Consider the following 230,686-nt stretch of genomic DNA (forward strand, 5'->3'; position numbering starts at 1 on the left):
TGTTTTGGTCAACACAACTGTATCGAAAAACTCGAGGAACTTTCTATATGATTATCAAATCTTGACTTCATACATCATTATTTCTCACAGCCAAGTTATTACTTTTTATTGAAATTCTACCAATTGCCATGAGCATACGGCTGAAAAAAGTGACTTATCTTAATTTTTAAGCACAAAAAAGCCCGCAGCGTTAACTGCGGGCTTTTTTATTGAATGAGTGAGTCAGCCGGTAAGCCGGGTTTTGTCCTTTCCGAAGAAAGTGATAATCATTCGTCTAGGCCATAAATCGCTCTATGGCTCAAGCAACCTACCCGGTTCTCACGTGGGCCACGCGTTCATTATTTAAAATGATAGAACCCTATTTGGTCTTGCTCCGAGTGGAGTTTACCTTGCAACCGACTATTACTAGCGGCCCGGTGCGCTCTTACCGCACCCTTTCACCCTTACCAACCCGAAGATTGGCGGTCTCCTCTCTGCTGCACTTGTCGTGGGCTCACGCCCCCCAGCCGTTAGCTGGCACTCTGCCCTATGGAGCCCGGACTTTCCTCCCCCTGATCATTTTCGTCACAGGCAGCGATCATCTTGGCTGACTCGGCGCGCAGTATACATGAGGCTAATACCAAGCGCAGTAAAATTTACTCTTTTTCTTCAATAATTGTTTTGTATAAAGCGTTTTTCTTCATTCCAAAGTATTCAGCAACAACGCCACAGGCTTTTTTCATTGGCATTTCACTCTCAAGAAGTGCCAGCATTTTGCGCGCTTCAGGCGGAACATCGTCTATTTGCTTTGGTTTGCCCGCAAGCATCAGCACTATTTCGCCGCGCTGCTTGGTAGGATCATCTGTTAAAAACTGTTTAAGCTCACTTACACTACCATTAAAAAATGTTTCAAAGGTTTTGGTTAGCTCTTTAGCAAACACAATGTGTTGATCGTCGCCAAGTGCTAGTGCTAAATCATCAAGGCTTGCCATAATACGGTGCGTACTTTCGTACATTATACTGGTGATACCTGAGTTAACAGCTTCGGTAAAAAAGTCTTGCCGAGCTTTGCTTTTAGCTGGCGTAAAGCCTAAAAACTGAAAGCGGTCGGTTGGTAAGCCTGAACAACATACAGCGGTAATAGCTGCACACGCACCAGGTATAGGTGTCACATGCGCGCCTTGCTCACGGCATAAGTTTACAACCGCGTAGCCTGGATCACTAATTAGTGGTGTACCAGCGTCAGATACTAAAGCAATATTTAAACCTTGATTAAGTTGATCAATAATTTGTTGTGCTTTTTGCTTTTCGTTGTGGTCGTGTAATGCGAATGTTTTAGCCTTGATACCAAAGTGGCTAAGTAGCTTGCCGGTATGGCGAGTATCTTCAGCAGCTATTAAGTCAACTTGCGATAATGTCGCGATTGCACGATGACTTAAGTCGTCATAATTGCCAATTGGGGTGGCTACAATGTAAAGAGTGCCAATTTTCTGTGAATTCTCCTCATTTAACATTGAGGTCTCCTGCGTCAGTCAGTAATATAAGCAAATCGCGTTAACGTATTGGGAAATCATTGTGCGACTTAAACTAGTTAGTCTATTAATTATATTGTCAGGGTTATCGGCGTGCAGCACAACCGAAAAACCAACTAAAAACAGTGATAACTTCAGTAACAGTGCAAATGTATTAAAAAATCAAGCTACCAGCGCACAATCTATCTATCAATTGGCTCAAAATCGTCAAGGGGCTGATAAAATACAATTGTTGTATAGCGCAAGAGATGAAGCTATTACAGAGCAAAACTGGCCGCTACTAGAAAAAATAGGTAGCGACCTTGAATTAACAGCCAGTGTTGATCAAATTCAAAACCGTCTTTATATTGCGTTTGCGCAAAAAAAACAGGATAAAAATGCTCAAGCCTTGGTTATTCTACAATCGCTAGACGGGCAACTAACCCAACCCGAGCACTTTGCATGGCATCAGTTTTTAACTGCCAGTATTTACGCATCACAAAATTTTCCTAAAAAAGCGGCCCCTTATTTCTTTAGGGCATCTGAGACAGCAGCTAAGAATAATATTGAGATCCCACAGCTTAATCAAAACTTGTGGGATAACTTAAAAAAACTGTCATCTTATGCATTAGAGCGCTTTAACCGAGGTTCAGTAATTCAACAAGGTTGGGCTAACCTTGCCTTATATCATCAAGTATATACAAGCAGCGGTGTTGAGTTAGATCAAGCAATCAATAACTGGCGACGCCGCTATGTTGGACACCCAGCGGTAACGGTATTACCTAAACAAGATGAATTGTTTACAGAGTTTTCCCCTATAAATATAGAACGTTTGGTTATACTGCTCCCACAATCAGGCCCAAATGAGCGATTAGGCGATGCACTCAAAGCCGGTGTTCTAGCTGCGCTTGATAAACAAAACATTAGTGAAACTCTGTTTCTAGATGAAAACCTAAACACTGAAGAACTTGCAGCTAAAATTGAGGAAATAAACCCCGACTTTGTTGTTGGACCTTTGTTAAAAGCCAATATTGATAAACTTACAGCAGCTAATACCTTGATAAATATACCGGCTCTGCATTTAAATACCTTTGATGGTGAGCGTATTTCATTGCAGCATTACTTCTTTGCACTGAGTCCTGAACACGAAGTAGAACAAGCTTTAGAACACTTTTTAGCCATGGGCTACCAAAAACCAATGTTGCTTGCACCTAATAATGTAAATGGCCAACGTTTAATTGACTACTTTAATTTACAGTGGCAACGCTACAGTGAAACCAAACCTCAGATTGGCCTGTATAATGATAAAAAAGACATGCCTAATACAATTACCAGCTTACTAGAAGTTGATAAGTCTAAAGAGCGTATAAAAACTGTAAAAGCACTTTTTAAACAAGAAGTAGAGAACGAAACGCGATCGCGTAGTGACATAGATGTTATTTACATTTTAGGTGATGCAATAGAAACCCGTTTAATTAAACCTTACCTTGATGTAAATGTAAGTACATTTGCTGATCGTATCCCACTTTATGCCAGCTCTAAAAGTCATAGCAAACAAATTGACCGTACAGATAAAGGTGATCTAGAAGGGCTATATTTTACTGAGCTCCCATGGATGCTTAACTCACAAGTTAAACTACATACCTTGCGAGCACAATATGACACTTTATGGCCTGAACAAGTTGATATAAGCCAACGTTTATTTGCTATGGCGTATGATGCAATATTAGTACTTCCAGAAATAAGGCAATTAAGTATTGTGCCTGGCAACGAATTTAGTGGTTTAAGCGGTAAGTTATCTATAAACAGCAATGGGCACATAGAGCGAACATTAAATTGGGCGCAGTATTCTAATCGTCGTATAAAACCTGTGCAGTTAAAAACGCAGCGCCCAATACCACTATTTATGCAATCAGCAAATACAATACAAACAAGTAATTAAAGGGGGCGACATGTCGTGGTTTAAAGAGCTGTGGCAAAATAGCCGTGAAAAAGGTCAGTATTATGAGCTCCAAGCGCAAAAATATTTAGTATCTCAGGGATTAACCCCCATTGAGCGTAATTATTACTGCCCCTTTGGTGAGCTTGATGTCATTATGAAAGAAGGTGACACCCTTGTTTTTGTAGAAGTTAAATTTCGCAAAAACAATGCGCGCGGCGGCGCTAATTATGCATTAAGCCCGCAGAAGCAGGCAAGACTAAAACGCAGTATTTATCATTACTTAGCCGCTAAAAACTTAACAAATGAAGCGCTTAGAATTGATTATGTAGCCATTACAGGAGAATCATCTCCCAAAATTAACTGGCTTAAAAACGTATTTTAAATACTTAGGCAATATAGGCTTAAGTTCATATAAAGATTAAGTATAAATTATTGGTAGGCTATGCAAGATACAATTAAAGAAATTTTTACAGAGAGCATTCAAGTACAAATCGCTGCAGGTGAAGTATTACCCAGTGCACTTGAATCAGCAGCATTTACCATTGCACAAAGCTTAATAAACGGTAATAAACTCATTTGTTGCGGCACTGCAAATTGCCATATGCTAGCCCAACATATTGCGGGTGTACTTGTTAACCATTATGAAACTGAGCGGCCGTGTCTCCCCGCGATAGCTTTGTCTCAAGAAAATATAAATTTAGGTCAAAATAACCAAGGCGATGATCACGATACATTTGCGCGACAAGTTCGTGCTTTTGCCCAGCAAGGGGATTTACTTCTTGCACTTGCTATAAACGGTAACGAAAAACATATTATTTCTGCTGTAGAGGCTGCACTTACTAAAGATATGAAAGTAATCGTGATGGTCGGTGATGATGGAGGGGAATTAGTTGGCTTACTTGGCCCTAATGACGTTGAAATTAGAACCCCTTCTAAGCGCCCTAGCCGTATTATCGAATCGCATTTAGTTAACTTACACTGTTTAAGCGAACTTGTTGATTTAACCCTCTTTCCACAGGATGAAAACTATGTTTAAACGCTCCCTTATTGTTTTAAGTACTGTTGTATTATTGCAAGGCTGTGCGGCCGCTATTGTTGCAGGTACAGCTAGTGCAGTAACAGCAGCGAACGATCGCCGCACTATTGGCTCACAAATTGATGATAACAATATTGAGATAAAAGCCAGCATTGCCTTGAGTGAGGTAGAGCGCCTTGAGAAATTTGCTAATATCAATGCAGTAAGCGTAAACGGTATCGTTTTATTAGTTGGTCAAGTCGCAAATCAAGAAATGAAAGGTGAAGCTCAACGTACAATTGAAGACGTTGCTGGTATTCGTAAAATTCATAATCAAATCCGTATTGGATCAAATATTGGTATCACCACACAAACCCACGACTCATGGTTAACCTCAAAAGTAAAAGCGCAGCTACTCACTGCAAAGAATATTAGTAGCAATAATATTAAGGTAGTTACTGAGAACGGTGAAGTATTTTTAATGGGATTAGTCTCTGAGTCTGAATCTAATCAAGCAGTAAACATTGCACGTAATGTATCAGGCGTTGAACGCGTAATAAAAGTTTTTGAATATATGTAGTTGTAAAATGATAGATAGCCTAATTACATACACCGGCTCGCTTTTGTATCAGGCATAAAAAAACCGCTTAATAAGCGGTTTTTTTTGGCATTTATGTATTATTTAATAACACGTAAATGAGAGCCTTTTTTCTTTTCAGGCTTTTCTGGTGGTGCTTCATCAATAAATTCAGCTGATGAGTCAACACTTTCAAGCTCTGGAGCAAAGTCGTCTTCGTCCCCTAAAAACTCGTCTGCTGTAAAGACCGTACCTTCACCATTTTCACGTGCATATATTGCCAGCACTGCACCTAAGGGCACATACACTTGCATTGGCTGACCACCAAAGCGCGCGTTAAAGCTAAGTTGGGTTAGGTCTAACGAAAACTGTGTGACTGCTGATGGACTTATGTTTAAAACAATTTGTCCGTCTTGAACAAACTGTGTAGGCACTTGTACATTAGCAAACCCAGCGTCTACCACTAAATGTGGCGTGCATTCGTTATCAACTATCCAATCAAAAAAAGCACGTAATAAATAAGGACGATTAGGCGTCATTATAAACGAATCTCACGCTCAGCTTCAGTTAAAGAAGCTTGGAATGACTCACGTTCAAATAAACGGATCATGTATTCTTTAAGCTCTTTAGAACCAGCACCATTAAGCTCAATACCAAACTCTGGTAAACGCCACAGTAGTGGAGCTAAGTAACAATCCACTAAGCTAAACTCTTCACTCATAAAGTAAGGAGCTTCACTAAAGATAGGTGCTACAGCTAGTAATGCTTCTGTTAACTCTTTACGAGCTTGAGCTGCATCAGATGCGTTATTGATGATTTTTTCAGCTAGGCTGTACCAATCTGTATCAATACGGTGCATCATTAAACGGCTACGACCACGCATTACCGGGTATACAGGCATTAGTGGAGGATGAGGAAAACGTTCATCAAGGTATTCCATGATGATATTTGCCTGATATAAACCAAGCTCACGGTCAATCAGTGTTGGCACTGTACCGTAAGGGTTAATTTCGTGAAGTGCTTCTGGCAGGTTATCTTTTTCAGCCAAATGAATATCTACACTTACACCTTTTTCCGCAAGTACAATTCGTACTTGGTGGCTATACATACAGTTAGCCCCAGAAAAAAGGGTCATTACAGGGCGCTTATTGGCAGCTACGGCCATGCCTACCTCCATTAAATCACTAAAACAGCAATAGGGGCTTAAGCCCCTATTGCAAAATTACCTTTAAATATGTTCAAACTTAATGAACATCTCTCCAGTATTCTTTCTTAAGCATAAATGCCAAGATAAACAGGATAATTAAAAATCCGATTACCTTAATACCTAATGCTTCCGACTCAAGACGTGAAGGTTCACCCACGTACTCAAGGAAGTTCGTTAAATCACGAGCTGCTTGGTCGTATTCATCTACGCTTAGTTCACCCGTACCATCTGTTTCAGTAGCAATAACTTTAGTCACAGTGTGACCATGCTCTTCTACTTCTTCAGTAATTGGCGTTGGCAAACCTTGCAGCTCTTGAAGAACATGAGGCATACCAACAGATGGGAAAACAATGTTATTTACACCAAACGGGCGAGATTCATCTTTATAAAACGATTTTAAGTACGTGTAAATATAATCTGGTGATTTTACACGAGCAATTAGCGTTAAATCCGGCGGAGCCGCGCCAAACCATTTTGCTGCATCATCTTTTGTAATCGCGTTAGTAATATGGCTACCGACTTTAGAACCGTCAAAAATCAATTGTTCTAAACCAACCTCTGTTGGGATACCAATATCGCGAAAAGTACGTTCATAACGTTGATACTGCATTTGGTGACAACCAAGACAGTAGTTCATGAACAACTTTGCACCGCGCTGTAGAGATGGTTGATCAGTAAGGTCGTTATTCGCTTCCATTAAAGGAACCGATGGACCCGCTGCCATAACCATGTTCGGCAACAAGTTTACTGATAAAGCAAATAAACCAATAATAAGCTTTTTCATCATTTCGTTAACCTCTCTGGCAATGGCTTAGTTTTTTCGTTCTTACTGTATACAAACAACAGTACGAAGAACATAAAGTAAGTCACAGTACAGATTTGAGAAATTATCGTCTTAAGGTCTGTTTGTGGAGTTGCACCCACCCAACCTAAAAGAACGAAAGTAACAACAAAACCTGCAATGTTCCATTTATGGAAACCACAACGGTAACGAACCGATTTAACTCTACCACGGTCTACCCAAGGTAGTAATGCAAGTACTACAATCGATGCACCCATTGCCGCAACACCGATTAACTTATCAGGGATTGCACGTAAGATTGCATAGAATGGCGTAAAGTACCAAACTGGGAAAATGTGCTCTGGTGTTTTAAGAGGGTTAGCTGCTTCGAAGTTTGGACCTTCTAAAAAGAAGCCATTCATCGCAGGCATAAAAAACACAACCCAACAGAACAATATTAAGAAACCAACCACACCCACAATATCTTTAACTGTGTAGTAAGGGTGGAACGGTATTGCATCAACAATATCTTTTTTGTCAGTGTAATACTCATGAAATTTAAATTTAGGTTTATCTTCTTCAGCTACAGAGCCTTTCTTACGCTTAATTTCAATACCTTCGGGGTTATTTGAACCCACTTCATGCAATGCAACAATGTGTAAGAAAACTAAGATTACGATAACCAGTGGGAGTGCAATTACATGTAATGCAAAGAAGCGGTTAAGCGTTGCACCCGATATTACGTAGTCGCCACGGATCCAAAGTGTTAAGTCATCACCAATAACCGGAATTGCACCGAATAGAGAAATGATTACCTGCGCACCCCAAAATGACATTTGACCCCAAGGTAATAAGTACCCCATGAACGCTTCAGCCATTAATGCCAAGAAAATAAACATACCGAATAACCACAGTAATTCACGTGGCTTTTGGTAAGAACCGTAGATCATGCCACGGAACATATGCATATATACAACGATGAAAAACGCTGAAGCACCTGTTGAGTGCAAGTAACGCAATAACCAGCCATATTCTACATCTCGCATGATGTATTCAACCGAGGCGAATGCGCCCTCAGCAGATGGCACAAAGTTCATCGTTAACCAAATACCTGTAAGAATTTGGTTTACTAGTACCAGCATGGCTAGTGAGCCAAAAAAGTACCAGAAGTTAAAGTTTTTAGGTGCTGGATACTGTGCAATGTGCATATTCCAAACACGTGTCATTGGGATTCGGTCGTCTATCCAACCAATAATCTTACCAAACATTAGACTACCCCTCTTTCTTCGCCCACTAAAATAGTGGTTTCATCTAGAAAAGTATAAGGTGGTATTTCTAAGTTTAATGGTGCAGGTACCGATTGAAAAACTCGGCCAGCCATATCAAATTTAGAACCGTGGCATGGGCAGTAGAAACCATCGTCAGTCCCTTCTACTTTTTCGCCAAAGTTACCTTGTAAAAAGCCAGGAGAACACCCTAAATGCGTACAAATACCTACAGCCAAAAATATTTCTGGGCGTAATGAACGGTAATCATTTGTTGATGATTCTAATTGTTGTGGCTCTTGCGATTGTGGATCACGAAGTTGACCTTCATGTTCTTTCATCTGCTCAAGCATTTTTGGGGTACGTGATACAACCCATACAGGTTTACCACGCCACTCGACACGTATTAATTGTCCCGGCTCAAGTTTGCTGATATCTACTTCCACAGGCGCACCCGCAGATTTAGCTCGCTCACTTGGATTCCAAGACGCAATAAAAGGAACAGCAGCCCCAGCCGCACCAACACCACCAACAACAGAGGTAGCTATGGTTAAAAAGCGACGTCGGCCATTGTCTACAGGCGCATTGCTCATCCACTTATCTCCACTTACGATTCTCAACACTTGCTATATTGAGAACATCAGTTACAGCAGGTTAATTATTCGAAATTTTTAAAATAGAAACGATCATAATTAAAACCCTTGATTAAAACAAGGTTATTCACAGCCTCATGCTCTAACACACCCTACTTCACCTAGGGTTCAGTAAGCCAGTTTGAGTATAGGGCCGAATAGTCATAATATCGTTTCTGTAAAAACTATGTACTGACCAAGATCAACTTCACTAAGCGAAAACTCTAAAACGGTGCGTAGTGTCGTAAAACTCGATCGTTTTACTTCCATGCCAATTGTAGCAAAAAATTCCACCAATTAACTGATGGATTTAAACTAATTACGATAATTATTTAACTTTTTTGCAGCTATCTGAGTATTTTTTAACTTTCGTTTATTAAATACGCTGTTATTGAGGAGTTTGATCAATACAAGTAACTGTAATTATTAAGCCTAGGCACGATAACGAGTCAATTTAGGCATATCTTTCATTGTTGGAATTACTATTTTTAAAAACAAAAAACCCAGCATAAGCTGGGTTTTGAATTTTTGATAACGTATAGATTAACGTTTTGAGAACTGTGGACGCTTACGCGCTTTCTTAAGACCCACTTTCTTACGTTCAACTTTACGTGCATCACGAGTAACGAAACCTGCTTTACGAAGTTGTGGACGTAATGACTCGTCAAACTCCATAAGTGCACGAGTAATACCGTGACGGATAGCACCAGCTTGACCAGTTGTACCACCACCAGAAACGGTGATGAAAAGATCAAATTTTTCAGTCATATCAACTAGCTCAAGAGCTTGATGAACAACCATGCGTGCTGTTTCGCGACCAAAGTACTCTTCTAAAGAGCGCTTGTTGATTACGATGTTACCAGTGCCTGGGCGTAAGAATACGCGAGCACTTGAACTTTTACGACGACCTGTACCGTAGTATTGATTTGCCATGATGGTGCTCCTTAAATGTCTAGAACCTGAGGCTGTTGTGCAGCATGGTTGTGCTCAGTACCTGTGTAAACTTTAAGTTTACGGTACATAGCGCGGCCTAAAGGACCACGTGGCAACATGCCCTTAACAGCCTTCTCGATGATCATTTCAGGCTTTGCAGCTTGAAGTTTATCAAAAGTAGTAGACTTAAGACCACCTGGAAAACCAGAGTGTGAATAGTACACTTTGTTTTTGAATTTGTTACCAGTTACAGTAACTTTTTCAGCGTTGATAACGATGATATAATCACCAGTATCTACGTGCGGTGTATATTCAACTTTATGCTTACCGCGTAGGCGATGAGCGATTTCAGTAGCGATGCGACCTAAAGTTTTACCTTCAGCGTCAACTACGTACCAGTCACGTTTTACTGTTTCTGGTTTAGCAACAAACGTTTTCATTTATAAAAATCCAATGTTTTTCAATTAAAACCACAAGTAGTTAATATTAACTACTGCTCTAAGTTTGCTACAACCCCTTCGAGTTTTAGACTTTTGCGCCGCTCACAAGTGGCTAGACTATATGATGGCATAGAACGCAACGTGGCAGACGCGGGAGTATACCAGCACTTAAAACACATTGCTACTCGCCGGTTGTTTTTTCCACAAGAAATTTTAGAAATAAGAAGTACTATATATGTACCTCTTGTTTTTAAGCGTTGGCCTATTACACATTTGCCTACTTACTTTAAACTAAATGCTCTTTAGCTAAATACTCTAAAGACTGCATTTCTTGCAAACGGCTTATACAACGCTTAAATTCAAAATTAAGGTTACCTTGAGTATAAAGGTCGGTGATCGGCTTCTCAGCTGAAATTATTAAAGTTACGTGGCGCTCATAAAATTCATCAACTAAAGCAATAAAGCGCCTTGCAGCATCATCGTTAGTTTGCCCAAGCTGTTTCACGTTAGAAATAATAACCGTATTGTATAGGCGACTAATCTCCATGTAATCGACTTGGCTTCGCGCTGTTTCGCACAATTCACTAAACTCAAACATCACAACACATTTAGCTACTTTGCGCGTTTTGATTAAACGCCCTTCTATCTCTATAGGCTCATCTAATTGGCCAGGCTCTGAGGAAAGTTTATCGAAGTAATCAAATAGGTTTTTATCTGCTTGTTCGTCAAGCGGGCTATGAAAAATTTCGGCTTGTTCTAGCGTACGTAATCGGTAATCGACACCTGAGTCTACATTTACTATTTCTGTATTGAGTTTAACCAACTCAATAGCTGGTACAAAACGCGCACGTTGTAAACCGTTTCTATAAAGATCATCAGGTACTATATTTGACGTTGCAACAAGTACAATACCGCGTGCAAATAATGCCTCCATTAAACCACCTAACAGCATGGCATCTGTAATGTCTTGAACAAAAAATTCATCAAAGCAAATTATGTCTGTTTCAGCTTTTAAAATATCCGCGACTTTTTCTAATGGGTTTACAGTATTGTTTAGCTTTTTAAGTTCATCGTGTACGCGATGCATAAAACGATGAAAATGTACGCGCATCTTCCGCGTGCCTGGTAGGGCTTCATAAAAAGTATCAACTAAATAAGTTTTACCACGCCCTACTCCTCCCCAGAAATATAAACCTTTTATAGGCGCTGGCTCATCTTTATTAAAAAGCTTGGCAAAAAAGCTTTTTGATTTTATTTTGTTCTGGGTTAAATCGTCATATAAACGCTGTAAATGGCGCACTGCATTTTCTTGTGCTACATCATGTACAAAGTCATCTCGTTTCAAATCTTGTTGGTATGTTTGCCAAGGAGTCATATCTATTTACAGTTAAAATGCAGTTTAATTTGCAAAGCATATTAACACGCATCAATACTCGGGGTATATTACACTTAGTATGATTTATAATTGAATCAAGCATTCGTTAGTTATTTTCCCAAAGGGGTAGATTTATGGGCACAGTCACGTGGGTAGGTTTAATTGTTATTGTTGCTGTTATAGCTTTTTTTATTGGTGCATTTGTCACTAAAAAACAATTTAAACAGGATGAGTTGGAAAAACAGGCAGAGCAAGCTAACAATGCGTTAGAGCAATATCGTCAAGATGTAGCCGATCATTTAGCGAGTACAGGCAAGCTTGTAAATAAAATGAAAGAGAATTACGATCAACTACTTAGCCATGTTGAAGAAACCAATCAACTGCTGCTAGAGGATCGGAAGCAAACACCAGCTGAACCTTTCTTTTCAAAAGAAACTACTGAGCAATTACAAGCATCGATAAAAGAGCGCCGATGCGATCGCTCATCAGCAAAAGCACAACCTGCTGATTATGTTTCAGGCGAATCAGGTTTATTTGCAGGACAAAATAAAGTTTCAGAACATTCTAAAGCATCTTGATGAACTTTTTTTTAACCCCATAGTCTTTAGATATAACAGCTTTGTTGTTTTATCTTACTGATAAATTAAAAAGGGCTGCTTATGCAGCCCTTTTCAATTTTTTGCTTTTCTCGAAGTGGAGTAAACCCAGACTATGAAAATGAAATTATCACTTATCAGCGCAGCTATTCTTTCTACTAGCCTTTTATTAAGCCCGGTAGCGTCTTATGCAAAAATACCGGTTGCCGTAAATGGCCAGCAGTTGCCAACACTTGCCCCAATGCTCGAAAAAATTACTCCAGGCGTTGTAAGCATTCAAGTTTCAGGCTCAAAAGAAGTGCGTCGCCGTGCGGATCCACTTGAATACTTTTTCGGACAGCAACAGCCCCGAAGCCAAAAACGTCAATTTAGCGGTTTAGGCTCTGGCGTTATTATTAATGCTGATGAAGGTTATGTAGTAACTAATAACCATGTGATTCAAGATGCCGAAAAAATGGTTGTTACTCTTGAAGACGGCCGTGAGTTTGAAGCGATTAAAATTGGGACTGATAAAGAATCCGACATTGCGCTTTTACAAATCGACGCTGATGATTTAACTGAAGTAAAACTAGCAAACTCAGATAATTTGCGCGTGGGTGACTTTGCCGTTGCTATCGGTAATCCGTTTGGCCTTAGCCATACTGTTACATCAGGGATTGTGAGTGCACTTGGTCGCAGTGGTTTAAACATTGAAGGCTACGAAGATTTCATTCAAACCGACGCAGCGATTAACCAAGGCAACTCTGGTGGTGCTTTAGTTAACTTAAATGGTGAATTAATAGGTATTAACACTGCTATTTTAGGGGCTTCAGGCGGTAATGTTGGTATTGGTTTTGCTATCCCGTCTAACATGATGAAAAACCTAGTAGATCAAATTATTGAACACGGTGAAGTACGTCGTGGCTCACTTGGTATTTCTGGGCGCCCACTTGATGCAGGCCTAGCTAAAGCACAGCAACTTGACGTCAAACAAGGTGCCTACGTTATGCAAGTAATGGATGACACCGCTGCAAGTAAAGCAGGAATCAAAGCCGGTGATGTTATTGTAAGTATTAATGGCGGTGATATTAGCGGCTTCCATGAATTACGAAGCAAAATAGCAACCTTGGGTGAAGGTAGAGAAATCAAGCTCGGCATTTATCGTGACGGAAAAATTAAAACAGTTAAAGTTACACTCGATGGTGCATCAGGTGTTACGGCAACAGGGGAAGAGCTACACCCTGCTTTTCAAGGTGCTACGCTTGAAAACGTGCAAAAAAATAGTAATAAAGGTATTGAAGTTACCTCTGTAGATCCTCGTTCACCTTCAGCCCGTGTTGGTCTTGAAGAGGGTGACATTATAATGCAGGTAAACCGTCAACGCGTAGAAACAATTCGTGATATGAATAAGATCATCGATGACACAAAAGGCAATATAGTGCTTGGCGTGAAACGTGGCCGTGAATCTATATTTATCTTAATTCAGTAATAAATATTGCTATAAATGAAATAAAAGTAACAGCGGCACTTGCCGCTGTTATTTTTTTTATGCCATCATAAAGAAATTACTTCCTTATAATAAGAATCCCGTGCTGAAACTAATAAAATTTATTCTCCCGCCATTATTTGCAGGGCTTAGCATTGCTTTTTTAGTGGTTTTTTTCAGCCCTAATATGCGAGCTTCTCTATTACCGAACGTACCTCTTGCGAGTGCAATGAGTACTAGCCATTTAAGTTTCTCAGATGCTGTTAAACGTGCAGCTCCCTCCGTAGTGACTATTTTTTCTGAGAGCATTTCGAAAGAGCCTCGTTATAAAAGACAAAATACCGTACAAGAATTAGGCTCTGGTGTGATTATGTCGCAAGATGGCTACATTCTTACTAACTATCATGTAGTGAATAATGCAGATCAAATTATGGTTATTCTGACAGACGGCAGGCGCTTTTTTGATGTCCAACTAATCGGCTTTGATACGATTACTGATCTTGCATTACTTAAAATAAACGCAGACCACCTTCCCGTTATTCCTATAAGCGATAGCTATACGTCGAGTGTAGGAGATGTAGTACTAGCCATAGGTAACCCACTTAATTTAGGACAGACAATTACCCAAGGTATTATTAGCGCTACTGGTAAGCAAAAAATCACAGACAGCCCTTATAATAACTTATTACAAATGGATGCCGCTATTAATGTAGGAAATTCAGGGGGCGCATTAGTTAATTCTAACGGTGATTTAGTTGGTATCACTTCAGCTCAATTTAAAACGCGTGAAAATTTAAACATACAGGGAATATTTTTTGCTGTGCCGTATTCACTTGCTAAAAAAGTAATGGGAAAATTGATTCGACATGGTCGTGTAGTTAGAGGCTACCTTGGTTTTGAAGGCACCGCAGTAGACAGCACAGGTAAAGAAGTTAACGATAGCCTAACTCCTGTTTCAGGTATGCGAATTACGAACTTAGATCCCTTAGGCCCAGCTTGGCAAGCAGGTATTGAAGAACAAGATATCGTTATTAAAATTGCAGGGCTTTCCGTAGCAAATCCGCAAAAAGTACTTGAAAAAATAGGCAATACAGAACCTGGGAAAGAAATAGAGTTTGAGCTTTATCGAAATGGCAAAATAGAAAAAATCATGGTGATGGTCGCAGAGCTTGAAACAAAACTATAACTACTAATTGTAGGTCGGTGTGTATTTACATATCCGACCTACATATATTAGGCGCTTTTAACTGCTTCTACGTTTAATATTAGCACCTAATGCACTGAGCTTATCTTCAATGCGCTGATACCCTCTGTCAACGTGATAAATACGGTCAACAACGGTTTCACCTTGCGCGACTATACCTGTTAAAATTAGACTCGCTGAAGCACGTAAGTCAGTTGCCATAACTTGCGCACCGCTTAGGCTTTTGGTTTCACCACAAATAGCCGTGTTGCCCTCAAGACGAATATTAGCACCCATGCGCTGTAACTCAGGCACATGCATAAAACGGTTTTCAAAAATCGTTTCTGTAATCGTTGCACTGCCATTTGCCACAACATTCAATGCTGTAAATTGAGCTTGCATATCAGTAGGAAAACCTGGGTGTGGAGCGGTTTTAATATTAACAGCTTTAAGCTCTCGGCCACGCATATCTAAGTAAATACTGTCATCATGCACCTCAAGCAATGCATTCGTTGCACGCAGCTTTTCAATCACAGGTTCAAGTGAATGAAAATCAGTATTCTTACAAAGTACCTCACCGCCAGCCATTGCAGCCGCCACTAAAAATGTACCTGTTTCAATTCTATCTGGCAAAATACTATGCTCACAACCCGCCAAGCGCTCAACACCCTCCACTTCGATACGGCTAGTACCTGCTCCAGTAATTTTAGCCCCCATTGCAATTAAACAATTAGCTAAATCGATAATTTCAGGCTCACGCGCGGCATTATCAAGTATGGTTTTTCCATCAGCAAGCGCTGCTGCCATCAGTAAATTTTCAGTAGCACCAACACTAACCATCTCCATAAAGATTTCAGCGCCTTTTAAGCGACCATTTACCTTTGCATTAATATAACCATTTTCCACGCTTATTTGTGCGCCTAAGCGCTCTAAACCTTGAATATGGATATCAACAGGACGAGCACCAATAGCACAACCACCTGGTAATGAAACCTGAGCTTCACCAAAGCGTGCCACTAAAGGGCCTAGTGCAAGCACAGAAGCACGCATTTGTTTAACGAGCTCGTAAGGGGCAAGCGTCTGATTTACCGTTGCGCCATCAATAATAAGTGTGTCGCCTTGCCAATTAACATCTGCACCTAAAGTTTTTAATAGTGCCTCGGTGGTAACAATGTCACGTAAACGTGGAACATTAGTAAATGTACTTTTACCATCAGCAAGTAAAGCAGCAAACAAAATAGGAAGCGCTGCGTTTTTAGCACCAGAAATAGTAACTTCACCAGCAAGTGAAGTGCCACCTTGAATTACAAATTGATCCATTTAGGAGGCCTTACTTATTGCGGTAAAATAAATTTTTGTTCACGTTTCCACTCTGTTGGAGTGAAAGCGCGAATAGAAACTGCGTGAATTGTGCCATCTGAAATTGTATTCATCAACGGACCATAAACTAGCTGTTGCTTTTTAACACGGCTTAAACCGTCAAAGCATTCACCAACTGCAATTACTTCATAATGACTACCATTAGCTTTTACATGCACTTCAGCTAATTGAAGTTCATCGCGTAATAATGTTTCGACTTGGCTAGTTTCCATAACTCTCACTCAAATAGGGTTGTAACTTGACCCAACTGCATTAAATTTTGCAATTGTTCAGGTGGATTTTGCAATTCAAGACGAATGCCTTGCTGCTTAAATTCTGCAAAAGAGTGAATTAACCAAGCTAAGCCCGCTGTGTCAACCCTTGATACCTCACTAAGGTCAAAATAAGTGGTTTTATGCTTAGTTATTAACTTATCGTTCAAAAGCCGTTCATTACTAATGGAATTTCGAGTAAGTTCACCACTTACTCGAAACTGCTGTTCATCAACTTGGCTAATTGCCAATTTAGTCATTCGAGCTACTGCCTCTAAATTGAACAGGTAACTTACTCTTTTGCTCTAAAAGGTTGCTTACATTGTCAATACCTTGCTGACGTAAAATACCTTGTAGTTCGCTTTGTTTGGCGTCTAATAAACTAATACCTTCAGCAATCATATCGTAAGCTCGCCATTCACCATCGCGATCTTCACGAACTTTAAAGTCTATTCTGATATCAGGTTTGCCATCTTCAAGAATTTTAGTTTTAACAACAACGACATCTTTACCTTTAAATGGTTGCTCAGCACCAAACTCAACTTTTTGATTTGTATATTGTGTAAATACACCAGCGTAAGTGGCAACTAAATATTCTCTAAATACACCAATAAAGCGCTGAATATCTTTAATCGCTTGGGCTTTTTCAGCTTCATCTGTAATTGCTCGTACTTTAGATACTTCACTACCTAACACGCGAAGTGCTGCATATTTGTAGTCAATATAAGGCATTAATTCTTCTTCAACAATGACACGAAGATGCTCTTGATTTTTAATGATTAATGGCTGATCTTTTTTGATACGTGCAAACGTATTGTCCGCTACTTGACGCACCATTTTGTTTGGATCATTCAGTTTAACATCTGCAGCACTTACGCTTTGAGTTAGCGTCATTGTGCTAATTGCTACAATAGCTAGAAACTTTTTCAACATAATAATTACTCACTACCTTGGTTGAATAAAAACTGCCCAATTAACTCTTCAAGTACAATGGCAGACTTAGTATCAGTGATTGAATCACCGTCACCTAACGCTTTACTATCTACACCAAATAAATCATCAATTGCTTCGTCTTGCTTATTTTCGGTTACGGCTTGACCTAAACAGCGTTGCTCTGCTGAATTAGGAGAAATAACAGGGTGGATACCTAGGTACTGCTCACCTAAAATACCCGATGTTAAAATTGAGATTGAGCTCGTGTCTGAAAAACGACATAAATACTGTGCATCAATGGTCATATTAACCACTGGCAAGAACTCCTGTGGATGAACATAAATTGACTCTACTCGACCAATAACGACTCCGCCCACTTTTACTGGTGCACGTGCCTTTAATGACCCTATGTTTTCAAATTTAGCATTAAGTGTGTACGTCTCGCCTGAGCCGCTAATACCTGAATTGGCGACTTTAAGCGCAAGCATAGCAAACGCTAAAATTCCTAACGCCACAAAAAAACCAACTAAAATTTCTAATTTCCGTGAATTCATTATCTATACCCTATTAGCTGGTAAACATTACCGCTGTCAAAATAAAGTCAAACCCTAAAACCGCCAATGACGAATGAACAACCGTTTCGGTGGTTGCTTTACTGATCCCTTCAGAGGTCGGCACACAGTCATACCCTTTATAAAGTGCTATCCAAGTCACCACAATGGCGAATACAAAGCTCTTAATAATACCGTTTAGTATGTCTTGCTGAAATGATACTTGTGATTGCATAATTGACCAAAAGCTACCCGTATCAACACCAAGCCAATCAACTCCGACTAAATGAGCACCAATAATTGCCACTGCTGAAAATATCACCGCTAGTAACGGCATACTTATAAAGCCTGCCCAAAAGCGCGGTGCAATAATTCGTTTTAGTGGATCAATTGCCATCATTTCCAATGATGATAACTGTTCTGTTGCTTTCATTAAGCCAATTTCTGCAGTAAGCGCACTGCCCGCTCGCCCTGCAAATAATAACGCTGTAACAACAGGCCCGAGTTCTCGTAATAAACTTAATGCCACTAATGGCCCTAAACTATCCTCTGCACCATATCCAACTAATACCGTATAGCCTTGTAATGCCAAGACCATACCGATAAATAAACCTGACACCATAATAATGAGCAAAGATTGCGAACCCACCATGTAGAGCTGACGAATAAGTAAAGGTGTACCCTTTTTAAAGTTAGGTACATTTACAAGTGCGCCAAAAAGCATATAAGTTGAGCGACCCAGAGCCGCAAAACGACCTAGCGTCTTATGCCCTAATTTTTGAAATAAATCCAACATTATGCTTTTTCTCCAAGCAACTCATCTGCATATGTTTGAGCTGGAAAATGAAAAGGCACGGGACCATCAGACAAACCTTTTAAAAACTGTTGCACTAAAGGAGACTCATGATTGCGCATTTCGTCAGGTGTTCCACAACCAATTACACCCTGATCAGCGATAATAATAACGTGGTCAGCAATACTCATTACCTCGTTAACATCATGGGTTACAATTAAAGAAGATAAACCAAGCACTTCGTTGAGTGACTTAATTAATTTAACCAACACCCCCATAGAAATAGGATCTTGGCCTGCAAATGGTTCATCGTACATTATAAGTTCAGGGTCGAGCGCAATAGCACGTGCCAGAGCTGCGCGCCTAGCCATACCTCCCGATAATTCAGAAGGCATTAAATCTTTCGCCCCGCGTAGCCCAACAGCTTGCAATTTCATTAGCACAACCAACCGAATTAGGTCTTCACTCAACTCAGTGTGCTCCCTAATTGGGAACGCTATATTATCGAATACCGACATATCAGTAAACAACGCACCACTTTGAAATAACATGCTCATTTTAGTTCGCGCTTCGTAGAGTTCTTTGCGCGACATATTTGGGATACTACCACCTTCAAATAAAATATCACCGGAGTCAGGCTTAAGTTGACCGCCAATTAAACGCAACATGGTCGTTTTACCAATTCCGCTTGGCCCCATAATCGCAGTGATTTTACCTTTAGGAACGCTAAAGCTCATATTTTTATATATGCTTCTATCGCCTCTCGAAAAGCTAACATCCTTGACTTCTACTATTGATTGCGACAAGTCGCTCTCCATAACAATGTTCACTAGTGCACCTATTTTAAAGCTTTTTTAACCAAGATGGAAAAAACAATTCGTAAGATTTTGTAATACACTTGCAAAAAGGAGTATAAGACTCGTTTATAACGGCTTAACTGCAGCTTAAGGTGCTGATATAAGCGCCTTAAAATATTATTCAACAAGTTATTGTAATTAGAGTTGACCTGACTCTTTTATTTATACTTTCACCTTTGCTTTTGTTACTATTCGCGCCATCTGTATTTTGAATAACTGGCTTAATATAATGGTTACCTCGTTTGTTATTTTAATTCTTGGTTTTGCGGCTCTTGTTTGGAGTGCAGACAGGTTTGTTTATGGCGCAGCGGCACTTGCAAAAAACTTTGGCGTACCAACCCTAATTGTAGGCTTAACTGTTGTGGCAATGGGTTCGTCAGCCCCAGAGATGATGGTTTCCGCTTCTGCAGCGCTCGCAAATAAAACAGATACTGCAGTTGGTAACGCTGTCGGTTCAAACATAACAAACATTCTATTTGTGTTAGGTATTACAGCGTTATTTAGACCTCTGTCTGTATCTTCAAGTACATTAAAACGCGAAATGCCACTGGTCTTGCTGATATCATTCGCTACCTGGTATATTTTTTCAGACAATTATTTTTCATTAGCCGAAGGTATCGCCTTACTTATTGGCTTTATCGTGTTTATAGGCGGTTTGATTATTATTTCACTGCGCGCAAAAAACCAAGATGACCCATTTATAACAGAAGCCTGTGACGACGTACCTAACGATGTACCAACTAAAAAAGCGGTATTTTGGTTAGTTATTGGCATGGTTCTGCTCCCTGTTAGCTCACATTTTTTAATTGGTTCCGCAGTCGACATAGCTAAATACTTTGGCCTAAGCGATCTAGTCATTGGCTTAACTATTATTGCCATTGGCACGAGCTTACCGGAGCTTGCAGCTTCAATTGCCGGTGTATTAAAAAATGAAGATGATTTAGCTCTAGGCAATATTGTTGGTTCAAACATTTTTAATATATTGGCTGTGTTACCGCTCGCAGGTATTATTAATCCATCCATTATCGATCCGTCAGTAGCGAGTCGAGATATACTCATTATGATTGGTGCAACATTTGCTCTTATCATCATGTCATTGAACTTTAGAGGCACCCAACGCATCAATAGAGTGGAAGGTGGCTTATTGCTTATCGCATTTTTGGGCTACCAAGGGTATATTTTTAGTCAAGTAGGGTAAATAATGACGACGCTGAACTTTATCGAACAGGGTCTTCGTGTTCTCAATATTGAACGCCAAGCACTTAATGACATAGCGCAATATGTAGATGAAAATTTTCATCAAGCATGCCAATTAATGTTTGACTGCGAAGGTCGAATTATTGTTATTGGCATGGGTAAATCAGGCCATATAGGTAATAAAATTGCAGCAACACTTGCAAGTACAGGAAGCCCTGCCTTTTTTGTACACCCAGGCGAAGCTAGCCATGGCGATTTAGGAATGATCACCAAAAACGATGTTGTCATGCTTATTTCAAACTCAGGTGAGACGAGTGAAGTTTTAAATATTATCCCTGTTTTAAAACGCCTTGGCGCAAAAATAATCGCCATGACAGGCAATACTAAATCGACCATGGCAACACATGCAAATGTACATGTATGCATTAAAGTAGAAAAAGAAGCATGCTCTTTAGGGTTAGCACCAACGGCGAGCACTACAGCGACTCTTGCTATGGGCGATGCGATGGCAGTGGCTCTGTTAGAAGCTCGTGGTTTTACCGCCGATGATTTTGCGCTTTCTCACCCTGGGGGCAGTTTAGGCAAACGATTATTACTAACCTTAAAAGATGTTATGCACAGCGGCGCAAATACACCTATTATTAGCGTCTCACAAACCGTAAAAGATGCACTTATTGAAATGTCAGCCAAAGGCCTTGGTATGACAGCCATTGTTGATAAAAGTAATCAGCTAGTGGGATTATTTACCGACGGTGATTTACGCCGTATTTTAGAGCAAAGACTAGATATTCATACAACACAAATAGACCTTGTTATGACTAGGTCATGCACAACAGCGACACAAGATATTTTAGCTGCTGAAGCGCTTAATATAATGGAACACAAACGTATAAATGGCTTAATTGTTGTTAATGAGCAAAACCAGCCTATTGGCGCACTAAATATGCAAGACTTATTAAAAGCAGGAGTATTATAAATGCAATTTGAAGAACTCTATCAACCGCTGAGTGCTGATGCAAAAGCACGTGCTAAAAAAGTAAAATTACTTATATGCGATATTGATGGTGTATTTTCTGATGGCCGAATTTATCTTGGCAATCAAGGTGAAGAGCTCAAAGCATTTAATACAAAAGATGGTTTTGGCATTAAAGCGCTTATAAACAGTGGCTTTGAAGTTGCTGTTATTACTGGTCGCCATTCGCAGATAGTGCAACAACGTATGACCAGTTTAACAGTACAACATATTTATCAAGGTCAAGAAAACAAGCTTATTGCTTACGAAGAGCTAAAAAACAAGCTTCACCTAAGTGATGATCAAATTGCCTACATTGGTGATGATGGCCCCGATATGCCGGTAATGGAATTAGTCGGGTTTGCCGTTGCAGTTAACGATGCTCACCCACTAATCAAGCGTTTATCACATTACACGACACAGATGCTGGGTGGTTTTGGCGCAGTGAGAGAACTAACCGACTTACTTATGCTAGAGAACGACAAACCACTTACTAGCAAAGGTACTAGTTCATGAATACAGCGCGCATAATTTTAAGCGTTTTATTCATCAGCTGTATGGTTTGGCTTTGGTACCCTTATTTTGCACAAACAAATATGACAGCTCAGGTTGAAGCTGAAGTTATCGCTAAGCCTGATTATATTGCTATTGAGCTAAAACAAACGGCCTATGATGAAAATGGTAAAATTAATCATAAAGTTACAGCTGCTAAAATGGAATTATATCAACAGTTAGGCTTTACCTTTTTTGAAAAGCCCATTTTCACCTTATATAACGAAAAACAAACATGGCGAATAAATGCAGACGAAGCAACGTTATATGAAGGAAAACAATTAATTTTAGAAGGTAACGTGGTTGCCAAGAATCTTACTGATAATGCAATGATAGACAAGATTAATGCGGATAATATTCAAGTAGATATAAAACTACTCACGATGCGTTCAGAGCAACCCGTTATTGTTACGGGACCCAATTTAAAGATCACCGGTAAAGGCCTTGAAGCCGATTTAAAAACTGAAGTGATAAAACTTATTAACCATACGCGAACTATATATTATGACCAATAAAATTTCAAAAATACTTATTATTCCGACACTTATACTAGCTTTCAACCTTAGCGCTGCTGAACAAGCGATTCAACCTGCAGCGAATCAAATATCAATAAGTGCCGACAAACAAGAAGGCCAATTAAAAGAAAACGTCGGAATTTTTGAAAAAAATGTTGAGATTATTCACGGCAACCGCCGTATTACAGCCGACCGTTTAGAAGTACATAAACGTGATGAATTAGGCGATAATAAACAGCTACTAATTGCAACTGGTAGCCCTGCATATTTCGAAGAAAAACAAACTGATGGCACTATAATGAGCGCCAGCGCAAACGAAGTTCGTTATGATGTAGCTAAACGATTTTTAACCCTTATTGGCGATGCACAAGTATCGCAAGCGGGTCAAAAAATAAATGCCAAGAGTATTACTTACGATATGCAACAGCAATTAATTAGCGCTGAAAAAGACGAAAACTCAACCGATCGTGTGCATACTATTTTAGTACCTATTGAGACTAAAAAAGAAAAAAACGATAAAGGTCAGCCATGAGTACATTAAAAGCAGAACTATTAGCTAAAAGTTATAAAGGCCGCGAAGTTGTAAAAAATGTAGGTCTGGAAGTAAAGGCTGGCAGCATAGTCGGGTTACTTGGCCCTAATGGTGCAGGTAAAACCACAACGTTTTATATGATTGTAGGCCTTGTACCTAGTGATAAAGGCAAGATTTCTATCGACGATAACGATATTACTCTTTTACCTATGCATAGTCGTGCTAGATTAGGCATTGGTTACTTACCCCAAGAATCATCAATTTTTAGAAAGCTTACTGTTTATCAAAATTTAATGGCTATTTTAGAAACACGTAAAGAGCTAAATAAGCAAGCAAGAGAAGACACACTTAACAATTTATTAGATGAATTTAGTATTCAGCACATTCGTGATAGCCAAGGTATGGCATTATCAGGAGGCGAGCGTCGCCGAGTTGAAATAGCGCGAGCACTAGCCGCTGATCCTAAATTTATATTGCTTGATGAGCCTTTTGCTGGTGTTGACCCTATTTCAGTGTTAGATATAAAGAAAATAATTGAACATCTTAAAAATCGTGGTATTGGTGTGTTAATTACCGACCATAATGTAAGAGAAACTCTTGATGTTTGCGAAAAAGCCTACATAGTTTCTCATGGTGAGTTAATTGCATCAGGCACTCCAGAACACGTATTAAACGATAAAACAGTACGTGATGTTTATTTAGGCGAGCAATTTAGGCTGTAACATTTACGCCATGTCTTTAAGCATCTGCTAGTATTAATTATAACAACATAAAAGGATTGTTAGAGATACATGAGGCAATCATTACAGCTGCGCATGGGCCAGCAACTTACAATGACTCCACAGCTGCAACAAGCAATTCGCCTGTTGCAACTCAGTACATTGGATCTCCAGCAAGAAATACAAGAAGCACTCGACAGCAACCCCCTATTAGAGGTTGAAGAACAAGATTACGCCGAAGATTCTGCTGGTAAAAACGAGCAAAAAGCAGATAACGACGATGTCACTGTTAGCGCAAATGCTGATGATGTTCCGAGCGAATATGAGCAAGACAGTGGTGAAGCACTTGCTAAAGATACGCTAGGTGATGAAATGGCTATGGATGTTAGTTGGGATGAATATATGAGCGCAGCCCCAGCGTCATCATCAGGACCAATGCCTGAAGATGAATCTATATACCAAGGCTCCTCAACTGAAACGCTCCACGAATACCTAATGTGGCAACTACAACTGACTCCCTTTAGTCCTACCGATGAAGCGATTGCGATTGCGATTGTTGAAGCCGTCGATGATTCGGGTATTTTAACGCTGAGCTGCGAAGAAATTTTAGAAAGTTTTAATCAAGAGAACGAAGAAGACAACGAAGTTGAACTTGACGAAATAGAAGCTGTTTTAAAACGAATTCAATTGTTTGACCCTGTTGGTATTGCAGCACGTAGTTTACAAGAATGCTTATGTATTCAGCTGAACCAATACGATAAAGAAACACCCTATATTAATGAAACAAAAATGATTTTAACCGAGCACATTGATCTATTAGCTGCTCGCGACTATCGTACATTAATGAAAAAAACAAAGCTCAAAGAAGAAGAGCTTAAAGAAATAATGACTTTAATACATACTCTTAGCCCAAAACCGGCGGATACTATAGTTAGAGAAGAATCTGAGTATGTAATTCCTGATGTATCGGTGAAAAAAATAAAAGGTCGCTGGGTTGTTGAACTAAACCCAGATAGCATGCCTAAAATCAGAGTCAACAGCCAATATGCAGCAATGTCACGCACCGTTAAATCAAGTGGTGATAGCCAGTTTATTCGCTCGCATCTACAAGAAGCTAAATGGTTTATTAAAAGTTTAGAAAGTAGAAACGATACACTATTAAAAGTAACTAATTGTATTGTTAAGCAACAACAAGGTTTTTTTGAGCATGGCCCCGAAGCCATGAAACCAATGGTTTTAAATGATGTAGCAGAAATGGTCGAAATGCACGAATCAACTATTTCACGCGTAACAACTCAAAAATATATGCATACACCTCGCGGTATTTTTGAGCTTAAATATTTTTTCTCAAGCCATGTAAGTACTGAAAATGGAGGCGAATGCTCATCAACAGCAATACGCGCTCTCATTAAAAAATTAATCGCAGCAGAAAACTCAGCAAAACCATTGAGTGATAGTAAAATTGCAGATATATTAGCTGAGCAAGGAATAAAAGTAGCGAGACGTACAATCGCAAAGTATCGCGAATCTCTAGCTATTCCACCGTCAAATCAGCGAAAAAGTTTGATTTAAGACGCTAAACAAAGAGGGTAATGCTTATGCAACTAAACTTAACTGGTCGTCACGTAGAAGTAACTGATTCATTAAGAGATTATGTAAATACCAAATTTGCGAAGCTAGAAAGACACTCAGATCATATTAATAATGTTCATGTCATTCTTGATATAGAAAAATTAAACCAAAAAGCTGAGGCAACGATTCATGTAAGTGGAGCTGAGTTATTTGCCTCTACTGAACATCAAGATATGTACGCCGCCATTGACTCGCTGATTGACAAGCTCGATCGCCAAGTTATTAAACACAAAGAGAAGCTTGCTCGACACTAATATTATGAAATTAAGTTCACTTATATGCCAGGACTGCAGCAGAGCTGCGGTCCTTTTTAATAGTAAAAAAAGAATTTTAGAGTTCATCAGTCAACTTGCTCATGACAAGCTCCCATATCTTTCTCAACAAGATATTCTCAGCGCCTTAATGAATAGAGAAAAACTGGGAAGCACTGGTATAGGAAGAGGCATTGCAATCCCTCACGGGCGAATGAGCGGCGCAGAAGAGCCTTTAGCACTCGTATTAGTAAGCGAAACACCTATTAATTTTGATGCAATAGATAATCGCCCTGTTGATATATTTGTTGCACTCATCGTACCTGATGGCGATAACCAGCAGCACTTAAAGACGCTCGCAACGATAGCTGATAAACTAAATAATAAAGATTTTTGTAAACAGTTACGCAGCGCAAAATCAGATACTGAACTGTATCAAGTTATTGTAGAACAATCGTAATTAACATAATGGGTGATAAATGGAATTAATTATCATAAGTGGCCGTTCCGGTTCTGGAAAATCGGTTGCTTTACGCGTAGTTGAAGATTTAGGTTATTATTGCGTAGATAATATTCCAATTAATCTGCTACCTTCTTTAGTGAGAAGTGTATCTGATAACTACGACAAAATTGCAGTTAGTATTGATGTCCGTAATTTACCAAAAGAGCAAGATGAATTTAACGATATCCTTGAATACTTACCTGGCTTTGCTAAACCGACTCTGTTTTATCTAGACAGTGAGGATCAAACATTAATTAAACGTTTTTCTGAGACTCGCCGTCTACACCCGTTATCAGTTGACTCATTACCTCTTGATTTAGCAATAAAAAAAGAAAAAGAACTTCTCGATGTTCTCACTACTCGCGCTGACTATATGATCGACACGAGTGATTTAAGTGTTCATCAACTTGCTGAATCAATTCGTGAAAAAATTCTGGGTAAAAAAGATAAACAACTCATTGTTACTTTTGAGTCATTTGGCTTTAAACACGGCATTCCTAAGGAAGCTGATTATGTCTTTGATGCACGCTTTTTACCGAACCCACATTGGGAGCCAGAATTAAAACCTTTAAATGGCTTAGACCAACCCGTAAAGGATTACTTAGCCAGCCACAGCATTGTCCAAAAGTTCACTTGGCAAATTCAAACTTTTGTACAAACATGGTTGCCACATTTAGAGCGAAATAACCGTAGCTACTTAACTATTGCTATAGGTTGTACTGGTGGGCAACATCGCTCAGTATATTTAGCACAAACGATTGGTGAAAGTTTTTCGATGACACATCCAAATGTAAAAATCCGCCATAGAGAACAAGAAAAATAACTCATTCAAAATAATCATCTGTTCAGCTTAGGTAGAGTAACTTATGCGTTTAGAAGACACTTTTTTAATAAAAAATAAATTAGGACTTCATGCAAGAGCCGCAACAGTATTAGCGCAACTTGCTATTAAATTTGATGCCTCAATCATGATATATCAAGATGATAAAGAAGCGCCTGGGGACAGTGTATTGGCTTTAATGCTACTGGAAAGCAGTCAAGGAAAAGAGGTGAAAGTAGTGTGTGAGGGCCCTGATGCCGAACAAGCTTTACATGCCGTTGGTCAATTGATAGCACAACGCTTTAATGAAGAAGAATAGCACTTAGCTAAAAACCGAAACTAAGATAAACTAAATGTGGTTAATTACCCCATTAATAAACCTCCCTATCCATAGTTATATAAAAATCAATAAGGACGCCAATGCCTGAAGCTTTTGAACAAGACTATCCACTACAACAATTAAAACAAGTGACAAAGTCGCTTAACAGTGGTCAATTTGTTCAAGTTAGGCGGATGTTAGCAAAAACAGCTCCTTGTGATACCGCATTATTATTAGAGTCATCGCCGCATAAAATTCGCCGACTACTTTGGCAGTTGGTTGACCCTGATGTACAAGGTGATGTTCTTGAAGAGCTTTCCGAAGATGTTCGTTTAGGCATTATTGCCCAAATGGAACCTGAGCACATTGCAGCCGCAACTGAAGACATGGGCCACGATGACTTAGGTGAAGTACTCCGTAGTTTACCAGACACCGTTTATAAAGACGTTGTCAGCGCTATGGATATTCAAGACCGTGAACGTGCAACACAAGCACTTTCATATCAAGAGCGTTCAGCTGGCGCGCTAATGAACACCGATACGGTAACCATTCGCCCTGATGTAACGCTCGATGTTGTACTTAGATATATTAGGCTACGTGGGGAGCTACCAGAAGGTACAGATGATCTATATGTTGTTGATAAACACAACTGTTTTATAGGCGCTCTATCACTGAGTACGTTATTAACGAACCCACCTGAAAAAATTGTTCGCGATTTAATGGATGAAGATTGTGAATCAATCCCAATTTCAATGGATGAAAGTGAAGTCGCGCAACTATTTGAGCGCCATAATTGGATATCAGCACCTGTTGTGGATGATAACGATCAATTACTTGGTCGTGTCACTATCGATGATATTGTTGACGTAATTCGAGAAGATGCAGAGCATAGTTTACTAGGCTTAGCCGGTCTAGATGATGAAGAAGATACCTTTGCGCCAGTACTCAAAAGCTCTAAAAAGCGCTCAGTTTGGTTAGGTGTCAATTTACTAACCGCACTTGCAGCGGCCTTTGTTGCTAGCTTTTTTGAAGGAACACTAGATGTTTTACCTATTTTGGCGGTACTAAACGGTATTGTCCCTTCTATGGGTGGCGTTGCAGGAAGTCAATCGTTAACGCTTGTTATACGCGGTATTGCGGTAGGCCATATAAACCAAACAAACCAACGCTTTTTAATGATGAAAGAACTTGCCATTGGTGCATTAAACGGTATTTTGTGGTCATTATTAATTGCAGGTGTTATTGCCCTATGGCAATGGGACTTTATGCTTGGTGGTGTACTTGCCTTCGCTATGTTTATGAACTTAGTCGTGGCTGGTGTGGCTGGCGCAAGTATTCCAATAATACTTAAAAGAATGAATATAGACCCCGCACTTGCAGGGAGTGTGGTGCTAACCACTGTGACAGATATTGTTGGTATATTCGCCTTTTTAGGAACTGCTACCTGGTTGCTGGTATAAATTAGAAATTTTTGCAAATAACTAAAGTAAAAAATACTTAGGGTAAAGCTGCAACTATGACAACGAATATCAAGAATAAAAAAGAGACACCTAAAAAAACGCTAAAACAAAAAGGGTTATCAATATTAAAAAGTGTATTGGTATATGGCTCTATATTTTTCGTCATTTATACTGCCGTCAATTGGTGGCGACAACCTGTCATGCCAGCAAATCCTCAATTACAATTAACAGATTATAAAGGGCAAAACATTGATTTAGCAGCAATGAGCCAAGATAAACCAACCCTTGTGTATTTTTGGGGAACTTGGTGCTCTATTTGTAGTATTACCTCCCCTGCCATAAACGAACTCGCAAACGAGAATAATTATCCTGTCGTGAGCATCGCAATAAAATCAGGTTCTGATCAAGAACTACATAACTATCTAAATGATCATGGCTACAGTTTTACGACCGTCAACGATCAACACAGTGAGATATTTACCGATTGGCAAGGGCAAGTCACGCCATCTTATATAATCTTAAAAGATAATAAAATGACGCAAGGGCTAACAGGTATTCAGCCGTTATGGTCACTTAAATTACGTTTGTGGTTATCATCAACGTTATAAGGAAGAACTGACTGCAAATATATAGGCACTAAATACGCGCAGCTCAAAGAGGGGGCTCTAAAAGCTCACTCTTTATCATCTACAATAATATTGATAATAAAGAGCAAGGTTAACTCAACTTACGTATTACGAAGGCTGAAAAGCGCGTATCGCAATTAAACTAATAACTGGCAGATTGAATTACTAACGTGTACTTTGACGATTACCACCTACTTTTGGTTTAGTGTTTGCCTTTTTAAATTGGCTAAAACCGGTATGTCGCGTTAATGCTGGTCGCCCGCCTTTTTTACCGCCTTTACCTATTTTTTCATCACGCCCTTCTTCAGGCACTAAACAGTTCGGTCCTTTACCAATTAAATTAGCTTTACCCATTTTACGTAGTGCTTCACGTATAATCGGCCAACCTGCTGCATCATGGTAGCGTAAAATAGCTTTATGTAATCTACGTTGGCGAGCGCCTTTAGGTACTGGAACAACTTCTGAGTTGTTTTTTATATTACGTAAAGAGTTCATCTCTGTATGGTAAATAGTCGTCGCATTAGCCATAGGTGATGGGTAAAAATTTTGTACCTGATCAAGCTTAAAGTCGTTTGATTTAAGCCATAAAGCCATATTTACCATGTCTTCATCTTTTGTACCTGGGTGAGCAGATATAAAGTAAGGAATTAAATACTGCTTTTTACCGGCTTCTTTAGAGTACTTATCAAATAGTTCTTTAAATTGATCGTACGCTCCCATACCTGGTTTCATCATTTTTGATAATGGACCATCCTCTGTATGCTCTGGCGCTATTTTTAAGTAGCCACCCACATGATGAGTTACTAACTCTTTAACGTAACGAGGGTCGCGTACAGCTAGGTCATAACGTACACCTGAAGCAATCAATACCTTTTTAATACCCTTAACTTCACGTGCTTTTTTATACAAATCTATTGTTGGCGTATGATCTGTATCCATGTGTTTACAAATATCAGGATATACACATGATAAGCGTCTACAGGTACTCTCTGCCTTTTTGCTCGTACAGCGCAGCTTATACATATTCGCCGTTGGACCACCTAAATCAGAAATAACACCAGTAAAGCCGGGAACTTTATCTCTAATTTGTTCAATTTCTTCAATAATAGATTCTTGCGAACGACTTTGAATAATGCGCCCTTCATGCTCTGTAATTGAGCAAAACGAACAACCACCAAAACAGCCACGCATAATATTAACTGATGTTTTAATCATATCGTAAGCAGGTATTTTAGCATCACCATAACTTGGGTGAGGAATACGCTGATACGGCAAACCAAATACAGCATCCATTTCATGTGTTTCTAACGGGTATGCTGGCGGGTTTACCCAAATAGAACGATCGCCGTGTCGCTGAAACAGCGCTCTTGCACAACCAGGATTTGTTTCTTGATGCAAAATGCGCGAGGCGTGGGCGTACAAAGGTTTGTTAACACTTACTTGCTCATAAGCAGGTAACTTAACGTAGGTTTTTTCCCACGGTTTAGGTCGCGCAGGCTGAACCATAATTGGTTTTGCAGCTTCAGCTTTTAAATCAATACCGGCTTGTTTAAATTCAGATTTACTACAGCCAACATCATCCGCGCCATATGGGTTTGGAATAGGGTCGATTTTACCAATTTTATCAATAGCGGTAGAATCACTGCCACGCCAACCTGGTAGGGGTTCTTTTCGAATAACAGCCGTGCCGCGAATATCCTGAATCGTATCCATCGTTTCACCGGCCGCAATACGGTGTGCAACTTCAACTAACGGGCGCTCTGCGTTGCCATAAATTAAAATATCCGCTTTTGCATCAAACAAAATACTACGACGTACTTTTTCTTGCCAATAATCATAATGAGCAATACGACGAAGGCTAGCTTCAATACCACCAATAACAATGGGGATACCTTTGTATGCTTCACGGCATTTTTGCGAGTAAATCATTACGGCACGATCGGGGCGTTTACCGCCGACGTTATCAGGCGTGTAAGCATCATCATGACGCATACGCTTTTCGGCAGTATAGCGGTTGATCATTGAATCCATGTTCCCTGCTGTTACACCAAAAAATAAATTCGGTCTGCCTAGCTCCATAAATGCATCTTTAGAGTCCCATGCTGGCTGGGCAATAATGCCCACTCTAAAGCCTTGCGCTTCAAGTACACGGCCAATTACCGCCATACCAAAACTAGGATGATCAACGTACGCGTCGCCACTGATAATAATTATGTCGCAGCTATCCCAGCCAAGTGCATCCATTTCTTCACGTGTAGTAGGTAAAAATGGCGCGGTGCCATAACATTCAGCCCAATATTTAGGGTATGAAAATAAGGCGCGCTTAGCTTTGAGTGTGCTCATAAATTTAGCCGTAGAATAACAAAAGGCGCGAATTATACCTTATAGCATTGTTTATATATACAACATTACAATCTGTGATGCGCCTTTAGCTGTAAAATCTTAATTTAACTTTAATTATTTTGCTTATTAATAAACTCAATTAATTCGTGCTCAGGCATCGGCTTGGCATACATAAACCCTTGCACCTCATCGCACCCTAAATCTTTCAAAAATTTAGCTTGTTCCTGCGTTTCAACTCCTTCTGCAATCGTTTTTAAACCCAACTTAGCACCAAGTGATATAACCAAAGCAGCAATTGCACCGGTGTCATCATTTGGTAAACCTTTAATAAACGCCCTATCTATTTTTAATCTATCAATTGGTAAACTCTGGATATAACTTAAAGATGAAAAGCCTGTACCAAAATCATCAATAGCCACCTCAACACCTAATTTTTTGAGTTCTTGGAGTGTATTAATGACAGTTTCTAACTCATCCATAACCACACTTTCAGTTACTTCCAACTCTATATTTTTTGGCTGCACACCATATTTTAATAATGTATTTTTAACGGTTTTTGCATACCCTTTTACTTTAAATTGTGGAACAGATACATTTACTGCAATGCAAATATCTGCGCCGGCACTCTCCAATCGTTTTTGTTGCTGGCATGCTTGCTCTAATACCCATTGTCCAATATCAACTATTAGCCCTGCATCTTCAGCTAAGGGAATAAATACAGCAGGTGAAATATAAGTGCCATTTTCTAAAGGCCAGCGCAGAAGCGCCTCACAGCCAATTAATGATAGATCATTAAACGCCAATTGAGGCTGATACCACACCTCTAGTTTATTTCTAGCAAAATCATGCCTTAGTTGCCTAATAATACCGAGTCGCCATGCAATGGCGTCCTCCATATCAACGCAGTAATAAACACCTTCTTTATGTTTATTCTTTTTAGCTTGATTAAGCGCAATATAAGCTACTTTGAGGGTTTCAATACCTGTACTTTGAAAATCTTGCTGTTGACATAAACCAATTTTAAACCCCACCGGTAATATATGCTCTGCAGCACAAAATGAAATACTAAGTTTTTCGTTAAAGTCTGTAATATTAAATTCATTTTTAAGGATCACAAAACCAAATACATCAGCCCCAATACGTGATAGTAATTTAGCTGTTGGGTAAATTTCCTTTAAACGCTCAACAATAGCAATTAATAACTTATTACCAACCTCTTGCCCTAAACCATTATTAACATCCGAAAAATTCATTACATCAAGTAAAACAAGAAGGTAGTCATTTTTTTGTGGCTTTTGATAGCGCTCTATTCGCTCAATAAAATTAGTTCGATTGGAAATACCTGTCAGTACGTCTCTGTAAGCCGCATCTCTCAACTTAACAAATAGCCTAACGTTATCTAAAGCAATGCTTACATTTGCAAAAAATATTTCTGCAAATTGCAATTGAGTACGTGTTATCACTTCGTCGCATTCAATATAAATGGCTGCTTTTCTGTGCTTACTTCTTAAAACAAATGTAGCGCTAGTATCTGTATATTGATGTTTTTTTTGACTAAAAGACGCTTCTACTTCATTGTATATCCGACTATCAACCTCAGCTAAATTTTCTCCAAAGTATGTTTCATAGCGCGTGCAACCACCCAAGACTTGAATGTAATTATTACCGTCTAGTTTGCTGCAAATTAAGCCTTTATCCGGACACTGTAAAATAACACTTAAGTGCTTTATAATTCTTCTGCACAGTACTTTTATGTCGGTCTGTCCTAAAATAGACTTCGAAGCCGATAAAATAGAGTCCATTGCTTTATGCTGGTACTCTAATTGGCCAATTTGTTCATATGAGCGAATTGCAGTAATTAAAGAGGTGACGAGCTTAGAACGTGTCAATTCCGTTTTTGTTTTATAATCATTGATGTCATATTCACGAGTTACTTTTTCTTCAGGTATGCTACCGGCTTGCCCTGTACGTAAAATAATCCTAACATGTTGGTTATTAAGCTCCTCACGGACCCGCCTTACAACCTGTAAACCTGCATCATCAGTTTCCATTATCACATCTAAAAAAATGACTGAGATTGAGTTTTTTCGAGATAATATAGCAATAGCTTCAGCACCAGAATAAGCATCATGAAATCGAAATCCAGCTCCTTTGTATTCCAACCCAGAGAGAGCTAATTTAGTTACAGAATGAATAGCAGGATCGTCATCGACGATTAAAATATCCCAACAATCAGAAGGCTCTGAGATGACTTCATCATGGTCTTCTTTTAAAAATAAAAAACCGCTCGATTCTGATGACATTCATGCTCCTATTAAAAACAAGCAAAAAAAACAACCAACTTAAAAACAATAATTTAGTAAAAATAACAGCTCAACATTCTCGTCAACACCTTAGTTAGGATTAGATTGTTTGAACTTCTAAGTTTACAGCTTTAGATTTAGATTTTGGTTTACAACTCTACTCATACTATAGTCTACTAATGGAAAGTTGTTATATTTTAAGTAAATAATTCAGTTAAGGCCTAATTATTAAATTATTAAAAACACTGTTAAAATATCTCTTAATTTTGTTACTCACTATTATTATTATTGGCTTAATGCTTCCTCAAAACTATAGCGTCAATAAGACTATCGAAGTGAATGCAAGTATTCGTACTATCAAATCATTAACAACCGATTTTGATGAATGGCATAAATGGTCTCCTTGGCAACAAGTCGATCCATCCATTAAATTTGCAGTTAGTGAACCAAGTGCTGGTATTGGAGCTCATCAATCATGGACCAGTAAATGGGGGCATGGTGAGATGACAATTACTGCATTAAATGATCGTAAGATGGTATTTAATACCTTATTAAATAATGAACATATCGTACAAGGCACATTGACGTTTACAACTAATAGTAACAACAGTGTAAATGTAGAGTGCCATATTGAAGGGCAAGCAACGACAATACTTGTTTCTGGTTACATGGCTATATTTAGCGAATATGTGCTCAATAATACAATTGCATTAGGGCTAAATAATTTAAAAACAGTTGCTCAACTAAGTGATATACAAAATGTAGTGGAAAGTCATGACAGTCAAAACAGCACAGGCAAGAATTAATCTCGCAAACATCATAGAATCATTACTTGGTTACTCTATAACCAAGGTAGGAAGTAATGGCGCACTCTCAAACGATGAAAAAAACTATAACCCACAGGGGAAAATAAGACCGCTGTACCATATTAGTAGTGATAATTCAGTTTTAGCTCGCGCTCAAAAGCGACAAGATTTACTACTTATTAAGCAACAGCAAAATATTGAAACAATCTTAGCGATGGCAATGGCGTTTTGTCCCGATGTAGCAAGTAGCAAACAACCTGATGCGGATTGGGTAGAGCACTTTATTGGGCTCTGTGAAGACACCTCAAACGAATCAATGCAAACATTATGGGCAAAAATACTTACAGGCGAAACTCTCAATCCTGGAACATTTTCAATTAAGAGCCTGCAAACACTTAAGCACATGACTCAGCGCGAAGCCGATGCATTACAAAAATGTGTATCACTAAGTAGCTATAACGAAAAAGACGACAGTCACTTTATTTTACTCGGATTTTATAAAAAACCATCGATTTTTGATTTACTACGCAAAGGCAATAAAGTATCTCTAAATTTAGGAAAAACAGGTATCAGCTTTCCTGACATTTTAACTTTAATGGATCTTAACTTATTGTATCGAAAAGAAATTGAATCAGCCGTGTTAAAATCAGGGCAAGAACTTACGCTTTCATTTTTTTCTCAAAAAGTAACGTTAAAAGCAACAAGCAATGATTTAGTACTGAGTTATTACAAATTCACTCAAACGGGTGATGAGCTATCTAAACTAATAAACGTTCCAGTAAATAAAGTGTATAAACAATTAATAAATAGTGCATTAGAAGTGGAATTTGATTTAGCGTGGCATGCTACTAAGTAGTAAACCACGCTATAAAATCACTCAACTAGTTATCAAGTGAGTAATTAAAAGTGAATCTGAATACCTGCAAATGGGCCAGATGCATCGATATCTGTAGTAATATTATCTACATCATCAAGTTCTAATACCATGGAGCGATATCCAGCTTTAACTGCAACATCAATCGCTAGGTTATCAATAAATTCCCACGCAATACCCACTTGGTAATCTTGTACTTTACTATCGTCTATAGCCAAAAAGCTACCTTCAAAAAACACACTTAAACCAGTAAATGGCAGGCCGGCTTCTGCACGACCATAAGCAAGTGGTACAAAACCTGAAAAATCAACGGTTTCAGTAAAGTTAGTGTTGCCACTTTGAGTAGTACCCGTTACAGCAATCTCACCATCAAACTGTTTCGCATTCAAACCTAAATCAATAGAGATTAAGTCGTTATCAAAAATTTCGTAATACAGAATATAATCAATGTGTGTTAGATCGCTAATTGAATTAACTGTCGTACCAACCACATAGTCTGAACCATTAAAGCTAAATGTATCAGTTAAAACTGCAGAACCATTTAGTTCAAGTTCGGTATACTTTAATTTAATATTAGGCACTAACGGTACTGGGTGCTCAAGGGCTGCGTAATAACTTATAAATGTTTCATCTTCAAAATTGAAATCTTGAGATGCATTATTTTTATAAGAAAACTGACCATCATTATCTGATTTCCAGCCATCAACCCCTACATATAAACCTAATAAAGTGTCAGCGTGTGCTGCAGGTGCTAAACATGCCATTGAAAGGGCTGCTGCTAAACAATACTTTTTCATTTTTTATCCTTGAGCTAGTAGTTCGCTAAGTTCGATTAAAGCCGCATTGGCTCTAGAAATATAATTTGCCATAACTAAGGAATGATTAGCCACATAGCCAAAACCATTCCCATTTAAAATTATTGGGCTCCACACCGTTTCTTGGGTTGCCTCAAGTTCACGTATTATTTGTTGCACACTAACACGAGCATTTTTCTTCTCAAGTACATCTGCAAAGTCATACTCTACCGCTTGTAAAAAGTGTAACAACGCCCAAGTTGCGCCACGAGATTCATAAAAAACATCATCAATTTTTAGCCAAGGTGTTCTGACTTGCTGTTGTAATGGTGCAAGAGTCGCTTGTTTATTTGACGAATTTCCAGCTAAATCAGTATTCACTTTTTCTTGGCCGACACTGGCACTTAAACGTTGGCTTAAGCTACCTAAGCGCTTTTCCGCTTCTTTTAACCAACTACGTAGATTATCAGCTCGCGCATAAAATTGGCTATCACGTTCGTGCTGATTCGCTATTTGTGTACGATAAACGACTAGATAATCAATTCCTTTTTGATACTCTCCCTCCGCGCTTGGCCATGCCCACGCTTCAGAGCTTATATTAAACTGTGGCTGTGCTTTTTTAAGTGCTTCATGCTCTGTTGATTGCGATTGCGAACGGCTAAAATCTTTTCGCATAGAAAGCGCTAAATCACGCGTCATTTCTAACGCACCATATTCCCACGCTGGCATGTCATCCATAATAATACTTGGCGGTATAACATCATTCGATAAATAACCACCCGGTTTATTTAGTATCGTACTCGCTACCTCAATAAGCGTTGCCGTTGTTGTATAACCTGTAACTATTTTTTCATTACGTAACTGCGCTTGCTCTTTTGCATTAGCGACAACATCAAAACGTGCCGGTTCAGTACTCCAATAAACAGCAATTGCGTAAAATATGATAAGCAGTAAAACAATTGTTCCTGCTATTTTTCCTTTATGTTGCGACATGTGTACTCCTAATGATGAGCGTGTTGAGTAGATGGTTTTGACTGCTTAGCTTGCGTTTTAAGCGACACCACTTGAGCATTAGTAAACAAGCGGTTACCGTCACTAAAATATAGCGTGAGTTTACGTTCTTGCCCTACTTTTAATGGCTCTAATGGTTCAAATGCCATTAAATGATAACCGCCTGGTTGGAAGCTGACACTTTCATGCGCTTTAATTACAACCGATTCAACTTGTTGCATTTTCATCATGCCGTCTACATGTGAATGCTCGTGTATTTCCACACGCCCTAAGCCATCAATCGTTGCCTTAGTTAAAGTGGCGTTTGTTCCACTGTGATTAATAAGCGTTAAATAGCCTACAGTTGCAGTACTGGCAGGTAAAAACTCCCTCACTTGCGCGTTAGTTACTTCGAGTACAGCCACATCAGAACCATGCTCGTGCCCTGAATGCGCCGCCAATGATGACGTAAATAAACCTAACATTAACGCTGAAGCCATCGAAAAAAACTGCTTTGTCATCATTTCATCCCTAGTGAAAACATTAAATTACAGGCTAAATTTAACATAGTTAACCCATAATAGTCAGTCAAATTAAGGATTAAGAGGCTACTTTTTTGTTATCAGCAACAAGCCAACACAACACTGCAACAAATAGTAACGGCCATGCAATCATTATTGATCCGAATAAAAACGCTAAAACAGTCCCAGCTAATGCTACAACACCCGCTCCAACTAATCCCATAGTAATTAAGGCCACTACCGCAACCACAGCAACAATTGCGGCCAAAGCACCTACAAGCTCGAGCCCTGCCCAGCTAATATCAGCAATCCATAATGGTAACTGCCAAGAATCAACATGCACAAACGCTATTAAATCAGTAAACAGTAATAAATAGATAAATACACATACTGCCAAAGCTTTCATAGTAATTCTCCTTATACCAACCGGCTTATATATGGGTCTATTTAACGATAAGAAAATTGCGCTATAACTAGGCAAAAGTTTTTATATCTAGTTGTTCTAAATAAAAAATTCAACAACGCTATAGAGTGATTTAATTCGTTAAATTGTTCAAATATTTATGCCTCTTGGTATTAATACTCTTTATTTTCAAGGCAGCAATGCGCTATAAAATAACCAAGTGCAATTGCAAACGGAAAACTCAAAAATAATAAAATAGTAACTAGGCGGGTTGCCCATACTGGAAAGTCCAATCTATATGCTAAACCACTACACACACCCGATATTTTTTTATTCAAAGTATCTTTATACCAACCTCGTTGATGATTAAAGCTGTTCATAGCAATCTCCTAAGCAGTGTGTTTTAAATTAGTATTTAAGTTCGCTTTTAAGCGAGCCAGTTCAACATCAATTTTTTCATTTTTAACTAACGACTCAATTTGGGCACTGGTAGAGCTTGCTGTATCAGTCAGCTCATAAGCCTCTACTTGAGCTTCAATGCCTTCAACACGCTGCTCTATTTGTTCAAAACGAGACAACGCATGAGCTACTTTATCGCTTTGTAGTTGCGTACTGATCCGCCCTCTAGCAATAGCAACATTATGGCGTTGCATTAACTGAGCTTGCTTTGTTTTAGCCAGTGCCATTTTTTGCTGCAAGCGCTCACAATCAGACTTAATTTTTGCAATAGACTCTTGCAATGTTTCTAGTTGAATTTGCTTATTTTCAATGCTTTCGTTAACGCGTTGCTTCTCAAGTAAGGCTGATTTAGCAAGGTCATCACTGCCTTTCTCAACCGCACGTTCAGCTTTAATTTGCCAAGCTGCTAATTCTGTTTTTTTAGTATCAATTTGGCGATTAATTACTTTCTCTTCACACAATAAAGCGGCTGCTGTACTACGACACTCATTCAATGCATCTTGCATCTCGGTAAGCATTAGGTTTAAAAGTTTTTCAGGGTCTTCAGCTTTATCAAGCATGGCGACAATGTTTGATTGAATTACATCGTTTACGCGGTTAAATATTCCCATGGTATTCTCCTGTTGATTTTTAATTAATTTCAACAAGAAGATTCCAAGAGTTGTGCCAAGTTCATAAAAACAATGAAAAACAACGTAATATCAATAACATAATTAATAAACAATTAAATTTTTAGTGACTTTAAGCTGAATAGCATAGAGTGTAATTAGCCAATAAATTATGCTTTTGACTAATTTTTAGGATCAAAAAAGCCACTTGAAAGTGGCTTAAATTTAGAATTTTTAAAGCTTAGTTTTATTCGGGTACAAAGCTTAATGCTTTATCCATTACTGATAAATCGGCTTGCTTACCGTGACCACTTTCAGAAAGGTGGCGTCTAAAACCTCGCGCACCAGGCTGCCCCTGAAAAATACCGAGCATGTGACGTGCAATATGCCAAAAATTAGCACCCAAACGCATTTCTTCTTCAATATAGCTGTACATTGAGCGTACTACATCGTGGCGTGATTGCGTGTTTGCAGTATCACCATAAATTTTCTCATCAACGTCATTGAGCATAAATGGGTTACTGTAAGCTTCACGCCCAATCATTACACCATCAATATGTTGTAAATGTTCTAGGCTCTGCTCAATTGTTTTAACACCGCCATTTAGGCTTAAGTCTAGCTGCGGATAATCTTTTTTAAGTTGGTAAACACGTGGGTAATCAAGCGCTGGAACTTCACGATTTTCTTTTGGACTTAAACCATTGAGCCATGCTTTACGAGCATGAATAATAAAATCATCACACCCTACTTTATGCGACGCCTCAATAAGCGCACACAAAAACTCATACGAATCTTGCTCATCAATACCAATACGTGTTTTAACGGTAACAGGGATGCTTACTTCGTTTTTCATTGCTGCAACACACTCAGCAACTAATTGAGGCTCTGCCATTAAACATGCGCCAAATCGGCCATTTTGAACTCTGTCTGACGGGCACCCTACATTTAAATTTATTTCGTCATAGCCACGCTCACCTGCTAGCTTTGCACATTGCGCAAGCGCTTTAGGATCAGAGCCACCAAGTTGCAGCGCAACTGGGCCTTCGTGTTTATTAAAATGTAAGTAATCGCCTCGACCAAATAAGATAGCCCCTGTGGTTATCATTTCGGTATAAAGCACAGTGTGTTTAGTCATTTTGCGATGAAAAGTACGACAATGACGATCAGTCCAATCAAGCATTGGGGCTACAGAAAAGCGTCTATCCAAAGTACATTTATTCAAAGCAAACCTCAGGGTATTAAATTATTAAGCACAGCTTAAAAGGCGCTGTATTTTACACAAAAGCCTAGCGGGCATCAATGCAAAGCAAACACCTAAAAACTAAAATAATGAGCTACACCATTTAAAAGACAATCGGTGTAGCCGAGCTTAAAATAAACCATATGGCTCTACTAATAAATTTACGCAAATATCATTAATTTGTGTACACGACAATCATCAAACTAATACCACTGCCCCAAGACAATTACATAACCCATAAAATCATTAATTATCAAAGAAATATACATCTTTAAATTAGTAATGATGTTACCGAATTGCCACACTTCCATTGCTTCTATATAAAAACATAATTTAAACTTTAAATTTATTCAAATTAACTCTTAAATTAGCAATATATCGGGCGATACTTTCATTTGCTTCTGACGTATTTTTTGCTCCTGTAGATGTTTCTATTGCAATATCAGTAATATTAATTAAATTTTGATTTATTTCGCTTACAACAGCAGACTGCTCTTCCGCTGCGGTAGCAATCTGTAAGTTTAGGTCCGTAATCTCATTAACAGCAATGGCTGAGTTGGCAAATATTTCTGACGTTTCAGTACTTTTTTTAAGGCATTCGTCAGCACTACTAATCCCTTTATTCATACTAACAACCGCATTTTTCGCCTCACTTTGTAAGCGAGTAACCAGCCCTTGTATATCAACAGTTGAGACCTGTGTTCGTTGAGCAAGTGCCCTGACTTCGTCCGCTACAACAGCAAAACCTCTACCAGTATCACCAGCACGAGCGGCTTCTATTGCAGCATTTAAAGCGAGTAAATTGGTTTGTTCGGCAATACTCTGTATTGTATCTAAAACGCTGCCGATATTATTTGTTTCTGTAACAAGGCACTCAATTACGGTACTTGCTTCATCTATTTCTTTAGCTAAACGCTGAATAACAACTTTTGCCTCAGAAGCTTCTGCCTTGCCCTTTAATACACGCTCTTTGACTGCTTCTGTTACATCAGAAGCATTCTGGGTATTACTCGCAACTTCTAAAGTTGTACAGTTCATTTCTTCTACTGCTGTTGAAACCATTTCGGTTTCAGCTCTTTGCTTTTCAACATTAACTACCGTTTCCTGCATAACAGTTACGGCAAACTTTGATGAGTCGTCTAATTGCGATAAATGTATATTAGCTTCATTTATTGTTTCTCTTAGCATTGATAAAAATTTGTTGAACGCTCTTGCTGTATCGCCAGTTTCATCGCCGGCGCTTTCATCAAGCTTTAACGTTAAATCGCCATCGCCATCAGCTATTTCAACTAATCTATTTTTTAGCATATTCACAGGCAAAGCGATTGCTCTGCTAATCATATATGACAAAACAACACCCACAATAACGGAGAAGATAAATATATAAAGAATAAGGTTAATACCTTGCTTTTCATCATTTTCAGCTTGCAAAGCTGAGTTTAAAGTAAACTGCTGGATTTGAGAGAGTAAAGCTATAAGTTTTTCCTCAAATTTATTTTCTGCGACTTCTATTAACTTTATTTTATCATCCAAGCTGACAACGGATTGCGTTTTAGTGGCCTCAATAATGTCATTAATATTTACAGAAATACTTTGGTATTCTTTATTTAAAAGCTTCAGGTCACTCGCTAGCGAAGTAAAACTCGCTTTTGCCTCTTCACTGTGTAAATAATCAATAGAATCGGTGACAAATTTTTCTGACTTATTAAATTCACTTTGAATTTTTTGCGTTAATGACGTGAGTTTATTCTCGATTTCTTCATTGGCTTTACCTGGTTCTAAACTTGCATGTAATAAAGCTCGCTGAAAAAATATCGTTTGTTCTAATTTGTGCTCAGACATTGTAGTAAGCATGTTGCTGAGCGGAATATCTCGCTCAGCTATATCAACCAGCTCTATACCAATTTTGTTCATTTGTGTTAAAGATATAATCCCAATTACCACCATTAATAATATTTGTGATATTCCTAGGCAGTATATTTTACTTGTAATAGATAACTTATTTAACATTTTAGACCCCTTCACATTTTAGGCTTAAACCTAACTTTACTGTTACAAAGTAAAAACTTAAAAAGGTCGAGTAATAGCTAAACCGACAACTACTGCTTCTTCATCATCAATAAAATCGACAGCTATAGTGGGTGCAATCCCAAAATCACCGACATGAAAATCATAAGCAGAGCTAATGCGGTATAAATCTTCATTATGGGGGTGAGCTCCACCAATTCTCTCCTCACCATAACCCACCCCTAAACGTATATTTTTAGTTGGATGATAATAGAGCGAAGCCAAAGCGACAGCAGTACCATCGCCATGATGAGCATCATTTGTACGCTCATACACCACTCCGGCGCCCCATTTTTGAGTGATTTTATATTCATACTCAACACCAAACGTAAACTCACTTTCACTGTCAAAATGTGTAGTGCCAATAAAAACGCCTGGTATATGTTTCACCTCGTCACCCGCTTGAACAGCAGGAGTCAAAAATATAAAAAAACACGCTGTAAATTTTAAAACTTTATTTTTCATAATCTTCTCTTGTAAATAAGGAAACAAACCCTCCAGCATCACATCACGTTAGTACTCCTTACAACAAAGCCAAAAATGTAATAACTAATAAACAATTAAGAAAAACATTTATTCTACATGCAGGGTGGTATTGTTAATAAATATAGGCAGGATTATTTACTTAGTAAATTTTTTTATAAAATCAGTTAAAAAATAAAAACAATACTATTTTACTTACACCAATCGGCTTAGATTTGAGGTCTATTAACAATAATTAAATTGCACTGTAGCTAGGCCGTGTTGATCTTTGTGAATAGAAATTTGTTCAATCTAGGGGCAATTAAATCGCGGTGCGAGGTTTGTAATCGAGTGGGTTCGGTAACTGCTCCCGCGTAACTCTAATGGCTTGCATCCCTGTAAGTGCAAGTAAAAACCGAGTAAAGCTTCCATGCCTAGCTCGTGCCTACTTAACTTCACCAATGTAAGTAACAAAAGGTTAATCACCCCTAAAAAGCCCCCATTAGGGCGGCGGATATTTGTACTGCGTTATCGCCTATTTATTGGAAATAATCACACGACATAGGCTCTGTTTTGCCTAAAAAAACAAACACACAGCTAAAAATTAAATCTCAAAAGATAAACTGCTCCTAGGCTAAAACTTTTATGAGGATTGGTACTATAAAAAATACCTACTTTAATTTACACAACGCTACGAGTGAGCAATTTAAGACTGTAACGATATAGTAAGGGGTTGCGTTTAGTATTATATCGTTCTAATAAAACACGGCCAAACTGCACTCAAAAACAACAATACATTTTAAAATCAAAAAATTACATTTAAAATACGCATAATGGCAGCAAGAGTAATTTGCATATAAGCAGTAGGCCGATTACCCGCAAACCCAATATTTCCCAGTCATAAATATCGTTACGTGTGATTAATTATTCCAAATTCAAGTTAGTAAATATAATGTCATGGTCTCCTAAAATCGCAACGACTTTAAGTAAACACTTGCAAACCAAAGTAATGAGCAATACCGCTTAAAATATTTGTTACCGCAACTGAACTCAAAATAAGCCCCATTATTCTACTTATTATACTTGCACCACTGTCACCAATTAATTTATGCACATGCGTAGCTAAGAGCAATAAAATTAGGACAATAGCCAACACCGCTAACATCGTTGATGATGTTATTAGCTGCTCAACCCATGTATGCTCTTCGTTACGAGTCATCAACACGGCCCCCAACATAGCACCAGGGCTTGCTATAGAAGGAATAGCCAGTGGGAAAATGGCAGTCTCAGTGCTATCTCGAACACTTTTTATTTCTGTTTCTGGTTTGCTTTCACCAAATATCATTGAAAGTGCAAAAATAAGTAATACTATGCCGCCAGCAATTTGAAATGCTGAAAGCGGAATTTCTATGGCATTAAGTAGTTGCTCACCCGCTACAACAAAAAATAAAAGCACGATGGCAGATACACCTACGGCTTTAAATATTACTTTGCGCTTAAATTTTTCATCTTCACCGCGAGTAACTGCTATAAATACAGGTACAGTGCCAATGGGGTCTATCACCGCAAAAAAGAAGATAAATATAGCTAATAATTCATGCATTACTGGGTTTCCTAGATAAAAAGCGTCTAATAAAAACGCTGCAACTACAACACAGTATGTTAGTATATCACGGTAGCGTAAGGATAAGAGAATGATGAATATAGAATCACTCGTAGGTAAAGCAAAACAAGTATGTGATAACCGTGGCGCACGTTTCACCCCCATTCGTGAGAAAGTATTTCGCTTACTCGCTAGTGCCCAAGGTGGCGTGGGGGCCTATGACTTACTTGAACAATTAAAAGTAACTGAGTCAGGTGCTAAACCCGCCACTATATATCGCGCCTTAGATTTTTTGGCCGAACTAGGCTTTATTCATAAAATTGAAAGCACAAATGCATTTATGCTGTGTCATCATTTTGATCATATTCATCCCGTACAGTTATTAATTTGCGATACTTGTGGTTTTGTAAAAGAGTTACACTCTACCGTTATTTCGCATGAGCTTAATAACTTAGCGGCTGAGGGTGGATTTGTTGTTTCAGGACAAACTATCGAAGCACATGGAAAATGTGATTCTTGTAGGACATCCTAGCCCTCAAAGTTACCCATATTGGCTATACTTAATATAATTATAGTCATTTTCATAGTATCAATTTAAGAGTAAGCAATATGAATGTAGAGTTCATCAATCCTTTTTTATCTTCTTTGATAAATGTATTAAGTACCATGGCTCAAACTCAATTAAAGCCAGGTAAGCCACGTATCAAAACAGATGAAATAGCCTGTGGTGATGTGTCTGGCCTTATTGGCATGGTAGGCCCACAAACTAAAGGTTCATTTTCAATTACCTTTGATGAAGAGCTTGCATTAACTATTATGGAACGCATGCTAGGCGAACGCCCTGATTCAATTGATGAAGAAGTAACCGATATGGTTGGCGAAATTACTAATATGGTTACCGGTGGCGCTAAAAATTTATTAGGTGAAAAAGGCTTTGATTTTGATATGGCAACACCTATTGTCGTATCAGGGAAAGGGCATACAATTACCCATAAAAGCCAAGGTAAAAAAATCATCATGCCATTTACTAGCGATGCTGGTAATGCAAATATTGAAGTTAGCTTCGATAAGCTATGAGTTGGCAACAAAAGGTCATAGTATTAAAACCTCGCTCGCGGGGTTTTCATTTAATTGACGACGAAATATTGTCTCAACTTCCTGAACTTACTACTTACACAGTTGGCTTGTTACACCTATTCATCCAACATACCTCCGCTAGCCTTACTATAAACGAAAATGCCGATCCTACGGTGCGTATGGATATGGAAAGCCATTTCAATAAATTCGTTCCTGAATGCCAGCCTTATTACCGCCATGATTATGAAGGCGATGACGACATGCCCGCACATATTAAAACCAGCACATTGGGCTGTGAGTTAACTATTCCTATTTCTAATGGGTATTTAGCACTAGGTATATGGCAAGGTATTTACTTAGGTGAACATCGCAACTCTGGTGGCGCTAGGCGTATTATAGCAACGATTCAGGGGGAGCGGCTTTAATAAAAGCTTCAGGTTTTAAATTATTGACTCCTCCTATCTCACTCATACCTCATAACTTCAAAGTACAATACCTTTATTGTAGGCGCAGAGCTCGCGCGAGAAGCGATAGCTTCTAACAACCAAAACTTTAATGCTGAATATTGCATATAGAATAAAGTAGATAAGAGAGATTTTAAATTATAATTTTATTTATGATTTTTAATACAGAGAATTTTGAAAGGATATAAAAAGATTGGAGCGGTACACGAGGCTCGAACTCGTGACCTCGACCTTGGCAAGGTCGCGCTCTACCAACTGAGCTAGTACCGCATTTTACTTCTTTTAATCACTACAATTTCTTTTGGTTAGAAATTGGAGCGGTACACGAGGCTCGAACTCGTGACCTCGACCTTGGCAAGGTCGCGCTCTACCAACTGAGCTAGTACCGCATTTTTCAGTTATTTTATTGGTGCGCAATAAATTGCGTTCAACATCCTAGCAACTGAGCTAGCTTTTATTCACTACAATTTCTTTTGGTTAGAAATTGGAGCGGTACACGAGGCTCGAACTCGTGACCTCGACCTTGGCAAGGTCGCGCTCTACCAACTGAGCTAGTACCGCATTTTCACTTCTTCAGTTATTTTACGTTGGTGCGCGACGGGTCGCGTTCAACATTCTAGCAACTGAGCTAGTACCGCATTTTCACTTCTTCAGTTATTTTACGCTTAAGCGCGACGGGTCGCGTTCAACATTCTAGCAACTGAGCTAGTACCGCATTTTCACTTCTTCAGTTATTTTACGCTTAAGCGCGACAGGTCGCGTTCAACATTCTAGCAACTGAGCTAGTACCGCATTTTTATTATGGATATAAAACAACCACAATAAAAACAACTCAAACACACTAACCCCGCGTGGGTTATCGTCTTGAGCGGGGCAGGATTCTACAATAATACAGAGTGTTTGCAAGTGTTTTTTACAAATTAAAGAAATTTTCTCTATAGATTTTTAATTCCATAATCGAATCTTTAATATCGTCCAAAGCAAGGTGTGAGCCTTTTTTGTTCACTTTAGCAAGCACTTCAGGTTTCCAGCGACGTGCTAATTCTTTAATAGTACTTACGTCGAGATTTCGGTAATGGAAGAAGTCTTCAAGCTCGCGCATATATTTATTCATAAAGCGGCGGTCTTGACCAATTGAATTACCACACATTGGCGAAGTGCCTGCTGGTACCCACTGCTTTAAAAACGCTAAAGTTTGCTCTACAGCATAGGCTTCATCAAAGGTACTTGCTTTGCAGCGCGCTGTTAAACCCGATTTACCATGTTGAGTCGTACACCACTCGTCCATACCATTTAGTAATTCATCATTTTGATGAATAGCTATAGTTGGCCCTTCGGCTAATATATTCAGGTCTGCGTCAGTGACAACCGTCGCAATTTCGAGTATTTTATCGGTCTCTGGTTCGAGTCCGGTCATTTCAAGATCGAGCCAAATTAAATTTGATTTATTAATAGTCATAATACCTAAGCGGTGCTTTCCTTTAGATCCAACGCATTTCGATATATCATATTAGCATCAACCGTCGAGCTAAAGCTTTTTTTAGGAAAAGCGACATTTAACTAAGGTTATAGGCCTCCAGTGGCAAAACAGAAAAAATTAAGTAAAGGCCAATCTCGTCAGATCAAGGCCAACCACCAAAAGCGCATTAATAGCGCAGACTCAAAACCAGCTAAAAAAGGCGCGCAAGAATGGCAAACCGATAATTTAGGTCAGGTCGAGAGCGCAATTGTGATCAGTCGTTTTGGCCAACACGCCGATGTAGAAACACAGAACGGCGATGTACTGCGCTGTAATATACGCCGTACCGTGTCAAATTTAGTGTGTGGTGATGAAGTATTGTTTCGCCGTGCCAAAGTAAGTGAAGGTGATTTAGCCGGAGTAATTGAAGCCACGCAAGAGCGTCGTTCGCAACTTACCCGCCCTGACTTTTACGATGGTGTAAAAGTTATCGCAGCTAACATTGACCAAATACTCATGGTATCGGCAGTATTACCTGAGTTTACCCCAAGTATTATCGACCGCTATTTAATAGCCTGTGAAGATATGGGTATTGAGCCAATTTTAGTGCTCAATAAAACCGATTTAATTGACGAAGCAGGCCTTAGCGAAATACAAAAAGTTCTCGATATCTATCGTAAACTTGATTATCAAGTACTCCTTGTTAGTAATATATCCGGCGATGGTATTGACAAATTAAAAGAAGTACTTGTTGATAAAAATAATATTTTTGTTGGCCAAAGTGGTGTAGGTAAATCAACCCTCGTTAACACTGTATTACCTAACGCTGAAATATTAACTAAAGAAGTATCTGAAAACAGCGGCCTAGGCCAGCATACAACAACTGTTTCACGCCTTCACCATTTACCAAGTGGCGGTAACCTAATCGATTCACCAGGAATTCGCGAATTTGGTTTATGGCATTTAGATGTTGAGCGTGTAACGTGGTGCTTTAAAGAGTTTAGAGAATTTATAGGCGGGTGCCGCTTTAGAGACTGTAAACATTTAAACGATCCGGGCTGTATAGTAAAAGAAGCTGTAGCCGATGGAAGAATTTCTCAATTGCGCTTTGACAGCTACCACCGAATTTTAGAAACAATGGCCGATGGCCGTGCAGGCGCCCGTGCGCCTCGCGTATAATTTAGGAAAAATACTGTGAGTTTAGACAAATTTAAAATCGCAATGCAGTACGCAATGCCAAAACATTTTATTTCACGTGTAGTAGGCAAATTAGCTGCTGCTAAAGCGGGCGCATTAACAACCACATTAATTAAACTATTTATTAAGCAATACAAAATAGATATGAGCGAAGCGAAATATTCAGACCCTGCTCATTATAAAAGCTTTAATGAATTTTTTACTCGCCCTTTAAAAGACGGCATGCGCCCAATGGTAGAAGATAGCAATATCATCATTCATCCAGTGGATGGCGCAATCAGCCAGCTAGGCGATATTGTTGACGGACAGCTAATACAAGCTAAAGGTCACGATTACAGCTTACAAGCGCTATTAGGCGGCTCACAAAATGATACAACACCATTTTTAGGCGGTAAGTTTGCCACTATTTATTTAGCACCTAAAGATTACCACCGTATTCATATGCCAGTTGATGGCACACTAAGCAAAATGATTTACGTGCCAGGTGATTTATTTTCAGTAAACCCACTTACCGCGCAAAACGTGCCTAACTTGTTTGCACGTAACGAACGTGTTGTAGCAATTTTTGAAACTGAGATTGGTCCGCTTGCTATGGTACTTGTTGGCGCAACAATTGTAGCCAGCATTGAAACTATTTGGGCAGGTACTGTCACGCCACCAGCTGGTAGCGATGTATTTAGTTGGAAATACCCAACCACTGGCGATAACGCTATCACGCTTAAAAAGGGTGAAGAAATGGGTCGCTTTAAATTAGGCTCTACTGTGGTACTTGCATGGGGTGCTGATAAAGCTGAAATACTGGATGACCAACTACCAGAAGTGGTTACTCGCTTAGGTACTGCGTTTGCAAAAATTAACGAATAAAATCAATCGTTAATTCGGAATCAAAAAAACCGCGTTTAATTAACGCGGTTTTTTATTTCTGTAGACGTAGAGCTTGCTCACGTTAAAAGCGTCAGCTTTTGGTTTATAAGTAATTGTAGGCTATAGCGTTTATATTTTTATGGACTTCGCCCATAACGCCAGCAAACTGTGCGTCTACAGTTTGGTGCAAAAATTTTGATGTGTTGTAGACGTAGAGCTTGCTCACGTTAAAAGCGTCAGCTTTTGGTTTATATGTTATTGCAGGCTGCACCGTTTATATTTTTATGGGCTTTGCCCATCACGCCAGCAAGCTGTGCGTCTACAAGTTTAGTACATAAGTTTGATATGTTGTAGACGTAGAGCTTTCTCACGTTAAAAGCGTCAGCTTTTGGTTTATATGTTATTGCAGGCTGCACCATTTATATTTTTATGGGCTTTGCCCATCACGCCAGCAAATTGTGCGCCTACAATTCTGGCGCAGAAGTTTGATATGTTGTAGGCGTAGAGCTTGCTCACGTTAAAAGCGTCAGCTTTTGGTTTATGTGTTATTGCAGGCTGCACCGTTTATATTTTTATAGGCTTTGCCCATCACGCCAGCAAGCTGTGCGTCTACAAGTTTAGTACAGAAGTTTGATATGTTGTAGGCGTAGAGCTTGCTCACGCGAGAAGCGAAGCTTCTAATTACTTAACTTAGAACGGTTATAAACCATCAACTAAAACTTTTACTTCACACCACACTCTTTACAGTCTGAATCTTTGACTACTTTGAAATGCAGTTGCTTTAAAGTAAGCGCATCAAAAGTTATAAATTCCCCCCCCTTTGAATGCCCCAATAACAAGTTAAGCGTAAGTTGCGCCTGCATAGAGCCTATTACACCAAGTAGCGGGCTAATTACTCCTGCGTTACTGCAATTTATAACGGGTGTAGCTTCACTTTGTGGAAAAACACAGCCATAGCACGGGCTATCACTTTGCCTAAAATCAAAGCCCATTAACTGCCCTTTAGTTGCCAATGCAGCACCCGAAATTAACGGTGTTTTGTTGCTAATACAATAACGATTAACGCAATAGCGAGTGCTAAAGTTATCAGAGCAATCAAGTACGATGTCAGCACCTTTTAGCATGTTAGCTGCATTACTCTCATCTAACTTTTGGCAATGCGTTACTATTTCTATTTGATTATTAAGACTCGCTAATACTTTACCTGCGGCGGCGACCTTGTTTTGCCCTAAGTGATTTATTTTATAAAGCACTTGGCGCTGTAAATTTGAAAGCTCAACCTCGTCATCGTCAATTAAAATAAGCGTTCCAACACCCGCAGCAGCTAAATATAAAAGTGCAGGACTACCTAACCCACCAACCCCCACGACTGCAACCGTTGAGGATTTAAGTGCCAACTGCCCTTCAAGCCCTACTTCTTCAAGCAATAAATGGCGACTGTAACGTAGGGTTTCTTTATCGCTTAGCTCATTCACTTTTACTGACCTTTGTGAGTATTAATCTGCAGTACTTATGGCTACTTGCAGAGCGTTTATAGCCTCTACGTAATTATCAGCCTCGGTAATCGCACGTACTACGGCAACGCTGTCTACGCCAGTTTTCGCTACCTGCTCAGCACGGCTTAAATCAATACCGCCTATTGCCACTGTTGGGTAGCTTTGCATAAGCGGTACAAATTTAATGAGCTTTTCAAGACCTTGTATTTGACCTGTCATGTCTTTAGTGGTGGTTGGGTAAATAGCACCAAATGCCATGTAACTAGGGCGATAATTATGCGCACGCAGCATTTCATAAAAGCCATGGGTAGAAAGCCCAAGCCTTAACCCAGCGTCTTTAATTGCTGCTAAATTAGCAATGTCTAAATCCTCTTGCCCTAAATGCACACCATACGCACCATGCTTAATAGATAACTGCCAGTAGTCGTTTATAAATACCTGTGCGTTGTATTGCTTGCCCAGCTCAACAGCGTGCTTAATGAGCTCATCAAGTTCGTCTTGCGTTTTATTTTTAACGCGTAACTGCGCTGTTTTAATGCCTTGTTGTAAGCATTTTTCTAGCCAATCAGCACTATCTACAACCGCATATAAGCCAAGCGATTTACTTTCACAAGGTGCAAAATCAGCGGCCATATTAAAATCAAGCGGCACATCAAAATCTAGTTCATCGCCCAGCCAGCTACCTGGCTCAATTACTTGTGGGTAGTCGGCTAAATTAGTGGGAAACGAGGTTTGAGCAACCGGTCCAATCCCCTCGCCGTACCGAACAGACTGTTTTAGCCCTTGGTTTATATATGCTTTAGCTAAAATAAAAGCATCTTTTAATGGGTAGTCTTTAGCTAAACACGCAGCAATGACCGAAGCCATGCTACATCCGGTGCCGTGGTTATGCGGTGTTTGTATTTTTTGGTTGCCTAACCAGTATTCTTCACCATTTTGCATATTACTATCAATACAATAATCAATGCAGTAGCCACTTGGGTAATCCCAATGTCCGCCTTTAATAACAACGGCTTTAGCGCCCCAGCTTAATAACTTATTAGCCGCTTCTTTTATTGCTGCCGGGCCAATTAAATACACACCGGTTAATAACTGTGTTTCGTGTGTGTTTGGAGTTATTACATCCACCAGCGGCAGTAAACATTCTTTTATTGCGCTTACCGTGTCTTCTTCTGTTAGTAAGTCACCGCTTGAGGCAATAGCGACAGGGTCATATACAATAACGGGAGGCACAGGCCATTTAGCTTTATAATGACTTATATGCTCGCTGATTAACTGAATTTGCTGCACGTTGGCTAACATGCCAATTTTTATCACTTTGGCTTTCATGTCTTTTTCAAGTGCAAGTAACTGCGATTCAATAATATCGGTAGACACTGCATTAATAGCCTCTACACCTAAACTATTTTGCGCAGTCAATGCTGTAATAGCAGTACACCCATGTACACCAAAACTTTGCATTGCTTTTATGTCTGCTTGAATGCCTGCACCGCCGCCCGAATCAGATCCGGCAATTGTCCATACTACATTATTCATATTTGTCTCCTCACAGCGATTACATTGAACTAATGAAGCTATTTAATTAGATAGAATGCTCATGTTTTTAATAAAACAGCTATTTTTCTTGATGCCAAAATGGCATACCCATTGTTGGGGTTGATGGGGCTGCAACGTCTTTTTCCGGCATTGCTTTTGCTTGATATGCAAAGCGTCCTGCTTCAACTGCGGCTTTAAATGCGCGGCTCATAGTAATTGGGCAGCCCGCCCCTGCAATGGCTGAATTTAATAATACCGCATCATACCCCATTTCGAGTGCTTGGCAGGCATGCGATGGCAAACCTAAACCTGCATCTACTATTAATGTGGTATCGGGTAAACGCTCTCGGATAGTTTTTAAATTATAACTATTTAACAAGCCTTTACCGGTGCCTATTGGCGCACCCCACGGCATAAGCACCTCACACCCGAGCTCATTTAAGCGCTGACAAAGTACTAAGTCGTCGGTGCAATAAGGCAATACTTTAAAGCCATCATTAATTAATATTTTTGTGGCTTCAAGTAGCGCAAAAGGGTCAGGCTGTAAATTGTAATCATCGCCAATCAGCTCTAGCTTAATCCAGTCGGTGGCAAATACCTCTCGGCACATTTTTGCAAGCGTTATAGCTTCTTTAACGCTGTGGCACCCTGCGGTATTAGGGAGTATTTTTAAACCTGTATTTTTTATTAACTGCCAAAAGTCATCACCCGCTGCTGCACTTTGTTGGCGCCTAAGCGACACAGTTACAATTTCAGCGCCTGAGGCGACTATCGATTGGGTCATAATGTCGGGCGACGGATAAAGCGCAGAGCCGATTAATAAGCGGCTATTTATTTGCTCTCCATAAATAGTTAAACAATCTTTAGTTTGCATAAGCCTTATCCGCCTTGAATGGGCGACAATAGCTCAATATTGTCGTCTTCATTTAATACATAGTTACTGTGCTGACTTTGTGAAATAAATTCGCCATTAATGGCAACCGCATAAGGTGGTGTGGCACCAAAATCCTGCAAACAGCTAATTAACTTATTACTTTTTATTGTGAGCACATTGCCATTAATTGTAATGTTCATTTTATTCTCACTCTATTCGTGAAATTACTTCTGCTACTAATGCTGGCGCCAACATATAACCATGGCGATACAATCCATTAATGCTAATTACATTGCCAACTTGTGATACTTCTGGGCGGTTATCGCTAAATGCGGGGCGTAATCCGGTTTGAATATTAAGTAGTCGTGCTTCGGCAAACCCGCTGTGTACAGTATAAGCCGCTGAAAGTAACTCAAGAGTTGAGCGCACGGTTGCGGCACCATTGTCTTGTGACTCTATTTCAGTCGCACCTATTACATATTCATTATTAGGTTTAGGCGCTATATAAATTGGATAACGCGGGTGCATTAAACGCACTGGTCGCGTTAAACTTACCTCTGGTGCATATAACCTTGCTACCTCGCCACGCACACCTCTAAGCGGTTTATCACTTTGAGTATTTTTAGCACCAAGCCCACGGCAATCTATAATGTAATCAAATGGTCGATTGTTTATTTTGTTGTCGCTAATGGTTACGCGCTGATTAAATACAAATTTTACTTTGCGTTTATTGAGCTGTGTAAAACTGGCTTTATAAAATGCTTGGTTATCTATTTGCCCCTCGCAGGGTAAAAATAGACCTTGATTAAAACGCCCTGCAAGTTCAGGTTCAAGCATTGTAATTTGTTGAGTATTCACATGCTCAGCAGTATAACCAGCTAACGGTTTTATACGTTGCGCAAAGCTTTGTAAATCGCCTTTATCTTGCTGATGCGCAATGACCAAAGTGCCTTGCTGCTGAAAAAAAACGTCACTTTCAAGCTCTGCAATAATGCCGGGCCAACGCTTCATTGAATCAAGACCCATTAAAGCTAAATCAGCCTCACATAACACCGACTCAGCAAGCGGGGCGAGCATTGCCGCAGCTACTTTGCCGGCGCTATTTGGGGTTTGCTCGTCGTCTGCTTCAAACACCGTTACATGATGCAACTTACTTAGCTCAAGGGCAGCTAAGCGCCCTGCTAAACCAAAACCCACCACAGCAATGTTATAAAACATAAAACCTCCAAAAGCAGTTATTAGTAGGTGCGAACTCACTCGCACTTCTTCAATGTTTAAAGAAGCGAGGTATAAAACCTCACCTACGTCTGCATCTAACTTCTAGCGATAATTACTTTATACCGCTTTATGGTAAATCTCTGAGCCTGTTTGCTTAAACTCAGCTGACTTAGCTTTCATTTCGGCTTCTACATCAACCATTTTTATTTTAATAGCGTCGCCAGCGTTATTAGGATCAATACCGCGTGTCTCTAAATCTTTAGCGTAATCGCGTACTTCTTGGCTAATTTTCATAGAACAAAATTTAGGTCCACACATGGAGCAAAAGTGAGCCACTTTACCTGATTCTTGCGGAAGGGTTTCGTCGTGGTACTCGCGGGCTCGATCTGGATCTAAACCAATATTAAATTGGTCATGCCATCTAAATTCAAAGCGCGCTTTTGATAAGGCGTTATCGCGCTCTTGCGCACCAGGGTGCCCTTTTGCTAAATCGGCAGCATGTGCTGCAATTTTGTAGGTGATTAAGCCTTCTTTAACATCTTCTTTATTTGGCAGACCTAAATGCTCTTTAGGTGTTACATAGCAAAGCATTGCGCAGCCGTACCATGCTATTTGAGCAGCACCAATGCCTGAAGTGATATGATCGTATCCTGGTGCAATATCGGTCGTTAGTGGACCTAATGTATAAAATGGCGCTTCGTCGCAATGCTTTAATTGCTCGTCCATATTGGCTTTAATCATGTGCATTGGCACATGCCCTGGGCCTTCAATAAATACTTGTACGTCGTGCTTCCACGCAATTTTAGTCAGTTCACCTAATGTGCGCAGCTCACTAAACTGCGCTTCATCGTTGGCATCAGCAATAGAGCCTGGACGAAGGCCATCACCGAGTGAAAAACACACATCGTATTGTTTTAAAATTTCGCAAATGTCTTCAAAGTGCGTGTATAAAAAGTTTTCTTTGTGATGCGCTAAACACCACTTAGCCATAATTGAGCCACCGCGCGACACAATACCGGTTACACGTTTAGCGGTCATTGGTACATAACGCAGTAATACACCCGCATGAATAGTAAAGTAATCAACACCCTGCTCGGCTTGCTCAATTAGCGTATCGCGAAAAATTTCCCACGTTAAATCCTCAGCCACACCGTTTACTTTTTCAAGCGCTTGATAAATCGGTACTGTGCCAATAGGTACAGGCGAATTACGCACAACCCATTCGCGCGTTTCGTGAATGTAACGACCCGTTGATAAGTCCATCACGGTGTCTGCCCCCCAGCGAGTAGACCACACCATTTTTTCTACTTCTTCTTCAATAGATGAGCTGACCGACGAGTTACCAATGTTGGCGTTAACTTTAACTAAAAAGTTACGACCTACAATCATAGGCTCTGTTTCTGGATGGTTTATATTATTTGGTAAAATAGCGCGACCACGGGCTATTTCGTCACGTACAAATTCTGGGGTAATAAATTCAGGAATACTCGCGCCAAACGACTCGCCTTTATGCTGCGCGGCAAGTAATTCTTTACGAATTTCTGCACGTCCCATATTTTCGCGAACGGCTACGTATTCCATTTCAGGAGTAATAATCCCTTGGCGTGCGTAGTGCATTTGCGTTACGTTTTTACCAGCGACACCACGGCGAATTTTTGGCAAGTGATCAAAGCGAATATGATCCAGCCCTTCATCTGCCATGCGCTGCTGCGAAAACTGCGACGTCACTGATTCTAAAATTTCAGTGTCACCACGGTTTTCAATCCATTGTTCACGAAATTTTGGTAAGCCTTTACGCACGTCTAGTTCAAAATTAGGATCGGTATACGGGCCCGAAGTATCGTAAACGCGAAGCGGATCGTTTGACTCATAAACAGGGTTTTCATCTGTACCGCCAATAAACGTATCACTTAACGTGATTTCACGCATACCAACGCGCACGCCTGGTTGAGTACCTTCAACGTATACTTTATGAGAATTTGGGAACGGTTGACCCGTTAAGTTATAAATATATTCAGACGCGGCAGCGCGAGTTTCTCGGCGTGACGCTTTATTTGTAGTATTTGACATGACTTGCCTCATTGCTTAAGGGTTGTCTTGTCAGATATTCCGAGGAATAGAGAAAGATCGTAAAGTAGCGTACATGCTACTTTGCAGCCTAAAAAAACAAAATCACTTTATTGTGCGCATAAAAAAAGACGCACAAGCGTCCTATTTTAGGCAGCTTGTTCCCTACGCAGGTATTAACCTGATCAGGTTCACGGATCCCGCTTTCGCGATCTCAGCCACAAACTAATTACTTAGCTTTGGCACTCCGACAAGTATTGATATATAAATTTTGTTCGTTGATTTGATATATTATTCATCAAATCTGCGCTGAGTGTACGTCAGTTAAAAACTGCCCGCAAGGGGCTGTTTTTCAAAAACTTAAAATTATTTAGGGATAAACACAAATGTTTGCTCGCCTTGCATGACTAATTGCTGGTTTTGCATTTTAAGCTCTGCGCCTTGATTTAAGGCTTGTAATAACTGCTGCTCAAACTCATCAAGTTCTTTTCCGCACGACTTGCGCGTCATACCTAATTTACTTACGGTAAGATTACTTTCTTCAAGCGAGCCCTCACCAAAAAATTTGTTACAGCCAGCAAAACCATTTACTTGCAGCGCTTCAATAAAGCTCATTGATGCGTTAAAAGAAGGTGGAATTGCTAAACCATCAACATGTGATAATTGCCATTGGGTGTATTTTAGCTGCTCACTGGTAACCGTCCCTGTCGATGCGCAACCAACACATAAACCGATTATAAGCATCGGTATTGCTGCTAATTTCATGCTACTACTAACTAATTGTCTAATTACTGTAATAATAACAATATTTATGCGATTTATCCGTTAAAAATGCATGTTTAAAATGTAAATTTTTGTTCTATGATAGTTCAAAAGTTACGCTACTACGCACTAAGTTGTAGTTTTGAATACATTATCTATTTGCTCAGGCAAAAATGGGCGGCCTTTTTCATTAACCGACGTTCCTATTATTAGTGCATTGAGCATTACTTTTTCATCGTATTTACGAACAACCGTTTGCTTAAAAGCAAATTTAAGGCGACTTATGCGCTGCGGCTTTACAGCCACATAAAACTCATCACCCGGTAAGAGCGAATGCTTATAATCCATTTCGCTGCGCATCACGACTAGATTAATTTTATCTTTTGCTAACTGAGCAAAATCAATACCATTTGCGTATAAAAATTCGTGGCGAGCGTGCTCCAAATAATTAAAATACACACTGTTATTTACAATGCCTTGTAAGTCACATTCGTAATCACGCACTTTAAAGTCAACTTTAAAGGTCATATTAATAATCCTAATTATTTAACGTATAATTGCCGAGTTTATAGCACATGTGCTCAAATAATTGCTACCATACGAGTCCCTAAAATGGAGTTAAGTAACCTAATGAACTTACGTTTGTCTTTAATTACCGCAGCACTTTTACCGCTGCTTGGTGCACCACTTGCAGCTAACGCTGACGATAGCAACCTAGAAAGAATTGTTGTAACTGGCGATTTTCAACGCGAAAGCATTCAAACCTTAAGCGCAAGCGCAAGCTTATTCAGCGAAGAAGAAATTAATCTACGTGGTGCAAGTTACTTAGACGAAATGTTAGGCAGTGCCGCCAATGTAAATTTTGCATCTGGAGCGTCGCGTGGTCGTTACATCCAAATTCGTGGCGTGGGACTTCGCTCACAATTTGTAGACCCTATTAATCCATCTGTAGGCTTAGTTATTGATGGTATTAACTATTCTGGTCTTGGTGGCAGCTCATTATTATTTGATATAGACCAAGTAGAAATTTATCGTGGCCCACAAGGTACACGCTTTGGCGCAGACGGTATGGCCGGTATGATCCAAATGGGTTCAGCTAAAGCCACGAGCGATCCAAGTTTAAAATTACAAGTAGGTGCTGGCACGTACAACACCCGCGAAGCAGGTATTGCAGCAAGCACTGGTTTAACAGATGACACTAGCGCACGCGTTAGCTACTTTCGCAGAAAGTCAGACGGTTACGTAGATAACTTGTACTTAAATGACGAAACACAAAATCAAGACGAACAAGTAGCCCGCTTTAAAATAAACAGTCAGCTTACAAAGCATTTAAATACTGAGTTAAACCTTCACTATATTGACATAAACAATGGTTACGATGCGTTTACGCTTGATAACAGCCGCAATAGTGTTGCCGATGAACCAGGCCAAGATAATCAAGAAAGCTACGCTATAGGTGTCAAGAATACTTACACGGGTTTTGACGCTTTTGATGTAAATCTAAACCTATCGGCTATTGATACCGAATTACTTTACAGCTTTGACGAAGACTGGGTATGTAACGACTCAAGTGAGCCAAAGTTATGTGCTGCTGGCTTACATCCAGATGGATACAGCTATGAAGACGCTTACTATCGCGATCGTGATGATAGAGCAGCTGAATTACAGCTCAGTGGAAAATTAAAAAATTGGGTCTTGGGGGCATATTACCAAGTGCGTGATGTAGACCTTGACCGTCAACGTAGAAAATTTTCTGAATACCAAACCTTTAATTCTCGATATGAAGTAAGTAATACTGCGATTTATGGCCAAGTAGAGACATCAATTGGTCCAAAAACTACATTAATTACTGGTTTACGTGTAGAGCAATACCAAGGTGACTACACCGATAGCAATGGCTTTATAGAAGATACTGACGATGTAATGGTTGGCGGTAAAATTGCGCTAGAGTATCAGGTAATTGATCGTACGATGATCTACACCAGCATTACGCGTGGCTACAAAGCTGGCGGTATTAATTCAGAAGCACTGGCTAAAGCAAAAGATGAAGGCTTAAACCTAAGCGCTGATTTTCTCCAGCAGCACACCAGCTTCGACCCTGAATATTTATGGAGTGGCGAATTTGGTGTTAAAGGTTCATCGCTTGATGACAAATTTACACTTCGCTTAGCCGCATTTTACATGCATCGTGACAACATGCAGTTAAAAGGATGGTTAATAGAAGATCAACAATTTACCAGCTATGTTGATAACGCAAGTTCTGGCAGCAATTACGGACTAGAAGTTGAAGGTAGTTACCAACTAACCGATAACCTGTTTTTAACAGGTAGTGCTGGTTACTTAAATACTGAAATAGACGATTTTGTTGCTAGATCTAATATCTATCAAGCCCCTTTAAACCAAGATGGTCGTGAGCAAGCACAGTCACCTAAATACCAGTATGCTTTTACTGCTCGCTATAACTTTACAAGTGAGCTTTACGGTATGATTGGTGTTGAAGGTAAGGACGATTACTACTTCTCAGATAGTCATAACTCACAAGCGCCAAGCAGCAACTTAGTTAATTTAAGCTTTGGCTACGAAGCAGACATGTGGGCAGTTCGCGCATGGGCTCGTAACGTGTTTGACGAGACAGTCCCTACACGTGGTTTTGAGTTTGGTAACGATCCACAAGATGGTTACGCAACGCATACCTACACACAATTAGGTGAGCCTCGTGTTGCAGGTGTTACGTTTACACTTAATCTGTAAAGCACAGCCGTTGGCTTTCAAATGAAAGCTTTCTGCAAGCAAATAAAAACACCGCGTTTAAATTAAACGCGGTGTTTTTATTTGTAAGTGAGGTTTTATACCTCACTTTTTATAAAGTTAAATTACATGAGCGCGAAATAAATTCGCACCTACAGGTTTGGCGTATGGGGTTGATGTTTATTGTAGGTGAGGTTTCATACCTCGCTTATTTATAAAGTTAAATTACATGAGCGCGAAATAAATTCGCACCTACAGGCTTGATGTTTATTTGTAGGTGAGGTCCTACAGGCTTGATGTTTATTTGTAGGTGAGGTTTTATACCTCGCTTTTTTATAAAGTTAAATTACATGAGCGCCAAATAAATTCACACCTACAGGTCAAGCATCACACTCTTTGCATATCAAACATAAATAATAATAAAATGTGTTGTAGACGTAGAGCTTGCTCACGTGAGAAGCGAAGCTTCTTATTACTTTAAACTAACCAAATAAAAAGACCTTAAAGCTTCGCTTTAACGCGCCAGCAAGCTGTGCGCCCACAAGTCCAGCATTACGCTCTTTGCACATCAAACGCGATTACGTCTTTAATTTTTTCTTTATTTGTTGCGAGCATTACAAGCCTATCTATACCCAAAGCAACCCCTGCGCATTGTGGTAATCCATGCTCCAGCGCTTTAATTAAACGTGTATCCATTGGTACTTGTTTCAAACCGTTTACAGCGCGGTATGCGTTATCTTCATTAAAACGTTTAGCTTGCTCACTAGCATTTGTGAGTTCGTTAAAACCATTCGCTAATTCCATATTTTTATAATAAAGCTCAAAGCGTCCTGCTACACGTGTATCGTGTTCACAAATTTGTGCCAGTGCCGCTTGAGAAGCTGGAAAATGATAAACAAAACACGGTTTTTCTTGTCCTATTGTTGGCTCCACTTTCATACAAAATAATAATTGCAGTAAGGTATCTTTATGCGTTTCATTTTGGGCTATATCAGCAAACCCCTGCTTACACGCTAGTTGCTTTAATTGCTCTATGCTTGCTGTTAAAGGATCGAGGCCGAGTGCTTGTTCAAACGCTTGCTGATAAGTAAGTCTAGTTGCAGGCTCGACACCTAAAACAAGTTGCATTAACTCATCCATTTCATCCATAAGTGTAAATTCATCAAAGCCTGGGCGATACCATTCCAGCATAGTAAATTCAGGATTATGATGGCTACCCGCTTCTTCATTTCTAAATGCTTTACAAAGCTGAAAAATAGCGCCTGAGCCTGCTGCTAACAAGCGTTTCATGGCAAACTCTGGAGATGTTTGTAAAAACAGAGGAAGCCCACCAGCATGCCCTGGACCTACAAATTTGGTATTAAAACTAGCTAAGTGCACATCGGTTACACTGGCAGCACTTAAGCTTGGCGTTTCTACTTCTAAAACATCACGTACATAAAAAAAATCACGGATGCTACGTAATATCGATGCGCGTTGTTTTAGTGTTTCAATGCTTGCGCTTGGGGTCCAAAGATCTGCTGACATATTTTCTCCAAAAAAAATCCCAGCGTAAGCTGGGATTTTATAAACAATGTTAAAGCTTACTTAACACGGCTTACGTATTCACCGTTACGAGTGTCTACTTTAATTACTTCGCCAATTTGTACGAATAATGGAACTCGTACTACAGCGCCTGTGCTAAGCGTTGCTGGTTTACCACCAGTACCCGCTGTATCACCCTTAAGGCCAGGATCTGTTTCAGTGATCTCAAGCTCAACAAAGTTAGGTGGTGTAACAGCAATAGGGCTGCCGTTCCATAATGTGATTGTACATAAATCATTTTCAACTAACCATTTTACTGAATCGCCTAGTGCTTTTTCGTCAGCAGCAATTTGCTCAAATGTTTCGTTGTTCATGAAATGCCAAAATTCGCCATCTGTATATAGATACGCTAAATCAGTATCCATTACATCAGCACCTTCAACTGATTCACCCGATTTAAAGGTTTTTTCAAGCACCTTACCAGAGATAAGTTTACGGATACGAACACGGTTGAACGCCTGGCCTTTACCAGGTTTTACCATTTCATTTTCTAAGATACTGCAAGGCTCGCCGTCCATCATAATTTTTAGGCCGCCCTTGAACTCGTTGGTGCTATAATTCGCCATCGTTTCCTCTATTTATATTTTTTCGAGTAATCTACATGCCAATGATACAAAGAAATGAAGCAAATTTGCATAAAAACTGGCAAAAAGAATTAGCAAATGTAGTTACCTGCCCAAAGACCTTGCTTGAAATGGTCGGTTTATCGAGCCAAGTCCATGAAAACGACCTAAAAGCCCGTAGTTTATTTCCGGTACGCGTGCCTATCCCTTTTATAAAAAAAATACGCAAAGGCGATCCAAACGATCCTCTTTTGCTACAAGTAATGCCACGCCATCAAGAATTTTTGACTAAATCGGGTTTTAATAAAGATCCCCTACTTGAGCAAGACAACGACCAACCAGGCCTTTTACATAAGTATAAATCACGTGTTTTGGTGATGTTTAAAACCGGCTGTGCAGTAAATTGTCGTTACTGCTTTAGAAGGCATTTTCCGTATCAAGAAAACCAACTTAATAAAAAAAGTCTGCTTGAAACACTAAGCTACATAAAATCAGATGCTGATATAAACGAAGTGATTTTAAGTGGCGGCGATCCACTTATGGCCAAAGATGATGCAATAAGCTGGTTTTTAGATGAGCTTGAGCAATTACCACAAATTAAACGAATGCGAATTCATAGCCGCTTGCCAGTAGTTATACCGGCGCGAGTTACCAATGAGTTATGTGAGCGATTAGCAAAATCGCCATTAAAAATCATTTTTATTAATCACATAAACCACGCAAACGAAATAGATTCCGATTTTAAAGCAGCTATGCAAAAGCTTAAACAAGCAAACGTAACGCTTTTAAACCAAGCTGTAATTTTAAAAGATGTGAACGATACGCTCGATGCGCAAATAAATTTAAGCGAAGCGTTATTTGACGCAGACGTATTACCGTATTATTTGTATTTGCTAGATAAAGTTGAAGGGGCCAGCCACTTTGATATTAACGAAGAAGACGCAATAAAAATAATGGCAGAGCTATTAAAAGCTCTGCCTGGATTTTTAGTGCCTAAGTTAGTTAGAGAAATAGGTGGTCAAAAAAGCAAAACACCTATCGATCTTAAGCTAATTTAAACGTATATATTTACGTTATTACCCAATGATGCCGTTACCGACTTAGCCGGTGTTTGTGCACTTGACGATTGTGCAGCACCTTCAATAAGTGCAAGTGCTGCGGCACCATCTGCTAGTTGCTGCTTTTTAGATAAAGCAGCGCTATAAAGCTCACTGCCTTGGCCTGAGCCGGAAACAGCGGGTAAACTTGTGCCTGATATATTCATATAACAAACCTGACTTTTAAATGTAATCCAAGTATTATGTCGGCCATGCAGTACAAAGCTTTAGGAAAACCATGGATTCAATTATTGAACAACTCAATACTAATTTAAAAATTGTTTATCGTCAGGCGCTTGATGCCGACAAAAAACTCGATGAATTACAGCAGCAAGGCCATGGCAAATTTAAAGCCTTATTTGCACAAGATGCTGGATTTAGCTTTGAAGCTAAACGTTTTAAGCCTTATGTTCTTGACGTAGCCGCTGACGTTGAAAGCTTATCTAACGATGGTTTTGATGAAGAAAAACTTAAAACTACCGTTATTAAGTTACAGCAAATACTCACGCTGTTAGCTACTTTTAAGTAAAACTTAAAAATAGAAATGCCGCTATTTAGCGGCATTTTTATTTTAAGTTAATCTAAAATTGGTAATATTTGTTCACCAAACCACTGCGTTAATAAGCGTTTTTCGTAATAAAATGATTCTTCGCGGCCCATTTTAATTTTATCCATAAAGCCCATATCTTTAAGCTCTACATCACTGCCTTTATTAAGTACGCTACCATCTTTATCTGTTAACGAATAATTGAGCTTAATGCGCGGAAAATAGATTGGTTTTACTACACGTATTTCATCCATACCGCCGTATCGCACATCACCGGCTAAATCTAAATCAGTGAACTCTACGTTTAATTTATAACCTTTTGGTAGCTGCTCAGCAAGCTTAGCCATATGTTTTTCAAAGCTACTTGCAATGTGTTTATGATACGACCCTCTGGCTTGATTCGACGCTCGTACATCACGATAATCGTTAAAGTCATGCCATTTAACAATAGACTCCCCAGCATGAGCAAATACAGGGAGTGCTATACACATTGTCATTGCTATTTTCTTAACTGAATTCATATCGTTCTCCAAAAAGGTGTACCAATTACAATAGAGTGAATTGCAATAAGCCCAGTATTCATACCTAAATTACCAATGGCATATTAACAGTCATTCATTAACTATAACTTAACCATACCTTTTAAATCTTTGACAGTATTTTGTCGCTTGCGGCTTCAATTAAATCAAGCACATTTTCAAAGCCATCATCACCGCCGTAATAAGGATCGGGAATCGCACTAACGCTCTGTTCACCAAACTCTAAAAACAACGCTAATTTGTACTGTAAATACTCAGGGCATTGCGCTGTTAAATCAGCTAAGTTTTGCGTATCGGCCGCTAAAATTAAATCAAATTCAGTAAAATCGCTTGTGCGTACTTTACGCGAATAAATACCTTTAAAACTATAACCACGTTTTTCGCCTGCAGCCATTGAGCGACTATCAGACGTTTTACCTTCGTGGTAACCAATAGTCCCTGCCGAATCAACTTTAACGTTAACGCCTAGCTTTTTAGCTCGGGCTTTTAATACCGCCTCTGCGGTTGGCGAGCGGCAAATATTACCTAAACAAACAACTAATATTTTTTTCATTAGACACTCCTTTAAACATTAAAAACTAAAACTGTTTTAAAATACTTGCGTCATAATCTTCAACGTTGAGCGTTACGTTATGTTGCGCTGCAACAGATTCAAGCTCAGCTTGTTTAATGGCTAAATCGTCCATGGTGATTAGATTATCGTCTAGCTGCCACAATAACCGAGAGCCCGCGTAACTATAATGAATCGCTAATAACGCATCGGCATTGCCTTCACGGCCAGCGGCTTTTAACTTAGCCATTTTACGGGTTATTTTATTAAGTGCTTTTTTAAGTTCCCACACATAAACAACTTCAGTCATAAAGCTATGTGTACGGTATTTATGAAGTAACCACCCAAGCCCAACGCTTGTAATAGCAACACCTATTAAGTTCCAATGAAAGTGGCTACCACTTTCATCAGGAAATAAAGCAATCAGCGTTTGCGATATAGCCAAGCTGCCTACAGCCAAACCAATACCGCATCCTGCAATAACACGGTTTAAATGTTTACGGTAACGCGCTTTATTTATTTCAATGAGTTGCATAACAGCCTAAAAAGTTAATAAGTAAAAGAATGCGAATGGCTATTGTAACTAAACCCCAGATTTTTTATAAAATTATTTCACCCCTTTTTGATTTGCCACCCGTTATAGCTTTGAAAACACCCTAATGCGTTAATTTGGAGCGGCTTATGCACACACTTGAAGTACCTAACAACCCAGTATTTATTAAAACATCGACCGCCGTTATTGGCGGCGCCGCAATGACCTTTGCAGCTTTTGCGTTTATGCAATATTTAATAAGTGGCGAGCAACGCGCACCGGTTAAACCAGGGGGCGATATTATAGTAGAGATTTTTCAGGCACCTGAGGATTCAAAAGTCAGGCATATACAAAAAATACAGCCGCCACCGCCAATGCCTAAAGTGCCGCCAAAAGCACCACCGCTTGATACATCAGCCGATCCTGTGTTGGCAATTAGCGACTTTACGCCAGTTACAATTGATGATTTTGGTGACGACATTAACAACACCATTAATCGCCCTACAGGGGATGCAACACCCATAGTGCGCATAAACCCTAAATACCCAACCACAGCCGCGCGCGATGGTATTGAAGGTTGGGTGCAACTAAGCTTTAGTATTTCGCCAACGGGGGAAGTAATCGACCCAGTAGTTATTAACGCCGAGCCAAAACGTACCTTTGACCGCGAAGCAATAAGAGCCATTAAACGCTGGAAATATCGCCCCAAAGTAATTGAAGGTGTGGCACAATTACAAACTGGTCAAACCGTACAACTCGATTTTAAATTAGATAACTCTATTTAACGGACTAAACGCCTATGCTACTAAGTATTAAGTCATGGTTATTTGAAACGCCAAGCAAGGACTGCATGGCAAGTTACGCAAAAAGTGGCGACAATCGTTACTTAGAGCAGCTTATTGCCCTCTACAGTAACGACTTATACCACTACCTTGTTACGCAATCTAATACGCATTTAGCATACGACATAAGCCAACAAACATGGCTAAAAGTAATCGAAAAACGCCACCTTTACCAAGCGCAAACCACACCTAAAGCGTGGTTGTTTAAACTTGCCCGCAACACACTCATTGACGAATACCGCAGGCAACAGCACTTTGTAGAGCTTGACGAAAATACGTATTTAGCAGCACAAAATGATAAGAGCGAAAGCGACTTAAATAGTGGTGACTTAACTAGTGGAGACTCGCATATAGGCAGCTCAAACATAAGTTATGACGCGTTCGACGCTGCGCTAAAACAACTTACCTTTGTACAGCGTGAAGCCATAACATTGCAACAAGAAGGCTTTTCGCTCACCGACATAGAGCTTATAACGCAAAGCAACCTTGAGACCATTAAAACAAGGCTGCGCTATGCCAAACAAAACCTTAAACGTTTATTAGGAGCAAACAATGAACAAGCCTGATGAGCCGCTTGATCAAAAGCTCACACAACATTACAAAGAGCGAAAAGCGCGCACTACACTTACAAGCACTCAGCAAAAAGCGCTACTTAATAAAGCCACGCACACAAAGCCTAAAAAGTTCGGCTTTACGTTGCAGCTAACCAGCCTTGCCTGCGCACTGGGTGTGTTCGCCTTTATTGTATTTGATAATAACAACGTAATAAATACAGAGCCTAAAACCGTATTTAACACTATAGACATTCACGACTATTCATTTATAAAAACCCACGAAATAAATCAAGCAGGTAGCTACGCAAGCTCCATCACAGAACAAAAACACGCACTCGACAGCCAATTAGCTAACGATTTACGCCGTCACCAACAGCGCCACATAGAATACGGTACGCTCGTAAAGGTAGATAACGACTGGTACATAGCCAGTTGTAATGACGAGGTACTGGTGCAAATTAAGCAGTCACTGCTCAATGATTTAAAAGGAAGGCACGCAGTTGAAAGCGATATAAACATGGGTGATATGTTAGCAATGGCGCATAATGGTAAAGGGCAGATTATAGCGCTTAAACATGCGGGCGCTGGGGTTAAGCAATGTGGGGCTTAGGTGGTTTGCCTCAGTTAAGATTGGTGGTAATTTAGATAAATTACCACCGAGAACACAGAGGCGCTTCGCGCTGCACAGAGATAGTTAACTATCGCCCATGTAATCTAATGGTGAGGAAAGCTCTATAAAATCACGATATTGTTCTTTCGTAATTTTGTTGTATTCATCTTTGATATAAATATAGTCAAGCCATAATAAAGTAACTTCTGGAGAAGTTTCTCTTTTATCCTGTGCTAACGCCTCTTCTGCGTATTGCAGTTCCGTTAAATCATCATCACTAGAAAAAGTAAAATAGAAATCATCTACATGTAAATCAAAGATTTTACAAAAGGTATTCTCAATAAATTTAGATAGTGGAATAGGATAATTTCCCTCAAAGTACTTATTATATTTAGGAACGAAGCGGCCGTTATGGAATTGAGAGGTGTATGACTGTGGATCAATAAAATAGATTAACTCGGCTGATAAATACTCTTTTGATATATCCTTTTGTAAGAAGTCAGCTAGGCTAATATCTATGATCTTATTTTCATTACCTCGTTCTGTTCTTTTGAACCTACCATTTATCATCTCATCATAAAGTGGGTGGTCTTTTTCATAGATACAAAACAAAATAGCGAGCACAAGCACATCTACTTTTTTACCATTTGGTAAATTTACAATAATGGCAGTAATGCGTTCAGTAATTTGAATGGCTGTTCTAGGCGGCACTTGGAACGCATCTAAAACAACTGAGATATTAGCTAAAGCGGTTTCCGGTGTTTCTGTGCGGGGGAGTAGCTCAATATCTTTACTTTCTAAGTACCCAGATTCAAATTTAGTTGTATCACTATGTACTGATAAAAAATCCTTTAAAACAGGTCGTTTTAAGCTATAGCGGCTATTAAAAAAACGGCCTAGGTAAATCTTAGCATCAAAGCCTTCACCATAAATTGATTTGATTGTATGTTGGAGTTGTTCTGTATCTGTTGCTACAACAAATACAATACCTTTAACATCAAAAATATGTTTAATCGTCTCTAACATTTCTACTGCATAACTTGGGCGACAACGATCTAATTCATCAATAAAAATAAATATGGGTAACGACTTACCTTCCTGCTTTTCAAACTTACTGACCCAATCAGCTAACTTAGACTTTATTACTTCAATACTCTTATTTTTAGCTTCATGATCTTTAATTAAGTTTTGTGCAAGCGCCTTTACTGCCGGTGAAAAGTCGTTGCCCGTCAGCTTATTAGAATTTTGATTTTGGTCATTTTCAATTTCTTCATCAGAAAATAGTAATGTGTGTAGTTCATCTAAATCGATACCAGATATCTTTTTAGTTAAACCTTGTGCAATAGCAGGTGCAACAGCCTTAAACATTGAAACGGCGCTTTTAGGTATTGTTATATTAAACTTAGCCTGAAGTTGAAGCTGCTTTATAATACCTGCAATTACAGTTAAAAATGGGTCGTCTGAATAGTCTTGCTGCCATGCATCAATATATACAACAGGAAAATCTACTATTAATTCTCGTGACCAACGCTTAAGAAAATAGGTTTTACCTGCCCCCCATTCAGCATTTAAGTTTAATACATAGTTTTTCTTTTGTTCATCATCAGGCCTGCTTTCGTCAAACCCCTCTTGAGCCAATAGCCTTGATAAGAAGGTGGCGTAGCGAGCACGATCTAATTTATCTGCAGGAAAATACTCTTCTAATGGAGGCTTAGTTGCTTTACTCCAATTGAATTCTTTCATTTAATTCCTTTTAAATAATACTTTTTTATATAGTGCCACATATCAATAAGTAAACGTGAGTTCTGTGCAATTTTTTAATTATTCACTCTATTTTTTTCAAGCTAACGCCCGACGCGCTAGCAAGCTATGCGCCTACAGAAAATATACATATACTTGGCTTTATGGGTGCAAACTACATTGGAGATTCGTTGGGTTTCGTGCTGCTCAATCTACGTATGTTAAAAGTATCAGACCGTTATCAAATAAGCTGGCGATAGCCGTGTTTTAACACCGGTAAGTAAGGCCTCCCAATGCAATAGAAAATACGTCGCCGCTCATAGATAAGATTACAAAAAGGGATCCATGGCAACACCTCTTGGCTGCAGCTCTATACGTCACAAAATCTAAAATAAAGTTTTTAAATACTCCAAGTAAAAAACTAAACCTTAGAGCAGTGATTTGAATTGAAACTCAATACTTCTCAATTCAATACTCACTAATAATCTCGTATATAGCGATAATCAAATTCAGTACTATCTAATACTATACAATGATCATTAAAGTCGTCGCTGTTCATACTCTGTATGTCAATAATAACCGATTGCTCTTCTATATTTTTAGCAAAGCTCATTAGAAGCTGTTTGCCTCTCTTCGCATCAATTAGACAGCCAAATTCATAAATACTATAAAGCATAGCAAATTCATCACCTGCTTTTTCGGCTTGTAATAATAAAGCCTGGCCTTTTTCGTTATTAAGTATTTTTCCTAAAATAAATTGTGCGCGCGGGTTTTTCTTTTCATTAGCTAGGTAACGTAATATTACTAAAGCTTGGAAGCTATCTTGCGGGTAGGCTCCTTTATAATATCCTCGCTCATCGAAGTGTCTTCCTGACTGATACGCATAAGCATATGTTAATGCTTTTTTGGTGCTCATAGAGGCGAGGTTTTCATTACTTGTTTCAATATGCTTACTGCGAAATTCAGCGGCACGCTGCTGATGTTGTTGTACCTCAATATCAATATGCTGCTGTTGCTGAAAAATAACGATACCTATTGCCGTAATAAAACCTGCAACAAGCGTTAAAACACTAACGACAGGAAGTACAATGAACCATCTATTTTTTAGCTTTTTTTGTTTTTGATAATCGCCAGATTCAAATAATTTATCAAATTCTTTATGGTCGTGCATTGATACATTAATGCGTGATATGTAAGCAGCTCCCCATGCGCCAAAAATATAAACCCCAACTAAAATAACCGCTAAAACGCCACCAACAAGAATAATCTGCAAATCCCACGCTACAAATACAATACAAGCATGAGCAATTAAACCTATTAGCGAAAATAAACGCTCGTATCCTCGACCATGAAACCGTACAGCTGCACCAACTAATGCACCACTAATGAGTAACATCACAGGACCTGCAGCTGGTTTTAACTCAAACAGAAATGCCCATAGAACTAAAATAGGAACACTCCAGAATGCAGCACCTAAAGCAGCTGAAAGTGCATTTTGTTTTGATATTTTTTGAAGTGCACTCTGTTTAGAATCTAGATCCATTTTCATTATTAGCCTTATTATTTTTTTAATTAATCATAATACAACTCGATATCAGTTTCAGCATTACTTGCTTACTGCATGAATTAAAAGAGTAAAGAATTGTTAAAAATAATTTTTAAGCTCACAATAACAAAAATACACTTTTTATTAGTTTGCTTGTGACTTAAAGTCCCTCAAATCAAAATGAATAGTCCTTTTTAAGAAGGCATAGGGCGGATTTTGTTTTATACATAACTAAAACACAGGTGTCATGCTTAATACTATGATTCTGAAATCAGTAGTTGATGCGTAACCTAGTGCGTAAATACTAAATCTAACTTTTCGGGCTAACGCCCGACGCGCTAGCAAGCTATGCGCCTACAAAAGATATACATATACTTAGCTTTATAGGTGCAAACCGCATTGTAGAACAGTTCGGTTTCGTGTCACTCAACCCAACCTATGTACGCTTTTTTTAAACAAAAAAACCTACGGTTAAGCAGGCTTTTAACTATGTAAAAATCGTATTTTTTAATACAAACATACTTGTTACTAAGTACGCTAAAAACGTAAGATCGTAATCAAATAGCGTTATCTGATAATTTTCGGCTTAACGCTACTCACGTCTAAATGAATCGTCATTTCTACATTTTCAGGTTCTACCGCAACATCACTTAAACCTGTTCTAGTAAAATATTCTTCAAAGTTTTGCTGATATTTAGCCGAAAACTGCGTATACGCGGAAATAAATACACTCAACTTTTTAGCTATTATTGGGTAGGTTGCGGCAAGTTCCCGCAATTTTTCAGGTTCAGTAAAGGCAAATTCGGCGTAAGTATTAAAATCATTACCCATAGATGTTTTACCATAATCAGATAAAAAGCCCGCGCTATAATCTGGCGCTAACTCATCTTTTGTAAGTGCCTCAAAATTTGATGCCGCAGCCTTCCAATCTCTATTTAATAAACTTTGCCATGTCATTACGCTAAATGGTGAGTTATTAAATATGAGTGAACTAAGTTCATGATGTACTCCACGATACGCATTTTCATAGTTAGCTTTTGTTCCATTCCATTGTGCAACATTAGATAAAGCTATCCATCTAGAACCATAAGTTCCGCCAGCAGCAGCTCCTTCAATAGTTATAGCGCCTACAATATAAATAGTATCAATTACTTCAGAAATAAATCCTTCTGGGTAAACTCCCAAGGCAGACTCAATCCCATCAAGAGTTTCAGCAGCACTATCTAAAGAGGTTATAGTCACTTCAACATTGACTAAACTTCCCTCTTCTTCGGTAAAATCTTTTGGATAAGATTGCTTTGAATCATCTATTTTTATATTGAGCTGGTATGTTTTACCCAATCGTTCTGCTTGCTCCGTTTCACTTTCTAGGTAAGAGCATGCGTTCAAAAACAATAAAAAACTAAAAAGGACAAAAGCTTTATTTTTCATTTAAACAATCCTTGTTTTGTGCCCTAAAAAAGCCTGCATATTTGCAGGCTTTCAAGGCATTTTATAAATAATTAAAACTCAGTATTTACAACACACTTTTATAGGACGTTTTTATAACACAAGTATGCTTGTTACTAAGTACGCTATAAACGTCAATGCACCGCCAAATAAGGCGTACGGTAGCTGCGTTTTAACGTGGGTGAGTAAGTCACACCCTGATGCAATAGCTGATACAGCGCTGGTGTCGGATATAGGCGAGCAGTGATCGCCAAATATACCACCACCCAAAATAGCACCAACAACAAGCGACGGTGGTAAACCTAGCGCTTGAATAAGTGGCACGCCAATTGGGATTAATATGGCAAACGTGCCCCACGATGTACCCGTAGTAAACGACATAACTGCGCCGGTTAAAAACAGCACCGGTACTATTAAGTAAATAGGTAAATAGTCGCCAACAAGTGACGCTACAAATACACCAGTACCCAACTCTTTTAAGCTTGCGCCAAGTGTAAGCGAAAGCAGTACAATGGCGACCAGTGGCATTAATTCGCCCATACCTTTAAAACCGGTATCAACTAATTGATGATGGGTAAATTTACGTGAGCCAATCATTAAAAAGTAAGCGACAACAATGGCTAAAACCGTTGCATATAATACTGATTTAGAGCCGCTGCCCTCGGCTAATACACCATTACCGGTGTAGTACATAAAGCCAACCATGCTGGTAATAAGCGTAATAAGCGGGATTAACATGTAACGCGCTTTAGAGCCTTTTACTTCTTCTTTTAAGTCAGTTGTTTGAAGCTCTAGTTTTTCTTCGGCTTCTTTCATTGGGCCATGCACTTTATCAAACGCGATGGTATAAAAAACAATGGCAAGGGTAATTATGGCGTAAAAGTTATACCCTACGCTGCCCCATAACACCGATACCGCCGACTCACCTAGCTCGTAGTTACCTAACAAACCAAGTACAAACGCACCCCAGCCATTAAGCAGAATTAAAATACACACTGGCGCACTGGTGCTATCAATAATGTACGCTAGACGCGCTCGGCTCATTTTAAATTTGTCGAATAAGCCACGCGATAAAATCCCTGAGGTAAGTACGCTCAAGTTAGATTCTATAAACACCGCAATGCCGGTAAACATAGTTAAAAAGCCCACTTGGCGCTTACTTTTTGCAATACCTTTGTTCATTAACATATTAACCGTTGCTGCAACGCCGCCAGATTCGCGAATGTAGGCAAGCAAGGCACCAATTAAAATACTAAATATTAATATGCGTGTATTACCTGGCGAGCTGGCAACCGAAATAATACGTTCTATGGTATTTAAAAAAGTGTCAAACAAGCTATTACCTTCGCCCTGAAAGGCGAGTAAAAACTCAGAAGAAGCAACAGCAACAAGTAGCGCCATAATCACTTCTTTTCGCCAAAACACGATAGCAATCGCAATTAGCGGCGGTAAAATAGAATACCAATGCATAAAAAGTTAACCTTAATTATTAGCGAGTAAACCTCGCTTTGTACGCGTTTTAACGCTTATTTGTTAAGCCTAACAACATAAACCGGCTTAGTTTTATAGACCGCTTAGCTTAATGGATTGGCTTACTCAAGTCACCTGTAAATAAATCACTTAAGGTGGCACAGTTAGTACGTTTTAACCTATACGATAGCTTATTGATTTAGTAGTGCTTCATAAATAAGCGACACTACCGATCCGTACTGTGCGGTTTCAAATTGTTTGCCTGTGAATTCGTAACGTTTTAGCGAGCCTTTAATGGCACTATGGCGAGCATTGGTAAGTAAAACAATAGCTAAGTCGTAAGCGGGATCAATTACGGTCACGGTCCCCGTCCAACCTGTGTGACCATAAGCTTGTGCGCTTGCATAAGGGCCAAAGTGCCAGCGCCTTGCTTGATTATTACCAGCAAGCCTAAAGCCAAGCCCGTAGGTTTCGTCGCTTGATTGCGGCGTTAAAAATTGCGCTAAGGCGCTTGCACTAAATAATTGTTGGTCGCCGTAGCCACCATTATTTAGTAATAGCTGGCAAAGCACGGCTAAGTCGTGAGCGTTACTAAATAATCCTGCATGCCCTGCTACGCCATCAAGTGAGTAGTAAGCGCGCTCATCATGCACTTGGCCTTGTAAAACCCCAGTGCGAACATTATCAAACTTAATGCGCCCGTCTCGTGTGTTGCCGCTAAGCTCAGTGGCTGCAAATTGCTGCGGCTTAAAGCCTTTTTTAAGTGGATTAAATAACGTGTTAGTTAATTTTAGTGGCGCGTACACTTGCTGCTCTAGATATTCGTCAAGGGGCTGCCCTGTAATACGCTCAATGAGCACACCTAAAATCATGTAATCAATATCTGAATAAATAGGCTGCCCAGATGATTCACTGCTAAAAGGGACGCTGGTAAGTAATAGCTGTTTGGTGGTTTTACTGTTTTGCGAATAAAACGCGTCACCATAGCTGCCATCTTTACGATGAAAGTCAAATACTGGCGGGTATCCGGCGCTGTGTGTGAGTAAGTCTTTTACTGTACGTTGTACTCGCCCTTCGCCTTTATATTCGCTTAGGTAGCTTTGTACTGGCTTATTAATATTTAATAACCCTTCGCTTACTAATTTCATAAGTGCAAAGTTGGTGGCAAATATTTTGGTGTTTGAGGCAAGATCAAACAAGGTATTAGTCTGCATTGGCTCTGGGCGTAGTAACATTAAATCACTTTGCTGGTATTGCTTTGCATCGCCATAGGCGGTTAATTTTATTAGCTCACCATTTTTAACAACGGCCAACACAGCCCCAGGAAAACCTGCTTTAACATCGCGTTCAATTAATGTGTCTACTTCAGTAAAATCTATATGCTTTTTTGGTTCATCGCTTAAAGTAGGAAATGCAAAACGTAGCGTTAAACTTGCGCCAACAGGGAGAATATTTTCAACTTTAAAGGTATTAACACCATTGTGAGTATTTTTTGCCAAACTGTAATTGTATAGAGTGTTGGCGCTCAGTTGGCTAACGTCGAGTTTTTGATTATTAATATAAATATCGGCGCTTTGTGCGTTGTGGTTTTGTATTAATAATTGCCCGCGCCCTTTGTAAGCTTTAAACGTTCCTCGGTTATTTACATAAAACCGGCTACTTGGATTTACCTCAGGAAACGTTACAACCACTTGTGCATTAGGCAGCTCTACAAGTTGGCTCTTTGTAAGTGGTAGCACCGAGCTAATAGGCTCAGGTGGTGTACTACAACCCACAATAATAAAGCTCAATGCCACTATAAATGCTTGTTTGACATAACCATACCTTTGATTTTTTAAAGCAATAAACATGCTTAGCCCTTATTTATATAACAAGTAAGGCGCTCTTTGCGCTTTAAATTGCGCAAGCCCCGCCTGCCAGCTTTGCTTTATTTGCGCCTCAGATTGCCCTGCTTCAATAGCTAAGCGCAATTTATTAGTACCCGCTAGTTTATCCATAAAGTCAGCGCGCTCAAAAAACGAGATGTTGTTTTTACTAAGCTCCGTGTACGCATTTATCAAGTAAGTTAAATTTAAACCTGTGGTATTTGCTTGTCTTAAATCGAGCCCTTGTACGGTTTGGTTTTTAAATTTAGGGTTTAAAGCAGCGCCTTTAATTGCGCGCGGTGTAAAATTAAAATCACCTAATGCAACTGGCGAATAGCCAATTACTTGAAATGCAAAGTCGGTGCCTCTACCAATGCTAATAGGCGTTGCTTCAAAAAAGCAAAGTGATGGGTAAAGCGCAATGGCTTGATCGTTAGGTAAGTTAGGGCTGGGTTTTACAGGCAAGCTGTAAGTACTTTTGCGAGTGTAATGATCAACAGGGATCACCGTTAATTTTAAATCGGCCGCTTTATTGATCCAGCCCTCGCCCTTGATCATTTTGGCAAGTTCGCCAACGGTCATGCCGTGTAAAACAGGAATTGGGTGCATGCCTACAAACGATTTAAATTCTGGCTCTAATATTGGCCCATCAACGTAGGCGATATTTGGATTGGGTCTGTCGAGTACCAAAAATTCTATCCCCTGCTCTGCAGCGGCTTCCATCATGTAGTGCATAGAGCTTATGTAGGTATAAAAACGCACTCCCACATCTTGAATATCAAAAATAATCACATCAACATCGACTAAAGCAGCTTGGCTTGGTTTTTTATTTTTACCATAAATAGAAATAAGCGGAATACCAGTTTTACCATCAACGGCATTTTTTACATGGGCGCCCGCATCGTGATCGCCGCGAAAGCCATGCTCAGGTGCAAAAATTTTAGTTATATTAATATTTTTAGTCAGCAGCGCATCTACCAAGTGAGTGTGCCATACCATTGATGTTTGATTAACTACTAGCCCTACACGTTTATTTTTTAACTGCGGTAAATATTTAGCATATTGCTGCGCACCTACTACAAGTGAGTTGTTAGCTTCGTTGGCTTGCACGCTTGCAATAAAAATGGTGCTAAAAATAAAAAATAACGTAATAAATAGGGTTTTAAACATACTGCAATATCCTTTTAAACAAGGTGTTTAAAATAACATAGGTAATATTAAAGAGCAGCTTTAGAAAGGGGTTAAGTGGGCTTAGATATAGTGATTAGAAGCTGGCGCTTCTCACGCGAGCAAGCTCAGCGTCTACAACGGATAAATAAGCTCGGAGTTTAGATTTAAAGATTGGGCTGTTTTTGCTTGTAGGCGTGCAGCTTGCTGACGCGACAAACAACGATCGTAAACTTGCTGTGAATTTTATAGATTAGAAGCTGCCGCTTCTCACGCGAGCAAGCTCAGCGTCTACAGAGGATAAATAAACTTGGAGTTTAGATTTAAAGATTAGAGCTGTTTTTACTTGTAGGCGTGCAGCTTGCTGACGCGACGAGCGAAGCTCGTAAACGTGCTGTGAATTTTATAGATTAGAAGCTGGCGCTTCTCACGCGAGCAAGCTCAGCGTCTACAACGAATGAATAAGCTTGGAGTTTAGATTTAAAGATTAGGGATGGTTTTGCTTGTAGGCGTGCAGCTTGCTGACGCGACGAGCGATGCTCGTAAACGTGCTGTGAATTTTATAGATTAGAAGCTGCCGCTTCTCACGCGAGCAAGCTCTGCGTCTACAACGGATAAATAAGCTCGGAGTTTAGATTTAAAGATTAGAGCTGTTTTTACTTGTAGGCGTACAGCTTGCTGACGCGACGAGCGAAGCTCGTAAATAAAGTATCAGTTATATAGGGGGTAAGTAATTAGAAGCTGTCACTTCTCACGCGAGCAAGCTCTGCGTCTACAACGGATAAATAAGCTCGGAGTTTAGATTTAAAGATTATGGCTGGTTTTGCTTGTAGGCGTGCAGCTTGCTGACGCGACGAGCGAAGCTCGTAAATAAAGCATCAGTTATATCGGTGGTAAGTAATTAGAAGCTGTCACTTCTCACGCGAGCAAGCTCAGCGTCTACAGAGGATGAATAAGCTCGGAGTTTAGATTTAAAGATTAGGGATGGCTTTACTTGTAGGCGTGCAGCTTGCTGACGCGACGAGCGAAGCTCGTAAATAAAGCATCAGTTATATCGGAATTAGAAGCTGTCGCTTCTCACGCGAGCAAGCTCAGCGTCTACAACGGATGAATAAGCTCGGAGTTTGGATTTAAAGATTGGGTTGGTTTTACTTGTCGGCGTGCAGCTTGCTGACGCGACGAACAACGATCGTAAACTTTCTGTGAATTTTATAGATTAGAAGCTGGCGCTTCTCACGCGAGCAAGCTCTGCGGCTACAGGAGAGGTAGTTTACACTTCACTTTATTTTAGGCACAAAAAAACCGACTTAATGTCGGCTTGTTATGAAAGTGGTGGGCGCAGGACGTATCTTGTAAGAGTGAACCTCCGACTGCTTGGTTCTCAATTCGCCCAAACCTACATTTCACTTTATTTTAGGCACAAAAAAACCGACTTAATGTCGGCTTATTATGAAAGTGGTGGGCGCAGGACGTATCTTGTAAGAGTGAACCTCCGACTGCTTGGTTCTCAATTCGCCCAAACTTACACTTCACTTTATTTTAGGCACAAAAAAACCGACTTAATGTCGGCTTGTTATGAAAGTGGTGGGCGCAGGAGGATTCGAACCTCCGACCGCTCGGTTCGTAGCCGAGTACTCTATCCAGCTGAGCTATGCACCCACTTTCATAGATTGCTTATTTAAACTCTAAGCAGAGCGTATAAATTCAGGCATAAAAAAACCGATTTCCATCGGTTTATTTTTCTTACACTTAAAAGCGTATGAAAACATGAAAGTGGTGGGCGCAGGAGGATTCGAACCTCCGACCGCTCGGTTCGTAGCCGAGTACTCTATCCAGCTGAGCTATGCACCCACTTTCATTTTTACTATTACTTATTTTGACTCTAAGTGAGAGTTTAGCTTATTTATACTCTAAGCAGAGTCTATAAAGTGGTGGGCGCAGGAGGATTCGAACCTCCGACCGCTCGGTTCGTAGCCGAGTACTCTATCCAGCTGAGCTATGCACCCACTTTATAGTTTACTTATTTTAACTCCAAGTAGAGCTTTCGCTTATTTAGACTCTAAGCAGAGTTATTAAAGTATGGTGGGCGCAGGAGGATTCGAACCTCCGACCGCTCGGTTCGTAGCCGAGTACTCTATCCAGCTGAGCTATGCACCCATACTTTAAAATTTTACAAAACACGCCATTAAAAGAAATGGTGGAGAGGGAGGGATTCGAACCCTCGATAGAGCTACAAACTCTATACTCCCTTAGCAGGGGAGCTCCTTCGGCCACTCGGACACCTCTCCGTCTTGTGGGGCGTATAATAAAGATTTCAGAAAATATGTCAAACACTTTTCTACCAAAAACGACTATATGGTTATAGATTGCACATATGCTTGGTTTTAAAGTGTAATTAGTTTGAAAATTAAGCGACTTATGAGTCTTCAGAGTGAGGATTAATACCTTCAACTGGTACTAACTCATCTGTTAGGTTTGCAAGGTACTGCTCTTGATACCCCAACTGCTGAAACTCAGCAATACAGGCTCTATAGTAAGCTTGTCGTTCTTGCTCTGTCGTACAGAGTTCTGACGACTCTTCAACGCGTTTATTTTTCATTTTATTATTCTATAAGTCCGTTTGATTATTCTTAGTTAAAGCGTACAACCTAGGCCGCTTAAATTTTCGCCATAGTGTAGCTAAAAAAGTTACATAAATACAACGAAATGTTTAAAAAACAGTCATAATAAAAAGTTATAATACTAACCAAATTTGTTTAAAAAAATCAAAACAAACAATATCAAATACTTAAGTTTATAAAAACAGCGCCACCCTAATCAAAAACAATTAACAAATTACATCTTTTTATTTACGAAGTACCTTGTTAAAGGTATACCTTTATTGTCTAGGCTTTAAACACAAAAACGCCGCGATTAGGCGGCGTTTATTAACTTACTTTATTTTACTCAAAGCTTAGTCAGCTTGTGGACGCATATGCGGGAACAAAATAACGTCTTTAATTGTAGATGAGTCAGTAAATAACATTACTAAACGGTCAATACCAATACCTTCACCAGCCGTTGGCGGTAAGCCGTACTCTAGTGCGCGTATATAGTCTTCATCGTAGTGCATTGCTTCATCATCGCCTGCGTCTTTCTCTTCAACTTGACGAGTAAAGCGCTCAGCTTGGTCTTGTGCATCATTAAGCTCAGAGAAACCATTTGCAAGTTCACGACCGCCAACAAAAAACTCAAAACGGTCTGTAACAAATGAGTTTTCGTCGTTACGACGTGCAAGTGGTGATACTTCCCACGGGTAGCCAGTAATAAACGTAGGTTGAATAAGCATGTGCTCTGCTGTTTCTTCAAATATTTCACACAAAAACTTACCTGGGCCCCAAACACAGTTTTCAGGAATTTTAACGTGCACTTGTTTAGCGTACGCTTTTAATTCGTCAAAGTGGTTTTCTGGGTCATTAAATACCGCAGCATCAAACTCAGGGTTATATTTTAAGATAGCGTCTGCCATGCTTAAACGTGTAAACGGTTGGCCAAAGTCATACTCAACTGAGTCAGTTACTTCGCCGTTTTCGTCTTTCGTTGTATTTATAACAATTGGGCTACCCAATACGTTAGTTGCAACTGTACGTAGCATGTCCTCGGTGATGTTCATCAGGTCGATGTAATCAGCGTATGCTTGGTAAAATTCAATCATTGTGAATTCTGGATTGTGACGTGTAGATAACCCTTCGTTACGGAAGTTACGGTTAATTTCAAATACACGGTCAAAGCCACCTACCACTAAGCGCTTTAAGTAAAGCTCTGGCGCTATACGTAAGTACATGTCGATATCAAGCGCGTTATGGTGAGTTACAAACGGACGCGCAGATGCACCACCAGGTATAACCTGTAGCATTGGTGTTTCTACTTCCATAAAGTCACGCTCTGCTAAAAAGCGACGAATGCCTTCAACTACTTGTGAACGAATGCGGAATGTTTCGCGCGTTGCTTCGTTAGTAATTAAATCAACGTAACGTTGGCGGTACTTTGTTTCTTGATCTGATAAGCCATGGAATTTTTCAGGTAACGGACGAAGTGACTTAGTTAGTAATTGATACTCAGTCATTTCTACGTATAAATCGCCTTTACCCGATTTATTTAACGCGCCTTTAACACCAATAATATCGCCAGTGTCTAGCTGACCATATTTTTCTTTAAGATCTTTTTGAACATCTTTAGATGCATACGCTTGTACGCGACCTTTCATGTCTTGAATTACAAAAAACGGTCCACGCTTTGCTAAAATACGTCCAGCAATAGACACAACTTCTTGTAGTTCAACTAATTCTTCTTTGCTCTTATCACCAAACTGGGCTTGCAAATCAGCCGTGTAATGCTCACGACGGAATTGGTTTGGATGACCGTTGGCTGGGCAATTTTCACGTATCGCGTCTAACTTGCCGCGACGCTCAGCGATTAACTTGTTTTCGTCTTGGATTTTATCAGTCATTTTTTAGCTCTTTATTAGCTTGGTGGTTATAGGCCAGATTTAAGGCTGGCTTCAATAAATTTATCTAAGTTACCGTCAAGTACCGATTGGGTATTGCGGTTTTCAACGCCGGTACGTAAATCTTTAATGCGTGCGTCATCAAGTACGTATGAACGTATTTGGCTACCCCAACCTATATCAGATTTAGCATCTTCTTGCGTTTGTTTTTCAGCATTTTGCTGCTGTAGCTCAAGCTCAAATAATTTGGCTTTTAATTGCTTCATCGCTTGGGCTTTATTTTTATGCTGTGAACGCTCGTTTTGACACTGCACTACGGTGTTTGTTGGTACGTGAGTAATACGAACCGCCGATTCGGTGGTGTTAACGTGCTGACCACCCGCGCCTGATGCACGGTAAACATCTATACGTAGGTCTGACGGATTAATATCAATTTCAATGTTATCGTCAATCTCTGGGTATACAAACGCAGAAGCAAACGAAGTATGACGACGACCACTTGAGTCAAACGGGCTTTTACGCACTAAACGGTGAACGCCTGTTTCTGTACGTAACCAACCGTAAGCGTATTCGCCAACAAAGCGAACTGTTGCACCTTTAATACCAGCAACATCACCGTCGGTTGCTTCAACTAGCTCAACTTTAAAGCCTTTAGCCTCGCCCCAACGTAAGTACATACGAAGTAGAATGTTACACCAGTCTTGTGCTTCAGTGCCGCCAGAACCCGATTGTAAATCAAGGTACGCATCGTTTGAGTCATGAGGACCTGAAAACATACGACGAAACTCTAAGCCTTCTAACTGCGCATTCAAATCAGCGAGTTCGCTTTGTGCTTCATCAAAGGTATCTTGATCTTCAGCTTCTACTGCAAGTTCAAGTAAACCTTCAACGTCATCAGTACCGGCTACAAGGTTGTCGATTGTTTCAACAACGGCTTCTAATGCTGATTTTTCACGGCCAAGCGCTTGTGCGCGTTCAGGCTCATTCCATACGGCTGAATCTTCAAGTTCGGCGTTAACTTCTTCTAAGCGTTCTTGTTTAAGAGCGTAGTCAAAGGTACCCCCGAAGCAATTCAGTACGTTCGCGAATTTCCTTGATTTGGTTAATCACAGGATTCACTTCAAACATGGTCATTACTCCAAAATGGCTAGGTAATTGCGCCCCTTTACATGGGATTTTCGCAATAAATTATCGTCAAATGATAAAAACGCCCGATTTTAACAAAAAACCGCGCGCTTTATTAGCCTTTTATGCATGCTTTGTGCATATTTTTTAGTACACTTTTTCAAGTTCTCTGGCTATTAATTGCAGTGTAAATTTACCTCTAAACTCATTTATATCGAGTTGGTACGCTACTTTTACAAACTTCGCTTCTGTGTCTGGCCATTCTTTTACATCAATACCAAAGGCAATGGCGTCTACTAATCTCCCTGATTGATGCTTTAAAACGAGCTTTAAATGCTTTTCGCCGACTATGCGCTGCTGTATTACTTCAAAGGTGTGCTCAAACACTGGCTCAGGAAATTGCTGCCCCCACGGGCCCGATTGCTTTAATAGTTGAGCAAACTCCATAGTAAAGCAGTCGTTTGGCAGCTCACCGTCAGTAAATACAATGCAGCGCTTACTTTCTTCACTCAGTTGCGCGCTAACTGCGGCATCAAACGCTTTTTTAAAGTCGTTAAAGTGCTGCTCGTTAATACTTAAACCAGCGGCCATTGCGTGGCCACCAAATTTATTAATTAAGTGTGGGTCGGCTGTATTGAGTCCTTCGAGTAAATCGCGCATGTGTAGCCCTTCAATAGAGCGGCACGAGCCTTTAATTTCACCGTTTTCGCCACCAGCAAATATAACGGTTGGACGGTGGTATTTTTCTTTTAAGCGACCAGCCAAAATACCAATAACACCTTGATGCCAATCGTCTTGAAACAAACAAATAGCATCAGGGATGCTATCGTCGCTAAATGCGAGCCTATCAAGCACGGCTTGTGCCTCCACTTGCATGCCTTGTTCTATTTCGCGCCTTGCAAAGTTTAAGCTATCGAGCTCGCTCGCTATACTGCGCGCTTGGTTTATGTCGGTGCTGAGCAAGCACGCTATACCTAAACTCATGTCGTCTAATCGCCCTGCTGCATTTAAACGCGGCGCAAGTGAAAAGCCAAAGTCGCTTGCGCTTAAGCGCGCTGCATTGCGGTTAGCCACTTCAATAAGCGCGGTGATGCCTGGGCGTGTTTTACCACTGCGAATACGTGCTAAACCTTGATGTACTAAGGTGCGGTTATTTGCATCAAGCGCGACCACATCGGCAACCGTTCCAAGCGCTACAATGTCGAGCAAGTTAGCTAAATTAGGCGGCGGTTGCTGCTCAAAATAACCAAGGTCTCGCATTACGCTTCTCAGTGCTATCAGTAAGTAAAAAGCAACGCCAACGCCTGCTATAGATTTAGACGGGAAGTTACATTCGTGCCTATTTGGATTTACTATTGCATCGGCATTTGGCAGCTGCTCACCTTGTAAATGGTGATCTGTTACCAGCACTTTTATGCCAACCGCTTTTAAAATATTAATACCGGCAATACACGATATGCCGTTATCTACGGTGATCACTAAATCAGGCTTAATTTGTACTATTTGCTCTGCAAGTGCGGGGCTCAAGCCATAACCCAAGCTAAACCGGTCCGGAATTAAGTAATCTAAATGCTTAAAACCAAACATTTCAAGGCCTTGCATTAAAGTGGCCGTACTCGTTGCGCCATCAGCATCAAAATCGCCGACTATTAATATTTGGCTTTGCGCTTTTAATGCTTCAATTAATAAATCGCTGGCTTTGTCGATGTCTTTGAACAATTTAAAGTCGTGAAGCGTAGCTACGCTGTTATTTAGCTCTTCGGCATTGAATACATTGCGGTTAGCATAAATTTGTTTAATTACAGGGTGTAAATTACTCGGTAAATGCGAGTCGTCAACGTTTTCACGTGCAATGATTAGTTTTTTCATGCAGAGTTTTAACTTATTGAGTCGTACTAAAAAGACAAAAAAAGGCCATTAAGGCCTTTTTATTAACTATAAAACGTATTACGACGCTTTGTTAGCATCTAATGCTGCTTTTAATGCTGCTGCAGGCTGGTAACCTGGGATCATCGTACCATCTTCTAAAACAATAGCCGGCGTGCCGCTAATACCAAAGCTTTGACCTAGCTGGTAATGCTCAGCAACTGGTGCATTACACCCTGCAATTACTTTAGTGTCTGCGCCCGATTTAGCCTCAGTCAGTGCTTCTTGCTGATCTTTAGCACACCACACATTCATTAAATCAGCATAACCAGAACCTTGGAGCCCACCACGCGGAAATGCAAGATACTTAACGGTAATACCTTCATCGAGTAAATCATCTAGCTCACGGTGCAACTTACGACAGTAGCCACAGCTAATATCAGTAAATACGGTAATGCTGTGCTTTTCGTTTGGTGCTTTATACACAATCATCGAATCTTCGTATTCTTTAATGCCTTCAACGCGCACGCCGTTTAATGCTTGCTCAGTTAGGTTATTACGATTATTCAAATCGATTAACGTACCTTGCATTAAAAATTGACCATCTGGACTTGCGTAAAGCACGCCTTTGTTGGTAATAAGCTCTTTTAACCCTGCAACTGGACTTGGGTTAATTTGCTTAACCGTTACGCCTAAAGTCGCAAATTTAGTCACTATAGGATCATTAGCATCAGGAGCTACAGCAACGCCATTTGCAAATGCACTAATACTTGTGCACAACATGGCACCTGCTAACATTAATTTTTTCATAATTTTCTCTATTCCAAAAGTACTTATAAATTGACCGGCTTAGTGCTATTTAATTTCAAATTAAGCACGCGGGTGATGCTGCGCATGCACCGATTTTAAACGTTCATTAGCAACATGGGTATAAATTTGTGTGGTTGATAAATCACTGTGGCCCAACATCATTTGTACCACACGTAAATCTGCCCCATGGTTTAATAAATGCGTAGCAAAAGCATGGCGCATTGTATGGGGCGATATTGGAGACTCAACTGCTGCCAAAATAGCATAGTGTTTAATTCTATGCCAAAAGGTTTGTCGCGTCATGCCAACACCGCGCTTAGACGGAAACACAAAATCGGTGGCGTGTTTTATCATTTGCGCACGCCCGACCTTTAAAAATTGCTCAAGCCAGTACATGGCTTCCTCGCCAAGTGGCACTAAGCGCTCTTTATTACCTTTACCTTTTACAAACACCACAGCTTGGCGCAAATTAATTTGCTCCATACGCAACCCAACAAGCTCACTTACACGCAAACCCGTTGCATAAAGTAGTTCAAGCATCGCTTTATCGCGCAGTCCCATCGCTTCTTCTGTATTGGGCGCATTTAACAATGCCTCAACTTCAGCTTCTGAGAGTGTTTTAGGTAACGACTGCCCTGCTTTTGGTTGAGCAATATTTAGCATGGGCGAATCACTAATTATTTTTTCGCGCACAAAGTACTGATAAAAACGCTTTAGCGCACTAATACTACGTGCCGTACTACGTGGTTTTAATCCTAAATCAACTCTGTGAGCTAAGTAACCCTCTATATCAAGCCCAGTTACCGTCATTAAGTTTTCGCCCTTTAAAAATAGGCAAAACTTATCTAAATCGCTGCGATAAGCACTTAATGTGTTTTCGCTTACGCCTTGCTCTAAGTACAGGCTATCTAAAAAGGTTTCTAGGTAGTCGCTATTACTGCTCATACTGCTGTCATTTTCAAAAGAATCGTCAGATAGCGTTGTCACATTATGCTCTCATGCTTTGCTAAGGTATCAATTAAAAATACCTTACGGTAAACTTGAGCCTATCATATCAGGCAATTACACAGTGATAAATACGATGCAAATTGGTTTATTTTTTGGTTCTACTACGTGCTACACCGAAATGGCAGCAGAAAAGATTCGCGACATTATTGGTGCCGATATAGTTACCCTGCACAATATTAAAGACGAGCCACTAAAAAATGCGCAGCAGTACGACTTTATCATCTTTGGTATTTCAACATGGGATTTTGGTGAAATACAAGAAGACTGGGAGTCAAAATGGGACGACATAGCCGACGTAAACCTAAGCGGTAAAACCATTGCTTTATTTGGCATGGGCGATCAGCAAGGTTACGGGCAGTGGTTTCAAGATGCGCTAGGGATGCTGCACGACGAAATAAATACGCAAACATTTACCCAACTTGGTTTTTGGTCCAACGACAGTAGTTACGAGTTTGAAGCTTCAAAAGCGCTAACTCCCGATGGCAAACAATTTGTAGGGCTCGCACTGGACGAAGACAGCCAATACGAGCTAAGTGATGACCGTATTGCGACTTGGGTTGAACAAGTAATGACTGAATACGGCGAAACGCTTTAACTAAAATTGCGTAGCCATTATTGCTACGCTACAAAGTAATTACTCAACCCTTAGCCAATATTGGTTACGGAAAAAAAAGCCAATGTAACCACGTACTTCAAGTTTTTGACCTTCATCTTGCACTGTGAGCTGTAAGGTGTAGGTTTTGCCATTTGTTGGGTCAAGTATTTCGCCATCTCCCCAAACGTCATCATCCTCAGCTTTTACATCGGTGATTATAGTCATTCCTAAAATAGGCTGATCTTTTAACTCATCATCGCATTCACTACATATATCGTTTTGTTTTGCCGGGTTAAGAATGGTTTCAACTTTGCCGCTTAATACACCGTTGCTTTGGGTAATACGTACATACGACTTAGCTTGGTTTGTATCCTCGTCAATCGTTTTCCAAAGCCCAACTGGGGTCATGGCTGCCAGTGCACTTTGGCTTGCCAAAACAACCGTAGAGAATGTACTTAGTAGTATTATTTTATTTAATTTTTTCATTGTGTTGTCTTAATTCAATGTAACTAATGAGTGAATCATAACAGGTGATTTATAAACACACTATGAAAGCGCCGTACCTAAAATAAAAAACCTAAACTAATAATCATTAGTTTAGGTTTTCATATGAGCTTTTTTGTTTACTTTTAAAAACTACGAATGGCTACACTTGAGTTATTAAACTCAAATTTATTAATTTTTCCGCATTGCGCCATATGATTAGTGCTTGTATAAGGTGTATTGTTTTGAGCAATAGCAGCCTCCCATCCTTGGCCGTTTTTAATGAATGCTTTTAGTTCAAACCATCCATTAACCGCTTTACTGCAATCCATATCTACATCAAGCATCCAATAGTGTTCGCCCCATATATTTAAAGATGTCACACCAAAACCATCTGTGTTTACCGTTTTTTCAGCGCCCCAACCTGCTGGCCAAACATTCGTTGTCCAGTCGGTCGCAGAACCTTCTGCTTCGCTACTTTGCCCATTTTCTATGCCATACCAATCAAGGTAGTTATCATTTGCTTTCCAAGGGCTTGTTGTCACGTTTTTTAAATTATTATGACGAATAGGCATTGCACACTCAAAATTACTTGTTTGGCAATTTCGACCCAGATTTGCGTTTGCATAAGCGTGATCTACACCACCGCGCAAAAACATATCTTGTCCACTTTGCGTTTGTGCATTAATAAAAATAACCGTGCGTTGCCAGTCACTCCCTGTATTTGGCACAGAGCTTGTATTTAACTTGGCATTTTTATGAATTGCCATTGCATCCCAAGCACCAATATTGAGATTAATAGTACCGTCGGAATTAACCGTTACAACCTCGCCACTGCAACTTTTAGCATCAGCCGACAACTCGCCTTTTAGCACATTACAGTATTGCCCAGGCGCCATGTCTGTTTGCACCGTTGCAATGAGTGTTGAGTCTTCTTTGTTAATAGCCATATGACCCGAGCTACCTCGGCCAAATGATATTTGATTATTCGTGTTATCCCACCAATTTGTTACTGCCCAATTGTCGGCGGTGTTATTTCTAAAATCGACCCCGCCTGAAATATATGACCAGCGATGCTCACACTTCCAATTACTAGCAAAACACTCTAAGTTACCATTATTATGTACCGGTACGTTTGGCCCACCAGCATCTGTATCACCATGAAAATCATAACTCGACATTACTTTTGGATAACCGTACGGATAAGCCAACATAAATACATTAGCTAAGTCATATAAGCGGCCATCCTCAAAGGTAATTACATTACCAGCGCCGCCATGACCACGTTGATTATCGTGATTATCTACAAAAACCACCGCAGAAGAGCTAGGCATAAAGCCCCACCCTTCGCCAAAATTACTTAGCCATGCAAGCGAGCCGTTTCTAAAGGTGTTACCAAGCTCAGTGCTATATTTAAATTCAGTTACTAAACCAGTGCTTAAATATTCAGAGGCGCCAACAGCCTCTCCACCTTGATCAATCACTTCTTGAAAAACCACTGGCGAGCCATTTACTTTGGCCATTAAACTTTGGATATCGCTTGCGGCAACATGTTTAGAAGCATCAAACCGAAAGCCTTTTACGCCAATAGCTTGTAAGTCGTTAATATATGCTGCAATGGTATTTTGCACATAGTTTGAAGCTGTATCTAAATCGGCAAGTCCAACGAGTTCACAATTTTGTACTCGGTAGCGATCGTTGCCATAATCAGAGCTATTAATGGTACAACTTTCATGAAAATCTTGTGGGCTATAAATAGGAAAGCTTTTATTACCAAAACTATTACCCGCTGTGCCTGTGCCACTTCCTGCTGCCATATGGTTAATAAGCGTATCAACATAAATATCAACCCCAGCTGCACTACAGCGATTTACCATATCAATAAACTGTGCACGGTTACCGCCACGACTTTGCAGTTCATAACTTACAGGCTGATAGCGTGTCCACCATTGGCCTCCTGTAATGTGTTCATTAGGTGGCGATACCTGCACTGCAGCATAGCCTTTTGGTCCTAAATACTGTTCACATTCTTGCGCTACATCTTGCCAATTCCATTCAAACAAATGCACAAATGTGGTGGGCGTAGCTGTGGCAATACTCGGTAAGAGCAACCCTAGACTTAAACCTGCGGTGGTGATTATTTTATTGAGTTTCATAGTGTGTGATCCAATTGTTGAGCGAGCAAAACAACTACTCGATGTTATTTACAAGTGGTTAACACTAGGCTTATAGTCGATGAAATAAAAACTGAATACGTATGCATAACGGGTAAACTATCCTTTATTACTAAATAACCTTCATTACTAAGTAACTTACATTTTTAAATAAAATGTTTTGCACAAAGCTATATAATCAGCAGTGTAGGTATTATCTAAGTTTCTAATACACAGGGTTGATGATTCTAAATCGCTTTTTACGTAGCTAAATGTCATTAAACTGCGGCTAATATCTTTATTGGGCGTGGCTTTTACTTGGCAGTGAGTATTTAAATAAAGCCCATTTTGAGTAGCAAGCTCAATAAATAATGCGCCTTCAACGCTTGGGAGTATTAAGTTAAAGCGAGAGCGACTATGGCTTAAACGTTTAAACGCATTTATTAACTCTTCAAAACTTAAGCCGTCGGTATGGCGCGCGGTATTACGCGCAGCATTCTCGCCTTTTAAACTGTGATTAAAATACGGCGGATTAGAGATAACCACGTCAAATTTAATTTCACTACTAAAGCTTTGAATAGTTTGGTGCTTAATACTTATTGTTGGCCACGGGCTATTAGCTATATTTTTTAATGCTTGGTTATGGGCGCTTTCGTCAATTTCTACCGCAGTTATATCAAGCTCATGACCACGTTGCTTACACATTAACGCTAATAAGCCGGTACCTGTGCCTATATCAAGTAGCGACCTTGCACCGCTTAAATTAGCCCATGCACCAAGCAAAATGCCATCGGTAGAAACTTTCATTGCACAGCGGTCGTGTTCAACTTTAAATTGTTTAAATACAAAACCAGACATTTTTTCACCTTTTCATTCACCAAGCGCAGCATAGCGCGTATAATCAGGGTAATTGTCCCTTATTTTAGACACTCTATGCAATTTTCTGAATTTGATCTTGATAACAAGCTACTCGATGCCATTAATAAAATGGGCTACGAGACGCCAACCAGCATTCAACAACAAGCTATTCCTGAAGCACTACAGGGGCGCGATATTTTAGCATCTGCGCCTACTGGTACAGGTAAAACAGCGGCATTTTTAATTCCGGCTATTCAGTACTTACTGGATTTCCCACGTCGTGACCCTGGTTTTGCGCGCGTCCTCGTTATGACCCCGACTCGTGAGTTGGCTTATCAAATTCATGAACAATGTGAACTACTAGCTAAACGCACACACCTAAAAATTGGTGTAGTAACGGGCGGTATTAACTACGGTACGCATAAAGAAATTTTTGAAAAAAATAACGATATTTTAATCGCCACACCAGGTCGATTAATGGAATACCTAGAAACCGAAAACTTTCATGCTGAACACGTAGAAATGCTTATTATTGATGAAGCAGATCGCATGTTAGATATGGGTTTCAAAAAAGAAATGAGCCGTATTTGTGACGAAGCTAAAAATCGTCGCCAATGTTTTTTATTCTCAGCAACACTTGAAGGTGACAGCGTAGAAAGGTTTGCTGAAAAAACATTAAACGACCCAGCTCTATTAGAAGCCGAATCGTCACGTAAAGAAAAAGCAAAAATTCATCAGTGGGTACATTTAGCCGACGATTATCATCATAAGCTTGAATTGTTAGTTAACACGCTAAAAAATCCTGACGTGACTAAAGCAATTGTGTTTGTTAAAACTCGCGAACGCTTAGAAACATTGATTGGTGAACTTACAACTAATGATGTAAAAGCAGCGTGGTTACGCGGCGAAATGCCACAAGACAAACGTATGAAAGCCATGGAAAACTTCCACAGTGGTAAAACAAGCATATTAGTTGCTACCGACGTAGCTGCACGTGGTATTGACGTATCTGACATCAGTCACGTTATTAACTTTGATATGCCGCGCACTGCCGACGTATATGTACACCGTATTGGTCGTACTGGCCGTGCTGGTAAAAAAGGCATAGCAATATCGTTAGTTGAAGCACATGACATTGGCATTTTATATAAAGTAGAGCGCTACGTTGAGCAAAAGTTAAAACGCCGTGTAATTAGAGGTGTTGAGCCACAGCATAAAGAAGCTAAGCCACCGGCTAAAAAGCGTAAAGATCCAGTAAAAATGAAAGCCAAGAAAAAGGCCAAGGTTAAAAAGAAGAAGTAACCTAAAACATTTTTATACTAAGCCGGCTTTTGCCGGCTTTTTAATGCAAGCCTTACAGGCTCTGGTGTTTGTACCATTATACCAATCCGCAATAATACTTAATCAATTTTAAGGATTAAATCTGACGCTAACTGCGTTAAAAAATTCTAATATAGAACAACTAAATAACGAAATTTTTGCCTTGTTATCGACACGATTTTCTTACCTCAAAATAAATCACTTAATTAAGCGAATTGGTATTACATATGTAACCCAAGCATGTAACTCATACCCATTTAAATGTAATTTTTGCCCACCTTAATTCCCACTTAATAAAATTATCTTATATTTCATAGCGTTAATATTGGCACCGAAATTGTAACTACAAAGATAACCTAGCCGATGGAATTTCCATTTTGTGGCTGCACGATTCACCGTAATGTAAGGATTAAGTTATGAACCGCTTCAAGTTAACTATCGCTTTAGTATCATTTTGTTGTTTATTTTTATTAGCTTGCGCTACAAAGGTAAGTGCAGCAACCAACATGGCAGTAGTAAGCAGTGTAGCCACTCAACCGAACCTACAACAAACTATCACCAACACCCTGCGAACTAACCCTAATCTAGCGTTAAGTGATATTCGTGTGCAGGTAAAAAATGGTGAAGTAGATTTATACGGTGAAGCACAAACTGGTTTTCAGCGCGCATTAGCTCAAAAGTTTTTAGAAAATATGGATGGTGTAAAAATCATTCGTAATAAAATTAGCGTTATTTAATACGTACCACATAAACCTATTTATATAACTAATTCGTAAGCGCGGCTTGTTACTCCAACACAAGCTGCGCTTTTTTATTTTAATTTTTCTAATTGTTTAGTCACATCACTTATTTTAAAACTACTTTTTTGCGAAGAATAACTATCAACAAATACCTCTTCGAAATTGCTCACTGTAGAATCTTCATTTAACTCAAAAGGAAAACCCTTAAGTTCCTTTGTTTTTGTGTTGAACTTATAAATAAAATTATTGCCACTCAAGCCAGCTGAAAAAATATATTGTTCATTATTCAACCACCCACCGGTTTGATGAAACAAACCGATATTAAACTGGTTAGTTGTTTGATGAAGTCCAACCTTGAGTATATGACTTTCATTAAATGCAGACTTGGTTATTTCAATTGTTGGTAAAAACCAAAAACCTTGGGTGTCACCTGCAAAAACGGCTAAAAACTCACCATCGGGAGACCAACTAACAAAGTTACTTTCAGACTTTTCCCTAGCGCATAAAATACCATCCGATCTGCAAAATTCTCGTAACTGCTCTTTTGCAATGTATACCGTTTTATTTGGTAGGGTAAGTGCGTTTATAGGGGTATCGTTCTTATTAAGAAAAAGTATTTCAGCAGTATTGTCATCTACATTTAATTTATAGCTCAAACCATACTTAAAATTATGTTTTTCACTCGTACTCTGCTTATTACTTATTGATGTACACCCAAGCATGAAGCTTAATAAAGTAAGGGTTATGAACTGTAGTAATGCTACTTTACGCATTGATAAACTATTTAAATTAATAATGGTCATATTGTAATCACATTATCAGTTATGGCAAATAACACGGTTATCATAATAAACAAAAACCGATTAAATTTGGCTTACCCTGTTCAGGCTTAATAATTATTAAAAGCATGTACTAAAAAGCGCAATTTTACTCTGTAAAAATGCGCTGTTGGTAAGTAACTATTTCCCAATGCTTTTGGCTAATGTGTTTTAACTAAATTACTCACTTTGGCTAGAGTCAGCACCGTCGCTACTATTTTTAGTTGATGACTGCGGGCTTATTTTATCGCTTATCATGGCATCGAGTTTCTCACCGCCCTTAATGCCAAAGTCGAGCGTACGAATTGGGAAAGGAATACTAATATCAGCTTCGTCGAGTGCCTGCTTAACGGCAACAACCCCTTTGTGGCGTACCGTCATAAAGTCAGGCTCGCCTGGGTATTTAATCCAAAACCATACCAGTAAGTTAATGCTGCTGTCGCCAAAACCTTCAGCGTATACGGCGGTTTCGTCTTTACGTATTACAAAGTCAAATTCATTTATTTTATCGGTAATAACTTGAGATGCTTTTTCTATGTCGTCGCCATACGAAATACCTACGGGTACTTCTATACGTCTTATACCTAGCGTGGTGTAGTTTTTTAGTACATTTCTAAATAAGACTTTGTTTGGTACAAGTATTAGTTGCCCGTAAAAGCTCTCTATTAGCGTGTTACGTAGGTTTATTGAATGTATTGAACCAAACACATCATCGGTTTCTATTACATCACCTGTTTTAAATGGCTTGCGTACGCCCATTGCTATACCAGCAATTAGGTTTTCGGTCATGTCTTGAAACGCAAAACCAATGGCCAAACCCACAATACCCGCACCAGCAAGTAGCGAAGTAACGGTGCCTTTTAGGCCAACAAAATCGAGCGCTATAAATAAACCTATGCACAACACAATAACTTTAAAAATTGATGCCATTAAATCGGCAATTTGTGTTGAGTCGAGAGAGCGGCGCAGTACGTTTTTCACCAGTTTGCCAGCAAAGCGCGCCAATATTGAAAACACAATGGCAATTACAATTGCCACTATAAAATTAGGGATATGGCTTATTACAACATCAAACCACCCTCCGAGCTTTTCCTCTATTAGCTTTTCGGCTTCGCCAACTGACGGAATACTGATCATTTTGTTTGCACCTATTTAGTTAGTGTTCTCATTAATATTAGATGAGGTTGCAAATATAACGCCAACATCAAAAAAGCCATGCAATGCATGGCTTTTCAATTGTTTATTTAAGCTTATGACCTAATTTTGTTCGTCGCGCATAAATACCGGCTCAAGCTCTTTAACCGTTGCCTCAGGGCTAAAGTAATAACCCGCTACAGTAAACTCTTTAAGTTGGCTTAATTGCGTTACTTTATTTTCGATAATGTAGCGCGCCATCATACCGCGTGCTTTTTTAGCGTAAAAGCTAATTACCTTGTATTGACCGTTTTTACAGTCTTTAAAGTGTGGGGTAATAATTTGTGCATTTAATGCTTTTTTATCTACCGCTTTAAAGTATTCGTTTGAAGCAAGGTTAACTAAGTATTGCGCGTCTTGTGCTTTTAATACTTCGTTTAGTTTGTTCGCTATTACGCTGCCCCAAAACTCGTATAAGTTTTTGCCACGCGAGTTTTCAAGCTTGGTGCCCATTTCAAGGCGATAAGCTTGCATTAAATCAAGTGGTTTTAATAAGCCGTATAAGCCAGAAAGGATACGTAAATGGTTTTGTGCGTAATCAAGCTCGCTAGCTTTAAGCGTGCTTGCATCTAAACCGCCGTATACATCACCATTAAAGGCAAGCACGGCTTGTTTAGCATTACTTTGTGTAAACGGCTGTGCCCACTCACTAAAGCGTGCTGCGTTAAGCCCAGATAGCTTATCGCTAATTTTCATTAAACTGCCAATTTGCGCTGGTGTTAGTTCACGGCATACTTTCATGAGCTCTTCGCTGTGCTCTAGTAATTCAGGCTGAGTGAACTTGTCTGTTGCGGGTGGCGTTTCGTAATCAAGATTTTTTGCAGGTGAAATAACAGTGATCATAGTTAGCTATTGACTTGTAATTTATTTAGTGTCAATTTCAACATTAAATGAAACGAAAAGCACGTTTTGTTTAAATAAATCCTCTCTTAATAACCCATGCATTACCGTTTTTTTATTGATCAGGACATAAGACCTATCAAGCATTGTCACACTGTTGCAGTATGGATTGTATATATTAAGAGTGATTAGATTTTTCTTTTAACTTGCTTGGAATGAGGAAAGCAAATGACTTCAGCTCTACAAAGGCTAAAACAACATTCATCTATCGTAGCCGACACTGGTGATATTGAAGCTATTAAAAAGCATCAACCAGAAGATGCAACTACAAACCCGTCGCTTTTATTAAAAGCGAGCGAGATTGAAGCATATAAGCCTTACCTAGATAAAGCTTGGAGCTATGCAAAAGAAACCGAGCAAGAGCCGGCTAAACAACTTGAATTAGCATGTGATTACTTTGCCGTATTACTTGGTAAAGAAATTAGCGCTATTGTACCTGGTTATATTTCTACTGAAGTAGATGCACGCCTTTCGTTTAATACGCAAGCTACGATTGATAAAGCACATACCCTACTTAGCCTTTACGAAAAAGAAGGTGTAAGCAAAGACAAAATTTTAATTAAAGTAGCGTCTACATGGGAAGGTATTAAAGCCGCTGAGCAGCTAGAAAAAGAAGGGACTAAATGTAACCTTACTTTATTATTTAGCGATGCCCAAGCCCGCGCGTGTGCCGATGCAAACGTATTTCTAATTTCGCCATTTGTTGGCCGTATTTTAGATTGGCACGTTGCTAACGGTATGGAAAAACCAACCGATCCGCTACAAGATCCAGGTGTTCAGTCTGTACGCAGCATTTTTGAATTTTACAAACGCCATGACTACAAAACAGTTGTGATGGGTGCAAGTTTCCGTAACACAGGCGAAATTATTGCACTTACAGGTTGTGACAAGCTAACTATTAGCCCTAATCTTTTAGAAGATTTAGGCAACCTTGAAGGCGCACAAGAATACTTGCTGCAAAGCGATGTTCCACAAGAGCCAAAACCAGAGCCATTAACAGAAGCACAGTTCCGTTGGTTACATAACCAAGATGCTATGGCTACTGAAAAACTAGCTGAAGGTATTCGCTCTTTTGCTGATGCACAAGAACAACTAGAGGCGCGCTTTAAAGCAATGTAATTTGCTATAATCGTGTTTTAAAAACGTCGCAATAGCGGCGTTTTTTTATGCCTAAAATACGCTACCCCTCTATATAATCTTCTTATACCAACCTGCATAAATCTTTGATCAATTTAACGAATTAAATTGCACTATAACGTCGTTAAATTTTTTTATTTAGAACAACTAGATACAAAAACTTTTGCCTAGTTCTAGCGTAATTTTCTTAACGTTAAATAGACCCCATACATAAGCAGATGGTATTATAAACCTTCATCAATTAATCACACTTATGTAACATAACTGTCACTTTTTTGTTCTATTTTAGCTAGGCCTGTGGTATAGGTATTCTTGAGGTCATAAATCAATAGGAGAAATTCATGGATAGCCTAAACGATATATTAGAGATATTAGAAGGTCCTGATACAACTAGAAAAACCTCTCAAAAGAATAAAAAAAGGAAGTGGCGTGAAATAGAAGCAATAAAAGACAAACAGCGCCTACGCAAAGAACTACAAGAACTAGATTATTTTACAGACAGTATTGCAATTGATGAGCTCGATTTTTAATTCAATACGCCCCAACTAAACAAAAAGGCTTCCAGAATCTGGAAGCCTTTTTTAATGGTTTAAACAATTTGAGTTCTTTGGAGTAAATTAGATTTGCCAGTTAATTGGCTTATCTCTTTGGGCTTGCAATAGCTCATTCGTTTGTGAGAAATGCTGACAGCCAAAAAAGCCTCTATGCGCCGACAGCGGCGATGGGTGTGGCCCTTTTAAAACATGATGGCGAGCGCTATCTATGCCTTTACCTTTTTTTTGTGCGTGTGCACCCCATAAAATAAATACCACACCTTCGCAGTGTTTATTAATATGCGCAATTACATTATCGGTAAATTGCTCCCATCCTAAATGCTTATGTGAATGCGCTTGCCCTTGTTCAACGGTCAATACTGTATTGAGTAAAAACACGCCCTGATCTGCCCAGCTTTGCAAGTCACCATGCTCAGGAATAATAAAATCGCTGATATCGGTAGCTAACTCTTTGTACATATTTTTAAGCGACGGCGGCAGCTTTTTTACATCAGGCAATACCGAAAAACACAAGCCATGCGCTTGCCCTTCTCCGTGGTATGGGTCTTGTCCTAAAATTACAACGCGTATGTCATTAAGTGCGGTGGCATCAAAAGCACTAAAAACTTGAGCTTCAGGTGGGTAAACAGCAATACCTTCATTGCGGCGATTAGCCACATACTCTAACGTTTGCTGCATGTAAGGTTGCTGTAATTCACTTTCTAAAAATGTAGCCCAATTGCTCATTGTGTACTCTTAATCTGTTTACGTGATACGTCTATTTTATCACACATATCCGCAAGTCCATCTAGCATGCGCACAGTAAAACGATGTAATAAATCGGCATTTACGCTAATAAATTGATCATTTTTAACAGCGGGTACTTCTGGCCACTTTTGCCAATTAACAACCGGCTGTGGCGTTTTTGATTTTTCATCAGGGATAATAATAACTTGCGGCTTAGTAACAATAACATTTTCGATACTAATTTGCGGGTAATCTGTAATGCTTTGTGCAAATACATTACTTACATGGCATGTTTCAATCAGTTGGCTTATCCATGTATTTTTACTTACTGTCATCATGGGCTCAGCCCATAACTGATAAAATCCGGTAATATTTTTTTTATCTTGCTGGCTTTTAACAATCGCGTTTAGCTTTTGTTTAAATGCGCTTGCCGCTTGCTGGCTTTGCTCAATATTCCCTGTAAATTCACCAAAAGTCAGTAACTCGTCGGCAACACCTGCGATTGTGGTGGGATTACTCAAATACACTTTTATACCTAAACGCTCTATTTGGGCTAAATCTTCGCTTTGATTTCCGCTTTTCCACGCAATAACTAAGTCAGGTTTAAGCGCCAATACTTTTTCAAGCGAGATGCCGTAATAACCCCCTATGCGCTCAATACTTTGGGCTTCACTTGGGTAGTCGGCGTAATCAACCGTGCCCACAATATTATCGCCCGCCCCTATGGCAAATAGGTTTTCGACTATATGTGGTGCAAGCGCGATTATCCGTAGCTTTTTAGAATCATTTGCCTGCTCTGCAAGTGCACTGCCCGACACACTAAAAAGCAGTAGCCCAATAAAAAACGCTTTAAGCATTAGTAATCAAACCCTTCTAGCGCTTTTATGCCTGAGTCGAATGCATGTTTTACATTACGCACTTCACTTACGGTGTCGGCAAGGTCGGTTAAAGTGCGGTGTGCTGCACGCCCTGTAATAATAACTGACTGCATTGGTGGGCGGTTATTAAGCGCTGTTACTACTTCATCTAAATCAACGTAGCCGTAGGTCACCATATACGTAAGCTCATCAAGTAATACTAAATCAATACTGCTATCAGCAAGCATGCGTTTTGACTCTTGCCATGTTGCTTGGGCGGCTGCAGTATCGGCTTCTTTATTTTGCGTATCCCAAGTAAAACCGGTGTTCATTACAACAAACTCAACGCCTGCACCTTGTAATAAATTACGCTCGCCACATTCCCACGTACCTTTAATATATTGGCAAACAGCGGCTTTTTTACCATGCCCAACGCAGCGTGCTACAACGCCAAAGCCCGAGGTTGATTTACCTTTACCGTTACCGGTAATTACCTGAAAGATACCTTTTACATCTTGCGCAGCGGCAACGCGCGCATCCACTTGTTCTTTTACTTTTTGTTGGCGCTGCTTGTGCTTATCGTTGTTTTGTTCAGTCATTATTGTGCCCTTCATAAATCGAGATAATTTGCTGTATATTTAAATGCGCTTCGCACATGGTTGCTAATCGTTCTAACTGCTGCTCGCGGTGAGCGGCAATACTTATTGGGTTAATTGAGGCGCTTGGTTTTACCCATTTTAAAATTTGCGATGTAGCATCGGCCTCATCAAATAAACCATGTAAATAAGTGCCTGCAATGGCGTTATCATCGCTAATAAAGCCATCAAACGTAAAACCATGTGGATGGCTTTCATCAAAGGTTAAAAATGGCTTATTAAGCGCTGCACCTTGGCTAATCCCTGCATGTATTTCGTAGCCACTACAGGGTGTTGATTGGTTATTTAAAAGCAGTGTAGCGGTTATTTTAGTTAATACTTTTTGTGCCGTTAGCGTGGTTTCAAAATCGCACAGAGCAAGCCCATTTACTTGCTTTAATGATGATTCAATACCCTCGGGATCGTTGAGCGTATTGCCCAGCATTTGCATGCCGCCACAAATACCAAGTACTTTACCACCATAGCGTAAGTGGCGTTTAATTTGAGTGTCCCAGCCTTCATTTTTCAAAAAACTTAAATCGCCCAGTACGTTTTTACTGCCTGGGAGAATGATCAGATCAACGTCTGGGATCGTTTGCGTATGGCGCACATAATTTATATTAATGTTTGGGTGCAAACGCAGTGCATCAAAATCGGTGTGGTTACTAATGTGTGGCACAAGCAGCACCGCAATATTAATTGTGGCGTTGGTTACGTTATTATCAATTGCGACGGCGTCCTCAGCATCAAGCGCGAGGTCATGCAAATAAGGTAATACGCCAAGTACGGGTTTGTTTGTGTATTCTTCAAGCCAATCAAGCCCGCCTTGTAGCAAACTCAAATCGCCCCTAAAGCGGTTTATAACAAAGCCCTTTACGCGCGCCTGTTCTGACTCGCTTAACAACGCAAGCGTACCTACCAAATGTGCAAACACACCGCCTTTATCTATATCGGCAATAATAATGACAGGGCAATCTACCTCTTCGGCGTAACCCATATTGGCAATATCGTTTTCACGCAGGTTTATTTCAGCAGGGCTACCCGCTCCTTCAACAAGGAGTAATTCAAAGCGTTTAGCTAAGCGGTTATGTGAGGTAATTACTGCATCCATCGCCACTTTTTTATAGTCGTGATATTTGCCCGCTTCCATATTGCTAATGGCTTTTCCGTGAATAATCACTTGTGCGCCCGTGTCGCTATTAGGTTTAAGTAATATAGGGTTAAAGTCTATTTCGGGCTCTACTTTAGCTGCTATTGCTTGCAAAGCTTGCGCACGACCAATTTCGCCACCATCTTTTGTTACTGCGCTATTAAGTGCCATATTTTGTGGTTTAAAAGGCGCAACCTTTACCCCTCGCTTAGCAAACGCTCTGCAAAGGGCTGCAACTAAAGTACTTTTACCAGCATCAGATGTAGTGCCTTGCACCATTAAGGTTTTCATTGAGTTACACCTTTCGCTTTCTAAAAAACAATAAGCTTAAAAAGAACACGCTACCAATAGCAGCGGTTATAACACCTACAGGTAACTCTTGGTTTTTTAGCAATGAGCGCGAAAGTACATCAACCCACACCATAAATGTACCGCCTACTAAGCTGGTTACTAGCAACCCCGCGATAGTGCCTTGGGAGATAAAAAAGCGCACAATATGCGGCACCATTAATCCTACAAACCCAATACCACCACACATAGCCACCAGCACAGCGGTAATTAATGAGCTTAAAACCAGCATAAGTATTCTAAAGCGCTGGACTCTAACACCTAATGTAATTGCGCTTTCATCGCCCAGTAACATCGCATTGAGCTGCCTTCTAAAGCTCAGCATTACAAACGTACATAATGTAATTACCAACAAAGGCAACCAAAGCGTTGCCCACTGCGCACGTGCAAAGCTGCCCAGTGTCCAAAATAGGATAGCGGCTACCGCCTGAGGGTCGCTCCAATAAAGCAACAAACTGGTAAATGCACTAAATAAAAACGACAGAGCAACGCCAGCTAATAACATTGACTCTACCTGTGTACTTTGCTGCCTGCCTGCAATCAATATTAATAAACTCATAGCGAGTAAGCTACCCAGCAGTGCCGCTGCCGATAGCATAAAGCCTGCGCTAATACCGGCAAATGCCATAAGTAACACCACGCCAAATGAGGCACCCGACGATATACCAAATAAGTAAGGATCGGCTAAAGGGTTGCGCGTTACCGTTTGTAAAATAAGTCCCGCAATTGCTAAACCTGAGCCTGCTAAAAAGGCGAGTAACGTACGTGGCATTCTTAGTTCAAAAATAATACGCGTATTAAAAGACGCATCATTTGAGAGTAAAAAACTATTAAGTACGTCTTGAAGCGAGGTTTCTGCGGCGCCAAAACTAAGTGCTGCAAATAAGCTAAATAAAGCAGCTGCAATACTTATACATAGTGCAAGTGAGTGACGAGTATTAACTGCACGCATATTATTCGTAACCATAAAAGTAAGTGATATGAGGGATGCTATTTCCCGACTTCGATATTTGCGGATGGTTATTTACTTGGGCGCATACACCAAAAACGTCGCCTAGCATGTTTTCGGTTAATACCTCACTTGGCGTGCCTGTATGTGTAATTTCACCATTTTTAATAACGAGCAGTTCATCACACATTGCAGAGGCTAGGTTTAAATCATGAAACGATGCAAATACAGTTACACCGAGCGATTTAGCCAGCTCCATAACTTGTATTTGGTATTTAACATCTAAATGGCTGGTTGGCTCGTCCATTATTAACAGCTGAGGTTGCTGGACTATCGCACGGGCTATCAAGGCACGTTGCTTTTCACCACCCGAAAGTGACTCAAAGCTTTGTTCGCTATGATCTGCCAACCCTACAGTGTTGATAGCTTGGGTGATTTTTTGTTTATCAATGTTAGTTACTGAGCTAAATAGCGATTTATGAGGCGTTAGCCCAAGCGCAATAACGTCAAATACACTTAAGTTAAATTGCGACGGAGTTTCTTGTAAAACAACCGCTACTTTTTTTGCGTACTCATCGCTTTTTAATTGCCAAATATCGGTGTTGTTAAATTCTACAACGCCATCACTGGGTTTACTAAAACGATATAAACAACGCAATAAGCTCGATTTACCAGCGCCATTGGGGCCAATCAAACCAACAAATTTACCTGTAGTTATTTTAAGGTCTATTTTTTTGAGAATCGTTTTATTGCCAATACCCCACGATACGTTTTTAACGTTTAGTAATGGTGTATTTAATGGCGTTTGAGTGTGCAATAGTCAGTCCTAGGCTAGGGTCTGTTGATCTTTCAAGGTTAAATTTGCAACAGTCTGTTTGGTATTTAGGCAAGGCAGAGCCTATGTAGTGTGGTTATTCCCCATAAATGGGCGATAACGTAGCATTAATGCCAAACAGGCGCTGCCCAAAGGGTTCTTCCTAGGGGCTATTTACTCTTTGTTGCTCGGTTTTTACTTAGCCCACTAGGTTACAAACCTCGCGCCGCGATTAAATAGCCCCTAGTTTGAACAAATTTTAATCCGCAAAGTTCGACAGACCCTAGGTTAAACTCACCAAAAATGCGATAAAAATACTAATGCACTACAAGAAAAATGAGTAAACCCGCTCGTTAAAAGAATTCATACCAATTGCATTAAATTAGTGATTTATTATAGCGACAAATAAACAGCTTAATAACAAGGCGGAAATTATGACATATAGTTGTTCTATATGAATAATTTTTAACGAAGTTAGTAAGTTATTTAATTCACTAAAAAGATCATGTTTTTAATAAAATTGGTACTATACCATTTGTATCTGACTTAAAGCTTTGCGCTAATTACAGTTGCGGGAACAGTCGAGGGCTCGCACCTCATTCCAAATTAAGCTCTATTATGGGCGGCTAAGTAAATAATTTAAAGCAAAAAAAACCGCACTCAAAAGAGTGCGGTTAAAAAGGGAGTGTTTTAACTAATTTAGCGAATAGTTAAAACTTGTATTCCATACCTAAGCCTAAGTAATCTTGGTCAACGTTGTTGTCCATGTCGAAGCCCGAGTAAAAACCAAATACTTTAATATTTTTATTTAACTTGTGATCAACACCTACTGAGATTGCTGACTTATCATCGCTGTCGTCAAAATCCATAGTTTGGTATTGCACTTTAAATGTATTGTTTCCCATTATGTAAGCTGCACTTAATAAGTACCCGTCAGCCTCTGCGCTGCCGTCTACTTTTTCTTGTGTTTGGTACATTGCGCCTACTTTAAAATCATTAATTTTACCTTGAACAGTTGCACGAACTACATCGTAGCCATTTACTTCACTATCAACACCAATTGATGCATATACTTTACTCTTTTTAAGTGAAGAATCGCCATAAGTAAGTCCTAGTGAATAGCCATTTTTTGCATCTTCATCATCTTCTGCAATAAAAGTAGCAAGTACTCTAAAATCTTCGTAAGTATTTGATGAATAAGTAACAGAATCACCTAAACGATTTTCGCCTTTAAATATACTTTTAATATCGCCTTCAAGGTCGCTAAATAAATCAACTTTACCTTGAGATAACTTAAGTGCAGTATCGTGTCGACCAACAACAACTTGGCCAAATGCACCTTTTAACCCTATATATTGGTTACGCGCAGAAATATTGTCATCATTATCACCCTTTGAGTCCGCATCAGACACGTCAACTTGAAACTCAAATTTATAAACAGCCTCTAAGCCCTCTGTTATCTTTTCAGAACCTTTAAGACCAAAGCGAGAATTATTACTTTTAATTTCAGTGAACGACCCTTCACCGTCATCAGATGATTGAATAGTTACATTCGCTTTGCCGTACACGTCTACATCAGCAAGAGCATTAAAAGATAAGCCACTTAATAGCGCTAAACATAAGCTCGATTTTACAAATTTCATGTTATTTCCTTGGATAATCACAAAAGACTAATTTTAAAACAGCAGCAGTTTGTCACTGTAAAATTACAGAAATATTACAATCGAAATATTTCTGTAATTTTAAATTAATAAAAGTGCATTAAATATGAAATCAAAATAACATCGATACTCAGCAACTCATTTGTACCTATAAATTAGGCTCCAGCGTCAAGCTAGGTGTCATTTGTGATAACAAATTTACCAACGTTTCTATTAATTCTTTCTGTTCATTATCTCTATGATAGGCAATAAATACATCTCGTGACGTATTTTTTACATCTTTAACATGAAATAAATCACCTTTATTTAAATGATGCTCTACAAGTACTTGAGGAATAAACGCACTCCCGCCGCACTGTAATATTAAATCAAGTGCTATACGACCAGTACTTGTTCTGAAGTAAGGCGGCGTTTTACCTGTAAACTGACGCGCATGCCAAAGTGAAAAAGTTGTTCCCCAATCAACATATACATATTGGTTATCAAAAAAGTTTTCGTTAGTTGCAGTATCATAGCCACTCACTGGAATAATAGGCAGTTCACAAATTCGCTCTACTACTAATTCATCTACTTTAGGCGGATCAAATAAAATGGCTAAATCGAGAGTTCGCTCTAACAGCAACCGAGTGCTTTCTTGTTGTGCTTTAACTTCTGCGACTAATGACACGCCCGGCATCGCCGATACAATATTTGTTATACCAAACTGTAAAAAAGCATCCCAAATATTAGGCGTTCCTGCTAAGCTAATTTGCTTATGCATATTATCGGCAAGCGCAACATCTACTTTGGCGCGTTGCATACCCGTAATAATCATTTGAGCATGTGGCAACAAACGCTCACCCGGCGCTGTAAGTTGAATATTATTACGCTGGCGTATAAATAAATTAACCCCAAGTCCCTGCTCTAGCTGACGAATCCTAAAGCTCACCGCAGATTGGGTGATATAAAGGTTTTCGGCCGCTTTACCAAAGTGACGTGTACGCACAACTTCAACAAATGTTTTTAATAAATCTATATCCAATTTTTTATCCTCACGATAAAAATAACTTGTTTAATAAATTGCCAAACTTGCATCATACTCCAGCTAATTACTAAGGCATGAGGATAAAGCTATGAGCAATGATATTTCACTACTTCGTCAAGCATTTGTTAGCCAACGTCAGTTTTATGATGATCACAACTTCCCACGCGGTTTTAGCCGTAGTGGAAACTTCACCTTATTAGAAGCCAGCATATTAGACCAACATGGCGTTGTTTTAAAAGGCTTACACAACAAAACTATTGAGCCTCAAAACGAACACCAAGAACAATTTTTAGCCGTAGCAATGGGGACTTTAGAGCCAACAAATCCGATTGAGCGTGCTTGGGTTAAATACCTTAAACTTACAACATGTAAGAGTAAGTTTCATACCCTATTTGGCCGCTCAAAAATATCAGGGCCAGCTCCTATAAGCCAAGAGTATTATTCTGAAGCAGATAACCTATAAGCTCTTCACTTATTTGCTTTTTTGCGTTTTAGCAGTTACAACTTGTATAAGCAAATACTTTTGCAAAAATATAAACAAGGTTGTGACGTGACGCGAAGAATACTAATAGTTGAAGATACGCCAACAATCGCGCGAGTGCAAAAGCACATCGCGCTTAAGGCTGGATATGAGGTTGATATAGCAGAATCATTGGCACAAACAAAAGAACTTATAAGTAAGAATAACTACTTTTGCGCTGTTGTCGATTATATTTTACCCGACGCCCCGTCAGGTGAAGCAGTACCCTGTACTGTACAGGCCGAAATTCCAACAATTGTTATGACGGGTAATATCGACAAAAAAACCCGTGAAACAGTAGAAAAATACCCAATAATTGATTACATCATTAAAGAGAATAAACAAGCTTATCAGTATCTCGAAAAACAATTATTAAGACTTCCTCGAAACGAAGACATAAAAGTGCTAGTTGTTGATGACTCTTTATCCACACGACAGTATATATGTAGCTTGTTAACCCGTCATAAATATCAAACTTTACAAGCTGAAGATGGTAAACAAGCACTTGTTATGCTTGAAACATCACCTGATATCTCCGTTATTATCACTGATAATGAAATGCCAAATATGAATGGTGATGAGTTATGTACCGAAATACGCCGCTTATATAACAATGATGAGAAAGCAATAATTGGTATATCAGGCGCTGATTCATCTGATTTATCGACGCTGTTTTTAAAAAATGGCGCAAATGATTACTTACATAAACCTTTCAATAGTGAAGAGTTTTATTGCAGGCTTAGCCAAAACGTCGATATGTTAACGCTTATAGCAACCATAAAAAAGCAAGCTAATACTGACTACCTTACTAAATTACCTAACCGTCGTTACTTTTTTGAAGAGGCAAAAAAGTCCCTTAAAAAAATTGAACTTGATGAAGGCAATGGCGCATTAGCGATGCTGGATATTGATCACTTTAAAGCAATCAACGATACCTATGGCCACGATGCAGGCGACGAAGTGTTAAAAGGTTTATCTATTTGTTTTAGCAAATACTTTAAAAAGTATTTAGTGGCACGCTTGGGTGGCGAAGAGTTTGCTGTTTATTTTGCCGATACAGATAAGCAAGAAGCACTTAAAAGATTAGAAGGCTTTAGGTATTTTATCGAAACAAACAGCCAAGAGTTTAGCAAAGCTAAAATTAAATTTACTATTTCTATTGGCTTTTCAATTGGACCTGTTTATCAAATTGATGAATTATTAAAACAGGCCGACTTAAAACTTTATGATGCAAAAGAAACTGGCCGTAACAAAATTATTAGCTAAAATAGTTAACTAGCCACTTGTGCTGTCGCCACTGCCGCTTTTTTTCGTTTGCGTGATTGATAGTAAGAATCCCAACTAAATATAGCAAGCGCACTCCAAATACATGCAAATGTAACTAACCTTTCTGCATCAAATACCTCACCGTAAAACACCACTGCGAGCATAAACATTAAGCTTGGCCCAATGTACTGAAAAAAGCCCAATGTAGTGTATTGCAAACGTTTAGCTGCGCCAGTAAAACACAATAACGGTAATGTAGTTATAATGCCCGCGCTAATTAGTAACGCATTAGTATGCCAATCGTTAGCGGGAAGGCTTGATGTGTCAGAAGGCGCCATTAACCACCAATAAACAAGCGCTACAGGTAATAATATAAGTGCCTCAAGCAATATCCCTGGCAGAGCTTCAACGGGGAGTTTTTTACGTAATAAGCCATAAAGTGCAAATGATATTGCCAATGAAAAAGCAACTACCGGAAACGAGCCAAAGCTAACGAGTTGCAATAATACTCCCGAAAACGCGAGTGCAACGGCAACGCCCTGAAACTTACGTAAACGCTCGCCTAAAAAAAGCATACCCAGCAATACATTTAACAATGGGTTTATGTAATACCCCAAGCTTGCATCCAGCATATGGTTATTATTTATCGCCCATATGAAAAGTCCCCAATTAAACCCCAGTAACGCTGAAGTAATAACAAGCATTAACACTAGTTTGGGCTGAACAATAATACGCTTTATTTTGTGCCAATATTTAAGAATACTTACCACAAGTACTAAAAAAACGACAGACCAAACAACGCGATGCATTAATATTTCAAAAGCTGACACATGCTGGATAAATTTAAAGTATATAGGTGCTAACCCCCACATCACAAATGCTAGGCAAGCAAAAACAGCGCCTTTACGCTGCTCTGTATCAATAGACATAATAAAAACACTTAGTGATACTAAAAGGTCGCTAGTTTACTCTCCATGGATTGTTTATCCAACTAAATACGTACCAGTACCAAACGCAATTTGAATTGCTTTTTCATTATGTAACTCCATTCGACATACACACACTTTGTTGCCTGAACGAATAAGCGTTGCACTCGCGGTGAACACTTCGCCTTTGCCTGGACGTAAATAATCGGTGCGTAAATCGATGGTTCCAAGCGTAGCTAGCCTCGCTTGCACACTACCAATATCTAAGTCTGTTAATTTATCAATCACACTTGCTGCAGCAAGCATTCCTCCCACATTATCAAGCACGGCTGAAATAACACCTCCGTGTAATATTTTTTGCGCTGGATTACCAATAAATACATCCTGCCAAGGAAAGGTAATTTTTGCTTGTTCAGGACTCAGTGATTCTACCGATATTTGTAAAAACTGATTAAACGGCATGCCATTTACAAACAACGCCCCGACTTGTTCAATTAACATTTCTTTATTCATTATTATTCTCTATGCCAAAACTGGTAAGATGAGTAAAACATACATAGTGTAAAACTACGAGACTCCACTTAAATAATTCATCAAGTAACTCAGCTAAAGACATCTCGTTAAAAAACCACTAAAATACCCGCCAATGAATACATTAACACCACCTTCTAGTACGCTTGTGCGTAAACCAGAGACTGTCCTCAAACAAGTGTTTGGCTACAGCGAATTTCGCGACGGTCAAAAAGCAGTTATTGATGCAGCTATAAATGGGCATGACTCACTTGTATTGCTACCCACAGGTGGTGGGAAATCTGTGTGTTATCAAATACCCGCTTTAGTGCTTGAAGGCGTAACCATTGTTATATCTCCGCTTATATCGCTAATGCAAGATCAGGTAACGCAACTCCAAGCACTTGGCGTGAAAGCCGCTTACGTTAATAACAGCTTAGCGCGAGAAGAACAGCAATTGGTGTATCAACAACTTCACCAAGGTTTAATTAAACTATTATATGTTGCGCCTGAAAAAGTATTGCAGCGTGACTTTTTAGAGCGTTTATCGCATTTAAATGTGAGCTTATTTGCCATTGACGAAGCGCACTGTGTGTCGCATTGGGGTCACGATTTTAGACCTCATTACTTTCGCTTAAACGAATTAAAGCAACGTTTTGCACATGTTCCTATGATGGCGCTTACCGCCACGGCTGATAAAGCGACCCGGTTTGATATCGTTGAGCAACTCAAACTACAGCAGCCTTATATTCATACTGGTAGCTTCGATCGTCCCAATATTCGTTACACCATAGAAGAAAAATTTAAACCTATGGTGCAACTGCTTCGCTACTTAAAAGAACAAAAAAACCAAAGCGGTATTATTTATTGCACCAGTCGTAAGCGCGTAGACGACATTGCTGAAAAACTTGCAGACGCAGGGCTAAACGCTGCCGCTTACCATGCAGGTATGAGCAACGAACAACGACAATTTGTGCAAACTGGGTTTGCCCGCGACGACATTCAAATTGTAGTAGCAACTGTTGCTTTTGGGATGGGGATTAATAAACCTAACGTACGCTTTGTATTGCATTACGATATTCCAAAAAGTATAGAGTCGTACTATCAAGAAACAGGACGAGCTGGGCGAGATGGCCTTGCCGCAGAAGCCATCATGTATTTTGATCCGGCTGATATTGGCCGTGTAAGGCGCTTTTTTGAAGACATTGATGACGAACAACGTCGCCGTGTAGAAGAACAACGCTTTAACGCCATGGCTAGCTTTGCTGAAGCACAAACGTGTCGCCGCCAAATATTGCTAAACTACTTTAGTGAATACCAGCGCGAACCTTGTGGCAACTGTGATATCTGCTTAAACCCACCTAAAAGCTTTGATGGTACGTTAGTCGCACAGCAAGCGCTTTCGTGTGTGTATAGAGCTGAGCAACGTTTTGGCCTAGGTTATATTGTAGAATTACTTCGCGGTGCAAACACGAGCCGCATACGCGATAACAACCATCATGAGTTAAGTACTTACGGTATCGGTAAAGATAAAAGCAGTGAATTTTGGCTTAGTATTTTACGTCAACTTATTCATCAGGGTTTACTAAGCCAAGATATAACACAAGGTGCGTCACTTAGGTTAACAGAAGCCGCGCGTGCAATTTTAAAAAGTGAATATGCTTTGCAATTGGCTGAACCTCGCCTGCAAGCCAAGCACGTGTACCAAGATAAATTAGCGCAATTTAATTATGATAAAAAGCTCTTTGCCCGCTTAAGAGCACTGCGTAAAGAACTTGCTGATGCCGACGATGTACCACCGTATGTAGTATTTAATGATAAAACCTTGGCTGAAATGGCGCAGCTTATGCCAACAAATGACAGTGAGTTTTTAAAAGTGTCGGGAGTTGGTTTCACTAAATTAAATAAATATGGCGGCGCCTTTTTAACTGCAATTCGTAATTACTTAGCTACAAATTAAGAGCATTATGACAAAAATAGAATACGACCATACTCATAAATGTATTGTAATTACGCCCATCGAGCCTCCGCATGACGAAGACTTTGAGCTGTGGAGTACATTATTTTTACATTCAGACGATATAACGCTCAACGAGTATTCTGCTGGTGCTGACCGTCATCAAGTTCGCTTTAGCTACCAGCAGCAAACCTTTAATTTAAACTATGAGCACTACAGCCAAAGTATTTGGATAAATGGAGAAGGCACTGAAGCCGCTCATCTACTTGCTGCACTCACCTTTTATTTAAGTTAGCGGCTTTAGTTCAAAGTCCTTATATTTAATTTTCAAACTCAATACTTTTAACTTACATTTTAGTAACTATGATGTAAGCTGATATTACGGTAGTAATTTGCTACGTAGCAGTAAAGGGTTTGAATGGTAACTAAGAAATGGATCACACAGTACTGTATTAGCTTAAGTATTTTAGCCTTATTCATGCAAAGCGCATTAGCACAAACTCATGATAATACTCGTTGCCAAGTTGAAAAGTTAGACCACTCTAATAATAAAAACTTACGCCGCCAACTCAACGACGATATCTCCATTGTAAGCGCTAAACCCAATGCTAAAATTGCCACTATTTCACTTAAGCAACTCAATGTATTTAATACCGAACTCGAAGAAGAAAATAATGCATTATTTCGCTTTGCCAACCGCGCACATATTCAAACCGAACCGGATGTAATTAATAACCTCCTACTGTTTGCCACCGGCGATAAATATGATGCTAAAAAATTAGCTGAATCAGAACGCCTCCTACGCAAAGAAAGTTACTTATATGACGCCCAAATTAGTGCAACTGAGAACTGCGATGGTGACATTGATGTAAAGGTAGTGACTCGTGATTTATGGACGCTTCTACCTGAAATAAACTTTAGCCGCAGCGGTGGTGAAAATAAATCAAGCATTGGCTTTAGAGAATCAAACCTCTTTGGTTGGGGTAAACGCCTATCGTTTTCACGCACTACCGATAGCGACCGCAGTGGTTACTTATTTGTTTACGACGATCCTAATATTTTATCTACTCGCTACCGCGGCCGTCTAGAGTACGCCGATAACAGCGATGGCAAGCGCCATTTACTTGAGTTAACCTATCCATTTTACGCAATTGACACCCCTCTTAGTTACGGTATTTTAAGCTATTCAGAACAGCGCGAAGAGTCATTATATAAACGCGGCGAAGAGTTTAGCGAATTTGATCAAACTAGCGATTTAAACAGTGCATTTATAGGGCACTCTAAAGCGCTTAGTAATAACTGGACCCAGCGCTTAACCTTAGGTTATACCGACGAGCAGCATACCTTTGAAGCTATAGACACCACCTTTGCACCACTTGCCGATGACAGAAGTTTAAGTTACCCATTTATAAGCGGCCACTGGTTTGAAGATAACTTTATAAAAGTACGCAATTTCGACAGTATGTACCGCACTGAAGATTTAAACCTAGGCTGGAATGTTAAAGCCCTTGTTGGTTACTCTGATGAATCTTTGAGTGATGATGATAGTCGTGCTATTTATTCATTAAATTTTAAAAAAGCACATTTTTCTGGCGATAATACTCTATGGCGTTTTAACACAGACATTGAAGGATATTGGAATAAAGAACACAAACAATTAGAAAACTTTAGGGCCACTAGTCAAATTCAATACTACTTAAACACCAGTGTTGATCAATCGTGGTATGTAAAAGGGCGTTTGCAATATGCTAAAAACTTAACTGCCGACCAACAACTTACTTTGGGTGGTGAAACTGGTTTACGAGGCTACCCTATGGATTATCAACACGGCGATCGCAGTTTTTTAGTTAGTTTAGAAAAACGCTATTATTGGGAGTACGATTTGCTTCAGCTATTTAAAGTAGGTGCCGCTGGGTTTATTGACGTTGGCCGTGCGTGGTTTAACGACAAAGATAATGGCGAGAACGATCACGTACTTAAAAATGTTGGTATAGGTTTGCGCTTAGCCCCAAGCAGAGCTAACGCAGGTACTATGATCCACATTGACATCGCCGCACCGCTTGATAGTTACGACGATGTAGACTCAGTACAATGGTTAGTTAATGTGAAAAAATCTTTTTAAATAACTATTTCGCATCATCTTAAAACGTTAAACTAATTACTTAATTATTACTTACTCCCCATATGAGAATGTATTTTGGAACCGTTAGAGATTTTAGATTTTTTTGGTACACAATATAAACTGATTGTGACCCTAATCGCCTTACTACTTTATCCGTTGCTATTAAAGCTGACTAAAAAGCTTCTCGAAAAAACTATTAAGGGTAAAGTAGATTTACATCACAAATCGCGCGCAGAACTACTGCTTAAAATAATACTTGCCTGTGTAATGATATGCTTAGTACTGGTATTTTGGGGCATTGAATTACGTGGCTTACTTGTACTTGGCTCCTCATTATTTGCCATGCTAGGTGTTGCACTTTTTGCCGCATGGTCGTTATTAAGTAACTTAACTGCATTCTTATTAATGTTTATTCAAAACGACTGCCGCGTTGGTTATTGGGTACGAATTATTGATGGCGCGAATCATGTTGAAGGTCGCATTGTCGAAATGGGTTTGATGAATGTAGTACTTGAACACATTGATGGCCATCGTGTTATTTATCCTAACAATTTATTTGTGACGCGCCCTGTCATAGTTTTAAATAAAGAACCAAAACCAACAAAAACGCCTGTTATAAAGCGTATTATTGGCCCTAAAAAAACATAGTTAAAAAATAATAGTCACAAAAAAGCCGCAGAAGGTAATTACCTTCTGCGGCTTTTTAATGCTTAACTAAACAGAACTTAGGTTAACGATTAATTATTTAGTTCCGCAGTTTTAAGTTCGTCATCTAAATCATTTATTTCGTCTATAAAGCTCTCTAGCTGCTGCTCAACTAAACCATTGTCACTCGCAAAGTAAGCTAGATGAAAGACTGCATCGCCCTCATTTACTAATGGCATCGTTTGTTGGCCAATAACAATCCCACCTTTAGGTGCTAAAAGCTCAAGTTCAGAGTCACCCAACGGACTACTAATATAAGCAAGTATTTGGCCCTTAATTACACGTTCGCCCAATGATACTTGAGCACGAACAATGCCATCAACTTCTGCGCGTATCCAACTTGTAGAACCTGCAATAATCGGATCTGGTAACTTTTTCGGGCGTTTGCCACGAATCATTTTTAAATGACGCATAACATAATCAACGCCCTGCACACCGGCTGCAATTGCAATAGGATCAAATCGTAGTGCTTCACCTGCTTCATAGGTTATAACAGGTATGCCTAAGTTAGCCGCTTCGCTGCGAAGAGAGCCATTACGCAGTGATGCATCTATAACCGCTGGCGTGCCAAATGCTTTAGCCATTTCAGCTGTTGCTTCATCTGCTAAATTAGCACGAATTTGTGGCAAATTAGTCCGGTGAATAGCCCCCGTATGTAAATCAATGATATGCGTACAATGTACTGCTACTTGATTAAAAAACATATAAGCCATACGTCCTGCTAACGAGCCACGTTCAGAGCCTGGGAAACTGCGGTTCATATCACGTCGATCTGGTAAGTAACGCGATTTATGAATAAAGCCAAACACATTCACAATAGGCACAGCGATTAACGTGCCACGTAACTGACTAGGATCTATTTTAGCAAGTAACTGGCGTACAACTTCGACGCCATTTAGCTCATCACCATGAATAGCAGCACAGACCATTAGCACAGGTCCTTCCATTACACCATTTACCACTTCTATAGGAATATTAAGTGGTGAATGGGTGTAAAGCTTTGCGGCTTCTAAGGCAAGCGTTTTACGCTCGCCTACGCCAATCTGTTCACCTAATAAGGTAAAAGGACGGTTAATTTTAACCTTTGCCACGTGTTGCTGTTCCTTTACTTGAAGCATTCTTTTCGATGAAGTCAATCACCATACCTGCAATATCTTTACCTGTTGCGATCTCAATACCCTCAAGACCAGGTGATGAGTTTACTTCCATCACAAGTGGCCCACGAGATGAGCGAAGTAAATCGACACCAGCCACATTTAAGCCCATTGATTTAGCGGCTGCAACTGCTGTTTTACGCTCCTCAGGAGTAATACGTACTAATGTCGCGCTACCACCACGGTGAAGATTAGAACGGAACTCACCTTCTTGTGCTTGGCGCTTCATTGCTGCAATTACTTTATCGCCCAATACGAAACAACGAATATCTGCACCACCTGCCTCTTTAATATATTCCTGAACCATAATATTAGCTTTTAAGCCCATAAATGCTTCAATAACACTTTCAGCCGCTTTACGCGTCTCAGCAAGTACAACACCAATGCCCTGTGTACCTTCAAGTAATTTAATTACAACAGGTGCACCGCCTACCATTTCTAGTAAGTCTTTTACATCATCTGGTTTGCTAGCAAAACCTGTTACTGGCATACCAACGCCTTTGCGCGAAAGTAACTGAAGCGAGCGCAATTTGTCGCGCGAACGAGAAATTGCCACGGATTCGTTTACAGGGTAGACACCCATCATTTCAAACTGACGAAGTACCGAGCAACCATAAAATGTAACCGATGCACCAATACGCGGGACGATTGCGTCAAATTCTTTTAAATTTTCACCGCGATAGTGAATTTCTGGTTGCTCTGAATTTATATTCATATAACAGCGTAGTGCGTCGATTACTTTAACTTCATGGCCACGCGCTTCTGCCGCTTCGATTAAACGACGTGTTGAATATAATTTTTTGTTACGAGATAAAATACCGATTTTCATAGTTAAAACCTTAACTAAATTGTATGCATTAATTATTTATGGCTGATTTTCAGACATAAAATTCAATACTTTTATAATAAATGAGATAAAGCCGTGTCAACAATGACACGATTTTCCATGGCTGTACGCCCTAATAACATTCTAAACTTCATTGTTGCTCGACTGGTTAAAGTCATCTCTATAGGCCAGCTATGCTTACCCGCATGCAATGTTGTTTCTATAAAATAACGTAATTCTTTTTGTCCACTTGAGCTTGTTACGTTTTTTATTTTTTTAACCTTTGCATTACAAGTGATTTTCGTTTGTTCATCATCTTGCAATGGCTGGGCTGTAAACTTAACCCATTTTTCTCCATCAACTTCGTACTCTTCAATGTTAATAGCATGAATACATGATGTACGAGCGCCTGTATCAATTTTAGCTTTTATTCGCTCAATACCCAGTTCAGGTAAGCTCAACCACTCACGCCAACCAATAGTGATCTTTGTCGTCATAAATGTGCCCTTAATAAAAAAGTGACTTATACGCTACAGGTAAAAAAACACCAACAAAATAAATTTATCCCGTCGACAAGTGAATTTGATTGATAAATATCGACCGCAAACTTCACTATATTTTTCTACTGCACAGTTAAATATATTGGTTTACTAGCAATTTAATTCACACCAAATTTATGCTTTATTAATTTAAAAACTAACTTATTAAAAATAAAGATAAGTCTATTTTGATTAAGTAGATACACTATAGTTAACAGTATTAAAAATACACTATTATGAGAAACTAATATGATTAATGGTTTACTCCACGCCCTAGTTCTTGACGAACGAGGTGGTGCACGCCCCATTTCAAACACTGATGAGCTACATAATTGGAAACCTGGACAGGGTAAGCTCTGGGTACACATGGATTACAGTCAAACAGAAGTCGTTACATGGCTTAAAAATTGTGAGTTTTTAACCGATTACGAGCTAGAGTCGTTAACCGCAGATGAGACTCGCCCACGTATTACATCTGCCACAAATGGTCACATGCTATTTTTACGCGGGGTGAATTTAAATCCGGCGCAAAGCCCTGAAGATATGGTATCAATTCGCTTTTTCATTAATGAAGATATTGTAATTACGACACGTAAACGTCGATTATTATCAATTCAAGATATTTTAACATCGTTTAGTAGTAATACCGGCCCATGCAACATATCAGAATTAGTATGCGCAATAGCACAAAAATTGACATCACGAATGCAAAGCGTCATTGATTCGCTTGATGAAACATTAGATGATTTTGAAGAAGAAATAGACGAACCAAGTAAACCTTTTGATAACCAAGGGTTATCGCAACTGCGTCGCCAAACAATCGCCTTAAAGCGCTACTTAAGGCCGCAAAAAGAAGCATTAAGCAGTATGGTGAACAACCACTATCCATGGTTATTTGATGACGATAAAGCAAAGTTAAATGAAACAACAAATTTGCTTATTCGCTATCTAGAAGAGCTAGATAGTGCCATAGAGCGGGCACAAATTATTCAACAAACAATCACAAACCAAGTGTCTGAGCAATTAAATCAGCGCATGTATGTCATGTCGGTTGTCGCTGCTTTATTCTTACCTCTGGGGTTTTTAACTGGCTTATTAGGTGTGAACGTAGGGGGCATACCTGGCACAGAGAGTCCATATGCATTTACGTTATTTGTGGTTTTTTTAATCGTATTAACGGGCAGTATTGGCATTTACTTTAAAAACAAAAAATGGTTATAAATTAAATTCATATACTATCAACGAGTATAAAAGCCACTCTACTTTGAATTAAAGTGGCTTTATAAATAATACTTAATTATTTAGTTACTCGAGTATAGCTAACATTTGTCATTGTGATTTTAGATTTAGTAATACCTAAATCCTTAAAGCACTCTTTAAAGGAGTTTGAATTACCCGATTCACCACAATTATCTAATGTATATGGGTCTTGCGATTGTAGGTAGTTACCAAATTTGAAGTAAGATTCGGAATCATCTTCGACCGGAATACCAAAAGTACTGCCAAGTGCGGTTACATCAACATCACCGTAATTATTCACAACTTTTAAATTAAATGAACCACCACTGGTTATAGTACCTAGTGCAAACTTTTCTTCATTACCACTGGTGTTACGCAAACGTACATACACGTCAAAAACACCATTATTTGCAGTACTATCATCAAAACCTGACTCTGACGAATCAGACACATACACTTTCATAATAGTGCCTGTATCACTTGCATGGTGTTGGGCAACAATAGTTTTTCCACCATCGGACATTTCAACTTTAACATTAGCTTCAAATACTTCGTAAGTGTCAGTCATCGCAACACGTAAATTAGATTTAACTTTATACTCATGACGCCAACCATTTCCATTAGGCGTAATATGTTGCGCTTCTAATGGCACAAATACTAATGTGCTATCGTTAACCAATGGATTAGGATTATCCCCCTCTAAATCAAAAATACTACCACTTGTAATACTGCTTGGAATATTACTTCCGCCGCCAGTGTCACCCCCACCAGTGTCACCCCCACCAGTGTCACCCCCACCAGAGCCGCCACTGCTTAGCGTAAAATCATCAAAACGTACATCATTCGAACTATTATTATGTTTAGCAAAAACTTGTAATGAATCCGTATTCGCAGAAGTAAAGGTTTTAGATACTTTAGTCCACGAAGAAACATCAAACTTCTCGCTTTTAAACAAACCATTCAGATCATTGACTCCAATTTCACCTTTGCCTAGTACGTACGCACTTAATGTGTATTGAGTGTTTCTTTCTATATCAACAACTTGATGTACACGACCAGGGCTACCTTGAATTTTTAAGGATTTGGATCCTTTGTAAGCACTTCCCGAAATAGCTGCTGGTTCGACTTCATTCCAATTACTCCAGCCGTTTTCAAAACCAGCATTATTAATCGTTGCTGCTTGCAAAAAACTTGAGCTTGTAGCCATTATTGCAAAAATAAATAGGGATTTTTGATTAATCATTATCTTCATTTCTCCGAACCTGCACATGAAAACAATCTAACTGCCTAGTTTAGTGGCATTTCCACCGAACCTAGATCACCGCCTGTAAACAGGTTTCAACTTGTGTTTGTGTTTGTGTAACTGGTAATTTAATTTTAGATAAAAACCAACAATTGGACTTACAAAAATAAATTACCAATTGATATTGCCAGTGTGGCGAGACACAAGTTATATCTCTTGTAATAAATTTGCAATAATTAATTAAATAGGTAATAAGTATTAATACCATTTCTATTTCAGATTAAATACACACTAAAAATGATTTAAAACAGTAACTAATATTAATTAAAATATAAAAAGGATGTAATTTAAATTTTTTAAAATAATGAATAAGCATTAAAAACACAAAAATTGGTATACCAAAAAAAATACAATTTAAAAATTTGCATAAACAAAAATACTGGTCTAGTCTTTTTTATAAATAAAACGCCAACATTGGTTGACCAATTAAGCATACTTACTTAAAGTAAATATAAGATAAAAAATCACTTAACAATGGCAACATAGAAAATGCTCTAAACATGAAACTCCATACCCGTTGTATTAATAAATTAAGCAATGGGTAAATGGTTTAATAACAAGGTAAAAAATACAGGTTCAAATGGGGGGTTAACGCAGCAAGTGAATTATTCATGTGGCTCGAACGGTCAATGCTTTAAAAATAGATACTAATACACTTAAGCAAGCCTTAACCTGTACATGAAGTTTATTAAGAAAATAAAAAATTCAGTTATCACTTTCATACATTTCACCTATTTTAGTGAGGTATTAAAACTTATTTATCTTTCGAGGTTAAATATACAGCAATGTATTTTTTAGGCAGAGCCTATGGTGTGTGATTATTTCCCCTAAATAGGCGATAACACAACATAAATACCACACATTATCAGCCCTTTGAGTTCGCCCTAGGCCGATTGACTCTTTGTTTTTTGTCTATATGACTATAGTTAAGGTGAATGTTCTGGACACAGAAGGTTTGCTCGGCTTCTACTCATTTTGTGTAGATGTAAGACAGTAGGGTAATACTGGAGCTTTTACTAAATCACCTTGAACTCTGGATAATAAATCTATCTCAAGCAGTTATTTTCAGCGCTAACTGCATTGAATTTATACCAATTCACTTAATTAAGTGACCTGTTTTTTAGGTAAAAACCATGTCGATAACAAACAAAAAATTAGTTATTTAGTTGTTATAACTAATTGTTCTTACATGACTCTACCTTCTGTAACCATGTAGTCGTATATCAGATATTTTTAACACAATTAGCGTCAGATTTAATCCCTCAAATTGATTAAGCACTATTGCGGATTGGTATCATACACCTCGATAATACTCACTTTCAAAAGACATTAAAAAAGGCAAGCATCTATAATGCTCGCCTTTTATTTATGGTTATGCAGCTAATTACTCTTGAAAGTAAGTGCCCCAACCGTCATATTCTACTTCACATTCGACGGCTAATTGCGCTAATTTATCAACGTCTTCCATTATCACGTCTACATCAAGTTCAGCTTCAACAACGATGTCAAAACTCCAAATTTTACTGCCATCTTCAAGCTCAAGCTCTGCAGGCTCTTCAACATCGTAACCCAATTTGAACGCAGCAAGGGCTGCTTGTTCCAATTTAGGGAAATCTTCACACACAAAGTGGTGCTCTACTTCATAAAGTATTTCAGGATCAGACCCGTCTTCGAGTAATGAAGATACAATGTCTTCACTTATTTCACGCCAGTTTTCCATTATTTATCTCTCACTTGAGCATCTAATTCAGTTATTTTAGCAGCCATAATATTGTGTACATTCTGGGCGTGCTCGCGCGCGCTAATACTTTCATCAAGTGATATAGGCGCTAACATTTCAATATAGATTGTACCATTATCCCAACGATTTAGCTTAATGGTTTTATGTGTTGTATTCATACACACCGGGACTATTGGTACTTCAGCACTCATAGCAGTATGAAAAGCCCCTGTTTTAAAAGGTAATAATCCACGTCCATAACTGCGTGTGCCTTCGGCAAATACCCAAACAGACAACCCATCTTTCTTTATTTTTTCAGCAGCTTTCGAGATTGTACCTGCTGCTTTTGAACGATTTGCCCGATCAATTAAAATATTACCCGAAAGCCAATAAAGCTGACCAAAAAATGGAATCCACTTTAAGCTCTTTTTGCCTAAACTTACGCAGTTTTTGGGCACCATTGCTGGCACTGTAAATAAATCGTAGCTATTTTGATGATTAGCAACATAAACGGCAGGACCAATATCAACAGCATCTTTATGACGTGTTAAAACTAATTTAACACCAATCATTTTAGCCATTGAGCCAAACCAGCCCGCTATAATGTGTACGTTATTGGGATGAAATGGCCTTACTAATGATAATAGTAAGCCAAAAAAACAACTCAATAGTATAAATAGCAGCATAATAAAAATACGTATAACAGCGAGCAAATCGGCTTCTCCAAAAATCAGTTACAACTATTATAGCGTTATTTTATGACACAAACGAGACAATAGCGCACAAGTGTACGCTGAAAAACTTTAAGTGCTTTATTTTAAAACAAAAACGGCCTGCAAATGCAGACCGTTTCTAATTATACAAAAAGTAATTGATTACTCTTCGTTAATAGCTTCTATTGGCTCATCATCTTGAGGAGTTAGCTCAACAACGGCTTCGTCAACACGCTGTAAGCCACGTGGTAACTTATTACCACGACGACCTCGCTCACCATGATAATGCTCTAAATCACTTGGTTTAAGTGTTAGTTTACGCTTACCAGCATGAAGCGTAACACTGCTTCCTAATGGCACAACAGCTAGCACTTTTACAAACTCTTCACGGGCTTGTACTTTTGCACCTGGTATAGAAATGATTTTATTACCTTTACCCTTACCTAATTTTGGTAAGTCTCGCAGTGGGAATAAAAGCATTCGACCTTCGTTAGAAATAGCCATACAGTAATCGCTAGCAACATCGTTCACCCTAATAGGAGAAAGTAATATGCCACTTTTAGGGACACTGACCAGCGCTTTACCATTTTTATTTTTACTCACTAAATCTTTAAAGTCGGTAATAAAGCCGTAACCTGCATCTGACGCCATAAGTAAGACTTGCTCGTCTTCACTCATTACCACGTGCTCAAAATTAGCACCTGGTGTTAAGTTAAAACGACCTGTCATTGGTTCGCCTTGGCTACGCGCCGAAGGCAGACTGTGCGCATCGGTTGCAAATGCCCGCCCTGCTGAATCTAAAAATACAGCCGGTTGATTGCTCTTACCCCGAGCCGAGGCTCTAAAGCCATCACCTGAACGATAATTTAAGCCTTGTACATCTAAATCATGGCCTTTACCAACGCGTGCCCAGCCTTTATCTGATAGCACAACAGTGACTGACTCTGATGGAATTAAATCTTTTTCGTTAAGTGCTTTCGCTTCTGAGCGCTCAATCACTGGCGAGCGACGATCGTCACCGTACATTTCAGCGGCTTCTTGAATTTCTTTTTTAAGCAGTGTCGACATACGACGTTCTGAGCCAAGTATTTGCGCTAATTTATCACGCTCTTTGGCTAGTTCATCTTGCTCACCGCGAATTTTAAACTCTTCAAGTTTTGCTAAATGACGAAGTTTTAATTCTAAAATAGCTTCTGCTTGTGTATCAGTTAAATCAAAGCGCTCCATTAGTACAGGCTTTGGTTTATCTTCACTGCGGATGATTTCAATCACTTCATCAATATTTAAAAAGGCGGCTAATAAACCTTCTAAAATATGCAAACGCGCTAATACTTTATCTAAGCGATACTGCAAACGACGGCGCACTGTTTCGCGTCTAAATGTTAGCCACTCACTTAAAATACAGCGTAAGTCTTTAACTTGCGGGCGGCCATCTAGGCCTAGCATATTTAAATTTACGCGGTAATTTTTTTCAAGATCGGTGGTTGCAAATAAGTGAGCCATTAATGGCTCAGCTTTAATGCGGTTTGAGCGTGGAATAATTACAATGCGTGTTGGATTTTCATGATCTGACTCGTCACGTAAATCGGCAATCATGGGTAATTTTTTAGCGTTCATTTGCGCTGCAATTTGCTCAAGTACTTTACCACCTGAACACTGATGCGGCAGCGCTGTAATAACAATATCGCCATGCTCTTCGGTGTAAACCGCACGCATTTTGATTGACCCACGACCGGTTTTATATATTTTATGAATATCAGCTTTTGGGGTAATTATTTCAGCATCTGTTGGGTAATCTGGTGCATGGACAAGCTCAAGTAATTCTTCAAGCTCTGTTTTTGGTTTATCAAGTAATAAACAACATGCACTAGCCACTTCACGTACGTTATGTGGCGGAATATCGGTTGCCATACCTACGGCAATACCCGTTATACCGTTGAGTAAAATATGCGGTAAGCGAGAAGGCAGTACTACTGGTTCATCCATTGTGCCATCAAAGTTTGGTGTCCAATCGACGGTGCCTTGGCCAAGCTCTTTTAATAGTACTTCTGAAAACTTAGATAAACGCGCTTCGGTATAACGCATTGCTGCAAACGATTTAGGGTCATCTGCCGCGCCCCAGTTTCCTTGTCCATCTACCAAAGGGTAGCGGTAAGAAAACGGCTGCGCCATTAATACCATCGCTTCGTAACAGGCACTGTCGCCATGTGGATGGTACTTACCGAGTACGTCACCCACAGTACGAGCTGATTTTTTGTACTTGGCATTAGCCGACAAACCCAGTTCGCTCATCGCATAAATAATACGACGCTGTACTGGTTTTAAACCATCACCTACATGCGGTAAGGCGCGGTCCATGATCACGTACATGGAATAATTTAAATAGGCGTCTTCGGTAAAACGCCCCATTGTTTGTTGCTCAATTCCTTGCATTAGCAAGGTATCTGTATCACTCATTAAAGCTTACCTAGTTTTTCTTATAGCTTACACGGTAGATTACATTGGCGTAATCATCGCTTACTAACAGACTGCCGTCACCTAATTCTGCAAATGCAACAGGGCGTCCAAATGTTGTTTCGTCTTTCATAAAGCCAGTAATAAATGGCGTATATTTAGTTACGCGACCTACCTCAATTGTTGCTAGCCCTACTTTATAACCTGCCTTTTTAGAACGGTTCCATGAGCCATGTTCAGCAACAAATAATTGGTGCTTATAACTTGCTGGAAATTGCTTGGCGTTATAAAAATGAATACCCAGTGGCGCTACATGCGCAGGAAGCGCAAGTGCTGGCGGCACGTAATCGGCAATGTTTTTACCTTCACCAAATTCAGGGTCAATAATCGCACCGGCATGAACATACGGAAAACCAAAATGCTCACCTTCTTGCGTTGCGCGGTTTAATTCATCAGGTGGAATATCATCGCCCATCATGTCGCGACCGTTATCACTAAACCATAGGGCTTGAGTCGCTGGATGAAAATCAAAACCCACTGTGTTTCTAACGCCCTTGGCTATTGTTTTTATTTGTTTTGTTTCTACATTAAGCGCAAAAATACGGCCAAAACGCTCATCTTCAGCACAAATATTACACGGCACACCCACTGGAATGATTAATTCTCCCGTTGGTGCAAAACGTAAAAATTTCCAACCATGATGACGCTCACTCGGTAATGCGCCATAAACCACATCAAACTTTGGCTCTTTTAATTGGGTATCAATATTTTTAAAGCGAATAATACGATGCACTTCGCCTACATATAAATCGCCATCTTTAATCGCTATGCCGGAGGGCATGTTTAAGCCTTTAGCAACAACAATTTTTTTATCTGCTACGCCATCGCTATTATGATCAATAAGCGCGTATACATTGCCCGCTTTACGAGAGCCAACATACACAATACCTTTTTTTGAAACAGCTATTTGACGCGCATTTTCTACATCATTTGCAAATAAACTTATTTCAAATCCCGGTGCTACGGTGAGCTTATCGAGTATATTTTTAGCCATTGCAGGAGCAGTAGTTAGCCCAAGTAATAGCAAACTTCCTAGTAGTTTATTCATTCATATCTCCCAGTATTAAACACAGGCGATCAAACTTGCGCCTTGTTACCATGATCTTCTAACCATTGACGACGATCCGGCGATCGTTTTTTAGCAAGCAGCATATCCATCATTTCCATGGTTTCTATTTCTTCATCAAGCGTAAGCTGTACTAAACGTCGTGTATTTGGATCCATGGTTGTTTCGCGCAATTGCAGTGGGTTCATTTCACCCAGACCTTTGAATCGTTGCACGTTTACTTTTCCGCGTTTCTTTTCTGCTTCTATACGCGCTAAAATAGCGGTTTTCTCGCCTTCATCTAGTGCGTAATAAACTTCTTTACCAATATCTATTCTAAATAATGGCGGCATTGCAACATACACATGCCCTGTTTTTACTAACTCTGGAAAATGGCGAACAAACAATGCACACAATAGTGTTGCAATGTGTAGTCCATCCGAGTCTGCATCGGCCAATATACAAATTTTATTGTAGCGCAGTCCCGACATATCGGTTGATTCTGGATCAATTCCCAGTGCCACTGAAATATCGTGTACTTCTTGTGATGCTAATATTTGGCCTGATTCGACTTCCCACGTATTCAAAATTTTACCACGTAGCGGCATAATTGCCTGAAACTCACGGTCTCGCGCTTGTTTAGCAGAACCACCAGCAGAGTCACCTTCCACTAAAAACAATTCGGTACGATCGTTATCGGCAGCACTACAATCGGTTAGTTTACCTGGTAATGCAGGGCCTGCAGTAACTCGTTTACGTACTACTTTTTTAGCTGCACGCAAACGGCTTTGTGCGTTTGAAATACATAGTTCAGCTAATAATTCTGCGGTATCGGTATGTTCATTTAGCCATAAACTAAACGAATCTTTTACAACACCCGATACAAATGCGGCACATGAACGTGATGAAAGTTTTTCTTTAGTTTGCCCTGCAAATTGTGGATCTTGCATTTTAACTGACAATACATAACTACAACGTTCCCAAATGTCGTCAGGCGTTAACTTTACACCACGCGGGAGTAAGTTTCTAAACTCACAAAATTCACGCATTGCTTCAAGTAAACCTTGGCGCAGACCATTTACATGTGTACCACCTTGCGCGGTAGGAATAAGATTTACGTAACTTTCAGCTATTGATTCTCCACCCTCAGGTAGCCATACAACAGCCCAATCAGCGCCTTCAATAGAGCTTTTAAACTCACCTACAAACGGGTCTTGTGGTAATGTTTCAAAACCTTTAACGGCTTCAATTAGGTAATCTTTTAAACCCGTTTCGTAAAACCACTCTTGAGTTTCTTTCGTTTGCTTATTAACAAACTTAATACGCAGACCTGGGCATAAAACCGCTTTGGCTTTTAATAAATGATTAAGCTTGGTAATTGAATAGTTTGGTGAATCAAAGTAGCTAACATCAGCCCAAAAACGCACTGTAGTACCCGTATTGCGTTTACCGACGGTGCCTATTACACTCAAGTCTTCTACTTTATCGCCATTTTCAAATGCCATTCTGTATTGCTGGGCGTCTCGTCGTACAGTTACTTCTACGCGCGTAGATAGCGCATTCACTACAGAAATACCCACACCATGTAAACCACCCGAAAATTGGTAGTTTTTATTAGAAAACTTACCACCTGCGTGTAATTTAGTGAAAATTAACTCAACCCCAGGAATACCTTCCTCAGGGTGGATATCAATAGGCATACCACGACCGTCATCGCTCACTTCAAGTGAGTTATCTTCGTGGAGTATTACGTCGATACGTGTGGCATGACCAGCCATAGCTTCATCGACACTGTTATCGATAACCTCTTGGCCTAAATGATTTGGGCGTACGGTATCGGTGTACATCCCTGGGCGTCTTTTTACCGGATCTAATCCATTAAGTACTTCAATGGCTTCGGCGTTATAATTTTGATCACTCATAGTTTTTATCTTTATATGCGCTAAGGCTATGCTTAGCTAGTTTTACGTGATTTTAAGAAAATCTACAATACTGGTAAAGGTGTTATCAAAACCTGTATAGCTATGATCGCCACCAAACTCTACCCGTTGTTTGCATTGTGAATAATAGTTTACTGCGTGTTGAAAATTAAGCACTTCATCGCCGGTTTGCTGTAATAAATACAGCAACTCAGGGTATTTTAGCTTATCTACAGACAGTATTTTTAAGGCATTTATATGACTGCTATTTAAATCATAATGATAATCTTGGTAAGGATTATAGTTTGGCCCAAGTAACGCTTGTAATAAATTGTATGGTGCTACCGCTGGATTAATAACCACTGCAGGAATTTGATAACGCTGCGATAAATATGTGGCAAAAAAACCACCTAACGAGCTCCCTAATAATACTGTATTAGGTGTTAGTAATTGCTCAAGCTTAATGATAGCTTGTATAGGCTCATGGTTTAGGCACGGTACACAATAATCAACGTCATAGTGTGCCATAAGCTCGCCAAAGCGCACAGCTTTATATGACTTATGTGAGCTATTAAAACCATGAATATAAATTACCCGTTTAGCCATACTACTTCCGTTTTCATGCCTATTTTATCTTTTTCTGTATCTATATAAAGCATTCTATAAGCTGGGCCGCAGTTTTGCTGTTGCCACTGCGCACTGTATTTTTTAAACTGCGTAGAACTCGCCGGTGTTGCAAACACGCTTAACTCTCTATAACTTTGCTCATATTCATTATGAACGTGACCATGGAAAACCCCAATAATATTACCACTATTTACCAGTACATTTAATAATTGAGGCCCATTTTCGAGCATGTGCTTATCAAGGTAGCCATTTATTGGTAACGGATTATGATGACAAAATATGATCTTTTTACTGCTTGATTGAACCAAACACTCCGTTGTTTCATCTAAATGCGCGCCAGTCACCCACCCAGCAGGTGTAGGACCTTTCGAATTAATAAGTAGTAACTCAATGCCGCTTGCCGCTATGTGTTTGGCACTATTTATTTGCCCACCACTTATACGGTTAAGCATTGTTATCTCATCGTGATTACCTGGCAACCAGAATACGGGACATGTTAATGCACTTTTATGTATCAGTTCACTAAACAATAGATAAGACTCAAAGCTGTGATCTTGTGTTAAATCACCACCAAATATCACACAATCAAGTGGTTTTTGAGCCATGTGTGCTAGTGCTTGTTCAAAATGCGATGCAGTGTTTACTCCAAAGTACTCACCGTCTTTATCGGCAAATAAATGGCAATCGGTTACATGCGCTATGCGCAGCACCGATTTATTAAATGTATGTTTATCATCAAACCAAGCCATTATTTACATCCCAATTAAGGGTCGCTTGTCCGTGTTCAACACAGGCAACAAGCCAGTCATATAAAAAAGCGTTAAGTTGGTATTTTTCATCTTTTTGATGCATTTTAGGGTTAGGATACCCATAAGATGGCTTTATCCTTTGATGATAATCGTGATGAATAATCTCAGCTACTTTAGCGTCATGATACAATCTAACCGTTAAGTAAAGCGGCGCTATGCCTTTAACCATTCCTGTTAACTGCTTAATTGAAATATCCATAGTGTATTTTGCACTACCATCAATTTTTGTAGCAAACTCACTGTTGCCAAGTTTTACTTCACGAATGCTTCCTATATTGCGCTCGCTAGGCAGTAATTTTAATAGTCGCACATAATTATGCTCGCAAAGCGTTAAATACTTTGGGAGGCTTTGAATATATCGTTTTGTTGCTAATCGTGCTGTCAAAGTACCACCATAATATTAGTAAGAATTTATGCCCATTTACTTGCCATCTTTTCGCGATTAAGTGCAAGCCATTGCATACAGATAACCGTTGCTGCATTATCCATTTCACCGTTATTGAGGCGAATTAAGGCATCATCAACCGTTAATATATGGGTTTTTATGTCTTCACCTTCCGTTTCCAGCCCATAAACACCCGACTCTATTTGGCTTAAATCAGCGCGTGCTAAATACAAATGTAGGCGTTCAGTTGTGCCACCGGGGCTTGATAAGTATGAAAGCATAAACTCCAACTCATCTAACTCAAGCCCAGCCTCTTCAAATGCTTCTTTTTTAACGACAGCTTCATAATCATCACTACCATCGGTCATGCCAGCAATACATTCTAGCAGCCATGGCGAGTCCTTGCTTTTAATAGCGCCAATACGTATTTGCTCAATTAAAAGGATAGTGTCTGATACTGGGTCGTACGGCAATACAGCAATAGCATCACCGCGCTCTAATATTTCGCGACGAATAGTTTTTGATTTTCCACCTGCAAATAATGCGTGTTCGAACTGATATAAGTTCACCTGGAAAAAACCTTTATAGAGATTTATTACAGGTTTTATTTTCACATCTTTATGTGTAAATTTAACCAAACTTTTATTTACCATGCATCGACTTCCTGTATACCTAAACGATTAAAATGCGTTAATATATTCTGTTACATTTGAACATGCGGTTTTACAAATTTTTTTTTTTTTATTAAGTAAAACAGGTTAACATGCTTTTAGTATAAAAATTGTCTAAGGACTGAACCCATATGAAAAAGAACATTCTTGCGGCACTGATTAGTTTATCATGTGCACTAGGCTCAACAGCAGCTAATGCTGAAGATTTACTAAACGTTTTTGAAATAGCGACAGCTAATGATCCTACCGTTTTAAAGGCAAAAGCCCAAGCAGATGCACAATCTTACGAAAGTGATCGTGCTATGAGTGTATTATTGCCTCAAATTAATTTAACTATGGGGTATGACAAAAGTGATGCTACGTCTTACCAAAGTGTTGGTGATTTAGCTAGCCAAGTACAAGTTGAAAGTGACACAGACCAATTCACACGTGGTGTTAGCTTAAGCCAAACATTATTCGACTTAGGCGCTTGGAATTCTTTAGGTATTGCTGACAAACAAGCTCTGCAAGCAAGCGGTCAGTACGATGCAGCTAAGCAAAACTTAATTGTACGCGTTGCTGAAGGTTATTTTAACGTATTAAGTGCGGTTGACAACCTTGAGTTTATAGAAGCCGAAAAACGTGCTATTGAACGCCAACTTGAACAAACAAAACAACGCTATGCGGTAGGCTTAACAGCTATTACAGACGTACACGAAGCACAAGCACAGTTTGATAATTCAGTAGCTCAAGAGATTATTGCAAGCAATGCAGTAGAAACAGCCCGTGAGCAACTTCGTGAAATCACGGGTAAGTACCATGCAAAATTAGATTTTTTAAATACCGATACTTTCTCTACAACTAAGCCAGCTAAACTTTCTTCCGATTTTATTAAAGTCGCTGAAAACAAAAATATTAGTTTACAAGTATCCAAAGTAACCGTTGATATTGCAAAAGATCAAATTGAATTAGCAAAAGCAGGTCATTATCCAAAACTAACTCTAAGTGCAAGTTATGGTGACTCTCTTACAGACACTCAAAGAAATGGCGTTAATTTTGATGACCAACCGCGTTCAGACTCAAGTTCTGTAGGGCTTAACTTTAGCGTACCTTTATATTCAGGTGGCGCAACGGTTGCTGCAACTAATCAAGCCCGTGCATTTTACGTAGCTGCAAGTCAAGATTATGAAACAAATTACCGTGCTATAACACGCACTGTTATTACATCTTACAACCAAGTTGTTTCGGACATTGCAACTTACAAAGCACTAGAGCAAGCGGTTGTTTCGGCCCAAAGTGCGCTTAAAGCAACTGAAGCAGGTTTTGAAGTAGGCACACGAACTATTGTTGACGTACTGGTTAGTACACAAAACTTATACAATGCAAAGCGTAACCTTGCTGATGTGCGTTATAGGTATGTACTCTCTACCCTTCGCTTAAAACAAGCAGCAGGAACATTAACAAGTGAAGATTTAGTGGCAATAAACCAAGGGTTAAAAGCCGCTTAAATTACACTTTTTGTAATGTAAAACTAGAAAAGCCAGCGACATTGCTGGCTTTTTGTATTTTATAGCGCTTAGCGTTAAACTAGCATTTTTATTTATAGAGAGTTTTTTGTGGTCACCTCATCTCCTTTTAAAGCATCTTTTTTAGGTCCTCGATACTGGCTAACGTGGATTGGCGTTTTATTCTTATATTTACTCTCTTGGTTGCCACAAAAACTACAATTAGCCATGGGTAAACAGCTGGGGCGTTTAGTTTATAAATTCATGAAACGCCGTCGCCATATTGCACAAGTAAACATTAAACTATGCTTTCCTGATATGAGCGAAGCAGATCAAAAAGACCTAGTACTCAAAAATATGGAAAATACAGGAATTGCGATGGTCGAGACCGGTATGGCTTGGTGGTGGCCGCAATGGCGTGCTCAAAAAGCATTAGGGTCTTTTAAAGGGCTTGAACATTTTGAGCGGGTGCAAGCTTCTGGCAAAGGCGTATTATTACTTATTCCCCATGTTTTACATCTTGAAATGGCTAGTCGCATAATGGGATTAGCGTGCCAAGGAGTTGGGTTTTATCGTCCTCATAACAACCCATTGATGGAATACTTTACAACCAATGGACGCCTCCGCTCTAACGAATATTTAATTGGTCGTAAGGACGTAAAAGGTCTATTAAAAGCATTAAAAAATAAAAAAGTTTGTTATTACTTGCCTGATCAAGATTACGGTCGTAACCGTTGTGAGTTTGTTCCTTTTTACGCAGTACCCGATACAGCAACCACAACAGGCACACTGATGTTTGCTGGTAGTAAAAACTGCGAGACAATGAGCTTAATCACGCGTCGTGACGACAGTGGTAAATATCACTTAGAAATATTACCTGAGCTTGAAAATTTCCCAAGTGGTGACGATAAAGCGGATGTAATACGTGTAAATCAACGTATGGAGCGTTCAATTAACGCGGCGCCTGAGCAATATATGTGGCTCCATCGCCGTTTTAAAACGAGACCAGACAAAAATACCCCTTCTTTTTATAAGAAGTAGCAGTGGAATAACACTAAATACAAAAAGTGAGTAGAGATTATGTGGTTTTGGGTTAAACATTTATCATTTGCTGCAGTATTAATTATACTGGCTATCTATTTTTTATTCAGTGATGGGCCAACATTTGATATTAGAGATTCTAAAAATGCGGCAGCTGAAGGGCTATCTCGCTTTTATTCATCCATCCGTAATCAAGTTCAAAGCAATAAAGAGCGAGATCAATTTGTACTCCAACTCAAAAAGCCAGATCAGACTCTTGATCGCGTGTTAGCGGAGCGAGGCCGAACGGTTGATCCTATGCCAACTAGCTGGACGGGCGGAATTGAGCCCAGACGTTTTGAAAGTGGAACAACGTTAAAAAAAGCACTTTCTCAATATGCTGATAATGAGGGTCTTGCGCTTTATTGGTATTTAAGTAAAGACTACGTAGTAAAAGATCATTTTAGAGTCGACAGTAATTTCACCTCTGCATTATATCAAGTAGGCAGAGCTATTAATGATGACTTTGAATATGAGGTCTACACTTATTTTTGCCACAAGCAACGTGCCGCAATAATTACTGAAAAACCATCTGAATTTGTACGTGCTAATTGCTTAAAATTAAACATTTAAACATTTAAACAACCACTTAAAAGAAAAACCCAAGCTTTAGCTTGGGTTTTTAAATTTAACTTAACGCAAAAATGCTATTCCAAATATGTGTTACATGAGTAATATCATTCTGGAATGCTTCTCGTGATACTAATTTACCTTGCTGATCTAAGCTCAGTACATGGTAGCAAGAACGATAATCAATATACGCTTTGACCAACTGCTGCTTTTGCTCTTCAGTAATACAACCAATTTTAGCAGCCTCAGTTAAAATTCTTACGTTGTCAGAATAAACTATTAGCTTTTCAAATTTATAGGCATATTTGAGCACTATATATTGCGTAATAAATTCAATATCAGCCATACCACCAATATCTTGCTTTAAGTCAAATTGATCAGTATTTCCTTTTGCTAGATGATCACGCATTTTTTCACGCATTTTTATAACATCATCTTTTAGTGTTGTAGCATCGCGTTGTTGACTCAGTATATTTTTTCTAATTTCTAGAAAGCGTTCAACTAGCTCATCTTGACCTAAAATTAAGCGAGCACGAACAAGTGCTTGATGTTCCCACGTCCATGCTTGAGTTTGCTGATAATGATTAAAGCTTTCAAGGTTGATCGCTAGCAACCCTGATGCACCTTCAGGTCGTAAGCGTGTATCAAGCTCATATAAAATCCCCGATGCGGTACGTGTATTAAATAAATGCATTAGGCGTTGTGCGAGTTTTAGATAAAACTGCCTTGAATCAATTGGCTTATCGCCATCAGTTTGACTAGAACCGTCGTGGTTATGTACAAAAACTAAATCAAGATCTGAATCGTAACCCACTTCAAATCCCCCTGTTTTACCGTAAGCAATTACGGCAAACCCTTTATTTTCATCGTCAGTGCCAGGCGGCATGCCAAAACGCTTAACCGTATTATGCCATGCAATATTAACAGCTTGATCAACAATTGCTTCGGCCAGTGCTGTTAAGTGATCGCTTACTTTCATAACATCAATTACTCCAGTAGCATCAGCTGCTGCGATACGTAATTGATGTGTTTGTTTGAACTGCCTTAGAGATTCCATTTGTAGTTCTAAATCATCATGTTCAATGCGTAAGAAATATTGCCTTATTTCATATTTATAAGCAGTTAAAGGGGTCGGCTTATACAAAACTGCAGGATCAATAAGCTCGTCAAGTAAGATAGGATAGCGAGATATATATTCTCCTATCCATTTGCTATGGCAACACAATAGTACCAGCTGCTTTAATGTTCCTGGGTTTTCGTATAATAATTCCAAGTACGCAGTACGCGAAATAATTTTATTTAGTATTTGGCAAACCATAGAAAATGCTGCACCACTGGCGTTAAAATTATTTAACTGTTTTAGTAAAGCTGGCATTAATTTATCGAGAATATCGCGCCCCCGATTACCTATTTTTGCCTTTGATATACGTTGTTTAAAATCTTTTAATGGTAATTGCCAATCATCTTTTGGCTCATTTAAAAAACTAATATCACCATGATCCCATGCACTCACAAATGCCCCTTCACTTGTATCTAAAGGCTCAGTTTCTTCACCAATCACCTGTGTAAATTCGTTATGTATTTGCTGCATGACGTGATCTATTTCAACCAATGTTGCGCCAAAATCATCCTGTTCTAATAAAGTATTTAGGCGTTGCTGGTTTAACTCATCATCCGGCAATGTTTGTGTTTGCTGGTCGTCGAATATTTGCAAGTACTGTTCAACTTTACGTAAATAAAGATAATTATTCTCAAGACCTTGCGCTTCAAGCTCATTAATAACTTGGTTAACCGTTAACTCCTTTAACGCTTTAAGTAATGATTGCGTTTGTAAGTTAGCTTCTCGTCCACCTCTTACCATTTGCAACGCTTGAACAATAAACTCAACCTCTCGAATACCACCACCACCTAGTTTGATATTATTAGTTAAACCTTTTCGCCGCACTTCTTGGGCAATCATTAACTTCATTTTTCGTAGTGATTCAATCACTGAGAAATCAATATAGCGACGATATACAAATGGCTTTAAAAGCTGATTAAATTCATCCCAATACTGATTAGGTGTGCCAATTAAACGCCCTTTTAACATGGCATAACGTTCCCAATCTCGTCCTTGCTCTTGGTAATAGTCTTCAATTGCGTTAAAGCTCATAACAAGTGGGCCACTTTCACCAAACGGGCGAAGTCGCATATCAACCCTAAATACTTGCCCGTCACCGGTCGTTTGATTTAGCGCTGCAATTAGCTTTTGTGCCACCTTTGTATAAAATATTTGCGCCTCTAAGTTTCGACGTCCACCTTGTGTTTTAACACTGCGGGGATAAGCAAAAATAAGATCTATGTCTGATGAGTAATTCAGTTCTTGCCCCCCTAGCTTACCCATACCAAGTACCATTAATGGCATTGCTCGGTTACCCTCATCTAAAGGTTCGCCATTAATTTTAGCAACGTGCGTATGCGCCCATTGATTCGCACTTTCTATCAACATATCAGCAAGCTGGCTAATGTATTTTATGCTATCAGCAATTGGGTGATTACAGCATAGATCTAAAAATGCGACCTTAAGCCAGTACTTCTCTCGAAACTGACGAAGTATCTTATGGCATTCATTTTCATCTATCTCAGCTAAATTTCTATTTTCAAAAGGAGAGTTAATAATTCGGCTTTGTATTTTGTCTTTGCATGTCAGCCACTCTTTTAAGTCTGGCTGGGATCTTAAGCTACGCCACGCAAAGTCACTTAATCCGAGTAACTTTACAATAACGGGCTCTTTATTTTGCTCTGGGTACAACTGCTCAAAGCGCATTAAGCCAAGTTTTTGTAATTGAATAGGAAGTTGCTTTACGTTACTCATCAATACTCTCTTTTATATCATCAGTAACCGTACTAGAATGATTAAAACCTAGAAAGGTTAACTCTACTTAGGAATACCATGTCTTATTTGTCATTATCTAACACTAGTTTTGTTGCGATTGCTATTAGTTTTGCGGTTATTTGCATAACTATATTTTGCCTACGAGTCGTAACTCAAATTAAAGCAAAACAAGCGCTTAAAGATGAACTTGCGCAGCACGATAACTTTGCAATGGGGATTAGTTTTGCCTCTGAAATATCAGTTGTTATTGCAACTATGGCTTTTTTGTTTGATGAAATTAGCGTAAGTACTGCGCAATCCAACCCTTTAAAAGTGATTGTATTAATTATTCTACTGTTTATTTTTATCAAAGCGGGACACTTAATTCACCGAAAATGGATCCTCCATCGTTTTAATGAAGAAGCCGCTATATTAAAACAAAACGTATGTGCTGCATTAGTCGATTCAGGTATGTTAATCGCTAACTGCATTATGACTTTAGGACTTTATACGTGGACCCATACACAAGGTCTAAGTAACTTGCTAATTGCTTTTGTTAGTTTTTTTGTCCTGCAAGGTATGTTCGCTTTTGATAGTAAAATCCGCGAGTACCGCTTTGCAAAAGCGAATCAAGGAGCTTCATTACAGAGCAACTTTAATTTAGAGAACACCTCGATAGGGATACGCTATGCTGGTAAGTCGATTGGTTTAGCACTCGCTGTGTATGCCGGTTTATCCAGTGCTGAATTTCAAAATGGTAAAATGGTAGAAAATTTATTCACTCTCGTCATGCACTGCGGTGTAATGTGGATATTACTGTATGCGCTTACTTTTGTAATAAAAGTTATATCCTTACCTAATATTGATACAGCGCTTGAGGTTGATCATCAAGATAACATAGGGATTGCTTGTATTGAATTTGCTGTTTTTTGTGCTATTGGCTACTTGCTAATTAGCATGTTTTCTATTTAGCCTCCCTTTGACTGAAAAGGTTGACCGGCGTATTAAATTGCTATGATATTAAAATTTATTTAGCGCTAGGAAAAATAAGGTGAATTTACACATCAATAGTGGGCTTACTGCACGTGAATTCAACATCGTTAATGTTGAATTCAGCTGTGTAAGATAATTTGGCTATTTTTGGCTCAAGTTATTTTTCAGTGAGTTCTTTAAATTAAACAGCTATAAACGATCTACTTTTAATTAAGTTTGTATACACTGACCTAAATACGATGGGGACTTATGCCATTCCAAGTGACTAACTATTTATTAATAGACATAGATAAAGAGTTTAGCCGATCATTTGCTGAGCATTATTTTAATAGTGAACGACGAAATACATCGAGCCCCTTAGTCATCGCGGGTTCTAATATGCGCCAATTAGTAAAAATGATGTTTGATGAGCTTATAAAAGACTATTGCTATTGCGATTTTGAAAACGAAATAAGCGTTTCTGAACTTGCCAGCTACTTGCATGAGCATCACAGTATCGAAGGTATTTTACTAAATAAAGTCGACTACTTACTGGCCGATGATGCACAGCGATTTATCTATAACTCTTTGCATAAAAATCGCATTTTAGTTAGCCAAGATGAAAATGGTTTTAACTTTTGCCCACTAACAGACCAAAGTCACTCAAATCATCTATCTTGCCACACCGATATAGCGGAAACTCCTTTGAACCTAGTTGAGTTAACAGAACAACTTAATAGAAAATAAATAATTGCACCAAGCTCACAGCTTACTTACCATAGCGGTATATAACTTTTATGCGCTAACCTATAAGTGACATTACATGCGAGTTCCTCATATTTATCAAAAATCTAACATTATCTTAAATACCCCCGTTTCGTTAGATGAAGACGCTGCAGGCCACGTTGGCCGTGTACTTCGTATGAAAGTAGGCGAAAATGTGTCTATTTTTAATGGCGAAGGCGGCGAATACCTTAGTGAAATAATTGAAGTAACTAAAAAAACAGTTGTAGTAATGCCATATGAATTTAATGCTCATGATGTTGAATCCCCCTTAAAAATTCATTTAGGTCAGTGTGTTTCACGTGGCGATAAAATGGATTTTACGATTCAAAAATCAGTTGAACTAGGGATTACCGAAATTACGCCTATTTTTAGTCAGCGCTGTGGCGTAAAACTAATGGGTGATCGCCTTGAGAAAAAACACCAACAATGGCAAAAAATCGCAATTGCAGCAGCTGAGCAGTCAGGACGTAACTTTATACCAATCATTAATCCACCGATTGATTTAAAACAATGGCTTGCACAACAAACCAATGCAATTAAGCTCACACTCCACCCTCGTGCTGAGCACAGCATTAAAACCATTACAGTACCTAAAGATGGCGTGCGCTTTTTAGTCGGTCCTGAAGGTGGTTTTACCGATGATGAAATCGCACTAACTAAGCAACTAGATTTTGTAGATATTCGTTTAGGCCCGCGTGTTTTACGAACGGAAACGGCCGCTTTAACGGTCTTAAGTGCATTACAGCTTCAATTTGGCGATTTAGCTAATTGAAATAACTAAAAGCACCCTCATATAAACAGTAACATTTATAGTAAGGCACAGCGCATGGCAATTAAGTTAGGTATTATTTCAGATCCTATTAGTGGATTTAACATCAAAAAAGACACCGGTTTTGCAATGATGATGCAAGCGCAAGAACGCGGCTACGAAATTTATTATATGGAGATGGATGATTTATCTCTTCGTAAAGGTAAATCTTACGCTACGGCGTCTAAAGCGCAAGTATTCAACAATGCAGAAAAATGGTACGAGCTTGAAGAAAAAACCACTATAGCCCTTGCCGACCTTGATGTAATTTTAATGCGTAAAGACCCTCCTTTTGATACTGAATACATTTACGCGACGTATATTTTAGAGCGTGCAGAACAAGAAGGTACGTTAATAATTAACAAGCCACAAAGCCTTCGCGATGCTAATGAAAAGCTATTTACAGCATGGTTTAGCGAACATACGCCAGATACCCTGGTTACACGTAGTCAAAAACAAATTCGTGAGTTTTTAGCCGAGCATAAAGACATTATTTTAAAACCACTTGATGGCATGGGTGGCGCATCTATTTTCCGCATTAGAGAAGACGACGCTAATATTGGTGTAATTTGTGAAACATTAACCGAACACGGCAGTCGCTTTGCTATGGTGCAAAATTATATTCCTGAGATCAAACAAGGCGACAAGCGCGTATTGGTTATTGATGGCGAAGTCATTCCGTATTGTTTAGCGCGCATTCCACAAAATGGTGAAACACGCGGTAACTTAGCTGTAGGCGGTCGAGGCGAAGCGCGTCCTCTTAGCGAATCAGATTTAAAAATAGCGCAAGCTGTTGCACCAACGCTTAAAGAAAAAGGCTTAATTTTTGTAGGCTTAGATATTATTGGCGATAAATTAACTGAAATTAACGTCACTGCACCAACGTGCGTGCGCGAAATTGAAGCTGCTTATGATATTTCAATTACGGGTATTTTATTTGACGCAATTGAGAAAAAACTAGGTAAATAAGCACATACCCAATCGTTACTTATAGCTTTTTTCGCATTAAAAATTAATGCAGTCACTGCTGCATTAATTTTTAATGATATACATAAGCTTATTTAGTTTTAAAAACATAGGTATATGCCATACTCAAAGTCCACTAACTTAAAAGGGTGAAATCTATGCAGTCATTAGAAAATCATTTTTTAATCGCGATGCCGTCGATGCAAGACCCTTTTTTTAAACGTGCCGTTACCTATATTTGTGAGCACAATGAAGATGGGGCTATGGGATTGGTGATCAACCAACCTATTAATGTTACCGTTGGCGAACTACTGGACAAAATAGAAATAGATAATGATAAAACCCAGCAAGCTGCACAAGTAGCTGTATATGCAGGTGGCCCGGTTAAAACCGATCGAGGCTTTGTACTGCATTCTCCAAAACTGGGTTACACCTCAAGTCAAAAGCTCAGTAGTGACATTATGATCACTACATCTAAAGATGTACTCGCAAGTTTAACAACCGCACAAGCACCCGAGCAGTTTATCATTACCTTAGGTTATTCAGGGTGGGAGCAAGGTCAACTAGAGCAAGAACTGCTTGATAATAGTTGGTTAATTATAGAAGCTGATCCGAAGATCATTTTTAATACGCCCGTTGAAAAACGATGGGAAAAAGCGGTTTCAATGCTGGGCTTTGATATAAGCCAACTAAGCCCTGAAGCCGGTCACGCATAGTAATTTTAATTATTTAAAACTTAAACAAGACAAACATGACAAAAAAAACGCTTAAACCGCAAGGCGAGCGAACCGTAATGGGCTTTGACTTTGGCACCAAAAGTATTGGCATTGCTATTGGTCAAGAGCTCACTGGTAGTGCATCGAGCCTAAAGGCTGTAAAAGCGCAAGATGGTATTCCAAATTGGGATCATATTGCAGTACAAGTGTCGCAGTGGCAGCCCGACTTAATGGTTGTTGGTTTGCCGCTAAATATGGATGGGACTTCACAAGAAGTAACTTTTAAAGCTAAAAAGTTTGCTAACAGGCTGCATAACCATTACGGCATTCCTGTGCAAACGCAAGACGAGCGCTTAACAACAGCCGATGCTAAAGCTCGTTTATTCGAGCAAGGCGGCTATAAAAACTTGGGTAAAGGTAATGTAGATAATATGTCTGCGGTTATTATTTTAGAAAGTTTTTTTGAATCTAGTTACGGTGAATAATAAGGCCGTATAAAATATAAAAGCGCCAACTTGGCGCTTTTATATTTTTCATTTAGCATTTAGTAATTACTGTCTTTTCCATCTAAACCATCTATCGTTACACCTTGTAAAAAACCAGCTCCTTGTTGTTCATTATTACGTAGTTTAATCATCAAACGTAAATCATTCGGCGAGTCAGCATGGTGCAGCGCATCAGCATAGTTAATTGATTGTTGTTTATAAAGTTCAAATAATGCTTGATCAAAAGTTTGCATGCCCATTTCTTTCGATTTTGCCATCGCCTCTTTAATACCACCAATATCACCATTTTTAATGAGCTCTGCAATCATCGGCGAGTTAAGTAGTATTTCGATTGCTGCAACACGACCTTCACCATCAGAAGTAGGTAATAACTGTTGAGCAATAATAGCGCGCAAATTTAGCGCTAAATCGTATTTAAGCTTATCGTGCTTTTCTTTAGGTACTAAATGCATTATTCGATCAATAGCTTGGTTAGCATTATTAGCGTGTAGTGTAGCAACACATAAATGACCTGTTTCAGCAAAGCTAAGTGCATATTCCATGGTTTCTTGTGAGCGTATTTCACCAATCAAAATTACATCGGGTGCTTGGCGCAATGAGCTTTTGAGTGCTGATTCAAAACTTTCTGTATCAAGCCCTACTTCGCGCTGAGTAATAATACTTTTACGATGTTCGTGAACAAACTCAATAGGATCTTCAATTGTTAAAATGTGACCACGTTGATGACGATTTCTATAACCAATAAGCGCCGCTAAAGACGTTGATTTACCAGTCCCTGTACCACCCACAAATAACACAAGCCCACGCTTAGACATAATTACATCCGTGAGCGTAGAAGGCAGACCTAACTCTTCTACATCAGGTATTTGCGTAACTATTCGACGAATAACCATACCGGCTCTATCACGCTGCCAAAAGGCAGAAATACGAAAACGCCCTTCATCAGTTGCAATCGCAAAGTTGCATTCTTTAGTTGCGTGATACTCCGCTTTTTGCTTTTCGCTCATAGCAGACTCAACAAGCTCGAGCGCTTCTTCATCAGTTAACTTTTCATCACCTAAGTGGATAAGTTCGCCATTTATTTTAGCGCTTACAGGTAACCTACTTGATACAAATAAATCAGATCCTTTTTTCTCAATCATTAACAGTAAAAAATGATTTAAAGATAACGTCATAATAGTTCCTTAACCGCCAAATTGTGTTTTGTCTTGTGCTTTTTCTTTAGCTGCAACGTTACTAACAATACCGTGATTAACTAAGTTTGTTAAACACTGATCCATTGTTTGCATACCCACGGATGCGCCAGTTTGGATAGATGAATACATTTGCGCTACTTTATCTTCACGAATTAAGTTACGAATAGCAGGCACTGCAATCATAATTTCATGTGCAGCAACTCGCCCACCACCCACTTTTTTAAGTAATGTTTGTGAAATTACTGCGCGTAATGATTCAGACAACATTGAACGGATCATTGCTTTTTCTTCACCAGGAAATACATCGATAATACGGTCAATCGTTTTTGGTGCTGAAGTGGTATGTAGCGTACCAAATACCAAGTGCCCGGTTTCGGCTGCGGTCATTGCAAGACGAATTGTTTCTAAATCACGTAGCTCACCGACTAATATCACATCAGGGTCTTCACGCAGAGCACTACGTAGCGCATTTGAGAAACTATGTGTATCGCGATGCACTTCTCGCTGGTTAATTAGACTTAATTTATTATCGTGAACAAATTCAATTGGATCTTCAATTGTTAAAATATGATGATGTTTATTTTGATTTATATAATCAACCATCGCGGCAAGTGTCGTTGATTTACCCGAGCCCGTAGGCCCTGTAACCAGAACTAGTCCTCGTGGAGTATCAGATATCTTTTTAAAAATTTCTGGCGCACCTAAATCATCAAGCGTTAACACTTCACTTGGTATGGTACGAAACACTGCTGCTGGTCCGCGATTAGAATTAAACGCATTCACACGAAAGCGTGCTAAATTAGGTACTTCAAACGAAAAATCCACTTCGAGGTTTTGTTCGTAGTCCTTGCGTTGATTATCGTTCATAATATCGTAAACCAGACTGTTTACGTCTTTATCTTCTAATGCAGGTATATTAATGCGACGAACATCACCGTCTACGCGTATCATAGGTGAAACACCCGACGATAGGTGTAAATCGGATGCTTTATGTTGCACACTAAACGCTAATAATTCGGTAATATCCATTTATGACTCCACAACTAACTGATAAATATATGGTTACAATAGCAGAACGACTCACATCCGCCTACGCTAGAATTGCAATGGCTGCAAAAAATGCACAGCGAAATAACAACGAAATAACCTTGCTGGCAGTGTCTAAAACGAAACCAAGCGAAGATATAATTGCAGCTTACAAACACGGCCAGCGCGAATTTGGTGAATCTTATGTTCAAGAGGCTATAGATAAAATAGCTCAACTACAGTCATATAGCGACATCATTTGGCATTTCATTGGCCCTATTCAATCCAATAAAAGTGCCTTAGTGGCTGCCAATTTTGACTGGGTGCAAAGCGTTGATCGCCTAAAGATAGCGAAACGATTAAACTCCCAGCGCCCAGGCGATAAAGCGCCTCTAAATGTACTTATTCAAGTAAATATAAGTAATGAGGAAGCAAAGTCAGGTTGCCACCGCGATGAAATAGATGAACTTGCCGATTATATAAACCAATGTGAGCACCTAACACTTCGAGGTTTAATGGCAATTCCTGCTAAAAGCGACAAACTGGATACACAAATTCAATCTTTTGAGCAATTGCAAACTTGCTTTGATAAACTAAAGACCCAATATCCTCAAGTAGATACTTTGTCGATGGGTATGAGTAACGATGTTGAAGCTGCCATTAGTGCGGGTTCAACCATGGTGAGGATCGGCACAGACATTTTTGGAACACGAACTTAAAAGGTGATAACAGATTTATGTCAAATAAAAAAATCGCATTTATAGGCACAGGTAATATGAGTTACGCCATTATTGGTGGCATGGTAAAAAACGGTTTTAACGCAAGTAATATTATTGCAACTAACCGCAACCAAGAAAAGCTTGCAAAGGTAGCATTTGATTTCAAGGTGCAAACCACCAGTGACAATAACGAAGCCCTGCGCGATGCTGATGTAATTGTTTTGTCTGTTAAACCACAAATGATGGGCGATTTATGTAAATCGTTTCAAGAGTCAGGCATAGACTTTAGCAATAAACTGTTTATTTCTGTTGCTGCGGGCTTAACCGTAAAACGTTTGCGCGAAATGCTAGGTAAAGACGTTAAAATGGTACGTTGCATGCCAAATACACCGTCTTTATTAGGTCGCGGAGTATCAGGTTTATATGGTGCGGGCGAAACACAAAGCGAACACGAATTTGTACAACAAGTTTTTGAATGCACTGGCATTGTGGTATGGGTTGAAGAAGAGTCACAAATAAACGATATTATTGCTGTGACCGGCTCATCACCTGCTTACTTTTTCTTGTTTATGGAAGCCATTGAAGAAAAAGCCAAAGCACTGGGCTTTAACGACGAAGACGCTCGTCGTTTAGTGCAACAAACAGCCCTTGGCGCCGCCGAAATGGCACTTAGCCAGCCTGATATTAGTATTTCGCAACTACGTTCAAACGTAACATCTAAAGGCGGTACTACTCACGCAGCTGTTGAGCACTTAAAAGATGAAGGCTTAACTAAAACCGTTGGCGATGCAATGGATGCGTGTATTGCGCGTGCAGAGCAAATGGAAAAAGAACTTTAAAACTACTTTTTTATTGAAGGTTACACTATGAATGCCATGCAATTTTTAATCAGTACCTTGTTTGATTTGTTTTTAATGGTGGTATTACTGCGCTTTTGGCTGCAGTGGGCAAAAGCCGACTTTTACAACCCAATGAGCCAGTTTGTGGTTAAAGCCACTTCGTTTGCAGTAAAACCACTGCGTAAAATCATTCCTGGATTTGGTGGGCTTGATTTAGCTTCTCTGTTGCTGGCATTTATAGTCGCTGTAGCCAAAATAAGTACTTTAATGCTTGTTATATATAATGCGTGGGCAATACAGCCTGTACTTATTCAAGCACTTATAACGGTACTAAAAGAAGGCCTTAATTTAGTATTTTGGGTACTTATTATTCGCGCTATTTTAAGTTGGGTTAGCCAAGGTTATAACCCTATAGAAGCGGTTTTCCATCAGCTTACTGAACCAATGCTAAAACCAATTCGTAAAATATTGCCATCAATGGGTGGCTTAGATTTATCAGTTTTAGTACTTATTATTGGTATTCAGTTTTTGCAAATGCTGCTTATGGATTTTTTAGTCTAATATGGATTTTTTAATTAGAGGCCCAAAGGCCTCTTTTTTATATGTTTTGAGGAATACATAATGAACCGTTTAATTAAGTTTTGTTTTATTGCTTGTTTAGCATTTGCATTTAACGCGCAAAGCGAAGAAATGCAAGGCGCACAATACAAAGAGCTTGGCCCATGGCAAGTGCATTACATTGCTTTTCCTTCTACTTTTATTCAGCCAAAAATAGCAAAAGCGTATGGCCTTGAGCGAAGCGGATACAAAGGCATTGTGAATATTTCTGTTTTAAAAAATGATGCCGAAAATACAGCCCAAACAGCAAAGCTTACTGGCACAGCTAGAAACCTACTTGGCAACAAACAAACGCTTACTTTTAAAGAAGTAAAAGAAGGTGATTCAATTTATTACCTTGCCCAAGTTGATTACACCAACGAAGAGATTTTACGCTTTGAGATTGAAATACAGCAAAGTAATCAATTTCAAAAATTACAGTTTCAGCAAAAATTTTACGTAGATTAATAACATGACCAAAACTTTAGTACTTGCTACAGGTAACCTTGGCAAAGTAAAAGAGCTAGCTAACATGCTAAGCTCTCTGAATATTAATGTAGTTCCACAGAGCGACTTTAACGTAGGTGAAGTTGCCGAAACCGGTACTACCTTTGTTGAAAATGCTATTATTAAAGCGCGCCATGCCGCTAAAATTACCGGCATGCCAGCTATTGCCGATGACTCCGGTTTAGAAGTTGATGGCTTAAATGGTGCGCCCGGTGTGTATTCTGCTCGCTTTGCAGGCACAGGTGCCAGCGATCAAGATAACATTGATAAGTTACTCGTTGATTTAGGTAATAATCCTATCCGAAGTGCACGTTTTTGGTGTGTACTGGTGTTAATGCGCCACGCAGACGACCCGACTCCGCTTATTTGTAGTGCTAGTTGGGAGGGCGAAATTACGCTCACTCAAAATGGCAACGGTGGATTTGGTTACGATCCAGTGTTTTTTGTAGCAGAACAAAATTGCACCAGTGCTGAGCTTACAAAAGAGCAAAAAAATGCAGTGAGTCATCGCGGGCAAGCGCTGCAAAAATTATTACTAGAACTACAGCAAAAAGGCGGCCTGTGAACCTTCCACCACTGAGCTTATATGTGCATGTGCCTTGGTGCGTGCAAAAATGCCCGTACTGCGATTTTAATAGCCACGGACAAAAAGGTGAAATACCTGAAGCTGAATATGTTCAACACTTAATTGATGACTTAAAAGCTGATTTGCACTTAGTACAAGGGCGTAAAATTCACAGTATTTTTATTGGTGGCGGCACGCCAAGCTTATTAACTGGTGCAGCTTATACCCGATTATTAAATGAAGTCGACAACCTAATTGGGCTTGAAGAACACTGCGAAATTACCCTTGAAGCCAACCCTGGTACAGTAGAAACAGGTCGCTTTAAAGATTACGTAAAAGCAGGCATTAACCGTATTTCTATTGGTGTACAAAGCATGCAAAACGACAAGTTAAAAACACTTGGTCGGATTCATGGCAGCGACGAGGCTAATTATGCTGCGCAGCAGGCTAAAGAAGCCGGTTTAAATAGCTTTAACCTTGATTTAATGCACGGCTTACCAGGGCAAACACTTGACGATGCACTGAGTGATTTAAAGCAAATTATAGCGCTCGATCCACCACATATATCTTGGTATCAACTAACTATTGAACCCAATACGCAGTTTGCTTCAAAACCCCCTACCTTGCCACAAGACGAAACACTGTGGGACATTCAAGAACAAGGAGTAGAATTACTCAAGCAAGCCGGTTACGTACAATACGAAATATCGGGTTATGCAAAACCGGGCTATCAATGCCAACATAACTTGAATTATTGGCGTTTTGGCGATTATCTTGGTATTGGCTGCGGCGCACATGGTAAGGTTACTGATGAAAATACAGGGCTTATAACGCGCACCGAAAAGGTTAAGCACCCGCGCGGTTATATGGATTTAATTAAACCATATATGTACAAAAGCTGGCATGTAGAGCAAGATGATTTAGCATTTGAATTTTTTATGAATCGCTTTCGCCTTGTTGAGCCTTGCCCAATTAATGATTTTAATAAACTAACAACATTGCCACTGCAAAGTCAACAAAGCGCACTAAACCAAGCACTTAATAAAGGTTTATTGACTCAAACAGACAGTCATTGGCAGGTAACCTTAAAAGGTCATCGCTTTTTAAATGACCTACTAGAATTGTTCGTGTAGCGCTAAGGCACTACACGACAATATAAAGCGAATAAATATAAAACACCCTAATGGGTTTCTAACAACAAAAGGGAAAACAATGCGTAAACTTACTTTTATTGCAGCGGCTGTAAGCGTTGCACTGCTTGCTGGTTGCCAGCAAACAACACAACAATCAACTCCAGCCTCTGTTGCACAAGCAGTTCAATCACAACAAAGTGAAATCGACAAAGCGAATGCATTTTTTGAAGATACATTTAATCGCGATGTAATGAGCAGTCCTGTATATCAAACATATATGGGTATTAAGCAAGATTACGATAAGTGGGACGATGGCAGCGAAGAAAGAAAGCTTAAAGATTTAGCACAAACAAAAGCTGACCTAGTTGCATTAAAAGCAATTAATCGTGATTTATTAGATGATGCAACAAAAGTAAGTTACGACTTAAAAAAACAAGATCTTGAAAGTTCAATTGCCGACTTTAAATGGCGTTACCATAATTACCCTGTGAACCAAATGTTTGGTACGCATTCTATGATCCCTGCGTTTTTAATTAATCAGCACTCAATTAGTAATGCAAAAGAAGCTAAAGACTACATTTCACGTTTAAATGGTGTTACTGAGGTTATTGATCAGCTTATTACTGATTTAAATGTACGTGCAGAAAAAGGCATTATCGCTCCTAAATTTGTGTTCCCGCATGTTATTGATTCAAGTAAAAACATTATTCACGGTGCCCCATTCGAAAAAGGCGATGATTCTACATTGCTTGCTGATTTTAAACGTAAAGTAGCAGTGCTTGAAATTAGCCAAAACGAGAAAGACTCGTTAATCAGCGATGCATCAGATGCATTAAAATCGGCTGTTAAACCATCTTACTCTAAGCTAATTAACTACCTAGCACAGTTAGAAAAACGTGCAGATAACCGTGATGGCGCATGGAAATTACCTGATGGCGAAGCGTTTTATAACAACGCACTTAAGCGCACTACAACTACAGATTTAACGGCTAAAGAAATTCATGCAATTGGCCAGTCTGAAGTAACACGTATTCATGATGAAATGCGTGAAATTAAAGATAAAGTTGGCTTTAAAGGCGACTTAAAAGCCTTTATGCAGTTTATGAAAACTGACAAACAATTTTACTACCCTAATGATGCACAAGGTAAACAACGCTACCTTGATGAAGCAACAGGGCTTATCGATACAATGAAAACACGTTTAGATGAGCTATTCATTGTTAAACCAAAAGCTGATTTAAAAGTAAAAGCAGTTGAAGCATTCCGTGAAAAAGCAGCGGGCAAAGCATTTTACCAACAGCCTGCTCCTGATGGCTCACGCCCAGGTATTTACTACGCGAATCTTTACGATATGGAAGCTATGCCAACGTATCAAATGGAAGCGCTGGCATACCACGAAGGTATTCCGGGTCACCACATGCAAATAGCTATTTCGCAAGAACTAGAAGGCGTGCCTAAGTTTCGTAAATTTGGTGGCTACACTGCGTATATTGAAGGTTGGGGTTTATACTCAGAATTCATTCCTAAAGAAATGGGCATGTACTCAGACCCTTACTCAGATTTTGGTCGCCTTTCAATGGAGCTGTGGCGCGCATGTCGTCTAGTGGTTGATACGGGTATTCATGCAATGAAGTGGACTCGCCAAGAAGGTATTGATTACTACGTAAATAACACGCCTAATGCAACATCTGACGGTGTTAAAATGGTTGAGCGTCACATTGTAATGCCTTCACAAGCAACGGCTTATAAAGTAGGTATGCTTAAGATTTTAGAACTTCGTGAAGACGCTAAAAAGCAACTGGGTGATAAGTTTGATATTCGCCAGTTCCACGACGTTGTCCTTAAAAATGGTCCTGTACCACTTAATGTACTAGAAAACTTTGTTAATGAATGGGTAGCAAGCAAAAAAGCTTAAAACCAATTTAAACAATTGCTTTAAAGATGAAAGGTCGCATTTGCGACCTTTTTTGTTTTATAGTAGCAAAAAAGACTTTGGAAATAATAATGGATTTAAGCATACAACTACTTAACGCACGTATTTCAAAGCATCAGCTAGATGAGCTTGATAACGACTTTAAACAGTTAAGCCCAGCCCAACAGACATTGCAGCTAAATCATTTATATGAAAGCACTCAGCGTATGAGCATTAAATACGACTTTATGCAAAATGTGGCAACGCGTATTTTAACTACCAATGCACCTCCAGCCGCGTTTATAAACCAATTGACAACAACAGATACGTTAACCTTTTTTACCCCAGCACTTAAAGTTAATAAAGGCTTTTTAGCGCAAGACGTGCGGGGCAATAACGCGCTGCATAATGTATTTAAACACGCCGACGATCAAAAATTACCTTTTAATTATGTGCGCTCTTTAATGCTGTTTGAATCTAACGATGATTTAGTAAAAGCGCTTGCCCAGCCAAACGATCGCGGCCTAACACCCGTAGCTTGTTACATTGCGTATGCGAATAAGCCAAGCACGCCGGTTAAACATGAGTTTTCAGCGTTATTAGCACTCATGGAAATAGAGCAAAAACAAAACCCAATGGCTAAACAGCAACTGGCAAATACACTAAAAGGCGCAGGCCTTAACGAAACTAGCATTTTACTTAGTGCTGCTTACTTGCAGCGTTCAACCGCACAGGTGGCGCATTTAATTAGAGCAATTTAGTCATCTAAATAATATTCAACACTAGTAACAACGCGTATTTTTTTGATTTGTGGAGTGTTTGAATCGCGATTACTGATACTAAATTGCCCTTGGCGAGCTGTTTTTATTTTGCCTAATTTTGAATTAGAGTCTTTAGCAAATTTATTAGCGACTTCACGCGCTTTTTCAGTTGCTTCTTGCACCATCGCAGGTTTTACATCATTGAGGCCTGTAAAAATGTATTCAACTTTTGTTTCGTAACTATCCTGCACTATTGCGATATTTTGTTTAGCAAGCTGGTTTACTTTACTCAGGGCGTTTTGTACTTTATCTGGTGCATTTGAATAAACAATAATATTTGAGCGTATTATGTATCTAAACTTTTGATTTTCATTACTGTATTCACGTGATTGTTTATCAATAACTGACTGGCTGCCTATAGTTATTTCATCGTCGTCAAAACCATGGAGTTTTAAAAAAGCAGTTACCGCATCATTTTTTTTCTCAACTCGGCTGACTAATTCTTCAAGATCATTGTCGGCATCACTAAATTGCAGAGGCCAAATTACCGTATCGGCGATTACTTCTCGCTCGGCCAATCCCTTAACCTGCACAGTACGTTCCATCCCTTTCACACCCAGAGCGGTACTTTTTAAAATAAACCCTAAGCTAATTAGGCCTATACTTAAACAGATAGCCGCTATAACAATGTAAAAACCGGGGGTTTTATTCACAATAATCTCCTTGATTGATATCAATAATAAGCATCGATACGCTCGAAATAACACAGTAAACAGGGTACATTGAGACTATAAATAACGCAAAATTTAATCAGCCTAGGAAAAACCATGAGCCTTAAGCGTATAACCCAATTTTTTAACCCAAGCTCAGTGGCCGTTATTGGCGCCTCTAACGTATCAACTCGGGCTGGTTTTGTGGTTATGCGCAACTTACTTCAAGGCGGTTTTAAAGGGCCGATAATGCCCGTTACTCCAAGCCATAGCGCAGTACATGGCGTACTTGCTTACCCCTCTATTGCTGACTTACCAAAAGTACCCGACCTTGCTGTTATTTGTACTAACAAAAACACCTTAATTGATATTATTGAGCAGCTTGGAGAGCTTGGCTGTAAAACGGCTATTGTTATTGCCGATGGGCTATCTGGGGAACAAAAAAGCGCGCTTAAAGCATGCGCTCAAGCCAAACAAGTTACTTTGCTTGGACCCAATTGCTTAGGCTTGCTGATCCCTCATATTGGTTTAAATGCGAGCTTTTCACATACCGTGGCAAGCCCAGGTAAAATTGCATTTGTATCGCAATCAGCAGCAGTATGCTCAACCATTTTAGATTGGGCTAAAAACAAAGAAATTGGCTTTTCATATTTTGTATCAGTAGGCGATTGCCTTGATATAAACTTTAATGAACTACTCGACTTTTTAGGTCGTGATGCTAAAACCAAAGCTATTTTACTCTACATAGATAACATTGAAGATATTCGTGGCTTTATATCAGCAGCAAGGGCCGCCGCCTTTAGTAAGCCTGTAATTGCGATTAAAACAGGTAAAACAACTGCAGGCGCACTTGCAGCCGAAATTCACACCGGCGCAAAGCAAAGCTCTGATGCTGTTTACGATGCGTTATTCCAACGAGCGGGTATGCTGCGTGTAAATGATTTACGAGAGCTATTTGCAGCGACACAAACACTCGCCATGCATCCAAAATTATTAAAAGTAGAACAACTGACAATTTTAACTAATGGTGGTGGCCCAGGTGTTATGGCCGTTGATGAACTTATTCAAAGTTCCGGTAAATTAGCAGAACTAAGCATTGAAACCCGAAATGCGCTAAATAAAGTCATTCCGCAATCAGAAACCACCTCAAACCCTGTGGATATTTTTGGCGACTCTGCACCTGCGCGTTATAAGCAAGCATTAGAAATTTTACTGCACGCAAAAGAAGTTAAAAACTTACTGATTATCCATACTCCCTCAGCGCTTGCGCCCAGCGAAGACTACGCCAACATTATTGTAGAAACCTTACAAACATTACCCAAAATGGCGCGCCCTTACGTTATAACTAACTTTATGGGTGAAGACGCATCTTACGCCGCCAGAAAAGTGTGCTCAAACAACGCAATACCCACTTATAGAACACCAGAGGGTTCTGTAGGCGCGTTTATGCACTTGGTAACGTATCGCCGTAACCAAAAGCATTTAACGCAAACACCTGAGTCGAACACTGATGACGCTAAAATAAATAAAGTGGTCGCTAAAGCGCTTATTAATGAGTTTTTAGATGACGAACAAAGCTACTTACCTACTCATCAGGCAAGCCAAATATTAAACCACTATGGTATTAAATGCATTCAAACTGAGGTCGCTTACACCCCAACAGAAGCCAAAGAGCAAGCCATAGAGCTTGATTTTCCGGTCGCGTTAAAACTTATTAGCCCTAGTATTGCCTCGAAGTCTGAAGTCGGTGGTGTGGTGCTTAACTTAAACGACGCCAACGAGGTTGAACAAACTGCTTTTGCGATGCTTATCCGTATTAAAAACACGTATCCGGATGCTGTTATTGAGGGGTTTTCATTACAAAAAATGGCGCCGCGAGCAGGGGCAAATGAACTGCGAATTGCGATTAAAACCGAGCCCAATTTTGGCCCAGTTATATTATTAGGTGAAGCAGGAACCGGCCTTGAATATGCACAAGCCGCCGTTGCACTGCCTCCACTAAATATGAACTTGGCAAAGTATTTAATTGCTGCAGCGCACGACAAAGGCGTATTAAAGGAGCGCATACTCCCCGAAAAAGTTGATAAGTATCGTTTGTGCGCACTGCTAACGCGTATTTCTCAGTTAGTTATTGATCAACCTGACATTAGCTCAATGGAACTAAATCCTATTCTTGCCAGTAATGGGCAGTTTTTAGTGCTCGATGCCACTATGACACTTAATCGCTATCAAGCTCAGAGCAATCGTAAGCGGTTATCTATTCGTCCCTACCCTATTGAGCTTGTTGAAGTGGTAACACTTAAGAATAACACCCAAGCTACGCTCAGACCGATAAAACCAGAAGATGAACAAGCTCATAAAGTATTTGACGAGTCACTTAATAAAGAAGACAGATATAAACGCTTTTTTGGCGAGCTTCCACAGTTTAACCACGATCAACTCGCTAAAATGACCCAAATTGATTACGACCGTGAAATGGCGTTTATTGTTTGCCAACGCTTTGAAGGTAAAACCCGCACTTTGGGTGTATCTCGCGTCATTATGGATCCCGATAACCTACATGCTGAATTTGCTATTGTAGTACGCTCAGACTGCCAAGGCTTAGGGCTTGGTCGTATACTAATGAGCGCTGCAATTAATCACTGCAAACGCCAAAGTGTGGAGTCGATTGAAGGCATAACCTTACCTGAGAATACAGGGATGATTGAGCTTGCCCGTAAGCTAGGTTTTAAAATTAGCCGCGACTTTGAAGAGGGCAGTATTAACATGGTACTTAAACTTACATAATGAATAATTCGCAGACTTTAAGACAAAAATTGGCTTGCCTGTTTGAAGGCACAGGCCAGTACCGCCGAGCAGGGCATATTCTTGATATTGCACTCATTAGCTTAATAATGATCAACGTTGTAGCCATTGTTATTGAATCAATCCCAAGTGTGGTAGAGCAGTATTACAACGAATTCTTAGTTTTAGAAATTGTCTCAGTCGCTATTTTTGCTATTGAGTACTTAGCCAGACTTTGGGCTTGCGTAGATAAAACACAATATGCTGCAATAAAAGGATCTAATACCAAACGTCGGCTTAGTTATTTTTTCTCCCCTTTGGCAATTGTTGATTTAATCGCGATTTTGCCGAGCTTAATGATGTTTTTATTTCCTCTCGATTTACGTTTTTTACGTGTGCTTCGACTATTAAGAGTGTTTAAACTCACACGCTACTCACGCGCCATGCAACTACTTTTAAAAGCCTTTAACGATGAAGGTAGTTCATTAATGGCCGCTTTTTTTATTATGGCAGTGGTGCTTATTTTAGCCTCATGCGGAATTTATTTAATTGAGCACGACATACAGCCCGATAAATTTGGCTCTATTCCTGCAGCTATGTGGTGGGCAATGGCCACACTAACGACCGTTGGTTATGGTGATGTAGTACCTATAACGCCATTGGGTAAGTTTTTCGGCGGCGTTATCACACTACTGAGCATGGGTATGGTTGCGATACCAACAGGTTTACTGGCGTCTAGTTTTTCAGAACAAATACGTAAACGCCGCCAGTTTTTTGAAGATGCCGTACATGAACAAATTCAAAATGGTACTCTTAATGATACTCAACAAGAACACCTAGAAGAACTACGCTATAAATTAGGCTTGAGTAAACTAGAAGCTAATAAGGCCATTAAAACGCAGTTAAATGAGCACAATGGCCATTTATTTTGCAGGCACTGCGGTAAAAGGCCTTAAATGAGTGCAATATTATCAATTGAACATATCACTCCAATCGCGATTAATAAGCGGTAGTACTTCGTTATTTGGTACAGGCTTACTAAATAAGTAACCTTGGAAATGGCTACATCCCCTTTCATTTAAAAAGGCGAGCTGATGTGAGCTTTCAACCCCCTCTGCTACACATTCTTTACCTAAACTGTGTGCAAGGGCAAGTATTGATTGAATAATGGCTTCGTCATCAGAGTCAATTCCTATGTCTTGTACAAAGCTCTTATCAATTTTTAGTACGTCGATAGGAAAACGTTTTAGATAAGTCAATGAAGCATAACCAGTACCAAAATCATCCATATAAAGCTTGCAGCCCAAACTTTTAAGCTTCTCCATACTGTGCAATGCTTGTTTTGAATCACGCATAAGTATCGACTCGGTAATTTCAAATACAATCGCGTCTGACGGTATATTGGCATTACTTAGCGCTTTTCTGATCTCTGGCACTAACTCTATAAACTCAAAATCAAGTGCCGATAAATTTATTGATAAATAAAGCTTCGGCGATACCTTACGCCACTCTTTCAAATCCTCTAAAGCACGCGCCAATGTTTGCAGCATTATCTTTGTTATTAAACCAATGCCTTCAGCCGCTAAAGAAAATTCTTGAGTTTGGATAAGATTATTTTCAGGCCAGCGTAATAACACTTCAAACCCTTCTGTAATATAAGTTTTTGCATTAACAATGGGTTGGTAATAATTACAAAATTCATGTTCTTGGTAAGCTTTAGTAAGTTGTGACTCCAGGTGAAGTGTTTTTTGTACATGCTGATTCATTTCTTGTTTATAGAATTGATAGCTACTTTCAAGTGAATCTTTAGCATGGTAAAGCGCAATGTTAGCCGCTTTTAATAATGTAGCGCTTTCTTTTGCATCATCAGGAGATATAGCAACACCAATACTTAAATTAATATTAACGACCTGTCCGCTAACACTAATATTTTGGTTTACGCAATCCATTAGTTTTACGCATATAAGTAAAATCTCTTCTATTTTATGAACATCCTCTACGAGCGCAACAAATTCATCACCACTAAAACGTGCGACACTATCTGATGGGCGTAATGCACATTTTAATCTCTCTGCAACTTTTTTAATTAATTCATCACCCGCTTCGTGCCCTAAGGAATCATTAAAGTACTTAAAGCGCTTAATATTTATGTATAACAGTGCAACTTTACAGCTGTGCTTTTTTGCTTGTTCTAACGCATGCCCAACACGATCGTTAAACAACGTACGGTTTGGTAATCCCGTTAATACATCGTAATTAGCGAGCAAATGAAGTTCATTTTCAGCTGATTTTTGAGCGCTTATATCCGTTAATATAACAACATAACTATTTAATCGTTGCTCGTTATCGGCCACCGCACTTATTTTCACTAATACATAATGAGACTCACCATTTGCAAGCACTACAGTATCTTCGCAAGTGAAATGCTCGCCAACTAATAGTTTTTGTATAATCCGTAAATAGCTAAAACGATTGCTGCGTGAAATTCCTAAATTTAGAGAGCGACTAGAAAGCGACTCAGCAGAGAAGTTAAAGGCTGTTTGAAGTGATTTATTTGAGGCACGGATATTAAAGTTTTTATCGAGTATAAGCACCCAATCACGGGTTTGCTCAAATGCTGCGGTAAACAGCAATGCATGCTCTTCAAATACCATCTCACGGGTCATATTAGTGTAGGTCCCCGCCACTTTTTGCGGGTTTTTTTCGTCCCACTCTACAACTTTGCCAAAATCTTTATACCACCGCCAATAGCCTTTTGCGTGGCGCAGGCGGTAAGTACAGTTAAAGTAACCTTTATCAGTAGATAAAAATTCTAACCATTCTAAGCGAAATAATTGTTTATCTTGCGGGTGAATTTTAGCTAAATAATCATCCAAACTCACTGTTTCATTATCGTAGCCAAGTTCATTTTTTAGCCGAGGCTGATAAATGGAGGGGTTACTTGACTGCCAATCCCATACCCCAGATTCACTGCCTTCTAACGCTATTTTTAAGCGGGCTTCACTTTCTTTGCTCTCTTTATTTGCTGCTAATAGAATCCGTTGAATTTTATTGCGTCGCATCACCCACATTGTTACAAATGCAACGAGAAACATTGCATATAGCACCATAAAATAAGGCGCTCGCCAAAGCGGGTATTTTACTCTTATTTTTAAAGTTGCAGGTGCTGTGTATTTGCCTGTAAGTGGATCTTTCGCCCACACTTTTAATTGGTAGTTACCCGGATTAAGTTTAGGGAATAAAACGCGATTATTATTGCGAGTATACGTTTTCTGGCCATTGCCTAATTGATACTCATAAATAATACGCTCTTGATTACTAAATGCCATAGCAGAAAAAGCAACTTCAAGTCCTATGTCATCATGGTTCAGAATAACTTCATTTAGTGGCTGCTTTAAATCAAACGATAAATCACGCGACATCAAATTGACTCGTGTAATATTGACATTATCAATTAGCACCTGAGTATTTTTATTTTCCATTGGCTGGAAATAGGTGAGACCTTTTAAGCCACCATATGCAATTCGGCCATCTTTTAGGCGTGCCATTGCGTTGCTATTAAATTCAGCCGAAAGCAGCCCTTCAGATACAGTAAACTGTTGAAAATGTAATGTTTTTGGGTTTAACCGCCAGATACCTTTGTGGCTACTCATCCAAATCATGCCGTCATCATCTAGCACCATGTCATAGAGTAAAGTGCCCAATTTATTTTTTTCCAAATCAATTGTATGTACTAGCTGATAAGTTAAAGCATCAAGTCCTATTAGGCCAAAATTAGACAATGATATCCATAAAATATTGTTGTTATCTATAACATACGACAACACACTAATAGCAACATTTTCATGCTGTTTGGGTACTTTATAAATCATTTTCAATGCAAAATTTTCAGGGTTTACTTGATATAAAATTCCCGCATTAAAAAACAATGGTGAATCGGGTTTACTAGAAAGTGGTGGTAAAAAACCATGGGCTAGGAAAGGTTGAAATTGTGCAAATTCACCACCTAAACGAGTCACTATTTGCGTATCAATGTTATAAATAAACACGCCATGATCTGAGTGCACATAATATAAATCGCCATTTGGCATAAGTGTAACACCATGCACCCAGCCTTTTATTTTATTTTGGTTAGCAGGATTTTTTGTTATTGGTTTACTAACATCATGTGTAATTGGATCAAAAACAAACAGCCCTCGGTTACTGTAAAGCCACAATTTATTTTTATAGGGCATTATTTCATAAACAGTAAATTCGGTTGTTAGTAAATCTACTTTATAGTCTTTTAAATAGACCTTTCCTGTATTGGCTTTTAAATCGACCTCGGTTATGCCATTGTGCGTGGCTAACCATAACTTATCATTGTATTCGGTAATGCCCCACACCGAATGATGCGACAATCCATCACCACCTAATAAACTGCCATCAACATTGCTAAAATTATAATTATCGTTTGATAAATAAAATGCGCCATCTGTTTTGGTCGCCACCCATGTGCCGCCTGATTTATCTTTTACCATATCAATAATACTAGTATCAGCAAGCGTATATTTACTTTGCGTTATACGCGTATTTTTAATCAATTCACCACTGGTTAAGTCAAACTTAAACAATCCTTTATCTGTAGCTAAATCTACTTTTCCATGAGCGTTAACAATTTGCCAAATATTTAAATCTGCTAACAAAGCCTTATTTTTAAATGGTAGGTCGGGGCGCTCAAACATCTTCGATAAATTAGTGATATCTACTTGATACAACCCCTTTACAGTACCAACGAGAAGTTGATTACTTTCGCCTAAGGCGAACGCTTTCACATTATTTTGGTAAATATGTTCAGGCTCACCCTTTAAATGCTGTAGTGGACGTATTTGTTCCGTCGCGATATCAAATATATAAGCACCGTGGCTAGTGCCAATAAAAATATAGCCATTGTAGTGAAAAAGCTCCCTAACTAAAGTGTTCTTATATTCATGTGAAAGCTCAAAAATAGAAGTTACTATGCCACTTTCAATGTCTAACTTTGCAAAGTCTCTACCTCGCCCAATCCACAGTGTTTTTTCATCAATCGCCAGCATGCTAAAAGCAGATTTGTTAATAATTTGTTCTTCGCTGGTGGGTTTTTCTAGAAACTGTTTGTATGAGTTAGTTGCAGGGTCGTACCTAAACAAGCCAGCAAGCAATGATGCAATCCAAATATGGTCCTGAGGGTCTTGGTAAATGCGGTCAATAATAGCATCTTCTAATTCACCATTAGGGCCATTAATAGGAATAATCTGATAACCATCATAACGATTCAATCCCGCTTCTGTCGAAAGCCATAAGTAACCGCTATTATCAATAAGCATAGTGTTAACGTAGCTCTGTGACAAACCTTCGTTTGGAGATAAACGCTTCACTTGTGCGCCTACTTGAGAGCTTAAAATAGCAGTAAAAGCTATTAAACTACATATGATCCAGTTAACACATCTGCTCATGCTTATTCCATATTATTTGATGCTATGGGTATTTTAAGGCGACTACATTGCGGTGTTTGTAAGTATCGAAAAGTACTTGTAAAGCAAGAGTATATGTTAACACTTGGTTAAAACCAATAGTGTGGTATAAATCAACTAGTGTTTTGTAGGCAAAGGTATAAACAACTTTATTTTGCTTCTCTAAGAGTGTTGTTATTAATAGCTTTGCTAAACCTTTAGATCTATGCTGAGGAGCGACAAAAACGGTCGACAAAAATAAAAACTCGGCTTTATGTTGTAAGCGGCACGCAGCAACAATATCTGTTTTATTATAAACAACCCAAAGTTGATCTTGCTTATTAGCACGCCCCCTTACGCTGTATTGCTTATAAAATTTATTAACAAGTGGACTTTTAACTTGTTCTAATATTTCAACCTTATACATACCTAACTTAGCATCATTGACAAATACTGTTCAAATTGCTGTTTTAAAAACATTTGCTCAGCAATCGGACGGCTATGAATAGTGTTATACACTTGTTCACGCGTTTTTTTATTGCGTTTAATTTGATACGCCCAAAATGACGCTTCATAATCGAGCTGAATTTGGTATTTCTCTTCACGTGGTAACAGACATAAGTTAAAGCTCATAGTATTTCCTAATTCATTCCAATAAATTACCAGCTTAAATAGCGATAATGCTATAAACCAACCAATAAGGTGGCCATATTGCATTATACGCCGCGTATTTTATTTACTTCTGTAGTAATTTAAAATAGCAGCCACAACATTTTAGCATCTTATTATTGTTGATTAATTTATTTTTTTCCCGTCGTATTTTAATACCAATCTGCTTATGTATGGGGTCTATTTAACGTTAAGAAAATTACGCTAGAACTAGGCAAAAGTTTTTGTATCTAGTTGTTCTAAATAAAAAATTTTTAACGACGTTATAGTGCAATTTAATTCGTTAAATTGATCAAAGATTTATGCAGGTTGGTATAACAACCGTTTTGTGTGTTCCAAGAACACAATTGGCACATAGAAAAGCAAGCTTTAGATGGAATTAGTTATGAGGTATCGATTATAGATTAATAGTCGTAACAGTAGCTTTGTGGCCGTAAATAGTACTTTAGTAACTGGCTAATTAATCGAAGCTTTGGATAATAAATCTATCCCAAGCAGCTATTTTCAGCGCTAAATTGTTCGAATTCTATGCAGCACTAGCATTATATGTGCCAAAGGGCAGATAAGAATTAAAAATCAAATCCTTGCTGTTCGGTTTTACTATTTAACGCTGAATTTTTTTGATCTTTTTGCAGGTAACGCTTGTAGCGTTGTTGACATAAACTAAGCACTTTCTTTTTTTGGGCATTACTTAGTGAGTTCCAAGTAAAACGCTCATCGCGACTGCGGTAGCATCCCTTGCAATACCCTCTATTATTCACTAGACAAATACCTTTGCAAGGGCTTGGAATATCAAATATTTCAATTTGTTGCATTGTATTAATACCACTTAAGAAGGTCAGACTTTTAGTATAGCGTTTTTTTTAAGCAAAAAAAAAGTGACAAATAAACAGTCACTTTTCAAAGGTTATTAAACTCACCTGTGACCTTTGAGCATAAAGGTTCTATTTAGACGCAATTGAATCACGGCGCGAGGTCTGCAATCTCGTGGGCAAAGTAAATACAGAGCAACAAAGAGTAAGTCGCCCAAGAGCGAACTCAAAGGGCAGCGTATGTTTAATCTAGAAAGGTAAGCAGACCCCGCTTAGTGCTCACAACTTTTAATATTAATCTCACTCTTACGATGAAAAGGCTTAGCGTACATTGCAAGTACAAGCGGTTTAAGCTCTTCAGGTACATTAGCCATTCGCTGTTCGAAGGTGGCTGTATCTGGTGAGTCAATTACTGCTTTTTTACAGCCACCAGCAATATAATTTCCGGGGTGTAAATAAAATGAATCCACTATTTGCTGATCAATCGTTTTTGCCAACGCTTCTGCGCTATCACAATTGGATTCAATAGGCCGTCCAAACGCTAAATGAACATGTCCCTTGGCGGTACTAAAGCCTTCGACGATACTGGCAATATCTTCACCAGCAGACTTAATATATTCACCGTGGAGTTGCTTATGATATAACTCTTTAGCTTTAGAAATAGCACACGGCTCGTATTGATAAGATATAGAAACAGGGACTATTTTTAACTCTTTTATATAATCACCAAATTCTTTTTTTTGCTTGCGCCCATTAAGTTGCAGCATTTTTAGAAGCGCAGGATCCGTTTGATCAAATCCATCTTTCGCACGCCCCTCTTTTTGTGCAATCCAAATAGAGTTTCCACCGATTAAAGAGTCATAGATATATGACGATAACTGGGTTAATGCTTTTAACATTTCTTTTGGTGCTTTAGCAGAGCGCTTGACAATGAAACTTTTATTTAAACGCATAAGCTCAGTAATGTAAGGTATTTGCAATAAATTATCGCCAATAGCAATACGCACTGTTTTCATTTTATGCTGATATAAACCCCAATTAACTAATGCAGGGTCAAGCACTATGTCTCTGTGGTTTGAAATAAATAAATAGGCCTGATTAGCGTCTAACTGATCTAGCCCAGAAAAGGTAACTTTTGATGTGGTGCGCTTCACTAGTTTATCTAAGTATTGCGCCACTTCATTTTGCACATCTTCAACGGTGCTTACTTTGCCCCATTTTTTGCGTAACTGACTTCTTACCATTGGACGTGCAATAAAAGGCACTGCCGATAAAAAGCGCGGTAAATTATACTTTGCTATTACATCAATAAACGCATCGTCGTTAATCAAACGCGTAAGCGACGCCGCAACTTCGTCGTCGTTGTATGGGCGTATATCTGCGTATTTGTCTTCTAATTCACTCATTACTACATCTATAATGTTAAAAAACGGCACGCCAAAGCGCACCGTTTATGTCTATGTTCGATTATAACTCAGCCAATCTAAAATGCGAAATAACCAATAAACGGCTTTTATTACTTAAGTGGATCATGCTCTTTACTTTACATAAAGTTCGACCATGAAACCTGGTATTAGTGCAACAAATTTAGCTAACCAATCCAGTAAAATACCATATTCTTAGACTGTTAGTGGGCTGACCACTACTACATAGCCCTCTAATCATTTGGTAGTAATACCATTAACAAAGCCTTTCTTTCGTAGTACCTTAAGCCCATATTTTAGATTTTTGATGGATCGTAAGCCTCTTTTTTACGATTTTAACTCTTTCAGATCCACTTATTTTAGGGCTCATAATGAACATTACTATTCTTGATAACGCTACATTAGCTAAAACATCTCTTACTTGTATTGAACAACTTGGTAAATTAACGACTTATGAACTTACTAGCCCAGAGCAAGTTATTGAACATTGCCAAGATGCTGATGTATTAATCACTAATAAAGCAGTTTTAAATCGCGACACGATTAGTCAACTGACTCAGCTTAAACTAATCTGTGTTAGCGCAACTGGTACTAATAATGTTGATTTAGAAGCCGCTAAAAAATTTGGTATTGCCGTAACTAATGTAGCTGGCTATTCAACCCCTTCAGTTGTTCAACATACGTTTTCTTTAATTACTAACTTACTGGGTAACACACACCGCTATCAGGCGGATTGCCAGCAAGGCGCGTGGCAAAAAAGTGACATGTTTTGCATACTCGATTACAGCTTTAACGACCTACAAGGTAAAACATTTGCCATTATAGGCGGTGGTACGTTAGGCAAGGGTGTTGCGAAAGTGGCTGAGGCATTTGGCGCTAATGTTATTGTAGCAGAGCGTAAAGGGGTTAAATGTCGAGATGGTCGTACGCCTTTTGAAGACGCCGTTAAAACAGCAGATATAATCAGCGTACACTGCCCGCTAACAGATGAAACACGTGATTTAATTTCGCTTAATGAGCTTAAAATGATGAAGCCAAGTAGCATTATTATTAATACCGCACGTGGTGGCATTATTAACGAAGCCGACCTAGCTAAAGCACTTGAGCAAAACCTAATTGCAGGCGCAGGTGTTGATGTACTAACTAAAGAGCCTGCCGAGCTTTCAAATCCACTTGCTAATTACAAAGGCAATAATTTATTACTCACTCCACACATTGCATGGGCAAGTACTGAATCTATCGTACGCTTAATTAATGAAGTAAGTTTAAATATTACTGCATTTAATAATGGTGAATCACGTAACCGCTTGGTGTAGTGATTTTATTGTAGTAATCAAAAAAACTAAAAAATGGCTGTTTTTACTAACACATTTAATATTTTGCTAGATAAAAACAGCCAAGACAACTTAAGGCAATGATTAATAACAACTTATAATTATGGTATACCCTTTGCTTTAATACAGCTAATAACAAATTAAAAACTTTATTAAGGTAAATAAAAATGAAAAAATCACTTTTAGCTGCAGCTTTAATCGCTCCATTTTTAACAGGCTGTGTTATTGCAGTGTCAGATGGCGAAACAGAAACACATTGGGCTGGTAAAAATTCATCTAGTTGGGAAACTAAGAATAAAAATAATCGTGAAGCCATTTCAGAGCTTGCAATGGATAGTAGCTATCAATCCGTGTTAACTAAATTAAAAACACCTGACTTCACTGAATTATTAAAAAAAGGTGATGATGTTTATCAAATACTGTTTTACGTAACGCATAGCCTTCATTCTGACGGAAAAACAACGAAAGATGAATGTACTCCACTGATATTTAAAAATGACAAATTAGTCGGTATGGGCGAGAGTGCTTTGGGAATGATAAATAATTAAAAAAACCGTCACTACATTGTTATTGCCGCCTTTATTGATGGAACTTAGGTTAGGTTATTTGTAGGAGTGTGATACCAATCTGCTTATATATGGGGTCTATTTAACGTTAAGAAAATTACGCTAGGACTAGGCAAAAGTTTTTGTATCTAGGGCGTCTTGTTCTAAATAAAAAATTTTAACGACGTTATAGTGCAATTTAATTCGTTAAATTGATCAACGATTTATGCAAGTTGGTATCGCATATACAAACCAACTTTTTCTTATTGTAAATCCACTCAACACGCTGGTGTTAGTTGTTATAAGATAAGAAGTAAAAGTAGTTTATTATACACAATACAGGTCACTTAGGAGATAAAAGCTCAATTAGCGTGCAATAATTTGATTACGCCCAGCATCTTTCGCTGCATACAAACCTAAGTCAGCCTCTTCTAAAAGTGTTTGCTCAGCATACACTTTACCACTTTCAGTCGTTGCTACTCCGATACTAATAGTTATATGTTCAGCATTAAGTGACGCTTTATGTTCTATCTTCAGTGCGTTTACAGCATTTCGTAATGTGTTAGCAAATTGAATAGCCTCGTGTTTATTAACACCAGGTAACACGGCAGCAAATTCTTCTCCGCCATAACGAGCTACAAAATCACCACCGCGTTTACACTGAGCAACAAGTACTTGCGCCACTTTTTTTAAGCACTCATCACCGGCACGATGCCCATAACAATCGTTATAACGTTTAAAGTGATCTATATCCATCAGTAATACCGACAGGGGTGTGCTACCTCGTTTACTTCTGCGCCATTCACGAGATAAATTTTCATCAAGATAACGTCTATTAGGTATTTCTGTTAGGCCATCAATTGAAGCTAACATCTCAAGCAAGTCATTTTTTTGTTTAATGAGTAACTGATTACGTACTCTCACCCTGACAATTGAAGCACTAAATGGCTTAATTATATAATCCATAGCCCCCAGCTCTAAACCTTTAGATTCATCTTCATGGCTTTGATTAGCTGATATGAAAATAATGGGGATAGACTGTGTGATTGGGTTTTCTTTTAATTGCACAAGTACTTCGTAGCCATCAATACCCGGCATTACAACGTCGAGAATGATCAAATCAACCTGTGTTGTTTTCACAAAAGTCAGTGCTTTTTCACCGCTTTCAACTAAAAACACATCATGCTCACCTTTGAGTGTTTTTTCGAGCACTAAACGGTTAAGAGGATCGTCGTCAACAATTAATACCTTAGCTTTTTTCGACATCCATTGCTCCCAAGCCTTTTATAAAAACAATTACCTGCTCTAGCTGCATAATAAGCTCTTTTAACGAAATTTCAACAGACTCATTGGTTGTCTTAAACTGATGTTCACATTGTTGTGCACAAAGTGATAACCGCTTGAAGCCTAAATTGCCTGCCACACCTTTTATACTATGCACTAAGCGTACCAAATCATTTCTATTGGTACTTCCTTCTATTTGGGTGAGCTGGGTTTGGCACAAATTAGCAAACTTATCAATCATGGTTTTGAGTAATGCCTCATCAAAACTGAACTGCGTTAATGCAAATGATTCTTCAAAAAAGCTAGGTTTGGAGAGCCCTAAGTCTGCAATTGCATCAATGAGTACGTCAGCCACTACAGGCTTTGTTAAGTGTTTATTCATACCGCATTTTAATGAGCGCTCAACATCAGCTGGTTCGCAATGAGCGGTTAATGCAAAAATAGGTAATTGCTTAGTGTCAAACTGTTGGCGAATTAAAGCCGTTGCTTGACAGCCGTCAATATGCGGCATTTGTACATCCATTAAAATTAAATCAGGCTTTAAAACGCGTAATAGTTCTATTCCCTCAACGGCACTCATAGCTGTAACAACATTAACTTTAGCTTGATGCAACACACTGCTAATAATGTCTAAGTTTAATTGGTTGTCATCAATTGCTAACACTAATAATCCCGCTATACCCCTTTTATACACCTGTTCATTCGTTACTACTATTTCACTGTTTATATTAGGCTGCGAGGCAACATCCAAATTAAGCAAGCGTTGAGCAAGTGCTGATGCTTTAACATGTTGAACTGATAGCAGCTGACTTGTTGACAAATTTAATGTGTGTTGATGGTTGATGATAACCACTGAAATTGCTTTTGAAGATAATGAATCGTTGATTGCTTGCACACTTAGTAATTTAGGTAAGTCATCAGCATCTATAATTAAGTTTTCAGTTTCGGTTAACTTTATGGGATATTCTAACGCTTCCTTTAGATCAATACTTATTAACTCCGGTAAAGCGCCCACAACACGTTGTAGCTCATAGCTTTGCTCAGATATAACGGCTAATGCATTTGCTGGTAATACGCTACTTTTTGTTGTATCCACCTGTAACAAAATACTAAAATAAAACTCACAACCATGACCTTTCTCACTATTTAATGCAATTTCACCACCCATTAGTGACACCGCATGCTTAACAATAGCGAGTCCTAATCCAACGCCTTGGTGGATTCTTGTTGATGATTCATCGCCTTGCGTGAAAGCGTCAAATAAACGCCTTTGATCAGCTTTATCAATCCCGCAGCCAGTATCTATCACACGAAAACAGATAAGCTGTTGTTCAATACTTACGCTTTGTACTAAATCCATTTTTAGTACAATAGAGCCTGAGCTTGTAAACTTAACCGCATTCGTTAGTAGATTACCTAAAATTTGCTGTAAGCGGATACTATCGCATATAAAAACAGGAGCAATTAAAGGGTCTACATCAATAATAAACTCAACATTTTTATTTTCACACAGCGGCGCCGTTAAGCTATCGCAAATATCAATTAGCTCTACAATATTAAATGGCGCTAACTTAAGTTCAGCTTGCGCACTTTCTACGCGTGCAAAATCCAGCATTCGGTTAAGCATCAATAATAAACTTTGCGCAGCGTGTTTAGCCTGGCCTGTTTGTTGTAGTTGCTTTTGGGTAAGCCCCTGATCTATTAACATATCAAGTAGGCCCAATACCGCGTTAAGTGGAGTGCGTATTTCATGGCTTAAATTAGCAATAAAACGGCTTTTAGCAAGGGTTGCTCGTTCAGCATCATGCTTAGCTTTAGTTAGTGCGCTTACATCCTGTAAATGAATAACATAATAAGAAGGATCACGTTTTTCATCCCACACAAGTGATACACTCAATTGTAACCAATTGGCTAATTTCCCTTGCGCTAAGGTTAAATGGTATACCTTTTTCTTGTCGTCGAGTAACTTTGCTAAAGTGATTTTTATTTCTTGCCATTGGCTATCGTCAAAGAGCATTTTAAGCTGCTCTCCTACTAAAACAGGATGTTCTATAAATAATTTTCTGGTCGCTTTATTAACTTGTACAATCGTGTGCTCAAGCGACAGCAGCACAACGCTATTAGCAGCAAATTCAATCGCACTTCTAAATTTAGATTCTGAAGCTTTTAAAGCGTACAACGTTTGTTGCTGCTCAGTTATATCTCGTCCTATTCCCATTGTACCCAACAAATGTTGATGCTCATTATAAAAAGGAGCTATAGTTAATTGATAGGACTTATTCTCTGTGTCTATTCGTTGTTGTACATCGTGACGATTTTGTAAAACTTGCTTTTCTAAAACGCTAATTTGTTCATCATCATTGCTAATTTCCTCCATGCGTTTACCCACTAACGCTGTTTGCTCTTTACCTATATACGCTTCAAATGCCTTATTACACCCTAAAAACAAACCATCAATATTTTTAAAATAAATTAAATCGGGCACACTGTTAAGCATCGTGTTGAGTAATGCTAGGTGGCGTTCTTTTGCTTCATAGCTACGCTTTAGCTTTTCGGATTGCAGCTGCACTTGCTCATCAAGATCTTTATTAGCATTTTGCAGTGATTCCACCAGCTGCTTATTTTTAGCAAATACGCGTTTTACTTTCGAAAACCAAGGCTGCCAATTAAGAGGAATTTGATAATCTAATTGTTTATTTTGTTGTGTATCATTTTGCTCTAAATAGTGCATTAAATGCGTCATCGGTTTTATAAAAATACGCTGGCTTAACCAAAAAAACACACCAAACATAATGCTTAAAAATAGTGTTAAAAATATAAATTCTAATAATACTTCGTAACGAATAGAGTTTACTAAATTTGATTTAGGTTCGTGAAATGCAGCATGAATAGGCAAATTGCCCATTGGTTGCATAAAATAATTAGTATTACTGGTTAATATCGTCAGTTTATTATCCGGACCTGCGATGTTTGGCCAATAGGTTTTTAGATCGATGGCTTCGTCAATTAGATTTTTTGAGCTGGCAATAATGTGATGGAACTGATTCATAAATACATATTCACCGTGATTAGGTGATACTTTTTTTAGCCAAGTAGACATTGCCTGCACATCGTAAATTAAAATAATGTAATCGCTTGAACCAAGTTCTCGCTGACGGCCTATAGCAAAATAAGCTTTACCATCTATATTAATTATTGGGCTTGATGAAAGATTATTTGAAGAAAACTCGGGTTTAAATTGCCCGTCTAAAATTTCGGTTAATAAAAAGCTTTTACTTTTATTACGCCTTGCCACATATGCAATACCACGCTCATCCACATAAGCGACTGCTGAAAGTGACTGCATCAGCGAAAGCGTCGTATTAAAAGAAGGGCCTAACGCGACTAATTGCTGCCACTGTAAAAGCTCACGAGTAGAAAGTGAAAAATCTCCTTTACCAACAATTTCAGTGCCTTGGTTTATAAAATGACGATAGTAGTAACCATCATACTGGCTAATACCTTCAAGAAGAGTGCTATTTAATTGATTATAAGGAGGCAGTTCGTACAATGTAAACATCGTAGTAAGTAAGTCACTTGCCGCTTGCATGCCATGACTTACTTGTGCAGATACATTGATAAAATCGGCTTCGCGCTTTTCAACAATGCGTTCAAGCTTAATATTATATAAATGTAAGCATAATAAAAGAGCTACAACTAATGGAACCAAAAGCGCAACAAATAAAGAACGATAATAATGTTTAAGAGGTAAAAAATTCAACGTACTGCCTGCGTTATGGCTCGAAAATCAATCGATAGACTATCGAGCCAATTTGTTAAGCGCAAGTTATAAATTTTCTTCTGCAAATGACGCTAAGCGACTACGTACAACCCCGTTAAGGTTTATCGTTGCACTGCCCTCAAAGTTTTTAAAACGCTCTACTATGTACGTTAAGCCCGAAGTCACCGGTGTTAGGTAGTTACTGTCTATTTGCGCCAAGTTACCCGTACAAATTAATTTAGTACCTTCGCCGCAGCGAGTAATAATCGTTTTAAGTTGAGATGCCGTTAAATTTTGGCTCTCATCTAAAATTACCACCGCATTTTGAATGCTACGCCCACGCATAAAGTTAACCGATTTAAACTGCACATTGGCTTTTTCCATAATGTAGTTTCGGCTTGATATCGGATTTTCGTCGCCTTTGTGCAATACCTCCAGCGTATCGGTAATGGCTGCAAGCCATGGCGCCATTTTCTCCTCTTCTGTGCCGGGTAAAAAACCAATGGACTCTGCTATTTCAGGGGTATTACGGGTGACTATTACTTTATCGTAAATACCTTTTTCGATGACCATTTCAAGGGCGCTGGCAAGCGCTAACAAGGTTTTACCACACCCCGCAGGGCCGGTTAAAATAACAAGTTCAATACTTGTATCGAGTAGTGCATCAAGCGCCATACCTTGATAAATGTTTTTAGGTTTAACGCCCCATGCTTGTTGATGCATTAAACGCTCAACGCCAATATCTTTTAGCGTTATGTGCTCGTCATCGTACGATTTAACACGCGCCGCAAACTGATCCCCTCCATCAAGTAAATATTCATTACAAAATACATCAGGTATTAAGTTTTTAGGCACATGATGAAACGTATCACGTCCGTGTTGCTGCGTATTACACTCCCCTACATGCTCCCAAACATCCCCTTCAATTTTTTTATAACCACTAGTAAGCAGGCTTATATCGTCAATAAGTTGGTCGGTGCGGTAATCCTCAACATATTTAAGCCCGGCGCCTTTGGCTTTTAGGCGCATGTTTATGTCTTTTGTAACCAATATAACCTTTGAATCACTGTGCTGCTTTTGTAAGTACACGGCGCAATTAATAATACGATGGTCGTTTTCGTTACCTGGTAAACCAGAAATGGAGTCGGCAAATAAATGATCGTTTACAATAATGAGGGTACCTGCAGAGCTCGCTTTTGCCTTTTTGTTACTTGGCAGCGCCACGCCTTGTAGCATTTGTTCGGGCGTTGCATTTTTAAGAACTTCATCTAATCCACGAATAGCGACGCGCGCATCACGACTTACGTCGTGTTTTCTGTCTTTTATGTGGTCAAGCTCTTCAAGCACCGTCATTGGGATAACAACGTCATGCTCTTGAAAAGACAAATAAGCGAGTGGTTCGTGAAGTAGTACGTTGGTATCTAGCACATACATTTTACTTTCAAGGTTCGAAGCTTTTTCCATAGCACTTTCCTTACGTTTTATGATTTTTATGCTATACCAAAATAACTAAGTAAAACGGGCAAAACTTAAACCTGCAATACTTAATTGCTAAGGCATAATGTAAGTTTAGTCTATTTGTCATAAAAGTCCGTTTTATTACAAACTGTAATTAGTTTTGATTTACCTAAAAAAGAGTCATAAACAAGCTGTTTTAATAGTAATAATTAACACTTACAAAATTAATTAAAAGTGAGCCAAATAGCGCCTTGCAGTGGTGTTAGCTTACAGGTAACATAGCCGCCTTTTTCATCATAGACGAGACATACATGAATTTTTCCTTAGGTCAGCGTTGGATCAGTGATACAGAGTCAGATTTAGGATTAGGCACCGTTGTTGCCATTGAAGGCCGTCAGGTCAGCATATTATTTCCTGCCAGTGGTGAGAGCCGTGTTTATTCTAGTGCAGAAGCACCTGTTACCCGTGTGGCATTTAATCCTGGCGATGTGATCAAAAGCGTTGAAGAATGGGAATTAGAAGTAGAGTCTATTGAAGTACAAGGCGAATTACTGTGTTATCACGGCACCCGTGTTGATAATGGCGAAACTGCCAAGCTTAAAGAAACCTTTTTAGATCATTTTATTAAATTCAATAAACCACAAGATCGTTTATTTGCAGGCCAAGTAGATCGTTTTGATCGCTACACACTTCGCTACCAAACGTGGTTACATAAATTTGAACGTGAGCAATCGCCTATTAAAGGCTTAATTGGTCAGCGTGCTAATCTTATTCCGCACCAGCTTTATATTGCCCAGGAAGTGGGTAAACGTTTTGCACCACGCGTACTTTTATCAGATGAAGTAGGCCTTGGTAAAACAATTGAAGCGGGCATGATACTACATCAACAAATTATTAGTGGCCGTGCGAGTCGCGTACTGATTGTGGTGCCTGAAAACTTACAGCACCAATGGTTAGTAGAAATGCTACGCCGCTTTAACTTACGTTTTTCTATTTTTGATGAAGAGCGCTGCGACGAAGCGTTTGCAGATTCTCCAAACGTGTTTGATACAGAGCAACTAGTACTTACCAGCCTTGAGTTTTTAACCAAGAAAAAACGTTGGTTTGAACAAGCAACACTTGCTGATTGGGATCTTTTAGTAATAGATGAAGCCCATCATCTAAGCATCAATAACGGCAAGCCAAGCTCAGAGTACCAACGTATGGCAGAGCTTAGCCAAGATATTCCGGGCCTTATTTTACTTACAGCAACGCCTGATCAACTTGGTCACAGCAGTCACTTTGCACGTTTGCAGTTACTCGATCCGGATCGTTTTTACGACTACGACGTGTTTAAAGAAGAAGAAGCAAATTATAAAGACGTAGCGCAAGCTGCAAATCAATTACTGCAAGAGCAAGCTCTGGACGACGCAGCCAAAGCCACGCTAATTGAGCTATTAAAAGAAACCGACATTACTGATATTCTTGAAAAAGCACAGCAAGGTGATTTACCAGCGCGTAAAGAAATACTTAATATGCTGCTCGATCGCCATGGCACAGGTCGTATATTATTCAGAAATAGCCGCAGCGGCATTGACGGCTACCCAAGCCGTAAATTACACGCCTACCCAATGGCACTGCCAAAACAGTATAAAACGGCTATGTCGGTTCTTGGTAACATGGGCGGCATTCAAAACGCTGAACTAAGTGCACACCGTGCCCTGTTTCCTGAAAAAATATTTCAAGAATTTGAAGGCGAAAGCGCAAGCTGGGGTTTATTCGATCCACGTGTAGATTGGTTAATCGACACCCTTAAAACACTTAAGCGCGAAAAAGTACTGCTTATCTGTGCTAAAGCTGAAACAGCTATCAGCCTTGAGCAAATACTGCGTGAACGCGAAGCAATTAAAGCGTCGGTATTCCACGAAGGCATGTCGATTATTGAGCGTGACCGCGCTGCTGCATTTTTTGCAGACGAGTACGATAATGCACAAATATTACTGTGTTCAGAAATTGGCTCAGAAGGTCGTAATTTCCAGTTCTCGCATCACTTAGTACTGTTTGATTTACCACTGAACCCAGATTTACTAGAGCAGCGTATTGGTCGATTAGACCGTATAGGTCAAACGCAAGATGTGAACATTCATGTGCCATATTTTGAAAACACCGCTCAAGAAGTACTGCTACGTTGGTACAACGAAGGTCTAGATGCATTCGAATCTACATCAACAACGGGGCAAATGCTTTATAAAGAGTTCCGTGATGATCTACTTGAATATATTTCTGCGCATAACTGCGATGAAGACGAACTCGATCCATTACTTGAGCAAGTAGCACAGCAAAATGCAGTACTGCGTAAAAAAATGGAAAGCGGACGAGATCGTTTACTAGAGCTACATTCATCGGGTCAAGGTGCTGCCGACTCGCTTGTGACTGATATCGAAAAACTCGATAATCAGTTTGAACTACCAAGTTACATGATCAACGTGTTCGACACATTTGGCGTAAGCCAAGAAGATAAAGGCGAAAACACCATTATCTTAAAGCCAACGGAACATATGTTAAGCGCCTCATTCCCATCGCTTAAAGACGATGGCATGACGGTTACCTTTGATCGCGACACGGCTCTTTCGCAAGAAGACGTACACTTTATCAGCTGGGATCACCCTATGGTGCAAGGCACTATGGATATGATTTGTGACGATGACTTTGGTAGCGCATCAGTTGCACTGCTTAAAAACAAAAAATTACCGCCTGGCACCTTTTTTGTTGAGCTTATTTTTGTTGCAGAAGCAATGGCACCAAAAGTATTGCAAGTTGGTCGCTTTTTACCGCCTACACCAATTCGTATATTGCTTGATAAAGCAGGCAATAACTTAGGTGAGAATGTAGCTTTTGAAGGCTTTAATCAGCAGCTATCAGCCGTTGGCCGCCAAACAGCCAGTAAACTTGCGGGAGCACTGCAAAGCGCTGTTCACCCGATGATCACTACCGCTAAAGATATGGCACAAGAAAAACTTGAAGTTATTCGTGCAGCGTCGCTTGTTAAAATGCAAACATCACTCAGTGAAGAGCAAGAGCGACTTGTTGCCCTTAAGCAAATTAACCCAAATATTCGCCAAGAAGAAATAACGTTTTACGATAAGCAACGCAACGACCTAACTACGTATATTGAAAAAACGCAGTTACAACTTGATGCAATTCGCTTAATTGTGGTTTCGCACTAAACTTTCAATTTAAAGATGTCGGTCGTTAGTAAAGATTACAAATGAAAAAACATAAAAAAGTGCGGTATTTATACCGCACTTTTTTATTTTATATTTAGCACTCATCTACATAATCACCATCTTGTATCTAAGTAACTAATTCACTAAAATAGCGCCCTTAAAAATCATTAAGGCAGGCTGTGTTAGTTAACTATAATCCCCCAATGAGCCCGTATTTAACAATACTTTTCCAAGACGACGACTTGCTCATCGTTAATAAGCCAAGCGAGTTATTAACCGTCCCTGGTAAAGATCCTAAACACGCCGACAGCTTAATTAACCGTGTTAATCGTGTTTTTCCAACGGCTAAAATAGTTCATCGTTTAGATATGGCAACATCGGGCATACTTTGCCTTGCTATGAATAAAGCAGCGCACAGGCATTTAAGTATGCAGTTTCAAGAACGCGAAACAGCTAAGCGTTATATTGCACGTGTATTTGGGCAGCTTGAGGTCGATACGGGAACCGTGGATCTGCCGCTTATTTGTGATTGGCCTAATCGCCCAAAACAAATGGTTGATCACGAAAATGGTAAGCCATCGCTTACGCACTTTAAAATACTTGAGCGCGAAGCCGATGCTACCCGTGTAGAGCTAACGCCAATAACTGGGCGCTCACATCAGTTACGTGTACATATGCTAAGTTTAGGACATCCTATTTTAGGTGATAGGCTCTATGCCCATAAAGACGCACTTGCCGCAGCTCCTCGCTTACAATTACACGCACAAATGCTGAAGTTGAAGCACCCTACAACTGAGCAAGTACTTACATTTGAAGCCGAACCTGAGTTTTAATCATTGCATTAATGATTATTAAGCCATAGTGCTAAACTTTTACCGTAGTACGCCGATACCTAATTAGTATTCATTATTTGAGCTTCTTATGGTATCTGCGCAGTTTTTAAAAAGTATACTTAACGTATTACTAATATGTACGCTATTTTTAAGCGTACAGGTAACAGCTGCAGAGCATATTGCCCCTCCTACATTATCAAGTATTGAAAACAACGATATTGAACGCTTGCTTCCAAATGACGAAATAAAATCAATACTTGCAGGTGAAACCGAGTTTTTGAGTTTATACAGCGAATATATGAGCGCCGACTTTAGAGGTGTTGTATTACTTATACCCGACTGGCAATCAGTGCCAACAAACAATGCTGGCATGAGTTTTTTACGAAAAGAACTTAATAACTTAGGCTATACCACTTACGCAATGACGGTACCCGACATAGACTGGCAAGCCAGCAAAATACCAGACTCATCAACAGAAATGCCTGCAGAAACAACGACACCTGATGCAGCTACAAGCACAGAGCCTGCGACTGCAGATATGAAGAAAAATGCAGAACCTCATTATGTTAATGCTCTAGAAAAAGTGACTAATGAAGTACTCGACAATTATAAAATAAATCTGATTGCTCGCTTTAATGCGCTATACCAAACTGCAATGCAAGAGCCTGGTAACGTAGTGGTTATTGCACAAGGTACCAGTGCTGGCGTATTACTTGAGCACTATGCCGACTTTCCAGAACAGAGAGTAGATGCATTTATAAGTTTAAGCAGTTACTTACCTAATACTAAACGTAATAAAGATTTGAGCCAAACAACATCACTTGTTACGCCAGCTTTACTCGATATTTACTATGCTAATGACAGCAATGATATTTTAATGAGCCTTAAAAATCGCCAACGCTGGGTTAACCGAAATGCTAAATTTGATTATCGCCAACGCCAGCTGTTTGGCCTGCGCGATCAACCGGATCAACACGCACGCCTTACAAAAGAAATAGACGGCTTTTTACGCCGCCTTTTTTAAATATTCATAAGCCGCTTGAATATCTTGGCTCTTTTTAACTGCAAGCTCCATCATGTGTTTTGGTAAACCTTGCGATACCAATTTATCTGGGTGATGTTGGGACATAAGTTTACGGTACGCTACTTTTATCTCACGCTCAGTCACACCATCATTAAGCCCTAATAACGCCAATGCCTGCGTACGATTCATATTATTATTGGGTGGGACATGATGACCCGAGCCTTCACGGTAGCTGCTACTTTGCCCTTGGCTTTGTTGCTGTTGATTAAAGCGCTGTTGTTGCTTTCTAAAGTTAAATTCTGCTTGATAGCGTTTTAATACAAATGCAAAATGCGTTTTCGAAATCCCTAACTGCTTACTTACCTCTGCTAACAATTGCTTTTCTTGTTCGGCTAACACCCCATCAGAGAATGCCATTTGAATTTGTATTTCTAAAAACAATTGCATCAAGTCGTTTCGCTTAGCAAAGCGTTCTTTAAAGTCGTGCACGGTTTCTTTAAGTGAGAAGTCGCCCTCTTTACCCGACTGAAAAGCCTGCTGTGCTTCGCGGCGCTCTTCGCCTTTCAAACCCATTTCATCCATAAACAAGTTGGCGGCTTTTATATGCACTTCGCTAACTCTGCCATTCGATTTAGCAATATGCCCCATTACGGCAAAACAGCTCGAAAAGAACAAAGCTTGGCGCTCGTTTACATCTGCATCGTTAAACAAGCTTGAAAAGCCACCTGCTTTATCAAAGTTACTTTTTAAGCTTTTATCAAATAAATGGCCAAGGTATAAACCTAAAATGGCACCAAAAATCTTGCCAAACATAAAGCCAAAACAAAAACCGAGTATTTTTCCCCACATTTATAATGCTGCCTTTTTAAAAAATTTAGTTAATGCGCCGCAAGGCGTTTGTTTAAGTCATTCAAACGTTCGGGTGTACCTATATCATCCCACTGACCAATATAAAGCTCAGTAGAGATTACATGCTTACTTAGCTTTTCACGTAAAATAGGCCCTAAAGGACGCCTCCCTTGCGTTAACCCTTTGAAAAAATCAGCCTGATACCGACTGATCCCTGAGAATGTATACTTTTGACTTTCTGGCGATAAATGACTTAATGAAAAATCACCATCTGGATTATGTGGTGGGTTTTGTATTAGCACAATATGCGCCTCACCCGCTTGCAAATGCAGCTGCATTAGCGCACTTACATCATAATCGGTATATACATCGCCATTAACTACAATGAAAGACTCTCCAAGCAGAGGTAGCGCCTGAATAATACCGCCAGCAGTTTCAAGACCACCTTCAACTTCTTGACTGTAAAGTATGTTTACCCCAAATTGACTGCCATCGTTAAAGTAATCTTTTATTTTATCACCTTGCCAAGCGAGGTTTATTACAATATCGGTAATTCCGGCAGCTTTGAGGTTATTTATATGATGCTCAATAAGTGGTTTTTCTGCTACTTTTAACATTGGTTTTGGCATATTCTGTGTTAGCGGCATCATCCTCTGTCCGCGTCCTGCGGCTAAAATCAACGCTTTCATGTGCGCTCCTTTGCTAACTTTTCAGTCACTTTTGGTACTATGGTATGTTTAGTCCAATCACTCAATGCTTTAAGCTCGGGATAATTAGCAGCCACTTCAATAATATAATCAAGTGTGGGTAAAATATTATCTAAATAACCTGTTTTCCCGTCGCGTAAATATAATCGACAAAATATACCAGCTGCTTTTAAGTGGCGCTGAATACCGGTTAAATCAAACCAATATTTAAACTCATCAAATGAGGTATTAACCATTAAATTTTGAGCAGTGAACTCGCTATAAGCAAAATCAAGCAAGCTTGTTAGCTCTTTTGCCGGAAGTTTAAAATAGCAATCTCGAAGCAGCGATACTAAATCGTAACAAAGCGGACCACGTACCGCATCTTGATAATCTATAATCGCCCACAGGCCATTACTATTCATAATATTTCGACTGTGATAATCACGGTGCACGGTTACTGTAGGCTGCACAAGCATAGCCTGAGTGAGTAACTCACAGCTTGTTTGCCACATAGCTTGATACGCTGCTGTTGGGGATTCATCTATAAAGTCGTTTACTAACCACTGACTAAATATATCGAGCTCAAGTTTTATAAAGTCTTTATTGTAAGCTTGCATAACAGCTGAGGGTGGTGTTTTTGCCCATTGAGCACTTAAACTTATTAAAGCTTTGTAATACTCAATACGATTTTCATCATCTAGCATATCAGCCAAATGCTTACTGCCTAAATCACTTAGTATAAAAAAGCCTTGCTGCTCGTCGCTAGCAATTATTTTTGGAAGTAAAAAGCCTTGCTCGGTAAATACCTTATTAAGTGATATATAAGGCGCGTTATTTACTTTTTGGGGTTCTGAATCCATCACAATAAAATGCTCATTACTGCACGTTAAACGGTAATAGCGACGGAAACTAGCATCTCCTGTTATCGCACTTAACAAAGTAGGCTGCGTATTAAAGTGTGTGTTTATAAATTGTTGTAAATTATCAAAGCGTGTCATTTTATAAGATATCTATTTTTAACTAAGTTAATTAGGTCAATTACTGTATTTGCCATTATTTTCCTTTATTATGTGTAAATTATATTTAATCACAAAGCATTAAGGTCAATAAATGAGCAAAACCTGGGGCATATTGATGCTAAGCGTAGTTAGCGCACCATCGCTTGCCGAAACTGAACTGACGCACAACCTTTGTGGCATTTCAATGCAAACCAGAGCTTGGCAACCACTTCCAGGCCTTGAGCTTGGTACTGTTGATATTAAAGCTGATGATGTAGAGCTCCTAGGCACTCAAAGTGCTGAATTTACCGGCAATGTTGATATTAACACCGTTAATATGAGTTTGTCCGCACAAACTGCGTTGATAGATAAACAGCGTGGTTTATTAAATGCAACCGGACCAATTACTTATCGTGACACAATTAGCCAAATAAGCAGCAAAGGGCTAAACGCCGATTTAAGCAACTCAGAAATTAGCCTACTTGGTGCAGATTACAGTTTAACCGATCAACAAGGTAAAGGTGGTGCAGAAAAGCTGACCGTGAATGATTCTGGCTTAGTGCTCATGAATGCAAGCTTTACTGCTTGTCCTGGTCAAAGCCCTGTATGGGAAATAGAAGCAGACGAAATTAATTTATCCCGCGAGGAAGGCTGGGGTGAAACTCACAATGCGGTACTAAGAATTCTTGATACACCTGTTTTATATTTGCCTTATTTTACATTTGCACTCGATGAACGTCGTAAATCAGGATTACTAAAGCCTAATATTTCCAGCTCAGATCGCTATGGTATTGAAACAATTACACCTTATTACTGGAACATAGCGCCAAATTTTGATGCCACTATTACCCCGCGCTATATGTCTCGTAAAGGCTTGCAACTGCAAACAGAGTTTCGGTACTTAACTGAGCAACATGAAGGTTTGGTCGGTGTAGAGTACTTAAATAAAGACGATTCAGAGCCAACTCTTGATTCACGTTATATGTTTCATTGGCAACAAAGAAGTTATTTAGGTGAGAGCTGGCGAGCTAATGTAGATATTACCAACGTAAGTGATGACAATTACATTACTGATCTTGATTCTAACTATGCAAATAAAACCGATACCCAACTTTACCGAACTGGCGCACTAACACACTTAGGTGAGACATGGCGTACAGATATTAAAGTGCAAAACTTTGAAGTACTCGGTGATCACTTAGAATCATATACCGCTATACCTCAAATCAACTTTACTCAAACAGCCCCATGGCGTATTGATAATTTTGATTTTACAGTTTCTGGCGAAATCAGTCATTTTACTAACGACTCAGCCATTATAGATCAAGCAACACGAGTGCATTTAGAGCCTAAAGCCCGCTTTGATTACAAACAACATGCATGGTCGTTTTTATCTGAAGTAAGTTTATTGCAAACAAATTATAAACAACATGGTGATTTAGATGGTACGCAATACAGCGAAAGCGTGTCACGTACAATCCCTAAAGTTCGTTTATATTCTCAACTAAATTTTGAACGTAATACATCATCTTTTATTGAAGATGGTACTCAAACCTTGGAGCCTCAAGTTCAGTATTTATATACCCCCAATAAAGACCAATCTGATATTGGGTTATTCGATACAACTAAGCTACAAGACGATTACTATGGCTTATTTAGAGACACTCGATTTTCGGGTGTTGACCGTATTGCCGCTGCAAACCAATTTACATTGGGTGCAACAACGCGTTTGTTTGATAAAAAACAAGAAGAAGTGTTTAACTTTAGTGCTGGACAAATATTTTATTTAAGTGACTCAGCTAAACCAACAGAGCAAGGCTTAAACTCAGACACTAATTATAATGCACTATTTGCAGCCCAAACCATGTTACATTGGCATCGACGTTGGTACCTTGCTGGAGGTATTCAATACGATACAGATGGTAAACAAATGGTTCAGTCAAATGTAACTCTTGATTACAAAGGTGATAATAATCAGCTAGTACAATTGAACCATCGCTATGCAAATGATGTCTCAGGAAATACAATCGAGCAAGCGGGTGTATTTACAAGTATTCCCATTAGTGACGAATGGCAATTTATTGCAAGCTATCATCGAGATCTTGAAAATAACAGAAGTATCGAAATATTGAGCGGATTACAGTATGAATCATGCTGTTGGGCATTCCAAATTACTGGTCATCGCCAAATCGAAACTGACTTAAATCAGTCAATAGGACAAGAACAAGCAACTTTTGACTCAAGTATTGGTTTTAATTTTGTATTAAAAGGACTGGGTAGTAAAAGCCGCTATGATGCACAAAAACTATTACAACAAGGTATTTTTGGCTATCGTAGACCGTATTTTCTTAGTAACTAGTATCACAACAGTACTATTAGCAAGAGTAGTAAAGAGAACATGACTTTAAAAAAATTATTAGTATCAACAGTTTTAAGTATCAGCCTTTGCCAAAGTGCATTAGCAGCCCCTGTAGAAATCGACAAGGTGATTGGCGTTGTAAACCAAGGCGTTATTTTAAATAGTGAAGTAGACACCATTGTAAATCGTGTTAAAAAACAAGCCGAAGAGCAAGGGCAACAACTTCCTAAAGATGAAACCTTACGTGTACAAGCAATAGAACGCTTAGTTAGCCAAACATTGATGATGCAAATGGCTGAACGTATGGGATTACAAATATCTGATAGCCAGCTAGACCAAACGCTAGCAAATATGGCAAAAGAACAAGGCGGTACAATTGCTGATCTACGTAAAACCATTGAAGGTTCTGGCGAGAGTTTTCAAGCATACCGTGAAGAAATCCGTAAAGAAATAACCACTCAACAAGTTACACGCGCCAATGTAGATCGCCGAATTTATATTAGCGATCAAGAAGTTGATAATTTGCTAAAAATTATGGAAAGTCAGGGACAAAACTCTGAAGAGTATAATATCGGGCACATTCTTATCGATATTCCTAATGATGCGACTGCTGATGAAATATCTGCAGCAAAAACACGAGCAGATAAAGTAATAGAACTATTAAATGATGATCAAGAATTTAAACGTATTGCCATTTCGTCATCAAGCGGTTCAAAAGCACTTGAAGGCGGACAACTAGGCTGGATGGGTATTAATGAAATGCCATCATTATTTGCAGAAGCAGTTAAAGGCAAAAAAAGTGGTGCTATTATAGGCCCTCTTCGCTCTGGCGCTGGATTTCATATAATTAAAGTACAAGAAATTCGTGGACTTCAAGTTGTAGAAACAACTGAAGTGCGCTCACGTCATATACTAATCAAACCCTCTATTATCTTAAGCGAAGAAAAAGCACGAAATATGCTTGCTGGTTTTGCAAAAGACTTACGTGCTGGTACCGCTGATTTTGGTGAACTAGCTAAAGAATATTCTGAAGATCCAGGTTCAGCTCTCAAAGGTGGCGAATACGATTGGACTGATCCAACAACTTACGTTCCAGCTTTTAGAGATACTTTACTTTCTCTTAAACAAGATGAAATTAGTGAACCATTCAGAACTCGATTTGGTTGGCATATTGTTCAGTTACTTGGCAAACGTGTAGCTGATAAAACAGAGCTTGCTAAACGCAATCGTGCTCATGGCATGTTGTTCAATCGTAAATTTAAAGAAGAAAGTTTTAACTGGCAACAAGAAATGCGCGAGCAAGCTCACGTTGAAATTTTCCCTACAGACCAATAAATATGACCTTAAAAATTGCGATTACCCCGGGCGAGCCAGCAGGCATCGGCCCAGATTTACTTCTTACGCTTGCTCAGCAAGCGTGGGATGCTCAGCTTGTCGTACTAGCTGATGGTAAACTACTTAAAGAACGTGCTAAACATCTTGGTTTGCCCATTAATTTAATTAAGTTTGATGAAAATGCCGCCGCAAAAGTAGCACCTGCGGGTAGTGTTTATATACATCAAGTTGATTTAGGTGTTGATGTAGAACTTGGGGTATTAAACGACGGTAATGGCCAATACGTTTTAGACACTTTGCGTATCGCAAGTGAAAAAAACATGGATGGTACATTCGATGCTGTTGTAACTGGTCCTGTCCATAAAGGTATTATTAACAAAGCTGGTATCTCTTTTAGCGGCCATACTGAATACTTTGCACAGCAATCAGATACTGCTGACGTTGTGATGATGCTGGCAACTGAGGGCTTGCGTGTCGCACTTGTGACAACTCATATCCCACTTGCTTATGTATCGCGTGCTATTACCGAAGAACGTCTTACTAAAGTAGCAGGTATTTTAAATCACGACTTACAAACTAAATTTGGTATCGAAAAGCCACGTATTTTGGTATGCGGTTTAAACCCGCATGCAGGAGAAGATGGTCACTTAGGACGTGAAGAGATTGAAACAATCACACCTACTCTTGATGTACTTAGAAGCCAAGGTATGAATTTAATAGGTCCATTACCTGCGGACACGTTATTCCAAGATAAATATCTATCTGAAGCTGATGCTGTGCTTGCTATGTATCACGATCAGGGATTACCTGTGCTAAAATACAAGGGATTTGGTAATTCTGTGAATATTACATTAGGTTTACCATTTATCCGCACTTCAGTTGATCATGGTACTGCGCTAGATTTAGCCGGTACAGGTACCGCTGACGTTGGCAGTTTTGAATTAGCGATCCGCGAAGCAATTAAGCTCGCCCAAGAAAAAGCACAAAATCAATGACCGATAAAGTACATTTAGGACACCGCGCCCGTAAACGTTTTGGGCAAAACTTTTTATTTGATGAAATGATCATCGATAAAATAGTCTCTGCAATCGATCCTAAACCAGAAGACAACTTAGTAGAAATTGGCCCTGGACTTGGCGCTATTACAGAGCCTGTCGCTGATCTTAGTGGCCACCTAACGGTTGTTGAACTAGATAAAGATTTAGCACAACGTTTAATTGAGCACCCATTTTTAGGCCCTAAATTAACCGTTAACCAAGGCGATGCAATGACGTTTGACTTTGCAAGCCTGGTAAAAGACGACAAAAAATTAAAAGTGTTTGGCAACTTACCTTATAATATTTCTACGCCTTTACTGTTTCATCTTTTTGAATTTGCAGACAATATTGAACACATGCATTTTATGCTACAAAAAGAAGTCGTAAAGCGTATGGTTGCAGGCCCTGGTAGTAAAACCTTTGGCCGTTTAAGTGTAATGACTCAATACTACTGTAATGCAATGCCAGTGATAGAAGTGCCACCTGAGTGCTTTAAGCCAGCACCTAAGGTTGATTCTGCAGTTATTCGCTTAATCCCTAAAAAGCCAGAACAACGCACGGCTAAAAGCGTTAAAATTCTAAACACTGTGTGCTTGGAAGCCTTCAATCAGCGCCGTAAAACACTGCGCAACAGCTTGGGCAACTTACTAACAGCAGAAGAGCTTACAAGCATTGGGATAGACATAACGTTGCGCGCTGAGCGCTTATCTTTACAACAATTTATTGATATAGCTAATTGGATTTATGACAACAAGCAGTAATATTGGATCGCCTGTTAAGGTATCTGTAGAAACATTTTACGTAGAAGGTCAGTCTCAACCAGAGATCGAAAAATACGTATTTGCCTATTCGGTAACTATTCGAAACCATAGTCTGTGTAGCGCTAAGTTACTTAGCCGCTATTGGTTGATTACAGATGCAAATGGCAAAGAAACTGAAGTAGAAGGTGAAGGTGTTGTTGGCGAAATGCCAACCATAGGCCCTGGTGAAAGCTACAAATATACCAGTGGAGCTATACTTGATACACCAGTAGGCACTATGCAAGGGCATTATACTTTACGCAATGAATTTGGTTCTGAGTTTCAAGCACCTATTAACGTGTTTCGTTTAGCTTGCCCTAATATTTTGCATTAAATGATAACTAAATTGTATGGCTGATTACGTAATAGGTGATTTACAAGGATGCTTTAGCGAATTTAGCACCTTGCTACAGCGGGTAGATTTTAACCCAAGTAAAGATCACCTCTACTTAGTAGGAGATATAGTCGCTCGCGGACCAGACTCTTTAGCCTGCTTAGATTACATTTACCAAAACCAAGACAGCATAACGATTACACTTGGCAATCATGATTTGCATATGATTGCCTGCTATTACTTAAATAAACCAACTAACCCAAAAGACAAACTTAGCCCAATATTTAATAGCCATAAACTCACCCATTACATTGAATATCTTCAAACTCAGCCTCTTGCCTTATACTTAAAAAAATATAATAGCTTTATATCTCATGCTGGTCTTAACCCTGATTGGTCAATTGAAAATGCGTTAAAATATGCACAGTTTGCGCAAAGCTGTTATCAATCAAATAATGCAAAAACCTTCTTTGAGCAAATGTATAAGCCACACCCTGTGAAATGGCATAATGACCTAGACGACTTTGAAAAATTTAGATACATAGTTAATTATTTTACTCGAATGCGCTTTTTAACAAGTAATAATCAACTAGAACTTAGTGCAAAAGGCGCAACAATCAATAATAATGAGTTAACACCTTGGTTTATGCATCCAAATATATTAAACATTAAACAGGATATTATTTTTGGGCACTGGGCTGCCCTTGAAGGTAATACAAACCATAAATGTGTACACGCTTTAGATACAGGGTGTGTGTGGGGTAACAGCATGACGCTAATGAAACTACCTAGCAAACAAAAAATTGTAGAAAAGTCCCACCTTTTGTCTAAATAACCTGAAATAATCTAATACATCTGTTAGATTTATAGACTAATAATTAAAATTAATTAAAGTAATTGATTTTAATTACTTAACTTATCAGTACAAACGCCGATAAGTTCTAACTGAAGTACTTTTGAGTGGAAACCTATATGAATCTAACAGTAAGCCAACGTATTTGGGGTGGTTTTATATTTATCACGCTATTACTTTTAATAATTGGTGGCAATTCTTTAATAAAAATAGCAAATATTGACCGCTCAACTCAAAAAGTGAACCAACTATCACTTCCAGCTCTGAATAAAAGCTCTGAGTTACAAGCTGAATTCATTTTAATGAGTAAAGCCGCTCAAGCGAGTTTTTACACTTCATCTGCAAATGAACTGGCGCCAATAAAAAAACAAGTACTCGAACAAAAACAGCTGTTTAATAGCCTTCATAGCGAACTACAAGCAGTCGTAAAAGATGATCCAGCTTTAAACCAAAGCAGTAGAAATGTAGAACAAACCTACCTAAGTTTTTTAAGTACTGTAGAGAGCTTGCTTGTAGATAAGAGTAAACAATTAGCACTTAATAAAACATTAAAGTCTCAATTAGAAATTATCGAACTTAACGCTGAAGATGCAAATTCTGTCGTACTCGACATTTTGGACATAGACGGTTTTGAGCAAAATCATGCACGCGCATTCCAAGCAGCTAATAATTTAGAGAATAACTTTATATCGGTTGTAAGTAATAGTACCGACATGCTGACAGTTAAAACACTCAATACACTTGATATTGTTAAAAACGAGCAAAGCTACTATTTTGATGAAGTAACACGCACTCTAGCGTTAATAAAGCCTGCTATAGAGCAAACTCACAGTGATTTATTCAATAACTTAAAAGAGTATGTAGATACCCTCGAAAATAATATTAAAGGTAATAGTGGTTTAGCTGCAAACAAAAAACGCCTAATTGACTCAATCACACTGACCGAAAAAGAGCTTGCCGAATCAGAGCAAGCAACAAAAATGGCACTTAATCAAATTGATGAATTAGTTGCACAAGCAAGCAATGTTGCCTTTGAGTTACAAAAAGGTGTGCGCAGCGATGTAGATTCAGCTAATTTATGGACATGGGTAGGGATGGTTATCGCAACACTTCTAGCGATAGCAATTGCCATTATTACAGTTAGTCGTATAACCAAACCGCTTGCTGAAGTTAATCGTATTTTAGATATTGTTGCCAGTGGCGACATGACACAACGCTTAGATGACACTGCTAAAGATGAGTTCGGCGAACTATCTAAAAGTTGTAATACTTTAATTGATAGCTTGCGCAGCTTAATTAAAGGCATTATTTCTCGCTCGACTCAACTGGCCGCCGCTTCAGAAGAAACGTCTGCAATTACTGCAGAATCAAGTCAAGCAATTCGCAATCAACAAGCACAAGTTGAACAAGCAGCAACTGCAACCACTGAAATGAGCAGCACATCGCAAACAGTTAGCAACAGTGCTCAACAAGCGCTTAGTGAAATTAAAAATGCTGACAAAGAAGCCGAACGCGTTAAAGGTATTTCTAACAACAATAAAGCGACGATTGAGCAGCTTGCTCGTGAAGTAGACGACGCCTCTCAAGTTATCAATAAACTACATCAAGATAGCGCATCAATTGGTAGCATATTAGATGTAATACGCGGTATTGCAGACCAAACAAACTTATTAGCACTTAATGCTGCAATTGAAGCTGCACGTGCTGGTGAGTATGGCCGAGGCTTTGCGGTTGTAGCCGATGAAGTTCGCTCTTTAGCAAGTAAAACACAAGAGTCAACTCAAGAGATTCAATCAATGATTGAATCGCTACAAACAGGCGCTGAAGCTGCGGTAACAGCAATGAGCAAAGGTAAACAACGTGCTGTATCGTGTGTTGAGCAAACAGACTTAGCTAGTAGCGCGCTTGATTCTATTACATTTGCGGTATCTCAAGCTCACGATGTCAGTGAAGAAATATCAACTGCTGCATTAGAGCAACAACAAGTAGCACAAGAGATTAGTGAACGCTTAGAATCAATCGTAGCCATTGCAGAACAAACCGCTGAAGGCGCAAGCCAAACAAACATCTCAAGTTCAGAAGTAGCAAAACTTGCTGAAGAACTTCGTTTATCAGTCGATGAGTTTAAAGTTTAAATAACGCAATTAGCGCAAACTAAAAACCCCGTTGATACCAAGTATCAACGGGGTTTTTGTTTATTTAAATAAAGTACTTAACCTGAGCTCTGGTTAAGAGGTTTACTAACGTATTGAATCATGGTGATATTTAAATTTATTTTCTCTAGCCAGATAGATTTATTATCCAGAGTTCAGGTTACTTATGCCAATGCGCTTCATTAAGAAGGCTGGTGTTATTACTTTTGGCAATGGCTGCAAAAAACGGTGCTACGCTGCCCTAGCCGTATTTCTTGCAGTTCGCTTTCACATGTCATACATGGCTTGCCTTTACGCCCATATACTAATAATTCTTGTGCAAAATACCCTGGTTTACCATCGCTTTGTGCAAAATCCTTAAGCGTAGTACCACCTTGCATAATAGCCGCAGCAAGCGTGTCTTTTATAATAGGAATAAGTGCTTGATAGCGCTTTTGTGAAACTTTTCCCGCTTCTCGCTTTGGATGTATACCCGCTTTAAATAACGATTCATTCGCATAGATGTTACCAACACCTACTACCACTGCGTTATCCATAATAAACTGCTTTACGGGTACTTTTTTATTGCGCGATTGTTCGTACACGCGTTTAGCAAAAAAATCATCGGTAAGCGGCTCAGGACCAAGCTTAGAGAGTAACTTATGTACTTGCCCTGGCTCTTGCCATAAGCAACAACCAAAACGACGAGGATCGTTTAAGCGCAGTGCTTTACCGTTACCAAAAATAAACTCTACATGGTCATGCTTTTTAAGCGGCTCACTTTTATCTACAACACGTAAATTACCTGACATACCCAAATGTAAAATAGTACTGCCAAGCTCACAGTGTAAAAGTAAGTATTTAGCTCGTCGTTCAATACTTGTAACAATTAGCCCTTCAAGTTGATACACGTCATCTGGCACTGGCCAGCGCATACTGGCATTGTAAATATTTACCTTTGTGACAACTTGGTTTTGTACGTGGGGAGTGATGCCCATTCGGCTCACTTCTACCTCTGGTAATTCAGGCATTAATTAGACTCACTTTGTGAAAAATCAAAACTAGGAAATAACTGCTGTGCAGTTTTTAAATCGAGTGCGAGTATTCGTTGGCTACTCTTTTCGAGTAAGTAATATTGCCCATCGCCTTTATAAAGCAAATAAATCCAAGGTAAACTCTCACCAGCTAATTCAAAAGTAGCAACATATAAAGGCGCATTAGGATTAAAAACAACAGATTCGTTAACACCCATTAACTGCGCGCTTTGCCATTGGTTAATTAAATCACTAAGTTGTTGCTCAGAAGCTTGCCAGACAAATGGCGCATCTTTTTGTAACATAGTTGTACGCCAACTAGTTCCAATACGCTCAATTTTTTGATCAACAAATGTCAGCGTCAATACAAAGCTTTGAATTGGTAATACAGGCTGTACCGAAGGCTCATCAGCTGAATTAAAAAGTTGCTTATGCCAGCCATTTAAAAAGAAGATCATAATCAACATTGAAAAAATAATAACGTTGTTCCAACCTTTGCGACCAAGTTGCATGTCCACACTTCCTATTTAATTCAAGATTTTAAAGTGTAACTAAAACTTAATTGCACTGTCTATATGTTAAACCGTGCAGACTTTGTTAGAATATCGGCAAATTTAAAGGAGTTCCGTCAATGTCTATGTATGTAGTGGGCCATAAAATCCCAGATTCAGATTCTATTTGTGGTGCAATTGCACTGGCTTATTTAAAAAACCAAATGGATGAGCCAGCAATTCCAACACGTCTTGGTGAAATTTCACCAGAAACTCAATTTATCCTTGATAAATTTGGCTTCGAAGCACCAGAGCTAAAATTAAGCTACGCTGGCGAAGACGTTTACATTGTGGATCACACAGAAAAAACACAAGCACCCGATGATATCGACCAAGCTCGCGTTGTTGGTGTGGTAGATCACCATAAACTAGGTGACTTAACATCATCGACTCCGCTTGAATGTTGGATTCGCCCTGTTGGCTGTTCGAACACCATTATTAAAATGATGTACGATTTTTACAGTGTAGAAATCCCTAAAGACATCGCTGGTATTATGCTGTGCGCAATTTTAAGCGACACAGTCATATTTAAATCACCAACATGTACCACTGCCGATATTAAATGTGTTGAAGCGCTAGCTGAAATTGCAGGCGTAGAAGACTTTAAAGAACTTGGTATGGATATGTTCCGCGTTAAATCTGCGGTAGAAAACACACCAGCGCGCGATTTAGTAATGCGTGACTTTAAAGATTTCAACATGAACGGTAACCTAGTAGGCATTGGCCAACTAGAAGTAATCGACCTTGCTGTTTTTGACGATATTAAAGCAGACCTTGCAGCCGATATTGCTAAGTTAAAAGTAGAGGGCAACCGCCACTCTGTATTTTTACTGCTTACCGACATAATGAAAGAAGGCTCAGAAATGCTAATTGTATCTGACGATGCAAACTTAGTTGAGCAGGCTTACGGTGTAAAACCAGAGAATGATAAAGTATGGTTAGATGGTGTGTTGAGCCGTAAAAAGCAAGTAGTCCCACCACTGCAAGATGCGTTTTCAAAAGCCTAATAGCTTTAACAAATAGCACTAAAAAAGCCGATATTGCATAAAACAATATCGGCTTTTTTGTTTTTAAAATGTGTATTTCTTATACCAATTCGCTTAATTAAATAAGCTATTTTGAGGCTGGAAAAACGTGTTGATAGCTAGACAAAAAATTCGATATTTAGTTGTTCTCGGCAATTGCTCCTGCATTGCTCTACCTTCTGCATCCACGCAGTCGTAAATGAGAATTTTTTAACGCAGGTAGCGACACGTGTAGCCCCGCAAAATGATTAAGTATTATTGCGGATTGGTATTAAGCTACAAACACAATTCTCTAAATGGCAATGTGGCTGCGCCAATTGATACCGGAAAATTATCAATATTAGATACCACCAGCTTTGGCATAGGGCGTTTAGCGCCACGTCTAAATTGTGCATAGACCTCCGTGCGTGCAATAACTTTTTCAGCCAACTCTTTTGGAATATGGCCACCAATAATAATCGCTTCAGCATCTAATAATGCCGAGCAACAGGTTGCCACTAAATCAAATGAGTCTTGAACTTTAAACAGCCACTCTTCAACGCCAGGCCAATCGGGGTCAAAGTTGTCATGCAGGTCGTAAATAGAAGTAACCGCTACGCCATTTTTTTTCAAAATACGTTTTAGTAATTCAAGATTGGGGTGGGCATATAATTTAGGCGGTAGCATGTCGCCAAGCTCACCTGCGTTTCCGTATGTACCGCGCAGTACGTCACCATTATTTACAATACCACCACCAAATGCGGCCGACACAAACATATAAACAAAGTTTTTATACTCGCGTCCAATACCAGCAACACCTTCACCTGCGGCTGCGCCTGTAGCATCGTTAACAACCCAAGTAGGGAGTTGAAAATGCTGCGACACAATATCGATAATATCAACCTGCGACCACTCTTCTAACATATGGTGGGTATTCATTTTCCCATCCATTGAGCTAAAAAAGCCAGAGATACCCACGCCCATTCCCAGTACTTTTTCACTTGGAATGTCACGCTCAGCGCTTATATCTTCCACCAGCTTTTGTGCACATTTAAGCACATTATTAATGCTCATATCCGACATTAGCTGCATATGGGTGTAAACCACCTTTCCCGTAAAATCCATTACGGCAAGCGAAATAGCATCAAGCAAAATAGCTAAGCCAAAGGTAAATCCGTAATCGGGGTTAAGGGCAATGCCAAACCCAGGTTTGCCTTTTTTATTAGGAATTAGCGTATCAGTTTGTACAATTACACCGTGTTGGGTTAACGACTTAAGTAAACGCGACACAGTTTGCTGTGGAATACGAGTTGCGCTCACAATATGACTTTGAGTTACGCACTTTTCCCAAAACACCACTTTTATAATATCGCGCTCAATATCTTGAAATAGTTTTTCGCCTTTTCCAAGCTCAAAACCAGAGCGTAATAAGTTACTGTTGTTTAACGAAAACATAGCTATTAACCCTAACAAAATTGGAGCACAAGATTACGTGAAACCATTATAAAGAACAAGTGGGCAAACTGCGCCTACTCAATCACTATCACTCTAAAATCGTTCACATTTGTGTTAGTTGGCCCAGTAATAATTAAATCATCAATGGCTTTAAAAAACTGATGGCTATTATGTCCTTCTAACTGTGCGTGTAAGTTTTCGCCTGCATCTTGTGCGCGAGCAATCGTACTGTTATTTATATACGCACCCGCTACATCTTTACTACCATCTACACCATCTGTATCACAAGCAAGTGCGTAAATACCCGCTTCGCCATTAAGTGCCTCAGCCAACGCCATTAAGTATTCTTGATTGGGCCCGCCATCGCCATAAACATCAGCAACGGTTACTGTAAGCTCGCCACCTGAGAACAATATAACGCGCTTGCCTTGGGCTTTTTGCTCAAGAGCGATAGCCGCATGTTGCTTTGCAACTTCTTTAGCCTCGCCTTGAATATCATACCCTAGTACCTGGGTTTCCCAGCCTTGGTGCTGTGCAACACTTATAGCGCTATCAATAGCATGCTGCGCATTTGCAATAATAAAGTACTCACCCACGGTATCAGCAACTCGTTCTTGCTCTGGTTTTAATAAATGCGCTTCAACCTCTGCCATTACTGGCCAATTGTACTTTTGTAAAATAGCCAGTGCAGCGGCTTTAGTACTGCCATCGCTAATAGTAGGGCCTGATGCTATATCACTTGGTTTATCCCCCACTACATCTGAAATAATAAGCGTAACGTAATCCGACTTAGCGGCCTGCGCTAACTTACCGCCTTTAACAAGTGACAACTGCTTACGCACTACATTTATTTCATCAACGCTTGCACCACTTCTAAGTAAAAACTGATTAAGCTTTTGCTTTTGTGAAAAAGGCACATCATCAACAGGTAGGCACATCAACGACGAACCGCCCCCCGAAATAATAAACAAAATAGGAATATCAGCCGGGTTATTTTTTACAAGTTCCAATAACTCTTTGCCAGCAGCAAAGCTGTTATCGTCTGGTGTTGGGTGGTTTGCACTAAGCACTTTAATTCGCCCAGTATCGCCGCTACTTTCGTAGCCATAACGTGTTACCACTGCGCCAAAACATTTATCACCATAAAAGCGATTAACTTCGGCGGCCATTTCAGCGGCGGCTTTACCCGCCCCAACTACACACAAACCTTTGCTTGCATCTACATTTTCTAAATACTTACTCATGCAAGCACTCGGTTTGCAGGCATTTACCGCAGTGGTAAATAAATCAATTAAAAACGACTTTTTAGAATCCATTAGTCACAGCTCACGAAAAAATTGAAGGAATAGCTAAACAAATTAATATCATCACAATAAACATGCTAAGTAGCATAACGATATCTTTGCCAGTTAAAATTGAGTTTGATACGGTCTCGGTATTTTGTACTTTTGTGACTTCGTTTACCTCTCTTGGAATTAAACGACTCGTAACATAAATAATCACAGCGGCGCTTACAAAACCGATAAAATTCCACCAAAACCAGAAAATATCTGGCGCAAATACCGACACCAACAAGTTAATTAATACACCACTAATTAAGCCAATATTGGCATGCAATGCAGCACTGCGTTTACTTAATACAGCAACTAAAAATACTGCTAGTATTGGGCCATAAAATAACGAGCCGACTTTGTTAATAGCTTCAATAATGGTCGGCGCTATGTCACCGGCAAAAAGTGATAGTACTAAGGTAATTACACCCCATGCTAAACCTAAGTATTTAGCTAACTTTAAGTAAGATGGTTGGTCTAGCTCTTTATTAGATATACGGCTGTAATCTTCAATACTTACCGCCGAAAGTGAATTAATTGCAGAGCTAAGTGACGACATCGCTGCCGACAAAATAGCGACAACTAACAAACCAATTAAGCCATGCGGTAGGTAATCTAAAATAAATATAGGCATCATCCAATCAGGGTTATCTGCTGGAATTTTTCCTAAAAATTCAGGGTTACTCATTGCCAATGTGCCAACAATTAAACCCGACACACAATATAAAATAGTAATAGGAAAACGCACTACACCATTTGCTAAAATCATGTAGCGTAGGTTTTTAGGATCTTTTGCACTGAGCGCACGCTGTGCTTGCGTTTGGTCACATCCGTAGTAAGAGGCGTAAAGTACCACACCACCAAAAATCATCGGTAAAAAGCCAAAGCCATCACCACTAAAACCAAATGAATCAAACTTAATCGCTTCTAATCGGCTCGAATCAACATTGGCAATAAAGGTATCAACCCCACCTAAGTGATACAGTCCAAACCCTATACAAGCAATAGTACCCAATACAATGATGATCATTTGAATCGCATCACCGTACACTACAGCTTTCATCCCACCTTGCAGTGAATACAAAACGGTTATAACTCCCGTTAGTACAATTGCTTGCCATGCTTCTATTCCCATGGTGCCTTGTAAAATAAGCGATACCGCGTAAATCATAATGCCAGTGGCAAACGCACGGCTAAATTGAAACACCACACTAATAAGCACACGGGTTGAGCGGCCAAAGCGCATTTCTAGATAATCGTAAATACTGACAATGCCGCTTTTATAAAGCTTGGGTAAAATAGTCGCTAAAATTAAAATCATCGCCAGCGGAACACCCAACTCATACGAGAGCCATTGCATACCACCACCTTCACGCAAACCAACAAATGCAGGAGCCGAAATAAAGCTAATAGCCGAAAGCTGAGTGGCCATTACCGACAAAGCTAAAGGCTTCCAACCTAAGCTTTTACCCCCTAAAAAGTAATCATTTTTATTGGTTTGTTCGCGTAGCATAAATCCCATTACCAATAAGGCACCAAGATAAAGAGCAACTATTGAAAAATCTAATATATTCATAATTAATTCGCGTATTCACAATATGAAAACACAGCGCCTTTTCAAAAATTAAATACCAAATGGCTACCTGCCCTTACCTTTTTAAATAAACGAACCTAATCAAAAAGGTAAACCTGTAGCTAACTTAGCTGAAAAATACATCACAATGCAAAAAACCTATTAATCCCAAAGTAGGTTAATAGGCATAAAGCATTTATTTAAAAGTCGTATTTAACTCTTAAAGTAACGCGTCGTGGGAGAATTGGGCGACCTACAAAATATGGGTTATCTGCCGTTTGGCTATTACCTAGACGAGGTGAACCTTCAGTAACACCGTCAGAATCAAACAGGTTAAATACCCCAACGCTTAAGCGTACTGTTTGCTCTGGTGCAACTTGCCAGTTATAGCCTGCATCAAATCTAAATAAGTGGAATGAATCAAGTTCCACAGAGTTTGAGTCATTAGCAAAATTTTTACCGGTAAAGTTATGGTAAATCGATGCATCCCAGTTATCTGCGGTGTAGCTAATAGATGAGTTAAATAATATTTTTGGTTTACGACGTAATTCGTTACCAATAATAGAAGGGTCTGAGTCAAACTCAGTAAATTCATGATCAGTGTAGGTCATGTTGGCATCAACAGCCCACTCATCGGTAATATCGTAACGACCGGTAAGCTCAACACCCGTTGCTTTAGTTGATTGCATAACTGGCAGCTCTAATACGCCCCCATTACCATCGTTTACAAAGTCTACGCTGCGTCTGTCTTTTAAGTCAGTTCTAAATAACGCAATGCTACCGCTAAAGTCGTTATCAAAAAACTTAACACCTAGCTCGCCTTGCTCAACAATTTCGGCTTCGTAGCTGGCAGGCTCGCCTAAATCGTTAAACTGAATACCTCTAATTTCTGGGAAGAAAAACCCGCGAGATGCATTGGCATATATATTTAAGTTATCGGTTAGGCGATATAACGCCGCCCCCGATACAGCAAACTCAGACGTGTCGACTTCGCCGTAAGTCATTACACCACTGCCCGTAGTGTTAACTTGTAAGTTAGGTGCAAGCGTTGGATCATCAGAAATCTGAACTACTTGGCTGCCTTCGCGACTAATTTTGCCTTCAATTTCTTCGTAGCGAACACCAAAGTCAAAAATCCAATCGTCGCTTTCCATTTGATCCGCTACGTACAATGCTCTGCGGGTAGCGCTAATGGTTTGGTTAGTATAAGAAATGCCTGGGCCACTAATACCATTTTGAGTGTACTGAACCTCATCGCCATTGACATCGGTATACGTTAAGTCGATTAAGCGAGGGTTGTTATTAAACTCACCTAAGTAAGTTGTAATAACGTTGTCGTCGTCGGCTTCACTGTGCGAGAAAAATGTACCGACTGTAATATCGTGGCTAAAATCACCTACAAAAATACTTTTGATGATATTAAATTCTGCAGAAAAATCTTCAGCTGGGCGGTCACGGTCTAAAATACGGTTAGCAAATAGTAAGTCATCACTTGCAAGTACGACACCTGAATTAACATAAGAAAACTCAGCACCGCTTGCATCACCTAGCCCTCTGTTAGCTAAAAAGTCGTCTTGGCTTTCAGGTACATTAATAATACCGTCGCCGTCTAAAAATAGATTAAATTCGTGTTGATATTTAGCGTATTTACTGCGCATATTAATGGCAAAATCGTTAGCGAGTTCTTTTTCAAACACCACTGAAATAGAGCCACCTTTAGTAACTACACCATCGCTGATTGGCGATTCATAACGACCATTTGCTGTATCGTAGGTTAAATTAGATACTTGCGCCGTTTGCAGTGATTCGACTTCACGACCATCATTACCACTTAAGCGCTCGCGGCTGTCGCCATCAAGTGGAATAGGTAAGTAAAACTGAGCTTGGTCGTCAATGTACTGTCCATAAACAGTAAATGAGCCAGAGCCATCATCAAATTCTTTACGAATATTACCACGCAACTGTGTACCTTTAGTCTCAAGGCCTGTATCTAAAGGGCCCTCGTCGTAACGGTAAAAGCCAGAAAGCGCATAATATAAGCCGTCTTCGTTAAGTGGACCGCTCGTTGCAAAATCTAAGCGAGTACGCCCTTGGTCAGAAAGCTCCATTTGTACGGTACTTTGCGGATCATCACTGCCCGTTTTAGAAATATAGTTAATAATACCGGCCACAGAACCTTGGCCAAATAAATTAGATACACCACCACGCACAAACTCTACGCGCTCAATACCCAAATCATTACGGTAATACACATCAAACGCCGATGAGTTTAAACCAAAAACACTCAAACTAGGTGAACCGTCATACGACAGTGGCGTAAACTGAAACTGACCCGATGAAGGTAAGCCTCTTACTTGTAGGTTAGTAGCGACTTCACCGCCACCGCCTTCTACTTTAATACCCGGAATATAGCGAAGCACATCCGCTTGGCTACTTGAAGACAGCTTTACCAGCTCGTCTTCGCTAATAGATGTTACTGATTGTGGAGTGTCTGAAATAACACGCCCTTTACTGGTACCAGAGACGATAATACGCTCAACGTTGTTAGCTTTTTTTGCTGTATCTGGTGCAGCTTCTTCTGCCGCATAAGCGCCCTGTGCAAGGCATAAAGATACAATAGAGGCGATCGTTGTTTTATTCACGGGTATTCTCCAATTGTGCTGGTTGTCTGTGTGTATTTACTTAGAGTGAGGCTAAGCAAAGCCGAAATAATCAAGTGAAAATGTTAGTTTTTTGTTACTTCGAACAGGATTTAAGCACAGAAAAAAAACATTTACAACCCATAATGAGTGCTTTAATATTATCAAAATCGGAAATAACACACAAAGAGCACCCAATATGACTACTGTAAACAGCGGTAAAATTGACTCAGCAACGGCTTCATCGCTTGCAGACCTTGCTACTAAAACACTTATAGCGAACGACTTAGGTGGCTATACAGTACCAACACATGGCCTATACCCGTTTCAGTGGAACTGGGATTCAGCCATTACAGCGCTAGGTTGGATGAAATCAGACGAAAGCCGCGCATGGCAAGAAATTGATGTGTTATTTTCAGGCCAATGGGATAATGGCATGGTGCCGCACATCTTGTTTCATAAAGATTCTGATACTTATTTTCCTGGCCCTGACGTATGGGGTTCGGATAAAAAAATTAAAAGTACGTCTATTTCACAGCCGCCAGTAGTCGCCACCATAATGAAAGAAATGCTTGCCAGCGCTAAAGATAAAGCACTTGCAGAACAAAAAGTTAAAGCGTTATTTTCACAGGTAGTTGATTATCATTTATGGTGGTACAACGACCGAGATCCTGAAAAAACAGGTTTAGTAGTGACCTACCACCCGTGGGAATCGGGCATGGATAACAGCCCATCATGGGATGACGCTCTTCATGCTGTGCCATGTGTAGATTGGGAATATACGCGCCGTGATACAAGTCATGTGGATTCTTCTCAGCGTCCACATAAAAGTGAATACGACCGCTTTTTATACCTTGTAGACTTTTTCAAACGTAACAACTTTGACAGCAAAGTAATTTACGAAACCTGTCCGTACAAAATGAATGACCTAGGTATTATTGCTATTTTACACCGAGCAACCAAAGATTTACTCAAAATGGGTGAACAACTTGGCTTAAACGATGATCGCACTGATTACTTAGCACAGCGTTTACAAATAACAGAGCAAGCCATAAACACTTTATGGTGTGAACAAAGCCAGTACTTTTATTGCAGAGATGTATTAACTAACAGCTTGGCTAAAGTTAAAACATCAGCCGCGCTATTAACTGTATATGCAGGTTTAACAAGCGATGAGCAAACTAAAATAATTAATACAGCCACCGAAGATTTTATTGAGTCGAGCCAATTTAGTGTGGCATCTACTCACCCTAAAGAAGAAAAATACGAGCCACAACGCTACTGGCGTGGCCCGATTTGGTTACACATCAACTGGATGATAGCCATAGGCCTTAAAGAAGCAGGCTTTGTAACAACGGCTAACAAAATTCAAGATGATACGCGCAACCTAGTTGTTAAGTCAGGCTACTACGAATATTTTAACCCTGAAACAGGTGCTGGCTGTGGTGGTAAAGATTTTTCATGGACAGCGGCAATAGCATTACATTGGCTACTTGACTAATAACTAAGGCAAGATCATGAAACACACAATATGCTTTGGTGAAGTACTGGTTGATTTACTTTCAAATAAATTGAGCCAAAACAGCAACGAACACGAAGCGTTTACAAAGTTTGCAGGCGGTGCGCCTGCAAACGTAAGCGTTGCCATTGCAAAGCTAGGCGGTAATGCCTACTTTGCAGGAATGCTAAGCACTGATAGCTTTGGCGACTTTTTACATAATGCATTAAAAGAGCAAGGTGTAAAAACCGACTTTATGCGTTTTACCAACCAAGCAAAAACAGCCCTTGCGTTTGTATCACTCGATAACGATGGCGATCGCACGTTTGAGTTTTACCGTGATAACACCGCCGATTTGCACTTTAATAACGATGACTTTAGTCGCGAATGGTTTGAGCAATGCGATATTTTTCATATTTGCTCAAACACATTAACCAACAAAAACATCAGAAACACCACCGCTTACGGTGTTAAATTTGCAAAACAAAATAACTCAATTGTAAGCTTTGATATTAACTTGCGCCTCAATTTATGGCCAAGCGATGCCAACCCTCGCGAGCATATTTTACCGTTATTAAAAGACTGCTCAATTATTAAAGCCTCAAAAGAAGAGCTTGAATACTTAGCGGGTGAACAATCGAGCGATGAGTTTATTGCCCAAACACTTAATAACGGTTGTGAGCTATTTGTAGTTACTGATGCAAGTAACCCAATGTATTGGTTTACTAAACACGGCAAACAAATGCTTACCCCTAAAAAAGTAACTATGGTTGATGCTACCGCTGCAGGGGATGCGTTTGTAGGTGGACTGCTGTATCAGCTAGGCCTACAAAACCTAACACCCAGCTCTTTTAGCGAGCTTTGCAACACGCCCAAAACACTAACAACTATTTTTGAATTTGCTTCGTTATGTGGTGCCCATGCCGCATCTTACAAAGGGGCATTTAACTCCCTACCTAACCAAAAGTCTCTACACGATTTTAGGAGCAAACTATGAAAAGCACACCTGATAACTTTAAAAGCCGTGAATTTTTAACGCAGCACATTAGCGACACGTTAGCGTTTTATGAGCCAAATATTGACGACAAACACGGTGGTTTTTACCAAAACTTTTCTGATAACGGTGAGGTATTTGATAAACACACGCGCCACTTAGTAAGCTCTACTCGTTTTGTATTTAACTATGCACGCGCGTATCAAACCTTTAATGACGAAAAGTACCTTAATCGTGTTAAATCGGGGATTGAGTTTATTCGTAAGCATCACCTTGTTGAGCAAACTGGTGGCTACAACTGGTTATTAAAAGTTGAAAACGGTCAAGCAATCGTGCTTGATAACACCAATCATTGTTATGGCTTTGCATTTGTTATTTTAGCGTACAGCTGGGCATACCGCGTAGGCGTTACGCAAGCACGTAAATATCTCAACGATACATTTCAAACAATGGAAACACATTTTTGGGATGCAAAAGCCGGTTTATATAAAGATCAGCACAACAGCAACTTCACACAATGTGATTCATACCGCGGCCAAAATGCCAACATGCATACTTGTGAAGCACTGATTGCCGCCTATGAAGCCACAAAAGACGAAATATTTTTAAACCGTGCGCTCACACTTGCCGACAACATGGTTAACCGCCAAGCTAGTTTAATGGGTGGGCTTATTTGGGAGCATTACGATATAAATTGGCAGGTCGATTTAGAGTACAACAAAGACGATCCTAAAAATTTATTTCGTCCGTGGGGCTTTCAACCTGGCCATCAAACAGAGTGGTCAAAACTGCTTATTTTTTTAAATAAGCATAAGCCACAAAAATGGCTTATTGAACGCGCTCAAGCCTTATTTGATAACTCAATAAATGTAGCGTGGGATAAAAAACACGGCGGTATTTGCTACGGCTTTGCCCCTGATAAAACTATTTGCGATGACGATAAATACTTTTGGGTTCAAGCCGAAACTCTGTGTTGTGCAGCGTATCTTTATCAAGCAACAGGGGATGAAAAATATCAGCAATGGTATGACAAAATTTGGCAGTATTCGTGGCAGCATTTAGTCGATCATAAATACGGTGCTTGGTTTAGAATTTTAACCGCTGACAATAAAAAAATAGACACGATGAAAAGCCCAATAGGTAAAACTGATTACCATACAATGGGTGCCTGCTTTGATGTGCTCGAACTATTAAAGTAACTATGTAGTCATAACTTTTACAGTGTTGTGTAGACCTTTTAACCGCCAGTTTGGCGGTTTTTTCTTAAGTGTTAGCGCTTTTTTAAAAATACAATTCCAAAAATCTCTAACTACTTATTTATTTACGATATAGATAACTTTAAAAACATTAACGATATCTATGGTCGTTTAGTAGGTGGTAGCGTTTTACGTGAATTTACCAATATACTAAAAAATTAAATGCCGAAGAGTTCTTTAATTGCACAATGGGGAGCTGGAGAGTTTACTGTTATTTTCTCAGGCACCTCAATAACCGATGCGATGACACAAGCTAATGAGCTAAATAGTATGTGGGCGCAAATATCCCTCGTATCATCAGTACAAATCAACCCCAATAAAAACGAATCATGCTGTGCTAAACATACTAGAGCAGACTGGTAGAGCACAATTCGAAGCCAAAATAATGGCTGTCATTTAGTCTGTTGCAGCGATAATAAAGTTTGTAGCCTCGGGGTGATCGCTTCACCCCTTAACTTTATTGTCTCTACACATAACGCCTAATGTAGACATTCATTTAAATTTGAGACAATTACCAGTTGGGTATCTAAAACCTAGTTGACCTGCAAAATATTGCGCTCGATTAACTGGTAACAGTGGATATTGTTCTTTGATCCAAGTTATGCGTTTGTCAAAAAGTAAATGAAGATAAAATAGTGATTCATTAATCGACAAAAAATCACGGTCTTTTCCTGGGTTTTCAAAATCTGGAGATCGATTTTTAGACCCCTTAGGTCTTATATCTTGAGTCTTAATGTAAGGAATATGGGTGTTCAGCTTAGAAGTTAACAACTCCCACTCTTTTACCTTGTTCTCTACTGAATATTGATTGAATGTTTGTGATATTTTCATAAAAATAAACCTTAGTTGTTTACTAAATTTTAGTAGTAAGAAATAACGCACCAAGTATTAATTTAAGTTTAAATTTATGATTTTAAATAATATATATCATTACTAATACTATGTTCCACGAAGATTTTTGACACTTATATATTTATTTGTATATTAATAATGGTTAAAGCAATGAATTAGAACGAAAAGCTAAAAACGGTCAAATTAGAAGAGAGTTTTAGTTATATTTGTACTGATATAATTAGTCATTGTTTTTGACAAAAATCACTGCAAAAAATAATTTCTAAAGGATTTTCCTCAAATCATCATCAATTCTTGTTTACCCCCTAATTTTCCCATATTCTCTCAGTAGGCCATTTTAGAGAATGACAATGACTGACCAAATTTTGACTTTGAAAGAAGTCGCACAGTACTTAAAATTAACCGAAAAAACGGCTTATAGATTGGCAGCTGAAAAGAAGTTTCCTGGCTTTAAAGTCGGTGGCAGTTGGCGGTTTAAAATGTCGGATTTAGAGGCATGGATAGAAGAACAAAAAAGTAAAAAATAACTTAAAAGTTTTTCGTGAAATTTGAAAATAAAGTCGTACTAACTATTTAACGAGTAAATAAATTTAATGAATGCAGAACAACTTAAAAAACTAGAAGATGACCTTTGGCAAGCGGCAAATAACTTGCGCGATAATACTGGCCTAAAATCCCATGAATATGCTGCACCAGTATTAGGCTTGATTTTTCTTAAATTCGCCGACAATGCCTACAACCGTAAAGAACAAGAAATCAACGCGGAATACGCCAAGCATTCAGGTAAGCGTAGTGAAAAAATAATTGAAGATATTGCCATTGAAAAGTGTGGTCTTTACCTTCCAAAACATGCGCGTTACGATTATTTGTTAAATTTGTCTGAGCAAGAAGATATCGCCACAGCTATTAAACAAGCGATGAAAGATATTGAAAAATATAAACCAGAGCTAGCCGATTGTTTACCTAAAGATGATTACGTTCAACTTGTTAAAAAAGGTAATGTCATTTTATTCGATTTATTAAGAGCCTTTGCTGATATCCCACATGATGCCAGTGGAGACATATTAGGTAAAATTTACGAGTTCTTTTTAGCTAAATTTGCTTTAGCTGAAGGTCAAGGTGGTGGTGAGTTCTATACGCCGACATCTGTTGTTAAATTGATGGTAGAAATCATCGAACCACACAAAGGCACGGTGTACGATCCTGCATGCGGTTCTGGTGGTATGTTTGTTCAGTCACAAAAATTTGTTCAAGACCATCGTAAGGAATTAGAAGAACTAGGCGAGTTACACGAAGAAGATCAGCTGTTTATTTATGGGCAAGAAAAAAGCCCCGAAACTGTAAAACTAGCAAGAATGAACATCGCTGTAAACGGGTTAAAGGGCCTAGTAGCAGAAGCTAACAGTTATACTGATGATCCGTTTGACGGATTTAAAAAGTTTGATTACGTAATGGCTAACCCCCCTTTTAACGCAACTTCAGTTCCATATTTAGATGTTAAAGATGATAAACGTTTTAATACTTTTGGTATTCCTCGTAAAAAAGGAAAAGTAAAGGTCGGTGAAGAAGGTAAAGAAACGGTACCAAACGGTAACTATCTATGGATCAATCTATTTGCCACTTCATTAAAAGAAAAAGGCCGCGCAGCATTGGTAATGGCGAACTCAGCTTCTGATGCTCGTCATTCTGAAGCGGATATTCGTAAAACACTAATTAAAGAAAATCTCATTTACGGAATGTTAACCCTACCATCCAATATGTTTTATACGGTCACATTACCAGCGACCTTGTGGTTTTTTGATAAGGACAAAAAAGGCGATAGGTTACTATTCATTGATGCTCGCAATACTTTCACTCAAATTGATCGTGCACACCGTGAGTTTAATGAAGAACAAATTCAAAATATTGCGTTAATTAGTAAACTTCATAAAGGTAACCGATTGGCGTTCATCCGCACTATTGATACTTATTTTAAAAAAGGCGTTGAGTTGCTTGAAGAAAACTACAAGCAAGTAAAGCCTGTAAGTGAACAATTAATAGAAGTTCTTAATGATGAACAGGGAAAAATCGCTGTTGGTGATTTAGTTAGTCAGTGGAAAACACTAACTAAGTTAAAAGAGAGTTTTTCTGAATACATAAAAGAAACAAACGGTAGGTTTACCACACAAGCAGAAATAGAAACACTTAATAAAACTCAGCATACATTGCGTGAAATATTTGACCCCTTCTTTGATTCTTTACATACAGGCTTAAAGCAATTAGATAAAACTGTACGAAAACATGAAAAGTCTAAAGCAGATATTGCTAAAGCTAAAGGTAAACGAGCTACAATTGATAAAGAAATCAAACAACTTAAACAAGCTTTAAATTTACTTCATAAAGAGGTAAAAAATGCAGAGAGCTATTTTAAGCATATTCTCTGGTTACAAGAGCGTTTTCCTAAAGCTGAATATGAAGACGTAATAGGATTGTGTAAATTAGCTACTCAAAAAGAGTTAGCAGAGCAAGATTACTCTCTGAACCCAGGGCGCTATGTTGGTGTTGTCATTGAAGAGGATGGAAAGACTGAAGAGGAGTTTTTATCCGGTATTACTGAGTTATCAGAAAAATTTGAAAACTTAAGTCAAGAAGCGACCGATTTAGAAATCATAATAAAAAACAACATAGATGTTTTAATAGGTAACTAATGGCAATATTTAAAGATACAACCCTAGGAGAAGTACTAACTCTACAACGTGGTTTTGATATTACAAAAAAAGAACAAACTTTGGGAAGTGTACCAATTGTTTCTTCTTCGGGTATATCTAGTTTTCACAATGAATCTAAAGTAAAAGGTCCAGGAGTTATAATTGGAAGGAAAGGCACTTTAGGGACATCACATTTTATAAAACAAGACTTTTGGCCACATGACACTACTCTATGGGTTAAAGATTTTAAAGGAAATGACCCAAGATTTATTTCCTATTACCTTAAGTCTTTAAAATTAGAAAACTTTGATACTGGTTCTTCAAATCCAACGCTTAATAGAAATCATCTACATAAAATAAAAATTGTTTTTCCTGAACTTAAAATACAAAAAAAAATAGCAGCAATAATATCTTGTTATGACGATGCGATAGAAGCAAACAAAAATAAAATCTCTACATTAGAGAATATAGTAGAAGAAATATATAAAGAATGGTTTGTCCGTTTTCGTTTTCCAGATTTTAAAAATACTGAGTTTAAAAAAACCATTCCAAAAGGCTGGGATGTTGTTAAGTTAAATAGTATAGCTATCGAAAATTCTAAAAGTACAAAAGCTGGTGACCACTTAAAGAAAAGGAAATACTTACCTCTTGACGTAATGGGAGCTAAGAGCTTTCTGCCAATAGGCCATTATGGTTATGATAAAGCCTTAAGTAGCTTGGTAACTTTTGAAAAAGGTGAGTTTATTTTTGGGGCAATGCGACCATACCAACACAAAGTGAATTTAGCTCCATTTGATGGAATAACTAGAACAACTTGCTTCGTAATTAAACCTAAAGAAGAATGGCTATATTCCTACTTATATTTAACCTTATATAAACAATCAACAATAGATTTTGCAATGTTAATAAGTAATGGTTCAGATAGGCCTTATACTGTTTGGAAAAAAGGGTTTGAAAGAATGGGGGTCTTAAAACCGAGCAAGGATATTTTAATCTTGTTTGAAAATAGAGTAAGGCCAATTTTGAACAATATAGCTAGTTATTACGATTTTCAACATAATTTAGAAGAGATTAAAAGAAGCTTACTCCCTAGGTTAATTTCTGGAAAATTATCCGTTGATAAATTAGATATTCAGTTTCCACCAAGCATGTTAGAAAAAAATGAAGTAAATTAACAAAAACAAGGATGTTACATGGCAATCACTTTTGAACTTTATACGGGAAAGCCTAACGGTGTATCTGGACCTAGCCAAAAACCTAATACAGCATATTTAAAAGCCTCTGATTGGGATGATTTCAGTTATAAAACCATTTTCACCTTAGTTGTATTTGATACTAATGGTGAAAGGCATGATATTGGCAACGTAAAGATTGGACAGATAAAGCAAAACAAAGGTTGGTCATCTGATCTTCTAACTAAGCGCTTTAAACAGCTAGATGATGACTTCTTTTCTTTAGGTCAATCAGAAGAGTATTATTCAACGATTCAGTCATTAGAGCCCACTCTAAGGAATAATATTCTTAAATCTCTTAACGATGTTGTCAATAACGAAGATCTATTGTCAAAAGCTATGAGTGAAGATGTATTTAAATCATCATTATTACGAGATGTCAGCTTAACTTCAATTTCAGGTCAATTTAAAAGGATATTACAAGGAGGTGATATTCAAACTGAATTTCACTTCAAATATAAAATCCCACAAGGGGCAAGAACAGCAGGTTTAGAGTTAGAATTTCATGTAGATCCTGAATCAAATCCACCAAGTAACGTTCATGTTCTTATAGGGAGAAATGGTGTTGGAAAAACTCATCTACTTAATAATATGGTTAAAGCATTAGTCGCAGATGATGAAACCATTAAAAAAGTTGGAGAATTTTCAGTACCACTAGATGAGGATGGACTTCCATATAATTTAGAATACACAGAGTCATTGTTTGCCGGTGTCGTTTCCGTAGCTTTTAGTGCATTTGATCCATTTGAACCTTACCCTGAGAAAAAAGATAAATCACAGGGGATGAGATATTCATATATCGGCTTAAAGAGGGCCACAAATAGAGGTGGAGAGAAAGGGACTCCCATGAGTCGAGATATGCTAACAAACGAATTTGTTAATAGCATAGTGGCATCAATCTCTAAAGGTAAATTTGATCGTTGGCTTGAAGCTATAAAAAGTTTAGAGTCGGACTCTTTATTTAGAGATCTTGCATTGAGTAAGGAGTTTATTGAATACGAAGGTGAAGAGCTAAATGCATTTGCTCGTAAAACCTTTAACCGAATGAGTTCTGGTCATGCCATTGTTCTACTAACTATTACTAAGTTGGTTGAAAAGGTGGAGGAGAAAACCCTTGTTTTGCTTGATGAACCAGAAGCACATCTTCACCCTCCATTACTTTCTGCTTTTGTACGCGCACTTTCAGAATTACTTTCACATCGCAACGGAGTTGCAATTGTCGCTACACACTCACCCGTTATTTTACAAGAAGTTCCTAGAGACTGTGTTTATAAAATGAATCGCAGTGGTTTAAAAGCGACGCCAGAAAGACCACAAATAGAAACTTTTGGCGAAAGTGTTGGCGTACTTACTCGCGAAATATTTAGTTTGGAAGTATCTAACTCTGGTTATCATAAATTGCTGGAGAAAGAATTAGAGCAAAGCAAATCATATAAAAGAATTCTTAGGCAATTCGATGGTCAGTTAGGCTCGGAAGCTAAGGGGATTTTACGCAGTCTCATTTTGGCAATGAAAAATGAGGCTGAAGAATAATGAGAATCCTTTCTAAGCCCACTTTAGATCCTAAAACAGTCTATTTAGCATGTATTAGTCGAGTTAGAAGAAGACAATTAAAAACGGATTTAGAATCTGTTGCCGATACAATTGAAGCAGATGCTTTAGATTATGAAAATTACGCGCAATCTACCGAGTGGCATTTATTTGATGAGAGTGATGATGTGGATAACACCGTTTCAAGGGCTGAAATGGAGAAAGTTTATACTAATCGAATGGCAAAAAAAGAAGCGCCAGGTAGAAAATATTATGACGAAATAAAAGAAAGCTCCCCATATAATATTTGCCCTCTATGTGCGCATAGGACAGTAGAGCAAGTAGATCATTATTTGCCTAAGTCTAAATTTCCGTCTTTAGTTGTTCTGCCAATAAATTTGGTTCCCTCTTGCGAAAAGTGCAATAAAATAAAACTAGATGATGCACCCAACAATGCTGAAGAGCAAACTCTTCATCCTTATTACGATGATGTTACAAGGCATCAATGGTTATTTGCCGAGGTAGTAGAAACTTCACCTGCTTCATTTCAGTTTTTTGTTAGAGATGTAGTTGAATATGATGATGAGCTAAACAGACGGATTAGTTACCACTTTAACGCTTTAGAGTTAAATGTACTTTACGCTTCGCAAACAGGTGCTTTTGTTTCTGATATTAGATATAGGCTAGTTGATTTGCACGCACAAGCAGGGATGGCAGAAGTTAGAAATTATTTACAGGAAGAAGAAGTAACTAGAGGTAGAAATAACATAAATTCATGGCAACGAGCAATGTTTCAGGCGTTAGCTCAAAGCGATTGGTTTTGTGATGGCGGGTTTAACGTTTAACAAGGATTTGGGATTAGCAATGGCAAAAAATTTTATTTCAGAAGATGATATCGAAAAGGCTTTAATACAAAAATTGCAGCATCTTTATGGTTTTGATGCTTTAGATTGCTTTACGGCCAATGCTGATGACCTAAATGATGGCTCTGGTCGTAAAGATAAGCGGGATGTAATTTTACAAGAATACTTATTGAATGCCATTGAAAGCCTCAACGACGAGGTTCCAAATGGAGTCGTTGAAAAGGTAATTGAACAGGTCATGAATTTACGCTTGTCAATGTCACCTGCTAAGGCAAATAAAGAGTTAGATGGTTTTATTCGTGATGGTGTGCCAGTTGAATTTGAAGATGAACAGGGTGAAAAACATAACATCAAGATTAAACTAATCAACTTTGATGAACCCAAAAAAAACACCTATTTAGCCGTTACACAGTTATGGATTAAGTCAACTGGACAAAATGCCTTTGCCGGTTATCGACGGCCCGATGTAATTTTATATGTGAACGGTTTACCTTTAATTTTTATCGAGTTGAAAAACTCAAATGTTAAATTAAAAAGTGCTTTTGACGATAACCTGTTTAATTATAAAAATGACATTCCTCAGTTATTTCATTGCAATGTATTTTGTATTTTGTCTAATGCCATCGAAACAAAAGTTGGTAGTTTTACTGCAAAGTGGGAGCACTTTTTTAACTGGTTACGAGTAGATGACGAAAAAGAAAAAATAGACCGCAAAACTATAAGTGAACAAGGTACCAGCTTGGAATTCGCTATTGGAGGTTTATGTCAGCAAGAAAAGTTGATGAATTACGTAGAAAACTTTGTCATGTTTAAAGGTGAAACTAATAAAATAATTGCTCAGAACCATCAGTTTATTGGTGTAAATAAAGCTTTTGATAACTTTTTAAACCGTAAAACCCTAAGTGGACAACTTGGTGTGTTTTGGCATACTCAAGGTTCAGGTAAAAGCTTTTCGATGATCTTTTTTGCACGTAAAGTTTTCCGTAAAGTAAACGGTAACTTCAGTTTTGTGATCGTAACAGATCGTGTTGATTTGGATCGCCAGATATACAGCAATTTTGTTTCTACTGCTACGATTAGTGAAAGCCAAGCCGCGCAACCTAAAAACTCAACGAAAATGCGTGAGTTCTTGTCGAGTAATAAAAAGGTAGTGTTTACTCCCATTCAAAAGTTCCGTTGGCCGAAAGGTAAAAAATACCCCAACTTATTAACTGATCCGAATCGTGAAGTCATTGTAATGGTTGATGAAGCCCACAGAACTCAATATAAATCGTTAGCAGAGAATATGCGTGAAGGTCTCAAAGGGGCGCATTATATGGCCTTTACAGGTACCCCATTGTTAGGCAAAGATCGTAAAACTAATAAATGGTTTGGTGATTATGTTTCTGAATATAACTTCCAGCAGGCAATGGATGATAAAGCCACCGTACCATTGTTTTATGAAAAACGTGTACCAACTGTTGCTAATCAAAATGATGAATTGGGTGAGGAGTTTTATGAATTACTTGAAAATGAAGAACTAGATGAGGCACAGCGGCAGAAACTGGAAGATAAATATTCAAGACAAATCGAAGTCATAAAAAGAGACGACCGCCTAGAAATAGTGGCTAAAGATATTGCTTATCACTTTCCTCGCCGTGGTTACCTCGGCAAGGCCATGGTAGTTTCGTTGGATAAATTTACTGCTGTAAGAATGTACGATAAAGTTCAGCACGAGTGGAAGCAGGAGAAGAAGCGTTTACGAGGCGTTATTAAAAGTACTAGCAACGAAATTGAAAAACAGCACAGTAAGCAGCTTATTAAATACATGGATAGTGTTGATATGGCTGTAGTCGTTAGTACTGATGGTAAAGACGAAGAACGATTTAAAAAACAGAAGTTAGATATTAAACCTCATGCTGAACGGATGAGTTCGTTAGACGAGCATAAATGTGACATTGAAGAGAATTTCAAAGATCCCGAACATCCACTACAGATAGTATTCGTTTGCGCTATGTGGTTAACCGGCTTCGATGCACCAACAGTATCAACATTGTATATAGATAAACCTATGAAAGACCATACTTTAATGCAAACCATTGCGCGAGCAAATCGTGTTTCTGGTTATCATATTTTGGGACTTAATGGACAATTAGTTGAGAAGAATAATGGTGAGGTTGTAGATTACTTTAATGTTTTTCGAAACATGAAAAAAGCGCTAAAAGATTATGCACTTGGAGATGAGGGCGGTGAGGATTCTAAAAATAATGATGAACAGCCAGTGCAAGAGAAGAATGAGTTGTTTAAATTATTAGATGATGCAATAGAACAAACAGTAATTTTCTGTCAAGAACGCAAAGTATATCTCGATAGAATTATTGAGCAAGATGAGATATTTAAGAATGTTGCGTTGTTTGAGGAATATGCAGATATTTTATTTAGTTGTGATGAATGGCGTAAATCTTTTAATGTATACGATAATACGGTATCAAGTTTATACGAAGCTTGTAAACCAGAAATATTTAAACAACCGCCACGTTTGTTATTTCCTGTCATTCAATATTTAAGAGGCATTATTGACGCTCATTTGGAACATGTCGATATAGATGAAGTATGCCAACGAATTAATCAGCTGCTTGATGAGAGTATTATTGTAAAAAATACAGACAAATTCTCCATAAAAGAACATAAAGCGGAATACAAAATTGTACAAAAGGGTAAGCAGTGGGATTTAAGTAAAATCGACTTTGATAAATTACGAGAAGATTTTATTACAGTTCAATATAAGAATATTGAAATAGCTGAAATGCGTTCTTTCATTGAAAATAAATTGCGTACAATGCTTACGCAAAATAGTAATCGTACAGACTTCGGGCAACGCTTCCATGATATTATTGAGCGCTATAATTCAGGCTCATCATCAGTAGAAAATACTTATGAAGAAATGCTTAAGTACACTGAAGATATGAGCGAAGAAGATGAACGCCATGTTCGTTTAGGATTAACGGAAGACGAATTAGAAATATTTGATAGTTTGAAAAAAGACAAACTTACTAAAGCAGAAGAACAAAAAGTTAAATTGGCAGCTCAACATTTAATCCAACGTTTAAAAGAAGAAAGCCCTAAAGTATTAGTGCAAGACTGGTGGAAAGATAGTCAAACCAGAAAGCGTGTGGAAAGTACGGTTGAAGAAGTTCTCGATAATGATTTACCTGAAAGTTATGACCGTAAGGAATTCAAAGAGAAAAGTGATAAGGTATTTAACATGATTTTAGGGTTTGCTAAGCAACATATTAAGTGGGTGGCATAACCAAAACTTTTATACTACGAAAAGAGACATAGTTAATTTTGCCTCTTTTTTAAATGGATTTTCTCAGTTTTAAATGCATCTATTATTTCTAGGGGGGTTACCCTCCTATGCCATATTTACTTTTAAGGGCTCTTTGATAGTCTTTTACAGACTCTAGTTTTCTTCCTCTGGACATAATTTTTACCAATACGCTTAACTAAACAGAGCATAGTGGCAAACCTCACTACGTGCAAACTTTGTTGTCACTACACACATTTAAGCATATTGCCCAGCAGCAAATCCACAGCTCCATGCATATTGGAAGTTGTACCCCCCAAGCCAACCCGTTACATCGGTTACTTCGCCTATAAAGTATAGGCCTTTGGCTTTTTTAGCTTCAAAGGTTTTTGAGCTTAACTCGTCGGTATCCACACCGCCCAATGTTACTTCTGCTGTTCTATAGCCTTCTGTGCCATTGGGTTTAATTTGCCAAGCGTGAATGTAATTTACTAACTCATCTATTTGAGCATGTGTAAGCTGATTAATATTACAATCTGGTATCGCTTTGCTTTCGTGTAGTATTTCTATAAAGCGTTTAGGTAAAATAGTTGCAAGGCTGTTTTTTAACGACTTTTGGGCTTGCATTTCTCGCCAATCAGCAAGTTGCTGCCTTAAATCAATTTCAGGTAATAGGTTTATAGTTACAGCCTGCCCTGCTCGCCAAAATGAGCTTATTTGCAATATTGCTGGGCCCGATAACCCTCGGTGAGTAAAGAGGATATTTTCTTTAAATACGGTGCCGTCTTCGCTTGAAACTTCACATGGAATGCTAATTCCCGAGAGCCCTTCAAAACGCTCTTTATCATGCTGATGCAAAGTAAACGGCACAAGTGCAGCCATAGTTGGTAACACGCTTAAGCCAAACTGCTCCGCAATTTTATAGCCTATTGGTGTAGCGCCTAGTTTTGGCATAGTTAAGCCACCTGATGCTATAACTAACGACTCACAGCTTAATGTTTCTTGCTCTGTGGTAACGCTATAGCCGGTTTCGGTTTTTGATACGCTGATCACTTCATTGCGTAGTTTTATATTTACCCCTGCCCACTCACATTCGGTCAGTAAAATATCAACAATGTCTTGTGCATTGTTATCGCAAAAAAGCTGACCTAGTGTTTTATGGTGATACGCTAATCCGTGCCTGTCCACCAGCTCAATAAAGTCATGCTGTGTATAGCGACTTAAACATGATTTAACAAAATGAGAATTTGTGCATAAGTAGTTATCGGGGGTTGCATTTTCATTTGTAAAATTACAACGCCCACCACCACTTATTAAAATTTTACGACCTGGTTTTTTCCCCATATCAAGTACTGTAACGCTTCGGCCACGGTATCCTGCTTGCGCTGCACACATTAATCCTGCAGCTCCCGCACCTATTACTATTACATCTACTTGGGTCATTTATTTATCTCGTTAAAATTTTTTTCGATTATAGCAAAGTTTAACAACAAACAGCGCGCAATCATTATCAATAATAACGCAACAAAATAAACCAGAAAAACAACCAATAATATTAACAAATCATAAAAAGCACGAAACACCCTAAAAACAACGACAAAAGTATTAAAAAACCATTAAAGCTCTTAGTTATAACCAAAAAAAATACATAAAACGAAATTAATACTTTAACTTCATTAACAAATACTTTACCTTTGTTCCTACATCGTGAGCATTAATCACGAAATTACTAATAAAATCTAGGAAAAATTATGACAACAAGAAAAACTTTTCAAAAGTGCGCTATAGCTTTAACTGTAAGTACGCTTTTTTCAGCAACATCAAGTATGGCAAATCCAGCTCAAGCAATTGCTCCTTCAATGGCTGAAACCACAGCAAAACTACAAATCCAAAGCGGTTTTGAAACCCAATTCATTATTAAATATAAAAATAACAATAATGAAATAGCCACTTTTTCAACAGCGAGCGCTAGCTCATCAAATATGAAACAACGCGCTCAACGTTTTGTTAAAAACTTTTCGTCTAAAAAAGGGAAGGTAAAAGGTAAATATGTACGTGCAATGGCACTTAATAATCACCATGTTATGCGTGCAGACAAGAAGCTAAATGCAGCCGAAGCGCAAGAGTTTATGCAAGACGTTATTGCTTCTGGCAATGTTGAATACATTGAAGTCGATCAAATGTTGCAACCTTTTTCGACACCTAATGATCCTCGCTTTGATGATCAATGGCATTACTACGAGCAAGCGGGTGGTCTAAACTTGCCAGCAGCATGGGATACAGCAACAGGTAGTGGCGTAGTGGTCGCGGTGCTTGATACAGGCTACCGTCCTCATGCTGATTTGAATGCAAATATTCTCCCTGGTTACGATATGATTTCTAACTTGTCGGTAGCAAATGATGGCGGTGGTCGTGATAGCGATGCTCGCGATCCTGGCGATGCGGTTGCAGCAAATGAATGTGGTTCAAACGGTGCACAAAACTCTAGCTGGCATGGTACGCATGTTGCCGGCACAGTTGCTGCTGTCACTAATAATGGTGAAGGTGTTGCTGGCGTTGCTTATAATGCAAAAGTAGTTCCTGTTCGTGTGCTTGGTAAGTGTGGTGGTTTAACATCTGACATTGCTGACGGCATTATTTGGGCATCAGGTGGAAGTGTTTCAGGCGTTCCTGCAAACTCAAACCCTGCTGATGTAATTAACATGAGTTTAGGTGGCAGCGGTTCATGTAGTTCTACAACGCAAAATGCGATTAACACAGCACGTAGCAATGGCACCGTTGTGGTTATTGCAGCTGGTAACGATAACGACAACTCAGCAAACTACAATCCAGGTAACTGTAGCGGTGTAGTAAACGTAGCATCGGTTGGGCGCAACGGCGGTCGCGCTTATTACTCAAACTACGGTAGCAATATTGATGTTGCAGCACCTGGCGGCGCACAAAGTTTTGCAAACGACTCTGAAGGCGTTCTATCAACTTATAATACAGGCTCGTCAACACCTTCAAGTGATAGCTACGGTTTTTCACAAGGTACATCTATGGCAGCTCCTCATGTTGCTGGTGTTGCAGCACTTATTAAGCAAGCCAAACCAAATGCTACGCCTGATGAAATAGAAAATATTCTAAAATCGACAACGCGTTCATTCCCAGCTTCATGTAATAACTGTGGTACTGGTATTGTAGATGCAGCAGCCGCTGTTGCTGCAGCAAGTGGCGGTACGACAACAACACCACCTGCAGCCGGTGGTGGCTCAGTAAGTGATGTAAGTGCTAATGCTGGTCAATGGAAACATTACACCCTAGATGTACCTGCCGGTATGTCTACATTTACCGTAACAACATCAGGTGGGACTGGCGATGCTGACTTATTTGTTAAATTTGGTAGCCAACCAACAGCATCAAGTTACGACTGCCGTCCATATAAAAATGGTAACGCTGAAACATGTACATTCTCAAGCCCACAAGCAGGAACATGGCATTTAAGCGTTAACGCTTACAGCACATTCTCTGGCTTAACTCTTACCGGACAATATCAGCCATAATTTATTGAAACAACTCCCTGAGAGCAAAGGTCAAGCTGAAAAGCTTGGCCTTTTTTTATTTAAAAACAATTTATAGCAACTCGGATTACGCCAATCTGCTTATATGGGTTTATTTAACGATAAGATAATTGCGCAATAACAAGGTGAAGTATGACTATAGTTGTTATCACTAATTACTCAGTGCCTTACTTTATCCCCTACATCCATACAGTCGACTATGAATCATTTTTAATACGGTGAGTAATACCAATCCGCAATAATACTTAATCAATTTGGGGGATTAAATCTGACGCTAACTGTGTTAAAAATTTCTGATATAGGACAACTAAATAATGAAATTTTTGCCTTGTTATCAACACGGTTTTCTCACCTCAAAGTAGATCACTTAATTAGGGTATGTTGTTCTTTCAAGGTTAAATTTGCAGTAGCCTGTTTGGTATTTAAGCAAGGCAGAGCCTATGCAGTGTGGCTATTCCCCATAAATGGGCGATAACGTAGCATTAATGCCAAACAGGCGCTGCCCACAGGGTTCTTCCTAGGGGCTATTTACTCTTTGTTGCCTGCATGGATGTAGGTAAGAGCGTGAGCAGGAGCAGTTACCGAGCCCACTAGGTTACAAATTTCGCGCCGCGATTAAATAGCCCCTAGTTTGAATAAATTTTAATCCGCAAAGATCAACAGACCCCAGAAAATTAGTATAATTAAGAAATTAAAGCTATGTAATTAACCTGAACTCTGGATAATAAATCTATCTCAAGCAGAGTTCAGGTTAGTTAATTATTCAAACCAATATTAAATTACTTAACCACAAAAACAAAAAACCCAGCCTAGGCTGGGTTTTTACATTCTAAAAGAAGAACTAAAATTACTTAATTTTAGCTTCTTTAAAAAGAACATGTTTACGAATCTTTGGATCAAACTTTTTGATTTCCATCTTCTCAGGCATGTTACGTTTGTTTTTGTCAGTAGTGTAGAAAAAACCAGTACCGGCAGTTGAAACTAAACGGATTTTATCGCGCATGATTCAGATCCTTAAACTTTAACGCCGCGAGCACGGATTTCTGTAAGAACCGTGTCGATGCCTTTTTTATCGATAATACGCATACCTTTAGTAGTAGTGCGTAATGTTACAAAACGTTTTTCACTTTCAACCCAAAAACGGTGTGTTTGTAGGTTAGGTAGGAAACGACGTCTAGTCGCGTTTCTCGCGTGTGAACGGTGATTACCAACCGCTGGACGCTTACCTGTAACTTGACATACTTTAGACATGTCTATATATCTCCAATAACTTCGCTCGAGCTTAATTTAATCTAAGGCCGTGTATTTCTGCCCTAGAGATAAATCGAAGGGCGCTCTTTATACAGCTTTTACAGGCAAAGATCAAATACTGATCTATCCAACCAGCTCATATGTAAATTTGATAGCGGCCAATTATAAAGATCGAATGCCCTTAGGGAAAGTAAAAACTGCATTTAAATTAAACTAATTTGCCAAAACGTATTAAACAGCTCATTTTTAGCACATTTATCTATCTAAGGAGCTAAATTAGGCCTCGCTCAGCAAACGAAACACAAGTTTCACCGCCAACAATGATGTGATCGAGCACACTTATGTCGACCAATTGCAGCGCTTGTTGTAATTTATTAGTGATGAGTTTATCTGCTTGGCTTGGCTCTGCAATGCCACTTGGGTGATTATGGGCAAAAATAACAGCAGCCGCATTATTCTTTAGCGCAGCCTTTACCACTTCACGCGGATAAACACTGGCTGAATTAATTGTGCCATAAAAAAGTATTTCGTCTTTAACTAAACGATTTTGACTATCGAGATATAACACCATAAACACTTCTTGCTGCAAACCACGCATTTGAATTGTTAGATAATCGTAGACTGAATTTGGCGAATTAAATACGGCATCTCGTTGGCAACGTTCCTGCATGTAACGTTGACTTAACTCAAGTACAGCTTGTAGCTGTACATACTTAGCAGTTCCTAACCCCTTTTGAGAGCAAAACTCTTCAATACTGGCGTTAAATAAATTATGCAGTGTTTTATTTTCATTCAATAAATGTTGAGCCAGCTCAATAACATTCATACCCGGTAACCCAGTACGTAAAAATATAGCTAGAAGCTCTGCATCACTTAATGCTTTGGCCCCTTTTTCAATGAGCTTTTCACGAGGGCGAAGCGAATTAGGTAGTGCAGTGAGTTGCATTATTCATCCTTGAGGAACAAAAGTGTTCTATAAATGTAATGCAAAATTCAAATTTTGCCCGTTATTTTAGTATTAAAACTTAGCTCAATAAGCAAAGATTTGTTATTTTAGACACAATATTAAATAAGACTGATAAACAACCATGATCACTTTAACGAACAAAAAAATTGTACTTGGCATTAGCGGTGGTATTGCGGCTTATAAATGCGCTGAGCTAGTAAGGCGATTAAAAGATTCTGGTTGTGAAGTAAAAGTAGTCATGACTGAATCCGCTAAGCACTTTATTACTCCATTGACTATGCAAGCTGTAAGCGGCGAAATTGTCTCAGATTCATTATTAGACCCTTCAGCCGAAGCTGCAATGGGCCATATTGAATTTGCAAAATGGGCTGATCTAATTTTAGTTGCTCCTGCAACGTGTAATATTATCGCCAAAATGGCCGCTGGTATTGCTGATGATTTACTAACTACGCTGCTACTGGCGACACCTGCAAAAGTAGCTGTTGCGCCTGCAATGAATCAACAAATGTATGCCCACGCAGCCACACAGGCTAACTTGGCAACGCTAAAGGCACGTAACGTACTTATTTGGGGGCCAGGCAAAGGCGAGCAAGCTTGTGGCGATGTTGGCGCAGGACGCATGCTAGAGCCACATGAACTTGTCCAGCTATGTATTACAAAAGAGCACCCACAACTGCTTGTTGGCAAAACAATTACAATAACAGCAGGTCCAACGCGAGAGCCACTCGATCCGGTGCGTTTTATATCAAATCACAGCTCAGGGAAGATGGGCTACGCACTTGCAGAAGCGGCTTTATTACTTGGCGCAAAGGTTAACTTAATTTCAGGCCCTGTAACTATAAAAGCCCCTACTGGCGCAAATCTTATTAATATAGAAAGCGCTGAGCAGTTATTAACTGAATCACTTGCTTACGCGCCACAATCAGATGCATTTATTGGCTGTGCTGCTGTTGCAGATTACCGAGCTGCAAACATTGCGACTCAAAAAATGAAAAAGCAAGGCGACGAACTCACACTGACTTTAACTAAAAACCCTGACGTAATTGCTGCTGTTGCTAATCTTAAGCAAAACCGCCCTTATACAGTAGGGTTTGCCGCTGAAACACAAAACGTAGAAAACTACGCTAAAGGTAAACTAAAAAACAAAAACCTAGATATGATTTGCGCTAATGACGTGTCAAAAAGTGGCTTAGGGTTTAATTCCGATCATAATGCTTTAACACTGTACTGGCATAATGAACAACTAGAATTACCACCAACAAGTAAAACAGAAATAGCCCGCAAGGTGATCGAACAGCTGGCCAAACATCTATAAAAAGGCTGGAAACAAACTGAATAAAACATTAACATACGCCATTCATTTGAACAAAAAATGACTAGGGTTCTTAACTGCGCCACTAAGAATAACTAATAAAAAGGAATGTTCATGCCTGCGACAAAAAGAAGTAATCGCAAAGAGCAAATACTGCAAGCACTCGCACAAATGCTAGAAACCAGCCCTGGGCAACGAATCACTACAGCTAAGCTAGCTGCTGAGGTAGGTGTATCTGAAGCTGCGCTATATCGCCACTTTCCGAGCAAAGCACGTATGTTTGAGGGCTTAATTGAGTTTATTGAAGATACTCTTTTATCGCGCATTAACCTTATTTTAGAAAACGAAAAAGAAAGCCAAGCACGTATATATAATATTTTATTGCTGCTACTCACATTTGCTGAAAAAAACCCAGGTATTACACGTATTCTAACTGGCGATGCTCTGCAAGGTGAACAAGAGCGATTACGTGAGCGTGTACAAAGTTTTTTTGAAAAACTAGAAACTCAGTTTAAACAAGTACTTCGTGAGAGAAAGCTTCGTGAAGGTAAAAACTTTCAAAGTGATGAGCTTACGCTTGCAAACTTTTTACTTGCTTACGTTGAAGGAAAAATGAATCAGTTTGTACGTAGCGACTTTAAAGTTAAACCAAGTACTCAATTTGAAAAACAATGGCTTGAGCTACAAAAAATTTGGCTGTAATGTTTGCTAAATTAATAAATTAAATACGATAAATCGACCTACGGGTCGTTTTATCGTATATAGCTGCCATTTATCTGATCCGCTCGAATTATGAACCAAACTCGTTACAATGAAACAATGTCATAATACGAGAATCAATAATGAAAACAAAACTCACCTTATTAAGCACGGCACTCATTGCCAGCTTAACTAGCACCGGCATACACGCCAAAGAATCGCTACAATTTAAAGACGTATTTAGTTTTAAATCAGCTAAAAGCACGCAACTATCTGACAATGGCCAAGTACTCACTTTTAGTGCAACGCCGTATCGTGGAAATGCAACTGGCCAAGTTTATTCACTACAAAGCAATACACTCATCGCAGAAGTAGAACGCGGTACAAAGCCTCATATTAATAAAGCCGCTAACTGGGTCGCTTTTACACAAGTACCTACCTTACTTGAAAAAGAAACAACCCAAAAAAAAGACACACTTAAAAACAATCTGGTACTCGTAAACACACAATCAGGTGCTCAACAAAGCTTTGCTGATGTAAAAGATTACACGTTATCTGATGATGGTATGTGGCTTGCTTATCGTTTAAATAAAAAAGACGATGACGCAAAAGTAGAAGATAAATCCGATAGCACTAAAAACGAAGAAGACAACGCTATCACGCCCGATAAAAAAGATAAGAGCTATGCGCTTGTTATCGTAAATTTATCTGATAAACGCAGCCATACAATAGAAAACGTATTTAGCTACGCTATTAACTCAGCTAACAGCCAGCTATTAGTGAGTCAAAGTTACAGCGACGGTAATAACAACCAAATAGCGTTAATTGAGCTAAGTGACTTTAATAGCAGTGTATTAATTGATGAACCGGGCGTAATCGCAAATAAAATAGCGTGGCACCCAACTGACAATATTGCAGCATTTACATTGGGTAACTATGTAAATGATGACACACGCCGTCGAAACTACAGTTTACAGCTATATAAAAACGATCAACTTTCAACAATAGATTCACCTAATAAAGTATGGACCCTAGGTAAAACAGCATCCCTTGAATGGTCAGAAAATGGCGAGCGCTTATATTTTGAAAACCATCCAAAATTAGCAGCTAAAGTAAAAGCCAAAGAATATACCGACGAAGCCTCATTGTACGACTTTGATACCATACGTGAACATAAAGGTTTAGATGTATGGCACAACAACGATGCGCAAATAAAACCACGTGAAGAACAGCAATGGAACGAAGTTAATAAAAACCGCCATTACAGCGCGGTATATCACGTTAACTCGCAAAAAGTGGTACAGCTCAGTACAACTGATATGCCTGAGGTTGCACTAAACCCTCAGCGAGATGTATCTTTACTTGGCTCGTCAAATATTCCCTACCTAGAAAAAATAATGTACGGCGGTTTTTTTGCTGATTACTTTGCAGTAAATATAAACACCGGTAAACAAACTCCCATTATTAGCAACTATCCGTTTAGACCAAGCCTTGCACCAAACGGTGAATTTGCAGCTTACTTTAACGACAGCCAAATACAGTTAAAAGATTTAAAAAATAATAAAGTAACACCGCTTACAAAAGCGATTCAGGCAACCTTTGCTGATGATAAACACGACTACCCGTCTACTCAACCTGGTTATGGTTTTGCTGGTTGGATGACCGATAGCAGCCAAATACTTGCTTATAGTAAATACGATATTTGGGCGTTTGACGTAAAAACGCAGCAAGCTAAACGCCTAACTAATGGTAAGCAAAGCAATACGCAGTACCGTGTTATTAAGCTTGATAAAACCCAAGTGGGCTTTAAAAAAGGCGATACATTACTTGTCTCTGCTATTAACTTACAAACTAAACAAAGCGAAGTTGCAAAGCTCGACTTAACCACTAACACACTAACTAAGGTGCTTAGCGGTAATAAACGCTTTGATATAGTTAAAAAAGCCAAAAAGGCTGACAAGTACTTATTTACCTCGCAAACTTATAGCCAATTTCCTGATTACTACCAAACTGATTTTAGCTTTAGCGCACCAAAACAAGTGACCACGCTAAACCCACAAATTAGTAATTTTGCGTGGGGCGAAAAGCCAGAACTAATAAGCTATAAAGGTTTTGATGGCGAAGACTTACAAGGCGTACTAATAAAACCAGCGGGCTATAAAAAAGGCGATAAAGTACCTGTGGTTGTGTATTTTTACCGTTACATGAGCCAGCGTATGTATGACTTTCCAAAAATGGAATTAAACCATCGCCCTAATTTCCCTCTGTTTACCTCAAACGGTTATGCGGTATTTTTACCTGATATTCGTTTTGAAATAGGTCACCCGGGTAAATCGTCAACGCAAACCATGATAAACGCCACCCAAAAATTAATAGATTTAGGTATAGCTGATAAAAACAAAATTGGCTTACAAGGGCACTCATGGGCAGGTTATCAAAGTGCGTTTATGATAACCCAAACAGATATGTTCAAAGCGGTTGTATCAGGTGCACCAGTATCAAACATGACCAGTGCTTATAGCGGCATTCGATTAAAATCGGGTCTTGCTCGTCAATTCCAATACGAAACAGGGCAAAGCCGTATAGGTAAAAACTTATTTGAAGCCCCTAAACTTTATATAGAAAATTCACCTGTATTTTTTGCAGACAAAGTGAATACGCCTATTTTGATAATGTCTGGTGATAAAGATGATGCCGTACCTTGGCATGAAAGCGTCCAGTATTATTTAGCACTTCGTCGTACAGGAAAGAATGCAACCTTTTTACAATACGAAGGTGAACCGCATCACTTGAAAAAGTTTCCTAATCAGGTCGATTTTTCAGTGCGTATGATGCAGTATTTTGATCATTACTTAAAAGGTAAACCTGCTGCTAAATGGATGGTTGAAGGTGAGGCCTTTATTAAAGAGTAGTACCAATCTGCATAGAGTTAAATAGACCTCATATCTAAACAGGTTGGTATAATACCAACCTGCATAAATCTTTGATCAATTTAACGAATTAAATTGCACTATAACATCGTTAAAAATTTTTTATTTAGAACACTAGATACAAAAATTTTTGCCTAGTTCTAGCGTAATTCTCTTAACGTTAAATAGACCCCACATATAAGCAGATTGGTATAAGATAATCACCCTTTCAATAAAAAGCCGATATTACATAGTAATATCGGCTTTTTATTGAAAAATCACAGTTACATGATTTTTAGCTACAAAAAAACCGCGTATAAAACGCGGCTTTTAAATGCTTTTTAATTACAGACCAGCACGGTCTTTAATTACAGCAATAAGTGGTGAACCAGCATGGTTACCTTCAGCCCAAGCGATATCTGCGCCATCAGCTAATGAACTTTTTGAAAGGTTTTTAACAATGTATTCACCAGTACCTACTGCGTTGCTTGCAACTGCATGGCGTAATAAGTTATTACCATTACATTGTATTGCATCGTAGATATTACGAATTTTTACACGAGAACTTTTAAGTTTACTACGTAAACGGTTTTTATCGTCCGCAGCTATATACTCGCAAATAGATACAGCTAATTGATCTTCAGCGTTTGCAGGCGCTACATACGAAAATGAACCTACTGCAATAGCAGTAACAATAACTAGCTTTGGTAATTTAAACATGAAAAACCCTTTATGGTACTTTTTACCTATGTTGATTGGTTAATATTGTACCAACACACGTAGATTTTCGCAATAATGTTATTGAATTTTATATAAAGTTACGAATTTATAACTAGATTTGTTTTTATTATCAGGCTGCATACTTAACTCTTCTTTAAGCTCCCATTTAGCTATTTTTTGATAATCTGGGAATTGTGTATCGCCTTCTACATCTAAATCTATAAACGTTAAATATAAGCGATCTGCACGCTCTAAAAACTGCTGATAAATATTTCCACCACCAATGATCATTACTTCTTCAGCGTCAGAAACTAAATTCAATGCAGCCTCTGGTGTTGCTACCGTTTCAATTCCATCAGCTTGATACCCAAGATTACGAGTAATAATAATATTACGTCGCCCAGGCAGAGGACGTCCGATAGATTCAAAAGTTTTACGACCCATAATTACAGGCTTACCTGTAGTCACTTTTTTAAAATGCTGAAGATCTGCAGGTAAATGCCATGGCATTTTATTATCTAGGCCAATTACACGGTTATTTGCCATTGCTGCAATCATTGAAATTATCATATTAAATACCTAGTACTTTATTTTTAAACAAAGAAAAAGGAGCATAAGCTCCTTTTTATAAATTCTATTTAATTAGCGCTCGTAGACAACTTCTACGTCGTAATCATCTTCATCCCAGTCGTCCCAATCATCATCATTGCCCTTACCTTTAGTGGCTTTTTCATGATAGGTATCCCACTTGAATTCAATCTCTTCATCTTCAACCTGTACAAACTTCTCTTTAGGCATGCTATCGAGCAGTGTCATTATGTTGTGAATTAAAGGTTGAGTATTGAGTTTATTAATCGCTGAAATGTGATAAATATTTTCAGTTTCGCCCAGTTCTTCTGCAATAGCTTCACATAACGCTTTTGCTTCGTCCTCTGGTAATAAATCTATTTTATTAAAAACTAACCAACGTGGCTTTTCAGCTAATTTAGGGCTGTATTGATGTAACTCGTTAATAATCGAGAATGCATTATCAACAGGGTTTGAACCATCTACCGGCATTACATCGATAATGTGTAATAACACACGACAACGCTCTAAATGCTTCAAGAAGCGGATGCCTAAGCCTGCACCATCAGATGCACCTTCAATTAAGCCTGGTATGTCAGCTATTACAAATGATTTATTCGCTTCTGGACGCACTACACCCAAATTAGGAATAAGCGTTGTAAACGGGTAATCAGCTACTTTAGGCCTTGCTGCTGATACACTACGGATAAACGTAGATTTACCTGCGTTAGGAAGCCCTAGTAAGCCTACATCCGCTAATAGTAGCAACTCTAATTTTAAATTACGTACTTCGCCTTCAGTACCCAAGGTTTTTTGACGAGGTGCTCGGTTAGTACTTGATTTAAAACGTGCATTCCCCAAGCCGTGGAAACCACCTTTTGCAACCAAAATACGTTGACCATGTTGCGTTAAATCACCAAGTCCCTCTTGGGTATCAACATCCATGATACGTGTGCCTACAGGCACCATAACAAATAAGTCATCGGCTTTTCGGCCTGTACAGTTACGGCTACGACCGTTAGTACCACGTTCAGCTCTATGGAAACGCTCAAACTGATAATCAATGAGGGTATTTAAGTTTTCATCAGCTTGTAGATAAACACTACCACCGTCTCCACCGTCACCGCCGTCTGGTCCACCATCTGGAACATATTTTTCACGACGGAAAGACACGATGCCGCTGCCACCGTCTCCAGCTTCTGCGCGAATTTCTACTTCATCTACAAACTTCATGATTACTCACTTTAGGGATTGGCTTGTTAATTTAACTATTATATACCGAAGCCAAGCTGATTGCAGGCTTGGCTTCGGTATATATTTTTTTCTTAAAACAAAAAACCCCGCAAAGGCGGGGTTTTTTAACTACCTTACTGATTACTCAGTTACGATAGTTACGTATTTACGGTTTAAAGGACCTTTCTGTTCAAACTGAACTTTACCATCTGCTTTTGCGAAGATAGTGTGGTCTTTACCGATACCTACGTTTGTACCAGGGTGGAAACGAGTTCCACGCTGACGAACAATGATGCTACCCGCTAGAACTGATTCGCCACCAAAACGCTTAACACCTAGGCGTTTGCTTTCTGAATCGCGACCGTTACGAGTACTACCAGCTGCTTTTTTATGTGCCATTTCTAAGTACCTCTAATTAAGCGCTAATGCTAGTGATTTTAACTTCAGTGAACCATTGACGATGGCCCATTTGCTTACGAGAATGCTTACGGCGTCTAAATTTAACAACCTTAATCTTCTCACCGCGACCATGTGAAACAACCTCAGCTGTTATCTTGCCACCGTTTACGAACGGTACACCGATCTCGATTTTCTCACCATCAGCAACTAAAAGTACTGAATCAAATTCTACTGCCGCACCAGTTTCAACGTCTAATTTTTCAAGACGAATCGTTTGACCTTCAGTCACACGATGCTGTTTACCACCACTTTGGAAAACCGCGTACATAATTAACTCCGTCTGTGCACCCTCAAATCGGTGCAACTAAAATATTCTTCGATAGGGCGCGAAGTTTACGCTAACGCGAAATAACTAGCAAGCCTATTTTGTAATTAAAATGAATAAAAAGTAGCTGCATTGAGAGTAATTCAATATTTCCCCCAGTTTATATTAATTGACCCTTTTGCCAAGTGCTTTTTAGCTGTTAAGCGAAATAAGTTAATGCGCTTAAATAGAGCTCTCGCTGTATAATATCTAAGCGCGACTCAGACTGCATATTGGTTATCTATTAATCAGTTATCTCAACCAATTAAGCTCTTATTCAGTACTTTAATAGTGTTTTTTCAATCAATCGTCACAAAATATCGAGCTAGTGCATTTTTTGTTGTACAATCTGCGCCGTTCACACATAAAAATTGGCTCGGAGATCAATGGATATAAAAGCTATCCAGGCGTTAATCGAAAGCGATATGAATGACGTCAATCAACTTATACATGCGCAAATGCGCTCAGATGTGGCGTTAGTTAATCAGCTTGGTTTATATATAGTTAGCAGTGGCGGCAAACGTGTTCGTCCAATGCTCGCAATTTTAGCAGCCAAGGCGCTCGGTTATCAGGGTAAAGATCACATAACACTTGCAACAATTGTTGAGTTTATCCATACAGCAACGCTATTGCATGATGATGTTGTAGATGAATCAAACTTACGACGTGGCACGCCTACAGCAAATGCTGAATTTGGTAATGCTGCTAGCGTATTAGTTGGTGACTTTATTTACACTCGCTCATTTCAGCTTATGGTTGGCCTTGGAAAAATGCAGATTATGCAAGTACTTGCCGATGCAACAAACATTATTGCTGAAGGTGAAGTATTGCAGCTGATGAACTGCAATGACCCAGATACGACTGAAGCCAGCTATATGCAGGTTATTTACTCTAAAACGGCTAAATTATTTGAAGCAGCGACAGGCCTTGCTGCCATTATTACTGAGCAAGACCAAGCGACACTCGACGCATTAAACTTATACGGTATGCATTTAGGCACCGCGTTTCAGTTAGTGGATGATGTACTCGATTACAATGCGGATGCTGAGCAGCTAGGTAAAAACATTGGCGATGATTTAGCTGAAGGCAAACCAACCCTTCCGCTTATTTATGCTATGCAACATGGTAGCGAGCAGCAAACGCAACTTATTCGTGATGCAATAGAGCACAGTAATGGTATGGAGCATTTAGAAGAAATTTTAACTGCACTAAAACAAACTAATGCGCTTGAGTTTACAATGCAAAAAGCAGAGCTTGAGGCCGAAAAAGCCATTGCCTGTTTAGACTTTTTAGCTGAGTCTGACTATAAGCAAGCACTTATAAGCCTTGCCCGTATTGCGGTTGACCGCGACCACTAGTTTTAACTAGTTACACAGTGTGACATTAATTCTGAGCAATAAAAAAGCCTGCAAATGCAGGCTTTTTTGTTATTCGATTTTGGCTATTACGCCATGAAATCAACACCTTCTTTGATGTCTTTTTTCAATGTTTCAAGCATGTCATTTTTTGCTTTTGTTTCAAATGCGCTTAGTTCGCCGTAAGAAAGAATTTCTTCTACGCCGTTTTTACCTAAACGTACTGGATGTGCAAAGTACTCTGCATCGCCATTTTCAACAGCAACGTAAGCGTAATCTACAACTTCTTCACCTTGTAGGCCTTTAACTAAAGACATACAAAAACGAGCTGCAGCAGCACCCATAGATAGCGTAGCTGAACCACCGCCTGCTTTAGCATTTACAACTTCAGTACCCGCATTTTGGATACGTGGAGTAAGTGCAGCAACTTCTTCATCTGTGAAAGAAACACCTTCAACTTGAGAAAGTAGAGGCAGAATCGTTGTGCCTGAGTGACCACCAATTACTGGTACTTTTACAGTTGCTACGTCTACGCCTTTAAGTTCAGCAACAAATGCTTCTGAACGAATAACGTCAAGCGTAGTAATACCGAATACGCGTTTAGCGTCGTAAGTACCTGCTTTTTTGAATACTTCAGCAACAATTGGAACTGTGCCGTTTACTGGGTTAGTAATAATACCTACTAACGCTTTAGGACAGCTGGCAACAATGCCTTCTGCTAACGTTTTGATGATGCCAGCATTTACATTGAATAAATCAGCACGATCCATACCTGGTTTACGTGGCATACCCGCTGGGATAAGAACGATGTCAGAACCTTCAAGCGCTTTATTTAAATCGTCTGCGCCAAAGCCTGCAACTTTAACATCTGTTGGGATGTGAGAAAGGTCAACCGCAACACCTGGTACTACTGGTGCAACATCATAAAGTGATAATTCAGAGCCAGCTGGTAAGCCTGTTTTTAATAATAAAGACAACGCTTGGCCGATACCGCCTGCAGCACCTAATACAGCAACTTTCATTGGAATTCTCCGTCATTTGAGGTAGGAAATATTTGTGGCTCTTAAGATAATGAAATTAGCGACTAAAAACAAATTTATCCTGTCTATTTCAAGTATATTTTCGACCATAGTCGTAAACTTTTGTGATTTAACGCATCAAACTGGCAAGTTAACTAAACAACTGCTGCATAATTATTCATTATTGTGTAGAATTTGCAGCATAAATAACAAAAATGAATAAAGACTATGCAACCACAAGATAAACAAGAAGCACTGGTAAAAGCATTTAAATCGCTTTTAAAAGAAGAAAACTTTGGCTCTCAAGGCGAAATAGTTGATGCGTTAAAAGAGCAAGGCTTTGACAATATAAGCCAAAGTAAAGTATCACGCATGCTAAGTAAGTTTGGCGCTGTACGCACACGTAATGCCAAGCAAGAAATGGTTTACTGCTTACCTGCTGAAATGGGTGTACCTACGGCTAAAAGCCCATTACGCCAATTAGTAATCGACATTATGCACAACGAAATGATGATCATCATTCGTACCAGCCCAGGTGCGGCTCAGCTTATTGCACGTTTATTAGATTCATTAGGTAAAGCAGATGGCGTACTAGGAACTATTGCCGGCGATGACACTATTTTTATCGCCCCGGCTAAAATATCTGAAATAGACGTGACACTTGAACGCGTTCGCATTTTATTTGATACGGTTTAATAGCAAATTAAATTTGTTTTAAAAACCCTATTGAAGGTGCAAAAAAAGCAGAACCCATATCGGCTTGAGTAAAATCAAGCCAGTGGTCGTAACAATCACCTTCGCCTAAACGGCTTTTAAGTATTTTTTCGAACGCGGTTCCTGTACATGCACATGTAATTGATAACATTCCCTGCTCATACACATCGCCATAAGGCATGCTTTGATTTAATAGTAGCGGTTGCCCGTCTTCATCTTTTAGCTCACTACGCGAAGCATGGCTGGTTTCGATCGCAGGGGTAATTAGTGTGTTATCAAGGCGCGTACGACCCATTATTTGCTCTTGCTCACTTAATGATAAATGCTGCCACACAGTTAAGTCATGCTTATAACGTTGTACATGAATATAACTTCCTTGATCTTCAAAGCTACCCGGTTTATTTATTAGTGCCGTCGCACGCTTTTTTCTACCATGAGCAGAATCGCCACCATAAATAAAGCCATTAAAGTCTCGTCCATCTAAAAAGCGAAAATTACGAACCTGCTCTACCAGCTCTACATCAGGAGCAAATAACTTTAATACTTGCAGGGCAAATAAATGGTTAACGTCTTCACGGTCAGAGCGAATTTGCACAAACAAATCACACGGTTGCACGCTCATTTGGTGATCGCTGTGATTTATATTAGGAAAGCTCTGTAATTCGCTTGGAATGTACTCAGGAAGGATATGTGGCCAATATTGCGCACCAATAGCGACCATACAAGAGAGCATTGATTCTGAAAACTGATCGCTAAATTCTTCTTCAATAGCGCTTACTTGCTTTAGTTTTACGCGTAACGATTCATCTTGACCATCAAACACATTAAAAAATAAGTGCAAACCGTGTAAGTTTGCTTCAGCACAAATCCCTGATTGCGCTTGCGCCATTGTTATTCCTTAGTTTTATAGATAAAAACACAGCGAATAACAAATTAATTATGATTCGAAAAAGTTCACCGTGTGAGGTTTTATTTTTATTATAACCTGCTCATTTTTTTCAAATGATTGGTCATATTGTGCAGCAACTTCAACTTCTTGCTCAGCAATAACGACTGTGTAAACATACGCTGAACCAATAAAGCGACTACTTAATATTGTAGCTCGTTCACAGTGTCTGTCACATAGATTGTCACTTACCAATTCAATCTGGTGAGGACGAACATATATTTTCCCTACACTCGCTCTATGCTCATGTCCAATATATGATTTAACTAAGCCAAACGGTGTATTATATTCAGTTGTCGTTAATACTTCTGCCTCTAAGTATATGCCTTGACCCAGAAACTCTGCAACCTCCTTTGAGCTTGGGGCTGCAAAAAGCTGTTCTGGCGTGCCTTGTTGCGCAATTTTACCGCGATGCATAATGGCAAGTGTATCGGAAAAGGCAAATGCCTCTTCTTTTGAGTGCGTAACAAATACAGCAGAGACTTGTGTTGCCTTAATAATTCGACGTATATCGGCGATTAGTTCAAAGCGTACTTGTGTATCAATGTTTGAAAAAGGCTCATCAAGCAATAATAAACTAGGTTTATAAGCTAATGCGCGAGCAATCGCTACGCGTTGCTGCTGACCACCCGATAACTGATGAGGAAATCTATCGGCACAGCCAATTAAATGAACAAGCTTAAGCATTTCATCAACACGATGCTGCTTTTGGGCTTTACTCATTTTACTAAGCCCAAATGCGATATTATTTGCCACTGTCAAATGCGGAAACAATGCATAATCTTGAAACATCATGCCGATGTTACGATGCTCAGGTGAGACAAATGATTGCTCATTACTCACTAATTTACCGTCTATAAAAATAGACCCTTGCTTGGCTTCAATTAAACCTGCAATGGCTTTTAATGTGGTTGTTTTACCGCAACCACTTGCACCGAGCAGACAAACAATTTCATCTTTGCCCACTGTTAAATCTAAATCATGAATAACCTTTGTACCGTTATAGTGATAGCTCACGCCTTGTAAAATTAAACTACTCATTTAACTACGTTGCTCCATAGAACGATTAATAAAATACAAAGGAATAAACCCGACAATAACAATAAATAATGCCGAAATTGAAGCAAGCTCTAACTGCTCGTCACTCACATACTGAAATACATGAGTTGCTAAGCTTTCAAAGTTAAACGGTCTGAGCAATAACGCCGCAGGTAGCTCTTTCATGCACTCAATAAACACCAGTAATGCCGCCGTAAGTAGTCCACGGCGTAATAAAGGTAGATGTATTAAGCGCAATGTTTGCCCTTGGCTTTTACCCATTGACTGACTTGCCATATCGAGTGATGGGCTAATGCGTAAAAAACTCGATTCTATTGCTCCGTGCGCGATGGCATAAAATCTAACAATGTAAGCAATAATAATAGTAAGAATACTGCCTGTAAGCAGTAAACCTATATCTAAATTATATGGTTCGAGCGCTTCATTGATGGTGTTTTCTAATAATGTAAGTGGTAATAAAACAGCAATAGCGAGCACTGTACCAGGCAATGCATAGCCCGTACTGGCTAAACGCCCAGGAATAAGCGGATACGTTTGCTTTGCAACACGCTGATAAAAAACCAAAAAAATACTCAACGTAATGGTTATTACACTCACTATCCCTGCTACTTTTAAACTTTGCCAAGCATAGCTAAAAAACTCAATGTTCCACGCTTTATCAAAGTAGGTAATTGCGTAGTTTACGAGTACTGCAATGGGAATTAAAAAAGCGATAAGTAAAATAAAGCCACACAATGCAGTTGCTAGCCAAGCCGACTTTCCTTTTAATACATAGAGAGATTCACTATTTACACTTGATTGGCGCTCAAATACCGCTTGGTTACGGCGGCTAAAGCGCTCTGCCATTAATGCCAAAAATAAAAGTAAGAGCATTACACCCGATATTTTAGCGGCCGCTGTAAGCGAATAATAACCAAACCATGTGTCGTATACGGCGGTCGTTAATGTGCTCACGGCAAAATAGCTGACGGTTGCAAAGTCAGCCATAGTTTCCATACTAATGAGTGCAAGAGCCGCAACAATTGCGCCGCGAGAGAGCACTAAACTTACTTTAAAAAAACTTTGTTTAGGAGATAGCCCCATTAATTGACTAGCTTGTACTAATTTGAATGACTGTTCGCGAAGGGCTGTTTTAAAGATTAAAAATAAATACGGGTAAAGTACCAAGGCAATCATAACGATAGCGCCAGGTAGTGTACGTATATCAAAAAACCAATAGTCACTAGGTGATTGCCAGCCAAACCAGTCTCTAAGTGCTATTTGCACAGGGCCCGCATAGTCTAATAAATCAGTGTATACATAGGCAATAATATAGGTAGGCATAGCAAGGGGCAGCATAAGTGCCCATTCAAACTGCTTTTTACCAGGAAAACTACAGTAAGCAGTAAGCCAACCGAGTGGCAGCGCAATAGCACAGCTAAGCACACAAACGCCTAAAACCAGCAACACAGTATTAGTAATGTAATCCCAAAGCACTGTATCCCAAAGATGAGAAAACACCTCAGAGTTACCTTGCAGAGATTCAAAAAGAAGAAAAAACAACGGGGCCGACAGAATCAAACCCGTCGACCACGCAAAGAGCTGCCATTTAGACAGCTTAAATTTATAAGTCATTAAAGATCGAACTTCACCTCATCAATCAGCTTAAGCGCTAACGGACGATATTTACTGATCTCATCGAGTGGCAAGCTGTCTTCCTTAAAGCTCCCCCAAGACGCAACCAAACTGGATAATTGCACACCTGGCTTAACTGGAT

The 230,686-nt window shown here is 39.1% G+C and carries 214 protein-coding genes, 8 tRNA genes, 1 other RNA gene and 2 riboswitches (1 of these 225 cut by a window edge); of the genes, 94 read left to right on the forward strand and 129 right to left on the reverse strand.

Annotation, left to right across the window (positions count from 1 at the left end; genetic code table 11):
* Positions 1-214: 214 nt before the first annotated feature.
* Together rnpB and rsmI are read right to left on the reverse strand one after the other, a co-directional pair.
* An RNA gene (rnpB, locus tag NRL14_RS05190) (RNase P RNA component class A) lies at positions 215-594 on the reverse strand.
* A 41-nt stretch (positions 595-635) separates the two neighbouring features.
* Positions 636-1,493: a 16S rRNA (cytidine(1402)-2'-O)-methyltransferase gene (gene rsmI, locus NRL14_RS05195; protein ID WP_306724156.1), complete on the reverse strand. Its 858-nt coding sequence runs from the start codon at positions 1,491-1,493 to the stop codon at positions 636-638.
* A gap of 61 nt (positions 1,494-1,554) precedes the next feature.
* On the opposite strand from rsmI, the gene NRL14_RS05200 reads away from it, so the two are divergent.
* From NRL14_RS05200 to dolP, 4 genes are read left to right on the forward strand one after another with little or no spacing between them, the layout of a single operon-like run.
* Positions 1,555-3,432, forward strand: coding sequence for a penicillin-binding protein activator (locus NRL14_RS05200; protein WP_306724157.1), 1,878 nt, complete (start codon positions 1,555-1,557; stop codon positions 3,430-3,432).
* Between the two features lie 10 nt (positions 3,433-3,442).
* A complete protein-coding gene (locus NRL14_RS05205; protein WP_007379078.1) occupies positions 3,443-3,814 on the forward strand; it encodes a YraN family protein in 372 nt (123 codons plus the stop codon).
* Positions 3,815-3,874: 60 nt separating this feature from the next.
* On the forward strand, positions 3,875-4,468 hold the full coding sequence (locus tag NRL14_RS05210; protein WP_007379077.1) for an SIS domain-containing protein: 594 nt from the start codon (positions 3,875-3,877) through the stop codon (positions 4,466-4,468).
* Positions 4,461-5,027 carry a division/outer membrane stress-associated lipid-binding lipoprotein gene (dolP, locus tag NRL14_RS05215; protein WP_008134588.1) on the forward strand — a complete coding sequence of 189 codons (567 nt, stop codon included), beginning with the start codon at positions 4,461-4,463 and terminating at the stop codon, positions 5,025-5,027. Before NRL14_RS05210 ends, dolP begins: the two co-directional genes overlap by 8 nt.
* 98 nt (positions 5,028-5,125) lie before the next feature.
* Here the strand turns inward: dolP and NRL14_RS05220 are convergent, their stop codons facing one another.
* The 8 genes from NRL14_RS05220 to zapE form a co-directional block, all read right to left on the reverse strand.
* Positions 5,126-5,563 (reverse strand): ClpXP protease specificity-enhancing factor, encoded by a 438-nt coding sequence (locus NRL14_RS05220; RefSeq protein WP_007378323.1) that lies wholly within the window; start codon positions 5,561-5,563, stop codon positions 5,126-5,128.
* Positions 5,563-6,189, reverse strand: a complete 627-nt coding sequence (sspA, locus tag NRL14_RS05225) for a stringent starvation protein SspA (RefSeq protein ID WP_007378322.1) — start codon at positions 6,187-6,189, stop codon at positions 5,563-5,565. The genes NRL14_RS05220 and sspA overlap by 1 nt, the downstream gene beginning before the upstream one ends.
* Before the next feature lie 79 nt (positions 6,190-6,268).
* Complete coding sequence (locus NRL14_RS05230) at positions 6,269-7,018, reverse strand: cytochrome c1 (protein ID WP_008135840.1); 750 nt, start codon at positions 7,016-7,018, stop codon at positions 6,269-6,271.
* Complete coding sequence (locus NRL14_RS05235) at positions 7,015-8,280, reverse strand: cytochrome b N-terminal domain-containing protein (RefSeq protein WP_007378320.1); 1,266 nt, start codon at positions 8,278-8,280, stop codon at positions 7,015-7,017. Before NRL14_RS05235 ends, NRL14_RS05230 begins: the two co-directional genes overlap by 4 nt.
* Positions 8,280-8,870 carry a ubiquinol-cytochrome c reductase iron-sulfur subunit gene (gene petA, locus NRL14_RS05240; RefSeq protein ID WP_007378319.1) on the reverse strand — a complete coding sequence of 197 codons (591 nt, stop codon included), beginning with the start codon at positions 8,868-8,870 and terminating at the stop codon, positions 8,280-8,282. The genes NRL14_RS05235 and petA overlap by 1 nt, the downstream gene beginning before the upstream one ends.
* Before the next feature lie 582 nt (positions 8,871-9,452).
* Entirely contained in the window at positions 9,453-9,845 is a 393-nt protein-coding gene (gene rpsI / locus NRL14_RS05245; protein ID WP_086007041.1) for a 30S ribosomal protein S9, read from the reverse strand.
* Between the two features lie 8 nt (positions 9,846-9,853).
* On the reverse strand, positions 9,854-10,282 hold the full coding sequence (gene rplM, locus NRL14_RS05250; RefSeq protein ID WP_007378318.1) for a 50S ribosomal protein L13: 429 nt from the start codon (positions 10,280-10,282) through the stop codon (positions 9,854-9,856).
* A gap of 286 nt (positions 10,283-10,568) precedes the next feature.
* Positions 10,569-11,657, reverse strand: coding sequence for a cell division protein ZapE (gene zapE, locus NRL14_RS05255; protein WP_007378317.1), 1,089 nt, complete (start codon positions 11,655-11,657; stop codon positions 10,569-10,571).
* Positions 11,658-11,791: 134 nt separating this feature from the next.
* Here zapE and NRL14_RS05260 point away from each other — a divergent pair, with 134 nt between their 5' ends.
* The 3 genes from NRL14_RS05260 (at position 11,792) to NRL14_RS05270 (ending at position 14,904) form a co-directional block, all read left to right on the forward strand.
* Positions 11,792-12,235 (forward strand): YhcB family protein, encoded by a 444-nt coding sequence (locus NRL14_RS05260; RefSeq protein ID WP_007378316.1) that lies wholly within the window; start codon positions 11,792-11,794, stop codon positions 12,233-12,235.
* A gap of 133 nt (positions 12,236-12,368) precedes the next feature.
* Positions 12,369-13,721 (forward strand): Do family serine endopeptidase, encoded by a 1,353-nt coding sequence (locus tag NRL14_RS05265; RefSeq protein WP_007378315.1) that lies wholly within the window; start codon positions 12,369-12,371, stop codon positions 13,719-13,721.
* Positions 13,722-13,821: 100 nt separating this feature from the next.
* Entirely contained in the window at positions 13,822-14,904 is a 1,083-nt protein-coding gene (locus NRL14_RS05270; protein ID WP_007378314.1) for a trypsin-like peptidase domain-containing protein, read from the forward strand.
* Positions 14,905-14,961: 57 nt separating this feature from the next.
* On the opposite strand, the gene murA is transcribed toward NRL14_RS05270, so the two are convergent.
* The 7 genes from murA to NRL14_RS05305 are packed head-to-tail and all read right to left on the reverse strand — an operon-like array spanning position 14,962 to position 19,627.
* Positions 14,962-16,221 carry a UDP-N-acetylglucosamine 1-carboxyvinyltransferase gene (gene murA / locus NRL14_RS05275; RefSeq protein WP_007378313.1) on the reverse strand — a complete coding sequence of 420 codons (1,260 nt, stop codon included), beginning with the start codon at positions 16,219-16,221 and terminating at the stop codon, positions 14,962-14,964.
* A 14-nt stretch (positions 16,222-16,235) separates the two neighbouring features.
* Entirely contained in the window at positions 16,236-16,493 is a 258-nt protein-coding gene (locus NRL14_RS05280) for a BolA family protein (protein ID WP_007378312.1), read from the reverse strand.
* Between the two features lie 5 nt (positions 16,494-16,498).
* Entirely contained in the window at positions 16,499-16,792 is a 294-nt protein-coding gene (locus tag NRL14_RS05285) for a lipid asymmetry maintenance protein MlaB (protein WP_007378311.1), read from the reverse strand.
* Complete coding sequence (locus tag NRL14_RS05290) at positions 16,785-17,465, reverse strand: phospholipid-binding protein MlaC (protein ID WP_007378310.1); 681 nt, start codon at positions 17,463-17,465, stop codon at positions 16,785-16,787. Before NRL14_RS05290 ends, NRL14_RS05285 begins: the two co-directional genes overlap by 8 nt.
* 5 nt (positions 17,466-17,470) lie before the next feature.
* On the reverse strand, positions 17,471-18,019 hold the full coding sequence (gene mlaD / locus NRL14_RS05295; protein WP_007378309.1) for an outer membrane lipid asymmetry maintenance protein MlaD: 549 nt from the start codon (positions 18,017-18,019) through the stop codon (positions 17,471-17,473).
* 13 nt (positions 18,020-18,032) lie between these two features.
* The gene (mlaE, locus tag NRL14_RS05300) at positions 18,033-18,812 is read right to left on the reverse strand and encodes a lipid asymmetry maintenance ABC transporter permease subunit MlaE (RefSeq protein ID WP_007378308.1); all 780 of its coding nucleotides are present in this window, start codon (positions 18,810-18,812) and stop codon (positions 18,033-18,035) included.
* Entirely contained in the window at positions 18,812-19,627 is an 816-nt protein-coding gene (locus NRL14_RS05305) for an ATP-binding cassette domain-containing protein (protein WP_033015593.1), read from the reverse strand. The genes mlaE and NRL14_RS05305 overlap by 1 nt, the downstream gene beginning before the upstream one ends.
* Before the next feature lie 268 nt (positions 19,628-19,895).
* Here NRL14_RS05305 and NRL14_RS05310 point away from each other — a divergent pair, with 268 nt between their 5' ends.
* From NRL14_RS05310 to NRL14_RS05370, 13 genes are all read left to right on the forward strand, one after another.
* Complete coding sequence (locus NRL14_RS05310; protein ID WP_306724158.1) at positions 19,896-20,864, forward strand: calcium/sodium antiporter; 969 nt, start codon at positions 19,896-19,898, stop codon at positions 20,862-20,864.
* Between the two features lie 3 nt (positions 20,865-20,867).
* Positions 20,868-21,839, forward strand: a complete 972-nt coding sequence (locus NRL14_RS05315) for a KpsF/GutQ family sugar-phosphate isomerase (RefSeq protein WP_007378305.1) — start codon at positions 20,868-20,870, stop codon at positions 21,837-21,839.
* Positions 21,840-22,391, forward strand: coding sequence for a 3-deoxy-manno-octulosonate-8-phosphatase KdsC (gene kdsC, locus NRL14_RS05320; protein WP_007378304.1), 552 nt, complete (start codon positions 21,840-21,842; stop codon positions 22,389-22,391). It abuts the gene before it with no gap.
* Complete coding sequence (gene lptC, locus NRL14_RS05325; protein ID WP_007378303.1) at positions 22,388-22,942, forward strand: LPS export ABC transporter periplasmic protein LptC; 555 nt, start codon at positions 22,388-22,390, stop codon at positions 22,940-22,942. The genes kdsC and lptC overlap by 4 nt, the downstream gene beginning before the upstream one ends.
* Positions 22,932-23,474: a lipopolysaccharide transport periplasmic protein LptA gene (gene lptA, locus NRL14_RS05330; protein WP_007378302.1), complete on the forward strand. Its 543-nt coding sequence runs from the start codon at positions 22,932-22,934 to the stop codon at positions 23,472-23,474. The genes lptC and lptA overlap by 11 nt, the downstream gene beginning before the upstream one ends.
* Positions 23,471-24,196, forward strand: a complete 726-nt coding sequence (gene lptB / locus NRL14_RS05335; RefSeq protein WP_007378301.1) for an LPS export ABC transporter ATP-binding protein — start codon at positions 23,471-23,473, stop codon at positions 24,194-24,196. The genes lptA and lptB overlap by 4 nt, the downstream gene beginning before the upstream one ends.
* Before the next feature lie 69 nt (positions 24,197-24,265).
* On the forward strand, positions 24,266-25,765 hold the full coding sequence (locus tag NRL14_RS05340; RefSeq protein WP_306724159.1) for an RNA polymerase factor sigma-54: 1,500 nt from the start codon (positions 24,266-24,268) through the stop codon (positions 25,763-25,765).
* A gap of 26 nt (positions 25,766-25,791) precedes the next feature.
* Positions 25,792-26,079, forward strand: a complete 288-nt coding sequence (hpf, locus tag NRL14_RS05345) for a ribosome hibernation promoting factor (protein ID WP_007378299.1) — start codon at positions 25,792-25,794, stop codon at positions 26,077-26,079.
* 4 nt (positions 26,080-26,083) lie between these two features.
* The gene (ptsN, locus tag NRL14_RS05350) at positions 26,084-26,536 is read left to right on the forward strand and encodes a PTS IIA-like nitrogen regulatory protein PtsN (RefSeq protein ID WP_033015583.1); all 453 of its coding nucleotides are present in this window, start codon (positions 26,084-26,086) and stop codon (positions 26,534-26,536) included.
* Between the two features lie 19 nt (positions 26,537-26,555).
* Positions 26,556-27,401, forward strand: coding sequence for an RNase adapter RapZ (gene rapZ / locus NRL14_RS05355; RefSeq protein ID WP_007378297.1), 846 nt, complete (start codon positions 26,556-26,558; stop codon positions 27,399-27,401).
* A 43-nt stretch (positions 27,402-27,444) separates the two neighbouring features.
* Positions 27,445-27,717 carry an HPr family phosphocarrier protein gene (locus tag NRL14_RS05360; RefSeq protein WP_033029547.1) on the forward strand — a complete coding sequence of 91 codons (273 nt, stop codon included), beginning with the start codon at positions 27,445-27,447 and terminating at the stop codon, positions 27,715-27,717.
* A gap of 101 nt (positions 27,718-27,818) precedes the next feature.
* Positions 27,819-29,177 (forward strand): magnesium transporter, encoded by a 1,359-nt coding sequence (gene mgtE, locus NRL14_RS05365; protein ID WP_007378295.1) that lies wholly within the window; start codon positions 27,819-27,821, stop codon positions 29,175-29,177.
* Between the two features lie 56 nt (positions 29,178-29,233).
* Positions 29,234-29,785, forward strand: a complete 552-nt coding sequence (locus tag NRL14_RS05370; protein ID WP_149606933.1) for a protein disulfide oxidoreductase — start codon at positions 29,234-29,236, stop codon at positions 29,783-29,785.
* A 183-nt stretch (positions 29,786-29,968) separates the two neighbouring features.
* Here NRL14_RS05370 and NRL14_RS05375 read toward each other — a convergent pair whose 3' ends face one another.
* Complete coding sequence (locus NRL14_RS05375) at positions 29,969-32,146, reverse strand: YgiQ family radical SAM protein (RefSeq protein ID WP_306724160.1); 2,178 nt, start codon at positions 32,144-32,146, stop codon at positions 29,969-29,971.
* A 110-nt stretch (positions 32,147-32,256) separates the two neighbouring features.
* On the reverse strand, positions 32,257-34,449 hold the full coding sequence (locus NRL14_RS05380; protein WP_306724161.1) for an EAL domain-containing protein: 2,193 nt from the start codon (positions 34,447-34,449) through the stop codon (positions 32,257-32,259).
* A 296-nt stretch (positions 34,450-34,745) separates the two neighbouring features.
* Here NRL14_RS05380 and NRL14_RS05385 point away from each other — a divergent pair, with 296 nt between their 5' ends.
* Positions 34,746-35,255 carry an SRPBCC family protein gene (locus NRL14_RS05385; RefSeq protein ID WP_306724162.1) on the forward strand — a complete coding sequence of 170 codons (510 nt, stop codon included), beginning with the start codon at positions 34,746-34,748 and terminating at the stop codon, positions 35,253-35,255.
* A complete protein-coding gene (locus NRL14_RS05390) occupies positions 35,224-36,111 on the forward strand; it encodes a TIGR03899 family protein (protein WP_306724163.1) in 888 nt (295 codons plus the stop codon). Before NRL14_RS05385 ends, NRL14_RS05390 begins: the two co-directional genes overlap by 32 nt.
* 44 nt (positions 36,112-36,155) lie before the next feature.
* Here the strand turns inward: NRL14_RS05390 and NRL14_RS05395 are convergent, their stop codons facing one another.
* The 10 genes from NRL14_RS05395 to NRL14_RS05440 form a co-directional block, all read right to left on the reverse strand.
* The gene (locus NRL14_RS05395; RefSeq protein WP_149614689.1) at positions 36,156-36,926 is read right to left on the reverse strand and encodes a TIGR04219 family outer membrane beta-barrel protein; all 771 of its coding nucleotides are present in this window, start codon (positions 36,924-36,926) and stop codon (positions 36,156-36,158) included.
* A gap of 3 nt (positions 36,927-36,929) precedes the next feature.
* Positions 36,930-37,916, reverse strand: a complete 987-nt coding sequence (locus NRL14_RS05400) for a DUF2333 family protein (RefSeq protein ID WP_007378287.1) — start codon at positions 37,914-37,916, stop codon at positions 36,930-36,932.
* Between the two features lie 8 nt (positions 37,917-37,924).
* Entirely contained in the window at positions 37,925-38,434 is a 510-nt protein-coding gene (locus NRL14_RS05405; RefSeq protein ID WP_306724164.1) for a copper chaperone PCu(A)C, read from the reverse strand.
* 79 nt (positions 38,435-38,513) lie between these two features.
* Positions 38,514-38,840 (reverse strand): hypothetical protein, encoded by a 327-nt coding sequence (locus NRL14_RS05410; RefSeq protein ID WP_007378285.1) that lies wholly within the window; start codon positions 38,838-38,840, stop codon positions 38,514-38,516.
* 170 nt (positions 38,841-39,010) lie between these two features.
* Positions 39,011-39,217, reverse strand: coding sequence for a PspC domain-containing protein (locus NRL14_RS05415; RefSeq protein WP_149606928.1), 207 nt, complete (start codon positions 39,215-39,217; stop codon positions 39,011-39,013).
* A 9-nt stretch (positions 39,218-39,226) separates the two neighbouring features.
* Complete coding sequence (locus NRL14_RS05420; RefSeq protein WP_306724165.1) at positions 39,227-39,907, reverse strand: PspA/IM30 family protein; 681 nt, start codon at positions 39,905-39,907, stop codon at positions 39,227-39,229.
* 244 nt (positions 39,908-40,151) lie between these two features.
* Complete coding sequence (gene dusA, locus NRL14_RS05425; protein WP_306724276.1) at positions 40,152-41,084, reverse strand: tRNA dihydrouridine(20/20a) synthase DusA; 933 nt, start codon at positions 41,082-41,084, stop codon at positions 40,152-40,154.
* Between the two features lie 393 nt (positions 41,085-41,477).
* Positions 41,478-43,154 (reverse strand): methyl-accepting chemotaxis protein, encoded by a 1,677-nt coding sequence (locus NRL14_RS05430; protein ID WP_306724166.1) that lies wholly within the window; start codon positions 43,152-43,154, stop codon positions 41,478-41,480.
* A gap of 57 nt (positions 43,155-43,211) precedes the next feature.
* Entirely contained in the window at positions 43,212-43,676 is a 465-nt protein-coding gene (locus tag NRL14_RS05435; RefSeq protein WP_306724167.1) for a hypothetical protein, read from the reverse strand.
* 979 nt (positions 43,677-44,655) lie between these two features.
* A complete protein-coding gene (locus tag NRL14_RS05440) occupies positions 44,656-45,276 on the reverse strand; it encodes a MarC family protein (protein WP_007378742.1) in 621 nt (206 codons plus the stop codon).
* 94 nt (positions 45,277-45,370) lie between these two features.
* On the opposite strand from NRL14_RS05440, the gene NRL14_RS05445 reads away from it, so the two are divergent.
* The 3 genes from NRL14_RS05445 (at position 45,371) to NRL14_RS05455 (ending at position 46,778) form a co-directional block, all read left to right on the forward strand.
* Positions 45,371-45,808 (forward strand): transcriptional repressor, encoded by a 438-nt coding sequence (locus NRL14_RS05445; protein ID WP_033015589.1) that lies wholly within the window; start codon positions 45,371-45,373, stop codon positions 45,806-45,808.
* A 77-nt stretch (positions 45,809-45,885) separates the two neighbouring features.
* Complete coding sequence (locus tag NRL14_RS05450; RefSeq protein WP_007378744.1) at positions 45,886-46,353, forward strand: chemotaxis protein CheX; 468 nt, start codon at positions 45,886-45,888, stop codon at positions 46,351-46,353.
* The gene (locus tag NRL14_RS05455; protein WP_306724168.1) at positions 46,350-46,778 is read left to right on the forward strand and encodes a secondary thiamine-phosphate synthase enzyme YjbQ; all 429 of its coding nucleotides are present in this window, start codon (positions 46,350-46,352) and stop codon (positions 46,776-46,778) included. The genes NRL14_RS05450 and NRL14_RS05455 overlap by 4 nt, the downstream gene beginning before the upstream one ends.
* 233 nt (positions 46,779-47,011) lie before the next feature.
* Here the strand turns inward: NRL14_RS05455 and NRL14_RS05460 are convergent.
* From NRL14_RS05460 to orn, 4 genes are all read right to left on the reverse strand, one after another.
* Positions 47,012-47,087, reverse strand: a tRNA-Gly gene (locus tag NRL14_RS05460).
* 43 nt (positions 47,088-47,130) lie between these two features.
* Positions 47,131-47,206, reverse strand: a tRNA-Gly gene (locus NRL14_RS05465).
* 96 nt (positions 47,207-47,302) lie between these two features.
* Positions 47,303-47,378: transfer RNA gene (locus NRL14_RS05470), tRNA-Gly, on the reverse strand.
* Between the two features lie 352 nt (positions 47,379-47,730).
* Entirely contained in the window at positions 47,731-48,276 is a 546-nt protein-coding gene (gene orn, locus NRL14_RS05475; RefSeq protein WP_008135796.1) for an oligoribonuclease, read from the reverse strand.
* 120 nt (positions 48,277-48,396) lie between these two features.
* Between orn and rsgA the strand changes: the two genes are divergently transcribed.
* Together rsgA and asd are read left to right on the forward strand one after the other, a co-directional pair.
* Positions 48,397-49,455 carry a small ribosomal subunit biogenesis GTPase RsgA gene (gene rsgA / locus NRL14_RS05480; RefSeq protein WP_306724169.1) on the forward strand — a complete coding sequence of 353 codons (1,059 nt, stop codon included), beginning with the start codon at positions 48,397-48,399 and terminating at the stop codon, positions 49,453-49,455.
* Positions 49,456-49,470: 15 nt separating this feature from the next.
* On the forward strand, positions 49,471-50,337 hold the full coding sequence (gene asd / locus NRL14_RS05485; RefSeq protein ID WP_306724170.1) for an archaetidylserine decarboxylase: 867 nt from the start codon (positions 49,471-49,473) through the stop codon (positions 50,335-50,337).
* Positions 50,338-51,059: 722 nt separating this feature from the next.
* Here the strand turns inward: asd and NRL14_RS05490 are convergent.
* The 8 genes from NRL14_RS05490 to NRL14_RS05525 all read right to left on the reverse strand — a co-directional run bounded on the left by NRL14_RS05490 (position 51,060) and on the right by NRL14_RS05525 (position 58,818).
* Complete coding sequence (locus tag NRL14_RS05490) at positions 51,060-51,812, reverse strand: HesA/MoeB/ThiF family protein (protein WP_306724171.1); 753 nt, start codon at positions 51,810-51,812, stop codon at positions 51,060-51,062.
* Positions 51,813-51,833: 21 nt separating this feature from the next.
* Entirely contained in the window at positions 51,834-53,369 is a 1,536-nt protein-coding gene (gene thiE / locus NRL14_RS05495; protein ID WP_306724172.1) for a thiamine phosphate synthase, read from the reverse strand.
* Positions 53,370-53,448: 79 nt separating this feature from the next.
* Entirely contained in the window at positions 53,449-54,243 is a 795-nt protein-coding gene (locus NRL14_RS05500) for a thiazole synthase (RefSeq protein WP_306724173.1), read from the reverse strand.
* A gap of 5 nt (positions 54,244-54,248) precedes the next feature.
* Positions 54,249-54,443 (reverse strand): sulfur carrier protein ThiS, encoded by a 195-nt coding sequence (gene thiS, locus NRL14_RS05505; RefSeq protein WP_306724174.1) that lies wholly within the window; start codon positions 54,441-54,443, stop codon positions 54,249-54,251.
* 7 nt (positions 54,444-54,450) lie between these two features.
* Positions 54,451-55,461: an FAD-dependent oxidoreductase gene (locus NRL14_RS05510; RefSeq protein ID WP_306724175.1), complete on the reverse strand. Its 1,011-nt coding sequence runs from the start codon at positions 55,459-55,461 to the stop codon at positions 54,451-54,453.
* Positions 55,462-55,578: 117 nt separating this feature from the next.
* Complete coding sequence (gene thiC, locus NRL14_RS05515; protein ID WP_306724176.1) at positions 55,579-57,531, reverse strand: phosphomethylpyrimidine synthase ThiC; 1,953 nt, start codon at positions 57,529-57,531, stop codon at positions 55,579-55,581.
* A 142-nt stretch (positions 57,532-57,673) separates the two neighbouring features.
* A riboswitch (TPP riboswitch) is annotated at positions 57,674-57,788 on the reverse strand.
* Between the two features lie 106 nt (positions 57,789-57,894).
* Positions 57,895-58,293, reverse strand: a complete 399-nt coding sequence (locus NRL14_RS05520; RefSeq protein WP_306724177.1) for an META domain-containing protein — start codon at positions 58,291-58,293, stop codon at positions 57,895-57,897.
* Between the two features lie 126 nt (positions 58,294-58,419).
* Positions 58,420-58,818 carry a thioesterase family protein gene (locus NRL14_RS05525; protein WP_306724178.1) on the reverse strand — a complete coding sequence of 133 codons (399 nt, stop codon included), beginning with the start codon at positions 58,816-58,818 and terminating at the stop codon, positions 58,420-58,422.
* Positions 58,819-58,902: 84 nt separating this feature from the next.
* Between NRL14_RS05525 and NRL14_RS05530 the strand changes: the two genes are divergently transcribed.
* Entirely contained in the window at positions 58,903-61,041 is a 2,139-nt protein-coding gene (locus NRL14_RS05530; RefSeq protein WP_306724179.1) for a TonB-dependent receptor, read from the forward strand.
* A gap of 549 nt (positions 61,042-61,590) precedes the next feature.
* Here NRL14_RS05530 and epmA read toward each other — a convergent pair.
* Positions 61,591-62,565 (reverse strand): elongation factor P--(R)-beta-lysine ligase, encoded by a 975-nt coding sequence (gene epmA, locus NRL14_RS05535; RefSeq protein ID WP_306724180.1) that lies wholly within the window; start codon positions 62,563-62,565, stop codon positions 61,591-61,593.
* A 56-nt stretch (positions 62,566-62,621) separates the two neighbouring features.
* On the reverse strand, positions 62,622-63,188 hold the full coding sequence (efp, locus tag NRL14_RS05540) for an elongation factor P (protein WP_010555265.1): 567 nt from the start codon (positions 63,186-63,188) through the stop codon (positions 62,622-62,624).
* Between the two features lie 41 nt (positions 63,189-63,229).
* Between efp and epmB the strand changes: the two genes are divergently transcribed.
* Positions 63,230-64,243 carry an EF-P beta-lysylation protein EpmB gene (gene epmB / locus NRL14_RS05545; RefSeq protein ID WP_306724277.1) on the forward strand — a complete coding sequence of 338 codons (1,014 nt, stop codon included), beginning with the start codon at positions 63,230-63,232 and terminating at the stop codon, positions 64,241-64,243.
* Here the strand turns inward: epmB and NRL14_RS05550 are convergent.
* Entirely contained in the window at positions 64,240-64,449 is a 210-nt protein-coding gene (locus NRL14_RS05550) for a hypothetical protein (protein ID WP_002960797.1), read from the reverse strand. The genes epmB and NRL14_RS05550 overlap by 4 nt on opposite strands.
* Before the next feature lie 71 nt (positions 64,450-64,520).
* Between NRL14_RS05550 and NRL14_RS05555 the strand changes: the two genes are divergently transcribed.
* On the forward strand, positions 64,521-64,811 hold the full coding sequence (locus NRL14_RS05555; protein WP_002960798.1) for a hypothetical protein: 291 nt from the start codon (positions 64,521-64,523) through the stop codon (positions 64,809-64,811).
* A 47-nt stretch (positions 64,812-64,858) separates the two neighbouring features.
* On the opposite strand, the gene NRL14_RS05560 is transcribed toward NRL14_RS05555, so the two are convergent.
* The 3 genes from NRL14_RS05560 to NRL14_RS05570 form a co-directional block, all read right to left on the reverse strand.
* Entirely contained in the window at positions 64,859-65,350 is a 492-nt protein-coding gene (locus tag NRL14_RS05560; protein WP_306724181.1) for a DUF3016 domain-containing protein, read from the reverse strand.
* Positions 65,351-65,471: 121 nt separating this feature from the next.
* Positions 65,472-65,921 (reverse strand): low molecular weight protein-tyrosine-phosphatase, encoded by a 450-nt coding sequence (locus NRL14_RS05565; RefSeq protein WP_306724182.1) that lies wholly within the window; start codon positions 65,919-65,921, stop codon positions 65,472-65,474.
* A gap of 25 nt (positions 65,922-65,946) precedes the next feature.
* Positions 65,947-66,453 carry a DUF3087 domain-containing protein gene (locus NRL14_RS05570; protein WP_306724183.1) on the reverse strand — a complete coding sequence of 169 codons (507 nt, stop codon included), beginning with the start codon at positions 66,451-66,453 and terminating at the stop codon, positions 65,947-65,949.
* 146 nt (positions 66,454-66,599) lie between these two features.
* Here NRL14_RS05570 and NRL14_RS05575 point away from each other — a divergent pair, with 146 nt between their 5' ends.
* Genes NRL14_RS05575 through NRL14_RS05585 form a run of 3 tightly spaced genes read left to right on the forward strand, consistent with a single transcriptional unit; the run spans position 66,600 to position 68,456 of the window.
* Positions 66,600-67,235 (forward strand): energy transducer TonB, encoded by a 636-nt coding sequence (locus tag NRL14_RS05575; RefSeq protein ID WP_306724184.1) that lies wholly within the window; start codon positions 66,600-66,602, stop codon positions 67,233-67,235.
* Positions 67,236-67,249: 14 nt separating this feature from the next.
* Complete coding sequence (locus NRL14_RS05580; RefSeq protein ID WP_306724185.1) at positions 67,250-67,858, forward strand: sigma-70 family RNA polymerase sigma factor; 609 nt, start codon at positions 67,250-67,252, stop codon at positions 67,856-67,858.
* Positions 67,845-68,456 (forward strand): hypothetical protein, encoded by a 612-nt coding sequence (locus NRL14_RS05585; RefSeq protein WP_306724186.1) that lies wholly within the window; start codon positions 67,845-67,847, stop codon positions 68,454-68,456. The genes NRL14_RS05580 and NRL14_RS05585 overlap by 14 nt, the downstream gene beginning before the upstream one ends.
* An 84-nt stretch (positions 68,457-68,540) precedes the next feature.
* On the opposite strand, the gene NRL14_RS05590 is transcribed toward NRL14_RS05585, so the two are convergent.
* From NRL14_RS05590 to xerD, 17 genes are all read right to left on the reverse strand, one after another.
* Positions 68,541-70,199, reverse strand: coding sequence for a P-loop NTPase fold protein (locus NRL14_RS05590; RefSeq protein ID WP_306724187.1), 1,659 nt, complete (start codon positions 70,197-70,199; stop codon positions 68,541-68,543).
* A gap of 475 nt (positions 70,200-70,674) precedes the next feature.
* Positions 70,675-71,745 (reverse strand): hypothetical protein, encoded by a 1,071-nt coding sequence (locus NRL14_RS05595; RefSeq protein ID WP_306724188.1) that lies wholly within the window; start codon positions 71,743-71,745, stop codon positions 70,675-70,677.
* A 564-nt stretch (positions 71,746-72,309) separates the two neighbouring features.
* Positions 72,310-73,173, reverse strand: coding sequence for a hypothetical protein (locus NRL14_RS05600; protein WP_306724189.1), 864 nt, complete (start codon positions 73,171-73,173; stop codon positions 72,310-72,312).
* 111 nt (positions 73,174-73,284) lie between these two features.
* Entirely contained in the window at positions 73,285-74,661 is a 1,377-nt protein-coding gene (locus NRL14_RS05605; protein WP_306724190.1) for a Na+/H+ antiporter NhaC family protein, read from the reverse strand.
* Between the two features lie 191 nt (positions 74,662-74,852).
* Entirely contained in the window at positions 74,853-76,511 is a 1,659-nt protein-coding gene (gene pbp4b, locus NRL14_RS05610; RefSeq protein WP_306724191.1) for a penicillin binding protein PBP4B, read from the reverse strand.
* A gap of 9 nt (positions 76,512-76,520) precedes the next feature.
* Positions 76,521-77,696: a DUF1343 domain-containing protein gene (locus NRL14_RS05615; protein ID WP_306724192.1), complete on the reverse strand. Its 1,176-nt coding sequence runs from the start codon at positions 77,694-77,696 to the stop codon at positions 76,521-76,523.
* Positions 77,697-79,275: 1,579 nt separating this feature from the next.
* Positions 79,276-79,352 (reverse strand) — tRNA-Arg (locus NRL14_RS05620).
* Between the two features lie 115 nt (positions 79,353-79,467).
* Positions 79,468-79,544, reverse strand: a tRNA-Arg gene (locus tag NRL14_RS05625).
* Positions 79,545-79,622: 78 nt separating this feature from the next.
* Positions 79,623-79,699: transfer RNA gene (locus tag NRL14_RS05630), tRNA-Arg, on the reverse strand.
* Positions 79,700-79,773: 74 nt separating this feature from the next.
* Positions 79,774-79,850: transfer RNA gene (locus NRL14_RS05635), tRNA-Arg, on the reverse strand.
* 38 nt (positions 79,851-79,888) lie between these two features.
* Positions 79,889-79,981, reverse strand: a tRNA-Ser gene (locus NRL14_RS05640).
* 128 nt (positions 79,982-80,109) lie between these two features.
* Positions 80,110-80,292 carry a hypothetical protein gene (locus NRL14_RS05645; protein ID WP_007376465.1) on the reverse strand — a complete coding sequence of 61 codons (183 nt, stop codon included), beginning with the start codon at positions 80,290-80,292 and terminating at the stop codon, positions 80,110-80,112.
* Between the two features lie 354 nt (positions 80,293-80,646).
* Positions 80,647-82,182, reverse strand: coding sequence for a lysine--tRNA ligase (lysS, locus tag NRL14_RS05650; protein WP_007376466.1), 1,536 nt, complete (start codon positions 82,180-82,182; stop codon positions 80,647-80,649).
* 26 nt (positions 82,183-82,208) lie between these two features.
* Positions 82,209-83,307, reverse strand: a protein-coding gene (gene prfB / locus NRL14_RS05655; RefSeq protein WP_096793749.1) for a peptide chain release factor 2 whose coding sequence is annotated in 2 segments (ribosomal slippage) — positions 82,209-83,231 and positions 83,233-83,307 — 1,098 coding nt in all. Because the reading frame shifts where the segments join, the coding sequence is not laid out codon by codon here.
* A 144-nt stretch (positions 83,308-83,451) separates the two neighbouring features.
* Positions 83,452-85,173 carry a single-stranded-DNA-specific exonuclease RecJ gene (gene recJ, locus NRL14_RS05660; RefSeq protein WP_096793750.1) on the reverse strand — a complete coding sequence of 574 codons (1,722 nt, stop codon included), beginning with the start codon at positions 85,171-85,173 and terminating at the stop codon, positions 83,452-83,454.
* Positions 85,174-85,251: 78 nt separating this feature from the next.
* Positions 85,252-85,980 (reverse strand): bifunctional protein-disulfide isomerase/oxidoreductase DsbC, encoded by a 729-nt coding sequence (gene dsbC, locus NRL14_RS05665; protein WP_033040415.1) that lies wholly within the window; start codon positions 85,978-85,980, stop codon positions 85,252-85,254.
* 60 nt (positions 85,981-86,040) lie between these two features.
* On the reverse strand, positions 86,041-86,967 hold the full coding sequence (gene xerD / locus NRL14_RS05670) for a site-specific tyrosine recombinase XerD (RefSeq protein WP_008136396.1): 927 nt from the start codon (positions 86,965-86,967) through the stop codon (positions 86,041-86,043).
* A 94-nt stretch (positions 86,968-87,061) separates the two neighbouring features.
* Between xerD and fldB the strand changes: the two genes are divergently transcribed.
* The gene (gene fldB / locus NRL14_RS05675; RefSeq protein WP_008136395.1) at positions 87,062-87,583 is read left to right on the forward strand and encodes a flavodoxin FldB; all 522 of its coding nucleotides are present in this window, start codon (positions 87,062-87,064) and stop codon (positions 87,581-87,583) included.
* A 39-nt stretch (positions 87,584-87,622) separates the two neighbouring features.
* Here the strand turns inward: fldB and NRL14_RS05680 are convergent, their stop codons facing one another.
* The 3 genes from NRL14_RS05680 to NRL14_RS05690 form a co-directional block, all read right to left on the reverse strand.
* A complete protein-coding gene (locus NRL14_RS05680; protein ID WP_306724193.1) occupies positions 87,623-88,069 on the reverse strand; it encodes a DUF2147 domain-containing protein in 447 nt (148 codons plus the stop codon).
* A 143-nt stretch (positions 88,070-88,212) separates the two neighbouring features.
* Positions 88,213-90,222 (reverse strand): alpha-amylase family protein, encoded by a 2,010-nt coding sequence (locus NRL14_RS05685; RefSeq protein WP_306724194.1) that lies wholly within the window; start codon positions 90,220-90,222, stop codon positions 88,213-88,215.
* A 156-nt stretch (positions 90,223-90,378) separates the two neighbouring features.
* The gene (locus tag NRL14_RS05690; protein ID WP_306724195.1) at positions 90,379-91,077 is read right to left on the reverse strand and encodes a tRNA1(Val) (adenine(37)-N6)-methyltransferase; all 699 of its coding nucleotides are present in this window, start codon (positions 91,075-91,077) and stop codon (positions 90,379-90,381) included.
* A gap of 75 nt (positions 91,078-91,152) precedes the next feature.
* Between NRL14_RS05690 and srmB the strand changes: the two genes are divergently transcribed.
* Complete coding sequence (gene srmB / locus NRL14_RS05695) at positions 91,153-92,379, forward strand: ATP-dependent RNA helicase SrmB (protein ID WP_007376476.1); 1,227 nt, start codon at positions 91,153-91,155, stop codon at positions 92,377-92,379.
* 434 nt (positions 92,380-92,813) lie between these two features.
* Complete coding sequence (locus NRL14_RS05700; protein WP_033015799.1) at positions 92,814-93,134, forward strand: BON domain-containing protein; 321 nt, start codon at positions 92,814-92,816, stop codon at positions 93,132-93,134.
* 74 nt (positions 93,135-93,208) lie between these two features.
* On the opposite strand, the gene NRL14_RS05705 is transcribed toward NRL14_RS05700, so the two are convergent.
* From NRL14_RS05705 to yaaA, 3 genes are all read right to left on the reverse strand, one after another.
* Complete coding sequence (locus NRL14_RS05705; protein ID WP_306724196.1) at positions 93,209-93,940, reverse strand: hypothetical protein; 732 nt, start codon at positions 93,938-93,940, stop codon at positions 93,209-93,211.
* 195 nt (positions 93,941-94,135) lie between these two features.
* Positions 94,136-95,092, reverse strand: coding sequence for a mechanosensitive ion channel family protein (locus tag NRL14_RS05710; protein WP_306724197.1), 957 nt, complete (start codon positions 95,090-95,092; stop codon positions 94,136-94,138).
* A gap of 120 nt (positions 95,093-95,212) precedes the next feature.
* Positions 95,213-95,992, reverse strand: a complete 780-nt coding sequence (yaaA, locus tag NRL14_RS05715; protein ID WP_039488339.1) for a peroxide stress protein YaaA — start codon at positions 95,990-95,992, stop codon at positions 95,213-95,215.
* 225 nt (positions 95,993-96,217) lie between these two features.
* Between yaaA and tal the strand changes: the two genes are divergently transcribed.
* Together tal and NRL14_RS05725 are read left to right on the forward strand one after the other, a co-directional pair.
* Entirely contained in the window at positions 96,218-97,168 is a 951-nt protein-coding gene (gene tal, locus NRL14_RS05720) for a transaldolase (protein WP_008136388.1), read from the forward strand.
* 359 nt (positions 97,169-97,527) lie between these two features.
* The gene (locus NRL14_RS05725) at positions 97,528-97,716 is read left to right on the forward strand and encodes a DUF3545 family protein (protein WP_002961395.1); all 189 of its coding nucleotides are present in this window, start codon (positions 97,528-97,530) and stop codon (positions 97,714-97,716) included.
* An 87-nt stretch (positions 97,717-97,803) separates the two neighbouring features.
* Here NRL14_RS05725 and ung read toward each other — a convergent pair whose 3' ends face one another.
* The 8 genes from ung to NRL14_RS05765 form a co-directional block, all read right to left on the reverse strand.
* Positions 97,804-98,466 (reverse strand): uracil-DNA glycosylase, encoded by a 663-nt coding sequence (gene ung, locus NRL14_RS05730; RefSeq protein ID WP_306724198.1) that lies wholly within the window; start codon positions 98,464-98,466, stop codon positions 97,804-97,806.
* Positions 98,463-99,323 (reverse strand): cobalamin-binding protein, encoded by an 861-nt coding sequence (locus tag NRL14_RS05735; RefSeq protein ID WP_306724199.1) that lies wholly within the window; start codon positions 99,321-99,323, stop codon positions 98,463-98,465. Before NRL14_RS05735 ends, ung begins: the two co-directional genes overlap by 4 nt.
* Positions 99,323-99,922, reverse strand: a complete 600-nt coding sequence (cobO, locus tag NRL14_RS05740; protein WP_007376484.1) for a cob(I)yrinic acid a,c-diamide adenosyltransferase — start codon at positions 99,920-99,922, stop codon at positions 99,323-99,325. The genes NRL14_RS05735 and cobO overlap by 1 nt, the downstream gene beginning before the upstream one ends.
* Complete coding sequence (locus tag NRL14_RS05745) at positions 99,915-101,399, reverse strand: cobyric acid synthase (RefSeq protein WP_306724200.1); 1,485 nt, start codon at positions 101,397-101,399, stop codon at positions 99,915-99,917. The genes cobO and NRL14_RS05745 overlap by 8 nt, the downstream gene beginning before the upstream one ends.
* A 4-nt stretch (positions 101,400-101,403) precedes the next feature.
* Entirely contained in the window at positions 101,404-102,408 is a 1,005-nt protein-coding gene (locus NRL14_RS05750) for an iron ABC transporter permease (RefSeq protein WP_007376486.1), read from the reverse strand.
* Between the two features lies 1 nt (position 102,409).
* Positions 102,410-103,222 carry an ABC transporter ATP-binding protein gene (locus NRL14_RS05755; RefSeq protein WP_007376487.1) on the reverse strand — a complete coding sequence of 271 codons (813 nt, stop codon included), beginning with the start codon at positions 103,220-103,222 and terminating at the stop codon, positions 102,410-102,412.
* A gap of 511 nt (positions 103,223-103,733) precedes the next feature.
* Positions 103,734-103,868: riboswitch (cobalamin riboswitch) on the reverse strand.
* Positions 103,869-103,929: 61 nt separating this feature from the next.
* Positions 103,930-104,862, reverse strand: coding sequence for a porin (locus tag NRL14_RS05760; protein WP_007376488.1), 933 nt, complete (start codon positions 104,860-104,862; stop codon positions 103,930-103,932).
* Positions 104,863-105,028: 166 nt separating this feature from the next.
* Positions 105,029-105,901: a LysR family transcriptional regulator gene (locus NRL14_RS05765; protein WP_033031370.1), complete on the reverse strand. Its 873-nt coding sequence runs from the start codon at positions 105,899-105,901 to the stop codon at positions 105,029-105,031.
* 91 nt (positions 105,902-105,992) lie between these two features.
* On the opposite strand from NRL14_RS05765, the gene NRL14_RS05770 reads away from it, so the two are divergent.
* Positions 105,993-106,367 (forward strand): DUF413 domain-containing protein, encoded by a 375-nt coding sequence (locus NRL14_RS05770; RefSeq protein WP_007376490.1) that lies wholly within the window; start codon positions 105,993-105,995, stop codon positions 106,365-106,367.
* A gap of 87 nt (positions 106,368-106,454) precedes the next feature.
* Positions 106,455-107,690 (forward strand): response regulator, encoded by a 1,236-nt coding sequence (locus tag NRL14_RS05775; RefSeq protein WP_306724201.1) that lies wholly within the window; start codon positions 106,455-106,457, stop codon positions 107,688-107,690.
* Between the two features lie 5 nt (positions 107,691-107,695).
* Here NRL14_RS05775 and rarD read toward each other — a convergent pair whose 3' ends face one another.
* Entirely contained in the window at positions 107,696-108,619 is a 924-nt protein-coding gene (rarD, locus tag NRL14_RS05780) for an EamA family transporter RarD (RefSeq protein WP_033031372.1), read from the reverse strand.
* A 54-nt stretch (positions 108,620-108,673) separates the two neighbouring features.
* A complete protein-coding gene (locus NRL14_RS05785; protein ID WP_007376493.1) occupies positions 108,674-109,129 on the reverse strand; it encodes a thioesterase family protein in 456 nt (151 codons plus the stop codon).
* A gap of 133 nt (positions 109,130-109,262) precedes the next feature.
* On the opposite strand from NRL14_RS05785, the gene recQ reads away from it, so the two are divergent.
* The 4 genes from recQ to NRL14_RS05805 all read left to right on the forward strand — a co-directional run bounded on the left by recQ (position 109,263) and on the right by NRL14_RS05805 (position 113,853).
* Positions 109,263-111,086, forward strand: a complete 1,824-nt coding sequence (gene recQ / locus NRL14_RS05790) for a DNA helicase RecQ (protein ID WP_007376494.1) — start codon at positions 109,263-109,265, stop codon at positions 111,084-111,086.
* A 7-nt stretch (positions 111,087-111,093) separates the two neighbouring features.
* Positions 111,094-111,378, forward strand: a complete 285-nt coding sequence (locus NRL14_RS05795) for a DUF3630 family protein (protein WP_306724202.1) — start codon at positions 111,094-111,096, stop codon at positions 111,376-111,378.
* A 123-nt stretch (positions 111,379-111,501) separates the two neighbouring features.
* On the forward strand, positions 111,502-113,205 hold the full coding sequence (locus NRL14_RS05800; protein WP_306724203.1) for a ShlB/FhaC/HecB family hemolysin secretion/activation protein: 1,704 nt from the start codon (positions 111,502-111,504) through the stop codon (positions 113,203-113,205).
* Between the two features lie 75 nt (positions 113,206-113,280).
* Positions 113,281-113,853 (forward strand): mechanosensitive ion channel domain-containing protein, encoded by a 573-nt coding sequence (locus tag NRL14_RS05805; RefSeq protein ID WP_306724204.1) that lies wholly within the window; start codon positions 113,281-113,283, stop codon positions 113,851-113,853.
* Positions 113,854-113,942: 89 nt separating this feature from the next.
* On the opposite strand, the gene NRL14_RS05810 is transcribed toward NRL14_RS05805, so the two are convergent.
* The 3 genes from NRL14_RS05810 to NRL14_RS05820 all read right to left on the reverse strand — a co-directional run bounded on the left by NRL14_RS05810 (position 113,943) and on the right by NRL14_RS05820 (position 116,387).
* Positions 113,943-115,001: a succinylglutamate desuccinylase/aspartoacylase family protein gene (locus NRL14_RS05810; protein WP_007376498.1), complete on the reverse strand. Its 1,059-nt coding sequence runs from the start codon at positions 114,999-115,001 to the stop codon at positions 113,943-113,945.
* Positions 114,988-115,893, reverse strand: a complete 906-nt coding sequence (gene rimK, locus NRL14_RS05815; protein ID WP_007376499.1) for a 30S ribosomal protein S6--L-glutamate ligase — start codon at positions 115,891-115,893, stop codon at positions 114,988-114,990. The genes NRL14_RS05810 and rimK overlap by 14 nt, the downstream gene beginning before the upstream one ends.
* A gap of 71 nt (positions 115,894-115,964) precedes the next feature.
* A complete protein-coding gene (locus NRL14_RS05820; RefSeq protein ID WP_007376500.1) occupies positions 115,965-116,387 on the reverse strand; it encodes an ATP-dependent zinc protease in 423 nt (140 codons plus the stop codon).
* Positions 116,388-116,678: 291 nt separating this feature from the next.
* Between NRL14_RS05820 and NRL14_RS05825 the strand changes: the two genes are divergently transcribed.
* Complete coding sequence (locus NRL14_RS05825; RefSeq protein ID WP_306724205.1) at positions 116,679-117,650, forward strand: zinc transporter ZntB; 972 nt, start codon at positions 116,679-116,681, stop codon at positions 117,648-117,650.
* 76 nt (positions 117,651-117,726) lie between these two features.
* Here the strand turns inward: NRL14_RS05825 and NRL14_RS05830 are convergent, their stop codons facing one another.
* The 10 genes from NRL14_RS05830 to NRL14_RS05875 all read right to left on the reverse strand — a co-directional run bounded on the left by NRL14_RS05830 (position 117,727) and on the right by NRL14_RS05875 (position 129,356).
* Positions 117,727-118,911: a polysaccharide lyase family 7 protein gene (locus NRL14_RS05830; RefSeq protein ID WP_306724206.1), complete on the reverse strand. Its 1,185-nt coding sequence runs from the start codon at positions 118,909-118,911 to the stop codon at positions 117,727-117,729.
* A 1,444-nt stretch (positions 118,912-120,355) separates the two neighbouring features.
* Positions 120,356-120,691: a ribonuclease E inhibitor RraB gene (gene rraB, locus NRL14_RS05835; RefSeq protein WP_007376503.1), complete on the reverse strand. Its 336-nt coding sequence runs from the start codon at positions 120,689-120,691 to the stop codon at positions 120,356-120,358.
* The gene (locus NRL14_RS05840; RefSeq protein WP_007376504.1) at positions 120,691-121,404 is read right to left on the reverse strand and encodes a 1-acylglycerol-3-phosphate O-acyltransferase; all 714 of its coding nucleotides are present in this window, start codon (positions 121,402-121,404) and stop codon (positions 120,691-120,693) included. The genes rraB and NRL14_RS05840 overlap by 1 nt, the downstream gene beginning before the upstream one ends.
* Positions 121,405-121,566: 162 nt before the next feature.
* A complete protein-coding gene (parC, locus tag NRL14_RS05845) occupies positions 121,567-123,861 on the reverse strand; it encodes a DNA topoisomerase IV subunit A (protein WP_306724207.1) in 2,295 nt (764 codons plus the stop codon).
* A 10-nt stretch (positions 123,862-123,871) separates the two neighbouring features.
* A complete protein-coding gene (locus NRL14_RS05850) occupies positions 123,872-124,966 on the reverse strand; it encodes a sorbosone dehydrogenase family protein (protein ID WP_306724208.1) in 1,095 nt (364 codons plus the stop codon).
* A 29-nt stretch (positions 124,967-124,995) separates the two neighbouring features.
* The gene (gene parE, locus NRL14_RS05855; RefSeq protein ID WP_008136372.1) at positions 124,996-126,885 is read right to left on the reverse strand and encodes a DNA topoisomerase IV subunit B; all 1,890 of its coding nucleotides are present in this window, start codon (positions 126,883-126,885) and stop codon (positions 124,996-124,998) included.
* Between the two features lie 42 nt (positions 126,886-126,927).
* Complete coding sequence (locus tag NRL14_RS05860; protein WP_008136371.1) at positions 126,928-127,488, reverse strand: YqiA/YcfP family alpha/beta fold hydrolase; 561 nt, start codon at positions 127,486-127,488, stop codon at positions 126,928-126,930.
* Positions 127,473-128,258, reverse strand: coding sequence for a metallophosphoesterase (locus NRL14_RS05865; protein WP_008136370.1), 786 nt, complete (start codon positions 128,256-128,258; stop codon positions 127,473-127,475). Before NRL14_RS05865 ends, NRL14_RS05860 begins: the two co-directional genes overlap by 16 nt.
* Complete coding sequence (locus tag NRL14_RS05870) at positions 128,245-128,703, reverse strand: DUF1249 domain-containing protein (RefSeq protein ID WP_007376510.1); 459 nt, start codon at positions 128,701-128,703, stop codon at positions 128,245-128,247. Before NRL14_RS05870 ends, NRL14_RS05865 begins: the two co-directional genes overlap by 14 nt.
* Positions 128,704-128,729: 26 nt before the next feature.
* On the reverse strand, positions 128,730-129,356 hold the full coding sequence (locus NRL14_RS05875) for an NUDIX domain-containing protein (RefSeq protein ID WP_033031393.1): 627 nt from the start codon (positions 129,354-129,356) through the stop codon (positions 128,730-128,732).
* A 149-nt stretch (positions 129,357-129,505) separates the two neighbouring features.
* Here NRL14_RS05875 and tolC point away from each other — a divergent pair, with 149 nt between their 5' ends.
* The 3 genes from tolC to NRL14_RS05890 all read left to right on the forward strand — a co-directional run bounded on the left by tolC (position 129,506) and on the right by NRL14_RS05890 (position 132,511).
* Positions 129,506-130,861: an outer membrane channel protein TolC gene (gene tolC / locus NRL14_RS05880; RefSeq protein WP_007376512.1), complete on the forward strand. Its 1,356-nt coding sequence runs from the start codon at positions 129,506-129,508 to the stop codon at positions 130,859-130,861.
* A 108-nt stretch (positions 130,862-130,969) separates the two neighbouring features.
* Positions 130,970-131,899, forward strand: a complete 930-nt coding sequence (lpxL, locus tag NRL14_RS05885) for an LpxL/LpxP family Kdo(2)-lipid IV(A) lauroyl/palmitoleoyl acyltransferase (protein ID WP_033031397.1) — start codon at positions 130,970-130,972, stop codon at positions 131,897-131,899.
* A gap of 39 nt (positions 131,900-131,938) precedes the next feature.
* The gene (locus NRL14_RS05890; protein ID WP_007376514.1) at positions 131,939-132,511 is read left to right on the forward strand and encodes a toxin co-regulated pilus biosynthesis Q family protein; all 573 of its coding nucleotides are present in this window, start codon (positions 131,939-131,941) and stop codon (positions 132,509-132,511) included.
* 55 nt (positions 132,512-132,566) lie between these two features.
* Here the strand turns inward: NRL14_RS05890 and glnE are convergent, their stop codons facing one another.
* Positions 132,567-135,362, reverse strand: a complete 2,796-nt coding sequence (glnE, locus tag NRL14_RS05895; protein WP_306724209.1) for a bifunctional [glutamate--ammonia ligase]-adenylyl-L-tyrosine phosphorylase/[glutamate--ammonia-ligase] adenylyltransferase — start codon at positions 135,360-135,362, stop codon at positions 132,567-132,569.
* Positions 135,363-135,440: 78 nt separating this feature from the next.
* Between glnE and NRL14_RS05900 the strand changes: the two genes are divergently transcribed.
* The 6 genes from NRL14_RS05900 (at position 135,441) to ruvX (ending at position 140,095) form a co-directional block, all read left to right on the forward strand.
* Positions 135,441-136,334, forward strand: coding sequence for a hypothetical protein (locus NRL14_RS05900; protein WP_007376516.1), 894 nt, complete (start codon positions 135,441-135,443; stop codon positions 136,332-136,334).
* 270 nt (positions 136,335-136,604) lie between these two features.
* Positions 136,605-137,081: a hypothetical protein gene (locus NRL14_RS05905; protein ID WP_007376517.1), complete on the forward strand. Its 477-nt coding sequence runs from the start codon at positions 136,605-136,607 to the stop codon at positions 137,079-137,081.
* A 76-nt stretch (positions 137,082-137,157) separates the two neighbouring features.
* Positions 137,158-137,892 (forward strand): 16S rRNA (uracil(1498)-N(3))-methyltransferase, encoded by a 735-nt coding sequence (rsmE, locus tag NRL14_RS05910; protein WP_149614640.1) that lies wholly within the window; start codon positions 137,158-137,160, stop codon positions 137,890-137,892.
* Positions 137,893-137,946: 54 nt separating this feature from the next.
* Positions 137,947-138,897 carry a glutathione synthase gene (gshB, locus tag NRL14_RS05915; protein WP_306724210.1) on the forward strand — a complete coding sequence of 317 codons (951 nt, stop codon included), beginning with the start codon at positions 137,947-137,949 and terminating at the stop codon, positions 138,895-138,897.
* Positions 138,898-139,052: 155 nt separating this feature from the next.
* On the forward strand, positions 139,053-139,610 hold the full coding sequence (locus NRL14_RS05920) for a YqgE/AlgH family protein (RefSeq protein ID WP_007376520.1): 558 nt from the start codon (positions 139,053-139,055) through the stop codon (positions 139,608-139,610).
* A 35-nt stretch (positions 139,611-139,645) separates the two neighbouring features.
* A complete protein-coding gene (gene ruvX / locus NRL14_RS05925) occupies positions 139,646-140,095 on the forward strand; it encodes a Holliday junction resolvase RuvX (RefSeq protein ID WP_096793772.1) in 450 nt (149 codons plus the stop codon).
* A gap of 59 nt (positions 140,096-140,154) precedes the next feature.
* Here ruvX and NRL14_RS05930 read toward each other — a convergent pair whose 3' ends face one another.
* On the reverse strand, positions 140,155-141,291 hold the full coding sequence (locus NRL14_RS05930; RefSeq protein WP_033040501.1) for a PilT/PilU family type 4a pilus ATPase: 1,137 nt from the start codon (positions 141,289-141,291) through the stop codon (positions 140,155-140,157).
* Positions 141,292-141,300: 9 nt separating this feature from the next.
* Positions 141,301-142,341 carry a type IV pilus twitching motility protein PilT gene (locus tag NRL14_RS05935; protein ID WP_008136622.1) on the reverse strand — a complete coding sequence of 347 codons (1,041 nt, stop codon included), beginning with the start codon at positions 142,339-142,341 and terminating at the stop codon, positions 141,301-141,303.
* 2 nt (positions 142,342-142,343) lie between these two features.
* Here NRL14_RS05935 and NRL14_RS05940 point away from each other — a divergent pair, with 2 nt between their 5' ends.
* The 8 genes from NRL14_RS05940 to NRL14_RS05975 all read left to right on the forward strand — a co-directional run bounded on the left by NRL14_RS05940 (position 142,344) and on the right by NRL14_RS05975 (position 149,371).
* Entirely contained in the window at positions 142,344-143,057 is a 714-nt protein-coding gene (locus NRL14_RS05940) for a YggS family pyridoxal phosphate-dependent enzyme (RefSeq protein ID WP_149614638.1), read from the forward strand.
* 17 nt (positions 143,058-143,074) lie between these two features.
* Entirely contained in the window at positions 143,075-143,896 is an 822-nt protein-coding gene (gene proC / locus NRL14_RS05945) for a pyrroline-5-carboxylate reductase (RefSeq protein ID WP_306724211.1), read from the forward strand.
* A gap of 27 nt (positions 143,897-143,923) precedes the next feature.
* On the forward strand, positions 143,924-144,457 hold the full coding sequence (locus NRL14_RS05950) for a YggT family protein (protein ID WP_002962568.1): 534 nt from the start codon (positions 143,924-143,926) through the stop codon (positions 144,455-144,457).
* A gap of 60 nt (positions 144,458-144,517) precedes the next feature.
* On the forward strand, positions 144,518-144,961 hold the full coding sequence (locus tag NRL14_RS05955) for a DUF4426 domain-containing protein (RefSeq protein WP_007376526.1): 444 nt from the start codon (positions 144,518-144,520) through the stop codon (positions 144,959-144,961).
* 4 nt (positions 144,962-144,965) lie between these two features.
* Positions 144,966-145,565, forward strand: coding sequence for an RdgB/HAM1 family non-canonical purine NTP pyrophosphatase (gene rdgB / locus NRL14_RS05960; protein WP_306724212.1), 600 nt, complete (start codon positions 144,966-144,968; stop codon positions 145,563-145,565).
* Positions 145,562-146,698 (forward strand): radical SAM family heme chaperone HemW, encoded by a 1,137-nt coding sequence (gene hemW / locus NRL14_RS05965; RefSeq protein ID WP_306724213.1) that lies wholly within the window; start codon positions 145,562-145,564, stop codon positions 146,696-146,698. Before rdgB ends, hemW begins: the two co-directional genes overlap by 4 nt.
* Positions 146,699-146,777: 79 nt before the next feature.
* Entirely contained in the window at positions 146,778-148,613 is a 1,836-nt protein-coding gene (locus NRL14_RS05970) for a DUF885 family protein (RefSeq protein WP_306724214.1), read from the forward strand.
* An 89-nt stretch (positions 148,614-148,702) separates the two neighbouring features.
* On the forward strand, positions 148,703-149,371 hold the full coding sequence (locus NRL14_RS05975; RefSeq protein WP_007376530.1) for a hypothetical protein: 669 nt from the start codon (positions 148,703-148,705) through the stop codon (positions 149,369-149,371).
* Here the strand turns inward: NRL14_RS05975 and NRL14_RS05980 are convergent.
* Positions 149,368-150,084, reverse strand: coding sequence for an SIMPL domain-containing protein (locus NRL14_RS05980; protein ID WP_306724215.1), 717 nt, complete (start codon positions 150,082-150,084; stop codon positions 149,368-149,370). The genes NRL14_RS05975 and NRL14_RS05980 overlap by 4 nt on opposite strands.
* 114 nt (positions 150,085-150,198) lie before the next feature.
* On the opposite strand from NRL14_RS05980, the gene NRL14_RS05985 reads away from it, so the two are divergent.
* Both NRL14_RS05985 and NRL14_RS05990 read left to right on the forward strand, forming a co-directional pair.
* On the forward strand, positions 150,199-152,868 hold the full coding sequence (locus NRL14_RS05985; protein WP_306724216.1) for a bifunctional acetate--CoA ligase family protein/GNAT family N-acetyltransferase: 2,670 nt from the start codon (positions 150,199-150,201) through the stop codon (positions 152,866-152,868).
* Entirely contained in the window at positions 152,868-153,821 is a 954-nt protein-coding gene (locus NRL14_RS05990; protein WP_033015870.1) for an ion transporter, read from the forward strand. Before NRL14_RS05985 ends, NRL14_RS05990 begins: the two co-directional genes overlap by 1 nt.
* 15 nt (positions 153,822-153,836) lie before the next feature.
* Here NRL14_RS05990 and NRL14_RS05995 read toward each other — a convergent pair whose 3' ends face one another.
* The 5 genes from NRL14_RS05995 to NRL14_RS06015 form a co-directional block, all read right to left on the reverse strand.
* Positions 153,837-158,339, reverse strand: a complete 4,503-nt coding sequence (locus tag NRL14_RS05995) for an EAL domain-containing protein (protein WP_306724217.1) — start codon at positions 158,337-158,339, stop codon at positions 153,837-153,839.
* A 22-nt stretch (positions 158,340-158,361) separates the two neighbouring features.
* A complete protein-coding gene (locus NRL14_RS06000; protein ID WP_033040517.1) occupies positions 158,362-158,763 on the reverse strand; it encodes a GNAT family N-acetyltransferase in 402 nt (133 codons plus the stop codon).
* Between the two features lie 2 nt (positions 158,764-158,765).
* Positions 158,766-158,969 (reverse strand): DUF3283 family protein, encoded by a 204-nt coding sequence (locus tag NRL14_RS06005; RefSeq protein ID WP_008136617.1) that lies wholly within the window; start codon positions 158,967-158,969, stop codon positions 158,766-158,768.
* A 605-nt stretch (positions 158,970-159,574) separates the two neighbouring features.
* Positions 159,575-159,820, reverse strand: a complete 246-nt coding sequence (locus NRL14_RS06010; RefSeq protein WP_033028336.1) for a DUF1289 domain-containing protein — start codon at positions 159,818-159,820, stop codon at positions 159,575-159,577.
* A gap of 269 nt (positions 159,821-160,089) precedes the next feature.
* The gene (locus NRL14_RS06015; RefSeq protein ID WP_033040523.1) at positions 160,090-161,223 is read right to left on the reverse strand and encodes a 1-acyl-sn-glycerol-3-phosphate acyltransferase; all 1,134 of its coding nucleotides are present in this window, start codon (positions 161,221-161,223) and stop codon (positions 160,090-160,092) included.
* Between the two features lie 389 nt (positions 161,224-161,612).
* On the opposite strand from NRL14_RS06015, the gene NRL14_RS06020 reads away from it, so the two are divergent.
* Both NRL14_RS06020 and NRL14_RS06025 read left to right on the forward strand, forming a co-directional pair.
* On the forward strand, positions 161,613-162,557 hold the full coding sequence (locus tag NRL14_RS06020; protein WP_306724218.1) for a D-2-hydroxyacid dehydrogenase: 945 nt from the start codon (positions 161,613-161,615) through the stop codon (positions 162,555-162,557).
* Positions 162,558-162,742: 185 nt separating this feature from the next.
* Complete coding sequence (locus tag NRL14_RS06025; RefSeq protein WP_007376540.1) at positions 162,743-163,123, forward strand: DUF3192 domain-containing protein; 381 nt, start codon at positions 162,743-162,745, stop codon at positions 163,121-163,123.
* Between the two features lie 363 nt (positions 163,124-163,486).
* On the opposite strand, the gene NRL14_RS06030 is transcribed toward NRL14_RS06025, so the two are convergent.
* The 3 genes from NRL14_RS06030 to NRL14_RS06040 all read right to left on the reverse strand — a co-directional run bounded on the left by NRL14_RS06030 (position 163,487) and on the right by NRL14_RS06040 (position 169,628).
* On the reverse strand, positions 163,487-164,386 hold the full coding sequence (locus tag NRL14_RS06030; protein ID WP_007376541.1) for a diguanylate cyclase: 900 nt from the start codon (positions 164,384-164,386) through the stop codon (positions 163,487-163,489).
* Complete coding sequence (locus tag NRL14_RS06035) at positions 164,370-168,164, reverse strand: PAS domain-containing hybrid sensor histidine kinase/response regulator (RefSeq protein WP_306724219.1); 3,795 nt, start codon at positions 168,162-168,164, stop codon at positions 164,370-164,372. Before NRL14_RS06035 ends, NRL14_RS06030 begins: the two co-directional genes overlap by 17 nt.
* A gap of 66 nt (positions 168,165-168,230) precedes the next feature.
* Positions 168,231-169,628 carry a PhoH family protein gene (locus NRL14_RS06040; protein WP_306724220.1) on the reverse strand — a complete coding sequence of 466 codons (1,398 nt, stop codon included), beginning with the start codon at positions 169,626-169,628 and terminating at the stop codon, positions 168,231-168,233.
* 305 nt (positions 169,629-169,933) lie between these two features.
* Between NRL14_RS06040 and rapA the strand changes: the two genes are divergently transcribed.
* The 3 genes from rapA (at position 169,934) to NRL14_RS06055 (ending at position 174,685) form a co-directional block, all read left to right on the forward strand.
* A complete protein-coding gene (gene rapA, locus NRL14_RS06045; RefSeq protein ID WP_306724221.1) occupies positions 169,934-172,828 on the forward strand; it encodes an RNA polymerase-associated protein RapA in 2,895 nt (964 codons plus the stop codon).
* A 179-nt stretch (positions 172,829-173,007) separates the two neighbouring features.
* Positions 173,008-173,661 carry a bifunctional tRNA pseudouridine(32) synthase/23S rRNA pseudouridine(746) synthase RluA gene (rluA, locus tag NRL14_RS06050; RefSeq protein ID WP_033038959.1) on the forward strand — a complete coding sequence of 218 codons (654 nt, stop codon included), beginning with the start codon at positions 173,008-173,010 and terminating at the stop codon, positions 173,659-173,661.
* 88 nt (positions 173,662-173,749) lie between these two features.
* A complete protein-coding gene (locus NRL14_RS06055) occupies positions 173,750-174,685 on the forward strand; it encodes a DUF3530 family protein (RefSeq protein ID WP_306724222.1) in 936 nt (311 codons plus the stop codon).
* On the opposite strand, the gene djlA is transcribed toward NRL14_RS06055, so the two are convergent.
* The 3 genes from djlA to NRL14_RS06070 are packed head-to-tail and all read right to left on the reverse strand — an operon-like array spanning position 174,668 to position 177,221.
* Positions 174,668-175,534, reverse strand: coding sequence for a co-chaperone DjlA (djlA, locus tag NRL14_RS06060; RefSeq protein ID WP_033028344.1), 867 nt, complete (start codon positions 175,532-175,534; stop codon positions 174,668-174,670). The two genes, NRL14_RS06055 and djlA, sit on opposite strands and share 18 nt — an antisense overlap.
* A gap of 29 nt (positions 175,535-175,563) precedes the next feature.
* Positions 175,564-176,223 carry an N-acetylmuramate alpha-1-phosphate uridylyltransferase MurU gene (gene murU / locus NRL14_RS06065; RefSeq protein WP_306724223.1) on the reverse strand — a complete coding sequence of 220 codons (660 nt, stop codon included), beginning with the start codon at positions 176,221-176,223 and terminating at the stop codon, positions 175,564-175,566.
* Positions 176,220-177,221, reverse strand: coding sequence for an aminoglycoside phosphotransferase family protein (locus NRL14_RS06070; protein ID WP_033028346.1), 1,002 nt, complete (start codon positions 177,219-177,221; stop codon positions 176,220-176,222). The genes murU and NRL14_RS06070 overlap by 4 nt, the downstream gene beginning before the upstream one ends.
* 112 nt (positions 177,222-177,333) lie before the next feature.
* On the opposite strand from NRL14_RS06070, the gene lptD reads away from it, so the two are divergent.
* The 7 genes from lptD to NRL14_RS06105 all read left to right on the forward strand — a co-directional run bounded on the left by lptD (position 177,334) and on the right by NRL14_RS06105 (position 186,074).
* A complete protein-coding gene (lptD, locus tag NRL14_RS06075) occupies positions 177,334-179,580 on the forward strand; it encodes an LPS assembly protein LptD (RefSeq protein WP_149614621.1) in 2,247 nt (748 codons plus the stop codon).
* Positions 179,581-179,619: 39 nt separating this feature from the next.
* Complete coding sequence (surA, locus tag NRL14_RS06080; RefSeq protein WP_007376551.1) at positions 179,620-180,915, forward strand: peptidylprolyl isomerase SurA; 1,296 nt, start codon at positions 179,620-179,622, stop codon at positions 180,913-180,915.
* 2 nt (positions 180,916-180,917) lie between these two features.
* Positions 180,918-181,910 carry a 4-hydroxythreonine-4-phosphate dehydrogenase PdxA gene (gene pdxA, locus NRL14_RS06085; protein ID WP_306724224.1) on the forward strand — a complete coding sequence of 331 codons (993 nt, stop codon included), beginning with the start codon at positions 180,918-180,920 and terminating at the stop codon, positions 181,908-181,910.
* Positions 181,907-182,713, forward strand: coding sequence for a 16S rRNA (adenine(1518)-N(6)/adenine(1519)-N(6))-dimethyltransferase RsmA (gene rsmA / locus NRL14_RS06090; protein ID WP_149606868.1), 807 nt, complete (start codon positions 181,907-181,909; stop codon positions 182,711-182,713). The genes pdxA and rsmA overlap by 4 nt, the downstream gene beginning before the upstream one ends.
* Positions 182,697-183,086 carry a Co2+/Mg2+ efflux protein ApaG gene (apaG, locus tag NRL14_RS06095; protein WP_007376554.1) on the forward strand — a complete coding sequence of 130 codons (390 nt, stop codon included), beginning with the start codon at positions 182,697-182,699 and terminating at the stop codon, positions 183,084-183,086. The genes rsmA and apaG overlap by 17 nt, the downstream gene beginning before the upstream one ends.
* A gap of 16 nt (positions 183,087-183,102) precedes the next feature.
* Positions 183,103-183,921, forward strand: coding sequence for a symmetrical bis(5'-nucleosyl)-tetraphosphatase (locus NRL14_RS06100; protein WP_033038971.1), 819 nt, complete (start codon positions 183,103-183,105; stop codon positions 183,919-183,921).
* A 137-nt stretch (positions 183,922-184,058) separates the two neighbouring features.
* Positions 184,059-186,074: a methyl-accepting chemotaxis protein gene (locus tag NRL14_RS06105; protein ID WP_306724225.1), complete on the forward strand. Its 2,016-nt coding sequence runs from the start codon at positions 184,059-184,061 to the stop codon at positions 186,072-186,074.
* A gap of 218 nt (positions 186,075-186,292) precedes the next feature.
* On the opposite strand, the gene mutM is transcribed toward NRL14_RS06105, so the two are convergent.
* Both mutM and NRL14_RS06115 read right to left on the reverse strand, forming a co-directional pair.
* Positions 186,293-187,102 (reverse strand): bifunctional DNA-formamidopyrimidine glycosylase/DNA-(apurinic or apyrimidinic site) lyase, encoded by an 810-nt coding sequence (mutM, locus tag NRL14_RS06110; protein WP_306724226.1) that lies wholly within the window; start codon positions 187,100-187,102, stop codon positions 186,293-186,295.
* The gene (locus tag NRL14_RS06115) at positions 187,102-187,617 is read right to left on the reverse strand and encodes a hypothetical protein (protein WP_306724227.1); all 516 of its coding nucleotides are present in this window, start codon (positions 187,615-187,617) and stop codon (positions 187,102-187,104) included. Before NRL14_RS06115 ends, mutM begins: the two co-directional genes overlap by 1 nt.
* A 119-nt stretch (positions 187,618-187,736) precedes the next feature.
* Here NRL14_RS06115 and NRL14_RS06120 point away from each other — a divergent pair, with 119 nt between their 5' ends.
* Entirely contained in the window at positions 187,737-188,663 is a 927-nt protein-coding gene (locus NRL14_RS06120; RefSeq protein ID WP_306724228.1) for a manganese-dependent inorganic pyrophosphatase, read from the forward strand.
* A 294-nt stretch (positions 188,664-188,957) separates the two neighbouring features.
* On the opposite strand, the gene NRL14_RS06125 is transcribed toward NRL14_RS06120, so the two are convergent.
* From NRL14_RS06125 to NRL14_RS06140, 4 genes are all read right to left on the reverse strand, one after another.
* Entirely contained in the window at positions 188,958-190,115 is a 1,158-nt protein-coding gene (locus tag NRL14_RS06125; RefSeq protein ID WP_002957728.1) for an ROK family transcriptional regulator, read from the reverse strand.
* Between the two features lie 74 nt (positions 190,116-190,189).
* Positions 190,190-191,431, reverse strand: coding sequence for a glycerate kinase (locus NRL14_RS06130; protein ID WP_306724229.1), 1,242 nt, complete (start codon positions 191,429-191,431; stop codon positions 190,190-190,192).
* Between the two features lie 10 nt (positions 191,432-191,441).
* Positions 191,442-193,022, reverse strand: coding sequence for a sodium:solute symporter (locus NRL14_RS06135; RefSeq protein ID WP_306724230.1), 1,581 nt, complete (start codon positions 193,020-193,022; stop codon positions 191,442-191,444).
* A 197-nt stretch (positions 193,023-193,219) separates the two neighbouring features.
* Positions 193,220-195,661 carry a TonB-dependent siderophore receptor gene (locus NRL14_RS06140; protein ID WP_306724231.1) on the reverse strand — a complete coding sequence of 814 codons (2,442 nt, stop codon included), beginning with the start codon at positions 195,659-195,661 and terminating at the stop codon, positions 193,220-193,222.
* 196 nt (positions 195,662-195,857) lie between these two features.
* Between NRL14_RS06140 and NRL14_RS06145 the strand changes: the two genes are divergently transcribed.
* The 5 genes from NRL14_RS06145 to NRL14_RS06160 all read left to right on the forward strand — a co-directional run bounded on the left by NRL14_RS06145 (position 195,858) and on the right by NRL14_RS06160 (position 199,769).
* Complete coding sequence (locus tag NRL14_RS06145; RefSeq protein WP_306724232.1) at positions 195,858-197,159, forward strand: trehalase family glycosidase; 1,302 nt, start codon at positions 195,858-195,860, stop codon at positions 197,157-197,159.
* Positions 197,160-197,175: 16 nt separating this feature from the next.
* Complete coding sequence (locus tag NRL14_RS06150; RefSeq protein WP_306724233.1) at positions 197,176-198,153, forward strand: carbohydrate kinase; 978 nt, start codon at positions 197,176-197,178, stop codon at positions 198,151-198,153.
* Positions 198,150-199,349 (forward strand): AGE family epimerase/isomerase, encoded by a 1,200-nt coding sequence (locus NRL14_RS06155; RefSeq protein ID WP_306724234.1) that lies wholly within the window; start codon positions 198,150-198,152, stop codon positions 199,347-199,349. The genes NRL14_RS06150 and NRL14_RS06155 overlap by 4 nt, the downstream gene beginning before the upstream one ends.
* 120 nt (positions 199,350-199,469) lie before the next feature.
* The gene (locus tag NRL14_RS21060) at positions 199,470-199,568 is read left to right on the forward strand and encodes a diguanylate cyclase domain-containing protein (protein ID WP_373462519.1); all 99 of its coding nucleotides are present in this window, start codon (positions 199,470-199,472) and stop codon (positions 199,566-199,568) included.
* A complete protein-coding gene (locus NRL14_RS06160) occupies positions 199,569-199,769 on the forward strand; it encodes a hypothetical protein (protein WP_306724235.1) in 201 nt (66 codons plus the stop codon). It abuts the gene before it with no gap.
* A 129-nt stretch (positions 199,770-199,898) separates the two neighbouring features.
* Here the strand turns inward: NRL14_RS06160 and NRL14_RS06165 are convergent, their stop codons facing one another.
* The gene (locus NRL14_RS06165; RefSeq protein WP_306724236.1) at positions 199,899-200,237 is read right to left on the reverse strand and encodes a hypothetical protein; all 339 of its coding nucleotides are present in this window, start codon (positions 200,235-200,237) and stop codon (positions 199,899-199,901) included.
* 371 nt (positions 200,238-200,608) lie between these two features.
* Here NRL14_RS06165 and NRL14_RS06170 point away from each other — a divergent pair, with 371 nt between their 5' ends.
* From NRL14_RS06170 to NRL14_RS06195, 6 genes are all read left to right on the forward strand, one after another.
* A complete protein-coding gene (locus NRL14_RS06170) occupies positions 200,609-200,785 on the forward strand; it encodes a helix-turn-helix domain-containing protein (protein WP_306724237.1) in 177 nt (58 codons plus the stop codon).
* 66 nt (positions 200,786-200,851) lie between these two features.
* Entirely contained in the window at positions 200,852-202,945 is a 2,094-nt protein-coding gene (locus tag NRL14_RS06175) for an N-6 DNA methylase (protein ID WP_306724238.1), read from the forward strand.
* Positions 202,945-204,120, forward strand: a complete 1,176-nt coding sequence (locus tag NRL14_RS06180) for a restriction endonuclease subunit S (RefSeq protein WP_306724239.1) — start codon at positions 202,945-202,947, stop codon at positions 204,118-204,120. Before NRL14_RS06175 ends, NRL14_RS06180 begins: the two co-directional genes overlap by 1 nt.
* Before the next feature lie 18 nt (positions 204,121-204,138).
* Positions 204,139-205,710, forward strand: a complete 1,572-nt coding sequence (locus NRL14_RS06185) for an AAA family ATPase (RefSeq protein ID WP_306724240.1) — start codon at positions 204,139-204,141, stop codon at positions 205,708-205,710.
* Positions 205,710-206,552 carry an HNH endonuclease gene (locus NRL14_RS06190; RefSeq protein WP_306724241.1) on the forward strand — a complete coding sequence of 281 codons (843 nt, stop codon included), beginning with the start codon at positions 205,710-205,712 and terminating at the stop codon, positions 206,550-206,552. Before NRL14_RS06185 ends, NRL14_RS06190 begins: the two co-directional genes overlap by 1 nt.
* Positions 206,533-209,859: a type I restriction endonuclease subunit R gene (locus NRL14_RS06195; RefSeq protein ID WP_306724242.1), complete on the forward strand. Its 3,327-nt coding sequence runs from the start codon at positions 206,533-206,535 to the stop codon at positions 209,857-209,859. The genes NRL14_RS06190 and NRL14_RS06195 overlap by 20 nt, the downstream gene beginning before the upstream one ends.
* 255 nt (positions 209,860-210,114) lie before the next feature.
* On the opposite strand, the gene NRL14_RS06200 is transcribed toward NRL14_RS06195, so the two are convergent.
* Entirely contained in the window at positions 210,115-211,299 is a 1,185-nt protein-coding gene (locus NRL14_RS06200) for an NAD(P)/FAD-dependent oxidoreductase (RefSeq protein WP_306724243.1), read from the reverse strand.
* 308 nt (positions 211,300-211,607) lie between these two features.
* On the opposite strand from NRL14_RS06200, the gene NRL14_RS06205 reads away from it, so the two are divergent.
* Positions 211,608-213,398: a S8 family peptidase gene (locus NRL14_RS06205; protein WP_007378616.1), complete on the forward strand. Its 1,791-nt coding sequence runs from the start codon at positions 211,608-211,610 to the stop codon at positions 213,396-213,398.
* Positions 213,399-214,263: 865 nt separating this feature from the next.
* Here NRL14_RS06205 and rpmG read toward each other — a convergent pair.
* From rpmG to radC, 3 genes are all read right to left on the reverse strand, one after another.
* Entirely contained in the window at positions 214,264-214,419 is a 156-nt protein-coding gene (gene rpmG, locus NRL14_RS06210) for a 50S ribosomal protein L33 (RefSeq protein ID WP_004335545.1), read from the reverse strand.
* An 11-nt stretch (positions 214,420-214,430) separates the two neighbouring features.
* Entirely contained in the window at positions 214,431-214,667 is a 237-nt protein-coding gene (gene rpmB, locus NRL14_RS06215) for a 50S ribosomal protein L28 (RefSeq protein ID WP_004335549.1), read from the reverse strand.
* A 271-nt stretch (positions 214,668-214,938) separates the two neighbouring features.
* Positions 214,939-215,613 carry a DNA repair protein RadC gene (radC, locus tag NRL14_RS06220; protein WP_007378615.1) on the reverse strand — a complete coding sequence of 225 codons (675 nt, stop codon included), beginning with the start codon at positions 215,611-215,613 and terminating at the stop codon, positions 214,939-214,941.
* 142 nt (positions 215,614-215,755) lie between these two features.
* Here radC and coaBC point away from each other — a divergent pair, with 142 nt between their 5' ends.
* The 3 genes from coaBC to NRL14_RS06235 all read left to right on the forward strand — a co-directional run bounded on the left by coaBC (position 215,756) and on the right by NRL14_RS06235 (position 220,557).
* On the forward strand, positions 215,756-216,949 hold the full coding sequence (gene coaBC, locus NRL14_RS06225) for a bifunctional phosphopantothenoylcysteine decarboxylase/phosphopantothenate--cysteine ligase CoaBC (protein WP_008138084.1): 1,194 nt from the start codon (positions 215,756-215,758) through the stop codon (positions 216,947-216,949).
* A 111-nt stretch (positions 216,950-217,060) separates the two neighbouring features.
* Positions 217,061-217,648, forward strand: coding sequence for a nucleoid occlusion factor SlmA (gene slmA, locus NRL14_RS06230; RefSeq protein WP_007378613.1), 588 nt, complete (start codon positions 217,061-217,063; stop codon positions 217,646-217,648).
* Between the two features lie 140 nt (positions 217,649-217,788).
* Positions 217,789-220,557: a prolyl oligopeptidase family serine peptidase gene (locus NRL14_RS06235; protein WP_306724244.1), complete on the forward strand. Its 2,769-nt coding sequence runs from the start codon at positions 217,789-217,791 to the stop codon at positions 220,555-220,557.
* 342 nt (positions 220,558-220,899) lie between these two features.
* Here NRL14_RS06235 and NRL14_RS06240 read toward each other — a convergent pair whose 3' ends face one another.
* The 5 genes from NRL14_RS06240 to rplU form a co-directional block, all read right to left on the reverse strand.
* Positions 220,900-221,274: a DUF3718 domain-containing protein gene (locus NRL14_RS06240; RefSeq protein ID WP_007378736.1), complete on the reverse strand. Its 375-nt coding sequence runs from the start codon at positions 221,272-221,274 to the stop codon at positions 220,900-220,902.
* 78 nt (positions 221,275-221,352) lie between these two features.
* The gene (folA, locus tag NRL14_RS06245; protein WP_008136828.1) at positions 221,353-221,844 is read right to left on the reverse strand and encodes a type 3 dihydrofolate reductase; all 492 of its coding nucleotides are present in this window, start codon (positions 221,842-221,844) and stop codon (positions 221,353-221,355) included.
* A gap of 72 nt (positions 221,845-221,916) precedes the next feature.
* A complete protein-coding gene (gene cgtA, locus NRL14_RS06250) occupies positions 221,917-223,074 on the reverse strand; it encodes an Obg family GTPase CgtA (protein WP_007378734.1) in 1,158 nt (385 codons plus the stop codon).
* Positions 223,075-223,215: 141 nt separating this feature from the next.
* Entirely contained in the window at positions 223,216-223,473 is a 258-nt protein-coding gene (rpmA, locus tag NRL14_RS06255; RefSeq protein WP_002957747.1) for a 50S ribosomal protein L27, read from the reverse strand.
* Positions 223,474-223,489: 16 nt separating this feature from the next.
* On the reverse strand, positions 223,490-223,801 hold the full coding sequence (rplU, locus tag NRL14_RS06260; RefSeq protein WP_002957748.1) for a 50S ribosomal protein L21: 312 nt from the start codon (positions 223,799-223,801) through the stop codon (positions 223,490-223,492).
* Between the two features lie 422 nt (positions 223,802-224,223).
* Between rplU and ispB the strand changes: the two genes are divergently transcribed.
* The gene (ispB, locus tag NRL14_RS06265) at positions 224,224-225,195 is read left to right on the forward strand and encodes an octaprenyl diphosphate synthase (protein ID WP_024596483.1); all 972 of its coding nucleotides are present in this window, start codon (positions 224,224-224,226) and stop codon (positions 225,193-225,195) included.
* 86 nt (positions 225,196-225,281) lie between these two features.
* Here the strand turns inward: ispB and mdh are convergent, their stop codons facing one another.
* Complete coding sequence (gene mdh, locus NRL14_RS06270) at positions 225,282-226,214, reverse strand: malate dehydrogenase (RefSeq protein ID WP_002957751.1); 933 nt, start codon at positions 226,212-226,214, stop codon at positions 225,282-225,284.
* Positions 226,215-226,439: 225 nt separating this feature from the next.
* On the opposite strand from mdh, the gene argR reads away from it, so the two are divergent.
* Positions 226,440-226,907 (forward strand): transcriptional regulator ArgR, encoded by a 468-nt coding sequence (gene argR, locus NRL14_RS06275; RefSeq protein WP_006794541.1) that lies wholly within the window; start codon positions 226,440-226,442, stop codon positions 226,905-226,907.
* Between the two features lie 7 nt (positions 226,908-226,914).
* Here argR and NRL14_RS06280 read toward each other — a convergent pair whose 3' ends face one another.
* The 4 genes in view from NRL14_RS06280 to NRL14_RS06295 are tightly spaced (at most 48 nt apart) and all read right to left on the reverse strand, a layout consistent with a single transcriptional unit that may run on beyond the window.
* Positions 226,915-227,814, reverse strand: coding sequence for a Dyp-type peroxidase (locus tag NRL14_RS06280; RefSeq protein ID WP_306724245.1), 900 nt, complete (start codon positions 227,812-227,814; stop codon positions 226,915-226,917).
* A 48-nt stretch (positions 227,815-227,862) separates the two neighbouring features.
* The gene (locus tag NRL14_RS06285) at positions 227,863-228,912 is read right to left on the reverse strand and encodes an ABC transporter ATP-binding protein (protein ID WP_033038668.1); all 1,050 of its coding nucleotides are present in this window, start codon (positions 228,910-228,912) and stop codon (positions 227,863-227,865) included.
* Positions 228,913-230,544, reverse strand: a complete 1,632-nt coding sequence (locus tag NRL14_RS06290) for an iron ABC transporter permease (protein WP_306724246.1) — start codon at positions 230,542-230,544, stop codon at positions 228,913-228,915. It lies immediately after the preceding gene.
* Positions 230,544-230,686, reverse strand: the final stretch of a protein-coding gene (locus NRL14_RS06295; RefSeq protein WP_033015947.1) for an extracellular solute-binding protein. Its footprint extends 862 nt past the window's final position; 143 of the gene's 1,005 nt are visible here — the last part of the coding sequence; its start codon lies off the right edge, out of view — the gene reads right to left on this strand; it ends in the stop codon at positions 230,544-230,546. Before NRL14_RS06295 ends, NRL14_RS06290 begins: the two co-directional genes overlap by 1 nt.

This window comes from Pseudoalteromonas sp. 20-92, from assembly GCF_030847595.1.
Lineage (GTDB): Bacteria > Pseudomonadota > Gammaproteobacteria > Enterobacterales > Alteromonadaceae > Pseudoalteromonas > Pseudoalteromonas fuliginea.

Bases quoted from the DNA above. Each gene is read 5' to 3' on its own strand.
- NRL14_RS05265 (WP_007378315.1), top strand. From the start codon at position 12,369: ATGAAAATGAAATTATCACTTATCAGCGCAGCTATTCTTTCTACTAGC.
- NRL14_RS06025 (WP_007376540.1), top strand. From the start codon at position 162,743: ATGAAAAAATCACTTTTAGCTGCAGCTTTAATCGCTCCATTTTTAACA.
- NRL14_RS05800 (WP_306724203.1), top strand. From the start codon at position 111,502: ATGGTAACTAAGAAATGGATCACACAGTACTGTATTAGCTTAAGTATT.
- ung (WP_306724198.1), bottom strand. From the start codon at position 98,466: ATGAGCAATTGGGCTACATTTTTAGAAAGTGAATTACAGCAACCTTAC.
- NRL14_RS06240 (WP_007378736.1), bottom strand. From the start codon at position 221,274: ATGTTTAAATTACCAAAGCTAGTTATTGTTACTGCTATTGCAGTAGGT.
- NRL14_RS05370 (WP_149606933.1), top strand. From the start codon at position 29,234: ATGACAACGAATATCAAGAATAAAAAAGAGACACCTAAAAAAACGCTA.
- dolP (WP_008134588.1), top strand. From the start codon at position 4,461: ATGTTTAAACGCTCCCTTATTGTTTTAAGTACTGTTGTATTATTGCAA.
- lysS (WP_007376466.1), bottom strand. From the start codon at position 82,182: ATGACTGATAAAATCCAAGACGAAAACAAGTTAATCGCTGAGCGTCGC.
- NRL14_RS05705 (WP_306724196.1), bottom strand. From the start codon at position 93,940: ATGACCATTATTAATTTAAATAGTTTATCAATGCGTAAAGTAGCATTA.
- radC (WP_007378615.1), bottom strand. From the start codon at position 215,613: ATGCAACTCACTGCACTACCTAATTCGCTTCGCCCTCGTGAAAAGCTC.
- NRL14_RS06285 (WP_033038668.1), bottom strand. From the start codon at position 228,912: ATGAGTAGTTTAATTTTACAAGGCGTGAGCTATCACTATAACGGTACA.
- mlaE (WP_007378308.1), bottom strand. From the start codon at position 18,812: ATGTTGGATTTATTTCAAAAATTAGGGCATAAGACGCTAGGTCGTTTT.
- epmB (WP_306724277.1), top strand. From the start codon at position 63,230: ATGATACAAAGAAATGAAGCAAATTTGCATAAAAACTGGCAAAAAGAA.
- thiE (WP_306724172.1), bottom strand. From the start codon at position 53,369: ATGAATAATGTAGTATGGACAATTGCCGGATCTGATTCGGGCGGCGGT.
- cgtA (WP_007378734.1), bottom strand. From the start codon at position 223,074: ATGAAGTTTGTAGATGAAGTAGAAATTCGCGCAGAAGCTGGAGACGGT.
- NRL14_RS06100 (WP_033038971.1), top strand. From the start codon at position 183,103: ATGGCTGATTACGTAATAGGTGATTTACAAGGATGCTTTAGCGAATTT.
- djlA (WP_033028344.1), bottom strand. From the start codon at position 175,534: ATGTGGGGAAAAATACTCGGTTTTTGTTTTGGCTTTATGTTTGGCAAG.
- argR (WP_006794541.1), top strand. From the start codon at position 226,440: ATGCAACCACAAGATAAACAAGAAGCACTGGTAAAAGCATTTAAATCG.
- coaBC (WP_008138084.1), top strand. From the start codon at position 215,756: ATGATCACTTTAACGAACAAAAAAATTGTACTTGGCATTAGCGGTGGT.
- rsmA (WP_149606868.1), top strand. From the start codon at position 181,907: ATGACCGATAAAGTACATTTAGGACACCGCGCCCGTAAACGTTTTGGG.
- NRL14_RS05920 (WP_007376520.1), top strand. From the start codon at position 139,053: ATGCAGTCATTAGAAAATCATTTTTTAATCGCGATGCCGTCGATGCAA.
- petA (WP_007378319.1), bottom strand. From the start codon at position 8,870: ATGAGCAATGCGCCTGTAGACAATGGCCGACGTCGCTTTTTAACCATA.
- lptA (WP_007378302.1), top strand. From the start codon at position 22,932: ATGACCAATAAAATTTCAAAAATACTTATTATTCCGACACTTATACTA.
- NRL14_RS06015 (WP_033040523.1), bottom strand. From the start codon at position 161,223: ATGAGTGAATTAGAAGACAAATACGCAGATATACGCCCATACAACGAC.
- NRL14_RS06205 (WP_007378616.1), top strand. From the start codon at position 211,608: ATGACAACAAGAAAAACTTTTCAAAAGTGCGCTATAGCTTTAACTGTA.
- NRL14_RS05735 (WP_306724199.1), bottom strand. From the start codon at position 99,323: ATGCTTAAAGCGTTTTTTATTGGGCTACTGCTTTTTAGTGTGTCGGGC.
- NRL14_RS05360 (WP_033029547.1), top strand. From the start codon at position 27,445: ATGCGTTTAGAAGACACTTTTTTAATAAAAAATAAATTAGGACTTCAT.
- NRL14_RS06155 (WP_306724234.1), top strand. From the start codon at position 198,150: ATGAAAAGCACACCTGATAACTTTAAAAGCCGTGAATTTTTAACGCAG.
- NRL14_RS05405 (WP_306724164.1), bottom strand. From the start codon at position 38,434: ATGACAAAGCAGTTTTTTTCGATGGCTTCAGCGTTAATGTTAGGTTTA.
- NRL14_RS05565 (WP_306724182.1), bottom strand. From the start codon at position 65,921: ATGAAAAAAATATTAGTTGTTTGTTTAGGTAATATTTGCCGCTCGCCA.
- NRL14_RS05435 (WP_306724167.1), bottom strand. From the start codon at position 43,676: ATGAAAAATAAAGTTTTAAAATTTACAGCGTGTTTTTTTATATTTTTG.
- murU (WP_306724223.1), bottom strand. From the start codon at position 176,223: ATGAAAGCGTTGATTTTAGCCGCAGGACGCGGACAGAGGATGATGCCG.
- surA (WP_007376551.1), top strand. From the start codon at position 179,620: ATGACTTTAAAAAAATTATTAGTATCAACAGTTTTAAGTATCAGCCTT.
- NRL14_RS05440 (WP_007378742.1), bottom strand. From the start codon at position 45,276: ATGCATGAATTATTAGCTATATTTATCTTCTTTTTTGCGGTGATAGAC.
- slmA (WP_007378613.1), top strand. From the start codon at position 217,061: ATGCCTGCGACAAAAAGAAGTAATCGCAAAGAGCAAATACTGCAAGCA.
- zapE (WP_007378317.1), bottom strand. From the start codon at position 11,657: ATGACTCCTTGGCAAACATACCAACAAGATTTGAAACGAGATGACTTT.
- NRL14_RS05990 (WP_033015870.1), top strand. From the start codon at position 152,868: ATGAATAATTCGCAGACTTTAAGACAAAAATTGGCTTGCCTGTTTGAA.
- NRL14_RS05890 (WP_007376514.1), top strand. From the start codon at position 131,939: ATGTGGTTTTGGGTTAAACATTTATCATTTGCTGCAGTATTAATTATA.
- NRL14_RS06170 (WP_306724237.1), top strand. From the start codon at position 200,609: ATGACTGACCAAATTTTGACTTTGAAAGAAGTCGCACAGTACTTAAAA.
- NRL14_RS05530 (WP_306724179.1), top strand. From the start codon at position 58,903: ATGGAGTTAAGTAACCTAATGAACTTACGTTTGTCTTTAATTACCGCA.
- NRL14_RS05685 (WP_306724194.1), bottom strand. From the start codon at position 90,222: ATGAAACTCAATAAAATAATCACCACCGCAGGTTTAAGTCTAGGGTTG.
- NRL14_RS06280 (WP_306724245.1), bottom strand. From the start codon at position 227,814: ATGGCGCAAGCGCAATCAGGGATTTGTGCTGAAGCAAACTTACACGGT.
- NRL14_RS05830 (WP_306724206.1), bottom strand. From the start codon at position 118,911: ATGATTAATCAAAAATCCCTATTTATTTTTGCAATAATGGCTACAAGC.
- cobO (WP_007376484.1), bottom strand. From the start codon at position 99,922: ATGACTGAACAAAACAACGATAAGCACAAGCAGCGCCAACAAAAAGTA.
- NRL14_RS05285 (WP_007378311.1), bottom strand. From the start codon at position 16,792: ATGACTAAATTGGCAATTAGCCAAGTTGATGAACAGCAGTTTCGAGTA.
- parC (WP_306724207.1), bottom strand. From the start codon at position 123,861: ATGAGTGATACAGATACCTTGCTAATGCAAGGAATTGAGCAACAAACA.
- NRL14_RS05455 (WP_306724168.1), top strand. From the start codon at position 46,350: ATGAGTTGGCAACAAAAGGTCATAGTATTAAAACCTCGCTCGCGGGGT.
- NRL14_RS06160 (WP_306724235.1), top strand. From the start codon at position 199,569: ATGCCGAAGAGTTCTTTAATTGCACAATGGGGAGCTGGAGAGTTTACT.
- orn (WP_008135796.1), bottom strand. From the start codon at position 48,276: ATGACTATTAATAAATCAAATTTAATTTGGCTCGATCTTGAAATGACC.
- NRL14_RS06180 (WP_306724239.1), top strand. From the start codon at position 202,945: ATGGCAATATTTAAAGATACAACCCTAGGAGAAGTACTAACTCTACAA.
- NRL14_RS05680 (WP_306724193.1), bottom strand. From the start codon at position 88,069: ATGAAAAAATTAAATAAAATAATACTACTAAGTACATTCTCTACGGTT.
- NRL14_RS05205 (WP_007379078.1), top strand. From the start codon at position 3,443: ATGTCGTGGTTTAAAGAGCTGTGGCAAAATAGCCGTGAAAAAGGTCAG.
- NRL14_RS05750 (WP_007376486.1), bottom strand. From the start codon at position 102,408: ATGCGTGCAGTTAATACTCGTCACTCACTTGCACTATGTATAAGTATT.
- NRL14_RS06195 (WP_306724242.1), top strand. From the start codon at position 206,533: ATGGCGGGTTTAACGTTTAACAAGGATTTGGGATTAGCAATGGCAAAA.
- NRL14_RS05595 (WP_306724188.1), bottom strand. From the start codon at position 71,745: ATGAAAATGGATCTAGATTCTAAACAGAGTGCACTTCAAAAAATATCA.
- NRL14_RS05930 (WP_033040501.1), bottom strand. From the start codon at position 141,291: ATGACGTTATCTTTAAATCATTTTTTACTGTTAATGATTGAGAAAAAA.
- mutM (WP_306724226.1), bottom strand. From the start codon at position 187,102: ATGCCTGAATTACCAGAGGTAGAAGTGAGCCGAATGGGCATCACTCCC.
- NRL14_RS05520 (WP_306724177.1), bottom strand. From the start codon at position 58,293: ATGAAATTAGCAGCAATACCGATGCTTATAATCGGTTTATGTGTTGGT.
- NRL14_RS05860 (WP_008136371.1), bottom strand. From the start codon at position 127,488: ATGGCTAAACGGGTAATTTATATTCATGGTTTTAATAGCTCACATAAG.
- parE (WP_008136372.1), bottom strand. From the start codon at position 126,885: ATGAGTGATCAAAATTATAACGCCGAAGCCATTGAAGTACTTAATGGA.
- NRL14_RS05390 (WP_306724163.1), top strand. From the start codon at position 35,224: ATGACAGTCAAAACAGCACAGGCAAGAATTAATCTCGCAAACATCATA.
- NRL14_RS05575 (WP_306724184.1), top strand. From the start codon at position 66,600: ATGCACACACTTGAAGTACCTAACAACCCAGTATTTATTAAAACATCG.
- folA (WP_008136828.1), bottom strand. From the start codon at position 221,844: ATGATAATTTCAATGATTGCAGCAATGGCAAATAACCGTGTAATTGGC.
- NRL14_RS06135 (WP_306724230.1), bottom strand. From the start codon at position 193,022: ATGAATATATTAGATTTTTCAATAGTTGCTCTTTATCTTGGTGCCTTA.
- NRL14_RS05340 (WP_306724159.1), top strand. From the start codon at position 24,266: ATGAGGCAATCATTACAGCTGCGCATGGGCCAGCAACTTACAATGACT.
- proC (WP_306724211.1), top strand. From the start codon at position 143,075: ATGTCAAATAAAAAAATCGCATTTATAGGCACAGGTAATATGAGTTAC.
- NRL14_RS05280 (WP_007378312.1), bottom strand. From the start codon at position 16,493: ATGGAAACTAGCCAAGTCGAAACATTATTACGCGATGAACTTCAATTA.
- NRL14_RS06120 (WP_306724228.1), top strand. From the start codon at position 187,737: ATGTCTATGTATGTAGTGGGCCATAAAATCCCAGATTCAGATTCTATT.
- rplM (WP_007378318.1), bottom strand. From the start codon at position 10,282: ATGAAAACGTTTGTTGCTAAACCAGAAACAGTAAAACGTGACTGGTAC.
- NRL14_RS05550 (WP_002960797.1), bottom strand. From the start codon at position 64,449: ATGAATATATCAGGCACAAGTTTACCCGCTGTTTCCGGCTCAGGCCAA.
- tal (WP_008136388.1), top strand. From the start codon at position 96,218: ATGACTTCAGCTCTACAAAGGCTAAAACAACATTCATCTATCGTAGCC.
- NRL14_RS06115 (WP_306724227.1), bottom strand. From the start codon at position 187,617: ATGCAACTTGGTCGCAAAGGTTGGAACAACGTTATTATTTTTTCAATG.
- recJ (WP_096793750.1), bottom strand. From the start codon at position 85,173: ATGAAAAAACTAATCATTGCACGTGAAAACGTTGACGACTCGCATTTA.
- NRL14_RS05590 (WP_306724187.1), bottom strand. From the start codon at position 70,199: ATGAAAGAATTCAATTGGAGTAAAGCAACTAAGCCTCCATTAGAAGAG.
- NRL14_RS05510 (WP_306724175.1), bottom strand. From the start codon at position 55,461: ATGTTTTATAACATTGCTGTGGTGGGTTTTGGTTTAGCAGGGCGCTTA.
- sspA (WP_007378322.1), bottom strand. From the start codon at position 6,189: ATGGCCGTAGCTGCCAATAAGCGCCCTGTAATGACCCTTTTTTCTGGG.
- dusA (WP_306724276.1), bottom strand. From the start codon at position 41,084: ATGCTTGATTGGACTGATCGTCATTGTCGTACTTTTCATCGCAAAATG.
- NRL14_RS05210 (WP_007379077.1), top strand. From the start codon at position 3,875: ATGCAAGATACAATTAAAGAAATTTTTACAGAGAGCATTCAAGTACAA.
- NRL14_RS05940 (WP_149614638.1), top strand. From the start codon at position 142,344: ATGACTCCACAACTAACTGATAAATATATGGTTACAATAGCAGAACGA.
- NRL14_RS05410 (WP_007378285.1), bottom strand. From the start codon at position 38,840: ATGAAAGCTTTGGCAGTATGTGTATTTATCTATTTATTACTGTTTACT.
- NRL14_RS05985 (WP_306724216.1), top strand. From the start codon at position 150,199: ATGAGCCTTAAGCGTATAACCCAATTTTTTAACCCAAGCTCAGTGGCC.
- NRL14_RS06000 (WP_033040517.1), bottom strand. From the start codon at position 158,763: ATGTATAAGGTTGAAATATTAGAACAAGTTAAAAGTCCACTTGTTAAT.
- NRL14_RS05585 (WP_306724186.1), top strand. From the start codon at position 67,845: ATGAACAAGCCTGATGAGCCGCTTGATCAAAAGCTCACACAACATTAC.
- NRL14_RS05420 (WP_306724165.1), bottom strand. From the start codon at position 39,907: ATGGGAATATTTAACCGCGTAAACGATGTAATTCAATCAAACATTGTC.
- NRL14_RS05760 (WP_007376488.1), bottom strand. From the start codon at position 104,862: ATGAAATTTGTAAAATCGAGCTTATGTTTAGCGCTATTAAGTGGCTTA.
- NRL14_RS06145 (WP_306724232.1), top strand. From the start codon at position 195,858: ATGACTACTGTAAACAGCGGTAAAATTGACTCAGCAACGGCTTCATCG.
- rraB (WP_007376503.1), bottom strand. From the start codon at position 120,691: ATGGAAAACTGGCGTGAAATAAGTGAAGACATTGTATCTTCATTACTC.
- NRL14_RS05445 (WP_033015589.1), top strand. From the start codon at position 45,371: ATGAATATAGAATCACTCGTAGGTAAAGCAAAACAAGTATGTGATAAC.
- pbp4b (WP_306724191.1), bottom strand. From the start codon at position 76,511: ATGTTTATTGCTTTAAAAAATCAAAGGTATGGTTATGTCAAACAAGCA.
- ispB (WP_024596483.1), top strand. From the start codon at position 224,224: ATGGATATAAAAGCTATCCAGGCGTTAATCGAAAGCGATATGAATGAC.
- yaaA (WP_039488339.1), bottom strand. From the start codon at position 95,992: ATGATCACTGTTATTTCACCTGCAAAAAATCTTGATTACGAAACGCCA.
- srmB (WP_007376476.1), top strand. From the start codon at position 91,153: ATGCAATTTTCTGAATTTGATCTTGATAACAAGCTACTCGATGCCATT.
- NRL14_RS05220 (WP_007378323.1), bottom strand. From the start codon at position 5,563: ATGACGCCTAATCGTCCTTATTTATTACGTGCTTTTTTTGATTGGATA.
- rsmE (WP_149614640.1), top strand. From the start codon at position 137,158: ATGCGAGTTCCTCATATTTATCAAAAATCTAACATTATCTTAAATACC.
- NRL14_RS06150 (WP_306724233.1), top strand. From the start codon at position 197,176: ATGAAACACACAATATGCTTTGGTGAAGTACTGGTTGATTTACTTTCA.
- NRL14_RS06055 (WP_306724222.1), top strand. From the start codon at position 173,750: ATGGTATCTGCGCAGTTTTTAAAAAGTATACTTAACGTATTACTAATA.
- NRL14_RS05900 (WP_007376516.1), top strand. From the start codon at position 135,441: ATGTCTTATTTGTCATTATCTAACACTAGTTTTGTTGCGATTGCTATT.
- NRL14_RS05290 (WP_007378310.1), bottom strand. From the start codon at position 17,465: ATGTTGAAAAAGTTTCTAGCTATTGTAGCAATTAGCACAATGACGCTA.
- NRL14_RS06010 (WP_033028336.1), bottom strand. From the start codon at position 159,820: ATGCAACAAATTGAAATATTTGATATTCCAAGCCCTTGCAAAGGTATT.
- rplU (WP_002957748.1), bottom strand. From the start codon at position 223,801: ATGTACGCGGTTTTCCAAAGTGGTGGTAAACAGCATCGTGTGACTGAA.
- thiC (WP_306724176.1), bottom strand. From the start codon at position 57,531: ATGTCAAATACTACAAATAAAGCGTCACGCCGAGAAACTCGCGCTGCC.
- NRL14_RS05580 (WP_306724185.1), top strand. From the start codon at position 67,250: ATGCTACTAAGTATTAAGTCATGGTTATTTGAAACGCCAAGCAAGGAC.
- NRL14_RS06040 (WP_306724220.1), bottom strand. From the start codon at position 169,628: ATGGAAAAAGCTTCGAACCTTGAAAGTAAAATGTATGTGCTAGATACC.
- NRL14_RS06070 (WP_033028346.1), bottom strand. From the start codon at position 177,221: ATGACACGCTTTGATAATTTACAACAATTTATAAACACACACTTTAAT.
- NRL14_RS05865 (WP_008136370.1), bottom strand. From the start codon at position 128,258: ATGGCTTGGTTTGATGATAAACATACATTTAATAAATCGGTGCTGCGC.
- NRL14_RS05825 (WP_306724205.1), top strand. From the start codon at position 116,679: ATGATTAATGGTTTACTCCACGCCCTAGTTCTTGACGAACGAGGTGGT.
- NRL14_RS05950 (WP_002962568.1), top strand. From the start codon at position 143,924: ATGAATGCCATGCAATTTTTAATCAGTACCTTGTTTGATTTGTTTTTA.
- NRL14_RS05795 (WP_306724202.1), top strand. From the start codon at position 111,094: ATGACAAAAATAGAATACGACCATACTCATAAATGTATTGTAATTACG.
- NRL14_RS06200 (WP_306724243.1), bottom strand. From the start codon at position 211,299: ATGACCCAAGTAGATGTAATAGTAATAGGTGCGGGAGCTGCAGGATTA.
- rpmB (WP_004335549.1), bottom strand. From the start codon at position 214,667: ATGTCTAAAGTATGTCAAGTTACAGGTAAGCGTCCAGCGGTTGGTAAT.
- lptC (WP_007378303.1), top strand. From the start codon at position 22,388: ATGAATACAGCGCGCATAATTTTAAGCGTTTTATTCATCAGCTGTATG.
- NRL14_RS06005 (WP_008136617.1), bottom strand. From the start codon at position 158,969: ATGAGCTTTAACTTATGTCTGTTACCACGTGAAGAGAAATACCAAATT.
- NRL14_RS05560 (WP_306724181.1), bottom strand. From the start codon at position 65,350: ATGAATTCAGTTAAGAAAATAGCAATGACAATGTGTATAGCACTCCCT.
- NRL14_RS05995 (WP_306724217.1), bottom strand. From the start codon at position 158,339: ATGAGCAGATGTGTTAACTGGATCATATGTAGTTTAATAGCTTTTACT.
- apaG (WP_007376554.1), top strand. From the start codon at position 182,697: ATGACAACAAGCAGTAATATTGGATCGCCTGTTAAGGTATCTGTAGAA.
- NRL14_RS05875 (WP_033031393.1), bottom strand. From the start codon at position 129,356: ATGGTAAATAAAAGTTTGGTTAAATTTACACATAAAGATGTGAAAATA.
- NRL14_RS05710 (WP_306724197.1), bottom strand. From the start codon at position 95,092: ATGATCAGTATTCCGTCAGTTGGCGAAGCCGAAAAGCTAATAGAGGAA.
- NRL14_RS05970 (WP_306724214.1), top strand. From the start codon at position 146,778: ATGCGTAAACTTACTTTTATTGCAGCGGCTGTAAGCGTTGCACTGCTT.
- thiS (WP_306724174.1), bottom strand. From the start codon at position 54,443: ATGAACATTACAATTAATGGCAATGTGCTCACAATAAAAAGTAATAAG.
- dsbC (WP_033040415.1), bottom strand. From the start codon at position 85,980: ATGAAAAAATTAATGTTAGCAGGTGCCATGTTGTGCACAAGTATTAGT.
- NRL14_RS06105 (WP_306724225.1), top strand. From the start codon at position 184,059: ATGAATCTAACAGTAAGCCAACGTATTTGGGGTGGTTTTATATTTATC.
- ruvX (WP_096793772.1), top strand. From the start codon at position 139,646: ATGACAAAAAAAACGCTTAAACCGCAAGGCGAGCGAACCGTAATGGGC.
- NRL14_RS05305 (WP_033015593.1), bottom strand. From the start codon at position 19,627: ATGGAGAGCGACTTGTCGCAATCAATAGTAGAAGTCAAGGATGTTAGC.
- glnE (WP_306724209.1), bottom strand. From the start codon at position 135,362: ATGAGTAACGTAAAGCAACTTCCTATTCAATTACAAAAACTTGGCTTA.
- NRL14_RS05935 (WP_008136622.1), bottom strand. From the start codon at position 142,341: ATGGATATTACCGAATTATTAGCGTTTAGTGTGCAACATAAAGCATCC.
- NRL14_RS05500 (WP_306724173.1), bottom strand. From the start codon at position 54,243: ATGCAAACTAAAGATTGTTTAACTATTTATGGAGAGCAAATAAATAGC.
- NRL14_RS06290 (WP_306724246.1), bottom strand. From the start codon at position 230,544: ATGACTTATAAATTTAAGCTGTCTAAATGGCAGCTCTTTGCGTGGTCG.
- NRL14_RS05525 (WP_306724178.1), bottom strand. From the start codon at position 58,818: ATGACCTTTAAAGTTGACTTTAAAGTGCGTGATTACGAATGTGACTTA.
- NRL14_RS06020 (WP_306724218.1), top strand. From the start codon at position 161,613: ATGAACATTACTATTCTTGATAACGCTACATTAGCTAAAACATCTCTT.
- rarD (WP_033031372.1), bottom strand. From the start codon at position 108,619: ATGTCTATTGATACAGAGCAGCGTAAAGGCGCTGTTTTTGCTTGCCTA.
- efp (WP_010555265.1), bottom strand. From the start codon at position 63,188: ATGGCGAATTATAGCACCAACGAGTTCAAGGGCGGCCTAAAAATTATG.
- rapZ (WP_007378297.1), top strand. From the start codon at position 26,556: ATGGAATTAATTATCATAAGTGGCCGTTCCGGTTCTGGAAAATCGGTT.
- NRL14_RS05745 (WP_306724200.1), bottom strand. From the start codon at position 101,399: ATGAAAACCTTAATGGTGCAAGGCACTACATCTGATGCTGGTAAAAGT.
- NRL14_RS05955 (WP_007376526.1), top strand. From the start codon at position 144,518: ATGAACCGTTTAATTAAGTTTTGTTTTATTGCTTGTTTAGCATTTGCA.
- lptB (WP_007378301.1), top strand. From the start codon at position 23,471: ATGAGTACATTAAAAGCAGAACTATTAGCTAAAAGTTATAAAGGCCGC.
- NRL14_RS05645 (WP_007376465.1), bottom strand. From the start codon at position 80,292: ATGAAAAATAAACGCGTTGAAGAGTCGTCAGAACTCTGTACGACAGAG.
- lptD (WP_149614621.1), top strand. From the start codon at position 177,334: ATGAGCAAAACCTGGGGCATATTGATGCTAAGCGTAGTTAGCGCACCA.
- rimK (WP_007376499.1), bottom strand. From the start codon at position 115,893: ATGAAAATCGGTATTTTATCTCGTAACAAAAAATTATATTCAACACGT.
- NRL14_RS05725 (WP_002961395.1), top strand. From the start codon at position 97,528: ATGGATAGCCTAAACGATATATTAGAGATATTAGAAGGTCCTGATACA.
- NRL14_RS05975 (WP_007376530.1), top strand. From the start codon at position 148,703: ATGGATTTAAGCATACAACTACTTAACGCACGTATTTCAAAGCATCAG.
- NRL14_RS05615 (WP_306724192.1), bottom strand. From the start codon at position 77,696: ATGTTTAAAACCCTATTTATTACGTTATTTTTTATTTTTAGCACCATT.
- epmA (WP_306724180.1), bottom strand. From the start codon at position 62,565: ATGTCAGCAGATCTTTGGACCCCAAGCGCAAGCATTGAAACACTAAAA.
- NRL14_RS06030 (WP_007376541.1), bottom strand. From the start codon at position 164,386: ATGTCGAAAAAAGCTAAGGTATTAATTGTTGACGACGATCCTCTTAAC.
- NRL14_RS06165 (WP_306724236.1), bottom strand. From the start codon at position 200,237: ATGAAAATATCACAAACATTCAATCAATATTCAGTAGAGAACAAGGTA.
- NRL14_RS05770 (WP_007376490.1), top strand. From the start codon at position 105,993: ATGAGCAATGATATTTCACTACTTCGTCAAGCATTTGTTAGCCAACGT.
- rpmA (WP_002957747.1), bottom strand. From the start codon at position 223,473: ATGGCACATAAAAAAGCAGCTGGTAGTACTCGTAACGGTCGCGATTCA.
- NRL14_RS05600 (WP_306724189.1), bottom strand. From the start codon at position 73,173: ATGAAAAATAAAGCTTTTGTCCTTTTTAGTTTTTTATTGTTTTTGAAC.
- murA (WP_007378313.1), bottom strand. From the start codon at position 16,221: ATGGATCAATTTGTAATTCAAGGTGGCACTTCACTTGCTGGTGAAGTT.
- NRL14_RS06125 (WP_002957728.1), bottom strand. From the start codon at position 190,115: ATGTTTTCGTTAAACAACAGTAACTTATTACGCTCTGGTTTTGAGCTT.
- NRL14_RS06185 (WP_306724240.1), top strand. From the start codon at position 204,139: ATGGCAATCACTTTTGAACTTTATACGGGAAAGCCTAACGGTGTATCT.
- NRL14_RS05230 (WP_008135840.1), bottom strand. From the start codon at position 7,018: ATGATGAAAAAGCTTATTATTGGTTTATTTGCTTTATCAGTAAACTTG.
- kdsC (WP_007378304.1), top strand. From the start codon at position 21,840: ATGCAATTTGAAGAACTCTATCAACCGCTGAGTGCTGATGCAAAAGCA.
- rapA (WP_306724221.1), top strand. From the start codon at position 169,934: ATGAATTTTTCCTTAGGTCAGCGTTGGATCAGTGATACAGAGTCAGAT.
- NRL14_RS05690 (WP_306724195.1), bottom strand. From the start codon at position 91,077: ATGTCTGGTTTTGTATTTAAACAATTTAAAGTTGAACACGACCGCTGT.
- NRL14_RS05380 (WP_306724161.1), bottom strand. From the start codon at position 34,449: ATGTCATCAGAATCGAGCGGTTTTTTATTTTTAAAAGAAGACCATGAT.
- NRL14_RS05450 (WP_007378744.1), top strand. From the start codon at position 45,886: ATGAATGTAGAGTTCATCAATCCTTTTTTATCTTCTTTGATAAATGTA.
- NRL14_RS05905 (WP_007376517.1), top strand. From the start codon at position 136,605: ATGCCATTCCAAGTGACTAACTATTTATTAATAGACATAGATAAAGAG.
- NRL14_RS05570 (WP_306724183.1), bottom strand. From the start codon at position 66,453: ATGCAACTCATTGAAATAAATAAAGCGCGTTACCGTAAACATTTAAAC.
- NRL14_RS05400 (WP_007378287.1), bottom strand. From the start codon at position 37,916: ATGTCGCAACATAAAGGAAAAATAGCAGGAACAATTGTTTTACTGCTT.
- NRL14_RS05555 (WP_002960798.1), top strand. From the start codon at position 64,521: ATGGATTCAATTATTGAACAACTCAATACTAATTTAAAAATTGTTTAT.
- NRL14_RS06175 (WP_306724238.1), top strand. From the start codon at position 200,852: ATGAATGCAGAACAACTTAAAAAACTAGAAGATGACCTTTGGCAAGCG.
- NRL14_RS06130 (WP_306724229.1), bottom strand. From the start codon at position 191,431: ATGGATTCTAAAAAGTCGTTTTTAATTGATTTATTTACCACTGCGGTA.
- NRL14_RS05850 (WP_306724208.1), bottom strand. From the start codon at position 124,966: ATGAATAAACTACTAGGAAGTTTGCTATTACTTGGGCTAACTACTGCT.
- NRL14_RS05385 (WP_306724162.1), top strand. From the start codon at position 34,746: ATGCTTCCTCAAAACTATAGCGTCAATAAGACTATCGAAGTGAATGCA.
- recQ (WP_007376494.1), top strand. From the start codon at position 109,263: ATGAATACATTAACACCACCTTCTAGTACGCTTGTGCGTAAACCAGAG.
- pdxA (WP_306724224.1), top strand. From the start codon at position 180,918: ATGACCTTAAAAATTGCGATTACCCCGGGCGAGCCAGCAGGCATCGGC.
- NRL14_RS05260 (WP_007378316.1), top strand. From the start codon at position 11,792: ATGGGCACAGTCACGTGGGTAGGTTTAATTGTTATTGTTGCTGTTATA.
- tolC (WP_007376512.1), top strand. From the start codon at position 129,506: ATGAAAAAGAACATTCTTGCGGCACTGATTAGTTTATCATGTGCACTA.
- NRL14_RS05375 (WP_306724160.1), bottom strand. From the start codon at position 32,146: ATGAGCACACTCAAAGCTAAGCGCGCCTTATTTTCATACCCTAAATAT.
- ptsN (WP_033015583.1), top strand. From the start codon at position 26,084: ATGAAATTAAGTTCACTTATATGCCAGGACTGCAGCAGAGCTGCGGTC.
- NRL14_RS05430 (WP_306724166.1), bottom strand. From the start codon at position 43,154: ATGTTAAATAAGTTATCTATTACAAGTAAAATATACTGCCTAGGAATA.
- rpmG (WP_004335545.1), bottom strand. From the start codon at position 214,419: ATGCGCGATAAAATCCGTTTAGTTTCAACTGCCGGTACTGGTTTTTTC.
- NRL14_RS05820 (WP_007376500.1), bottom strand. From the start codon at position 116,387: ATGACGACAAAGATCACTATTGGTTGGCGTGAGTGGTTGAGCTTACCT.
- NRL14_RS05310 (WP_306724158.1), top strand. From the start codon at position 19,896: ATGGTTACCTCGTTTGTTATTTTAATTCTTGGTTTTGCGGCTCTTGTT.
- NRL14_RS05785 (WP_007376493.1), bottom strand. From the start codon at position 109,129: ATGAATAAAGAAATGTTAATTGAACAAGTCGGGGCGTTGTTTGTAAAT.
- NRL14_RS06235 (WP_306724244.1), top strand. From the start codon at position 217,789: ATGAAAACAAAACTCACCTTATTAAGCACGGCACTCATTGCCAGCTTA.
- NRL14_RS05315 (WP_007378305.1), top strand. From the start codon at position 20,868: ATGACGACGCTGAACTTTATCGAACAGGGTCTTCGTGTTCTCAATATT.
- hpf (WP_007378299.1), top strand. From the start codon at position 25,792: ATGCAACTAAACTTAACTGGTCGTCACGTAGAAGTAACTGATTCATTA.
- NRL14_RS05235 (WP_007378320.1), bottom strand. From the start codon at position 8,280: ATGTTTGGTAAGATTATTGGTTGGATAGACGACCGAATCCCAATGACA.
- mdh (WP_002957751.1), bottom strand. From the start codon at position 226,214: ATGAAAGTTGCTGTATTAGGTGCTGCAGGCGGTATCGGCCAAGCGTTG.
- NRL14_RS05700 (WP_033015799.1), top strand. From the start codon at position 92,814: ATGAACCGCTTCAAGTTAACTATCGCTTTAGTATCATTTTGTTGTTTA.
- rsmI (WP_306724156.1), bottom strand. From the start codon at position 1,493: ATGTTAAATGAGGAGAATTCACAGAAAATTGGCACTCTTTACATTGTA.
- mgtE (WP_007378295.1), top strand. From the start codon at position 27,819: ATGCCTGAAGCTTTTGAACAAGACTATCCACTACAACAATTAAAACAA.
- fldB (WP_008136395.1), top strand. From the start codon at position 87,062: ATGCAAATTGGTTTATTTTTTGGTTCTACTACGTGCTACACCGAAATG.
- mlaD (WP_007378309.1), bottom strand. From the start codon at position 18,019: ATGAATTCACGGAAATTAGAAATTTTAGTTGGTTTTTTTGTGGCGTTA.
- gshB (WP_306724210.1), top strand. From the start codon at position 137,947: ATGGCAATTAAGTTAGGTATTATTTCAGATCCTATTAGTGGATTTAAC.
- NRL14_RS05395 (WP_149614689.1), bottom strand. From the start codon at position 36,926: ATGAAAAAGTATTGTTTAGCAGCAGCCCTTTCAATGGCATGTTTAGCA.
- NRL14_RS05415 (WP_149606928.1), bottom strand. From the start codon at position 39,217: ATGAACAGCTTTAATCATCAACGAGGTTGGTATAAAGATACTTTGAAT.
- NRL14_RS05605 (WP_306724190.1), bottom strand. From the start codon at position 74,661: ATGCATTGGTATTCTATTTTACCGCCGCTAATTGCGATTGCTATCGTG.
- NRL14_RS06190 (WP_306724241.1), top strand. From the start codon at position 205,710: ATGAGAATCCTTTCTAAGCCCACTTTAGATCCTAAAACAGTCTATTTA.
- rdgB (WP_306724212.1), top strand. From the start codon at position 144,966: ATGACCAAAACTTTAGTACTTGCTACAGGTAACCTTGGCAAAGTAAAA.